At 72.3% G+C, this 229846-nt stretch carries 197 protein-coding genes, 2 tRNA genes and 3 pseudogenes (1 of these 202 cut by a window edge); 70 read left to right on the forward strand and 132 right to left on the reverse strand.

Features of this window, described 5'->3' with window-relative positions; translation table 11 throughout:
- Positions 1-728: 728 nt before the first annotated feature.
- Positions 729-1754, forward strand: a complete 1026-nt coding sequence (gene trpS, locus AQJ11_RS15575) for a tryptophan--tRNA ligase (RefSeq protein ID WP_059263489.1) — start codon at positions 729-731, stop codon at positions 1752-1754.
- Between the two features lie 91 nt (positions 1755-1845).
- Here trpS and proC read toward each other — a convergent pair whose 3' ends face one another.
- The 6 genes from proC to AQJ11_RS15605 all read right to left on the reverse strand — a co-directional run bounded on the left by proC (position 1846) and on the right by AQJ11_RS15605 (position 6487).
- Positions 1846-2658, reverse strand: a complete 813-nt coding sequence (gene proC, locus AQJ11_RS15580; protein ID WP_014674170.1) for a pyrroline-5-carboxylate reductase — start codon at positions 2656-2658, stop codon at positions 1846-1848.
- Positions 2659-2734: 76 nt separating this feature from the next.
- The gene (locus AQJ11_RS15585; protein WP_059263490.1) at positions 2735-3550 is read right to left on the reverse strand and encodes an ABC transporter permease; all 816 of its coding nucleotides are present in this window, start codon (positions 3548-3550) and stop codon (positions 2735-2737) included.
- Complete coding sequence (locus AQJ11_RS15590) at positions 3547-4350, reverse strand: ABC transporter ATP-binding protein (protein WP_059263491.1); 804 nt, start codon at positions 4348-4350, stop codon at positions 3547-3549. Before AQJ11_RS15590 ends, AQJ11_RS15585 begins: the two co-directional genes overlap by 4 nt.
- A 117-nt stretch (positions 4351-4467) precedes the next feature.
- Complete coding sequence (locus AQJ11_RS15595; protein WP_014674167.1) at positions 4468-5265, reverse strand: class I SAM-dependent methyltransferase; 798 nt, start codon at positions 5263-5265, stop codon at positions 4468-4470.
- A 110-nt stretch (positions 5266-5375) separates the two neighbouring features.
- The gene (locus AQJ11_RS15600; protein ID WP_014674166.1) at positions 5376-5921 is read right to left on the reverse strand and encodes a hypothetical protein; all 546 of its coding nucleotides are present in this window, start codon (positions 5919-5921) and stop codon (positions 5376-5378) included.
- A 221-nt stretch (positions 5922-6142) separates the two neighbouring features.
- On the reverse strand, positions 6143-6487 hold the full coding sequence (locus tag AQJ11_RS15605) for an SH3 domain-containing protein (RefSeq protein WP_059263492.1): 345 nt from the start codon (positions 6485-6487) through the stop codon (positions 6143-6145).
- A 154-nt stretch (positions 6488-6641) separates the two neighbouring features.
- Between AQJ11_RS15605 and AQJ11_RS15610 the strand changes: the two genes are divergently transcribed.
- Positions 6642-8864, forward strand: a complete 2223-nt coding sequence (locus AQJ11_RS15610) for a serine/threonine-protein kinase (protein ID WP_059263493.1) — start codon at positions 6642-6644, stop codon at positions 8862-8864.
- A gap of 134 nt (positions 8865-8998) precedes the next feature.
- Here AQJ11_RS15610 and ilvD read toward each other — a convergent pair whose 3' ends face one another.
- From ilvD to AQJ11_RS15630, 4 genes are all read right to left on the reverse strand, one after another.
- A complete protein-coding gene (ilvD, locus tag AQJ11_RS15615; RefSeq protein WP_014674163.1) occupies positions 8999-10852 on the reverse strand; it encodes a dihydroxy-acid dehydratase in 1854 nt (617 codons plus the stop codon).
- Between the two features lie 95 nt (positions 10853-10947).
- The gene (locus AQJ11_RS15620; RefSeq protein ID WP_059263494.1) at positions 10948-11583 is read right to left on the reverse strand and encodes a TetR/AcrR family transcriptional regulator; all 636 of its coding nucleotides are present in this window, start codon (positions 11581-11583) and stop codon (positions 10948-10950) included.
- Positions 11580-12401, reverse strand: coding sequence for a sugar phosphate isomerase/epimerase family protein (locus AQJ11_RS15625; RefSeq protein ID WP_059263760.1), 822 nt, complete (start codon positions 12399-12401; stop codon positions 11580-11582). Before AQJ11_RS15625 ends, AQJ11_RS15620 begins: the two co-directional genes overlap by 4 nt.
- A 128-nt stretch (positions 12402-12529) precedes the next feature.
- Positions 12530-13462 carry a Ppx/GppA family phosphatase gene (locus tag AQJ11_RS15630; RefSeq protein ID WP_014674160.1) on the reverse strand — a complete coding sequence of 311 codons (933 nt, stop codon included), beginning with the start codon at positions 13460-13462 and terminating at the stop codon, positions 12530-12532.
- Between the two features lie 71 nt (positions 13463-13533).
- On the opposite strand from AQJ11_RS15630, the gene AQJ11_RS15635 reads away from it, so the two are divergent.
- On the forward strand, positions 13534-14364 hold the full coding sequence (locus AQJ11_RS15635; protein WP_058081425.1) for a DUF3109 family protein: 831 nt from the start codon (positions 13534-13536) through the stop codon (positions 14362-14364).
- 26 nt (positions 14365-14390) lie between these two features.
- Here AQJ11_RS15635 and AQJ11_RS51045 read toward each other — a convergent pair whose 3' ends face one another.
- A complete protein-coding gene (locus tag AQJ11_RS51045; protein WP_341846282.1) occupies positions 14391-16619 on the reverse strand; it encodes a BACON domain-containing protein in 2229 nt (742 codons plus the stop codon).
- Positions 16620-16840: 221 nt separating this feature from the next.
- Between AQJ11_RS51045 and radA the strand changes: the two genes are divergently transcribed.
- Positions 16841-18250: a DNA repair protein RadA gene (radA, locus tag AQJ11_RS15650; RefSeq protein ID WP_014674157.1), complete on the forward strand. Its 1410-nt coding sequence runs from the start codon at positions 16841-16843 to the stop codon at positions 18248-18250.
- A gap of 80 nt (positions 18251-18330) precedes the next feature.
- Positions 18331-19455, forward strand: coding sequence for a DNA integrity scanning diadenylate cyclase DisA (gene disA, locus AQJ11_RS15655; RefSeq protein ID WP_015493313.1), 1125 nt, complete (start codon positions 18331-18333; stop codon positions 19453-19455).
- A 98-nt stretch (positions 19456-19553) separates the two neighbouring features.
- Here disA and AQJ11_RS15660 read toward each other — a convergent pair whose 3' ends face one another.
- Positions 19554-20396: a hypothetical protein gene (locus tag AQJ11_RS15660; protein WP_208616524.1), complete on the reverse strand. Its 843-nt coding sequence runs from the start codon at positions 20394-20396 to the stop codon at positions 19554-19556.
- A gap of 181 nt (positions 20397-20577) precedes the next feature.
- Between AQJ11_RS15660 and AQJ11_RS15665 the strand changes: the two genes are divergently transcribed.
- From AQJ11_RS15665 to cseC, 5 genes are all read left to right on the forward strand, one after another.
- Positions 20578-21453, forward strand: a complete 876-nt coding sequence (locus tag AQJ11_RS15665) for an HhH-GPD family protein (RefSeq protein WP_014674154.1) — start codon at positions 20578-20580, stop codon at positions 21451-21453.
- Between the two features lie 274 nt (positions 21454-21727).
- The gene (locus tag AQJ11_RS15670) at positions 21728-22267 is read left to right on the forward strand and encodes a SigE family RNA polymerase sigma factor (protein WP_014674153.1); all 540 of its coding nucleotides are present in this window, start codon (positions 21728-21730) and stop codon (positions 22265-22267) included.
- A complete protein-coding gene (locus tag AQJ11_RS15675; protein WP_237280908.1) occupies positions 22255-22908 on the forward strand; it encodes a hypothetical protein in 654 nt (217 codons plus the stop codon). The genes AQJ11_RS15670 and AQJ11_RS15675 overlap by 13 nt, the downstream gene beginning before the upstream one ends.
- 62 nt (positions 22909-22970) lie before the next feature.
- A complete protein-coding gene (cseB, locus tag AQJ11_RS15680) occupies positions 22971-23675 on the forward strand; it encodes a two-component system response regulator CseB (RefSeq protein WP_014674151.1) in 705 nt (234 codons plus the stop codon).
- Between the two features lie 13 nt (positions 23676-23688).
- Complete coding sequence (cseC, locus tag AQJ11_RS15685) at positions 23689-25086, forward strand: two-component system sensor histidine kinase CseC (protein ID WP_014674150.1); 1398 nt, start codon at positions 23689-23691, stop codon at positions 25084-25086.
- Between the two features lie 83 nt (positions 25087-25169).
- Here cseC and AQJ11_RS15690 read toward each other — a convergent pair.
- Positions 25170-25589: pseudogene (locus AQJ11_RS15690) on the reverse strand (helix-turn-helix transcriptional regulator); the annotation flags it as partial.
- A gap of 169 nt (positions 25590-25758) precedes the next feature.
- The gene (locus tag AQJ11_RS15695) at positions 25759-27354 is read right to left on the reverse strand and encodes an MDR family MFS transporter (protein WP_208616525.1); all 1596 of its coding nucleotides are present in this window, start codon (positions 27352-27354) and stop codon (positions 25759-25761) included.
- 125 nt (positions 27355-27479) lie between these two features.
- Here AQJ11_RS15695 and AQJ11_RS15700 point away from each other — a divergent pair, with 125 nt between their 5' ends.
- Positions 27480-28079: a TetR/AcrR family transcriptional regulator gene (locus tag AQJ11_RS15700; protein WP_058081420.1), complete on the forward strand. Its 600-nt coding sequence runs from the start codon at positions 27480-27482 to the stop codon at positions 28077-28079.
- A gap of 1 nt (position 28080) precedes the next feature.
- Here the strand turns inward: AQJ11_RS15700 and AQJ11_RS15705 are convergent, their stop codons facing one another.
- A complete protein-coding gene (locus AQJ11_RS15705; RefSeq protein ID WP_014674147.1) occupies positions 28081-28632 on the reverse strand; it encodes a M23 family metallopeptidase in 552 nt (183 codons plus the stop codon).
- 459 nt (positions 28633-29091) lie between these two features.
- Between AQJ11_RS15705 and AQJ11_RS15710 the strand changes: the two genes are divergently transcribed.
- A complete protein-coding gene (locus tag AQJ11_RS15710; protein ID WP_059263499.1) occupies positions 29092-29691 on the forward strand; it encodes an HAD family acid phosphatase in 600 nt (199 codons plus the stop codon).
- 121 nt (positions 29692-29812) lie between these two features.
- Here AQJ11_RS15710 and AQJ11_RS15715 read toward each other — a convergent pair whose 3' ends face one another.
- Entirely contained in the window at positions 29813-32335 is a 2523-nt protein-coding gene (locus tag AQJ11_RS15715) for an ATP-dependent Clp protease ATP-binding subunit (RefSeq protein ID WP_014674145.1), read from the reverse strand.
- Between the two features lie 448 nt (positions 32336-32783).
- Here AQJ11_RS15715 and AQJ11_RS15720 point away from each other — a divergent pair, with 448 nt between their 5' ends.
- The gene (locus AQJ11_RS15720; protein ID WP_244218260.1) at positions 32784-33470 is read left to right on the forward strand and encodes an SCO3374 family protein; all 687 of its coding nucleotides are present in this window, start codon (positions 32784-32786) and stop codon (positions 33468-33470) included.
- Here AQJ11_RS15720 and AQJ11_RS15725 read toward each other — a convergent pair.
- The 10 genes from AQJ11_RS15725 to AQJ11_RS15770 all read right to left on the reverse strand — a co-directional run bounded on the left by AQJ11_RS15725 (position 33449) and on the right by AQJ11_RS15770 (position 41759).
- Positions 33449-33784, reverse strand: coding sequence for a histone-like nucleoid-structuring protein Lsr2 (locus AQJ11_RS15725; RefSeq protein ID WP_014674143.1), 336 nt, complete (start codon positions 33782-33784; stop codon positions 33449-33451). The two genes, AQJ11_RS15720 and AQJ11_RS15725, sit on opposite strands and share 22 nt — an antisense overlap.
- Positions 33785-33987: 203 nt before the next feature.
- Complete coding sequence (locus AQJ11_RS15730; protein ID WP_041665409.1) at positions 33988-34521, reverse strand: amino-acid N-acetyltransferase; 534 nt, start codon at positions 34519-34521, stop codon at positions 33988-33990.
- Positions 34522-34530: 9 nt separating this feature from the next.
- Entirely contained in the window at positions 34531-34989 is a 459-nt protein-coding gene (locus tag AQJ11_RS15735) for a BlaI/MecI/CopY family transcriptional regulator (RefSeq protein WP_078611790.1), read from the reverse strand.
- A 231-nt stretch (positions 34990-35220) separates the two neighbouring features.
- Positions 35221-35400 (reverse strand): hypothetical protein, encoded by a 180-nt coding sequence (locus AQJ11_RS15740; RefSeq protein WP_014674140.1) that lies wholly within the window; start codon positions 35398-35400, stop codon positions 35221-35223.
- Positions 35401-35448: 48 nt separating this feature from the next.
- Positions 35449-36105, reverse strand: a complete 657-nt coding sequence (locus AQJ11_RS15745; protein ID WP_059263500.1) for a hypothetical protein — start codon at positions 36103-36105, stop codon at positions 35449-35451.
- 178 nt (positions 36106-36283) lie between these two features.
- Complete coding sequence (locus AQJ11_RS15750; RefSeq protein WP_014674138.1) at positions 36284-37081, reverse strand: type III pantothenate kinase; 798 nt, start codon at positions 37079-37081, stop codon at positions 36284-36286.
- Positions 37082-37086: 5 nt separating this feature from the next.
- Positions 37087-38064, reverse strand: coding sequence for a carboxylating nicotinate-nucleotide diphosphorylase (nadC, locus tag AQJ11_RS15755; protein WP_059263501.1), 978 nt, complete (start codon positions 38062-38064; stop codon positions 37087-37089).
- Positions 38065-38092: 28 nt separating this feature from the next.
- Positions 38093-39790: an L-aspartate oxidase gene (locus tag AQJ11_RS15760; protein ID WP_014674136.1), complete on the reverse strand. Its 1698-nt coding sequence runs from the start codon at positions 39788-39790 to the stop codon at positions 38093-38095.
- The gene (gene panC, locus AQJ11_RS15765) at positions 39787-40779 is read right to left on the reverse strand and encodes a pantoate--beta-alanine ligase (RefSeq protein ID WP_014674135.1); all 993 of its coding nucleotides are present in this window, start codon (positions 40777-40779) and stop codon (positions 39787-39789) included. Before panC ends, AQJ11_RS15760 begins: the two co-directional genes overlap by 4 nt.
- Complete coding sequence (locus AQJ11_RS15770; protein ID WP_014674134.1) at positions 40776-41759, reverse strand: Rossmann-like and DUF2520 domain-containing protein; 984 nt, start codon at positions 41757-41759, stop codon at positions 40776-40778. Before AQJ11_RS15770 ends, panC begins: the two co-directional genes overlap by 4 nt.
- 228 nt (positions 41760-41987) lie before the next feature.
- On the opposite strand from AQJ11_RS15770, the gene AQJ11_RS15775 reads away from it, so the two are divergent.
- Positions 41988-43160, forward strand: a complete 1173-nt coding sequence (locus AQJ11_RS15775; RefSeq protein WP_237280906.1) for a threonine aldolase family protein — start codon at positions 41988-41990, stop codon at positions 43158-43160.
- Here the strand turns inward: AQJ11_RS15775 and AQJ11_RS15780 are convergent.
- The gene (locus tag AQJ11_RS15780; RefSeq protein WP_059263502.1) at positions 43157-43384 is read right to left on the reverse strand and encodes a hypothetical protein; all 228 of its coding nucleotides are present in this window, start codon (positions 43382-43384) and stop codon (positions 43157-43159) included. The genes AQJ11_RS15775 and AQJ11_RS15780 overlap by 4 nt on opposite strands.
- A gap of 162 nt (positions 43385-43546) precedes the next feature.
- Between AQJ11_RS15780 and AQJ11_RS15785 the strand changes: the two genes are divergently transcribed.
- A complete protein-coding gene (locus tag AQJ11_RS15785) occupies positions 43547-44650 on the forward strand; it encodes a DUF5937 family protein (RefSeq protein ID WP_059263503.1) in 1104 nt (367 codons plus the stop codon).
- 90 nt (positions 44651-44740) lie between these two features.
- On the opposite strand, the gene AQJ11_RS15790 is transcribed toward AQJ11_RS15785, so the two are convergent.
- Both AQJ11_RS15790 and AQJ11_RS15795 read right to left on the reverse strand, forming a co-directional pair.
- Positions 44741-45412 carry a response regulator gene (locus AQJ11_RS15790; protein WP_014674130.1) on the reverse strand — a complete coding sequence of 224 codons (672 nt, stop codon included), beginning with the start codon at positions 45410-45412 and terminating at the stop codon, positions 44741-44743.
- Between the two features lie 31 nt (positions 45413-45443).
- Complete coding sequence (locus AQJ11_RS15795) at positions 45444-46649, reverse strand: sensor histidine kinase (protein WP_059263504.1); 1206 nt, start codon at positions 46647-46649, stop codon at positions 45444-45446.
- A gap of 118 nt (positions 46650-46767) precedes the next feature.
- On the opposite strand from AQJ11_RS15795, the gene AQJ11_RS15800 reads away from it, so the two are divergent.
- Positions 46768-47880, forward strand: coding sequence for an SAM-dependent methyltransferase (locus tag AQJ11_RS15800; RefSeq protein WP_208616527.1), 1113 nt, complete (start codon positions 46768-46770; stop codon positions 47878-47880).
- A 43-nt stretch (positions 47881-47923) separates the two neighbouring features.
- On the opposite strand, the gene AQJ11_RS15805 is transcribed toward AQJ11_RS15800, so the two are convergent.
- Positions 47924-49075: an NADH-quinone oxidoreductase subunit D gene (locus tag AQJ11_RS15805; protein ID WP_059263505.1), complete on the reverse strand. Its 1152-nt coding sequence runs from the start codon at positions 49073-49075 to the stop codon at positions 47924-47926.
- Positions 49076-49106: 31 nt separating this feature from the next.
- Between AQJ11_RS15805 and AQJ11_RS15810 the strand changes: the two genes are divergently transcribed.
- Positions 49107-49610 carry a PH domain-containing protein gene (locus AQJ11_RS15810; protein WP_041665408.1) on the forward strand — a complete coding sequence of 168 codons (504 nt, stop codon included), beginning with the start codon at positions 49107-49109 and terminating at the stop codon, positions 49608-49610.
- Between the two features lie 53 nt (positions 49611-49663).
- A complete protein-coding gene (locus tag AQJ11_RS15815) occupies positions 49664-51001 on the forward strand; it encodes a PH domain-containing protein (RefSeq protein ID WP_208616552.1) in 1338 nt (445 codons plus the stop codon).
- A 99-nt stretch (positions 51002-51100) separates the two neighbouring features.
- Here AQJ11_RS15815 and AQJ11_RS15820 read toward each other — a convergent pair whose 3' ends face one another.
- Together AQJ11_RS15820 and AQJ11_RS15825 are read right to left on the reverse strand one after the other, a co-directional pair.
- On the reverse strand, positions 51101-52456 hold the full coding sequence (locus AQJ11_RS15820; protein WP_208616528.1) for a hypothetical protein: 1356 nt from the start codon (positions 52454-52456) through the stop codon (positions 51101-51103).
- A 97-nt stretch (positions 52457-52553) separates the two neighbouring features.
- Positions 52554-53681, reverse strand: a complete 1128-nt coding sequence (locus AQJ11_RS15825; RefSeq protein ID WP_014674122.1) for an alpha/beta hydrolase — start codon at positions 53679-53681, stop codon at positions 52554-52556.
- A gap of 227 nt (positions 53682-53908) precedes the next feature.
- Here AQJ11_RS15825 and AQJ11_RS15830 point away from each other — a divergent pair, with 227 nt between their 5' ends.
- The 6 genes from AQJ11_RS15830 (at position 53909) to AQJ11_RS15855 (ending at position 59072) form a co-directional block, all read left to right on the forward strand.
- The gene (locus AQJ11_RS15830) at positions 53909-55723 is read left to right on the forward strand and encodes a phosphatidylglycerol lysyltransferase domain-containing protein (RefSeq protein ID WP_059263507.1); all 1815 of its coding nucleotides are present in this window, start codon (positions 53909-53911) and stop codon (positions 55721-55723) included.
- 145 nt (positions 55724-55868) lie between these two features.
- Positions 55869-56783 carry a dihydropteroate synthase gene (gene folP / locus AQJ11_RS15835; protein ID WP_208616529.1) on the forward strand — a complete coding sequence of 305 codons (915 nt, stop codon included), beginning with the start codon at positions 55869-55871 and terminating at the stop codon, positions 56781-56783.
- Positions 56780-57313 carry a nuclear transport factor 2 family protein gene (locus tag AQJ11_RS15840; protein WP_059263508.1) on the forward strand — a complete coding sequence of 178 codons (534 nt, stop codon included), beginning with the start codon at positions 56780-56782 and terminating at the stop codon, positions 57311-57313. The genes folP and AQJ11_RS15840 overlap by 4 nt, the downstream gene beginning before the upstream one ends.
- A 229-nt stretch (positions 57314-57542) precedes the next feature.
- Positions 57543-57902, forward strand: coding sequence for a dihydroneopterin aldolase (folB, locus tag AQJ11_RS15845; RefSeq protein ID WP_014674117.1), 360 nt, complete (start codon positions 57543-57545; stop codon positions 57900-57902).
- Positions 57899-58510, forward strand: a complete 612-nt coding sequence (gene folK, locus AQJ11_RS15850; RefSeq protein ID WP_059263509.1) for a 2-amino-4-hydroxy-6-hydroxymethyldihydropteridine diphosphokinase — start codon at positions 57899-57901, stop codon at positions 58508-58510. The genes folB and folK overlap by 4 nt, the downstream gene beginning before the upstream one ends.
- A 73-nt stretch (positions 58511-58583) precedes the next feature.
- The gene (locus AQJ11_RS15855) at positions 58584-59072 is read left to right on the forward strand and encodes a DUF3180 domain-containing protein (protein WP_059263510.1); all 489 of its coding nucleotides are present in this window, start codon (positions 58584-58586) and stop codon (positions 59070-59072) included.
- 37 nt (positions 59073-59109) lie between these two features.
- Here AQJ11_RS15855 and folE read toward each other — a convergent pair whose 3' ends face one another.
- The 6 genes from folE to dacB form a co-directional block, all read right to left on the reverse strand.
- Complete coding sequence (gene folE, locus AQJ11_RS15860) at positions 59110-59715, reverse strand: GTP cyclohydrolase I FolE (protein ID WP_014674114.1); 606 nt, start codon at positions 59713-59715, stop codon at positions 59110-59112.
- Positions 59716-59847: 132 nt separating this feature from the next.
- The gene (gene ftsH / locus AQJ11_RS15865) at positions 59848-61887 is read right to left on the reverse strand and encodes an ATP-dependent zinc metalloprotease FtsH (protein ID WP_059263511.1); all 2040 of its coding nucleotides are present in this window, start codon (positions 61885-61887) and stop codon (positions 59848-59850) included.
- A 195-nt stretch (positions 61888-62082) separates the two neighbouring features.
- Complete coding sequence (gene hpt / locus AQJ11_RS50360) at positions 62083-62643, reverse strand: hypoxanthine phosphoribosyltransferase (protein WP_030342680.1); 561 nt, start codon at positions 62641-62643, stop codon at positions 62083-62085.
- Between the two features lie 111 nt (positions 62644-62754).
- A complete protein-coding gene (tilS, locus tag AQJ11_RS50365; protein ID WP_059263512.1) occupies positions 62755-63801 on the reverse strand; it encodes a tRNA lysidine(34) synthetase TilS in 1047 nt (348 codons plus the stop codon).
- Positions 63802-63992: 191 nt separating this feature from the next.
- Complete coding sequence (locus AQJ11_RS15880; protein WP_014674110.1) at positions 63993-65093, reverse strand: zinc-dependent metalloprotease; 1101 nt, start codon at positions 65091-65093, stop codon at positions 63993-63995.
- 212 nt (positions 65094-65305) lie between these two features.
- Entirely contained in the window at positions 65306-66850 is a 1545-nt protein-coding gene (dacB, locus tag AQJ11_RS15885; protein ID WP_059263513.1) for a D-alanyl-D-alanine carboxypeptidase/D-alanyl-D-alanine endopeptidase, read from the reverse strand.
- Between the two features lie 124 nt (positions 66851-66974).
- On the opposite strand from dacB, the gene AQJ11_RS15890 reads away from it, so the two are divergent.
- Positions 66975-67466 (forward strand): inorganic diphosphatase, encoded by a 492-nt coding sequence (locus tag AQJ11_RS15890; RefSeq protein ID WP_014674108.1) that lies wholly within the window; start codon positions 66975-66977, stop codon positions 67464-67466.
- Positions 67467-67599: 133 nt separating this feature from the next.
- A complete protein-coding gene (locus AQJ11_RS15895; protein ID WP_014674107.1) occupies positions 67600-69252 on the forward strand; it encodes a threonine/serine exporter family protein in 1653 nt (550 codons plus the stop codon).
- Between the two features lie 25 nt (positions 69253-69277).
- Here the strand turns inward: AQJ11_RS15895 and AQJ11_RS15900 are convergent, their stop codons facing one another.
- On the reverse strand, positions 69278-70297 hold the full coding sequence (locus tag AQJ11_RS15900; protein ID WP_059263514.1) for a DedA family protein: 1020 nt from the start codon (positions 70295-70297) through the stop codon (positions 69278-69280).
- Positions 70298-70445: 148 nt separating this feature from the next.
- Positions 70446-71210 (reverse strand): MerR family transcriptional regulator, encoded by a 765-nt coding sequence (locus AQJ11_RS15905; RefSeq protein WP_059263515.1) that lies wholly within the window; start codon positions 71208-71210, stop codon positions 70446-70448.
- A gap of 143 nt (positions 71211-71353) precedes the next feature.
- Between AQJ11_RS15905 and AQJ11_RS15910 the strand changes: the two genes are divergently transcribed.
- Positions 71354-72640 carry an ion channel protein gene (locus AQJ11_RS15910; RefSeq protein ID WP_058081402.1) on the forward strand — a complete coding sequence of 429 codons (1287 nt, stop codon included), beginning with the start codon at positions 71354-71356 and terminating at the stop codon, positions 72638-72640.
- Positions 72641-72713: 73 nt separating this feature from the next.
- Entirely contained in the window at positions 72714-74120 is a 1407-nt protein-coding gene (gene gad / locus AQJ11_RS15915) for a glutamate decarboxylase (RefSeq protein ID WP_014674102.1), read from the forward strand.
- A 34-nt stretch (positions 74121-74154) separates the two neighbouring features.
- Here the strand turns inward: gad and AQJ11_RS15920 are convergent, their stop codons facing one another.
- From AQJ11_RS15920 to AQJ11_RS15935, 4 genes are all read right to left on the reverse strand, one after another.
- Positions 74155-74796 (reverse strand): PadR family transcriptional regulator, encoded by a 642-nt coding sequence (locus tag AQJ11_RS15920; protein ID WP_059263516.1) that lies wholly within the window; start codon positions 74794-74796, stop codon positions 74155-74157.
- A 24-nt stretch (positions 74797-74820) separates the two neighbouring features.
- Positions 74821-75369, reverse strand: a complete 549-nt coding sequence (locus AQJ11_RS15925) for a DinB family protein (RefSeq protein WP_058081399.1) — start codon at positions 75367-75369, stop codon at positions 74821-74823.
- Positions 75370-75539: 170 nt separating this feature from the next.
- Entirely contained in the window at positions 75540-77000 is a 1461-nt protein-coding gene (locus tag AQJ11_RS15930) for an aldehyde dehydrogenase family protein (RefSeq protein ID WP_014674099.1), read from the reverse strand.
- An 87-nt stretch (positions 77001-77087) separates the two neighbouring features.
- Positions 77088-77912, reverse strand: a complete 825-nt coding sequence (locus AQJ11_RS15935) for a helix-turn-helix domain-containing protein (RefSeq protein WP_059263765.1) — start codon at positions 77910-77912, stop codon at positions 77088-77090.
- Between the two features lie 345 nt (positions 77913-78257).
- Here AQJ11_RS15935 and AQJ11_RS15940 point away from each other — a divergent pair, with 345 nt between their 5' ends.
- Positions 78258-78752, forward strand: a complete 495-nt coding sequence (locus tag AQJ11_RS15940; protein ID WP_237280905.1) for an ATP-binding protein — start codon at positions 78258-78260, stop codon at positions 78750-78752.
- Positions 78753-78870: 118 nt separating this feature from the next.
- Here the strand turns inward: AQJ11_RS15940 and AQJ11_RS15945 are convergent, their stop codons facing one another.
- From AQJ11_RS15945 to AQJ11_RS15960, 4 genes are all read right to left on the reverse strand, one after another.
- Positions 78871-79140, reverse strand: a complete 270-nt coding sequence (locus AQJ11_RS15945) for a DUF397 domain-containing protein (protein WP_014674096.1) — start codon at positions 79138-79140, stop codon at positions 78871-78873.
- Positions 79141-79287: 147 nt separating this feature from the next.
- Entirely contained in the window at positions 79288-79761 is a 474-nt protein-coding gene (locus tag AQJ11_RS15950) for an SRPBCC family protein (protein WP_058081396.1), read from the reverse strand.
- A complete protein-coding gene (locus AQJ11_RS15955; protein ID WP_058081395.1) occupies positions 79758-80105 on the reverse strand; it encodes an ArsR/SmtB family transcription factor in 348 nt (115 codons plus the stop codon). The genes AQJ11_RS15950 and AQJ11_RS15955 overlap by 4 nt, the downstream gene beginning before the upstream one ends.
- A 7-nt stretch (positions 80106-80112) precedes the next feature.
- A complete protein-coding gene (locus tag AQJ11_RS15960) occupies positions 80113-80487 on the reverse strand; it encodes a VOC family protein (protein ID WP_059263517.1) in 375 nt (124 codons plus the stop codon).
- A 462-nt stretch (positions 80488-80949) separates the two neighbouring features.
- On the opposite strand from AQJ11_RS15960, the gene AQJ11_RS15965 reads away from it, so the two are divergent.
- Complete coding sequence (locus AQJ11_RS15965; RefSeq protein WP_398781054.1) at positions 80950-81462, forward strand: hypothetical protein; 513 nt, start codon at positions 80950-80952, stop codon at positions 81460-81462.
- A 129-nt stretch (positions 81463-81591) separates the two neighbouring features.
- Positions 81592-82107, forward strand: coding sequence for a DUF4232 domain-containing protein (locus AQJ11_RS15970; protein WP_014674091.1), 516 nt, complete (start codon positions 81592-81594; stop codon positions 82105-82107).
- A gap of 252 nt (positions 82108-82359) precedes the next feature.
- Here AQJ11_RS15970 and AQJ11_RS15975 read toward each other — a convergent pair whose 3' ends face one another.
- Complete coding sequence (locus tag AQJ11_RS15975; protein WP_244218261.1) at positions 82360-83469, reverse strand: DUF2786 domain-containing protein; 1110 nt, start codon at positions 83467-83469, stop codon at positions 82360-82362.
- Between the two features lie 160 nt (positions 83470-83629).
- On the opposite strand from AQJ11_RS15975, the gene AQJ11_RS15980 reads away from it, so the two are divergent.
- Positions 83630-84412: a Clp protease N-terminal domain-containing protein gene (locus AQJ11_RS15980; protein WP_059263520.1), complete on the forward strand. Its 783-nt coding sequence runs from the start codon at positions 83630-83632 to the stop codon at positions 84410-84412.
- Between the two features lie 58 nt (positions 84413-84470).
- The gene (locus AQJ11_RS15985) at positions 84471-86159 is read left to right on the forward strand and encodes a bifunctional 3'-5' exonuclease/DNA polymerase (RefSeq protein WP_014674088.1); all 1689 of its coding nucleotides are present in this window, start codon (positions 84471-84473) and stop codon (positions 86157-86159) included.
- Between the two features lie 29 nt (positions 86160-86188).
- On the opposite strand, the gene AQJ11_RS15990 is transcribed toward AQJ11_RS15985, so the two are convergent.
- The 13 genes from AQJ11_RS15990 to bldG form a co-directional block, all read right to left on the reverse strand.
- Positions 86189-89878, reverse strand: a complete 3690-nt coding sequence (locus tag AQJ11_RS15990) for an AfsR/SARP family transcriptional regulator (RefSeq protein WP_059263521.1) — start codon at positions 89876-89878, stop codon at positions 86189-86191.
- Between the two features lie 452 nt (positions 89879-90330).
- Positions 90331-91224 (reverse strand): glycosyltransferase family 2 protein, encoded by an 894-nt coding sequence (locus AQJ11_RS15995; protein ID WP_079082331.1) that lies wholly within the window; start codon positions 91222-91224, stop codon positions 90331-90333.
- A 373-nt stretch (positions 91225-91597) separates the two neighbouring features.
- Positions 91598-91674 (reverse strand) — tRNA-Thr (locus AQJ11_RS16000).
- A 108-nt stretch (positions 91675-91782) separates the two neighbouring features.
- The gene (locus AQJ11_RS16005; protein WP_059263522.1) at positions 91783-93396 is read right to left on the reverse strand and encodes an alpha/beta hydrolase; all 1614 of its coding nucleotides are present in this window, start codon (positions 93394-93396) and stop codon (positions 91783-91785) included.
- 148 nt (positions 93397-93544) lie between these two features.
- Entirely contained in the window at positions 93545-94750 is a 1206-nt protein-coding gene (locus tag AQJ11_RS16010) for a DNA polymerase III subunit delta' (RefSeq protein WP_014674051.1), read from the reverse strand.
- Between the two features lie 541 nt (positions 94751-95291).
- On the reverse strand, positions 95292-98621 hold the full coding sequence (tmk, locus tag AQJ11_RS16015) for a dTMP kinase (RefSeq protein ID WP_059263523.1): 3330 nt from the start codon (positions 98619-98621) through the stop codon (positions 95292-95294).
- 111 nt (positions 98622-98732) lie between these two features.
- Positions 98733-101564, reverse strand: coding sequence for a type I DNA topoisomerase (topA, locus tag AQJ11_RS16020; protein WP_059263524.1), 2832 nt, complete (start codon positions 101562-101564; stop codon positions 98733-98735).
- 257 nt (positions 101565-101821) lie between these two features.
- On the reverse strand, positions 101822-102019 hold the full coding sequence (locus tag AQJ11_RS49795) for a hypothetical protein (protein ID WP_059263525.1): 198 nt from the start codon (positions 102017-102019) through the stop codon (positions 101822-101824).
- A gap of 395 nt (positions 102020-102414) precedes the next feature.
- The gene (locus AQJ11_RS16030; RefSeq protein ID WP_014674047.1) at positions 102415-103935 is read right to left on the reverse strand and encodes a DUF7059 domain-containing protein; all 1521 of its coding nucleotides are present in this window, start codon (positions 103933-103935) and stop codon (positions 102415-102417) included.
- Between the two features lie 224 nt (positions 103936-104159).
- Positions 104160-104771, reverse strand: coding sequence for a hypothetical protein (locus AQJ11_RS16035; protein ID WP_014674045.1), 612 nt, complete (start codon positions 104769-104771; stop codon positions 104160-104162).
- Between the two features lie 211 nt (positions 104772-104982).
- A complete protein-coding gene (locus AQJ11_RS16040; protein ID WP_059263526.1) occupies positions 104983-107385 on the reverse strand; it encodes a sodium-translocating pyrophosphatase in 2403 nt (800 codons plus the stop codon).
- Positions 107386-107756: 371 nt separating this feature from the next.
- Positions 107757-108191 (reverse strand): ATP-binding protein, encoded by a 435-nt coding sequence (locus AQJ11_RS16045; RefSeq protein ID WP_014674043.1) that lies wholly within the window; start codon positions 108189-108191, stop codon positions 107757-107759.
- A 182-nt stretch (positions 108192-108373) separates the two neighbouring features.
- A complete protein-coding gene (gene bldG, locus AQJ11_RS16050) occupies positions 108374-108715 on the reverse strand; it encodes an anti-sigma factor antagonist BldG (protein WP_014674042.1) in 342 nt (113 codons plus the stop codon).
- Positions 108716-108795: 80 nt separating this feature from the next.
- Between bldG and AQJ11_RS16055 the strand changes: the two genes are divergently transcribed.
- Positions 108796-111276, forward strand: a complete 2481-nt coding sequence (locus tag AQJ11_RS16055; RefSeq protein WP_208616530.1) for a DEAD/DEAH box helicase — start codon at positions 108796-108798, stop codon at positions 111274-111276.
- Positions 111277-111637: 361 nt separating this feature from the next.
- Here AQJ11_RS16055 and AQJ11_RS51050 read toward each other — a convergent pair.
- From AQJ11_RS51050 to ssd, 7 genes and pseudogenes are all read right to left on the reverse strand, one after another.
- A pseudogene (locus AQJ11_RS51050) lies at positions 111638-112123 on the reverse strand (Rv3654c family TadE-like protein); the annotation flags it as partial.
- Positions 112120-112458 carry a TadE family type IV pilus minor pilin gene (locus AQJ11_RS16065; protein WP_059263528.1) on the reverse strand — a complete coding sequence of 113 codons (339 nt, stop codon included), beginning with the start codon at positions 112456-112458 and terminating at the stop codon, positions 112120-112122. The pseudogene AQJ11_RS51050 and the gene AQJ11_RS16065, both read right to left, overlap by 4 nt.
- Positions 112459-112480: 22 nt before the next feature.
- Positions 112481-112618, reverse strand: coding sequence for a DUF4244 domain-containing protein (locus AQJ11_RS45920; protein ID WP_014674039.1), 138 nt, complete (start codon positions 112616-112618; stop codon positions 112481-112483).
- A 212-nt stretch (positions 112619-112830) separates the two neighbouring features.
- Positions 112831-113571: a type II secretion system F family protein gene (locus AQJ11_RS16070; protein WP_341846283.1), complete on the reverse strand. Its 741-nt coding sequence runs from the start codon at positions 113569-113571 to the stop codon at positions 112831-112833.
- A 127-nt stretch (positions 113572-113698) separates the two neighbouring features.
- Positions 113699-114580 carry a type II secretion system F family protein gene (locus tag AQJ11_RS16075; protein WP_208616532.1) on the reverse strand — a complete coding sequence of 294 codons (882 nt, stop codon included), beginning with the start codon at positions 114578-114580 and terminating at the stop codon, positions 113699-113701.
- Positions 114581-114790: 210 nt separating this feature from the next.
- Entirely contained in the window at positions 114791-115981 is a 1191-nt protein-coding gene (locus AQJ11_RS16080) for a TadA family conjugal transfer-associated ATPase (protein WP_014674036.1), read from the reverse strand.
- A complete protein-coding gene (gene ssd, locus AQJ11_RS16085; RefSeq protein WP_014674035.1) occupies positions 115978-117084 on the reverse strand; it encodes a septum site-determining protein Ssd in 1107 nt (368 codons plus the stop codon). Before ssd ends, AQJ11_RS16080 begins: the two co-directional genes overlap by 4 nt.
- A gap of 595 nt (positions 117085-117679) precedes the next feature.
- Here ssd and AQJ11_RS16090 point away from each other — a divergent pair.
- On the forward strand, positions 117680-118510 hold the full coding sequence (locus AQJ11_RS16090) for an HAD family hydrolase (RefSeq protein WP_014674034.1): 831 nt from the start codon (positions 117680-117682) through the stop codon (positions 118508-118510).
- A gap of 450 nt (positions 118511-118960) precedes the next feature.
- On the opposite strand, the gene AQJ11_RS16095 is transcribed toward AQJ11_RS16090, so the two are convergent.
- Positions 118961-119785 (reverse strand): Fic family protein, encoded by an 825-nt coding sequence (locus AQJ11_RS16095; RefSeq protein ID WP_059263530.1) that lies wholly within the window; start codon positions 119783-119785, stop codon positions 118961-118963.
- 101 nt (positions 119786-119886) lie between these two features.
- Between AQJ11_RS16095 and AQJ11_RS16100 the strand changes: the two genes are divergently transcribed.
- Positions 119887-120867 carry an ATP-binding protein gene (locus AQJ11_RS16100; RefSeq protein ID WP_175252219.1) on the forward strand — a complete coding sequence of 327 codons (981 nt, stop codon included), beginning with the start codon at positions 119887-119889 and terminating at the stop codon, positions 120865-120867.
- Positions 120868-120870: 3 nt separating this feature from the next.
- On the opposite strand, the gene AQJ11_RS16105 is transcribed toward AQJ11_RS16100, so the two are convergent.
- Positions 120871-122136 carry a polysaccharide deacetylase family protein gene (locus AQJ11_RS16105; RefSeq protein ID WP_059263531.1) on the reverse strand — a complete coding sequence of 422 codons (1266 nt, stop codon included), beginning with the start codon at positions 122134-122136 and terminating at the stop codon, positions 120871-120873.
- Between the two features lie 337 nt (positions 122137-122473).
- On the opposite strand from AQJ11_RS16105, the gene AQJ11_RS16110 reads away from it, so the two are divergent.
- The 6 genes from AQJ11_RS16110 (at position 122474) to AQJ11_RS51055 (ending at position 130360) form a co-directional block, all read left to right on the forward strand.
- A complete protein-coding gene (locus AQJ11_RS16110; protein ID WP_059263532.1) occupies positions 122474-124813 on the forward strand; it encodes a SulP family inorganic anion transporter in 2340 nt (779 codons plus the stop codon).
- 101 nt (positions 124814-124914) lie between these two features.
- Positions 124915-126870 (forward strand): acetate--CoA ligase, encoded by a 1956-nt coding sequence (acs, locus tag AQJ11_RS16115; protein WP_058081374.1) that lies wholly within the window; start codon positions 124915-124917, stop codon positions 126868-126870.
- Between the two features lie 206 nt (positions 126871-127076).
- Positions 127077-128507, forward strand: a complete 1431-nt coding sequence (gene nhaA, locus AQJ11_RS16120) for a Na+/H+ antiporter NhaA (protein WP_059263533.1) — start codon at positions 127077-127079, stop codon at positions 128505-128507.
- Between the two features lie 96 nt (positions 128508-128603).
- Complete coding sequence (locus tag AQJ11_RS16125; RefSeq protein WP_014674027.1) at positions 128604-129092, forward strand: phage holin family protein; 489 nt, start codon at positions 128604-128606, stop codon at positions 129090-129092.
- Positions 129089-130012 (forward strand): alpha/beta fold hydrolase, encoded by a 924-nt coding sequence (locus tag AQJ11_RS16130; protein ID WP_014674026.1) that lies wholly within the window; start codon positions 129089-129091, stop codon positions 130010-130012. Before AQJ11_RS16125 ends, AQJ11_RS16130 begins: the two co-directional genes overlap by 4 nt.
- Before the next feature lie 168 nt (positions 130013-130180).
- On the forward strand, positions 130181-130360 hold the full coding sequence (locus AQJ11_RS51055; protein ID WP_078611785.1) for a hypothetical protein: 180 nt from the start codon (positions 130181-130183) through the stop codon (positions 130358-130360).
- A 15-nt stretch (positions 130361-130375) separates the two neighbouring features.
- Here the strand turns inward: AQJ11_RS51055 and AQJ11_RS16135 are convergent, their stop codons facing one another.
- The 3 genes from AQJ11_RS16135 to nth are packed head-to-tail and all read right to left on the reverse strand — an operon-like array spanning position 130376 to position 133373.
- Entirely contained in the window at positions 130376-131575 is a 1200-nt protein-coding gene (locus AQJ11_RS16135) for a MarP family serine protease (RefSeq protein WP_014674025.1), read from the reverse strand.
- A 12-nt stretch (positions 131576-131587) separates the two neighbouring features.
- Entirely contained in the window at positions 131588-132283 is a 696-nt protein-coding gene (locus AQJ11_RS16140; protein ID WP_078611784.1) for an NUDIX hydrolase, read from the reverse strand.
- Between the two features lie 55 nt (positions 132284-132338).
- The gene (gene nth, locus AQJ11_RS16145) at positions 132339-133373 is read right to left on the reverse strand and encodes an endonuclease III (RefSeq protein WP_059263534.1); all 1035 of its coding nucleotides are present in this window, start codon (positions 133371-133373) and stop codon (positions 132339-132341) included.
- A 341-nt stretch (positions 133374-133714) separates the two neighbouring features.
- Here nth and AQJ11_RS16150 point away from each other — a divergent pair, with 341 nt between their 5' ends.
- Positions 133715-134389: a Crp/Fnr family transcriptional regulator gene (locus AQJ11_RS16150; RefSeq protein ID WP_014674022.1), complete on the forward strand. Its 675-nt coding sequence runs from the start codon at positions 133715-133717 to the stop codon at positions 134387-134389.
- Between the two features lie 68 nt (positions 134390-134457).
- A complete protein-coding gene (locus AQJ11_RS16155) occupies positions 134458-135273 on the forward strand; it encodes a nucleotidyltransferase domain-containing protein (protein WP_244218263.1) in 816 nt (271 codons plus the stop codon).
- A gap of 30 nt (positions 135274-135303) precedes the next feature.
- Here the strand turns inward: AQJ11_RS16155 and AQJ11_RS16160 are convergent, their stop codons facing one another.
- The 4 genes from AQJ11_RS16160 to sp36 all read right to left on the reverse strand — a co-directional run bounded on the left by AQJ11_RS16160 (position 135304) and on the right by sp36 (position 137739).
- The gene (locus tag AQJ11_RS16160; RefSeq protein WP_014674020.1) at positions 135304-136134 is read right to left on the reverse strand and encodes an MBL fold metallo-hydrolase; all 831 of its coding nucleotides are present in this window, start codon (positions 136132-136134) and stop codon (positions 135304-135306) included.
- A complete protein-coding gene (locus AQJ11_RS16165) occupies positions 136131-137036 on the reverse strand; it encodes an NUDIX hydrolase (protein ID WP_059263536.1) in 906 nt (301 codons plus the stop codon). Before AQJ11_RS16165 ends, AQJ11_RS16160 begins: the two co-directional genes overlap by 4 nt.
- A 71-nt stretch (positions 137037-137107) precedes the next feature.
- Positions 137108-137572 (reverse strand): RidA family protein, encoded by a 465-nt coding sequence (locus AQJ11_RS16170; RefSeq protein ID WP_014674018.1) that lies wholly within the window; start codon positions 137570-137572, stop codon positions 137108-137110.
- On the reverse strand, positions 137569-137739 hold the full coding sequence (gene sp36 / locus AQJ11_RS49800; protein WP_014674017.1) for a Sp36 family protein: 171 nt from the start codon (positions 137737-137739) through the stop codon (positions 137569-137571). The genes AQJ11_RS16170 and sp36 overlap by 4 nt, the downstream gene beginning before the upstream one ends.
- Before the next feature lie 107 nt (positions 137740-137846).
- Here sp36 and bagA point away from each other — a divergent pair, with 107 nt between their 5' ends.
- Positions 137847-138824 (forward strand): ATPase BagA, encoded by a 978-nt coding sequence (gene bagA / locus AQJ11_RS16175; protein ID WP_014674016.1) that lies wholly within the window; start codon positions 137847-137849, stop codon positions 138822-138824.
- On the forward strand, positions 138821-140257 hold the full coding sequence (gene bagB, locus AQJ11_RS16180; protein ID WP_059263537.1) for an ATPase BagB: 1437 nt from the start codon (positions 138821-138823) through the stop codon (positions 140255-140257). The genes bagA and bagB overlap by 4 nt, the downstream gene beginning before the upstream one ends.
- A gap of 346 nt (positions 140258-140603) precedes the next feature.
- Here bagB and wblA read toward each other — a convergent pair whose 3' ends face one another.
- On the reverse strand, positions 140604-140942 hold the full coding sequence (gene wblA, locus AQJ11_RS16185) for a transcriptional regulator WblA (protein ID WP_018547931.1): 339 nt from the start codon (positions 140940-140942) through the stop codon (positions 140604-140606).
- 490 nt (positions 140943-141432) lie between these two features.
- Here wblA and AQJ11_RS16190 point away from each other — a divergent pair, with 490 nt between their 5' ends.
- A complete protein-coding gene (locus AQJ11_RS16190; protein WP_208616533.1) occupies positions 141433-143781 on the forward strand; it encodes a transglycosylase domain-containing protein in 2349 nt (782 codons plus the stop codon).
- 172 nt (positions 143782-143953) lie between these two features.
- On the opposite strand, the gene AQJ11_RS16195 is transcribed toward AQJ11_RS16190, so the two are convergent.
- Entirely contained in the window at positions 143954-144421 is a 468-nt protein-coding gene (locus AQJ11_RS16195; protein WP_014674012.1) for a GatB/YqeY domain-containing protein, read from the reverse strand.
- A gap of 93 nt (positions 144422-144514) precedes the next feature.
- Between AQJ11_RS16195 and AQJ11_RS16200 the strand changes: the two genes are divergently transcribed.
- From AQJ11_RS16200 to AQJ11_RS16210, 3 genes are all read left to right on the forward strand, one after another.
- Entirely contained in the window at positions 144515-145441 is a 927-nt protein-coding gene (locus AQJ11_RS16200) for a metallophosphoesterase (RefSeq protein ID WP_041665395.1), read from the forward strand.
- Between the two features lie 166 nt (positions 145442-145607).
- A complete protein-coding gene (locus AQJ11_RS16205; protein ID WP_059263539.1) occupies positions 145608-146366 on the forward strand; it encodes a Pr6Pr family membrane protein in 759 nt (252 codons plus the stop codon).
- 66 nt (positions 146367-146432) lie between these two features.
- Positions 146433-146506 (forward strand) — tRNA-Pro (locus AQJ11_RS16210).
- A gap of 469 nt (positions 146507-146975) precedes the next feature.
- Here AQJ11_RS16210 and AQJ11_RS51060 read toward each other — a convergent pair.
- The 4 genes and pseudogenes from AQJ11_RS51060 to AQJ11_RS16225 all read right to left on the reverse strand — a co-directional run.
- Positions 146976-147282, reverse strand: a pseudogene (locus AQJ11_RS51060) (hypothetical protein); the annotation flags it as partial.
- A 9-nt stretch (positions 147283-147291) separates the two neighbouring features.
- Entirely contained in the window at positions 147292-147753 is a 462-nt protein-coding gene (locus tag AQJ11_RS16215; protein ID WP_059263540.1) for a hypothetical protein, read from the reverse strand.
- Positions 147750-152039 carry a DUF6531 domain-containing protein gene (locus AQJ11_RS16220; protein WP_244218264.1) on the reverse strand — a complete coding sequence of 1430 codons (4290 nt, stop codon included), beginning with the start codon at positions 152037-152039 and terminating at the stop codon, positions 147750-147752. The genes AQJ11_RS16215 and AQJ11_RS16220 overlap by 4 nt, the downstream gene beginning before the upstream one ends.
- On the reverse strand, positions 152029-152397 hold the full coding sequence (locus AQJ11_RS16225) for a hypothetical protein (RefSeq protein WP_244218265.1): 369 nt from the start codon (positions 152395-152397) through the stop codon (positions 152029-152031). The genes AQJ11_RS16220 and AQJ11_RS16225 overlap by 11 nt, the downstream gene beginning before the upstream one ends.
- A gap of 398 nt (positions 152398-152795) precedes the next feature.
- On the opposite strand from AQJ11_RS16225, the gene AQJ11_RS16230 reads away from it, so the two are divergent.
- The 3 genes from AQJ11_RS16230 (at position 152796) to AQJ11_RS16240 (ending at position 157039) form a co-directional block, all read left to right on the forward strand.
- Positions 152796-153116 (forward strand): GYD domain-containing protein, encoded by a 321-nt coding sequence (locus tag AQJ11_RS16230; protein ID WP_014674007.1) that lies wholly within the window; start codon positions 152796-152798, stop codon positions 153114-153116.
- A 324-nt stretch (positions 153117-153440) separates the two neighbouring features.
- Positions 153441-153620 carry a hypothetical protein gene (locus AQJ11_RS51065; protein ID WP_244218266.1) on the forward strand — a complete coding sequence of 60 codons (180 nt, stop codon included), beginning with the start codon at positions 153441-153443 and terminating at the stop codon, positions 153618-153620.
- Between the two features lie 56 nt (positions 153621-153676).
- On the forward strand, positions 153677-157039 hold the full coding sequence (locus tag AQJ11_RS16240; protein WP_059263542.1) for an ATP-binding protein: 3363 nt from the start codon (positions 153677-153679) through the stop codon (positions 157037-157039).
- A 37-nt stretch (positions 157040-157076) separates the two neighbouring features.
- Here the strand turns inward: AQJ11_RS16240 and AQJ11_RS16245 are convergent, their stop codons facing one another.
- Positions 157077-157871 carry an ABC transporter permease gene (locus tag AQJ11_RS16245; protein WP_058081299.1) on the reverse strand — a complete coding sequence of 265 codons (795 nt, stop codon included), beginning with the start codon at positions 157869-157871 and terminating at the stop codon, positions 157077-157079.
- Positions 157868-158842, reverse strand: coding sequence for an ATP-binding cassette domain-containing protein (locus AQJ11_RS16250; protein WP_059263543.1), 975 nt, complete (start codon positions 158840-158842; stop codon positions 157868-157870). Before AQJ11_RS16250 ends, AQJ11_RS16245 begins: the two co-directional genes overlap by 4 nt.
- 134 nt (positions 158843-158976) lie before the next feature.
- On the opposite strand from AQJ11_RS16250, the gene AQJ11_RS16255 reads away from it, so the two are divergent.
- Entirely contained in the window at positions 158977-161043 is a 2067-nt protein-coding gene (locus tag AQJ11_RS16255) for an NAD(+) synthase (RefSeq protein ID WP_208616534.1), read from the forward strand.
- A gap of 48 nt (positions 161044-161091) precedes the next feature.
- Here the strand turns inward: AQJ11_RS16255 and AQJ11_RS16260 are convergent, their stop codons facing one another.
- Positions 161092-161796: a TIGR03943 family putative permease subunit gene (locus tag AQJ11_RS16260; RefSeq protein ID WP_059263545.1), complete on the reverse strand. Its 705-nt coding sequence runs from the start codon at positions 161794-161796 to the stop codon at positions 161092-161094.
- The gene (locus AQJ11_RS16265; RefSeq protein ID WP_059263546.1) at positions 161793-162803 is read right to left on the reverse strand and encodes a permease; all 1011 of its coding nucleotides are present in this window, start codon (positions 162801-162803) and stop codon (positions 161793-161795) included. The genes AQJ11_RS16260 and AQJ11_RS16265 overlap by 4 nt, the downstream gene beginning before the upstream one ends.
- 159 nt (positions 162804-162962) lie before the next feature.
- Between AQJ11_RS16265 and AQJ11_RS16270 the strand changes: the two genes are divergently transcribed.
- The gene (locus AQJ11_RS16270; RefSeq protein WP_059263769.1) at positions 162963-164798 is read left to right on the forward strand and encodes an NAD(P)-binding protein; all 1836 of its coding nucleotides are present in this window, start codon (positions 162963-162965) and stop codon (positions 164796-164798) included.
- Between the two features lie 33 nt (positions 164799-164831).
- Here AQJ11_RS16270 and AQJ11_RS16275 read toward each other — a convergent pair whose 3' ends face one another.
- Positions 164832-166646 (reverse strand): S9 family peptidase, encoded by a 1815-nt coding sequence (locus tag AQJ11_RS16275; protein ID WP_059263547.1) that lies wholly within the window; start codon positions 166644-166646, stop codon positions 164832-164834.
- Positions 166647-166840: 194 nt separating this feature from the next.
- Between AQJ11_RS16275 and AQJ11_RS16280 the strand changes: the two genes are divergently transcribed.
- Both AQJ11_RS16280 and AQJ11_RS16285 read left to right on the forward strand, forming a co-directional pair.
- Complete coding sequence (locus AQJ11_RS16280; protein WP_059263548.1) at positions 166841-167620, forward strand: class I SAM-dependent methyltransferase; 780 nt, start codon at positions 166841-166843, stop codon at positions 167618-167620.
- A 43-nt stretch (positions 167621-167663) separates the two neighbouring features.
- Positions 167664-168455 carry an SURF1 family protein gene (locus AQJ11_RS16285; RefSeq protein ID WP_203348978.1) on the forward strand — a complete coding sequence of 264 codons (792 nt, stop codon included), beginning with the start codon at positions 167664-167666 and terminating at the stop codon, positions 168453-168455.
- Between the two features lie 107 nt (positions 168456-168562).
- Here AQJ11_RS16285 and AQJ11_RS16290 read toward each other — a convergent pair whose 3' ends face one another.
- The 9 genes from AQJ11_RS16290 to AQJ11_RS16330 form a co-directional block, all read right to left on the reverse strand.
- The gene (locus tag AQJ11_RS16290; protein ID WP_058081291.1) at positions 168563-169636 is read right to left on the reverse strand and encodes a hypothetical protein; all 1074 of its coding nucleotides are present in this window, start codon (positions 169634-169636) and stop codon (positions 168563-168565) included.
- A gap of 128 nt (positions 169637-169764) precedes the next feature.
- Positions 169765-170427 carry a SigE family RNA polymerase sigma factor gene (locus tag AQJ11_RS16295; protein WP_244218267.1) on the reverse strand — a complete coding sequence of 221 codons (663 nt, stop codon included), beginning with the start codon at positions 170425-170427 and terminating at the stop codon, positions 169765-169767.
- A gap of 327 nt (positions 170428-170754) precedes the next feature.
- Positions 170755-171816, reverse strand: a complete 1062-nt coding sequence (locus AQJ11_RS16300; RefSeq protein ID WP_014673992.1) for an aspartate-semialdehyde dehydrogenase — start codon at positions 171814-171816, stop codon at positions 170755-170757.
- A gap of 16 nt (positions 171817-171832) precedes the next feature.
- On the reverse strand, positions 171833-173104 hold the full coding sequence (locus tag AQJ11_RS16305) for an aspartate kinase (protein ID WP_014673991.1): 1272 nt from the start codon (positions 173102-173104) through the stop codon (positions 171833-171835).
- A gap of 201 nt (positions 173105-173305) precedes the next feature.
- Entirely contained in the window at positions 173306-173737 is a 432-nt protein-coding gene (locus tag AQJ11_RS16310; RefSeq protein ID WP_059263549.1) for a hypothetical protein, read from the reverse strand.
- A 60-nt stretch (positions 173738-173797) separates the two neighbouring features.
- Entirely contained in the window at positions 173798-176074 is a 2277-nt protein-coding gene (locus AQJ11_RS16315; RefSeq protein WP_059263550.1) for a tetratricopeptide repeat protein, read from the reverse strand.
- 101 nt (positions 176075-176175) lie between these two features.
- Positions 176176-176838 carry a DUF5063 domain-containing protein gene (locus tag AQJ11_RS16320; RefSeq protein WP_059263551.1) on the reverse strand — a complete coding sequence of 221 codons (663 nt, stop codon included), beginning with the start codon at positions 176836-176838 and terminating at the stop codon, positions 176176-176178.
- Positions 176831-177430 (reverse strand): recombination mediator RecR, encoded by a 600-nt coding sequence (gene recR, locus AQJ11_RS16325; RefSeq protein ID WP_014673987.1) that lies wholly within the window; start codon positions 177428-177430, stop codon positions 176831-176833. Before recR ends, AQJ11_RS16320 begins: the two co-directional genes overlap by 8 nt.
- A 73-nt stretch (positions 177431-177503) precedes the next feature.
- Positions 177504-177848, reverse strand: coding sequence for a YbaB/EbfC family nucleoid-associated protein (locus tag AQJ11_RS16330; protein WP_014673986.1), 345 nt, complete (start codon positions 177846-177848; stop codon positions 177504-177506).
- 250 nt (positions 177849-178098) lie between these two features.
- On the opposite strand from AQJ11_RS16330, the gene AQJ11_RS16335 reads away from it, so the two are divergent.
- Positions 178099-178848: an SLATT domain-containing protein gene (locus AQJ11_RS16335; protein WP_014673985.1), complete on the forward strand. Its 750-nt coding sequence runs from the start codon at positions 178099-178101 to the stop codon at positions 178846-178848.
- Between the two features lie 54 nt (positions 178849-178902).
- Here AQJ11_RS16335 and AQJ11_RS16340 read toward each other — a convergent pair whose 3' ends face one another.
- Complete coding sequence (locus AQJ11_RS16340) at positions 178903-180432, reverse strand: substrate-binding domain-containing protein (RefSeq protein ID WP_059263552.1); 1530 nt, start codon at positions 180430-180432, stop codon at positions 178903-178905.
- Between the two features lie 142 nt (positions 180433-180574).
- Positions 180575-182410, reverse strand: coding sequence for a serine/threonine-protein kinase (locus AQJ11_RS16345; RefSeq protein ID WP_059263553.1), 1836 nt, complete (start codon positions 182408-182410; stop codon positions 180575-180577).
- 191 nt (positions 182411-182601) lie between these two features.
- Between AQJ11_RS16345 and AQJ11_RS16350 the strand changes: the two genes are divergently transcribed.
- The 3 genes from AQJ11_RS16350 to AQJ11_RS16360 all read left to right on the forward strand — a co-directional run bounded on the left by AQJ11_RS16350 (position 182602) and on the right by AQJ11_RS16360 (position 185553).
- Entirely contained in the window at positions 182602-183957 is a 1356-nt protein-coding gene (locus AQJ11_RS16350) for an aspartate aminotransferase family protein (protein ID WP_041665392.1), read from the forward strand.
- Positions 183958-184083: 126 nt separating this feature from the next.
- Complete coding sequence (locus AQJ11_RS16355; protein ID WP_014673981.1) at positions 184084-184779, forward strand: GntR family transcriptional regulator; 696 nt, start codon at positions 184084-184086, stop codon at positions 184777-184779.
- 123 nt (positions 184780-184902) lie between these two features.
- Positions 184903-185553 carry a hypothetical protein gene (locus AQJ11_RS16360; protein ID WP_058081285.1) on the forward strand — a complete coding sequence of 217 codons (651 nt, stop codon included), beginning with the start codon at positions 184903-184905 and terminating at the stop codon, positions 185551-185553.
- Between the two features lie 84 nt (positions 185554-185637).
- Here AQJ11_RS16360 and AQJ11_RS16365 read toward each other — a convergent pair whose 3' ends face one another.
- Positions 185638-186921, reverse strand: coding sequence for an adenylosuccinate synthase (locus tag AQJ11_RS16365; protein ID WP_041665390.1), 1284 nt, complete (start codon positions 186919-186921; stop codon positions 185638-185640).
- Between the two features lie 197 nt (positions 186922-187118).
- Between AQJ11_RS16365 and AQJ11_RS16370 the strand changes: the two genes are divergently transcribed.
- A complete protein-coding gene (locus AQJ11_RS16370; RefSeq protein WP_014673978.1) occupies positions 187119-187976 on the forward strand; it encodes a diacylglycerol kinase family protein in 858 nt (285 codons plus the stop codon).
- A gap of 11 nt (positions 187977-187987) precedes the next feature.
- Here AQJ11_RS16370 and AQJ11_RS16375 read toward each other — a convergent pair whose 3' ends face one another.
- From AQJ11_RS16375 to AQJ11_RS16455, 17 genes are all read right to left on the reverse strand, one after another.
- Entirely contained in the window at positions 187988-189208 is a 1221-nt protein-coding gene (locus AQJ11_RS16375; protein ID WP_014673977.1) for a cytochrome P450, read from the reverse strand.
- A gap of 24 nt (positions 189209-189232) precedes the next feature.
- On the reverse strand, positions 189233-189703 hold the full coding sequence (locus AQJ11_RS16380; RefSeq protein ID WP_244218268.1) for a hypothetical protein: 471 nt from the start codon (positions 189701-189703) through the stop codon (positions 189233-189235).
- Between the two features lie 47 nt (positions 189704-189750).
- The gene (locus tag AQJ11_RS16385; protein ID WP_014673975.1) at positions 189751-190416 is read right to left on the reverse strand and encodes a response regulator; all 666 of its coding nucleotides are present in this window, start codon (positions 190414-190416) and stop codon (positions 189751-189753) included.
- Positions 190413-191765, reverse strand: a complete 1353-nt coding sequence (locus AQJ11_RS16390; RefSeq protein WP_208616535.1) for a sensor histidine kinase — start codon at positions 191763-191765, stop codon at positions 190413-190415. Before AQJ11_RS16390 ends, AQJ11_RS16385 begins: the two co-directional genes overlap by 4 nt.
- A 103-nt stretch (positions 191766-191868) precedes the next feature.
- Positions 191869-192765, reverse strand: coding sequence for an alpha/beta hydrolase (locus AQJ11_RS16395; protein WP_059263555.1), 897 nt, complete (start codon positions 192763-192765; stop codon positions 191869-191871).
- Between the two features lie 336 nt (positions 192766-193101).
- Positions 193102-194313 (reverse strand): kynureninase, encoded by a 1212-nt coding sequence (kynU, locus tag AQJ11_RS16400; protein WP_059263556.1) that lies wholly within the window; start codon positions 194311-194313, stop codon positions 193102-193104.
- The gene (locus AQJ11_RS16405) at positions 194306-195154 is read right to left on the reverse strand and encodes a tryptophan 2,3-dioxygenase family protein (protein ID WP_059263557.1); all 849 of its coding nucleotides are present in this window, start codon (positions 195152-195154) and stop codon (positions 194306-194308) included. Before AQJ11_RS16405 ends, kynU begins: the two co-directional genes overlap by 8 nt.
- A gap of 112 nt (positions 195155-195266) precedes the next feature.
- Positions 195267-196481 (reverse strand): MFS transporter, encoded by a 1215-nt coding sequence (locus AQJ11_RS16410; protein WP_059263558.1) that lies wholly within the window; start codon positions 196479-196481, stop codon positions 195267-195269.
- Positions 196482-196554: 73 nt separating this feature from the next.
- Positions 196555-196968, reverse strand: a complete 414-nt coding sequence (locus AQJ11_RS16415; RefSeq protein ID WP_014673969.1) for a DUF3151 domain-containing protein — start codon at positions 196966-196968, stop codon at positions 196555-196557.
- Between the two features lie 200 nt (positions 196969-197168).
- Positions 197169-198623: an MFS transporter gene (locus AQJ11_RS16420; protein WP_014673968.1), complete on the reverse strand. Its 1455-nt coding sequence runs from the start codon at positions 198621-198623 to the stop codon at positions 197169-197171.
- A gap of 65 nt (positions 198624-198688) precedes the next feature.
- Positions 198689-199711: a class II fructose-bisphosphate aldolase gene (fbaA, locus tag AQJ11_RS16425; protein WP_059263559.1), complete on the reverse strand. Its 1023-nt coding sequence runs from the start codon at positions 199709-199711 to the stop codon at positions 198689-198691.
- 144 nt (positions 199712-199855) lie between these two features.
- Complete coding sequence (pyrE, locus tag AQJ11_RS16430; RefSeq protein WP_059263560.1) at positions 199856-200428, reverse strand: orotate phosphoribosyltransferase; 573 nt, start codon at positions 200426-200428, stop codon at positions 199856-199858.
- A 10-nt stretch (positions 200429-200438) separates the two neighbouring features.
- A complete protein-coding gene (locus AQJ11_RS16435; RefSeq protein ID WP_014673965.1) occupies positions 200439-201227 on the reverse strand; it encodes an aldose epimerase family protein in 789 nt (262 codons plus the stop codon).
- A gap of 58 nt (positions 201228-201285) precedes the next feature.
- Positions 201286-202155, reverse strand: a complete 870-nt coding sequence (locus tag AQJ11_RS16440; RefSeq protein ID WP_059263772.1) for an SRPBCC family protein — start codon at positions 202153-202155, stop codon at positions 201286-201288.
- Between the two features lie 52 nt (positions 202156-202207).
- Positions 202208-203830 (reverse strand): polyamine aminopropyltransferase, encoded by a 1623-nt coding sequence (locus tag AQJ11_RS16445; protein WP_059263561.1) that lies wholly within the window; start codon positions 203828-203830, stop codon positions 202208-202210.
- A gap of 79 nt (positions 203831-203909) precedes the next feature.
- On the reverse strand, positions 203910-204446 hold the full coding sequence (locus AQJ11_RS16450; protein WP_014673962.1) for a DUF2617 family protein: 537 nt from the start codon (positions 204444-204446) through the stop codon (positions 203910-203912).
- A gap of 332 nt (positions 204447-204778) precedes the next feature.
- The gene (locus AQJ11_RS16455; protein ID WP_059263562.1) at positions 204779-205147 is read right to left on the reverse strand and encodes a hypothetical protein; all 369 of its coding nucleotides are present in this window, start codon (positions 205145-205147) and stop codon (positions 204779-204781) included.
- Between the two features lie 141 nt (positions 205148-205288).
- Between AQJ11_RS16455 and AQJ11_RS16460 the strand changes: the two genes are divergently transcribed.
- A complete protein-coding gene (locus AQJ11_RS16460) occupies positions 205289-206473 on the forward strand; it encodes a pyridoxal phosphate-dependent aminotransferase (protein WP_014673961.1) in 1185 nt (394 codons plus the stop codon).
- Between the two features lie 55 nt (positions 206474-206528).
- Here AQJ11_RS16460 and AQJ11_RS16465 read toward each other — a convergent pair whose 3' ends face one another.
- The gene (locus AQJ11_RS16465; protein WP_015493304.1) at positions 206529-207059 is read right to left on the reverse strand and encodes a type III secretion system chaperone family protein; all 531 of its coding nucleotides are present in this window, start codon (positions 207057-207059) and stop codon (positions 206529-206531) included.
- Positions 207060-207371: 312 nt separating this feature from the next.
- Positions 207372-209969, reverse strand: a complete 2598-nt coding sequence (gene clpB / locus AQJ11_RS16470; RefSeq protein ID WP_014673959.1) for an ATP-dependent chaperone ClpB — start codon at positions 209967-209969, stop codon at positions 207372-207374.
- 117 nt (positions 209970-210086) lie between these two features.
- Here clpB and AQJ11_RS16475 point away from each other — a divergent pair, with 117 nt between their 5' ends.
- Positions 210087-210500, forward strand: coding sequence for a pyridoxamine 5'-phosphate oxidase family protein (locus AQJ11_RS16475; RefSeq protein ID WP_014673958.1), 414 nt, complete (start codon positions 210087-210089; stop codon positions 210498-210500).
- 157 nt (positions 210501-210657) lie between these two features.
- Here the strand turns inward: AQJ11_RS16475 and AQJ11_RS16480 are convergent, their stop codons facing one another.
- A complete protein-coding gene (locus AQJ11_RS16480) occupies positions 210658-210993 on the reverse strand; it encodes a Rieske (2Fe-2S) protein (RefSeq protein ID WP_041665387.1) in 336 nt (111 codons plus the stop codon).
- A gap of 3 nt (positions 210994-210996) precedes the next feature.
- Positions 210997-211200: a hypothetical protein gene (locus AQJ11_RS16485; RefSeq protein ID WP_041665386.1), complete on the reverse strand. Its 204-nt coding sequence runs from the start codon at positions 211198-211200 to the stop codon at positions 210997-210999.
- Positions 211201-211370: 170 nt separating this feature from the next.
- Here AQJ11_RS16485 and AQJ11_RS16490 point away from each other — a divergent pair, with 170 nt between their 5' ends.
- The gene (locus AQJ11_RS16490) at positions 211371-212315 is read left to right on the forward strand and encodes a helix-turn-helix transcriptional regulator (protein ID WP_382568022.1); all 945 of its coding nucleotides are present in this window, start codon (positions 211371-211373) and stop codon (positions 212313-212315) included.
- A 19-nt stretch (positions 212316-212334) separates the two neighbouring features.
- Here the strand turns inward: AQJ11_RS16490 and AQJ11_RS16495 are convergent, their stop codons facing one another.
- The 7 genes from AQJ11_RS16495 to AQJ11_RS16525 all read right to left on the reverse strand — a co-directional run bounded on the left by AQJ11_RS16495 (position 212335) and on the right by AQJ11_RS16525 (position 220256).
- Complete coding sequence (locus AQJ11_RS16495) at positions 212335-213378, reverse strand: helix-turn-helix transcriptional regulator (protein WP_051009710.1); 1044 nt, start codon at positions 213376-213378, stop codon at positions 212335-212337.
- A gap of 172 nt (positions 213379-213550) precedes the next feature.
- Positions 213551-214657, reverse strand: a complete 1107-nt coding sequence (locus AQJ11_RS16500; protein WP_014673954.1) for a sugar ABC transporter substrate-binding protein — start codon at positions 214655-214657, stop codon at positions 213551-213553.
- 308 nt (positions 214658-214965) lie between these two features.
- Entirely contained in the window at positions 214966-215430 is a 465-nt protein-coding gene (locus AQJ11_RS16505; RefSeq protein WP_041665970.1) for a heat shock protein transcriptional repressor HspR, read from the reverse strand.
- A 5-nt stretch (positions 215431-215435) separates the two neighbouring features.
- Positions 215436-216602, reverse strand: coding sequence for a molecular chaperone DnaJ (dnaJ, locus tag AQJ11_RS16510; protein ID WP_014673952.1), 1167 nt, complete (start codon positions 216600-216602; stop codon positions 215436-215438).
- 33 nt (positions 216603-216635) lie between these two features.
- Positions 216636-217292: a nucleotide exchange factor GrpE gene (grpE, locus tag AQJ11_RS16515; protein ID WP_059263563.1), complete on the reverse strand. Its 657-nt coding sequence runs from the start codon at positions 217290-217292 to the stop codon at positions 216636-216638.
- A complete protein-coding gene (gene dnaK / locus AQJ11_RS16520) occupies positions 217292-219142 on the reverse strand; it encodes a molecular chaperone DnaK (RefSeq protein ID WP_059263564.1) in 1851 nt (616 codons plus the stop codon). The genes grpE and dnaK overlap by 1 nt, the downstream gene beginning before the upstream one ends.
- Positions 219143-219236: 94 nt before the next feature.
- Positions 219237-220256, reverse strand: coding sequence for an MraY family glycosyltransferase (locus tag AQJ11_RS16525; RefSeq protein WP_059263565.1), 1020 nt, complete (start codon positions 220254-220256; stop codon positions 219237-219239).
- Between the two features lie 200 nt (positions 220257-220456).
- Between AQJ11_RS16525 and AQJ11_RS16530 the strand changes: the two genes are divergently transcribed.
- Complete coding sequence (locus AQJ11_RS16530; RefSeq protein WP_059263566.1) at positions 220457-222739, forward strand: (Fe-S)-binding protein; 2283 nt, start codon at positions 220457-220459, stop codon at positions 222737-222739.
- Positions 222740-222812: 73 nt separating this feature from the next.
- Here AQJ11_RS16530 and AQJ11_RS16535 read toward each other — a convergent pair whose 3' ends face one another.
- A complete protein-coding gene (locus tag AQJ11_RS16535) occupies positions 222813-223139 on the reverse strand; it encodes an antibiotic biosynthesis monooxygenase family protein (protein ID WP_014673947.1) in 327 nt (108 codons plus the stop codon).
- Positions 223140-223591: 452 nt separating this feature from the next.
- Here AQJ11_RS16535 and AQJ11_RS16540 point away from each other — a divergent pair, with 452 nt between their 5' ends.
- The 4 genes from AQJ11_RS16540 (at position 223592) to AQJ11_RS16555 (ending at position 229146) form a co-directional block, all read left to right on the forward strand.
- Positions 223592-225073, forward strand: a complete 1482-nt coding sequence (locus AQJ11_RS16540) for an FG-GAP and VCBS repeat-containing protein (RefSeq protein WP_014673945.1) — start codon at positions 223592-223594, stop codon at positions 225071-225073.
- Positions 225074-225151: 78 nt separating this feature from the next.
- The gene (locus AQJ11_RS16545) at positions 225152-226564 is read left to right on the forward strand and encodes an FG-GAP-like repeat-containing protein (protein ID WP_059263567.1); all 1413 of its coding nucleotides are present in this window, start codon (positions 225152-225154) and stop codon (positions 226562-226564) included.
- Positions 226561-228027 carry an FG-GAP-like repeat-containing protein gene (locus AQJ11_RS16550; RefSeq protein WP_059263568.1) on the forward strand — a complete coding sequence of 489 codons (1467 nt, stop codon included), beginning with the start codon at positions 226561-226563 and terminating at the stop codon, positions 228025-228027. The genes AQJ11_RS16545 and AQJ11_RS16550 overlap by 4 nt, the downstream gene beginning before the upstream one ends.
- Positions 228028-228108: 81 nt before the next feature.
- Complete coding sequence (locus AQJ11_RS16555) at positions 228109-229146, forward strand: Yip1 family protein (protein ID WP_086011558.1); 1038 nt, start codon at positions 228109-228111, stop codon at positions 229144-229146.
- Positions 229147-229213: 67 nt separating this feature from the next.
- Here AQJ11_RS16555 and AQJ11_RS16560 read toward each other — a convergent pair whose 3' ends face one another.
- Both AQJ11_RS16560 and dcd read right to left on the reverse strand, forming a co-directional pair.
- The gene (locus AQJ11_RS16560; RefSeq protein WP_041665384.1) at positions 229214-229717 is read right to left on the reverse strand and encodes a phosphoribosyltransferase; all 504 of its coding nucleotides are present in this window, start codon (positions 229715-229717) and stop codon (positions 229214-229216) included.
- 13 nt (positions 229718-229730) lie between these two features.
- A protein-coding gene (gene dcd / locus AQJ11_RS16565; RefSeq protein WP_014673940.1) for a dCTP deaminase crosses the window boundary here: on the reverse strand, positions 229731-229846 show its 3' end. It continues 460 nt past the right edge of the window; 116 of the gene's 576 nt are visible here — the last part of the coding sequence; the start codon falls outside the window, past its right edge; its stop codon occupies positions 229731-229733.

Consider the following 229846-nt stretch of genomic DNA (forward strand, 5'->3'; position numbering starts at 1 on the left):
ACCATCGGTTGTCCGATGGACGGGGTATCAACATATCTGGCGTTGATTTTTGGCACGCTGTTGAGTTCTCAAGGAACGGTCGCTTCCTTTGTACTCACCCTCTCGGGCTTTCCTCCGGGCGCTTCCCTTCGTTCTTGCGTTTCCGACTCTATCAGATCTTTTTCCGATCCGATTTCCTCGGTGCTTTCCAGGTTCCCGCTCTCGCGTTTCCCTTTCCGGCGGTTCCGACTCTATCAGATCCTTTCGGCGTCTGATCCCCGGTCAGCGGGGTTTGCCTTCCCGGCCGTTGGGCCGTTCCGACGAGTGAGACTTTAGCGGATTCCTGGCTCCCGAGCTAATCGGGGGCCCGGCGCCCTTTCGAACGCGGATTCCTCATTTCGCAAATACGCACACCAAAGCAGTCGACACCGACAGTGTCGATTGAGTGGGTGGTGCTTGCGGAATGGCTGTCCGGGGACCGACCGGGGTCGGCGCTCACGTCGGACAACTCGGAGAACAGTACGTATCGGCGTGGGTCGTGTCAACTCGCTGCCGCGAGGCACTCCCGAGGCGTACGGTGGGGGGCGTGATGACGCGTACGTGTACCCAGCTCTGGTGGGCCGCCTGACGGCGGCCGTACTCACGTATGCACTCAACGGCCGCCGCTTCGGCGGCCGTTCTCGTATCTCCCTCCGGGTCTCGGGGGCCGGCCGCAGGGGCGGCGGTCCCGACCAGAAGGTGGAGTGGAGATGACTCGGGTCTTCAGCGGGATTCAGCCGACCGGGCACCTGACCCTGGGCAACTACCTGGGGGCCATGCGGCGCTGGGCGGAGGTGGACCAGCATCGGGCGGAGTCGCTGTTCTGCGTGGTGGATCTGCACGCGCTGACCATGGACCACGACCCGGCGCGCGTACGCAGGCTCAGCCGGCAGACGGCGACCTTGTTGCTGGCGGCCGGGCTCGACCCCGACGTGTGCACGGTGTTCCTGCAAAGCCATGTCGACGAGCACACGCGGCTGTCGTACCTGCTGGAGTGCGTGGCGACCGACGGTGAGATGCGTCGGATGATCCAGTACAAGGAGAAGGCCGCGAAGGAGCGGGACCGCGGTGGGAGTGTGCGGCTGTCGCTGCTGACGTACCCGGTCCTGATGGCGGCGGACATCCTGGCGTACGGCACGGACGAGGTGCCGGTCGGCGAGGACCAGGCGCAGCACGTCGAGCTGACCCGGGATCTGGCGGTGCGGTTCAACCAGCGCTACGGGCAGGCGTTCGTGGTGCCGAGGGCGACGATTCCGCGGGTGGCGGCGCGGGTGATGAACCTCCAGGACCCGGCGAGGAAGATGGGGAAGTCGGACGACTCGGGTACGGGGGTCGTCTATCTGCTGGACGAGCCGGACGTGGTGCGCAAGAAGGTGCTGCGGGCCGTGACGGACAGCGGGCGAGACGTCGTCTACGACCGGGCGGAACGGCCGGGCCTCGCGAATCTGCTGGACATTCTCGCTGCGTGCACGGGCGGGAACCCTGAGTCACTGGCAGACGTTTACGACTCGTACGGCTCTTTGAAGAGGGACACCGCGGAGGCGGTGGTGGAGGTGCTGCGGCCGGTGCAGGCCAGGCACCGGGAGCTGTGCGCTGATCCGGCGTATGTCGAGGGGGTGCTGCGGGATGGTGCGGAGAAGGCGCGGGCGTTGGCTCGGCCGACGGTCGATACGGCCTATAGGGCGATCGGGCTGCTGCCGCCCGTCGCGGAGCCTTCGCTGAGCGCCGCGCGTTAGCCGGGCGGCGGTCCGCGGGCGGCGCTCCGCCCGGGTCGGTCCGTGGGCGGTGGGTGGGCCGCCGCCCACGGGCCGGCGTGGGGCGGTGGGTTCAGTCCTTCTTGCCGGAGGCGAGTTCGCGGCTGCGGTCGCGGGCGGCTTCGAGGGCGGCGATGAGGGCGGCCCGTACGCCGTGGTTCTCCAGTTCGCGGATGGCGTTGATGGTGGTGCCGGCCGGGGAGGTGACGTTCTCCCGGAGCTTGACGGGGTGTTCGCCGCTGTCGCGGAGCATCACGGCGGCGCCGATCGCGGACTGGACGATGAGGTCGTGGGCCTTGTCGCGCGGGAGACCGAGCAGGATGCCGGCGTCGGTCATGGCTTCGACCAGGTAGAAGAAGTACGCCGGGCCGGAGCCGGAGAGCGCGGTGCAGGCGTCCTGCTGGCTCTCGGGGACGCGGAGGGTCTTGCCGACGCCACCGAAGATCTCCTCGGCGTGTGCGAGGTGCTGTTCGGTGGCGTGGCTGCCGGCGGAGATGACCGACATGGCCTCGTCGACGAGGGCGGGGGTGTTGGTCATGACCCGGACGACGGGGGTGCCCGCGGCCAGGCGCTCCTCGAAGAAGGAGGTGGGGACACCGGCGGCTCCGCTGATGACCAGGCGGTCGGCGGGGACGTGCGGGGCGAGTTCGTCCAGGAGGGTGCCCATGTCCTGCGGCTTGACCGTGAGGATCAGGGTGTCGGCGGTCTTGGCGGCCTCGGTGTTGGTGACCGGGGTGACTCCGTAGCGGGTGCGGAGTTCTTCGGCGCGTTCGGAGCGGCGGGCGGTGACCAGGAGGTCGTCGGGGGCCCAGCCGGCCCGGATCATTCCGCTGAGCAGGGCTTCGCCGATCTTGCCGGTGCCGAGGACTGCGACTTTCTGGCTCATGCGGTTCAGTCTGGCACCGGGGTGGGGTGCGCGGGCGGGTTGTCCGGTGGGCGGGACGTCGGCCGGGGGGCCTCGGTCACGCCGTGCGCCGTCGCAGCGTCGCCGCGCCCAGGCCCAGTACGAGCAGCGCGCAGCCGGCCACGATCAGGACGTCGCGGACGAAGGTCGCGGTCATGTCGGCGTGGTGGAGGACCTGGTTCATGCCGTCGACGGCGTACGACATCGGCAGGACGTCGGAGACGGCCTCCAGGACGGGGTGCATGTCGGAGCGGGGGGTGAACAGGCCACAGAGGAGGAGCTGGGGAAAGATCACCGCGGGCATGAACTGGACCGCCTGGAATTCCGAGGCCGCGAAGGCCGAGACGAAGAGACCGAGGGCCGTGCCGAGCAGGGCGTCGAGGAGGGCGACGAGGAGGAGCAGCCAGGGGGAGCCGGTGACGTCGAGGCCGAGGAGCCACACCGCGAGTCCGGTGGCGAGGGCGGACTGGACGATGGCGACGGCGCCGAAGGCGAGGGCGTAGCCGGCGATGAGGTCGGCCTTGCCGAGGGGCAGGGCGAGGAGGCGTTCGAGGGTGCCGGAGGTGCGTTCGCGCAGGGTGGCGATGGAGGTGACCAGGAACATCGTGATCAGCGGGAAGATGCCGAGCAGCGAGGCGCCGATGTTGTCGAAGGTGCGCGGGCTGGCGTCGAAGACGTAGCGCAGCAGGATCAGCATCAGGCAGGGGATCAGGACCATCAGCGCGATGGTGCGCGGGTCGTGGCGGAGCTGGCGCAGGACCCGGGCCGCGGTGGCGGCGGTGCGGGAGGCGTCGAGGGCGCTGGGGCCCGTGGCGGAAGCCGCCGGGGTCGTCGTGTTCGCCGAGTTCGCCGTGGTCAGGGGGCTCGGGCTCATCGGGTGCTCTCTTTCGTGCGGCCCGCGGTGGCCTCGTCGACCAGGCGCAGGAAGGCGGCCTCGACGGTGTCGGTGCCGGTGCGGGTGCGCAGAGCGTCCGGGGTGATTCCCCCGGCGAGGATCTCGCCCTCGCGCATGAGGAGGAGGCGGTGACAGCGCTCGGCCTCGTCCATGACGTGGGAGGAGACGAGGAGGGTGGTGCCGCGGGTGGCGGCGAGGTCGTGGAAGAGCTGCCACAGGTCCCGGCGGAGGACGGGGTCGAGGCCGACGGTGGGTTCGTCGAGGACGAGGAGTTCGGGGGTGCCGAGGAGGGCGGCGGCGAGGGAGACGCGGCCCCGCTGGCCGCCGGAGAGGTTGCCGGCGAGGGCGTCGGCGTGGCGGGTGAGGTCGACGTCGGCGATGGCCCGGGTGACGTGCTGGTGGCGGCGGTCGGCGGCGGCGCGGCCGGGGTCGAGGATCGCGGCGAAGTAGTCGAGGTTCTGACGGACGGTGAGGTCGTCGTAGACGGAGGGAGCTTGGGTGACGTAGCCGATGCGGCTGCGCAGGGCGGGGTGGCCGGCCGGGTGGCCGAGGACGTCGAGGGTGCCGGTGACCTTGGCCTGGGTGCCGACGATCGCGCGCATGAGGGTGGATTTGCCGCAGCCGGAGGGGCCGAGGAGGCCGGTGATCCGGCCGCGGGGGACGGTGAAGCGGAGGTGGTGCAGGACGGTGCGGGGGCCGCGGGTGACGGTGAGGTCGTCGGCGTGGATCGCGGGGGCGGAGGCAGCGGGGGGTGGAGGGTCCGACTTATAATTCATCATGTGATGAATACTTGGGCTGGAGGGGTCGGCACGTCAAGGGGCGAGGGCGAAGAGGGAAAGAGTGGAGAGGGAGAGGGTGGGGGCCGGTGACGGGTGCGGGAGGGGCGGGAGGTGGGGTCAGGGCTTGCGGGCGACCAGGAGGCGGACGTCGTACGTCTCCTCGACCGTGCCGTCCGGGAAGACCTCCAGCAGATGGGCGCGCTCCTCGGCGAGGAAGGCGGTCGTGCGCTCCTCGGGGCTGGTGAGGAAGGCCGAGTGGCTGCCGATGTTGGCGAGGTGGGTGTCGACCGGGACGCGACGGCTCCAGCGGACCGTGCGGCGGACGAAGTCCAGACGCCCGCTGGGGTCGGCCAGCTCGACGCGGTCACCGGCCTTGCGCGCTTCGGCGGCGACGTCGACGCCCAGGAAGCGGCAGACCCGGCGGGCGGCGTCGGCGATCCACCCGATATCCAGCGCCTCGGTGTTCCACCACAGCGCCAGCGCACCGCCCGGGCGCAGCACGCGCAGCGCCTCCGGCACCGAGTGGGCCGGGTCGGTCCAGTGCCAGGCCTGGGCGTAGGTGATGAGGTCGGCGTGGGCGTCGGTGACGGGGAGGGCGTTGCCGTTGCCCCGGACCAGCGGGATGTGCGGGAGCGCGCGGCGGAACTCGGCGGCCATGCCCGCGCCGGGTTCGACGGCGAGGACGTCGGCGCCGCGGGCGTGCAGGAGGGCGGTGGCGATGCCGGTGCCCGCGCCGACGTCCACCGTCCTGGCGCCCGGAAGGGGGCGGCCGGCCAGTTCCTCGACGGCGTCGAGGAGGGCGGGCGGGTAGGAGGGGCGGTTCGCGGCGTACTGGGCGGCGGCGGAGTTGAAGGACGCGGCGCGGGCGGCGAGGGAGGCGTGCGGGTCGGCGGGCGACGGCTCGGTGACGGTCATGGGTTCCTGTCTACGGCATCGCCGCGCGCCTGCCGTACCCCTTTTCCGTCCTGCCGTCGCGGTTCCACCGTCGCCGTTCCGCTGGTGCCGTCCTAGCCGTCCTAGCCGTCCTAGCGGCGGCGCTTCTTCTTCGACGGGTTGCCGGTGCGGCGGGTGGTGCGGCGTGCGTGGGCCTCGCGGGCCTGCTCGTACTCCTCGCGGTGCAGCTTCTCGCCCGGTGCCTCGGTGAGGGAGCGGAAGAAGTAGGCGAGCAGGGTGCCGACGAAGCCGATGGCGAGCAGACCGCGCAGGGACGCCTGGCGCTGCGGGTCGTGGCGCTTGCCGAAGCCCTCCCAGGTGTTGCGGAAGGCGAGCGCACTGCAGATCGCGAACATGGCGACGACCAGCACGGTCACGAAGGAACCGGACTCGGCGATCCGGATGCCCTCGTAGGCGAGGCGCAGCACCAGACAGGAGACGGCGGCGGCAGCGAGGGAGCCGACGGCGACGCCGGCGCGGCGGGCCGCGTAGCCGTTGTCGTGGTTCACCCAGGAGGTGCCGAAGAAGCGCAGGGGCTCGGGGCGGGGGCCGCCACCCTGCGGCGGCGCGCCGTCGCCCTCGGCCGCGCGGCCGGCGGAGCCCGCCGAGGTGTCCGGGGTGCCGGTTTCGTCGCTCACAGCACGATTATGGCGCCGCCGGCGGACGGGCTTCCGGGCGGGGTGCGGTGCCGACGGGGTGCGGTGCCGGCGGGGTGGCGGTTCCGCGTCGGAGGCCCCCGTCCCGCCGAGGCATGGCCCCGGCGGGACGGGAGGGCTCACGGCGCCGGCCGTGGCGGGTGCGGTCCCGGCCGTGTCCAGTAGGTGCGGTCCCGGCCGTGCGCAGTGAGTGCGGGCCGGGGTCAGCCGCAGCGTGGGGCGATGTAGCCGTCGGCGCCTGTGTGGACGTAGGCGTCCGAGACGTACTCGCCGCTGTCGATGAGGTCCCAGATGTTCGTCGTGCCGTAGGTGCCCGTCACCGTCGTGCCGGGCGCCTGGCAGTAGATCGGCACCCGGACGCCCTCCGGCAGGACGCGGACCAGGTTGTACTGGGTGCCCGGGCCGCTGCGGACGTTCAGCCGGACGCCGGGCGCGACGGCGTAGGTGCGGACGGCTGCCGCCGCCTGCGTCACCACGTCCTCGGCACCGCCGGTGCCGTTGACGCCGTTCTCGATGGCCTCGGCCTCATGTGCGCGGTCGACTGACATGAAAATGGTCCTCCCCCGTCGTCTTCCTTGAACTCGGCGCGAAACGCAGGTGCGCGACGCGCACCCAGACGCTAGCAAGCCGCCTCTGTCTCGTACGAGTCATCGACTAGGCTCCGTGCGTCGCGCGCGCGGACGAAGAGCACGGGGGTGGTCCATGGCGCCACAGCGCAACACCGGAGCGGGCGCGGAAGCGGAACTTCCCGAGTACGCCGGGCACTACCGGCTGGAGTCCTGCCTGGGCTCCGGCGGCATGGGGGTCGTACACCTCGCCCGGAGCACCTCCGGGATGCGGCTCGCGGTGAAGGTCGTACACGCCGAGTTCGCGCGGGATCCCGAGTTCAGGGGCCGTTTCCGGCAGGAGGTGGCCGCCGCGCGCAGGGTCAGCGGGGCGTTCACGGCACCGGTCGTGGACGCCGATCCCGAGGCCGAACGCCCCTGGATGGCCACTCTGTTCATTCCCGGGCCGACCCTGTCCGACCATGTGAAACGGAAGGGCCCCATGCCCACGGAGCAGCTGCGCCGGCTGATGGTGGGGCTCGCCGAGGCGCTGCGGGACATCCACCGGGTCGGGGTCGTGCACCGGGATCTCAAACCGAGCAACGTGCTGCTCGCCGAGGACGGGCCGAAAGTCATCGACTTCGGCATCTCCCGGCCGAAGGACAGCGAACTGCGCACCGAGACCGGCAAGTTGATCGGCACTCCGCCGTTCATGGCGCCCGAGCAGTTCCGGCGGCCCCGGGAAGTCGGCCCGGCCGCCGACATCTTCGCGCTGGGCTCGGTCATGGTGCACGCGGCCACCGGGCGCGGGCCGTTCGACTCCGACAGCCCGTACGTCGTCGCCTACCAGGTGGTCCACGACGAGCCCGACCTGACCGGCGTACCGGAAGGGCTCGCACAGCTGGTACGCCGGTGTCTCGCCAAGGAACCCGAGGACCGGCCCACGCCGGACGAACTGATGCGGGAACTGCGCTCGGTGGCGGCCTCGTACGACACCCAGGCGTTCATACCGGCGCAGCGGACGGGTGCGGAGCAACGGGCGGGCGAGGACCGGGCTCCCGCCGAAGCCGAAGCCGAGGCAGGGACAGGGGCAGAGGTAGGGGCTGGGGGCGCTGCTGGAGCCGGTCGCTCCGAGGGAGCCGGTCGCTCCGAGGGAGCCGGTCGTTCCGAGGGCGCCGGTCGGCGTACGGGCCGAGGCCCGGGGCGTCGGCGGGCGGTGGCGCTCACGGCCGGCGGCCTGGGGCTGGCGTTGCTCGGCGCGCTCGTTTCGGTGTGGGCGTCCGGAGGAAACGATCAGGCGCCCCACAGGGAGGGCGAGCCGGCCCTGACGGCGGCCTCCGGCAGCACGTGGACGGCGCGGCCGGCGGCCGGCGGCGCGGGCATGCCGCACTGCGCGTACGGGGCCGGGAAGGTGGTCTGCGCGCGGCCGGGTGTCGTCTTCGCGCTCGCCGCGAGCGACGGCGGGCTGCTGTGGCGGCGCTCGGTCGACACCCGGTCCACGAGCGGGCCCCCGGCCCTCTCCGGCGGGCTGGTCCAGCCGTACACGGACGGCGGCTCACGGCTCGCCGGGCTGGATCCGGCCACGGGCAGGCAGGTGTGGCAGCGGCGGCTTCCGGCCGGGACGACCGTGCGGTACGCCGGTGACACGGCCCTGCTCACCAGCGCCGACGGCACGGTGACCGGTGTGGACGGCTCGACCGGCACCACGCGCTGGCGAAGCACGGTGCCCGGTCAGGGCATGCCGGCCCTCGACGCGTTCCCCGGCGCCTCGACGGCCTTCGCGACGCGTACGTCCGCCGACGGGACGAGCACACGGGTGACCGCCGTGGACCCGGGCACCGGCCGGGTGCGGTGGGACGTACGGCTCGGTGGCTGGCTCAAGCCGTTCGCGGCGCAGGGCGGTGCGGTGTTCTTCCTGGCCGTGGACAGCACGTACGGCGCCAAGGCGATCGTCCGCTACACCCCCGGCACGGGCGCGACCCGGCGCGTCGCACTGCCCGCCGTCCTCGACGGCGCGCACGCGACGGTGCGCGGGAACGTGGTGTACGTACTCGCCACCGGGGGCTCCCTGGACGCCGTGGACATGGCGTCGGGGCGGTCGGGCAAGCACCTGTGGCACCTGGAGACGTCGGTGAGCCGTGGTTCGGCGCCCGTCGTGCGGGGCGGGCGGGTGTACCTCACCGCGAGCGACGGCCGGCTGCTCGCCGTCGACGCCGGCAACGGCAGGCTCGTCGGGCAGACGCCGGCGCGGCTGGGCGCGAACTCGGCCGAGGTCATGAGCACCCCGCCCGCACCGGTACCGGTCGACGCCCGCGTCCTCGCCGCCGCGCCCGACGGCACGGTCTTCACCGTGGACGGCGGGAAACCGTCGGCTTGGTGACCCCGGACGCGGGGGGGGGGGGGGAGGCCGGGCGGCGCGGGGCAGACCCGGCGAAGGGCCCCGTGGACCGGCGAAGGCCCCCGTGGAACGGCGAAGGGCCGCCCCCCGTCGGGAGCGGCCCCTTTTGCCGTGGCTCAGCCCAGGCGGGAGACGTCGCGCACCGCGCCCTTGTCCGCGCTCGTTGCCATCGCCGCGTAGGCGCGCAGGGCGGCGGAGACCTTGCGTTCGCGGTTCTTCGGGGCGTAGACGCCGTTCAGGGCCTGCTCGCGGCGGGCCAGCTCGGCCTCGTCGACCAGCAGCTCGATCGTGCGGCCCGGGATGTCGATGCGGATGCGGTCGCCGTCCTGGACCAGGGCGATCGTGCCGCCGGAGGCCGCCTCGGGCGAGGCGTGGCCGATGGAGAGGCCCGAGGTGCCGCCGGAGAAGCGGCCGTCGGTGATCAGGGCGCAGCTCTTGCCGAGGCCACGGCCCTTCAGGTACGAGGTCGGGTACAGCATCTCCTGCATGCCGGGGCCGCCCTTGGGGCCCTCGTAGCGGATGACGACGACGTCGCCGTCCTTGACCTCCTGGGTCAGGATGCGCTGGACGGCCTCCTCCTGGGACTCGCAGACGACGGCCGGGCCCTCGAAGGTCCAGATCGACTCGTCCACGCCGGCCGTCTTGACCACGCAGCCGTCGACGGCGAGGTTGCCGCGCAGGACCGCGAGGCCGCCGTCCTTGGAGTAGGCGTGCTCGACGGAGCGGATGCAGCCGTTCTCGGCGTCGTCGTCCAGGGCCGCCCAGCGCTCGGACTGGGAGAAGGCCTCGGCGGAGCGGACGCAGCCGGGTGCCGCGTGCCACAGCTCCACGGCCTCCGGGGACGGGGAGCCGCCGCGGACGTCCCAGGTCTTCAGCCAGTCGGAGAGGGAGGGGCTGTGGACGGCGTGCACGTCCTCGTTGAGCAGGCCGGCGCGGTGCAGTTCGCCGAGGAGGGCGGGGATGCCGCCGGCGCGGTGCACGTCCTCCATGTAGTACGTGCGGTTCTTGGCGACGTTCGGGGCCACCTTGGCCAGGCAGGGCACGCGGCGCGAGACGGCGTCGATCTGGTCCAGACCGAACGGGACGCCCGCCTCCTGGGCGGCGGCCAGCAGGTGCAGGATCGTGTTGGTGGAGCCGCCCATCGCGATGTCCAGGGCCATGGCGTTCTCGAAGGCCTGGAAGGTGGCGATGTTGCGGGGCAGGACGGTGTCGTCGTCCTGCTCGTAGTAGCGGCGGGTGAGGTCCATGACCGTGCGGGCCGCGTTCTCGTACAGGGCGCGGCGCGCGGTGTGGGTGGCGAGGACCGAGCCGTTGCCGGGCAGGGAGAGGCCGATGGCCTCGGTCAGGCAGTTCATGGAGTTGGCGGTGAACATGCCGGAACAGCTGCCGCAGGTGGGGCAGGCGTTCTCCTCGATCCGGAGGATGTCCTCGTCGGAGATCTTGTCGTTGACGGCGTCGGAGATCGCGTCGACCAGGTCGAGCGTGCGGACCGTGCCGTCCACCAGGGTGGCGCGGCCGGACTCCATGGGGCCGCCGGAGACGAAGACCGTCGGGATGTTCAGGCGCAGGGCCGCCATCAGCATGCCCGGGGTGATCTTGTCGCAGTTGGAGATGCAGACCAGGGCGTCGGCGCAGTGCGCCTCGACCATGTACTCGACCGAGTCCGCGATCAGGTCGCGGGAGGGCAGGGAGTACAGCATGCCGCCGTGGCCCATGGCGATGCCGTCGTCGACGGCGATCGTGTTGAACTCGCGCGGGATGCCGCCCGCCTCCTTGATCGCCTCGCTGACGATCCGGCCGACCGGCTGGAGGTGGGTGTGGCCCGGCACGAACTCGGTGAAGGAGTTCGCGACGGCGATGATCGGCTTCCGGCCGATGTCCGCACCGGGTACACCGGAGGCGCGCATAAGGGCGCGGGCGCCCGCCATGTTGCGGCCGTGGGTGACTGTGCGGGACCTCAGCTCGGGCATCGTCGCTCGCTCCTTCAGACGGATGTGGCTGGTGTCGAGCGTACGCCGGTCATCCAGTGGGCGGGACAAGGTGTCCGGATCGCGGGACGCGCGTTTCACGGAGAGGTCAGATGCCCCTGGACGACGGGGGCGACGCGGGCGATGATCCGCTCCAGGTCCGCCGACGCCAGCGGCTCCACCTTGATCACGTAACGGAGCATGGCACAGCCCACCAGCTGGGCGGCCGCCAGCTCGGCGCGCAGCTCGGCGTCCGGCAGCTCCAGCCGGGCGGCGATGCGGCGCAGCATCTGGGTGGCGACCAGGCGGCGGAAGACGGCGGCGGCCGTGTCGTTGTTGACGGCGGAGCGCACGATCGCGAGCAGCGGGGTGCGGGTGGTGGGGTTCTCCCAGACGCCGAAGACGAACCGGGTCAGCCGCTCGCCGACGGCGTCCGGGGGGCCTTCGGCGACCGCCTCCGGGGCGTCCAGCGCGGGGGCGAAGGCGACCTCGACGGCCGCTTCGAAGATCTGCTCCTTGGTGCCGAAGTAGTGGTGGACGAGCGCGGAGTCCACGCCGGCGGCCTTGGCGATGCCGCGTACGGACGTCTTCTCGTAGCCGCGCGCGGAGAACTCCTCGCGGGCGGCGGTGAGGATGCGGTCCCGGGTGCCGGCGGACTCGGTGCGCGGGGGCCGGCCCCGGCGCCGGGCGGGCGGCTCGGGGGCGGTGTCGTCCGCCGGCGGGCCGGCGGTCATCGGCGGGCCACCCGCACGGCCGCCGCGGCCAGGTGCTTGCGCGTGTACTCCAGGGCCTCGGCGAGGTCGGCCTCGCGCTCGGCGCCGGACATCGCCCGCCGGGTGTTGACCTCGATGACGACATGGCCGTCGAAGCCGGTGTGCACCAGGCGCTCCAGCAGTTCGGCGCAGGGCTGGGTGCCCCGGCCGGGCACCAGGTGCTCGTCCTTGGCGGAGCCCCGGCCGTCGGCGAGGTGGACGTGCCCGAGCCGGTCCCCCATGCGGTCGACCATGCCGAGGGCGTCGGTGCGGGCCGTCGCCGTGTGGCTGAGGTCGATCGTGAAGTGCCGGTAGTCGTCGTGGGTGACGTCCCAGTCGGGGGCGTAGGCGAGCATCTCGCGGTCGCGGTAGCGCCAGGGGTACATGTTCTCGACGGCGAACCGCACGTCCGTCTCGTTCGCCATCCGCCAGATCCCGTCGACGAACTCCCGGGCGTACTGCCGCTGCCAGCGGAAGGGCGGGTGGACGACGACGGTGGAGGCGTCCAGCTTCTCCGCCGCCGCCCGGGCCCGCTGGAGCTTGACCCAGGGGTCGGTGGACCAGACGCGCTGGGTGATCAGCAGGCAGGGGGCGTGGACGGCCAGGATCGGGATGCCGTGGTAGTCCGACAGGCGGCGCAGGGCCTCGATGTCCTGGCTGACCGGGTCGGTCCACACCATGACCTCGACGCCGTCGTAACCGAGGCGCGCGGCGATTTCGAAGGCCGTCGCCGTCGACTCGGGGTAGACGGAGGCGGTCGAGAGCGCGATACGCACGTCTGCGTCCCTTGGTTCAGCCACGTCCGTCACCATACGGCGTCGGGCGGTGCCGGTGTTCGGTGCCTATTCGCCGTTGTGAGGTATGCCATTCGGGCGGGTGCGGGTCGTTCGCGGCTTGTCGCGCCGTTCCCCGCGCCCCTTCCGGGGCGCTATGCGGAACCCATGTGGTCGAGGCGCCGGAGGATCACGCCCTCCCTCAGGGCCCAGGGGCAGATCTCCAGTTTCTCCACGCCGAAGAGGTCCATCGCGCCCTCTGCCACCAGGGCGCCGGCGAGGAGCTGGCCGGCCCTGCCGTCCGAGACGCCGGGCAGTTCCGCGCGCTGCTCCGCCGTCATGCCGGCCAGACGCGGGACCCAGGCCTCCAGGGACTCGCGTTTGAGCTCGCGCTGGACGTAGAGGCCGTCGGCGCTGCGGGCCGCGCCGGCGATGCGGGCCAGCTGCCTGAAGGTCTTGGACGTGGCGACCACGTGGTCGGGGGCGCCGAAGCGGCTGAATTCGCCGACCGTGCGGGCGATCTCCGTGCGGACGTGGCGGCGCAGGGCGCGGACGTCCTCGGGGGCGGGCGGATCGCCGGGCAGCCAGCCGACGGTGAGGCGGCCGGCGCCGAGCGGGAGGGAGACGGCCGCGTCCGGTTCCTCGTCCATGCCGAAGGCGATCTCCAGGGAGCCGCCGCCGATGTCCAGGACCAGCAGCTTTCCGGCGGACCAGCCGAACCAGCGGCGTACGGCGAGGAAGGTGAGCCGGGCCTCCTCGGCTCCGGCGAGGACCTGGAGCCGTACGCCGGTCTCGTCGGCCACGCGCGCGAGGACGTCGTCGGCGTTGGTGGCCTCGCGGACGGCGGAGGTCGCGAACGGCAGCAGGTCCTCGACGCCCTTGTCCTCGGCGGCCTGGAGCGCGTCCCGTACCACGGCGATCAGCCGGTCGATGCCTTCGTCGCCGATGGCACCGCTGTCGTCGAGGAGCTCGGCGAGCCGGAGTTCGGCCTTGTGCGAATGCGCGGGCAGCGGGCGCGCGCCGGGGTGCGCGTCCACCACCAGCAGATGCACCGTGTTCGAACCCACGTCCAGGACACCGAGTCTCATGTACGGAACGCTACTGCCAGAACGTCCGTCCTCGGTCCCCGATGCGGCACCCGGCCACTTACCCTGGACGGGTGCCAAAGACGAAAAAGGCGAAGGCCGACAAGGCGGGCAAAGTTCGCAAGACCGCCAAAAGCACCACGGAGGCGCTGATGGGCGACGAGAAGGGGCTCGACTTCGCCCGCGCCTGGGTGGAGTTTCCTGATCCGGCGGACGACGAGCAGGTCTTCCGCTGCGATCTGACCTGGCTGACCTCTCGCTGGAACTGCATCTTCGGCAGTGGCTGCCAGGGCATCCAGGCGGGCCGTGCGGACGACGGGTGCTGCACGCTGGGGGCGCACTTCTCCGACGAGGACGACGAGAAGCGGGTCGCCGAGCACGTGGCGCGGCTCACGCCGGAGATCTGGCAGCACCATGACGAGGGCACGCGGGGCGGGTGGGTCTCCGAGGACGAGGAGGGTTCCCGGCAGACGCGGCCGTTCCAGGGGTCGTGCATCTTCCAGAACCGGCCGGGGTTCGCGGGCGGGGCCGGCTGCTCGCTGCACATCCTGGCGCTGAAGGAGGGACGGGAGCCGCTGGAGACCAAGCCGGACGTGTGCTGGCAGCTGCCGATCCGGCGCACCTACGACTGGATCGACCGGCCGGACGACACGCGGGTGCTCCAGGTGTCCATCGGGGAGTACGACCGCCGGGGCTGGGGGCCGGGCGGGCATGACCTGCACTGGTGGTGCACCTCGGCGACGTCGGCGCACGGCGCGGGCGAGCCGGTGTACGTGTCCTACCGGGCCGAGCTGACGGAGCTGATGGGCAAGGCGGGGTACGACCGCCTGGTCGAGCTGTGCGAGGCGCGGCTGGCGTCGCGGTTGCCCCTGCTGGCGCCCCACCCGGCCGACCCGGAAGCGTAGGCCCTTCCCGTCTTCCCGGCTCCTGCCTAGCTGTCCGTCGGGGTCGGAGTCCCGGTGTCGGTCGGCGTGGGAGTAGGGGTCGGGGAGTCGGAGGGCGGCGGGCTCGTCGGGCTCGGCGTCGGGTCCGTGGACGGTGGGGACTGCGTGGCGGGCGGCTCGGTGGGCGGTGTGCTCGGCGGAGGCGACGGGGGTGTCGGTGAGGCGTGGGGCGGGGTCGGACGGCTCGGTGCCGTGCCGTAGCCGTCGATCGAGACCACCGCGCCCGCCGGTGCCACCGCCACCTGCGCGTGCCAGTGGCCGGACGGCTCGCGCAGGGGGTCGACGTACACCTTGACCGTCAACGTCCGACCGGGTTCGAGGGTGCCCGAGGACCGGCTGAAGTAGAGCCAGCCGGCCGACGTGGACACCGACCAGCGGACCTCGGACGTCCCGGACGCCGTGAGGGTGATCAGGGTGGTGTCGCCGTCGTTGGCGGCGCCGACTTCGAGCCGCCCCGCGCCCTTCCCGCCCGTGCCGCCGACGCTGACGACCTCCACCGAGACGTCCGCCTTGCCGTCCTTGCCCATGCGGACGCCCGGCTTCACGCCGGCGTTCCCCGCGTTCTCGTAGCCGCCGGACGTGTCGCCGCCGAGCGCCTCGGGACCCCGCGCCTCCCGCGCGGTCGCCGAGCGCCCGTCGTCCTCCCCGGCCGGCCCGCCCCGGTAGGCGGCCCAGAGGGCGAGGACCGGCGCGGCGACCACGGTGGCCACGACCGTCGTCGTGACCGCCCGCGCGCGGATGCGGTCGCGGCGGGCCGCGCGGTCCTTGGGGTCCATCGGGAAGCCGCGCCGGTCGAAGCGGGGTACGGCCGCGCCCCGCGCGCGCGGGTGGCGTGCCAGGGCCGCGCGGGGGGCTTCCAGGACGGGCAGTTCGGCGGGGGTGACCGCGGCGCCGGGCCAGCGGCCGGGGACCGCGCGCTCGGCGGCACGGCGGCAGCGCGGACAGTCGTCGACGTGCCGGACCAGCTCACGGCGCAGGGCCGCGCTGAGGACCAGCCGGTTGTCGCCGGTGAGGTGGGCGACGCCGGGGCAGCCGCCCGTCTCGACCACGGCGAGGGCCGCGCTCGTGCGCTCGACCTCGCAGGCGGCGGAGGCGAGCAGTTCCCGCGCGGCGGCGGGCTCCATGCCGAGGACGGCGGCGACCTCGTCGGTGGCGAGGTGGTGACGGACGGCGAGTTCGAGGGCCTCGCGCTGCTCGGGCGTGGTGCCGGCGGCCTCCGGCCAGGCCAGCAGCGCGAGTTCACGGCGCCGCTGCTCCTGGACCTCCGGGGTGAGGGCGGCTGACGCGGGGGGCTCTTTACCGGTGGACCTGCCGGTGGACCCGGAAGGCCGGGAACTCCCGGCCGCGCCGGAGGGCCACCGAGCTCCGACGGAGGGCCCGGCGGACCCCGCAGGCCCGGCGGACCCGGCTGACGCCGGCGACCCGAAGGGTCCGGCGGACCCGAGCGACCCCGGCGACCCGAAGGGTCCGGCGGACCCGGCTGACCCTGGCGACCCGAATGACCCGGCGGACCCCACTGCCCCCTCGGGCCCGGCGGTCCCATGCGCCCAGAAAGGCCCGTCCGTCCCCGCACTGCCGCCAGCCGCAGAACCCGGCGCCCATGAAGTCCCGGCAGCGCCCGCGGTTCCGGCAGCGCCCGCGGTTCCGGCAGCGCCCCCCGCCCCGGAGACCCCGGCGCCCCGGACGGTTCCGGCCGCACTCGCGCCCCCGGTGCCGCCCCCGCCCGCGCCCCTGGCGCTCCTCTTCCCGGCAGCGCCGGGCTTCCTCCTGCCGTCCCCGGCGTCCGCCCCCTTCCCGGCGCCCCCCGCCCCGCCACGCCCCGCCGCATGTGTGGCCTGACGTTTCTGCTTGGTCTCGGCGAGCTTGCGGAGGCAGGCCCAGCGGGCCAGGGCGTACAGCCAGGCCCGGCGGTCGCCGGGGGCCCCGGGGGCGCGGTGGCCGCGCCGTTCGGCCAGGGCGAGGGCGTCGCCGAGGGCGGCGGTGGCCGTGTCGTGGTCGCACAGGACGGACAGGCAGTAGGTGAACAGGCCGTCCAGGTACGGCTCGTAACGCGCCGGCGTGCGCTGGGCGACGGCGCGCGCGGCGGCGCGGTCGCGCGCCTCCTTCTCCTCACGGTTCTCGCGCGCTTCGCGTCGTGCGTCACGGGCCTCACGTGCCCCGCGATGCGCCCGGTGCGCGCCTGTCGTGCGGGTGGTCGTCTCCGGACTGCTGCTCATCACCCGTGCGACCGTAGGCGGCGGCGGAGTGCCCCTTCTGGAACCTTGAGCACTTTTAATCCGTACGGGTGAAACGATCCCTCATAAGGGGACAGGAACCCTTTGTTCCGCGGCTGGATCCCGGCGGACGGTGGCCAAGAACGGTTCACCCACACGCGCTCCCCGCGCCGTCGCGCCCGACCGCCGGACCCGTTGTCAGTGCCCCGGGCTACGGTTTCCGCATGGCTGCCCGTACCAAGACGACGAAGGACCGCCCGTCCTACCGCTGCACCGAGTGCGGCTGGCAGACGGCCAAGTGGCTCGGCCGCTGCCCGGAGTGCCAGGCCTGGGGCACGGTCGAGGAGTACGGCGCGCCCGCGGTCCGGACCACCGCACCGGGCCGGGTGACCTCCTCCGCCCTGCCCATCGGCCAGGTCGACGGCCGGCAGGCCACCGCCCGCTCGACCGGCGTGCCGGAGCTGGACCGGGTGCTCGGCGGCGGCCTCGTGCCGGGCGCGGTCGTCCTGCTCGCGGGCGAGCCCGGCGTCGGCAAGTCCACCCTGCTGCTGGACGTCGCCGCCAAGGCGGCCGGCGCCGAGCACCCCACCCTCTATGTGACCGGCGAGGAGTCGGCGAGCCAGGTGCGGCTGCGCGCCGACCGCATCGGCGCCCTCCACGACCACCTCTACCTGGCCGCCGAGACCGACCTGTCCGCCGTCCTCGGCCACCTGGACGAGGTCAAGCCGTCCCTGCTGATCCTCGACTCGGTGCAGACGGTGGCCTCCCCGGAGATCGAGGGCGCGCCCGGCGGCATGGCCCAGGTCCGCGAGGTGGCGGGCGCGCTGATCCGGGCGTCCAAGGAGCGGGGCATGTCCACCCTGCTCGTGGGCCACGTCACGAAGGACGGCGCCATCGCCGGGCCCCGCCTGCTGGAGCACCTGGTGGACGTCGTCCTGCACTTCGAGGGCGACCGGCACGCGCGCCTGCGCCTGGTCCGGGGCGTGAAGAACCGCTACGGGGCGACGGACGAGGTCGGCTGCTTCGAGTTGCACGACGAGGGCATCACGGGCCTCGCCGACCCCAGCGGCCTGTTCCTGACCCGCCGGGCCGAGCCGGTCCCCGGCACCTGCCTGACCGTCACCCTGGAGGGCCGCCGTCCGCTGGTGGCCGAGGTGCAGGCGCTGACCGTCGACTCCCAGATCCCCTCCCCGCGCCGTACGACGTCCGGCCTGGAGACCTCGCGGGTGTCGATGATGCTGGCCGTCCTGGAGCAGCGCGGCCGGATCAGCGCGCTGGGCAAGCGGGACATCTACTCGGCGACGGTCGGCGGCGTGAAGCTGTCGGAGCCGGCCGCCGACCTCGCCATCGCGCTCGCCCTGGCCTCGGCCGCCAGCGACACCCCGCTGCCGAAGAACCTGGTGGCGATCGGCGAGGTGGGGCTCGCGGGCGAGGTCAGACGGGTCACGGGCGTGCAGCGCAGGCTCGCCGAGGCGCACCGGCTGGGCTTCACGCACGCGCTGGTACCGGCCGATCCGGGGAAGGTGCCGCCCGGCATGAAGGTCCTGGAAGTCGCCGACATGGGCGACGCGCTCCGGGTCCTGCCGCGCTCCCGTCGCCGAGAGGCCCCACGGGAGGCGGAGGAGCGCCGGTAGACTTTGCCCAGGTCTCGCCCGTCCGTACGAACCGAGTGCGGGTGCGGGAGCGCGTCAGAACCTGCGACCGGAGGAGTGCAGTGGCAGCCAACGACCGGGCAGCGGCTCCCGGCAAGTCCGGTGGGAGTGCCGGTTCCGATGGTCTGATGCGCGCCTCGCTGAGCGCCGTGGCACCCGGTACGGCGTTGCGGGACGGCCTGGAGCGCGTCCTGCGTGGCAACACCGGCGGGCTCATCGTCCTCGGCTCGGACAAGACGGTCGAGGCGATGTGCACGGGCGGTTTCGTGCTGGACGTCGAGTTCACCGCGACCCGGCTGCGGGAGCTGTGCAAGCTGGACGGCGGCATCGTGCTGTCGTCGGACCTGTCGAAGATCCTGCGCGCGGGCGTGCAGTTCGTGCCGGACGCCACGATCCCGACGGAGGAGACGGGCACGCGGCACCGCACGGCGGACCGCGTGAGCAAGCAGGTCGGCTTCCCGGTGGTCTCGGTCTCCCAGTCGATGCGGCTGATCGCCCTGTACGTGGACGGTCAGCGGCGCGTCCTGGAGGACTCGGCGGCGATCCTGTCCCGCGCGAACCAGGCGCTGGCGACCCTGGAGCGGTACAAGCTCCGGCTGGACGAGGTCGCGGGCACGCTGTCGGCGCTGGAGATCGAGGACCTGGTCACGGTCCGGGACGTGTCGGCGGTCGCGCAGCGGCTGGAGATGGTCCGCCGTATCGCCACCGAGATCGCCGAGTACGTGGTCGAGCTGGGCACGGACGGCCGTCTCCTCGCCCTCCAGTTGGAGGAGCTGATCGCCGGTGTCGAGCCCGACCGCTCGCTGGTCGTCCGTGACTACGTGCCCGAGCCGACGGCCAAGCGGTCCCGCACGGTCGACGAGGCGCTGGCCGAGCTGGACGCGCTGACCCACGCGGAGCTGCTCGAACTCGGCACGGTGGCGCGGGCGCTGGGCTACACGGGGTCTCCCGAGACGCTCGACTCGGCGGTGTCCCCGCGCGGGTTCCGGCTGCTGGCCAAGGTGCCGCGGCTGCCGGGCGCCATCATCGACCGGCTGGTGGAGCATTTCGGGGGCCTCCAGAAGCTGCTCGCCGCGAGCGTCGACGACCTCCAGACCGTGGACGGGGTCGGCGAGGCCCGCGCGCGGAGCGTGCGGGAGGGACTGTCGCGCCTGGCCGAGTCGTCGATCCTGGAGCGCTACGTCTGATCCGGGGGCCGGGCGCCTACGAGCTCGGTACCGGATGCCGTACGGCGGGTGCGCGGGGGTGTTCACCACCCGACGACGCGACCGCGCCGCCCCCGTCCTCAGTCTGCCGACAGCACGAACGACGCCTGCGTCTTCCCGAACCCGGGGGTCTTGGCCTCCAGCAGGTACGTGCCCGGCTTTGCCGACCCCCCGGAGGGCGTCGCGCAGTGGGCCGCGCTCGGCTTGCGGTCCCACTTCACGGTGTAGGTGATGCTCTGGCCGGCGGGCACCCGGAACACCAGGCTGCCCGAGCCCTCGGGGCAGTCGGCGGACGACCAGAACGTGTCGTCGCCGTCCGCCGGCGTCACCGTCAACACCGCGTTCTTCGGACCGAGATCGACCTTGCAGTCGGCCGACGAGCTGTTCTTCGCGGTGAGTTCGAACGTCGGCGTCTGGTCCGGCGAGTAGGAGTTGTGCACGCTGCGCAGGCTCAACGCCACCGCTCCGGCCGTGCAGTTGGGCAGCGTGGAGGACGCCGGGAGCGTGTCGCCCGTACCGACCCCGCCGCCACCGGAGGCCGTACCCGAACCGGAACCGTCGCCGGAGCCCGAGGAGCCGTCGGCCGAACCGCTGCCCCCGCCGTCCCCGCCGGAGGCGGAACCGGACCCGGAGCCGGAGCCGGAACCTGAGCCACTGCCGCTGGAGTCCGCGCCGCCCGACTCGTCGCGTCCGCCCGGGTGTTGGCTGATGGCGGGGCCGGACGAGCTCGGTCCGGGAGTGATGGTGTGCGTGGGATTCTTGCCGTTGGACCCGTCGGCGTTCTTCTTGCCGCCCCCGCCGCCGGCGGTGACGATCCACGTGATCACCAGCGCCAACAGGGCGACCACGGACAGCAGTACGGCCCTCCGTCGCCAGTAGATGGTGGAGGGAAGCGGCCCGACCGGATTGCGCAGAGATCCCACGGCGCAAACTGTACGAGAGATCGCCGCGCTTGCTCGCGCCACCCGCCGCGCCGGCGCCAACTTTTCCGGATCATCATCCCGGTAACTGCCGCGGACGACGCGCTTCTTCGCGTTCCGCCACGCTCGGTGACCGTGCCGTCACCCATCGGGCCCGCCAACCCGTGGCAGGATCGGAAGGGCCATGACTGAGAAGCTGCACGCCCCCGTGATCGCCTGGTTCGACACCCACGCCCGTGACCTCCCCTGGCGCCGCCCGGAGGCGGGCCCCTGGGGCGTGATGGTCAGCGAGTTCATGCTCCAGCAGACCCCGGTGAACCGGGTGCTGCCCGTCTACGAGGAGTGGCTGGCCCGCTGGCCGCGCCCCGCCGACCTGGCGAAGGAGGCGCCCGGCGAGGCGGTGCGCGCCTGGGGCCGGCTCGGCTATCCGCGCCGCGCGCTGCGCCTGCACGGTGCCGCGGTCGCCATAACGGAGCGGCACGGCGGTGACGTACCGACGGATCACGCGCAGTTGCTCGCGCTGCCCGGCATCGGTGAGTACACGGCCGCCGCGGTGGCCTCGTTCGCGTACGGGCAGCGGCACGCGGTGCTGGACACCAATGTGCGCCGGGTGCTCGCGCGGGCGGTGACCGGGGTGCAGTACCCGCCGAACGCGACCACGGCCGCCGAGCGGCGCCTGGCGCGGGAGCTGCTGCCGCAGGACGAGCGGACCGCCGCGCGGTGGGCCGCCGCCTCCATGGAGCTGGGCGCGCTGGTGTGCACGGCGAAGAACGAGGGGTGCCCGCGGTGCCCGATCGCCGCGCAGTGCGCCTGGCGGCTCGCGGGCAAGCCGGAGCACGCGGGTCCGCCGCGCCGAGGGCAGACGTACGCCGGTACGGACCGGCAGGTGCGCGGCAAGCTGCTGGCCGTGCTGCGGGAGGCGCACGCGCCGGTGCCGCAGGCGGTGCTGGACCGGGTGTGGCACGAGCCGGTGCAGCGGGCGCGGGCGCTCGACGGGCTGGTCGCGGACGGTCTGGTGGAGCCGCTTCCGGGCGGCCTCTACCGGCTGCCGCTCGGCTGACGCACAGCCAAGTCACCACCGCTCGGCATCCGTTACGGATGTTCCGGCCGGGCAAATCACCCCATAGCCCCACAAACCCCTCGCCGGCTTTACCCTGTTCCTCCGTCCGTTACACAACCGACGGATAGCTGATTGCCAGCCGCAGGCTGGTCCGCACAGCCCCGTGACAACCACTCCGTAGCTTCTTCTCCGTGCCCGGCGGACCACCGGGCGCGGGGAGAGCGGGACTTCGGGCAAGGGCCGGAAGCACAACGGGGAACGGAGGCGGTTGATCATGGCGCAGGGCGAGGTGCTCGAATTCGAGGAGTACGTCCGCAGTCGGCAGGACGCGCTGCTGCGCAGCGCCCGTCGACTGGTCCCGGACCCGGTCGACGCCCAGGACCTGCTCCAGACGGCGCTGGTGCGGACGTACGGCCGCTGGGAGGGCATCGCCGACAAGCGGCTCGCCGACGCCTATCTGCGCCGGGTCATGATCAACACGCGGACCGAGTGGTGGCGGGCGCGCAAGCTGGAGGAGGTGCCGACGGAGCAGCTGCCGGACGCCTCCGTCGAGGACTCCACCGAGCAGCACGCCGACCGGGCCCTGCTGATGGACGTCATGAAGGTGCTCGCACCGAAGCAGCGCAGTGTCGTGGTGCTGCGACACTGGGAGCAGATGTCCACTGAGGAGACGGCCGCTGCCCTCGGCATGTCGGCCGGTACGGTCAAGAGCACGCTGCACCGGGCGCTCGCCCGGCTCCGTGAGGAGCTGGAGGCCCGCGATCTGGACGCACGCGCTCTGGAGCGTGAGGAGCGGGAGCGTTGCGCGGCCTGACCGGGGCCGGGCCCGACCGGGCCCGAGGCAGTACACAGGCGGTGATCGCGGTGGGGACCGCGCTCGCCGCCCCCGCCCTTTTCCTCGCCGCGTGCGGCAGCGGGGGCACGGGCGCACGGGACGAGGGCCCGGCACACGCCTCGGCGGTGGCCGGGGCCGTCGCCTCACCCTCCCCCAGCCCGTCCGAGAAGTACCGGCGGGTGGACCCCGTCAGGCTGGTCAAGAGCGATCCCGAGGTGTCGCCGGCGGTCAAGCGGGAGCTGAAACCGTGCAACGGCGATGAGTACCCGGTCGACGTCTCCTACGGCAATCTGACCGGGGCCCCGGTGGACGATGTCGTCGTCAACGTCCTGACCTGCGCCGACGCGGTCGGCATCGGCTCGTACGTGTACCGGGACGACGCCGGCTCGTTCAGGAACGTCTTCAAGAGCGAGGAGTCCCCGGTCTACGCGGAGATCGACCAGGGAGTCCTGTCGGTGACCAGGCAGTACTACGAGAAGGGCGACCCGATCTCCAGCCCGTCCGGTGAGATCGTGACCCCGTACACCTGGAAGACGGGACGGTTCGCGCAGGGCAAGCCCACGCGCAACGAGTACAGCAAGTCCGCCGGCGGGGGCCCGACACCCGTACCGGACAACTGACCGCCCCGCGCCCCCACCCACCTGACCGCCACACCTACCCCACGAGGACTGAGAGCACCGGGATGGCAGAGCAGACCCACGTCCTGTTCGTCGAGGACGACGACGTCATCCGCGAGGCCACCCAGCTCGCCCTGGAGCGGGACGGCTTCGCGGTCACCGCGATGCCCGACGGCCTGTCGGGCCTGGAGGCGTTCCGGGCCGACCGCCCCGACATCGCGCTGCTGGACGTCATGGTGCCGGGCCTGGACGGCGTCAGCCTGTGCCGCCGGATCCGGGACGAGTCGACCGTGCCGGTGATCATGCTGTCGGCGCGCGCCGACTCCATCGACGTCGTCCTGGGCTTGGAGGCGGGCGCCGACGACTACGTGACCAAGCCCTTCGACGGTGCCGTGCTGGTCGCCCGGATCCGCGCGGTGCTGCGCCGGTTCGGGCACGCCGGCGGATCCGCGCAGGCGGAGGAGGCCGCGTCGACGGACGGCGGCGGCACGCTCGCCTTCGGGGACCTGGAGATCGACACCGACGGCATGGAGGTGCGCCGGGCCGGGCAGCCGGTGGCGCTGACGCCGACCGAGATGCGGCTGCTGCTGGAGTTCTCCGCCGCGCCGGGTACCGTGCTCTCCCGCGACAAGCTGCTGGAGCGGGTGTGGGACTACGGCTGGGGCGGCGACACCCGGGTCGTGGACGTGCATGTGCAGCGGCTGCGGCAGAAGATCGGCCAGGACCGGATCGAGACGGTCCGCGGCTTCGGCTACAAGCTGAAGGCCTGAGCGGAGCGGCGTCATGCGGGGGATTCTTCGGCATCCGGTCCGGCGCATGGAGCGCGCGGGCCTGCGCACCGGGCTCAGGTGGAAGGTCAGCGCGGCCATCGCGCTGGTGGCCGGGCTGGTGGCGATCGTCCTGAGCCTGGTCGTGCACAACGCGGCCCGCGTCTCGATGCTGGACAACGCGCGCGAGCTGGCCAACGACCGGGTCCTGATGGCCCAGCGCAACTACGAGCTGAACCGGGGGCCGGTCTTCCCCTACGTCAAGGTCGACGATCCGGAGCTGCCGGCCGCGCTGCGCGAGAAGGTGGAGCGGGGCCGCCGGGCGAGCGATGTCTCCGAGCACCACGGGGTGGCGGACATCTGGGCGGCCGTCCCCGTGAAGGGCGGGCATGTGCTGTCCCTGCACAGCCATCTGCCCGACCGCAACACCGACATGCTGCAAGACCTGGACCAGGCTCTGATCATCGGCTCGGTCGCGGTCGTGCTCGGCGGCAGCGCGCTGGGCGTGCTGATAGGCGGGCAGCTGTCCCGCCGGCTGCGCAAGGCGGCGGCTGCCGCGAACCAGGCCGCGGCCGGTGAGACCGACGTCCGGGTGCAGGAGGCCATCGGCGGGGTCGTACGGGACGAGACCGACGAACTCGCGCGCGCGGTGGACGCCATGGCGGACGCGCTGCGGCAGCGCCTGGAGGCCGAGCGGCGGGTCACCGCCGACATCGCGCACGAGCTGCGCACCCCGGTGACGGGTCTGCTGACGGCCGCCGAGCTGCTGCCGCCCGGCCGGCCCACGGAGCTGGTCCTGGACCGGGCCAAGGCCATGCGCACCCTGGTGGAGGACGTCCTGGAGGTGGCCCGGCTGGACGGGGCCTCGGAGCGGGCGGAGTTGCAGGACATCATGCTCGGCGAGTTCGTCGCGCGCCGGGTGGCGGCCAAGGATCCGGACATCGCCGTACGGGTGGTGCACGAGTCGGAGGTCACCACCGACCCGCGGCGGCTGGAGCGGGTGCTGTTCAACCTGCTCGCCAACGCCGCCCGGCACGGCCGGCCGCCGATCGAGGTCACCGTGGAGGGGCGGGTCATCCGGGTCCGCGACCACGGCCCCGGCTTCCCGGACGAGCTGCTCGCCGAGGGGCCGAGCCGGTTCCGCACCGGCAGCAAGGACCGCGCCGGGCAGGGCCACGGCCTCGGGCTGACCATCGCGGCGGGGCAGGCGCGCGTGCTGGGCGCCCGGCTGACGTTCCGCAACGTACGGCCCGCGGGGGCGCCCGCCGGCGTTCCCGCGGAGGGTGCGGTGGCCGTCCTGTGGTTGCCGGAGCACGCCCCGACCAACACGGGCAGCTATCCGATGCTGCCCGCGTCCGGCGGCACCCCCGCCCCGCGATCAGGCACCGCTCACCGCACGGCCCGGGACATGTGAGGGCGTCCGCTCGCCGGGAGAGTTCCGCGCCCGCCGAGCTGGGTCTCCCGCTCGCCAAGGAAAAGTCCCCCGCCCGCACTCCTGTCGCGAGGCTGCTGTTCCTGCTCGTCACCGTAGGCAGGGCCGGGCGCGGTGCGCTTCTTCGATGTCGCGGTGTTGAAACCGCCGGCCCAGAGCATGGCGTAGCAGCCGGGTATGAGGGCGGCGCCGCGGCCGACGTGCCGCGGCCGGTACTCGCTCGGGGTGAGGCCGGTGCGGGCCTTGAAGCGGGCGGAGAAGGTGCCGAGGCTGCTGAAGCCGACCAGGGTGCAGATCTCGGTCACCGTGAGGCCGGCGGTGCGCAGCATCTCCTCGGCGCGCTCGATCCGCCGGTGGGTGAGGTACTGGCCGGGCGTCTCGCCGTACGCCTCCTTGAAGGCGCGCAGGAAGTGGTACCGCGAGTACCCGGCGTGCGCCGCCACCACGTCCAGGTCGAGGCCCGGATCGGCCCAGTCCCGGTCCATGGCGTCCTTGGCCAGACGCAGGCGGCGATCCTGTCCATGAGCCGATGGTGGCACGGGGGTCTGACATCGGGGCCCGTGCGAGAACGGGCGAGGCCCCGGCCCCTGCGAGAACGGCCGAAGGCCCCGGCGCCGCGGACGCGCGCACCGGGGCCTTCGGGCTCAGGCCGGGTCAGACGGCCTCGACCACGGCCACCGGCGCCGCGTCGGCACCCTCGGCGGCCTTGGGGCCGCCCTTGAGCGGCACCTCCTTGACGAACAGCGCCGCGATCAGCACCAGCACCGAGATCCCGGCGCCGAGCAGGAACGCGGAGTGCGTGCCGGAGGACACCGCGTGCTGGTACGCCTCGCGGACCATCACCGGGAGCTTCGCCAGGCTCTTCGCGTCCAGCTGCGCCGACTGCTCGGTCATCTTGGCCCCCGCCGCGCCGGCCCGGTCGGCCATGACGTCCTGGACCCGGTGGTTGAACAGGGCGCCCATGATGGCCACGCCGAAGGAGGAGCCGAGCGTACGGAACAGGGTGGTCGAGGAGGACGCCACACCCATGTCCTTCATCTGGACGCTGTTCTGCGCGACCAGCATGGTGATCTGCATCAGGCAGCCCATGCCCGCGCCGACCACGGCCATGTAGAGACCGGAGGTCAGGCGGGTCGTCCCGGTGTCCATCAGGGACAGCAGGTACAGGCCGACGGTCATCAGGACGCCGCCGACGATCGGGAAGATCTTGTACCGGCCGCTGTTGGTGGTGACCCGCCCGGCGACCATCGAGGTCACGAGCATCGCGCCGAGCATCGGCAGGAGCAGCAGTCCGGAGTTGGTGGCGGAGGCGCCCTGCACGGCCTGCTGGTACAGCGGCAGGAACAGGGTGGCGCCGAACATCACGAAGCCGGTGATGAAGCCGATGACCGACATCAGGGTGAAGTTGCGGCTCTTGAAGATGTGCAGCGGCACGACCGGCTCGGCGGCCTTGGTCTGCCAGAACACGAACCCGACCAGCGCGGCCACGCCGATGCCGGTCAGCTCCATGATCCGCGCGGAGGTCCAGGCGTACTCGGTGCCGCCCCAGGTGGTGACCAGCACGATGGAGGTGATGCCGACGGTCAGCAGCAGCACGCCCAGGTAGTCGATGCCCGCCTTGGACCGCTTCTTCGGCAGGTGCAGTACGGCGGTGACGAGCGCCAGGGCGACCGCGCCGAGCGGCAGGTTGATGTAGAAGGCCCAGCGCCAGCCCCAGTTGTCGGTGATGGTGCCGCCGACGAGCGGGCCGCCGATCATCGCCAGCGCCATCACGCCGGCCATCATGCCCTGGTACTTGCCGCGCTCCCGCGGCGGGATCAGGTCGCCGATGATCGCCATGACGCCGACCATGAGACCGCCGGCGCCCAGGCCCTGCACGGCCCGGAACCCGATCAGCTGGCCCATGTCCTGGGCCATGCCGCTCAGCGCCGAGCCCAGGAGGAAGAGCACGATCGAGCTGAGGAAGGCGCCCTTGCGCCCGTACATGTCGCCGATCTTGCCCCAGATGGGGGTGGAGGCCGCGGTGGCCAGGGTGTAGCCGGTGACGACCCAGGAGAGGTGTTCCAGGCCGCCCAGTTCGCCCACGATCGTGGGCATCGCCGTACCGACGATCATGTTGTCCAGCATCGCGAGCATCATCGCGATCATCAGTGCGAGAAGCACCACCCGCACACTCCGGGGCTGTTTGCCCTCGGCCGCACTCTGGGGCTGTCCGCCCTCTGCTATGACACTTTCGACCGTGTCCGCCATCGTCTTCCCATTCCCCCTGCGGCAGATACTTACTTGCCGCCCGGCTAGTTACTACACTGCGGAAGGTAGACCCGCTACTAGCCGGGCGTCAAGTAAGTTTTCGCGGGAGCGCGAGGAGTACGAGGATGGGCCTCACCATGGACGGCACCAAGCAGCAGCGCCGCGGCAACACCCGCCAGCGCATCCAGGACGTGGCGCTCGAACTCTTCGCGGAGCAGGGCTACGAGAAGACCTCCCTGCGGGAGATCGCCGAGCGCCTCGACGTCACGAAGGCGGCCCTGTACTACCACTTCAAGACGAAGGAAGAGATCATCGTCAGTCTCTTCGCGGACCTGACGAAGCCGATCGAGGACCTGATCGAGTGGGGCGGACGGCAGCCGCACACCCTGGAGACCAAGCAGGAGATCGTCCGCCGCTACAGCGAGGCGCTGGCCGGCGCGGAACCGCTGTTCCGCTTCATGCAGGAGAACCAGGCGACGGTTCGGGAACTGCGCATCGGCGACACCTTCAAGGACCGGATGCGCGGCCTGCGGGACATCCTCATCGACCCGGAGGCGGAGCTGGTCGACCAGGTCCGCTCGGTCAGCGCGATGTTCACGCTGCACGCCGGGATGTTCGTGATGCAGGACCTCGAAGGCGACTCCGAGAAGAAGCGCGAGGCCGTTCTCGAAGTCGCCTTGGACCTCGTCGCGCAGGCGCACGAGCACGCCCGCGAGAAGGAGTAGGTCAGACCTTCACACCCTGGGCGCGCAGGAACGCGACCGGGTCGATGCCGGAGCCGTAGTTCGGGGTCGTACGGATCTCGAAGTGCAGGTGCGGACCGGTGGAGTTGCCGGTGGAGCCGGACAGCGCGATGTGCTGGCCGGTCGCGACGACCTGGCCGATCCGCACGTCGACGCGGGACAGGTGCGCGTACTGCGAGTAGGTGCCGTTGCCGTGCTTGATGACGATGGCGTTGCCGTAGGCCGGGCCGTCACCGGCGCCGTTGGGGCCGGCCTTGACGACGGTGCCGCCGTGCGCGGCGACGACCTCGGTGCCGGTCGGCACGGCGAAGTCCTGGCCGCTGTGCTTGTGCGCCCAGTGGTTGCCGGCCTGGGCGAAGCCCGCCGAGAGCGCGTACTTCTTCACCGGGTCGACCCAGGAGCCGGCGGACGCGGTGGCGGCGCTCGCGACCCCGGTGCCCAGCACGGCCGTGGCGCCGAGTCCGGCAGCCAGGACGGTCACACGGGCACGGAGCGAGGACGTACGGGAGGAGCGGGACGTGAAGCGCTGGAACATCTGGACCTCGTGAACTCGGAGACACTTCCACCACCCGGCGTACGGACGTCCATGGAGACGTTTCACCGAAGCGGCCATCCCTTGGTAACCGAGCACCCCATCCAGCCCAAAACGCCCCAAGTACGGCATCAGGTAGTAGACGCTGCCAATACCACCCTCTTTCTTGACAGCCGCACACCCCGGCCCGCACGGCCCTGACGACGCACTTCTCGTGCGCAACCATGCGAGGCAAAACTCACCTTTTCGCCCCTTTTGCCTATCCGGCGCATCCCACTATCACGGCTAGTACCGGACATTTCGCCTGTGCCGCATATCACCGGCACCCTCCGTCGGTGAATACGGAAATGTGACGCAGACCTCTAGGCGCCTACCCTCCAGTAACCCTACGGTTCCCCTCGCGCCACCCTCGCCTCAGATCATGCCCCTGACATTCAGAGAGCCGCGAGAGGACCCCCACCGATGACCAGACGCCCCTGGACGCGCCGCATCTGCGTGACCACCGTCTCCGTGGCCGCCCTGGCCGCGCTGGCCGCCCCGGCCGAGGCCGCGAGCGCCTCCTCCGCCAAGGTCGACCACGCCACCTGGCAGAAGGACTGCCAGGCGGTCATGGACCAGGCCCTCCCGTACCTGAAGGACCGCATCGCCGCCGCCAGGCCCGGCGAGAAGCAGGCGATCGTCCTCGACATCGACAACACCACGCTGGAGACCGACTTCGGCTTCAGCTACCCCCAGCCGGCCAACCGGCCCGTCCTGGACGTCGCCCGCTACGCCCAGGAGCACGGCGTCTCCCTCTTCTTCGTCACCGCCCGCCCCGGCGTCCTGTACTGGCCCACCGAGTACAACCTCGAACACGACGGCTACGACGTCTCCGGCCTCCGCGTCCGCGGCCTGGTCGACCTCTTCAAGGACGTCGCCGCCTACAAGACCGCCCAGCGCGTCGACATCGAGAACGACGGCTACACGATCATCGCGAACATCGGCAACAGCGCCACGGACCTGTCCGGCGGCCACGCCGAGAAGACCTTCAAGCTGCCGGACTACGACGGACAGCTGTCGTAGGACCGAGCGCACCCGGCACGGACCGCGTCATCAGCGTGCAGCCGCGCCGGGGAACGCCGAAGGGGCCGGTGCCCGAAGGCACCGGCCCCTCACGTCCGGCTGGACCGCCGGAGGCTGACGCTTACTCCTTGCTCAGGTTGGGCCCAGCCCCACCCGCGGCCTGCTCGATCGGCGGGACGTCCGGCAGGGCCGACTTCTCCTCACCCCGGAAGGTGAAGGTGGCGGCGTCGCCCTCGCCCTCGGTGTCCACGACCACGATGTGACCGGGGCGCAGCTCGCCGAAGAGGATCTTCTCCGAGAGCGTGTCCTCGATCTCGCGCTGGATCGTGCGGCGCAGCGGCCGGGCGCCCAGCACCGGGTCGTAACCCTTCTTGGACAGCAGCTCCTTCGCGGACTGGGAGAGCTCGATGCCCATGTCCCGGTCCTTCAGGCGCTCGTCCACCTTGCTGATCATCAGGTCGACGATCCGCAGGATGTCCTCCTGCGTCAGCTGCGGGAAGACGACCACGTCGTCGACGCGGTTGAGGAACTCGGGCCGGAAGTGCTGCTTGAGCTCGTCCGACACCTTGTTCTTCATGCGCTCGTAGTTGGTCTTCGTGTCGCCCGCGGCGGCGAAGCCGAGGTTGAAGCCCTTGGAGATGTCCCGGGTGCCGAGGTTGGTCGTCATGATGATGACCGTGTTCTTGAAGTCCACGACCCGGCCCTGGGAGTCGGTCAGGCGACCGTCCTCCAGGATCTGGAGCAGCGAGTTGAAGATGTCCGGGTGGGCCTTCTCGACCTCGTCGAAGAGGACGACCGAGAACGGCTTGCGGCGCACCTTCTCCGTCAGCTGGCCGCCCTCCTCGTAGCCCACGTATCCGGGGGGCGAACCGAAGAGACGCGACACCGTGTGCTTCTCGCTGAACTCCGACATGTCGAGGGAGATCAGCGCGTCCTCGTCACCGAAGAGGAACTCGGCGAGCGCCTTGGACAGCTCGGTCTTACCGACACCGGACGGGCCGGCGAAGATGAACGAACCACCCGGACGCTTCGGGTCCTTCAGACCCGCACGCGTACGGCGGATCGCCTTCGACAGCGCCTTGACGGCGTCGTTCTGGCCGATGACCCGCTTGTGGAGCTCCTCCTCCATGCGGAGCAGGCGGGAGGACTCCTCCTCCGTGAGCTTGAAGACCGGGATGCCGGTGGCCGTGGCGAGGACCTCGGCGATCAGCTCGCCGTCCACCTCGGCGACGACGTCCATGTCGCCGGCCTTCCACTCCTTCTCCCGCTTCGCCTTGGCGGCCAGGAGCTGCTTCTCCTTGTCGCGCAGGGACGCGGCCTTCTCGAAGTCCTGCGAGTCGATCGCGGACTCCTTGTCCCGGCGGACGGCGGCGATCTTCTCGTCGAACTCGCGCAGGTCCGGCGGAGCGGTCATCCGGCGGATGCGCATCCGGGAACCGGCCTCGTCGATCAGGTCGATCGCCTTGTCCGGCAGGAAGCGGTCCGAGATGTACCGGTCGGCCAGGGTGGCGGCCTGGACCAGCGCCTCGTCCGTGATGGAGACGCGGTGGTGCGCCTCGTAGCGGTCGCGCAGGCCCTTGAGGATCTCGATCGTGTGCGGCAGGGACGGCTCGGCGACCTGGATGGGCTGGAAGCGGCGCTCCAGGGCCGCGTCCTTCTCCAGGTGCTTGCGGTACTCGTCCAGGGTCGTCGCACCGATGGTCTGGAGCTCGCCGCGGGCCAGCATCGGCTTCAGGATCGAGGCCGCGTCGATGGCGCCCTCGGCGGCACCCGCACCGACCAGCGTGTGCAGCTCGTCGATGAACAGGATGATGTCGCCGCGGGTGCGGATCTCCTTGAGCACCTTCTTGAGGCGCTCCTCGAAGTCACCGCGGTAGCGGGAGCCGGCGACCAGGGCGCCGAGGTCCAGCGTGTAGAGGTGCTTGTCCTTGAGCGTCTCGGGCACCTCGCCCTTGACGATGGCCTGGGCGAGGCCCTCGACGACGGCGGTCTTGCCGACGCCGGGCTCACCGATCAGGACCGGGTTGTTCTTGGTACGGCGGGACAGCACCTGCATGACCCGCTCGATCTCCTTCTCGCGCCCGATGACCGGGTCGAGCTTGGACTCACGAGCGGCCTGGGTGAGGTTCCGGCCGAACTGGTCCAGGACGAGAGAGGTCGAGGGGGTGCCCTCGGCCGGGCCGCCCGCGGCGGCGGTCTCCTTGCCCTGGTAGCCGGAGAGCAGCTGGATGACCTGCTGCCGCACCCGGTTGAGGTCTGCGCCCAGCTTGACCAGGACCTGGGCGGCGACGCCCTCGCCCTCGCGGATCAGGCCGAGCAGGATGTGTTCCGTGCCGATGTAGTTGTGGCCCAGCTGAAGGGCCTCGCGGAGCGACAGCTCCAGGACCTTCTTGGCACGGGGGGTGAAGGGGATGTGCCCGGACGGGGCCTGCTGGCCCTGACCGATGATCTCCTCCACCTGCTGGCGGACCGCCTCAAGCGAAATGCCGAGGCTCTCCAGGGCCTTAGCGGCGACACCTTCGCCCTCGTGGATGAGACCCAGGAGGATGTGCTCGGTGCCGATGTAGTTGTGGTTGAGCATCCGGGCTTCTTCCTGAGCCAGGACGACAACCCGCCGCGCGCGGTCGGTGAACCTCTCGAACATCGTTAATCGCTCCTCAGAGCGGTCAGGCAGTGGGGGGAACTTCCCCTCCCTGTCCTTCCGCAGCTTAGTCCCGCAAGCGGGGACCGCTCATTCCAACTGCCGACACCGTCGATGGCCTCCTGACCCGTGACGCCGACATCTGCTCCAACCCGATGGTGCGAGACGATGTTCCCGCAGGCCAGGCAGTTACCCCAGTCGCCAGTACGCCGATGGCGAACGTGAGACGGCCTTTCCTGCGTGTCGCCCCCTCCCACTAGGCATGTCTTACCCGCAGGGACGGACACTCCATGCGGCGCGCACCGGTTCCCTCCGCTATGGGCGAACAACCTTGCGCCTCCCCGGGCCCCCACGCGCCCCTTCGTCCGCCACTCTGCGCAGCCGACAGGGCACCCAGCGTAACCCGAAGGGGGGTCCGGCGGTTGCTCCCGGCATGGTTGGCTCGGTCTCCATGACCTCCACGGTCCCCCTTCCTCGCCGGCCCGTCGATCCGGGCGCCCCGGCCGCCGGACCCTGTGCCGCTCCGCCCGCCGGTCCGGAGGTCCGGGCCCGGCACTGGTACGAGAACGATCTGGGGTGGCCGACCGTGCCCGGACGGCCGCTGCGGCTGCGTACGGGGGTGCGGTTCGACGTGCTGGACGTACCGGCCGAGGCGGGCGCGAAGGCGCTCCGGCATCTCGCGCCGGGCTCCCCGGTGGCCCTGCGGGGCGACCGGATGCGGCTGCTGGTGGCCGCGGGCAGCGCCGAGGAGCTCCCCGGGCTGCTGGCCTGGCTGGAGTGGGGCACGGTGGCCCTGGACCTACGCGTCCTCGGGGCGGGCGACACGATGGAGGCCCCGCCGCCCGCGGAGAGCGCCGTCGTACGGACCGGTTCCGTACGGGCCGGGGTTCCGCGCGAGCCGTCCGCACAGGGGGCCGCCGTGTGGTTGCGGCCCCCCGGTCCGGAACGTGAGGTCGAGGCCTCGCTGCCCGCCATGCCGGCCGTGCCGGCGGCGCCCCCCGCGGGGCGCGAGGGGAGCGCCCCCGATCTCGTGCGACTGGTGGACACGGTGGCAGCGCAGTGTCACCGGGTCCGGCTGCGGCGCGCGTGCGCCGGGCATCCCGCCGACCGGCGGGATCAGCCGTTGGCCTTCTCGTAGGCCTCGCGGATGGACGCGGGAACCCGGCCGCGGTCGTTGACCTCGTAACCGTTCTCCTTGGCCCAGGCGCGGATCGCCGCGGTGTCCTGGTTGCCGCCGGTAGCGGCACGCACCTTTCCACGACCGCCGGAGGAACGGCCACCAGTACGACGCCCGCCCTTCACATAGGGGTCAAGAAGCGTGCGCAGCTTGTCCGCATTGGCAGTCGTGAGATCGATCTCGTACGTCTTGCCGTCCAGCGCGAACGTCACGGTCTCGTCCGCCTCGCCGCCGTCGAGGTCGTCGACAAGAAGGACCTGAACCTTCTGTGCCACCGCATTTCCTTTCATCGATAACGTTGAGGGCCAGGGGTGTGCGGCGTCCGCCGTTTCGCCGCCCCTGTTATATGCAGTACTGCAGTACGTCGGAAAGCAAACCGCTTTTGCCGGAAAAACACAAACCCTCGGGAGTGACTCGACGGACCGCCACCGTCCGGAAACATGCGCGTTTCGGACATAGGCCACCGGGGCAATGACGATCACAGATGCAGAAGCATCCGGCTGTTGCCCAAGGTGTTCGGCTTCACTCGTTCGAGACCGAGGAACTCCGCGACGCCCTCGTCATAGGAACGCAACAGCTCCGCGTACACATCGGTGTCGACCGGCGTCTCCCCGATCTCCACGAAGCCGTGCTTCCCGAAGAAGTCGACTTCGAAGGTCAGGCAGAAAACGCGTCGAACGCCGAGCCAGCGCGCGGTCTGGAGCAACTTCTCCAGCAACTGATGACCGACGCCGGCGCCCTTGAGGCCGGGCTTCACCGCCAGTGTGCGGACTTCCGCGAGGTCCTCCCACATGACGTGCAGCGCTCCGCAGCCGACCACCTCGGCGTTGTCGTCGCGTTCGGCGACCCAGAACTCCTGGATGTCCTCGTAAAGCGTGACCATCGCTTTGTCGAGCAGGATGCGGTCGCGGACGTAGGCGTCGAGGAGGCGGCGCACGGCGGGGACATCGCTGGTCCGGGCCCGGCGGACGGTGATGGCTTTTGCGGAGACTTCGGGACGCTCTGCTGACATGAGCGGACGCTATCGCCCGTCGGTGCCCTCCGGCGCGCCGGGGTTCTCCTCTTGCCGGGCTTCGGCGGGTTCCTGTGGGCGGGCTTCGGGGGCTTCCCGGGTTTCTTCCGGCCCTTGGACGATGCGTACGGCGTCCCTGAGGGCCTGGCGCTGTTCCTCGCTCATCATGCCGAAGAAGGCGACGAGAGCGGCGGCCGGGTTGTCGCTCTGCGACCAGGCGTCGTTCATGAGGGCGGCGGCGTACGCGGCCCGTGTCGACACGGCCTCATATCGATAGGCCCGCCCTTCGGCCTCGCGGCGCACCCAGCCCTTCTGATGGAGATTGTCCAAAACGGTCATCACGGTGGTGTACGCGATGGAGCGTTCCCGCTGGAGGTCTTCCAGGACTTCTCGAACGGTCACCGGGCGGTTCCACTTCCACACCCGCGTCATGACCGCGTCTTCGAGTTCTCCCAATGGGCGAGGCACAACTCAGAACAATAGTGGGAGATCCCGACAATGGCGTGCCGGACGTGCAGTAGGGCTACAAACGCGAACAAAAAGGGCGTACGACTCGTGTGGCGCCGGGGCGCGGGGAGTCGTACGCCGGGGGACGGCCGGGGTCGGCCGAGGTGCTCCGGTGGGTCAGCCGGGTGGGCCCGAGGGCCGAACCGAAGGGCTGTGACCTGCGGTGATCTGGCGTTCTCTGCCGTGGTCCGCTCAGGCGTCGCCGGCGGCGGAGGCATTGCGGGCGCCCTCCGCGCGGGCGAGGGCGGCGTCGACGGCCGCGTCCTCCTTGGCCTTGGCGGCCCCGCCCTGGGTCTTCACGATCACCCTGACCACACCGATGAAGAACACGGCCATGACGACCGGGGGCACGAGCGCGGAGATGTAGTCCATGGCTCCAGAGTAGCCACGCCGGAACGCCCGAAAGGGGCAGGGGCGCCCCTAACCCGCGGCCAGCTGGTGCGGCGCGGACTCCGCCGGGGGCGCCGGCTTGCGGCGCGGGAAGACCTCTCCGGGCGTCGGGATGGGCCGCTTGGGGGCGGCCGGTTCCGGGGCCGGCCGCTCCGAGGGGCCGGGTGACGGCTCCCGCCCGGGCTCCTGCGGGGGCCTGGAGGGCTCGCCGGCCTCCTCTTCGCCCTGTGCGGCCCCGGACTCCCCCGCGCCGCCCGTGAGCGCCAGCAGGCGTGTCCTCGCGGGCGGCACGGCGGGCGCCGGCACCTTCCGCCCGCCCTGCGCGAACCGCGCCCGCACGTCCTGCTCGGCCAGCTCCTGGCAGCGGTCCAGCAGCGCCGCCGCCGCGGGGTTCCCGCGCAGCGCCCGGAGCGCGGCCAGATCGTCCGGCGTCGGCCGGTGCCCGGCGCCGAGGACCTCCTCCAGGAGGGTGAGGTAACCGGCGGCGGTACCCGGCAGGGCGGCCCGGTAGCGGCCCAGGTCGGCCACCAGGAAGGCGCGCAGTCTGGCCCCCTCGCACATCGCCTCGTCGAGCGACTCGGCCAGGCGGAGACAGTCCTGCACCTCCTCGGCGGAGGCGTGGCCGGGGTGAAGGGCGAGGGCGAGGGCGCGGCGGAGCACACGCAGCTCCTCCGCGCCGAACGCCATGCCGCCGCGGGATCCGTATGGCGTGGGCATGCGGCGACGCTACCCACTAATCGGACAAAAGTGACGATTCCGCATCGCATTCCCCCCGCGTGTCGCTCCGGCTTCCCTCATCCGGTGCCACCGGCGGCCGGGGGCGTTCGCGGGACGGCCCGGCGCCCGGTCGGGCGCCGGGCCAGGCTCACAGCCGCGACACGTTTCGTTCGTAGACCAGGCGGAGGCCTATCAGGGTCAGCCACGGCTGGTGCTCGTCGATCACCGACGACTCGCCCAGCACCATCGGCGCCAGACCGCCCGTGGCGATCACGGTCACGTCGTCCGGGTCGTCGGCCAGCTCCCGTGCCATCCGGCCGACGACCCCGTCGACCTGCCCGGCGAACCCGTACACGATGCCCGCCTGCATCGCCTCGACCGTGTTCTTGCCGATCACGCTGCGCGGCCGGGCCACCTCGATCTTGCGCAGCTGCGCGCCCTTGACGCCGAGCGCCTCCACGGAGATCTCGATGCCGGGCGCGATCACCCCGCCGACGTACTCCCCGCGCGCGGAGACCGCGTCGAAGGTGGTCGCCGTGCCGAAGTCCACGACGATCGCCGGACCGCCGTACAGGTCGACGGCCGCGACCGCGTTGATGATCCGGTCGGCGCCGACCTCCTTGGGGTTGTCGGTGAGGATCGGCACGCCCGTCTTGACGCCCGGCTCGACCAGGACGGCGGGTACGTCGCCGTAGTACCGCCGGGTGACCTCGCGCAGTTCGTGCAGCACCGACGGGACGGTCGCGCAGATCGCGATGCCGTCGATGCCGTCGCCCAGTTCCTCGCCGAGCAGCGGGTGCATGCCCATCAGGCCCTGGAGCAGCACCGCCAGCTCGTCCGCCGTGCGGCGCGCGTCCGTGGAGATGCGCCAGTGCTCGACGATGTCCTCACCGTCGAACAGCCCGAGGACGGTGTGCGTGTTGCCGACGTCGATCGTGAGCAGCATGGCCGTTACTCCGCCTCGCGCAGGTCCAGGCCGATGTCCAGGATCGGCGAGGAGTGGGTCAGCGCGCCGACGGCCAGGAAGTCCACGCCGGTCTCGGCGTACGCGCGCGCGTTCGCGAGCGTCAGCCGCCCGGAGGCCTCCAGCAGCGCCCGCCCGCCGACGATGCCGACGGCCTCCGCGCACTCGCCGGGGGTGAAGTTGTCCAGCAGGATCAGGTCGGCGCCCGCGTCCACGACCTCGCGCAGCTGGTGCAGGGTGTCGACCTCGACCTCGATCGGCACGTCCGGGAAGGCTTCCCGTACCGCCTTGAAGGCCTGCGCGACGCCACCGGCGGCGACCACGTGATTGTCCTTCACCAGGGCCGCGTCGGACAGCGACATGCGGTGGTTGACGCCCCCGCCGCAGCGGACGGCGAACTTCTCCAGCGAGCGCAGGCCCGGCGTCGTCTTGCGGGTGTCCCGCACGCGCGCCTTGGTGCCCTCCAGCGCGTCCGCCCACGCGCGCGTGGCGGTCGCGATGCCGGACAGCCGGCACAGGATGTTCAGCGCGCTGCGCTCGGCGGTGAGCAGGTCACGCGTGCGCGTGGTGACCGACAGCAGCTTCTGCCCGGCCTCGACGCGGTCGCCGTCCTCCACGTACCGCTCGACCTCGAACTCGTCCGTGCACACCACGGAGAGCACGGCCTCGGCGACCCGCAGGCCGGCCACGACGCCCGCCTCGCGCGCGGTGAAGTCGGCGGTGGCCACCGCCTCCTCCGGGATGGTCGACACGGTCGTCACGTCCACACCGCCGTCCAGGTCCTCCTGGATGGCGACGTTGGCGATGTCCTCGACCTCGATCGGGTCGAGTCCGGCAGCGGCCAGCAGTTCGGCGAGCGCGGGGTCCAGCCCGCACTCCAGGTACTCCTCGTCGCCCTCGGCGCCGCAGGTGCAGCCGTCGCCGCAGCCGCCGGTCGGGGCGAGGGGAAGGTCGTCGGTGCTCACGTCTGTCACTGCTCCTGGGGCGCTGGTGTTACCGGACAGGGGGGAAGTCTGCGGTGTCGGTGGTGCGTACGGCCAGCGACCGGTCCGGATTGAGCCGTACGACGATGTGGCGCCGCCAGTTCGCGTCGTCGCGCTCGGCGCGGTCCTCGCGCCAGTGGCAGCCGCGGGTCTCCTCGCGCAGCCGGGCGGCGGCGACCAGGACCCGGGCCACGCACAGGAGGTTCGTGGCCTCCCAGGTGTCCACGCCGGGCTCGGCGGTCTTGCCGTTCTCCTCCAGCGCGTCCCGGGCCTCGGTGCGCAGCCTCTGGAGCTGGTCCGCGGCCCTGGCGAGGGACTCCTCGGAGCGCAGCACGCCCGCGCCCTCGGTCATGGTCCGCTGGATGGCGAACCGGGCCTCGGGGGTGAGCAGCGGGTGGGCCGGCTTCTCGGGCGCCGGGACCGGGACGGGCACACGCGCGTGCAGGCCGTCCGCCGCGCGGGCGGCGGCGATGTCGGCGGCGATCCGCTCGGCGTAGACGAGACCTTCGAGGAGGGAGTTGGAGGCGAGCCGGTTGGCGCCGTGCACGCCGGTGCAGGCGACCTCGCCGCACGCGTACAGGCCCGGGACCGTGGTGCGCCCCCGCGCGTCGGTGCGGACGCCGCCGGAGGCGTAGTGGGCGGCCGGGGCGATCGGGATGGGCTCGGTGACCGGGTCGATGCCGTTGGCGCGGCAGGCGGCCAGGATGGTCGGGAAGCGGTGCTCCCACATGGCGGCGCCGAAGTGCCGGGCGTCGAGGTACATGTGCTCGGCGCCCTGCTCCAGCATCCGCCGCGTGATGCCCTTGGCGACGATGTCCCGGGGCGCCAGCTCGGCCAGTTCGTGCTGGCCCACCATGAAGCGCACGCCGTCCCCGTCGACCAGGTACGCGCCCTCGCCGCGCACCGCCTCGGAGACGAGCGGCTGCTGGCCCTCGGCGTCCGCGCCGAGGAACAGCACGGTCGGGTGGAACTGCACGAACTCCAGGTCGCTGACCTCGGCACCCGCGCGCAGCGCCAGCGCCACGCCGTCGCCGGTCGACACGGACGGGTTGGTGGTCGCCGAGAACACCTGGCCCATACCGCCGGTCGCGAGGACCACGGCGGGCGCGTGCACGGCGCCCACGCCGTCGTGCTGGCCCTCGCCCATCACATGCAGGGTGACCCCGGCCGTACGGCCCTCGGAGTCCGTCAGCAGGTCCAGGACCAGCGCGTTCTCGATGGTGCGCAGCCCACGCGCGCGTACGGCCTCCACGAGCGCCCGGGAGACCTCCGCGCCGGTCGCGTCGCCGCCCGCGTGCGCGATCCGGCGCCGGTGGTGGCCGCCCTCGCGGGTGAGGTGGATGTCGCCCTCGTCGTCGGTGTCGAAGTGGGCGCCGGTGGAGATCAGCCGCCGGACGGCGTCGGGGCCTTCGGTGACGAGGGTGCGCACGGCCTCCTCGTCGCACAGGCCCGCGCCGGCCACCAGGGTGTCCTCCAGGTGCTGCTCCGGGGTGTCGCCCTCGCCGAGGGCCGCGGCGATGCCGCCCTGCGCCCAGCGCGTGGAGCCGTCGTCCAGGCGGGCCTTGGTGACGACGACCGTGGTGAGCCCTGCGGCCTCGCAGCGCAGCGCCGCGGTCAGGCCGGCCACTCCGGAGCCGACGACGACCACGTCCGCGGAGATGCTCCACCCGGGGGCGGGTGCGTGCAGTCGTATGCCTGTGCTGGTCACGAGGCGGCTCCGAAGGTGAGAGGAAGATTGTCGATCAGCCGGGTCGTGCCGACCCGGGCCGCGACGGCGAGGACGGCCTCGCCGGTGAAGTCGTCGCCGATCTCGGTGAAGTCGGCGGGGTCGACCAGCGCCAGGTAGTCCAGCCGGAGGGGCGGGTCGAAGCGGGCGGCCTCGTCCAGGACCTGGCGGGCGGCGGCGCGGACGGCCGCCGGGCCGCCGGGCGCGGCGGTGGCCACCGCGTGCGCGTCGGCCGCCGCGCGGGACTCCCCTATCGCGCTCAGCGCCTCGGCACGCGCCTGCGTGGAGGGCACTTCCCGGGCCCGCGCGCGCAGCGCCTCCTGTGCCGCGTGCCGGTCCCGGCCGGCGAACAGCGCGCGGGACAGCGCGAGGGCGGTACGGCGCTCGCCCGGCGAGAGGTAGCGGTTGCGGCTGGACAGGGCGAGCCCGTCCTCCTCGCGGACGGTCGGTACGGCGACGATCTCGACGCCGAAGTTGAGGTCCCGCACCATGCGCCGGATCAGGGCCAGCTGCTGGGCGTCCTTCTGGCCGAACAGGGCGGCGTCGGGGCGGGTGAGGTGCAGCAGCTTGGCGACGACGGTGAGCATCCCGTCGAAGTGGCCGGGCCGCGAGGCACCCTCCAGGCGCTCGCCCATGGGGCCCGCGGAGACGCGCACCTGGGGTTCGCCGCCCGGGTAGACCTCGTCCACGGAGGGCGCGAACACGGCGTCCGCGCCCGCCTGCTCGGCGAGCTTGAGATCGGCGTCCAGGGTGCGCGGGTAGCGGTCCAGGTCCTCGCCCGCGCCGAACTGCAAGGGGTTGACGAAAACGGTGACGACGACCTCGCCGTCGGGGCCGGCGGCCTCCCGCGCGGCACGGATGAGCGTCGCGTGGCCCTCGTGCAGGGCGCCCATGGTCATCACCACGGCGCGGCGGCCGTGGCGCACACGCGCGTGCAGCTCGTCGGCGGTGCTCAGCAGGGCGGTGCTCATCGGTCGTTCCCCTCGGTGCCGGTCGTGCCGTCGGAGCCGTTCGTGCCGTCGGTTCCCTCGCCCGCCTGGCCGGCGTGGCCTCCGTCGGCGAGTACCCCGAGGAGGTCCTCGGCCAGTTCCGGCTTCAGCAGGCCGTGGGCGAGCGCGCGGTCGGCGGTTGCGCGGGCCATCGCGAGGTAGCCCGCCACGGTCTGCGGGGCGTGCTTGCGCAGCTCGGTGACGTGCGCGGCGACCGTACCGGCGTCCCCGCGCGCGACCGGGCCGGTCAGGGCGGCGTCGCCGGAGCGCAGGGCGTTGTCCAGGGCGGCCCCGAGCAGCGGGCCGAGCATCCGGTCGGGCGCCGCCACACCGGCGGTGCGCAGCAGTTCCATGGACTGGGCGACCAGGGTCACCAGGTGGTTGGCGCCGAGCGCGAGGGCCGCGTGGTACAGCGGGCGGTTCTGCTCGCTGATCCACTCCGGTTCGCCGCCCATCTCGATCACCAGGGCCTCGGCGGCCAGGCGCAGCTCCTCGGGCGCGGTGACGCCGAAGGAGCAGCCCGCGAGCCGCTGGACGTCCACCGGCGTGCCGGTGAAGGTCATCGCCGGGTGCAGGGCCAGCGGCAGCGCGCCCGCGCGCAGGGCCGGGTCGAGCACTTTCGCGCCGAACCGGCCGGAGGTGTGCACGAGCAGCTGTCCCGGCCGTACCGCGCCGGTCTCGGCGAGGCCGGCGACCAGGCCGGGCAGGACGTCGTCGGGGACCGTGAGCAGCACCAGGTCGGCGCGCTGGAGCACCTCGGCGGGCGGCACCAGCGGGACGTCCGGGAGCATGGTCTCGGCGCGCCTGCGGGAGGCGTCGGAGACTCCGGAGACGGCCACCGGGCGGTGCCCGGCGAGCTGGAGGGACGCGGCCAGCGCGGGGCCCACGCGACCGGCGCCGACGACGCCGACGGTGAGCCGCGCGGGGCGGTCCTTGAGGTCTGGCTGGTGGACTGTACTCACGCGACGGTGGCCTTCCCGTTCCAGTCCGCTCTGGGTACCGGACGATTTCTCGTCATGTTAACGCTATCGGCCGAGGCGGCGGCCGGTTGTCCACAGGCTGTGGGTTTCACCACGTCTTCGCCCGCCTCCTCGCCTCGTCCTCGCCTGGTAGTCGTCCGGTCCTCGTCCGGTCCTCGTCACAGGAAACCCGGATGCCGCGCGGGGGGCGTGCGGGGCATGATCCGCGGCATGACTGATGTGGCTGAGCAGGACGACGGACGATCGGCCGAGGAACGGTTGCGGGAGCGGCGCAGGGCCGCCCAGCGGAAGGCGCGGCGCGTCCTGGCGCGCGGGACCCCCCGGAACTCGATCCGGGAACGGCTCGCGCTGCTCCAGGAGGCCGGCGCCGAGGTGTACGACCTGGACGAGCCCGGGGACGTCTACGGCGACCAGATCGTGGCCGCCCTGGAGGAGCGGGTCGCCGCGCTGCTCGGCACCGAGGCCGCCGCGTTCTTCCCGACGGGCACCATGGCCCAGCAGGTGGCCCTGCGCTGCTGGGCGGCCCGCACCGGGAACCCGACGGTGGCCCTGCACCCGCTGGCCCACCCGGAGGTGCATGAGCGGCAGGCGTTCAGCCAGGTCAGCGGGTTGCGTCCGGTCAGGGTGGGCGGTGAGCACCGGCTGCCCACGGCGGCCGAGATACGTGACCTCGAAGAGCCCTTCGGGGCGCTGATGCTGGAGCTGCCCCTGAGGGACGCCGGTTTCGTGCTGCCCACCTGGGAGGAGCTGACCGAGGCCGTCGAGGCGGCACGGGAGCGCGACGCGGTGGTGCACTTCGACGGCGCGCGCCTGTGGGAGTGCACCGAGCACTTCGGGCGTCCCCTGGCGGAGATCGCCGGCCTCGCCGACAGCGTCTACGTGTCGTTCTACAAATCCGTCGGCGGCTTCGGCGGCGCCGCGCTCGCCGGTCCCAGGACGCTGGTGGAGGAGGCGAAGACCTGGCGGCACCGGTACGGCGGCACGGTCTTCCAGCAGTTCCCGACCGCCCTGTCCGCGCTCATCGGCCTGGAGCGCGAAGTGCCCCGGCTGCCCGAGTACGTGCGGCACGCGCGCGTGGTGGCCGCCGCGCTGCGCGAGGGCTTCGCGGCGGCCGGGGTGCCCTGGTCCCGCGTCCACCCGGAGGAGCCGCACACCCACCAGTTCCAGGTCTGGCTGCCGTACGAGCCGGACGTGGCCGCCGAGGCGGCCCTCCGCCAGGCCGAGGAGACCTCGGTGATGCTCTTCGCGAGCGTCTGGAACACCGGCGGGCCCGGCCTCGCGTTCACGGAGGTCGGCGTCCAGGCCGCGGGACTGGAGTGGACGGCGGACGACGTCCGCGCGGCCGTACGGGACTTCGTGGACCGGCTGCCGGGCAGGGTCTAGAGGGCGCGGGGGCGCCCCCGGCGGGCCAGGGTGCGCAGCCGGCGGCCCAGGGTGCGCCGGAGCCGCCCGTGCGCCGGGCGTCCGGCGACGACCGCGCGGAAGCGCCAGTGGTCGCGGATCTCGCGGGCGAGGCCGAGGTCGCGGCGGCCCGGCGCGGGCGGCTCGGGCTCGCCGTGCAGGCGGGCGCGGTAGCTGTCGAGGAGGTACTGCTGGGTGATGCTCATGGCGGATCGCCTTCTCGGGACGTGGCTGATCGGTGACTGATCGGGCTCCGCGGCTGCCCCGGTGTCCCCAACACTGCCCCTGACCGGCGCGGATGTCCCGTGGATTGACGGCTGCCGTCAATCCACGGGGGCACTGTCAGTGGCCCGGTGCACCATGGGGGCATGAGCGTGACCGTCGACATCACCGGGCTGCCCCTGGAGAGGGTTTCCGTCGTGCCCTCCCCGCTGGCGGAGCTGGGAATGGCGCTGCACGCGCTCAGCGGGCCGGCGCACCACCCGGAGCTGCGGGCCTGGGCGACCGCCGTCTCCTCCCGGCTGGAGCCCTGCCTGGCCGACCGGCTGTGCGAGGCGGACTTCCTGTGGCGCTCCACGTTCTCGGACGTCTTCGCCCCGTTCGCCGGCCTCCCGGGCGGGCGCGCGCTCCCCGGCGCCACGCTCGCCGAAGAGCTGGACCAGCTGGACGAGCTGACGGACGAGCAGTTCGTCAACGCGGCCCTGGAGTTCACCTGCCAGCTGCGTTACGACGTCCAGGAACCCGGCCCGCTCGACGACCCGGAGCTGCGCCGCCGCTCGCTGGAACTGGCCGCCGCGCGCGGCGCCGTGCAGGAGCGGTTCACGCGCCGCCTGCTGACCGACCCGCCGTCCGTGCGCGCCTGGTTCCGCCGGCTGATGCTCGACTGCGACGAGGCCTTCTTCGCCGACACCTGGGCCCGCGTCCAGCCCCAGCTCGCCGCCGACGCCCGGCACAAGACCGAACTGCTGCGCCGCAAAGGGCTCGGCGAGGCCCTCACGTCCCTGTCCGGGGCCGTCTCGCTGGACGAGGAGGCCGGGCTCGTCACGGTCGACAAGCTGCTGGTGGGCCACACCACCACCGGCGACGGCGGCCTGGTGCTGGTGCCGACCAGCCTCGGCTGGCCGCACGTGATGGTCCTGCACCGGTACGGCTGGCAGGTCTCGATCATGTACCCGGCGAGCGGTCCCCGGCCGCAGGCGCCCTCCGTCGAGCAGCTCACGCGCCGGCTGGACGCGCTGGCCCACCCGGTGCGGATGCGGCTGTGCCGGCACCTGGCGCGCGCCCCGCACACCACGAGCGAACTGGCCGACGCGCACGGCATGTCCGCGCCCGAGATATCCCGGCACCTGACGGTGCTGAAGAAGGCCGGGCTGATCACCGACTGCCGCCGCGGCCGGTACGTCCAGCACCAGCTGGACCTGTCCGCGGTGGCCCGGCTGGGCAGCGACTTCATCGAGGGCGTCCTGCGCTGAGGCAGCGGGGCCCGGGGCCGGCGGACCGCACCGAGGAAGCGGGGCCGGCCCTGCGGCCCGCGCCGATGGAGCGGGGCCGAGTCGTCGCCGTCAGCCGTGGCCGCCGGCGCGCACCAGCCCCGTCTCGTACGCCAGCACGACCACCTGCACCCGGTCGCGCAGCCCGAGCTTGGTCAGGATGCGGCCCACATGGGTCTTCACGGTCGCCTCGCTCAGCACCAGCCGGGCCGCGATCTCGCCGTTGGACAGTCCCTGCGCGACCAGCACCATGACCTCGCGCTCCCGCTCGGTGAGCCGTTCCAGCTCCTTGTGCTGGGGCTCCTTGCCGACGGAGGGCAGCATGGGCGCGAAGCGGTCCAGCAGGCGCCGGGTGGTGGAGGGGGCCACGACCGCGTCGCCGCTGTGCACGGCGCGGATGGCGGCGAGGAGATCACCGGGCGGCACGTCCTTGAGCATGAAGCCGGAGGCGCCCGCCTTCAGCCCGGAGAAGGCGTACTCGTCCAGGTCGAACGTGGTCAGGATGAGGACCTTGGGCGCGTCCGGCTCCGCGCAGATCCGCCGGGTGGCCTCCACACCGTCCAGCTTCGGCATCCGGACGTCCATGAGGACGACGTCGACGGCGGTGGACCGCAGCACCTGGAGGGCCTCGACGCCGTCGCCCGCTTCCGCGACGACCTCCATGTCCGGCTGGGCGGCTAGCACCATCCGGAACCCGGTGCGCAGCAGCACCTGGTCGTCGACGAGCATCACGCGGATCGTCATCGGGCCTCTTCCGTTCGGGATCATGGGTCGGTCAGTGCGCCGGCTTGAGCGGCAGCAGGGCGCTGATGCGGAATCCTCCGCCCGGGCGCGGGCCGGCGTCCAGGGTGCCGCCGACCATGCCGACGCGCTCCCGCATGCCGATCAGGCCGTGGCCCTGTCCGTCGGCGCCGCCCTCCTCGTACAGCTCGTGCGGGGCGCCCTTGCCGTCGTCCTCCACCAGCAGGCCGAGACCGTCGTCGAAGTAGACCAGGCGGACGCTCGCGCCCGCGTGGGGCCCGCCGTGCTTGCGGGTGTTGGTGAGCGCCTCCTGCACGATCCGGTACGCGGTCAGCTCCACGCCGCTGGGCAGTGGCCGCGGGGTGCCCTCCACCTTGAAGTCGACCGGGAGACCGGAGCTGCGGCACTGTTCGATGAGGTCGTCGATCTGCTCGACGTCGGGCTGCGGGACGTACTCCCCGCTCTCCTGGTGCTCGCCGGTGCGCAGCACGCCCAGCAGGCGGCGCATCTCGGCCAGCGCCTGACGGCCGGTGGAGGAGATCGTCTCCAGGGCGTTTCTCGCCTGGTCGGGGGCGGTGTCCATGACGTACGCGGCGCCGTCGGCCTGCACCACCATCACCGACACGTTGTGCGCGACGACGTCGTGCAGCTCGCGCGCGATCCGGGCGCGTTCGGCGGCGACCGCGACCTTCGCCTGCGCCTCGCGCTCCTTCTCCAGGCGGGCCGCGCGCTCCTCCAGCTGGGCGAAGTAGGCCCGCCGGGTGCGCATGGAGTCGCCGAGGACCCAGGCGAGGGCGAAGGGCACCGTCTGGAAGACCGTTATGGCGGCCTGCCCGAGGAAACCGGTGTTCTCGGCCGGCCAGCGGATCTGGGCCACGGCCGCGGCGCACAGGCTGACGGCGAGCGCCAGCCGGGAGGCCCAGCGCGCGCCGACGGTCGCGACCGTGTAGGTGATCACCAGCATGGCGAAGTCGGCGACGGTCGTCTCGATGTCCAGGACCAGCTGCACCAGCCCGGCCACGAGGGCGAGCAGCAGCATCGGCTCCGGGAAACGGCGGCGCAGCGCCACGACGACGCACAGAAAGGTGGACACGGCGATACCGCCGGCGATCGTCCCGTGGTGGCCCGGCACCCCGTCGAGATTGACCACGCTCAGCGCGGACAGCCCGAACAGGACGACGGCCCAGGAGGAGTCGACCCAGGTCGGGTGGCGGCGGAGGAAGTCATAGAGGCGCTGCACGTAACCCAGAGTAGGGAAACCGGATGCGTGCAGGGGTCAACCGAAGGACCGATCCGCGCCCGGCGCGCGTACTCCCCAAGGTGGATGTCGTGATCATCGGTGTGCCTAGTCTGGTGGGGTGACGGATGGGACGACGGCGGAGGGCTCCCGCCGGAACAGCGGGGATCGCTCCCCGCGCGGCTGGCGCGCGGCGGCCGGTGCGGCCCTGTACGGGCCCGGCGGCTTCTACCGGCGCCCGGAGGGCCCGGCGGGCCACTTCCGCACGTCGGTGCACGCCTCCCCGCTGTTCGCGCGGGCCGTGGCCCGGCTGCTGTGCCGGGTCGACGCGGCGCTCGGGCGGCCCCCGGCGCTGGACTTCGTCGACATGGGCGCCGGGCGGGGGGAACTGGTCAGCGGGGTGCTCGCCGCCCTGCCGGCCGACGTGGCCGCACGCGCGCGTGCCTACGCCGTCGAGATCGCCGACCGCCCGGCCGGCCTGGACGGGCGGATCACCTGGCTGAGCGAACTCCCGGAGACGGTCACCGGGCTGCTGTTCGCCAACGAGTGGCTGGACAACGTGCCCGTGGACGTCGTGGAGGTGGACTCCGCGGGTGTGCCCCGGCTGGTGCTCGTCGCGGAGGACGGCTCCGAGCGGCTCGGGGAGCCCGTGACGGGCGCGCCGGCCGACTGGCTCGCGCGCTGGTGGCCGCTGCCGGCCGAGCAGGGGCTGCGGGCGGAGATCGGGCTGCCCCGGGACCGGGCCTGGGCGTCGGCCGTGGACCGGGTGGTACGCGGGCTCGCGGTGGCCGTGGACTACGCGCACACGGTGGACGCGCGCCCCCCGTTCGGCACCCTCACCGGCTTCCGCGAGGGACGGGAGACGGCGCCCGTCCCGGACGGCTCCTGTGACATCACGGCCCATGTGGCACTGGACGCGTGCGCGGCGGCGGCCGGTACGGCACACCCGCCCTCCGGGGCGCTGCCCGTGCCCTCATCCACGGCGCGGGAGCTTCCCGGCGCGCGTCTGCTCACGCAACGCGCTGCTCTGCGCGCCCTCGACCTCACCGGCGCACGCCCCCCGCTCGCGCTCGCCTCCTCGGACCCCTCGGCCTATGTGCGCGCCCTCGCGAGCGCCGGTGAGGCAGCCGAGCTGACGGCACCGGGCGGCCTCGGCGACTTCGGCTGGCTGCTCCAGCCGGTGGGCATCCCGGACCCCCTGGAGCCGGACCCGCGTGACGCGCCCGCGCTGTGAAGCCCCGCTTGCCGATGCCGCGACTGCTTGCCGATGCCGCCGACTACTTGTCGATGTCGCCGACCACGAAGAACATCGATCCCAGGATCGCCACCATGTCCGCCACCAGCGTCCCCGGCAGCAGCTCGGTCAGCGCCTGGATGTTGTTGTACGAGGCCGAGCGCAGCTTCAGCCGGTACGGGGTCTTGTCGCCCTTGCTCACCAGGTAGTAGCCGTTGATGCCGAGCGGGTTCTCGGTCCACGCGTACGTGTGCCCCTCGGGCGCCTTCAGCACCTTCGGCAGCCGCTGGTTGATCGGCCCGGGCGGCAGCTCGGCCAGCCGGTCCAGGCAGGCGTCGGCGAGGTCCAGCGCGTTGTGGGTCTGCGCCAGCAGCACCTCGAACCGGGCGAGGCAGTCGCCCTCGCTCCGGGTGACGACCTTCAGGGTGTCCTGGAGGTCGCCGTAGGCCAGGTACGGCTCGTCGCGGCGCAGGTCGAAGTCGACGCCCGAGGCGCGCGCGATGGGCCCGCTCACGCCGTAGGCGTGCACCGCCTCCGGTGTCAGCACGCCCACCCCGCGGGTGCGCCCCCGGAAGATCTCGTTGCCGAGCACCAGGTCGTCGAAGACGTCCATGCGCGAGCGCACCGCGGCGACGGCCTCACGCGCGCGTGCGGTCCAGCCGGCCGGCAGGTCCTCCTTGAGGCCGCCGACGCGGTTGAACATGTAGTGCATGCGCCCGCCGGAGACCTCCTCCATGACGTTCTGGAGCACCTCGCGCTCCCGGAACGCGTAGAACACCGGCGTGATCCCGCCCAGCTCCAGCGGGTAGGAGCCGAGGAACATCAGGTGGTTCAGCACCCGGTTCAGCTCGGCGAGCAGCGTGCGCGTCCACACCGCCCGCCCGGGGACCTCCATGCCGAGCATCCGCTCCACCGCGAGGACCACGCCCAGCTCGTTAGAGAACGCCGACAGCCAGTCGTGGCGGTTGGCGAGCACGATGATCTGCCGGTAGTCGCGCGCCTCGAAGAGCTTCTCGGCGCCCCGGTGCATGTAACCGATCACCGGCTCGGCGCGCACGATCCGCTCCCCGTCCAGCACCAGCCTGAGCCGCAGCACACCGTGCGTGGACGGGTGCTGGGGCCCGATGTTGAGCACCATGTCGGTGCTCTCCGCCGCGCCGCCGATACCGACCGTGGTCTCCGTCGTAGGAGTCATGCGCCCAGTTTCCCCTACGTACGCTGGGCTCATGGAAACGGGGAGTCCCGAAGGGACCGGAGCGCCGGCGGACCGGCCGGTGTGGCGCGCGCTGGGGCCCGGGCTGCTGCGGGTGCGCCGGCTGCTGCTGGTGGTGTGGACGGCGGTGCTCGCGCTCGTCGCGGGGCTCCTCGCGGGCCTTCTCGCGGGGCCCGCGTGGGCGGTCTGGGCGCTGCTGCCGCCGGCGTGCGCCGCCTGGTGCTGGTGGCTGCTGGAGCGCAACTGGCGCTCGTGGCGGTACGCCGAGCGCGCCGACGACCTGCTGATCAGCCGGGGTGTCCTGTGGCGTGAGGAGACGGTGGTGCCGTACGGGCGGATGCAGCTGGTGGAGGTGACCTCCGGGCCGTTGGAGCGGCGCTTCGGGCTGGCCACCGTGCAGTTGCACACGGCCGCCGCCGCGACCGACGCGACCATCCCCGGCCTGGACCCGGCCGAGGCGGAGCGCCTGCGCGACCGGCTGACCGAGCTGGGCGAGGCACGATCGGCGGGCCTGTGACCTCCCCCGACGGCACCGACGGCATACCCGGCGACGGCATAGCGGCCGGTGACATAGAGACCGGTGGCACACCGCACGACGGCACACCGCAGCGCCCGCCCGTCACCGAGCGCCGGCTGCACCCGGTCACGCCCTTCCGCCGGGCGTGGGCGCCGCTCGCGGTGCTGGCCGGCTGGGCGGCGCACGACCCGAACGGCGCCCAGGAACAGCTCGATCGGCTGACCGGCACCGTGCTCCTGCTGGGGCTCGCGGTACTGGTGCCGGCGGCCGGCCTCTACGGCTTCCTGTCCTGGTGGTTCACGCACTACGCGGTCACCGGCACCGAACTGCGCATACGCACCGGGCTGCTGTTCCGGCGCACCGCGCACATCCGGCTGGAGCGCGTCCAGGCCGTGGACGTCTCGCGCCCGCTGCTCGCGCGCGTGGCGGGCGTGGCGAAACTGCGGATCGACGTCGTCGGCGCCGAGAAGAAGGACGAGCTGGCCTTCCTGGGCGAGCGGGAGGCACGCGCCCTGCGCGCGGAACTGCTCGCGCGCGCGGCGGGTTTCGCGCCCGAGACGGCGCGCGAGGTCGGAGAGGCACCGGCGCGTGTACTGCTGCGCGTGCCCCCGCGCGAGCTGGCGCGCTCCCTGCTGCTGACGGGCGCCACCTGGGGCTCGCTGTGCGCCGCGCTGGTGGTCCCGACCGTGCTGTGGCTCATCACCCACAGCCTGTGGACGGTCGTCGGGACCGCCCTGCCGCTGGTCGGCGCGGCCGGTGCGAGGAGCGTGGGCCGGTTCGTCGCGGAGTTCGACTGGACGGTCGGCGAGTCCCCGGACGGGCTCCGCATCGACCACGGGCTGCTCGACCGTACGCACGAGACGGTGCCGCCCGGCCGGGTGCAGACGGTGCGGATCGTGGAACCGCTGCTGTGGCGGTGGCCGGGCTGGGTGCGGGTGGAACTGGACGTCGCCGGATCCGCCAACTCCGTGCTGGTCCCCGTCGCCCCGCGCGCGGTCGCCGAGGCCGTCGTCGCGCGCGTGCTGCCCGGCGTGACCGTGCCCCGGGAGCTGTCGCGGGCGCCGCGCCGGGCGCGGTGGTGCCTGCCGTTGTGGTGGCGCGGGCACGGGCTGGCGGTCACCGGCGCGGTGTTCGCCGCCCGCAGCGGCCTGTTGTGCCGGCGGCTCTCGCTCGTTCCGCACGCCAAGGTGCAGAGCGTACGGCTCACCCAGGGGCCCTGGGAGCGCCTCCGGGGGCTCGCCGACGTCCATGTGGACACCGGCGCGAACAAGACCGTGACGGCCCGGCTGCGCGACGCCGAGGAGGCCGCTCGGCTCCTGCACGAGCAGGCGGAGAGGTCCCGCACGGGCCGCCGGGACGCCCTCCCGGACCGCTGGATGACCACCGGCTGACCGGCGCGGCCTCGACGCCCCACCGCACCGACGCCTCGGGCCCGGCTCCCCTCGCGGGAAGGCCGGGCCCGGTGCTCGGTCCGTACGGCTGACGCCGGCTCAGGAGGCCGCGCTGCGCAGCCCCTGGATGTCGATCTGCTCGGTCTCGTCGTGCGCGGTCAGGTCGATGACCTGGCCGACCTCCCGGGACCGCGCGTCGGCGGCCTTGAACCCGGCCTCGGACTCGGCCTTGTGCACGGCGAGCGCCTCGGGGCCGACGACGTCGGCGAGGTCCTCGTTCTGCACGGAGTCCAGCGTGGTCTTCGGCGCGCCCTTCTGGGTGCCGAAGAAGTCGAAGCCGCCCTCGACCACCGGGCGCCGCGCGGGCGCCGCCGGTACGACGGCCACCGCGGTCGGCACGGCGAAGTGCCCGGCGGGAGGCCGGCCCACGGAAGGCGCGGCTTCGGTGGCCGACGCCGGGTCGGCGCCCTCCTTCACGCCGTCCGCGGCGGGTTCTCCTTTGGCGACGGCGGCCTCGGGAGCGTCGTCGGCGGCCTCGGGGGCAGCCTCGGGGGCGGTATCAGCGGCGGCCTCCCCGGGAGCCGGGTGAGCCTCCGGCCCGGACGTCTCCGACGCGACGGCGACGGACGCGGCGGAATCGGCGGCCTCAGCGGCGTCAGCGGACTCGGCCGCTACAGCAACGTCAGCGGACTCGGTGGCGTCAGCGGACTCCGCCGACTCGGCGGACGCGAGCCGCGCGGCCCGGACCTCCGCCGCCTCGGGCTCGTCCCCCTCGGCGCCGGCGTCGGCCTCGACCCCGTCATCCCCCTGCTCCAGACCCTGCCGGTCGAACCGCGCCAGGGCCGTCAGCGCCCGCCGGTACAGCTGGGCGCCCCCGGGCGAGAACGCCGCCGGCCGCTCCTCGGTGCCGGACACCTCCGAACTCGCGGCGGCCACGGGTTCGGCGCCGCGCGCCGGCGGCAGCGCACGCGCCGAAGGGGCGGGCTCCGGCTCGGGCACCGCCGCTTCGATCTCCAGCAGCCGCCGTCCCTCCAGGGCGCTGGCGCGCTCGGTCTCCGCCGTGGCGTACCGGCGCAGCAGGGCCGCGTGCTCGTTGCGCAGGCCCGCGAGCTCCGCCCGCTTGGCGCGCAGCCGCTGCTCCAGCTTCGCGCGCAGCTCGCGGGACTCCTCCAGATCGGTCTCCAGCTCGGCGACCCGTTCCTCGTGCCGCCATTCGTCGCCCGCACGCGCGCGTGTGAGTTCGGCGACCTGCTTGCCCGCCTGCGCGTCCCAGCGGCGCATCACGACCGCGCCGAGGACCGCCGTCGCGGCGGCCGCCGCGGCCAGCGCGCGCAACACGGTGGCCTCGGAGAACACCCACGGACCCAGCGCGCAGGCGACGGAGACGCCGGCGATCGCCGACGGGGGCAACAGCCGGTGCAGAGGCGGGGAATGGCGGTGGCGTCCACGTGGCATGGCCAGAAACTTACCGCGCGTAGGGGAGTCGTGGGCCCCCGCCCCGTAAAAACACGGCCACACCGTGTGCTTAACGGGGCGTCGGGGGCAGGAGGGCTCAGCGGTCGGTGAGCCGTCCGCTGAGCCACTGGAGCATCGGCGGGATCTCGCGCCGCCAGGTGTTGAAGTTGTGCCCGCCGCTGTCGAGGATGATCGACGAGACCCGGGTCAGATTCGTGGCCTGGACCCGCTGGATGAACTTCAGCGTGGCGTTGTAGTCGTGCTCGCCGACCTTGCTGCTGGTGACGAGCAGCGAGGTGTCCGGCGCCTTCTCGTGCTCCAGCAGCCAGAACAGGTCGGCACGGTCGCGCAGCTTCTCGTCGCCGTGGAAGAGGTCACCGGTGGTCGGGTCGATCGGCGCCTTGTAGTACGGGGAGAGGCCGGCGCCGGCCGCGTACACGTTCGGGTGGTGCATGGCGAGCTTGAGGGCGCAGTAGCCGCCCGTGGAGTCGCCGACGACGCCCCAGCTGCCCGGCCGCTTGCCGGCCCGGTAGTGCCCGAGGACGGCCTCCGGCAGATCCTTGGCGAAAAACGTTTCGGCTTGGGGCCCGCCCGGCACGTCGACGCACTCGGTGTCCCGCGGCGGTGCCACGGTCGGCCGCAGCATCACCAGGATCATCGGCTGCACCCGCCCGTCCTTGGCCAGCCGCTGCGCCGTGCCCGGGTAGTCCAGCTTCTCCACCAGCGCCCGCGCGGTGCCCGGGTAGCCGGTCAGCACGACCGCCACCGGGAACGTACGCGTGCGGTACTGCGGCTGGAAGTACTCCGGCGGCAGGTACACGTACGCCGGTGTGACGATGTGGGTCGTACGGCCCACGACGTCGACCTTCTGTATCTGCCCGCCGGTCTCCGGCCGCGCGGCTTTCACGCCCGGCACGTCGGAGGTGGAGACCACCTGGAGCGGGCCGCCGGTGCTGCCGTTGGCCGAGTGGTCGACCACGATCCCCTGGTCGGTCTCCTGGCCGAACAGGTCCGCCCAGCTCGCGTAGAAGCCGAAGGCCTGGTTGGCGGCGAGCCCGACGCAGGCGAAGAGGGCCACCTGGGTGAACAGCAGCAGGCCGACCCGCCCGCTGACGGCCCGCCAGCTCGACCGGGCCAGGCGCGGCCACAGCCATACCGTGCCGACGAACAGCACGACGGCGATCAGAACCGCCAGCACCAGCACTTTGTTGCTCGTGAGACCCATGGGCTGTTTCCTGCCTGTGCTTTCCGCCCGTGTCGTGCCCGCGCGCGGTTGCGAGGGCTTGCCCGGGGCTTTCCTTGGCCTTTGACCCGACTTTCCGATGGGGAGTGAACCTCTCTCCCCGCGACACCGTCCTAGAGGGCGCAATGTCGCCGGATGCCCGATCGGGCCCGGGTTCAAGGTCTCTCGCAGAACTACGGGATGCGATGTCTGTCAGGATAGATGGGGAAATGTCGGGCGGGGTTCCGGGCCGATCAAGCCGGGCGCGGCGCATACTGCGCGGCCCGCGCCCCGAGGCCGTCCCCGCCGTGGTCGGCAGGGCCGCCGCGCTCGTGGGCGTCCTGGACATTGCCGCGGGTGTGTTCCCGCGCTTCCGTCACAGCCGTATGCACGCCCTGGCGGAGGTGCTGCCGGGCTCCTTCGGGCCGTTCGCGGCGGCGCTCTCGCTCAGCGCGGGCGTGCTGTTGCTGCTGCTCGCGCACGGGCTCAAACGGCGCAAGCGCCGGGCGTGGCGCGCGGCGGTCGCGCTGCTTCCGGCCGGTGCGGTGGCGCAGTTCGCCTACCGTCACTCGGTCGTGGGCGTGCTGATCGCGGTCGCGCTGCTGGTGCCGCTGCTGCGCCACCGCGACCAGTTCGCGGCCCTGCCCGATCCGCGCAGCAGGTGGCGCGCGCTCGCCAACTTCGTGCTCATGAGCGCCGGTTCCCTCGCCCTCGGCCTCGTCATCGTCAGCGTCCACCCGCACCGGACGATCGGCGACCCGAGCCTGGCCGACCGGCTGACGCACGTCATCTACGGCCTGGCCGGCTTCGAGGGCCCCGTCGACTACCAGGGCAACACCTCCTGGACGGTCGCCTTCTCCCTCGGTGCCCTCGGCTGGATCACCGCCGTCACCACGATCTACCTGGCCTTCCGCCCCGAGCACCCGGCCGCCCGCCTCACCGAGGACGACGAGGTCAAGCTGCGCGCGCTGCTGGAGAAGCACGGCCGGCGCGACTCGCTCGGCCACTTCGCGCTGCGCCGCGACAAGGCCGTGGTGTTCTCGCCGAGCGGCAAGGCCGCGGTCACCTACCGGGTCGTGTCCGGCGTGATGCTCGCCAGCGGCGACCCCATCGGCGACGTCGAGGCCTGGCCGGGCGCCATCGAGCGCTTCATGGACGAGGCCAGGGCCCACTCCTGGACGCCCGCGGTCATGGGCTGCTCGGAGACCGGTGGCGAGGTGTGGACCCGTGAGACCGGCCTGGACGCCCTGGAACTGGGCGACGAGGCGGTGGTGGACGTGGCGGATTTCTCGCTCGCCGGACGCGCGATGCGCAACGTGCGCCAGATGGTCAAGCGCATCGAGCGGGCCGGCTACGAAACCCGGGTACGGCGCATCCGTGACGTCGGCGAGGCCGAGTTGGAGCGGATCCGCCTGGCGGCGGAGGACTGGCGCGGCACGGACACCGAGCGCGGCTTCTCCATGGCGCTCGGCCGCATCGGCGACCCGGCCGACGGCGACTGCCTGATCGCCACCGCCCACAAGCAGGACGACGCACAGGGTGAGTACGGCGACCTGAAGGCGATCCTCCACTTCGTGCCCTGGGGCGAGGACGGCGTGTCGCTGGACCTGATGCGCCGCGACCGCAGCGCCGACCCGGGCATGAACGAACTGCTGATCGTCGCCGCCCTGCAAGCCGCCCCGAGGCTGGGCATCACCCGGGTCTCGCTGAACTTCGCGATGTTCCGCTCCGCCCTCGCACGCGGCGAGAAGATCGGCGCCGGCCCGGTGCTGCGCGCCTGGCGCGGACTGCTGGTGTTCCTCTCGCGCTGGTTCCAGATCGAGTCGCTGTACAAGTTCAACGCCAAGTTCCAGCCGCGCTGGGAACCGCGGTTCGTGGTCTACCGGGCCTCCGCCGACCTGCCCCGCATCGGCTTCGCCGCCATGCAGGCGGAGGGCTTCGTCAACCTCGCCGTGCCGCTGCCGCGCTTCCTGCGCCGGCGCCGGCCGACGGCCCAGCGCGCGTGCGCGCACGCGGTGACCGAACGGGACGTCCGGGCGGCCTGAGCCGCCCACCTGCCTGCCGAGCCCCGACACGCCGAGCGGTACGGCCCCGGGAGCGGCCCGGGAGGACGCCGCACCCCTTCCGGCGCCGGGGCCTCCGCCCGGGGCGCGGCGCGTTCCGCCACGGTCCGGGGCCTACGCTGAACGTATGAACAACCTCAGCGGGCGCGGCCGAGTCGCCGGCCTTCCGGCATGGGACCGGTGCGCGGTCATGGGGGTCGTGAACGTGACCCCCGACTCCTTCTCCGACGGCGGCCGCTGGTTCGACACGACCGTCGCCGTCAAGCACGGCCTGGATCTGGTCGCCCAGGGCGCGGATCTGGTCGACGTCGGCGGCGAGTCCACCCGGCCCGGGGCCACGCGCGTGGACGAGGCGGAGGAGCTGCGGCGGGTCATCCCCGTGGTGCGGGGCCTCGCCTCCGAGGGCGTCGTCGTCTCCGTCGACACCATGCGCGCCTCCGTCGCCGAACGGGCCCTCGCGGCAGGCGCCGCCCTCGTCAACGACGTCAGCGGCGGCCTCGCCGATCCCGCGATGATCCCGGTGGTCGCCGACGCGGGCGCCCCCTTCGTCGTCATGCACTGGCGCGGCTTCCTCCAGGGCGGCAACGTCAAGGGCGTCTACGAGGACGTCGTCGGGGAAGTCGTGGACGAACTGCACGCGCGCGTGGAGGCCGTTCTGGCGGGCGGTATCGCCCCGGACCACATCGTCGTCGACCCGGGCCTCGGCTTCTCCAAGGAGGCCGAGCACGACCTCGCCCTCCTCGCCCGCCTCGACCGGCTGGCCTCCCTCGGGCACCCGCTGCTGGTCGCCGCCTCCCGCAAGCGGTTCCTCGGCCGGGTCCTCGCCGGACCGCAGGGGGCGCCCCCGCCGGCCCGGGAGCGCGACGCGGCCACGGCAGCCGTCTCCGCGCTCGCCGCGCACGCCGGCGCGTGGGCGGTGCGCGTGCACGAGGTGCGCGCCACGGCGGACGCGGTCCGGGTGGCCCGGGCCGTGGAGGAGGCGCGCGGCGCGGCGGGCGCGCCCGGCACCGGCGGCGCGCACGGGGCGGAAGGAGAGCGGTGAGCGCCCCCCACACCGACGTCGAGCAGGTGGAGGCCGCCAACACCGCCTTCTACGAGGCACTCGAACGCGGCGACTTCGAGGAGGTCTCCTCCCTCTGGCTGACCCCCGCCGACCTGGGCGTGGACGAGACGTACCACGACCCCGCGGACAGCGGGGTCATCTCCTGCGTCCACCCCGGCTGGCCGGTGCTCACCGGCCGCGGCGAGGTCCTCAGGTCGTACGCGCTGATCATGGCCAACACCGACTACATCCAGTTCTTCCTCACCGATGTGCATGTCTCCGTGACCGGCGACACCGCGCTCGTGACCTGCACGGAGAACATCCTCAGCGGCGGCCCCGCCCCCGAGGAGGGCGCGGAGCTCGGCCCGCTGGTCGGCCAGCTCGTCGTCGCCACGAACGTGTTCCGGCGCACCCCCTCCGGCTGGAAGCTCTGGTCGCACCACGCCTCCCCCGTGCTGGCCGAGACCGACGAGGACGACGAGGACAACCACGTGAACGGCGTGAACCCGGACGACGAACCCCTGGCCTGACCCGAAGAAGTGGTTGGAATCACCTACCCCGGGGTAGGAGCGGCTACCAGCCCATGACAGGGCCGGGTTCCCCGGGGGAAACGGCCGGTGAACGCTGCGGACACCGGCCCGTGCCCACGCCCCCGCGGCCCGGCTTTGTCAGTGCCCGCAGGTAGATTCGTCTGAGGCCGGTGTGCCGCCCGCACGCGGCACGGGCCGGTCGTTCCCGACGATTGCAGGAGTGATTCGCGTGGATCGTGTCGCGCTGCGCGGCCTCAAGGCCCGCGGGCACCACGGTGTGTTCCCCAGGGAGCGCGAGGAGGGCCAGACCTTCATCGTGGACCTGGTCCTCGGCCTGGACACCCGGCCGGCCGCGGCCGACGACGACCTGACGAAGACCGTGCACTACGGCATCGTGGCCGAGGAGGTCGTGGCCGTGGTCGAGGGCGAGCCGGTGAACCTCATCGAGACCCTCGCCGAGCGGATCGCCCGGACCTGCCTGAAGCACGAAGGGGTCGAGGAGGTCGAGGTCTGCGTCCACAAGCCGGACGCCCCGATCACCGTCCCCTTCGACGACGTGACCGTCACCATCACCCGGAGCCGAGTATGACCCGACCTTTCCACCAGGGTCACAGCGACCCGACCGTCCAGCCGGTGCCCGCCTCGGTCGTCGAGCAGGTCGACGCCGCCGACACGACGCTGAGCAACCCGAAGTGGGCCGTGATCTCCATCGGCTCCAACCTCGGCAACCGCCTGGAGACCCTCCAGGGAGCCGTCGACGCCCTGGAGGACACCCCCGGCGTCCGGGTGAAGGCCGTCTCCCCGGTGTACGAGACCGAGCCGTGGGGCGTGGAGCCGGGCAGCCAGCCGTCGTACTTCAACGCGGTCGTGGTCCTCAAGACGACCCTGCCCCCGTCGTCCCTGCTGGAGCGGGCGCACGCCGTCGAGGAGGCCTTCCACCGCGTCCGGGACGAGCGCTGGGGCGCGCGCACGCTGGACGTCGACATCGTCGCCTACGCCGGCGTCACCTCGGACGACCCGCGGCTCACCCTGCCCCACCCGCGCGCCCACGAGCGCGCCTTCGTGCTCGTGCCCTGGCACGACGTCGACCCGCAGGCGCAGCTCCCCGGCCGCGGCACGGTGGCCGACCTGCTGTCCGCCGTCACCCGTGAGGGTGTCGCGCCCCGCGCGGACCTGGAACTCCGGCTGCCCGAGTAGTCGTTAAGGTCGAGACGGGTCAAGACCAAGACGACCACCGTCCGGAATGGTCCGGGGGAACTGAAGGGACACCGTGAGAGAGCTGCGCATCAGGGTGCTGGCGGGCGTGTTCGTCGTCGCAGGCGTCCTGTCCTGGGCGGGCGCCCGCCTCTGGAACTCGATCGGGACCCTCCCCAGCGTCCCCCTGGCCGCCCCCGTCGTCCTCGCGCTGATCGCGGTGGTCCTGCTCTCGACGGCGCTGTCGCTGCGCGCCCGTCTCAGGGCCCAGCGCGAGCGCCGGCCCGGCGCCAAGGGCGTCGACCCGCTGATGGCGGCCCGGGCGGTCGTCTTCGGCCAGGCCAGCGCGCTGGTGGCCGCGCTCGTCGCCGGCATGTACGGCGGCACGGGCGTCTTCCTGCTGGAGCTGCTGGACATCCCGGCCCGCCGTGACCAGGCGATCTACGCCGGCTTCTCGGTCCTGACCGGCATCGGGGTGATAGCTGCCGCCATCTTCCTGGAGCGGGTCTGCAAGCTCCCCGAGGACGACGACCAGAACCACCAGGGCGCGGAGCCGGTGGCCTGACCCCCGGCCCCGCGCCCCGGCACGTGTCGCGGCTCGCTCAGCGCGCCATGATGAGGCTCATCGCCTCGTTCCGCGTCGCCGCGTCCCGCAGCTGACCGCGGACCGCGGACGTTATGGTCTTCGCGCCCGGCTTGCGGATGCCCCGCATGGACATGCACATGTGCTCGCACTCGACGACCACGATGACGCCCCGCGGCTCCAGGATGTTCATCAGGGAGTCCGCGATCTGCGTGGTGAGGCGCTCCTGCACCTGCGGCCGGCGGGCGTAGACGTCGACCAGGCGGGCCAGCTTGGACAGGCCGGTGATCTTGCCGGTCTCGGACGGGATGTAGCCGACGTGAGCGACACCCCGGAACGGCACCAGATGATGCTCGCAGGTCGAGTACACCTCGATGTCCTTCACCAGGACCATCTCGTCGTGCCCCAGGTCGAACGTCGTCGTCAGGACGTCCTCGGGCTGCTGCCACAGACCGGCGAAGATCTCCCTGTAGGCACGCGCGACCCTGGCCGGCGTCTCCCGCAGGCCCTCGCGGTCCGGGTCCTCGCCGACCGCGATCAGCAGTTCGCGAACGGCGTTCTCGGCGCGCTTCTCGTCGAACTCGCCGATGGGGCCCTCGCCGTCCAGCGTCACCGGGTCGGTCATCTGGTTCCTCGTTCCTGTGCCTTGCACGCGGGTATGCCTCGCGTTCCGTCTGCGGACAAGCGAAATGCCGCGCCCCCAGGCTAAAACCTGGGGGACGCGGCATTCATTCCAGCCCTTGTGGCCGCTGCGCGGTCAGCTCTCGGAGCGGTCCTCCGGGGCCTGCTCCGTCACCGGGGCGGACTCCGCGGCGGTGGACTTCGCCGTGCTGATCGCCGCCGTCGAGCCGTTCGCACCGTTGGTCAGTGCCAGCTCCTTCGGGGAGAGCACCGGCGGGCGGGTGGACGGGGTCCGGCGGGAGGAGCCGGTCCAGGCGGGCCGCGGCGGGCGCTTGACGATCGGGGCGAAGATCTCGGCGATCTCCTCCTTGCCCAGGGTCTCCTTCTCCAGCAGCTGGAGCACGAGGTTGTCGAGCACGTCGCGGTTCTCGACCAGGATCTCCCAGGCCTCGTTGTGCGCGGTCTCGATCAGCTTCTTGACCTCTTCGTCCACCAGCGCGGCGACCTCTTCCGAGTAGTCGCGCTGGTGAGCCATCTCACGGCCCAGGAACGGCTCGGAGTTGTCGCCTCCGAACTTGATCGCGCCGAGGCGCTCGGTCATGCCGTACTGGGTGACCATCGCGCGGGCCAGGTTGGTGGCCTTCTCGATGTCGTTCGCGGCGCCCGTGGTCGGGTCGTGGAAGACCAGTTCCTCGGCCGCCCGGCCGCCCAGCATGTAGGCGAGCTGGTCGAGCATCTCGTTGCGCGTGGTCGAGTACTTGTCCTCGTCCGGCAGGACCATCGTGTAACCGAGGGCACGGCCACGGGACAGGATCGTGATCTTGTGGACCGGGTCGGAGTTCGGCGAGGCCGCCGCGACCAGGGCGTGACCGCCCTCGTGGTACGCGGTGATCTTCTTCTCCTTGTCCGACATGATCCGGGTCCGCTTCTGCGGGCCCGCGACCACGCGGTCGATCGCCTCGTCCAGCGCCTTGTTGTCGATCAGCTTCTGGTCGCCGCGGGCGGTGAGCAGTGCGGCCTCGTTCAGCACGTTGGCGAGGTCGGCACCGGTCATGCCCGGGGTGCGGCGGGCCACGGCGGACAGGTCGACGTCGGGCGCGACCGGCTTGCCCTTCTGGTGGACCTTGAGGATCTCCAGGCGGCCCTGGAGGTCCGGCGGGTCGACCGCGATCTGCCGGTCGAAGCGGCCGGGGCGCAGCAGCGCCGGGTCGAGGATGTCCGGGCGGTTCGTGGCGGCGATCAGGATCACACCGCCCTTGACGTCGAAGCCGTCCATCTCGACGAGCAGCTGGTTCAGCGTCTGCTCGCGCTCGTCGTGACCGCCGCCGAGACCGGCGCCGCGGTGACGGCCGACCGCGTCGATCTCGTCCACGAAGACGATCGCCGGGGCGTTCGCCTTGGCCTGCTCGAACAGGTCACGGACCCGGGAGGCACCGACACCGACGAACATCTCGACGAAGTCGGAACCGGAGATCGAGTAGAAGGGGACGCCCGCCTCGCCGGCGACGGCGCGCGCGAGCAGGGTCTTGCCGGTACCCGGGCGGCCGTAGAGCAGCACGCCCTTGGGGATCTTGGCGCCGACGGCCTGGAACTTGGCCGGCTCCTGGAGGAACTCCTTGATCTCCTGGAGCTCCTCGACGGCCTCGTCGCAGCCCGCGACGTCCGAGAAGGTCGTCTTCGGGGTGTCCTTGGTGATGAGCTTCGCCTTGGACTTGCCGAAGTTCATGACCCGGGAGCCGCCGCCCTGCATCTGATTCATCAGGAACAGGAAGACGACCACGATCAGGACGAAGGGCAGCAGCGAGAGCAGGACGCCGACGAACGGGTTCTGCTTGGACGGCGAGACCGTGTAGCCGTCCGGAATCTGCTTGTCCTGGTACTTGGTCTGCAGCGTGCCGGCGATGGTCACGCCCTGGTCGCCGATGTAGCTCGCCTGGATCTTCGAGCTGCCCTCGACCTTGTAGCCGTCCTTGAGCGTGACCTTGATGCTCTGCTCGTCACCGGTGGTGAGCTTGGCCGACTCGACCTTGTTGTCGTTGATCGCCGCCACGACCTGGCCGGTGTCCACCGTCTTGTAGCCGCCGGACGAGCCGACGACCTGCATCAACACGACCACGGCAAGGACGGCCAGCACGATCCACATGACCGGCCCACGGAAGTATCGCTTCACGTCCATCCATACGGAGCGGTGCCGCCCCGTCCCTCCTGCCATAGTGAGTTTGATAAGACAGTTCTTCTGACGGTACCCCAGCATTGTTGCCCGAAGCCGCACGGAGCCGTTTCGACGGCTGGGAAACCCGTCTCTGCACCCTTCAACGGCGTGGAACCCGCTGGGGTTCCCGATCGTCCTACTGGGCTTGGGCCGACTGGCTCAGCCGCCGTAGACGTGAGGCGCGAGCGTACCGACGAACGGCAGGTTGCGGTACTTCTCGGCGTAGTCGAGGCCGTAGCCCACGACGAACTCGTTCGGGATGTCGAAGCCGACCCACTCCACGTCGATGGCGACCTTGGCGGCGTCCGGCTTGCGCAGCAGCGTGCACACCTTCAGGGAGGCGGGCTCGCGGGAGCCGAGGTTGTTGATCAGCCAGGACAGGGTCAGGCCGGAGTCGATGATGTCCTCGACGATCAGGACGTGCCTGCCCTTGATGTCGGTGTCGAGGTCCTTGAGGATCCGCACGACACCGGAGGACTGGGTGCCCGCGCCGTAGGAGGACACGGCCATCCAGTCCATGGTGACGGGGGTGGACAGCGCCCGGGCGAGGTCCGCCATGACCATCACCGCGCCCTTGAGGACGCCGACGATGAGCAGGTCCTTGCCCGCGTACTCCGCGTCGATCTTCGCGGCCAGCTCGGCCAGCTTCGCGTCGATCTCTTCCTTGGTGATGAGCACCTGCTGGAGGTCGGCACCCATGTCTTTCGCGTCCACCCGCATCACTTTCGGTCGTCCCGCACTTACGGCCGCGTGCGCGGCCACCGGCTCCGGCCGCACGCACGGCCTCCGGCTGCCCGGCCCGCCGGAGGGTCGCTCCGGGAGGGTGGGGATTCAGCCTTGCCGAATCACCAGTCTGCCACCCTGCCGCTGGGCGACGACTTTGCCCGGGAGATTGATGGCTCCCTGGCCGCGCCAGCCGGTGATCAGGCGGTCGACTTCCTCGATGTGGCGGGCGAACAGCGCACCGGCGGGGGCACCGGCCTCGATGGCCGCGCGGCGCAGGATCCGGCGGCGCACGGCGGGCGGGAGGGCGTACAGCTTGGCGCACTCCAGCAGGCCGGCGGCGTCCCGCACGGAGGCCTCGGCCTGCCGCGCCCAGGCGTCCAGGGCGTCGGCGTCGTCGCGGGAGAGCTGGGCGGTGCGGGCCAGCGCCTCCACGACGCCCTTGCCGAGGGCCTTCTCCAGGGCGGGCAGGCCCTCGTGCCGGAGCCGGGAGCGGGTGTAGGCGGGGTCGGCGTTGTGCGGGTCGTCCCAGACGGGCAGCGACTGGACCATACAGGCCTTGCGGGCGGTCTGCCGGTCGAGTTGCAGGAAGGGCCGCCGGTAACGGCCGCCGGCCCCCGAGACCGCGGCCATGCCGGACAGGGAGCGGATGCCGGAGCCGCGGGCGAGGCCCAGCAGGACGGTTTCGGCCTGGTCGTCCCGGGTGTGGCCGAGCAGGACCGCGGCGGCGCCGTGGCGTTCGGCGGCGGCGTCCAGGGCGGCGTAGCGGGCGTCGCGGGCGGCGGCTTCGGGGCCGCCCGCGCGGCCGACGGTCACGGCGACGGACTCGACCGGATCGAGTCCGAGTCCGCGCAGCCGCAGGACGACCTCGTCGGCGCGGAGGTCGGAGCCGGGCTGGAGGCCGTGGTCGACGGTGACCCCGCCGGCCCGGACGCCGAGCTTGGGGGCCTCGAAGGCGAGGGCGGAGGCGAGGGCCATGGAGTCGGCACCGCCGGAGCACGCGACGAGGACGAGCGGGGAGGGGGGCCGCTCGGCCGTCCGGTCCTCCCGCGCGCCGGCCGGCTGCGCGGGAAAGCCCTGGTGGTCGTTGAGGATGTCGTGGAGGACGCGGCGAACCGCCAGGCGTATCGCCGCGACCGCAGGATGGGGACCCATGTCCGGTTCCCTTCATGAAGTTTTCGGGGGATGAACCCGGGACGGTCACTCAGAGTGTGTAGATGGTGACAGAAGCGGGCCGTTCCCCGAGCATCGCACGCCTACGCATGGCTCACGGTCCCTCGGACGGGTGATTGGAGGGGCGTTCGCCTGCCGTCGGCCGGATTCCTTTCACGACGTCCCCATGCCGTTCACGACTCCGCCTTGCGGTGCACCCGCGCGACCCAGTCCGCCGGTTTGGCGATCTCCGCCTTGGTGGGAAGGGTGTTGGGCGAGGTCCAGACGCGGTTGAAACCGTCGACGCCGACCTGTTCGACCACGGCGCGTACGAACCGTTCGCCGTCCCGGTACTGCCTCAGCTTGGCATCCAGGCCGAGCAGCTTGCGCAGGGCCATGTCCAGGCGGGAGGCGCCCTTGGCGCGGCGCTGCTGGAACTTCTCGCGGATCTCCGCGACGGTCGGTACGACGCTCGGGCCGACGCCGTCCATGACGTAGTCGGCGTGCCCCTCCAGCAGGGACATCACGGCGGTGAGCCGGCCGAGGATCTCCCGCTGGGCGGGGGTCTGCACCAGTTCCACGAAGGAGCGTCCGCCGTCCTCCTCCTCGCCCTCGGGCCGGCCGCCGACCAGGGACTGGGCGGCGTCCCGGATGCGCTCCAGGAAGGTCATCGGGTCGACGTCGGTCTCGGCCAAGAACGACTGGATCTCGCCCTCCAGGTGGTCCCGCAGCCAGGGCACGGCGGTGAACTGCGTGCGGTGGGTCTCCTCGTGCAGGCACACCCACAGGCGGAAGTCGTGCGGCTCGACGTCGAGTTCGCGTTCGACGTGGACGATGTTGGGCGCGACGAGCAGCAGCCGGCCGCCGCCGTTCTCGCCGGCCGGGAGGTCGCGGGTGGCGGGGGCGAAGGTCTCGTACTGACCGAGGACGCGGGAGGACAGGAACGACAGGAGCATGCCGAGTTCGACGCCGGTGACCTTGCCGCCGACGGCGCCGAGGACCGCGCTGCCCGGGTTGCTGCCGCGCCGTTCCTGCATCTTCTCCAGGAGCGGGCGGAGGATCTCGCGGAAGCCGGCGACGTTGGCGCGGACCCAGCCGGGGCGGTCGACGACGAGGACGGGGGTGTCGTGGATCTCCTCGGTGCCCATGCGGGTGAAGCCCCGGACGTGTCCCTCCGAGGCCTTCGCGTGCCGGCGCAGCTCCGCGACGACGGCCCTGGCCTCGTCGCGGCTGACGTCGGGGCCGGGACGTACGAGGCGGGTCGCGGTCGCCACCGCGAGGTTCCAGTCGACCATCCCGGGAGATGCGGTGCCACCGAAGCCAGTCATGTTGTCAACCGTACGTGAGCGGCCCCATTTCGGGCAGGCCGTGGGGATGCCGACAGGCCCGACCGCGCTTTCCGGTCACCCGCCGCGGGCGGCCGTGCCGGGGCCGGCCCCCCTTTCCGCCCCGCCTGTGTCGGCTGGGCCGCACGGTCGGGCCCGCGGCGGCGGGCGGCTCCCGGCGGTCAGCGCGTCAGGGCTGTCGCCGCCGTGTCCAGGGCCGACTGGGCCTCCAGGGGATTCGTCGTGTCCGAGGCCAGGAAGGCGAAGGCCAGGAGGTGGCCGGTCTTGTCGACGACCGTGCCCGCGAGGGTGTTCACCCCGGTCAGCGTGCCCGTCTTGGCGCGTACGAGACCGGCCGCGCCGTCGGTGTACCGCTTGCTCAGGGTGCCGGTGAAGCCGGCCACGGGGAGGCCGGTGAGGACCGGGCGCAGGCCGGGGCGGCCGGGGTCGCCCGCCTTGACCAGCAGGGCGGTGAGGAGGTCGGCCGTGAGCCGGTCGTCGCGGTTCAGGCCGCTGCCGTCGTGGAAGGCGGCGCCGGTCATCGGCAGGCCGAGCTTGCGCAGCTGGGTGGCGATGGCCTTCGCGCCGCCGTCGAAGCTGGCGGGCTGCCCGCTCGCCAGGGCGGTGTGCCGCGCGAGGGCCTCCGCGATGTCGTTGTCGCTGTTGGTGAGCATCCGCTCGACCAGCTCCGACAGCGGCGGCGAGGAGACGCGGGCGAGGGTCTCCGCGCGCGTGCTGGCCTTGGAGGGGCCGGGGGCCGTGGTGGTGATGCCGGCGTCCTTCAGGAAGGACGCGAACCGGGTGGCCGCGTCCGCCGCCGGATCGGCCACGCGGGGCGCCGGGCCGTCGGTGGAGGCGTCGGTGCGGCCCTCGTCGACGGTGAGGGCGCTGATCGGGGCGAGGTTGTCGTTGACGCCGATGGGGTGCAGGGCGGGGCCGGTGAAGAGGGTGGTGTCGTACGAGAGGGTGATCTTGTGGATGCCGCGCTTGCGGAGTGCTGTCGCGGTGTCCGCCGCCAGGGCCCGCAGGCCGGCCCGGTCGCGGGCCCCGGTGTGCGCGGTGAGGGTGGGGTCGCCGCCGCCGACCAGGACGAGTTCCCGGGTGTCGGGTTCCAGGGCGGTGCGGGTGATGAGGCGGTGGTCGGGGCCGAGGGCGGACAGCGCGGCGACAGCGGTGGCGATCTTGGTGGTGGAGGCGGGCGTGAGGGCCTTGCCGGCGTCGGCGCCGTAGAGACCTGCGCCGGTCGTGACGTCGACGACGGCCGCCGCGTGACTGCGGCCGAGCGCGGGTGCCTTCAGGAGGGGGTCCAGGACGTCCGAGAGCGCGTTCGGGTCCGGAGGGGCCTTCTTGGTGCCGACGGCGCCCGTGGCGCCGCCGAGGCCCGTCAGCACGGGCGCGGCGCTCGGCGCGGGCCGGGGCGCCCCGGCGGCCCTGCCGGAGCGGCCGTGATCTGCGCCACCTGACCGCTCCAGTGCGGCGGCGCGGTCCCGCTCGGCCGTACGCTGACCGTTGGCGTCCCAGGGGCCGGCCACGGTCACCACGCCGGCGGCCAGCGCCAGGCCGGCGGTGGCGGCGCCCGCGGTGTACTGCCAGGTCCTGACGGTCCGGGGACGGGGGAGGTGGACAGGCCTGACGCGGACGGCTTCCGTCAGCCGCGCGATCCGCGGCCGGGCGGCCGTCACGGCGCGCGCCAGACCCGGTCGTACGGCGGTCACGATCCGCGCCACGCGCGGTCTCGCGGCTCGCCAAGGCCTCAGCTCTGGCACGATCACCAGCCCCTTTCGCGATCACACACCTGCGTGAGGGACACTTAACCACCAGAACTATGTGCTGATCATGGAGGAGCCACCGGTGGAGTTCGACGTCACGATCGAGATCCCGAAGGGTTCGCGGAACAAGTACGAGGTGGACCACGAGACCGGTCGGATCCGCCTGGACCGTCGTCTCTTCACCTCGACCGCCTACCCGACCGACTACGGCTTCGTCGAGAACACCCTCGGCGAGGACGGCGACCCGCTCGACGCGCTGGTCATCCTGGACGAGCCGACCTTCCCGGGCTGCCTCATCCGCTGCCGCGCGATCGGCATGTTCCGCATGACGGACGAGGCCGGCGGCGACGACAAGCTGCTGTGCGTCCCGGCCACCGACCCGCGCGTGGAGCACCTGCGCGACATCCACCACGTGTCGGAGTTCGACCGCCTGGAGATCCAGCACTTCTTCGAGGTCTACAAGGACCTGGAGCCCGGCAAGTCGGTCGAGGGCGCCAACTGGGTCGGCCGGTCGGACGCCGAGGCGGAGATCGAGCGGTCCTACAAGCGCTTCAAGGAGCAGGGCGGCCACTGAGCACCCGCTCGCGCGAACGGGCCGCACGCGTGCGCGTGCGGCCCGTTTCGCATGTCCGCACACTTACGGTCCGTCCGGGTACGTGTGCGCATACTGATGCTTACGGCAAGTGCGGTACAGGGAGCGGTGCGAGGTGACGGAGGCGGAAGACCGCAAGCCCCGGTCGGACGAGGCACGGTACGACCCGGAGATCACGTCCGAGTTCGCCATTCCCGAGGGTCTCGACGTCCCGAGGGGCGGCGAGTCGGAGACGACCTCCGAGTTCGCGGTGCCGGAGGGGCTGGAGACGCCGCAGCCGCCGAGTGCCGAGCCGGAGGGTTCGGCGTTCGGCACGCCGAGCACCTACAGCGCGCAGACCGCGCCGGCCGCGTTCACCCCGGCCACCGGTGTGCCGCTGGTCAGCCTGATCAAGGACGCGCCCTGGCAGGACCGGATGCGCACGATGCTGCGCATGCCGGTGGCGGAGCGGCCGGCGCCGGAGCCGGTGCAGCGCGTGGAGGAGGGCGGCCCGGCCGTCCCGCGCGTGCTGGACCTGACCCTGCGTATCGGGGAGCTGCTGCTGGCCGGCGGTGAGGGCGCGGAGGACGTGGAGGCCGCGATGTTCGCGGTGTGCCGGTCCTACGGCCTGGACCGGTGCGAACCGACCGTCACCTTCACGCTGCTGTCCATCTCGCACCAGCCGTCCCTGGTGGAGGACCCGGTGACGGCGTCCCGGACGGTCCGGCGGCGGGGCACCGACTACACGCGTCTGGCGGCCGTCTTCCGGCTGGTGGACGACCTGACCGACCCGGAGACCCACGTCTCCCTGGAGGAGGCCTACCGGCGGCTGGCGGAGATCCGCCGCAACCGGCACCCCTACCCCGGCTGGGCGCTGACCCTGGCGAGCGGGCTGCTGGCCGGTGCGGCCTCCGTGCTGGTCGGCGGTGACCCGGTCGTGTTCCTGGCGGCGGCCGTCGGCGCGATGCTCGGCGACCGGCTGGCGTGGCTGTGCGCGGGGCGCGGACTGCCGGAGTTCTACCAGTTCACGGTGGCCGCGATGCCGCCCGCGGCGATCGGGGTGGCGCTGACGCTGGCGCACGTGGACGTGAAGGCGTCCGCGGTGATCACCGGTGGGCTGTTCGCGCTGCTGCCCGGGCGGGCGCTCGTGGCGGGGGTGCAGGACGGGCTGACGGGCTTCTACATCACCGCCTCGGCCCGGCTGCTGGAGGTCATGTACTTCTTCGTCGGCATCGTCACCGGGGTGCTGACCGTCCTGTACTTCGGCGTGAAGATCGGCGGCAAGCTCAATCCGGACGCGCAGTTGGGCATCTCCCATCGGCCGCTGATCCAGATCGCGGCCTCGATGCTGCTGTCGCTGACCTTCGCGGTGCTGCTCCAGCAGGAACGGTCCACCGTGCTCTGGGTGACCCTCAACGGCGGGGTGGCCTGGTCGGTGTACGGCGCGATGCGCTACGCGGGCGACATCTCGCCGGTGGCGTCCACGGCCGTGGCGGCGGGGCTCGTGGGGCTGTTCGGGCAGTTGCTGTCCCGGTACCGGTTCGCCTCTGCGCTGCCGTACACGACGGCGGCGATCGGGCCGCTGCTGCCCGGTTCGGCGACGTACTTCGGGCTGCTGTCCATGGCGCAGAACGACGTGGACAAGGGACTGGTGTCGCTGGCCAAGGCCGCGTCGCTGGCGATGGCCATCGCCATCGGGGTCAACCTGGGGTCGGAGATCTCCCGGCTGTTCCTGCGGGTCGGCTCCGCCGGCAAGCGCCGGGCCGCCAAGCGGACGCGCGGGTTCTGAGCCTCCCCGTCCCCCGCGCCCCCGGTCAGTGGCCGCGGTTGTCGTACGGCGGGTACTGGTTGGGGTCGTACTGCTGCTGCGGGTACTGCTGCTGCGGGTACTGCTGCCGGCCGTAGGACTGGCCGGCGTCGTACCCCTGGTCGTCGTACCCCTGGTTGTCGTAGCCCTGGTGGCCCTGGCCCTGGCCGTGGTGGCCCTGGCCGTAGCCCTGGTTGTCGTAGCCCTGGTTCCAGTCCTGCTGCCGGGGCTGCTGGTACGGCTGCTCGTACTGCGGGGGGTATGGCTGCTCGGGCTCGACGCGCCGCAGGCGGGTCGTGGCGTCGTCCATGACCGGGGGGTGCTGGTACTGCGGCTGCTGGTGGACGGGCTGGGGCTGCTGGTAGGCGGGCTGCCGCGGGGGCTCCGGGGCGGTCTGCCCGGCCTTCTTGCTCTTGCCGCGCGCCCGCAGGTACTCGATCGCGATCGGGATCACCGAGACGAGGACGATCAGGATGAGGATCGCCTCGATGTTCTTCTTGACGAAGCCGATGTTGCCGAGCCAGGAGCCGAGCAGGGTGACGCCCGCGCCCCACAGGACGCCGCCGATGACGTTGAAGGTCAGGAACGAGCGGTACTTCATGCCGCTGACGCCCGCGATGATCGGCGTGAACGTGCGCACGATCGGCACGAAGCGGGCCAGGACCAGGGACTTCGGGCCGTACTTCTCGAAGAACTCGTGCGCCTTGGTGACGTTCTCCTGCTTGAACAGGCGGGAGTCCGGCCGGTTGAACAGGGACGGGCCGACCTTCCTGCCGAACATGTAGCCCGCCTGGTCGCCGAGGACCGCGGCGAGGCAGATCAGGGCGATCGCGCCCCACAGCGGGAAGTCGAGCTGGTGGGACGTGATCAGCAGGCCGCAGGTGAACAGCAGCGAGTCACCCGGCAGGAAGAAGCCGATGAGCAGGCCGGACTCGGCGAAGACGATGAGCAGCAGACCCCAGATGCTGTACGTGTCGAGCAGATAGTTGGGATCCAGCCAGCTCGGGCCGAGGGCGAATGTCATCACGGGTCCGGGCTCCCTGGGGGGTGAAGGCGGCTACGGCGACTGAGACGTCGATGGGGCGCCGTACAAAAGTATCAACGTAAGGGGACCACCCCGGGTTCCACCGCGTGCCGGGTGGTGCCCGGGCCGGGTACCGGCCCGGGCCCGGACGTCAGGGGGCGGTGTGCCGGTCCGCGTTGGCGAGGATCGCGTCGCGCAGGTGTTCGGCGAGGCCGGGGCGCATGGAGTCGTAGAACGCCTTGAAGCGCTCGTCGGAGACGTACATCTCCGCGAAGCACCGGTGCATCTCGTACGGGACCTCGAAGTAGTACCGGCCGATGTGCCGCCGGTGTTCCTCGGCCAGGTCCATGGCCGCCTCGCCGGCCGGCTGCTCACCGGCGGCGACCAGGGCGGCGTAGCGCTCGCCCCAGTCGTCGACCTCGGCCTGGATGCGCTTCCAGTCCTCCTTGGTGTAGGTCGCGGCGCGGCGCTGCGACTCGGCGTACGCCGCGGTGCCGCCCCAGCGCCGCTCCGCCTCCTCGGCGTACTGCTCGGGGTCCTTGTCCCCGAAGACCTCGAACCGCTCCTCCGGCGTCAGGTCGATGCCCATCGTGCGTGCCTCCAAGGCGTGCTCCACGGCCGCGGCCATCTTCTGCAGCTTCTCGATCCGGGCGGTCAGCAGGTCGTGCTGGCGGCGCAGGTGTGTGCGCGGGTCCGCGTCCGGGTCGTCGAGCAGGGCCGCGACCTCGTCGAGCGGGAAGCCGAGCTCCCGGTAGAACCGGATCTGCTGGAGCCGGTCGAGGTCGGTGTCGCTGTAGCGCCGGTGGCCGGCGTACGTCCGCTCGCTGGGCACGAGCAGGCCGATCTCGTCGTAGTGGTGCAGGGTGCGCACCGTGACGCCGGCGAACCCCGCGACCTGTCCCACGGAGTAGCTCACTTTCCGCTCCTTGTCGTCGGTACGCCTCCACGCTGCGGCCTCACGTCGCGTGAGGTGCAAGCCGACAGCGCGTTCCGGACGCTGTGGTGCGCGATGCTGTTGTTCCGGATGTTGCGCACGTTTCGCCCGCTTATGGTGAGCCCGTGGCCCAGGAGACGACGCAGCAGGCGCCCCCGAGCGCTCCGACCGCCCCGGCACGGGCTCTGCTGCCGTTCATCCTGCCCGCCGTCCTCGTGGGCGTGGCCGCGAGTCTCCTCTTCGTCGGGGTGAGCACGGCGGGGGAGGAACTCCAGCACCTGCTGTGGGGGACGCTGCCGGACGCCCTCGGTGTGGGCCGCTTCAGCGTGCTGTGGATGTTCGCCGTGCTCGTGGCGACCGGGATCGCCGTCGGGCTGGTGGTGTGGAAGGTTCCCGGGCACGCCGGTCCCGACCCGGCCACCGTCGGGCTGGACGCGCCGGTGCTGCCGCCGGCCGTCCTGCCGGGCCTGGTGCTGGCCACCGTGCTCATGCTGGCCGGCGGTCCGAGCCTCGGCCCGGAGAACCCGCTCATTGCGGTGAACGCGGGCCTCGCGGCCTGGCTCGGCGCGCGCTTCCTGCCCCGGACGCCGGGCGCCCTGTGGCCGGTGCTGGCGGAGGCGGCGACGATCGGCGCGCTGTTCGGCACACCGGTGGCGGCGGCGCTGGTGATCTCCGAGGCGCTGGCGGGACGGCCGATGCCGGGCCGGCTGTGGGACAACGTGTTCGCGCCGCTGACCGCGGGCACGTGCGGGGCGATCACGACGGCCCTGGTGGCCCGTCCGACCTTCGACCTGGGCCTGCCGCCCATGGGCCACCCGCACGCGAGGGACCTGCTGGCGGCCCTGGTGATCGCCTCCGTCGCCGCGCTGCTCGGCATGTGCGCCGTCCACGCCTTCCCGTACGTCCACGCGGCCTTCCGGCGGCTGCGGCACCCGATGCTCATGCTTCCGGCCGGCGGGGTCGTGCTGGGGGCGCTGGCGGCCCTGGGCGGCCAGCTCACCCTGTTCAAGGGCGTGACGGAGATCGGGCGGCTGGCCCACGACCCGGAGGGCTGGTCGGCCGGACAGTTCGCCACGATGGCGGTGGTGAAGCTGGCCGCGCTGCTCGTCGCGGCCACCTGCGGCTTCCGGGGCGGCCGGATCTTCCCCGCCGTCTTCGTCGGCACCGCCCTGGGCCTGTGCGCCCACGCGCTCGTGCCGGCCGTGCATCTCTCGCTGGGCGTGGCCACGGGCGTCCTGGGCATGCTCCTGGCGATCACCCGGCAGGCCTGGATGAGCCTGTTCACCGCCGCCGTCCTGGTCGGCTCGCCCGGCACCCTCACCCTGCTGTGCGTCGCGTCGCTGCCGGCCTGGCTGTTGGTGACGGGCCGCCCGCAGATGCAGTTGCGCGAGGACGGCACCCCGGTCCGATGACCCTCCCACCGACTCTCCCCCACTCACTCCCGACCCCGGTTTCCGACCCCCGTCTCACTGGAGGCACAACCCGATGGCCCTGCACAGAGGTCCCGACAAGCACGAGGAGCGGACGATGTCGGTCAACCCGTTCTTCGGGGAGGCCAACCCCGTCGGCGGCATGACCGAGGCCCCGCCCACGCACCGGCTCCCGGACGCCGCGCTGCCGCCGTCCACGGCGTACCAGCTGGTGCACGACGAGCTGATGCTGGACGGCAACTCCCGGCTCAATCTGGCCACCTTCGTCACCACCTGGATGGAACCGCAGGCCGGGGTGCTGATGGACGAGTGCCGGGACAAGAACATGATCGACAAGGACGAGTACCCGCGCACGGCCGAGCTGGAGCGGCGCTGCGTGGCGATGCTCGCGGACCTGTGGAACGCGCCGGACCCGTCGGCGGCCGTCGGCTGTTCGACGACCGGGTCGAGCGAGGCCTGCATGCTCGCCGGGATGGCGCTGAAGCGGCGCTGGGCGAAGCGGAACGCCGACCGCTATCCGGGCGCGCGGCCCAATCTGGTCATGGGCGTCAACGTCCAGGTGTGCTGGGAGAAGTTCTGCACCTTCTGGGAGGTGGAGGCCCGGACGGTCCCGATGGAGGGCGACCGCTTCCATCTGGACCCGCAGGCCGCCGCCGAGCTGTGCGACGAGAACACCATCGGGGTCGTCGGCATCCTCGGCTCGACCTTCGACGGCTCCTACGAGCCGGTCGCCGACCTGTGCGCGGCCCTGGACGCCCTCCAGGAGCGGACCGGGCTCGACATCCCGGTGCACGTGGACGGCGCGTCCGGCGGGATGGTGGCGCCCTTCCTGGACGAGGACCTGGTGTGGGACTTCCGCCTGCCGCGCGTGGCGTCGATCAACACCTCCGGGCACAAGTACGGGCTGGTGTACCCCGGCGTCGGCTGGGCGCTGTGGCGGGACAAGGAGGCGCTGCCCGAGGAGCTGGTCTTCCGGGTGAACTACCTGGGCGGCGACATGCCGACCTTCGCGCTGAACTTCTCCCGGCCCGGTGCCCAGGTGGTGGCGCAGTACTACACGTTCCTGCGGCTGGGCCGGGAGGGTTACCGGGCGGTGCAGCAGTCGACGCGGGACGTGGCGACCTCGCTCGCCTCCCGGATCGAGGCGCTCGGCGACTTCCGGCTGCTCACGCGCGGGGACCAGCTCCCCGTGTTCGCGCTGACCACCGCCGACCACGTCACCTCGTACGACGTCTTCGACGTCTCCCGGCGGCTGCGCGAGGGCGGCTGGCTCGTGCCCGCCTACACCTTCCCGGCGAACCGTGAGGACCTGTCCGTGCTGCGGATCGTGTGCCGCAACGGCTTCTCGCACGACCTGGCCGACCTGTTCCTGGACGACCTGGCCCGCCTGCTGCCGGAGCTGCGCCGCCAGCCGCACCCCCTGACCCGCGACAAGGAGGCGGCCACCGGCTTCCACCACTAGGGCCTCTCCGCGGGGCAGGGGGCGCCGCCGGGCCTCAGCGGTCGTCCTCCGGATGCCGCTCCCCTGTCGCGTACGGGTTCTCCTGCCCCTCGGTGAGCACGCCCACGAACGGCTCGCCCTCCCCCGCGAAGGTGTACGCGCCCGCCTCCAGGCGGTCGATGAGCCCCTGGGTCCAGGCCGCGTCGGAGTCGGCCGTGTGGACCCAGAGGTTCATGATCTCCCCGATGTGGCCGAGCCGCTCCGGGCCGACCTCGGGGACGTAGTGCTCGGTGACGGCGGTCCGCCACCGCCCGATCCGGCGGATGCGCTCCCGCAGCAGCTCCAGGGCCTCGGCGCGGGGCAGTTCGACCAGGAAGCCGATGGCCGCGGACTGGAGGTCCATCTTCTGGTCGTAGGCGACCAGGGACTCGCGCAGCAGCCGGAAGAACTCGCCCTCGCCGCGGTCCGTGATCTCGTACTCCACCCGCGGCGGCCCGCCGGCCGTGGACGGCGCGATCTCGTGCGCGTGCAGCAGTCCTTGCTTGGCCATCTGCTTCAGGGCGTGGTAGATCGACCCCGGCTTGGCGTTGGACCACTCGTGCGCGCCCCAGTACTCCAGGTCGTTGCGGACCTGGTAGCCGTGGGCCCGCCCGTGCTGGCGGACCGCGCCCAGCACGAGGAGACGGATCGCTGACATGGGGTCCAGGTTAGGACCCCGGGATCACCCCCAGGAGCCGCCCCGCTCCAGCGCCACCAGCTCGAACGCGGTCTTCCCGTCCAGGGACTCGCGGATGATGTCGGCGTGGCCGGCGTGCCGGGCCGTCTCGCGGATCAGGTGCAGGCACAGCCAGCGCAGCGACACACGGCCCTCCGGCGGGAACCAGGGGTCGGGCGGCAGCGGGAAGGTGTCGTCCAGGCTGGGCGCGGAGCGGATGAACTTCTCCGTCCCGGCGGCCACCTGCTCCCAGTACGCCAGCTGCGAGGCGACCGTCTCGTCGCCGACGAGCTGGAAGGTCTCGTGCCAGTTCGACTCGTCGCGCCGTACCGCCGGCGGCTCCTGCTTCGCCCGGGCGATCCAGCTCTGCTCCACCTCGGCGACGTGCTTGAGCAGACCGCCCAGGGAGAGCTCGCTGGCGCTGGGGCGGGTACGGGCCTGCTCCTCGGTGAGCCCGAGCAGTGCCCGGCGGATGCCTCCGCGCTGTTCCTCGATGAACGCGAGCAGTGCCCCGCGCTCGTCGCCGTTCGCCTCCGCCGCAACGTGCGTGACCATGGCGTACCGCCTTTCGTCGGACCGGTGCGCCGGGGGCCGTTCTCCCCGACACCGAAGACGCTAGGGGCCATTGCGGTCAGATCCTGTCCGCTATGGCCCGCACGTCGAAAGGTCGCCGAAAGAATCGGCTGCGGGACGACAGGGGCGCGCGTGACGGCAGAGGGCCCCGACTAGAACGGGAACGCGCTGCGCCCGTGCTGCACCGAGATCCACTTGACGGTGGTGAACGCCTCCAGCGTGGTCTCGCCGTTGAGACGGCCGAGGCCGGAGTGCTTCTCACCGCCGAAGGGCACGATCGGCTCGTCGTGGACCGTGCCGTCGTTCACGTGGAACATGCCGGTTTCGGTCCGCTTGGCGAAGGCCACGCCGCGCTCGATGTCGGCCGTGTGGACGGCGCCGCTGAGGCCGTACGGGGTGTCGTTGACGATCCGGACCGCCTCCTCCTCGCCGTCGAAGGTGAGGAGGAAGACGACCGGGCCGAAGACCTCCTGCTGGAGCAGCGGGGAGCCGGCCGGGACGCCGGTCAGCACGGTCGGCTCGACCAGGTTGTTGGTCGTGGTGCCGCGCACCAGGGCGGTGGCGCCCTCGGCGAGCGCCTGCTCCACGGTGCCGGAGACGGCGGCCGCCTGCGCGGAGTTGATCACCGGGCCGATCACGGTCTGCGGGTCGCGCGGGTCGCCGACCTTGAGACCGCGGACCTTGGCGACGAACTTCTCGGTGAACTCGTCGGCCACCGACGCGTCCACGAGGACCCGGTTGGCGGCCATGCAGACCTGGCCCTGGTGCACGAACCGGCTGAAGACCGCCGCGTCCACCGCGTAGTCGATGTCGGCGTCGTCCAGCACCACCAGGGCGCTGTTGCCGCCCAGTTCGAGGACCGCGCGCTTGAAGTTCCTGGCGCAGACGGTGGCGACGTGCCGGCCGACCTTGTCCGAGCCGGTGAAGGAGATGACCTTCGGGACGGGGTGCTCAAGGAACGCGTCACCGATCTCGGCGATGTCGGTGACGACGACGTTGAGCAGGCCGCCGGGCAGCCCGGCGTCCTCGAAGATCTTCGCGAGCAGGGTGCCGCCGGCGATCGGGGTGTTCTGGTGCGGCTTGAGCACCACGGCGTTGCCGAGCGCGAGGGCCGGCGCGACCGACTTCAGCGACAGCAGGAACGGGAAGTTGAAGGGGCTGATGACGCCCACGACGCCGACGGGCACGCGGTAGACGCGGTTCTCCTTGCCCTCGCCCGGGGAGGGCAGGATCCGGCCCTCGGGGCGCAGCGCGAGGTGGACCGACTCGCGCAGGAACTCCTTGGCGAGGTGCAGCTCGAAGCCGGCCTTGACGCGGGTGCCGCCCAGCTCCGCGATGATCAGGTCGGTTATCTCCTGCTCTCGGTCCTCTATCAGCCTGAGGGCCCGCTCGAAGACCGCGCGCCGGGTGTAGGGGCTGGTCTCGGCCCACTTCTTCTGGGCGCGGGCGGCGGCCTGGTAGGCCTGGTCCACCTCGTCGACCGTGGCCACCGTGATCGAGGCCAGCTTCTCGTCGTCGTAGGGGTTGAAGTCGATGACGTCCCAGGAGCCGGTGCCCGGCCGCCACTCGCCGTCGATGTACTGCCGGGCCAGGTCGGTGAAGTAGGACGACATGTGATCCCTCAATCGCTAGCGGCCACAGATCCACGCCAGGTCTGATCGCACGTCATCCTACTTGCGGGTTACGGAAGTTGGGGCCGGTCAGGACAGTTGCAGCAGACCGCGCAGGAGGTCGCGGCTCTCGTCCGGGCCGGGGCTGTCCTGCTGGAGTTCCTTCAGGGCCTGCTCGTACTGGGCGACGTCCTCGCGCTTGTCCAGGTAGAGGGCGCTAGTCAGCTGCTCCAGGTAGACCACGTCGGACAGGTCGGACTCGGGGAAGCTCAGGATGGTGAAGGCGCCGCTCTCGCCGGAGTGCCCGCCGAGGCTGAAGGGCATGACCTGGAGCCGTACGTTGGGCCGCTCGGAGACGTCGATGAGGTGCTGGAGCTGGCCGCGCATCACCTCGCGGTCCCCGTAGGGGCGGCGCAGGGCGGCCTCGTCCAGGACGATGTGGAACTCGGGGGCGTTCTCGGCGAGCAGGTACTTCTGCCGCTCCAGGCGCAGCGCGACCCGGCGTTCGACGTCGGCGACGCTCGCGCCCTTCATGCCGCGCCGGACCACCGCGCGGGCGTACTCCTCGGTCTGCAACAGCCCGTGCACGAACTGCACCTCGTAGACGCGGATCAGCGAGGCGGCGCCCTCCAGGCCCACATAGGTGGGGAACCAGCTCGGCAGGACGTCGGTGTAACTGTGCCACCAGCCCGCCACGTTGGCCTCCCGGGCGAGGGAGAGCAGCGACTCGCGCTCCGTCTCGTCCGTGATGCCGTACAGCGTCAACAGGTCCTCGACGTCCCTCGTCTTGAAGCTCACCCGGCCCAGCTCCATCCGGCTGATCTTCGACTCCGAGGCACGGATCGAGTACCCCGCCGCCTCACGCGTGATCCCCCGCGCTTCCCGCAGTCGCCTGAGTTGCGAGCCGAGCAGCATCCGCCGCACCACCGATCCGGGCTCTCCCGCGCTCACTTTCGCCAGCCTCCCCAACCGTCTTCAGGGGCCGAAGTCTGCCACTAAATCACTTCGAGCAGTACTCGTCCGGTTACGGAAACGGAAAGAGCGCGCCCGTTTCCACCGGGTGCGGGCCGGGCAGAGGTCCGGACCTCTGGCGGGAACATCGTGAAGATGGCAGAAAAAATGGCCAAGAAGCGGTACGGGGGGTGCCATTTCGGTCGCGTGCACGTGCATCTGCCCTTGCATCTGCTGTGCGCATCCGAAACCATGGGTGCCGCGCCACCGCTGCCTCGCAACGACCGCGAATTCCCGGGAGTGCCCCGCATGGGAACGAATGGATCGACCATGCTCAAGCCGCTACGGCAGGGCCTTCCGCCGCTCGATCCCGCGGCCGTGTCCGATGCCGCCTCCTGCGCCCTGCCCGCCCGGTTCGAGGCGGTGCGCGAGGCCCGGCGCTTCACCCGGTGCACGCTGGAGCAGTGGGACGTCGGCGACCGCTTCGACGACATCTGTCTCGTCGTCTCCGAACTCGTCACCAACGCGCTGCGCCACGCGGTGCCGGCCGCGCCGCGCGGGGGCGAGGCGCACCCGCCCGTGCGGCTGCACCTGATGCGCTGGACCGAGCGGCTGGTGTGCGCGGTGCGCGACCCGAGCCACGAGAGCCCGGCCCCACGGGAGTCGGACGACTTCTCGGCCGAGTCGGGCCGGGGGCTGTTCCTCGTCGACTCCTTCGCCGACAGCTGGGGCTGGCACCCGCTCGCGGGCACGCTCGACGGCAAGGTGGTCTGGGCGCTGTTCCGGCTGCACACGGCCGCGTGATCCGGTACGACTCCGGCGGGCACGCGGGTTCGGCGGGTTCTACGCGCGTCCACCGATCCGCGTCGGTCCGCACGGCCGACATCGTTGCCAGCGGTGCGGCACGAGCCGGGTGCCGGCGTCAGCCGGCTATCAGATGGTCGAACTCTCCGTCCTTGACGCCCAGGAGCATCGCCTCGATCTCCGCGCGCGTGTAGACGAGCGCCGGCCCGTCCGGGAACCGCGAGTTCCGTACGGCGACCTCACCGCCCGGCAGCCGCGCGAACTCCACGCAGGAGCCCTGCGAGTTGCTGTGCCTGCTCTTCTGCCAGGCCACTCCGTCCAGCTGCGTGGCAGCCATGCCGTTGTACACGTCGTACCCCCCGTACACGCCGTCAACGTCGCGGTCCACAGGTCGCTCCCCGAGTGGTGCACTGGCTGGTGAGGCCATAGATGCTGTAGTCAACTGACCCGGATCATAGCTCTGTTCACGTGCAGGTGCATGAGCAAATGCACGTGCACGGGGAGTGGTGCCGCGGTTACAGTCTTGACGTCCGCTTTACCGAAGCCGTTCCAGCGCCTGCCCCAGAGCAGGCAGGACATGCCCCCTCCAGCCCCCGCCCATGATCTTCCGAGCCATCAGCTGGGCGGGGTCGTCCGGATCGAACCCCTCGTGCACTAGGAAGAGACGCGTACCGCGCCCCTCATGTTCCAGGGTCCAGGTGATCGTCCAGTCGGCCGGGTTGGCCGGATCGGCATCGGCCCAGCGGAGGGACAGCATCCGCTCGGTGTCGTAGGCCAGCACCTCCACCTCTACGACGCCCGAGAAACGGGCGTTGGGACGGGGGACGGAGGTCATCCGGTACCGGTGTCCGACCCGGAGCCGGAAGTCCTCGGCACCGGGCATCTGCCAGCGGGCCAGCAGGTCGGGGTCGGTCAGGGCGCGCCAGACCTTGGCGGGCTCGTGCGGGAAGAACTGATCGACGCGGATCGTCGTCAGGTCGTCCGCGTCAGGTCCGGGTGCCGCGTTCATGACTGCTCATCGTCGGGCATGCGGTCGAGGAGATCGCCGAGGCCCTTCAGCCGCTCGCGCCAGAACCGCTCGTACGGATGGAGCCAGTCCTGCACATCGGCGAGCGGAGCCGCCTCCAGGCGGTAGACGCGCTGCCGTCCGGAACGCCGCTCGGAGACGAGGCCGGCCTCCCGCAGCACCCTGAGGTGCTCCGAGAGGCTCGGGCGGCGCATGTCGAAGTGGTCGGCCAGGGCCTGCACGGGCTGCGGTCCGCGCTCGCGCAGCAGCCGCAGCACCTCACGGCGGGTGGCGTTGGCGAGCGCGGCGAAGACGCGGTCCTCGGCGGCGGTACCCGTCCCGTTCATCGAGCGGTCAGAAGCCTTCCTTCTCCGTCAGCAGCATCAGACCGTTGCCGTCGGGGTCGGTGAAGGAGGCCATCCGCCCCCAGGGGACGTCGTCCGGCCCCCGCACCTCGACGCCGGCCGCGGCCAGCCGGGCGCAGTCGGCGTCGACATCGGTCGTGACCAACATGATCCCCCCCGCGGAACCGGGCTCGAAACCGCCCATGCCGGGCCCGGAGAGCGTGAAGACGGTCCGGGCGCCCTCGGGGGCCACCTGGAGCCAGCGGCCCTGGGGCATCTCCCGGTCGACGGCGACCTCGAAACCGAGGACGTCGCGGTAGAAGCGCAGGGCGCGGTCCTGGTCGGCGACGGGGAGGGTGACGAAGGAGGCGTGCGTGATGGTCATGCCGTCGACGATAGGTAGGGATTTACCTACCAGTCAAGCGTAGGGGATTTCCTACGCGTTGGGCGCTCGACGACCATGTGGGCCCGACGGTTGGCCCGACGGCTGGCCGAACGGCGGGGACCGGCCGAGGGGCCGGAACTGGACGGGAGGCGGGAATCGGCCGAGAGGCGGGGACTGGACGGGAGGCGGGAACCGGCCGAGAGGCGGGGACTGGACGGGAGGCGGGGACTGGGCGGGCACCATGGGACGCCCGCGCCACCCGTTCGCGTTTGCGACCGCGACCGGGCCGACGGCCGCCCGTGCGGCCACTTGCCGCCATCGGCCTGTCCCGGTGGGCCCGCGCGGGTCCGCCCACCGAGGGTTCCCGCCCGGCCTGCGGAAGTCCTCCTGGTCACTGCTGGTAGCTTGCGCTGCGGGCCGTCCGGCGAGGGCGGCCGGCCGCTATCGCTGAGGGAGCTTCCGGTGACTGGTGCGACTGCGAGAGTGCGGGCTACTGCGCGGGGGCGGGGCGCGGCCCTGGCCGTGGGGCTGGCGGGCGCGCTGGCGCTCACGGCGTGCAGCGGCGGCGGTTCCGGGGGCGACGACGGCACCTCGGCGTCACCCTCGACGAACGCGACCGCGGCCCCGTCGCCGGGCGCGGGCTCCCCCGCCGGTGCCTCCACCAGGCTCCAGGGCAGCTGGATCACCACCGCCGACGGCAAGATCGTGGCCTTGGTGGTCACCGGGAAGAAGGCCGGGATCTTCGCGACCGGCGGGACCGTGTGCAGCGGGACGGCGGGCGCCGAGGACGGCATGCAGATGATCCATCTGACCTGTGCCGGCGGGGACATGGACCGCACCACCGGCATGGTCGACTCGGTGAACGGTACGACGCTGAAGGTGACCTGGTCGGGCAAGGCCGGGCAGGAGACGTACACCAAGGCGGAGGGCGGGAAGCTGCCGTCGGGGCTGCCGACGGTGCCGGTGCGGCGGTGACGCTTTCGCGGCCTTCACGCCGTTGAGCACCATCTGAAGTGGTGAATCGGGCCGGGGTGCGTGATCGCGTCCCGGCCGCAGGGGCCATGATGCGGGGGAGACCGTCACCACCTCGATGGGAACCTGCTCATGCGCGCCATTCCGCTCACCGTCACCGCTCTCGCCGCCGCTCTGCTGCTGACCGCCTGCAACGACAGCGGCGGGAACAAGACCGGCAAGAGCGGCTCCGCCTGCGAGATCGGCGGGGTCTCGCTGGAGATCGGGGCGGCCAGCGTGGCACCGGCCGCCGGGGACACCGGCGAGATCCCGGTCAGCATCACCAACCAGAGCGCCCCCTGCACGCTGGACGACTTCCCGGACATCGAGCTGAGCGGGGGCGGTGCCAAGGCCCGGGTGCCCGTGCTCAAGGGCGCGAAGGCCCAGAAGCTGAAGCTCGCCAAGGGCGACTCCGCATCCTTCTCGATCAGTTATGTACGGGGTGCGGAGGGCGCCAAGAACGCCCTCGCGGCGCAGACCGTGAAGATCACCTTGCCCGGCTCGGACACCGGCCGGAGCTTCCCGTGGAAGTACGGCCCGGTCGCGGGCAAGGCCGACGGAAGCGGCCCGGACGCGTCCGTGAGCGCCTTCCAGCAGGTGGGCGACTGAGCGGGGCGAGGCGGGAGCGGGTCGGCGGCTGAGGGCGGCGGCGAGCGGGTTGGCACGGGAGCGGGTCGGCGGCTGGGCGGGTCGGCACGGGAGCGGGTCGCCGGCTGAGTCGGCCGGCACGGGAACGATCGGCGACCGGGCGCGGCGAGCGAGCGGGTCGGTGGCTGGGCGGGTCGGCGGCTGGGTCGGCCGGCACGGGAGCAAGGTCGGCGAGCGGGTCGGTCGGCGAGCGGGCCGGTCGGTAGCCGGTCGTCACCCCAGGCGCGGGCGGGCTCTGACCTGTGCCTGGTCCGCCGCGCGTGCGCCCTCCGTCCAGCCCGCCGCGTCGCTGACCCCCCGCAGCCGGGTCGTCGTGGTCTCCGGGAACATGCGCTCCAGCCGGCCGGTGACGGCCGTCTCGCGTGTGGCCAGCACCGGCAGCAGGTCCTGGGTCACCTGGGTCTCGGCGGCTGCCGCGAGCCGGTCGCCGACGCGGTGCGCGTAGGCCGCGAGGAACGACTGCCGGAAGGTCTTGGTCCGCTTGCGCCCGCCGGCTCTCTGGGCGGCCTCCGCCTTCGTCATCGCGTGCGTGGCCTGCACCAGCAGCGAGGTGTAGAGCAGCTCGACCGCCTCCAGGTCCGCCTCGAACCCGACGACCGTGGAGAAGCCCAGCGGTTCGTTCCACACCGCGCGGCAGTGGTTCGCCGTGGCCACCGCGTCCAGCAGGACCGCCTTGGCCTGTTCGTACGGCGGCTCGACCCCGATGCGGCAGGCACCGGGCGCGTCCGGCGCGGGCGCCTCGGCGGCGAGCAGCGCTTCGTCGACGCTGTGCCGGGCCATCAGCTCCTGCGCCTTGGCGCTGAGCGCCTCGGCCTCCTCCGGATAGCCGGTGGCCTCGGCCTTGGCGAGCAGCGCGCGGATGCGGGAGAGCATGCGGGAGGCGGCCGGACCGGGGGCGCGCCGGGGCTCCTCGTCCAGCGGCTCCAGCGAGGGCAGGCGAAGCAGCAGGCGGTACAGCTCCAGGACCGCCGTGGCGTGCGAGAAGCGGTCGGCGGTGCGTTCGGGGCCGGCGGGCAGCGCCGCTAGCTGGTCGGTCCAGCGGCGCCCGCGCGGGCGGTCCCGCCCGGCCTGCGCCCGGATCAGGGCGGCGGCCAGGCGGACGTGCGCGTCGTCCAGCTCGCGCCGCACCAGCCGTACGACGTCGGCGGGCTGCCAGCCGCGCTGCCAGGCCCCGGCCACGAAGTCCTCGCCTCTCCGCGCGAGTTCGGCGTCGGCGCCCGGATCGGCGGCGAGCAGGGAGGCGCCCGTGTCGAGGCCGGTGTCGGTGTCGTCGTAGAGGGCGGCCCGGAAGGCCCGTTCGACGGTGCTGGCAGTGCTGGTCACGTCGTCGATCGTGCCACGCCCCGCCGACAACACCCGATCGTTGTCCACAGCCTGTGGACAACGATCGGGGAAGACCGGAGCGGAGAGGCCCCGGGCGGGCGGCGGAGAGGGTGTCAACCATCGGTTGACAGTCTCAGAGGCGCAACCTACGGTTGACACTATGGCGACCAACCCGAACATCACGGCATCCGTGCGCCTCGACGACCTCATCGAGGCGATCAAGAAGGCTCACAGCGAACCCCTCGACCAGCTCCAGGACGCGGTGATCGCCGCCGATCACCTCGGTGACGTGGCCGACCACCTGATCGGGCACTTCGTCGACCAGGCCCGCCGCTCGGGCGCCTCCTGGACCGACATCGGGCGCAGCATGGGCGTGACCCGGCAGGCCGCGCAGAAGCGGTTCGTGCCCAAGGAGTCCACCGACCTCGACCTCAGCCAGGGCTTCAGCCGCTACACCCCCCGCGCGCGGAACGTGGTCATGGCCGCGCACAACGAGGCGGTGGCCGCCCGCAACGCCGAGGGCCGCCCCGAGCACCTGCTCCTCGGGCTGCTGGCCGAGCCCGAGGGCCTGGCCGCGAAGGCGATCACCGCGCAGGGCGTCCCGCTGGACGCCGTACGCCAGGCCGCCACCGCCGCGCTCGCACCCGCCTCGGACGACGTCCCCGACCTCGTCCCCTACGGACCCGAGGCGAAGAAGGTCCTGGAACTCACCTTCCGCGAGGCCCTCCGGCTCGGCCACAACTACATCGGCACCGAGCACCTCCTGCTCGCCCTGCTGGAGCACGAGAACGGCCAGGGCGTCCTCAGCGGCCTCGGCATCACCAAGGCGGCCACCGAGGAGTACGTCGGCAAGGTGCTGTCGCTGCTGCTGGAACAGAACAACAAGGAGGCCGCCGCGGCAGCCGAGTCGGCGACCGGAGCCGGGGAGCCCGGCCAGGACTGACGAGGGGCGAACCCGCAGGTCGGGGCCGTTGTCAGACCCCCCTGCCACACTCGCATCCATGACCGACCGGTGGGCGCTCGCACCGGCCGAGGACGAAGGCGTGGACGTCGCCCCCCTCGGCCCGGACGGGCTGCCCGCCGGACCGGTGCGGCGGGAGAGCGATCTCGCCGCGGCGGTGCGGAGCCGCCCGGAGGTGACGCGCTGGGTCTGGCGGTCGACCCCCGAGGTCTACCCGCGCCTGCTCGCCACGGGGGTGCGAGTGGAGCGGTGCTACGACATCGAGGACGCCGAGACCCTCCTGCTCGGCCACGAGGGGCGGTACGGCGAGCCGCGCTCGGCCGCCGCCGCCCTGGCCCGCCTCCGCGGCGGTCCCGTCCCGCCCGACCCGCCGCAGCGGGCGGCCGATCCGAGCGCCCAGTCCTCGCTCTTCGAGCCCGTCGGCAGCCGCCTCCCCCTGCCGGACCTGCTCGCGGTCTACGCCGACCAGGTGCGGCGGCACGAGAAGACCGCCCACCCCGACCGCATGCGGCTGCTGACCGCCGCCGAGTCGGCCGGGATGCTGGTCGCCGCCGAGATGAACCACGCGGGTCTGCCCTGGAGCGCCGAGGTCCACCGCGAACTGCTGCACGACCTGCTCGGCGAGCGGTACGCGGGCGGCGGCGAGCCGCGCCGCCTCGCCGAGCTTGCCGACGAGGTGTCCGCCGCCTTCGGCCGCCGGGTGCGGCCCGATCTGCCCGCCGATGTGATCAAGGCCTTCGCGCAGGCCGGGATCAAGGTGAAGTCCACCCGCCGCTGGGAGATCCAGTCCGTCGACCACCCGGCCGTCGAGCCCCTGCTGGAGTACAAGAAGCTGTACCGCATCTGGGTGGCCCACGGCTGGTCCTGGCTCCAGGACTGGGTGCGCGACGGCCGCTTCCGCCCCGAGTTCCTGGCCGGCGGCACGGTCACCGGGCGCTGGGTGACCAACGGCGGGGGCGCGCTGCAGATCCCCAAGGTGATCCGCCGGGCCGTCGTCGCCGACCCCGGCTGGCGGCTGGTGGTGGCCGACGCCGACCAGATGGAGCCGCGCGTACTGGCCGCGATCTCCCGCGACCCCGGCCTGATGGAGGTGGCCGGCCGGGAGAGCGACCTCTACCAGTCCGTCTCCGACCGCGCCTTCTCCGGCGACCGGAACCAGGCCAAACTCGCCGTGCTCGGCGCGATCTACGGCCAGACCTCCGGAGACGGCCTGAAGAACCTCGCCGCGCTCCGCCGCCGCTTCCCCAAGGCCGTCGCCTACGTCGACGAGGCGGCCCGCGCGGGCGAGGAGGGCCGGCTGGTGCGCACCTGGCTGGGCCGCACCTGCCCCCCGGTCGCCCGGGCGGGCGAGGACGCGGCGGAGGAGGCGGGCATCCCGATCGGCGAGGAGGAACCGGAGGGCCAGACCGGCTGGGGCCCCGGATCCGCGTCGACCGGCTCCCGCGCCCGGGGCCGCTTCGCACGGAACTTCGTCGTGCAGGGCAGCGCCGCCGACTGGGCCCTGCTGCTGCTCGCCGCGCTGCGCCGGGCCTGCGCGGAGCTGAAGGCCGAGCTGGTCTTCTTCCAGCACGACGAGGTGATCGTGCACTGCCCCGCCGAGGAGGCCGACGCCGTGGTCCAGGCCATCCGCGAGTCCGCCGCCCTCGCCGGCCGGCTGACCTTCGGCGACACACCGGTGCGGTTCCCGTTCACGACGGCGGTGGTGCGGTGCTATGCCGACGCCAAGTAGCGCCTGTCACCCCCTGGGTGCACAGCGGTTCACCACGCGGCCGAGCCGCCGCTCACCAGTTCCCGCAGCTCCGCCAGGATCGCCTGCTCGTCGGTGCCGTCCAGCGCCTCGCGGGCCGCGCGCCAGGCGTCGTACGCCTCCGCCCGCCGCCCCCGCTCGCGCAGCAGGAACCCGTGCTGGTGCAGGGCCAGCCCGCCCATGTACCGGTCGGCGCGGGCGTCGGCCCGGCGCAGCAGCTCGGCGCACTCGTCCGCCGCCCGCTCGGTCTGCCCCAGCCGCCGCAGCGCGCGGACCAGGCCGAGCCGGGTCTGGGACTCCCCGTGCCAGTCGCCGTGACCGCCGAGGATGCGCAGGCTCTCCTCGAAGTGCCGGGCGGCGGCGGCCGGTTCGCCGAGGGTGAGATGGGCGTAGCCGATGTTGCAGTGCGCCGAGTGCTGCACGATGACGGCGCCGATCTCGTCCCCGATGGCCAGCGAGCGCCGGTGCTGCTCGATAGCGGCGCGCGGGTCGGTGTGCTCGTAGAGGTTGCCCAGGTGGCTGCGGGTGACGGCCTCGCCGTAGGGGTCGTTCAGCAGCCGCGAGTAGGCGAGGCTCTGCCGCAGCGCCTCCCCCGACTCCGCGAAGCGCCCCAGCCCCTCCAGCAGCAGCCCTCGGTTGTTCAGGCAGCGCCGGATCCGGGACGCCGTGCCCAGCCGCCCCCAGATCTCCAGGGCCTGGTCGGTGAGGGCGAGGGCGTCGTTCTGCCGGCCGGTCAGGAAGTGCAGGCCCGCGAGGTCGCCCAGCGCGTACGCCTCGGCCTCCGGGTCCCCGAGCCGCCGCGCGGCACCGAGCGCGGCCCGCCCCAGCACCTCCATCTCGGCGACCCGGCCGCTGCGCTGCACGTAGGGGAACAGCAGCCGTACGAGCGCCGAGAGGGGGGCGGCCGTGCGCGGATCGTCGGTGCCGGCGTTGCGTGCCACCAGCGTGACGATGTTCTCCAGCTCCAGCTCACCCCAGGCGAACGCCTCCTCGGCCGACTCGAACGGCGCCAGGGCCGCCACGTCCGCCGCATGCTCCGCCGGCTGCGCGGAGGTCGGCCGCCGCCGGTCGTCCTGATCGATCCCGGGCTCCACGACCGCCGTCAACACCCGCTCGGCCATGGCGGCGTACCAGCGGAGAGCGGCCAGGTCGGGGACGGCGGGGGCGTCTTCGGGACGGGGGGTGCGGTCGGGGACGGCGGGTCCGGGACCGGGACCGGGTGTGCGGTCGGGGATAGGAGAGGCGGGTCCGGGACCGGGTGCGCGGTCCGGGACGGCAGAGGCGGATTCGGCACTGGGTGCGCCGCCGCAGACGGCAGAGGGACCGGACGTGCGCTCGGGGGCGGTGAGGTCGGTGGTTCCGGCGCTGTCATCGGCGTCGGTGGTGCCGGACGCGCCGTTGCCGGCCGTGCCGGGAGTCTCCGTGGGGGACTCGTTGCCGACCGGCGCGGGAGCCCCGCCGAAGGCATCCGTACCTGCCGCGTCGGCGGCCGGGGACGCGGTGGGCCTCGGGGCGGCGTCGGCCAGTTCGCGGGCGAAGTCGCGGACCAGGTCGTGGGGCGCGTAGCGGCCGTACGCCGTCTCCTCCAGGAGGGCGACGTCGACCAGGCGGTCCAGGGCGGCCTCGGCGCGGCGCTCGTCGGTGCCGGTGAGGCGCGCGATCAACGGGGCGCCGTAGGTGGGCAGGTCGAGCGCGCCGATGTGGCGCAGGGCGAGGGCCGCGTCCCGGTCGGCCTCGCGCTCGGCGGCGGCGAGCGCGTCGTGGGCGACGGCGAGGGAGCGGCGGACGCTCAGGTCGTCGTACTCCAGGTGACGCAGGCGCCCGCCGGTCTCGGCGAGTTGGCCGGCCAGGACGTCCGGGGTCAGGGCGCGGCGGGCCGCGAGCCGGGCGGCGACCACGCGCAGCGCCAGCGGGAGCCGGCCGGTCAGCTCGACCAGCGCGTGGCCGGCGTCCAGTCCCGCGCGCCCGCTCACCGCCCGCAGCAGGGCCGCGCTGTCCTCACCGGTCAGCGGGGACAGCGGGAAGCGGCGGGCACCGTCGAGCGCGGTGAGCGGTGAGCGGCTGGTGACGATCACCGCGCAGCCGGGCCCGGCCGGCAGCAGGGGCCGTACCTGCGCCGCGTTCGCCGCGTCGTCCAGCACCAGCAGGATGCGCGCGGGCGCGAGCAGCGAGCGGAGCAGCGCGGCGGCCGCGTCCGGGTGTTCCGGGATGTTCCGGGGCGCGGCACCGAGGTCGCGCAGCAGCGCGGCGAGCGCCTGCGTGGCGGTGAGCGGGGTCATGCCGGGGGTGGCGCCGTGCAGGTTGACGTAGAGCTGACCGTCGGTGAAACGTTCCCTCAACTCATGGGCCACGTGCAGGGCCAGTGCGCTCTTGCCGACGCCGGCCATTCCGCTGACCACCGCGACGGCGGGGGCCGGGGCGGACGGCTCGGTCAGCGTGCGGCGCAGCTCGCGGCGCACGTCGGCACGGCCCGTGAAGTGGGCCGGCGGGGCGGGCAACTGGGCCGGACGAGGGGTCTGCCGTGCGGCTGGTCCGTCGCCTTCGCGTGAGGACGCGGAGGGTGCGGAGGCCGTGGGGGGCGCGGAGGGCGACGCGGGGGGTGCTTGCGGCGCCGGGGACGCGGCACCGCCCACGGTGTGGCTCGGGGTGCCGGTACCAAAACGGTCGCCGTCGCCGTCGCCGTCACAGGCGGCCGAGTCGTCCTCCCGGCGCGGCTGTCCGCCCTGCCCGGCCGGCCGCGTGGAGCCGCCGTACTCCACGTCCCGCCCCCGCTGCTCACCGATCCCCCGCAGCACCTCGACATGCGCCTCGCGGACGGTCGGGCCGGGTTCGACGCCGAGTTCCTCGACCAGACGGGCACGCAGATCACGGTGGACGGCGAGTGCCTCGGCTTGGCGGCCGGTGCGGTGCAGGGCGAGCATCAGCTGACGGTGGTACGCCTCACGCAGCGGATGTTCGGCGACCAGGGCCGCGAGCTCGGGGACGAGCGCGGCCAAGCGGGCGCCGCCAAGGGCCAGTTCGGCGTCGTAGCGCAGCTCCAGCAGGAGCAGCCGCGCCTCCGTCAGGCGCTGCACGAGGGCGTAGCCGCCGATGTCGGCGGGCAGTCCGCTGAGCGGCGTGCCACGCCACAGCGCGAGCGCGGAGGCGCAGGCGCGTACGACGTCCGGCCAGTCGCGCCGGGCGTGCGCGGCGCGCGCCTCGGCGACCCGCGCGTCGAAGACATGCACGTCCAGTTCGCCGTGGTCGACCCGCAGCACATAGCCGGGCGGTACGGCCCTGAGCCGTTCGGGGTCGTCCAGGAGCCGGCGCAGCCGGGTGACGTGGTTGTGCAGGGAAGCCTGCGCGGAGACGGGAGGGGCGCCGCCCCACAGCGCGTCCTTCAGCGCCTCGACCGACACGACCCGGCCCGGTTCCAGCAGCAGCGCGGCGAGCAGGGCGCGGACCTTGGGGCTGCCGATGGCTCGGACGCCGTTGTCGGGGGCGTCGTGGCCGGCCTTCCCGGCGGGACGGCGGGCGGTGGGGGAACCGGAGGATCGGGGTGCGGCACCGGAGGGTCCGGGAGACGTGCCGACGGTTCCGGGAGCGGTGCCGGAGCTTTCCGGAGAGGTGGCGTAAGAGCTGTCGTACGAGATCCCGTGGGGCGGTCGGTCGTAGAGGACCGGCGGTCCCAGCAGTCCGAAGTGGAGCTCGCACCGCCGCATCACGCCGCTCCACTGCCTTTCCGCGCGGCCGGATCCGACCGTGCTCCGCGGCGGATGTGTACCCGCCGTCACCTGGCGGGATTCCGCCCTGTCCACAGCGGTTTCCCGCCACCTTCCTGCTGTCGGCCGACCGCCGGCCGACCCACCGGCCCTCTGCCGTCCGGCAGTTGAATCAGCCCACCCGAACGGGAAGTTCCCGCTGCCACCGGCGGACTTCCGGCCAACCGCTCCACGGTCCGCTGACGAACCGTTGGCCACATGTTAGCGATCCGTTGGCGCATCCTGATGTGATCATTCCATCGGATTCGGCCCGACGGCGCGCGCGTAGCACGCGTAACTCGGGGGAGTGTCGCCGCAGGCTGGATCCGGGGACGACAAGGGCCCCGGCCGGCGGAGGTGAACGACCGGGGCCCCGTCCCGCTCCTCTTCCCGGGCCTCCTGGGCTCCGTTGCTCAGATCACCGGCGGGCGTCCCAGCCGGGTGAGCCTCCACACCGTCCGCCAGCGCATCGGCCGCCGCTCACCGGCGTGCTCTCGCAGCCCCTCCGCGAACCCGCCGAACCAGGCCTTGAGCCCCGCCGTGGAACGGGTGCGGGCGAGGGTGAGGAGCGTCCACACCCCGAGGTGCACCGGGACGAGCGGCAGTGGCAGCCGGCGCCGGGCGAGCCAGACGCGGTTGCGGGCGTTGACCCGGTAGTAGATGGCATGCCGGGCCGGTGAGGTTTTGGGGTGCTGGAGGAGCAGTTCCGGGGCGTACAGGATCTTCCAGCCGGCGTCGGCGGCCCGCCAGGCCAGGTCGGTCTCCTCGTGCGCGAAGAAGAACTCGGCGGGCCAGTCCCCGGTCTCGGCCAGCATGGCCATGCGCAGGGCGTGTCCGCCGCCGAGGAAACCGGTGACGTAGCCGCCGCGCAGCGGGTCGGACTTGCCGATCCTCGGCACGTGCCGCTGCTGGGTCTCGCCCCGCTCGTCGGCGATGCGGAAGCCGACGATGCCGAGGCGCGGATCGGCGGCGTACAGGTCGCGCACCCGGCGCAGCACGTCGGGGTCGACGAGCAGCCCGTCGTCGTCCAGTTCCACGACGACGTCGACGTCCGCGAACTCCCGCAGCCGGGCGAGGGCGACGTTCCGGCCGCCCGGGCAGCCGAGGTTCTCCTCGACGTCGATGGTGGTGACCTCGCCGGGCAGGGAGAGCCGGTGGGCGAACTCGGGCAGCCGGCAGCCGTTGCCGACGATCACGATGCGGGCGGGGGCAAGGTCCTGCTTGGCCACGGACTCCAGCAGGGCGTCGACCTCGGCGGGCCGGTTGCCCATGGTCACCACGGCGACGGCGATCCTCGGCTCCACCACGTCCCTCACCCCATCCGGCCGACAGCGGCACCGCGTCCCGACCGCGCGCTGCCCGCCCTTCACCAAGATGTTGCCTCAGGTCCGCGGGTTCACCGGCCGCCGGTTCACTTTGCCGCGTCTTTGTTCCGGTTTTGTCGCCACGTTCGCCGTGTGGCCGACTTGGTGCGGCCGAGCCGCGCTGAGCCGGGAACGTCAGCGGCGGACAGAGGGATCACGGGGCACCGAACCTCGCAGCCGTCGAGTCGGGCAGGCCACCGCAGGGGCACATCTCGCCGTCGACGAGACGGAGGCGAGCCGAGCGGGCGCGGCGCCGCCGTCGCGTGCGCTGAACGACGAAAGACCAGCCAGGAATGTTCCTGGCTGGTCTTTCCGGTGGAGCCGCTTTCGGGATTCGAACCCGAGACCTACGCATTACGAGTGCGTTGCTCTGGCCATCTGAGCTAAAGCGGCGCGCTGCCCACACCATGGTGCGATCGGCAACGTCGGTAAGTCTACACAGTTTCCGGGGGTGCTTCGTACCCACCCCGGAGTGGGTGGTTCCGGGGTGGGTGGCAGGGGCTATGAGCAGCGCTTCCCGGCGGGCGGCGGGGTGCCGCGGAGGACGTAGGTGTCGATCGCCGTGTCGATGCAGGCGCTGCCCCGGCCGTACGCCGTGTGGCCGTCGCCGTCGTAGGTCAGCAGGCGGGACGAGGAGAGCTGGCGGGCCAGGGACCGGGCCCAGCGGTACGGGGTGGCCGGGTCGCGGACCGTGCCGACCACCACGATCGGCGCCGCCCCCTTCGCCTCGATGCGGTGCGGCTCACCCGTCGCCCGCACCGGCCAGTACGCGCAGTTCAGCGAGGCCCAGGCCAGGCCCGGGCCGAAGACGGGGGACGCCTTCTCGAACTCGGGCAGCGCCTTCTCGACGTCCTCGGGGCCGGAGAAGGCCGGCGGCAGGTCCAGGCAGTTCACGGCGGCGTTGGCCATCATCAGATTGCTGTAGTGGCCTTTCGCGTCCCGCTCGTAGTAGCTGTCGGCGAGGGCCAGCAGGCCGGCCCCGTCGTTCTCCCTCATCGCCGAGGTCAGCGCCTCGCGCAGTTGCTCCCAGGACGCCTCGTCGTACATCGACGCGATCACCCCGGTCGTGGCCAGCGACTCCCCCAGCTTGCGGCCGTCCGCGTCGCCCGCCGGGATGGGGTGGGTGTCCAGCTTGCGGAAGAACGCCTTCAGGTTGGCGCCGACCCGCGCCGGCGTCGTGCCCCTCCCGCCGAGCGGGCAGTCGGAGTGCCGTACGCAGTCCTTCGCGAACGCCTGGAACGCCGTCTCGAAGCCCGCCGTCTGGTCCAGGTTCAGCCTGCGGGCGTCCAGGGTCGGGTCCATCGCGCCGTCCAGGACCATCCGGCCGACCTGCCGGGGGAACAGTCCGGCGTACGTCGCCCCGAGGAACGTGCCGTACGACGCCCCGACGTAGTTGAGTTTCCGGTCGCCGAGCGCCGCCCGCAGGATGTCCATGTCCCGTGCCGCCTCGACGGTGGAGACGTGCCGCAGCAGCCGTGCCGAGCGGGCCCCGCAGCTCTCCGCGAACTTCCGGTCCGCCGCGACCAGCGCGTCCCGTTCCCGCTGGTCGTCGGGGGTGATGTCCGTCTGTGTGTACGCGTCCATCTGCCGCCCGTCGAGGCATTGGACGGGTTCGCTGCGGGCGACCCCCCGCGGGTCCACCGCGACCATGTCGTAGCGGGCCCGGATCTGGGCCGGGTAGCCGATGCCCGCGTACTGCTGGAGGTACCCGACCGCCGAACCGCCCGGTCCCCCCGGGTTGACCAGCAGGGAGCCGAGCGGCTTGCCCTTGCCGGTGGCCTTCTTGCGGGCCACGGCGAGCCGGACGGCGCCCGCGTCGGGCCTGGCGTAGTCCAGCGGTGCCTTCATCGTCGCGCACTGGAATCCCGGCACACCGCAGTCGCGCCAGCTCAGCCGTTGGCCGTAGTACGGCGTCAGCGCCGACGGCGTCGCACGCGGCAGCGCGGCCAGCGCCGCCTCCACCGTCCCGCCCGCGGAGGATGTGGTCGAGCTCCCGGAGGAGCAGGCGGACACGAGCAGTGCGGCGGCCGTGAGGAGGGTGGCCGTGAGGCGGGCCGTCGTCCGGGCGCGGATGCCCCGGGTCCGGCGGGTGCGGGGAGATGGCCTGGTGTGCATCCGGCGAGCCTAACCGTGTGCGACGACATGTGTGCGGTGCGTGGGCATTGTGGCTCGTACGAGGGACACGGGGGCCTCCTCCCTCCTCAGCCGGCCACCCTGCCGGGCAGAACCCCGCCCGGCCGGCCACCGTCACGGGCTGGGTGTCTCACCCCGCGCGCAGCGCCATCGTCATCGCCTCCACCGCCAGCAGCGGAGCCACATTGCGGTCCAGGGCCTCGCGGCACGCGGCGATCGCCTCGATGCGGCGGAGGGTGGACTCCGGGGTGCCGGCCCGGGCCAGCCGCTCCAGGGCGTCCTCGGCGTCGGCGTTGGCGAGCGCCACGCGCGTGCCGAGTTGCAGGGCGAGGACGTCGCGGTAGAAGGCGGTGAGGTCGCCGAGGGCGACGTCCAGGCTGTCGCGCTGCGTACGGGTTCTGCGGCGCTTCTGCATGTCCTCCAGCTCCTTCATCACCCCCGCCGTGCCGCGCGGCATGCGACCGCCCTGGACCGCCCCGAGCGCCGCCTTCAGCTCCTCGGCCTCCTTGCCGTCCATCTCCTCGGCGAGCTGCTTGGCGTCCTCGGCAGCCGCGTCGACCAGTTCCTGGGCCGCCCTCAGGCAGGCGCCGACCTCGTCCAGCCGCAGCGGGAGCTTCAGCACGGCGGCCCGGCGCTCGCGGGCCGCCGGGTCGGTGGCCAGGCGGCGGGCGCGGTCGACGTGCCCCTGCGTGGCGCGGGCGGCGGACGCGGCGACCTCCGGCTCGATGCCGTCGCGCCGCATGAGCATGTCCGCGACCGCCTCGACGGACGGCGTGCGCAGGTTCAGGTGGCGGCAGCGGGAGCGGATGGTCGGCAGGACGTCCTCGATGGAGGGGGCGCACAGCAGCCAGACCGTGCGCGGGGCGGGCTCCTCCACCGCCTTGAGGACCGCGTTGGCCGACTTCTCGTTCAGCCGCTCGGCGTCCTCGACCAGGATGATCTGCCAGCGGCCGTTCGCCGGGGAGGTGAACGACTTGCGGACCGTGTCCCGCATGTCCTTGACCAGGATCTCGGAGCCGACCGCGGCGACCGACGTGACGTCCGCGTGGGTGCCGAGGAGGGCGGTGTGGCAGCCGTCGCAGAAGCCGCAGCCGGGGGCGCCGCCGAGCGCGCGGTCGGGGCTCACGCACTGCAAGGCGGCGGCGAAGGCCCTGGCCGCCTGGTTGCGGCCCGCGCCGGGCGGGCCGGTGAAGAGCCAGGCGTGGGTCATCTTCGACGTCTCGGGCAGCGGCTGGTCCGCCGCGGCGGCCGTGACGAGGGCGTCGGCGTCCCGCGCGGCGGCGTCCAGCACCGCGCTCACCTTCTCCTGCCCGACGAGGTCGTCCCACACGGTCATGGGTCACGCCGCCCTTCCGTCACACTCCGCGTTCCGGCATCCATTGTGCGGGTGGGCACTGACAACCGGGCGGACGGAGGCCGCGGAGACGGTGGCGCCGATGGGCTACGCGCCTGCCCGGAGGCGGTGGCTGCGTCTGCCGAGTGGGAGCCCGCCTGCCGAGTGGGGGCCATGCCTGTCCGAAGCGCTGCGCCTACCGAGTGGGGGCCATGGCCGCCCCAAGGGCTGCGCCTGCCCAGTAGGGGCCATGCCCGCCCCAAGGGCTGCGCCTGTCCGGTGGCGGAGGCCACGGCCGGCGCCGACGCCCGCACCTGACCGACAACCGCGGCAACCGCGGCAACCGCACACGCCGACGCCCAGGCCCGCACCCGAGCACCGGCGGACACCCACGCCCTTGCCGCCCCAGAGCCGAAGCCGACACCCACGCCCTTGCCGCCCCGGAGCCGCAGCCGACACCCACGCCCGGAAGCACCGCCTGCCGATGTCCCCGGGCGCCGGCCCTCGCCGGCGCCCGGAGACCCGGCTCTCACCGGTGTGCGGCTCAGCCGCGGCGACCCCGGCCGCGCCCCTTGCGGCCCGGTTCCCCGCCGTCGCCCTGGTCGCCGTACTGCCCCTCGTCGTACGAACCCAGCAGTTCGTCGGCCAGCGTGGGCAGGTCGTCCAGCGGGGTTTCCTCGGCCCAGTCGGGGCGCGGGCGGCGGCGGGGCGTGCCGTCGGCGTCGATCCGGGGCATCTCGCGCGTGCGCGGCTCGGAGCCGTCGGGGCCCGCGGCGGGCCGCTCTTCCCGGAAGAAGCCGGGCGGCACCCGGTCGGCCGGGTCGCCGTCCCGTACGGGCGGCAGCACCGCGGTCTCGTCCGCCGCACCCGGAGCCACCCTGGGCAGCTCGGCCGTCTCGTCGGCGGACACCGGCGGCAGCACGGCCGTCTCGTCCGCCGCGCCCGCCGGCACCTGCGGCAGCACCGCGGTCTCGTCGGCCGGCCCGGCGACCGCCGGCGGCTGCGGCAGCTCGGCGGTCACTTCGGAGTCGGGGTAGGCACCCCGGGTGTCGCGGGCGGCGCGCTCCTCGCGCACCGGACGCAGCACGGTCGTCTCGTCGTCCGTGCCCCGCGTGTCCGTCCCGCGCGCGGCCTCTTCCGGCGACACCACGGGCGTCGGGACCGTGGCCGCGTCAGGAACCACCCGCGGTGCCGTCGGCAGAGGCGTGCTGGGCCTGCGGGCCGCGGCGTCGGCCGCCGCCGCGGCCTCGGCGGCCTGCCGGCGGGCTTCCTCCGCCCGCAGCAGCGCCTCCTCGGCCTTGCGCTGGGCCTCCAGGCGCCGGGCCTCCTCCTCGGCGCGCAGCCGGGCCTGCCGGGCCTCTTCCTCGGCGCGCAGCCGGGCCTCCTCCTCGGCCTGCTTGCGGCGCCGCTCCTCCTCGGCCCTGCGGCGGGCCTCCTCCTCCGCGCGCGCCTTCTCCTCGGCGAGCAGCCGCTGCCGCTCCTCCTCCGCGCGCCGACGGGCCTCCTCGGCCCGCTGCCGGGCCTCCTCCGCCTGCCGTTCGGCCTCGCGCCGCTGCGCCTCCTCCAGCTCGCGCCGCTTGCGCTCCTCCTCCTCGGCGCGCAACTTGGCCAGCTGCTCCTGGCGCTCGCGCTCCAGGCGCTCCTCCTCGGCCTTGCGGGCGGCCTCTTCCTCGGCCTTGCGGCGGGCCTCCTCCTCGGCCTTCCTGCGGGCCTCCTCCTGGGCCTTGATCTCGGCCTCGGACAGCGGCAGCACGACATCCAGCCGGTGCCGGATCACGGTGGTGACGGCCTCGGGCTCCTGTCCGGCGTCCACGACCAGGTAGCGCCCGGGGTCGGAGGCTGCCAGCGTGAGGAAACCGGCCCGCACGCGCGCGTGGAACTCCGCGGGCTCCGACTCCAGCCGGTCCGGTGCCTCGGTGAACCGCTCGCGGGCGGTCTCCGGGGAGACGTCCAGCAGGACGGTCAGGTGCGGGACGAGACCGTTGGTGGCCCAGCGGTTGATGCGGGCGATCTCGGTCGGGGACAGGTCGCGGCCGGCGCCCTGGTAGGCGACGGAGGAGTCGATGTAGCGGTCGGTGATCACCACCGCGCCGCGTTCCAGGGCGGGTCGTACGATGGTGTCGACGTGCTCAGCGCGGTCGGCGGCGTACAGCAGCGCCTCAGCGCGGTGGGACAGGCCCGCCGACGAGACGTCCAGCAGGATCGAGCGCAGCCGCTTGCCCACCGGGGTGGCGCCGGGCTCGCGGGTGAGCACGACCTCGTGGCCCTTGGCGCGGATCCACTCGGCGAGCGCCTCGGCCTGGGTGGACTTGCCGGCGCCGTCGCCGCCCTCCAGGGCGATGAAGAAGCCGTTGGCCGCCGGGGCGGTGACCGGGTCGTCGCCGCCCAGGAGGGCGTCCTTGAGGTCCTGCCGCAGCGGCACGCCGGAGCGGTCGTCGACCTTGGCGAGCACCAGCGCGGCCACCGGCAGCAGCAGCGCGCCGACCAGCATGAAGGTGAAGGCGGCGCCGCCGTGCGCGAAGACGAACTTGCCGTTCTCCAGCCGGTGCGGGCCGATCAGGGCCGCGACCAGGGGCGCGATCAGTGCGCCGAGCGCTATGAAGACGCGGCTCATGGCGTGCAGGTGTTCGGTGGTGCGCGCCCGGCGGGAGTCCTCGGTCTCCTGGTCGAGCAGGGTGTGCCCGGTGTTGGCAGCCACGCCCGCGCCGACGCCGGCCAGCGTCACGATCAGCAGGACCGTGGTGACGTCCGGGACCAGCCCGGCGGCCAGCAGGGCGATGCCGGTGACGGCGATGGCCAGGGCCAGCAGACGGCGGCGGGAGAGCGAGGGCAGCAGCGCGGGGGCGGTGCGGATGCCGACGGCGACACCGCCGGTCAGGCCCAGCACCAGCAGGCCGTACAGCACGGGGCCGCCGCCCAGGTCCTTGGCGTGCAGCACGCTCACCGAGACGGCCGCCGCGATGGCGCCGGCGACTCCGGCGCAGGCCGGGACGAGCAGCGGGATGGCGCCCGTACGGCCCTTGTCGACGCCGGTGACGGTGCGCGGGCGGCGCAGGCCCTCCAGCGGGGACCGCGCGCGCGGGGTGCGCGTGGCGGGCAGCTCCAGATAGGTCAGCACGGACAGCGAGGCGGCGAACAGGCCCGCCGCCACATACGACCCGAGGGCCGCCTGGTGCTGGTCGAACCAGGCCACGCCGGTGCCCAGCAGGTTGTTCAGCAGGGCGGCGACGACCAGGGCGGCGGCGGCCAGCGGCACCGCCAGGAAGGTCGTCCGCAGCGACAGGCGGCGCAGGGCGTCCAGGTGGTCCGGCAGCGGTCGTACCGTCGCACCCTCCGGCGGCGGGGCCGGCAGCAGGGCCGGAGCGGCGCTCTCCCGGCAGACGGTCCACAGCCGTTCGGCGACACCGGTGACGAAGGCGGTGACGAGCAGGACGGCCAGCGCGTTGTCCGGCGTCCAGTCGATCCACAGCGGCGCGATGATCATCAGCGCCGCGCGCAGGCCGTCGGCGCCGACCATGGTCCAGCGGCGGTCGAGCGGGCCCTCCTGGGCGGTGAGCGAGGTCAGCGGGCCCAGGAGGACGGCACCGAAGAGCAGCGCGGCGAGGACTCGCGCGGCGAAGACCGTCGCCACTGCGAACGCCACGCCCCGGTAGCCGCCGCCGAAGGCCCCCTCGGCGATCGCCGACTGGAGGACCAGGAGGACGAGGACGAGGAGGGACAGGGTGTCGCCGACACCGCTCACCAACTGCGCGCTCCACAGGCGCTTCAGTTGCGGTCGGCGCAGCAGGGAACGGACGGCGCGCTCGCGGGAGTCCGCGACCAGGGCGTCGTCCGGTGCTGTGGTGTGGGCCGTCGGCTGCTCGGCTCGCGTCATGCGTTCAGCCTATCCGCAGCCGCCGACACCACACCTCGCGTGTCCGGGCATGCGCGCGCCCCGGCACCGAGGGGGGTGCCGGGGCGTTCACGTCAGTGACCCGACGGCGTGTCAGTCCTCCGCGCCGGAAGCCGTCGCCCTGGAAGCCGTCGCCTTCTTGGCGGTGGTCTTCTTGGCGGTCGTCTTCTTCGCCGCGGCCGTCGTCTTCTTCGCGGCCGTCTTCTTGGCGGCGGTCTTCTTCGCCGGGGCGGTCTTCTTCGCCACCGCCTTCTTCGCGGTCTTCTTGGCGGGCCCCTTCGCGCGCTTCTCGGCGAGCAGCTCGAAACCACGCTCAGGAGTGATCGTTTCGACGCTGTCGCCGGAGCGCAGGGTCGCGTTGGTCTCGCCGTCGGTGACGTACGGACCGAAGCGGCCGTCCTTGACCACGACCGGCTTGCCGGAGACCGGGTCCTCGCCCAGCTCCTTCAGCGGCGGCTTGGCGGCTGCCCGGCCACGCTGCTTCGGCTGGGCGTAGATCGCCTGCGCCTCCTCCAGCGTGATCGTGAAGAGCTGGTCCTCGGACTGGAGCGAGCGCGAGTCCGTGCCCTTCTTCAGGTACGGGCCGTAGCGGCCGTTCTGCGCGGTGATCTCCTGGCCGTCCGCGTCGGTGCCGACGACACGCGGCAGCGACATCAGCTTCAGCGCGTCGTCCAGCGTCACCGTGTCGAGCGACATGGACTTGAAGAGCGAGGCCGTGCGCGGCTTGACCGCGTTCTTGCCGGTCTTCGGGGTGCCCTCGGGGAGGACCTCCGTGACGTACGGGCCGTAGCGGCCGTCCTTGGCGACGATCGCGTGGCCGGTGGCCGGGTCGGTGCCCAGCTCGAAGTCGCCGCTGGGCTTGGCCAGCAGTTCCTCGGCCAGCTCGACGGTCAGCTCGTCCGGTGCCAGGTCGTCCGGGATGTCGGCGCGCTGGTGCTGCTCGGTGTCCTTCTCGCCGCGCTCGATGTACGGCCCGTAGCGGCCGACGCGGAGGACGATGTCGTTGCCGACCGGGAACGACGACACCTCGCGCGCGTCGATCGCGCCCAGGTCGGTCACCAGCTCCTTGAGGCCGCCGAGGTGGTCGCCGTCGCCGTTGCCGGCGTCGGCCGCGCCGCCCGTGGCCGTCCCCTCGCCGAAGTAGAAGCGCTTCAGCCACGGCACGGCCTTGGCCTCACCCGCCGCGATGCGGTCGAGGTCGTCCTCCATCCTGGCCGTGAAGTCGTAGTCGACGAGCCGCCCGAAGTGCTTCTCCAGGAGGTTCACCACGGCGAACGACAGGAACGACGGCACCAGGGCCGTGCCCTTCTTGAAGACGTAGCCGCGGTCCAGGATCGTGCCGATGATCGACGCGTACGTCGACGGGCGGCCGATCTCGCGCTCTTCCAGCTCCTTGACCAGGGAGGCCTCGGTGTAGCGGGCCGGGGGCTTGGTGGCGTGGCCGTCGACCGTGATCTCCTCGGCGGACAGCGCGTCGCCCTCGGCGACCTGCGGCAGCCGGCGCTCGCGGTCGTCCAGCTCGGCGTTCGGGTCGTCGGCACCCTCGACGTAGGCCTTCAGGAAGCCGTGGAAGGTGATCGTCTTGCCGGAGGCGCTGAACTCGACGTCCCGGCCGTCGGCGGCGGTGCCGCCGATCTTCACCGTGACGCTGTTGCCGGTCGCGTCCTTCATCTGGGAGGCGACGGTCCGCTTCCAGATGAGCTCGTACAGCCTGAACTGGTCACCGGTCAGGCCGGTCTCCGCGGGCGTGCGGAAACGATCACCCGACGGACGGATCGCCTCGTGCGCCTCCTGGGCGTTCTTGACCTTGGCGGCGTAGGTGCGCGGCTGCGGCGGCAGGTAGTCGGCCCCGTACAGCTGCGTGACCTGGGCGCGGGCAGCGGAGATCGCCGTGTCGCTCAGCGTCGTGGAGTCCGTACGCATGTACGTGATGTAGCCGTTCTCGTACAGCTTCTGGGCGATCTGCATGGTCGCCTTCGCGCCGAAGCCGAGCTTGCGGCTGGCCTCCTGCTGGAGCGTCGTCGTACGGAACGGGGCGTACGGCGAGCGGCGGTACGGCTTGGACTCGACGGACCGCACGGAGAAGCGGGTGTTCTCCAGGGCGGCGGCGAGGGCGCGGGCGGTCGCCTCGTCGAGGTGGAGGGTGTTCTCGCTCTTGAGCTGTCCCAGGGAGTCGAAGTCGCGGCCCTGCGCGACCCGCCGGCCGTCGACGGTCTGGAGCCGGGCGACCAGCGACGACGGGTCCGACGGGTCCCCCGCGCGGCCGGTCGAGAAGGTGCCCGTCAGGTCCCAGTACTCAGCGGAACGGAAGGCGATGCGCTCGCGTTCCCGCTCCACGACGAGCCGTGTGGCGACGGACTGCACGCGGCCGGCCGACAGCCGGGGCATGACCTTCTTCCACAGCACCGGGGAGACCTCGTAGCCGTAGAGGCGGTCGAGGATGCGGCGGGTCTCCTGGGCGTCGACCAGTTTCTGGTTGAGCTGGCGCGGGTTGGCGACGGCCTCGCGGATCGCGTCCTTGGTGATCTCGTGGAACACCATGCGCTTGACCGGGATCTTCGGCTTCAGGACCTCCTGGAGGTGCCAGGCGATCGCCTCACCCTCCCGGTCCTCGTCAGTGGCGAGGAACAGCTCGTCGGAGTCCTTCAGGAGGTCCTTGAGCTTCTTGACCTGGGCCTTCTTGTCCGCGTTGATCACATAGATCGGCTGGAAGTCATGGTCGACGTCCACACCGAGGCGACGGACCTCGCCGGTGTACTTCTCGGGCACCTCCGCGGCGCCGTTGGGAAGGTCGCGGATGTGCCCGACGCTCGCTTCGACGACGTATCCGGGGCCGAGGTAGCCCTTGATCGTCTTCGCCTTGGCAGGCGACTCGACGATGACGAGTCGGCGGCCGCCCTGTGCGGTCTCGCTGGTCGGGGACAACTTCGCTCTTCTCTCCGGTCGACGCTGGGGCCTCCCCAGGCCTTGGTCCCGGGGTCGCGGCGTACTGCTGGCACGTGTGACGCTGCGGAGTGTGACGCTACATCCCGCCCCCGTGTCAAACGGGAAAAGCCCACAACGGCCACTCGAACGGTAACCCGACTACCGCCATTCCTGCCGCCCGGACTGCCCGGCCACCCCCGCGATCCTGTCCGGAGCGTGACGTTCCCCTTACCCGCCGGACAGGGCGGGCACCCGTCTCAGAACCGGGTCAGGCAGTACACGGCGAGGCTCAGTGCGATCGTCCCGGCCAGGCTCGCGACGGCGGCGGATGCGACCCGACTCACACCGGCGGCCACCGGTTCCCGGCGCCGCAGACGGGTGCCGGTCCACGCCAGCAGACCGGCCCCGAACAGGGCGAACACCACTCCCGCGAAGATCGCCGGCCCACTCTCCATCGCCCGAGCACCCCTTCCCCGCCGTCGGCTCTGCCCAGCGCCGGGAGGGTGGCACGCGCGGGAGGCGGGAGTGCGACATCGGGGTGAACGGAAGACCCCCGGGCATTCGAACGCACACTCGAACCGAACGGGCCCGTACCCGCTGCCGATATTTTTTCCGGCCGTTTTCGGGAAACGGCCGGCGCCGCCCCCGCTCGGCAACCCCGCAGGGCCCGTGCCCCCGGCATACGACGATGCGCGCGGCGCGATCGGAAGATGATCCGACCGTGCCTACGACGGCACGGGCACCCGGCGTACGGCACCTGCCCGGCACCGCTCCTCGCGGGGCCTCCCACCCGGCGCCGCGGCACCGCTCGGAGCGGCGCCCCCGCCCCGCTCCCGCCCCGCGCGCCCGCTCAGCCCGCCGGCTCCAGGAAGCCCTGCTCCACCAGCAGCCGGATCTGCGCGGGCGTGCGGTCGCGGAGCACCACCGGGTCCTCGCCGACGAGCTGCGCGATGGCGTCCAGGATGCGGCCCGCGCTCAGCGTGCCGTCGCACACCCCCGCGAACCCGGCACCCACCGTGTCCACCTTCGTCGCCCGGCGCATCCCGCGGTGCTGGCGCAGCACCACGTGCTCCGGGTCCTCGGCGCCGGGCAGCCCGACCTGCTCCTGGACCACCTCGGGGACGAGCTTGAAGCGGCTGTCCAGCAGCGCCGCGTCATCGTGCTCCCGGAGGTAGTCGAGCCGCTCGAAGTGCGCCCGGATCGTCTCCCCGAGCGGCTGTTCGACCGGGTGCGGCCACTCCTCCACGGTGACGACGGGCTCGGCGGACCCGGTCCTGCGCAGGGTGATCCAGCCGAAGCCGACCGCCCTGACCTTGCGCGCCTCGAACTCGTCGAGCCAGGCGTCGTACCGCGCCTGGTACTCCGCCGGGTCCCCACGGTGGTCACCGGCGTCCCTCAGCCACAGCTCGGCGTACTGCGTGACGTCCTGCACCTCGCGCTGCACGATCCAGGCATCGCACCCGCGCGGCACCCACGACCTGAGTCTGTCCTGCCAGTCCTCCCCCGCCACGTGCTGCCAGTTCGCGAGGAACTGCGCGAACCCGCCCTCGTTCAGCCGTTCCCCCGCCTGCTGAACGAGCGAGCGGCACAGATCGTCCCCGCCCATGCCACCGTCCCGGTACGTCAGCCGGGCGCGCGGGGAGATCACGAACGGCGGGTTGGAGACGATCAGGTCGAACGTCTCGTCGTCCCGGACCGGTTCGAACAGCGAGCCCTCGCGCAGGTCGGCGGCGGGCGCCCCGGAGAGCGCCAGCGTGAGCGCCGTGATGTGCAGCGCGCGCGGGTTGAGGTCGGTCGCCGTGACGCGGGTGGCGTGCTGCGCGGCGTGCAGCGCCTGGATGCCGGACCCGGTGCCCAGGTCCAGGGCGGCGGCGACGGGGGTGCGGACGGTGATGCCGGCGAGGGTCGTCGAGGCGCCGCCGACGCCCAGGACGACACCCTCGTCACGCTGTCCGATGCCGCCGGCTCCGCCGACCGCGCAGCCGAGGTCGGAGACGATGAACCAGTCCTCGCCACCGGGGCCGCCGTACGGCCGTACGTCCACGGTCGCGGCCACCTCGTCACCGCCCACGCGCCTGAGCCAGCCGGCCTCCACCGCCTCCTCGACCGGCAGAACGGCCGCTACGCGCGCGTGGGGCACCGGTTGCTGGAGCAGGAACAGCCGTACGAGCGTCTCCAGCGGCGTGTCGCCACGGGTCGCCCGGAGAGCGGGCACGGTCTCGCTGCGGGCCAGCGCCGCGTACGCGGGCGCGCCGAGCAGGTCGAGCAGCCCGTCGGCGGTGAAGGAGGCGGCCAGCAGCGCGTCCCTCAGGCGCGCGGCGATGTCGAGCCGGTCGGCAGTGGGCAAGGGAGCGGGTCCGGAGTCAGTCACGCCCCCATTGTGGCCCGCGACAACCGACCGGGGCGGACTCGCGGCGACTGCGCGGAGCCGATCGGGGCGACTGCGCGGGCCGGCTTGCGGCCACTGTCCGGGACCGACTCGGGGGCGACTGCGCGGGCCGGCTTGCGGCCACTGTCCGGGACCGACTCGGGGGCGACTGCGCGGAGTCGACTCGGGGTGACTGCCAGGTGACTCGTAACGATTGCCCGCAGACGTCAGCCGGCCGTCGTCGACGCCGTCGGCTGTGCGGAGCCGGACGGGGTGACCTTGCAACTGGGCTGCTCGGCCATCGCCTCCTTGACGTCGCCCTTCTCCAGCCGCTTCAGCGCCTCCGTGCCGCTGTCGCTCTGCTTGCCGACCTCCTTGGTCTGCAGGGCGACCTCCTTCAGGCCCTTGGCGAACTTGCCCTGGTCCTTGGTGTTGAGCCCGTCGACCTTCTTCTTCAGGTCGGCGTACGACGTGGAGAGGCCGGCGAGGTTCTTGGCCGCGTCCTGCTGGAGCCTGGCGCCGCCGTCTATCCCGGGAGGCGCACCGGCGCTGTCGAGGGCATCGGCGAGCGCCTTGTAGCCCTCGGCCATGTCCTGGAAGGCCTCCGCGTACGTCTTCTGGGCGTCCTTGGGCGGGAGGTTGGTGTCCGTGGCGATGGCCGCGATCGAAGCGTTGGCCGACCTGATCTTGGCGTCCTGCGCGGGCACCGCGTCGCACACCGTCTTGGCCCAGGACACCAGCTTGGGGTCGGGCCCCTTGTCACCGCCGTCACTGCACCCGGACACCGTCACCATCAGTACCGCACCGCCGGACAGTGCGGCCGCGAGCTTCTTGTTCACCGGATTGGTCCCTTCCATGGCTCTCGGCCCCCGGAATCTACACGGCGGACGCACTCCCTCCCCTTGCCGGGGGAGGCATAAGTCAGGTTTTGTGATCTTTCATGCCATGGGAGAGAAGGCTCACGACGTGGGCGAGCCCACAGACGACAAGCGGGCGGGCGGCGTCAGCACGCCGCCCGCCCACCCGTGAGCAGGGATTTCTTGCCGCGATCTACGAAACCACCGCGGCGTCCGGCGGGTTGGCGACCCGCCCGGCGCTGTCGTCGTCGCCGACGGCGATCCCGCGCCGCTTGGAGATGTACACGGCCACGACGATCACCAGCAGCGCGAGGATGGCGACACCGATCCTCACCCCCAGGTTCTTGTCGTCGCCGTAGGAAAACTTGATCACTGCCGGTGCGATGAGCAGCGAGACCAGGTTCATGACCTTCAGCAGCGGGTTGATCGCGGGTCCGGCGGTGTCCTTGAACGGGTCGCCGACCGTGTCCCCGATCACCGTGGCCGCATGGGCCTCGCTGCCCTTGCCGCCGTGGTTGCCGTCCTCCACCAGCTTCTTGGCGTTGTCCCAGGCGCCACCGGAGTTGGCGAGGAACACCGCCATCAGCGTGCCCGCGCCGATCGCGCCGGCGAGGTAGGAGCCGAGCGCGCCGACACCGAGTGTGAACCCGATGAAGATCGGCGCCATGACGGCGAGCAGACCGGGCGTGGCCAGCTCCCGCAGGGCGTCCTTGGTGCAGATGTCGACGACCTTGCCGTACTCGGGCTTCTCGCTGAAGTCCATGATCCCGGGCTTCTCACGGAACTGCCGCCGCACCTCGAACACCACCGAACCCGCCGACCGCGACACCGCGTTGATGGCCAGTCCGGAGAAGAGGAAGACGACCGCGGCGCCCGCGATGAGGCCGACGAGGTTGTTGGGCTGCGAGATGTCCAGGGACAGGCTGAGCGGCGACCCCGGCCCGGTGAGCTTCGCGCCGACGTCCTGCACGTTGGTGGTGATCGCGTCGCGGTACGACCCGAACAGCGCCGACGCGGCGAGGACGGCGGTGGCGATGGCGATGCCCTTGGTGATGGCCTTGGTGGTGTTGCCGACTGCGTCCAGGTTGGTGAGCACCTGCGCGCCCGCGCCCTCCACGTCGCCGGACATCTCGGCGATGCCCTGCGCGTTGTCGGAGACCGGTCCGAAGGTGTCCATGGCGACGATCACGCCGACCGTGGTGAGCAGCCCGGTGCCGGCCAGCGCGACCGCGAACAACGCCAGCATGATCGACGTACCGCCGAGCAGGAACGCGCCGTACACCCCGAGCCCGATGAGCAGCGCGGTGTAGACGGCGGACTCCAGGCCCACCGAGATGCCGGAGAGGACGACGGTGGCCGGGCCGGTGAGGGAGGTCTTGCCGATGTCCCGCACCGGACGGCGGTTGGTCTCGGTGAAGTAGCCGGTCAGCTGCTGGATGACGGCGGCGAGCAGGATGCCGATGGCCACCGCGACCAGCGCGAGGATGCGCGGATCGCCGTCCTTGCCCTTGATCGCCGCGTCGGTGACGCCGTCGAGGGCGGAGTACTTCGAGGGCAGGTAGACGAAGACCGCGATCGCGACCAGCGCCAGTGAGATCACCGCGGAGATGAAGAAGCCGCGGTTGATCGCCGACATGCCACTGCGGTCGGCCCGGCGCGGGGCGACCGCGAAGATACCGATCATCGCCGTGATCACACCGATGGCGGGCACCAGCAGCGGGAACGCCAGCCCGGAGTCGCCGAAGGCGGCCTTGCCGAGGATCAGCGCGGCGACCAGGGTCACGGCGTACGACTCGAACAGGTCGGCCGCCATGCCCGCGCAGTCGCCGACGTTGTCGCCCACGTTGTCGGCGATGGTCGCGGCATTGCGCGGGTCGTCCTCCGGAATGCCCTGTTCGACCTTGCCGACCAGGTCGGCGCCGACGTCGGCGGCCTTGGTGAAGATGCCGCCGCCCACCCGCATGAACATCGCGATCAGGGCGGCGCCGAGGCCGAAGCCCTCCAGCACCTTCGGCGCGTCGGCCGCGTACACCAGCACCACGCAGGAGGCGCCCAGCAGGCCGAGCCCCACCGTGAACATGCCGACGACGCCGCCCGTGCGAAATGCGATCTTCATCGCCGTGTGCGAGACGGTGGTGAGATCCTTTTCCGGCTCGCCTTCCGCCGGAGTCGCTTCCCGGGCCGCCGCGGCGACCCGCACATTGCTGCGCACGGCGAGCCACATGCCGATATAGCCAGTGGCCGCCGAGAACGCCGCTCCGATCAAGAAGAACACCGAGCGACCGGCCCGCTGATTCCAGTCGTCCGCGGGCAGCAGCATGAGCAGGAAGAAGACGACGACGGCGAATACGCCGAGCGTGCGCAACTGCCGGGCGAGATACGCCTTGGCACCTTCCTGGACCGCCTCGGCGATCTTCTTCATGCTGTCGGTGCCCTCGCCGGCCGCCAGCACCTGGCGGACCAGGATCCCCGCGACCACCAGCGCGGCCAGGGCGACCGCCGCGATGACGGCCACGATGATCCTGTTGTCGTCGGTCAGGACCGCGGCTGCGAGGGGTGTGAGGTGATCCGACTGAGGAGTGGAAAGCCCCGCCATTCGTCCTCCTTGACGCTTGGGCTGAGCTCAAGATGTGGACGGATTGTAGGTACCCGCCGAGTGAGTCTAAACAGGGGACGGTAAACGGAATTGGTCTGCATGTACATACAGCAAACCCAAACAACGTAATGCCCTAAAGCCATTGTCGGCCACCTGGGCGCTTGATCAAATTATCACGGTTTTGATCGTGAATTCGTTCACGAATTCCCGTGGTGGCCGCACAAACACGACAAGGGCCCTGCTCGGCAGGGCCCTTGTGCGCTTGTCGGGTGGTTTTCGGCGGCTACGGCCAGTCGAGTGAGACCGGTCGGCCGGACCAGGTGGGCGAGATCAAACAGGCGAGGCAGACGGGCGGGATCAGACGGGCGAGATCAGGCGAGCGCCGCGGCCGACGGCGCGGTCGGCCAGGTCATGCGGATCAGGCCGCCGTTTCGCCCGGTGGTGACCTCCACGTCGTCGACGAGACCACTGATGACCGCGAGGCCCATCTCGTCCTCCTCGGCCTCCGCCTCGGCTTCCTGCCCGGCGCCCGACGTGTCGCCGCCCGGGGCGGCATGCGGGGCCTCGTCGCCGACCTCGATGGAGAACTGTTTCTCCTCTTCGATCAGCGCAACCTTCACCGGTGCCGTGACGCCACTGTTCTGGTGGAGTCCGACTGCGCGGGAGCATGCCTCTCCCACGGCCAGCCGCACCTCGTCCAGAACGGCCTCGTCCACTCCGGCCCGGCGCGCCACCGCTGCCGCCACCAGCCGGGCGGTCCTGACGTGCTCGGGCAGCGCGCTGAAGCGGAGTTCGACGGTGGCCATGCATCCCCCTCGCGACTACGGGCGTGCGGTCGGGGGCGGGGCCGCCGAGCGCCCACACCCCCTGGTGTACATCGGTGTTCCGGGCCGCCACATCGGCATCGGCCCAGGACGGGACCGGCCGGCGACCGGGCCTCGGCAGGAGCCCGACGCCGGCGACCGGTCCGGGATCGGTCGGTGACCGATCAGTCGGTGGCCGCCACCGCTTCCTCGACCGTGGTGTGGATCGGGAACACCTTGGTGAGGCCGGTGATGCGGAAGATCTTCAGAATGCGCTCCTGGTTGCAGACCAGACGCAGCGAGCCCTCGTGGGCGCGAACCCTCTTCAGGCCGCCGACCAGCACGCCGAGCCCGGTGGAGTCGAGGAAGTCCACGCCTTCCATGTCGACGACGAGGTGGAAATTCCCGTCGTTCACCAGCTCGACCAGCTGCTCACGCAGCTTGGGCGCGGTATATACGTCGATTTCGCCACCGACCTCGACGACCGTACGATCGCCGACGGTACGGGTCGACAGGGACAGGTCCACGGATCCTCCAGCACCTTGCTATCGAGCGGTCGCCCCTCGGGCACCTCGCTTGCGGCCCCCGGGACGTTTCGCCAGCCGCGATGGCATTCAATCACTTACCGGCAGGCGTGCACGACGCCTTGGCTCCATTGTCCGTCACGCCAGTGACACACTCGGTGCCGATGGCCAAGAATCACCGATCCGATCGACCCCAGGCCCGCCCGGCCTCCCACCCGTCTCCGGGCACGGTCCTGGACCGGCTCACCGCCGGGCCGAGCCGGGCTGCGCGCATCACTCATACGGAGCACTTGCCCCCGCGCGCGGGCCGCCATGCCGTCTGGCCTGACCGGATTCGGCCCGAAGTGATCGCGGCCGTCCAGGCGTGCGGCATCGAGCATCCCTGGGCGCACCAGGCGCTGGCCGCCGAGCACGCCCTGGACGGCGACTCGATGGTGGTCGCCACCGGCACCGCCTCCGGCAAGTCCCTCGCCTACCTCGTGCCCGTCCTGTCCACCCTCCTGGACGGCGCGGAAGCCCCGAACGGCCGTGGCGCCACCGCCCTCTACCTGTCCCCCACCAAGGCGCTCGCGGCGGACCAGTGCCGATCGGTGAAGGAACTTTCACAACCCCTCGGCACATCCGTACGACCGGCCGTGTACGACGGCGACACCCCGTTCGAGGAACGGGAGTGGATCCGCCAGTACGGCAACTACGTCCTGACCAACCCGGACATGCTGCACCGCGGGATACTCCCCTCCCATCCGCGCTGGTCCTCCTTCCTGAGATCGCTCAAGTACGTCGTCATCGACGAGTGCCACACCTACCGGGGCGTCTTCGGCTCGCACGTCGCCCAGGTGCTGCGCCGACTGCGCCGCCTGTGCGCCCGCTACGGCTCCTTCCCCGTGTTCCTGCTGGCCTCGGCGACCGCCGCGGAGCCCGCGGTCGCCGCCCGCCGGCTCACCGGCCTGCCGGTCGTCGAGGTCGCCGACGACGCCTCCCCGCGCGGAGAGCTGGTGTTCGCCCTCTGGGAGCCCCCGCTCACCGAACTGCACGGCGAGAGGGGAGCACCCGTACGGCGTACCGCCACCGCCGAGACCGCCGACCTGCTGACCGACCTCACCGTGCAGGGTGTGCGCTCGGTCGCCTTCGTACGCTCCCGGCGCGGCGCCGAGCTGATCGCGGTCATCGCCCAGGAGAGACTCGCCGAGGTCGACCGCTCCCTGGCCCGGCGTGTCGCGGCGTACCGCGGCGGCTACCTCCCCGAGGAGCGCCGCGCCCTGGAACGCGCACTGCACTCCGGCGAGCTCCTCGGCCTCGCCGCCACGACCGCCCTGGAGCTGGGCGTGGACGTCTCCGGCCTGGACGCGGTGGTGATCTCCGGTTACCCGGGCACCCGCGCCTCCCTGTGGCAGCAGGCCGGCCGCGCGGGCCGCTCCGGCCAGGGCGCCCTCGCGGTCCTCGTCGCCCGCGACGACCCGCTGGACACCTTCCTCGTCCACCACCCCGAGGCCCTGTTCGACCAGCCGGTGGAATCCACGGTCCTCGACCCCGACAACCCCTACGTCCTCGCCCCGCACCTGTGCGCCGCCGCCGCAGAACTGCCGCTGACCGAGGAGGACCTGGACCTCTTCGGCCCCGCCTGCGCGGACGTCCTGCCGCAGCTGGAGGCCGCGAAGCTGCTGCGCCGGCGCACCAAGGCCTGGCACTGGACCCGTCGGGAGCGGGCCGCCGACCTCACCGACATCCGCGGCACCGGCGGCCGTCCGGTGCAGGTCGTCGAGGCCGGCACGGGCCGCCTGCTCGGCACGGTCGACGCGGGCGCCGCGCACTCCGCCGTCCACGAAGGCGCCGTCCACCTGCACCAGGGCCGCACCTATCTGGTGCGCTCCCTGGACCTGGAGGACTCCGTCGCCCTGGTCGAGCAGGCGGACCCGCCGTACTCGACGGTCGCCCGCGACACCACGTCCATCGCCATCCTGGAGACGGACACCGAGATCCCGTGGGGCGCCGGCCGCCTGTGCTACGGCTCGGTGGAGGTCACCAACCAGGTGGTCTCCTACCTCCGCCGCCGCCTCATCACCGGCGAAGTGCTGGGCGAGACGAAACTCGACCTCCCTCCTCGTACGCTGCGCACGCGCGCGGTGTGGTGGACGGTCACCGAGGACCAGTTGGACGCGGCCCGGATCACCCCGGAGATCCTCGGGGGCTCCCTGCACGCCGCCGAACACGCCTCCATCGGCATGCTGCCCCTCTTCGCGACCTGCGACCGCTGGGACATCGGCGGCGTGTCCGTGCCCCTGCACCCCGACACCCTCCTCCCCACGGTCTTCGTCTACGACGGCCACCCCGGCGGCGCCGGATTCGCCGAGCGCGCCTTCCACACCGCCCGCGCCTGGCTCACCGCCACCCGTGAGGCCATCGCCTCCTGCGAGTGCGAGGCCGGCTGCCCGTCCTGCATCCAGTCCCCCAAGTGCGGCAACGGCAACGACCCACTGCACAAGAGAGGCGCGGTACGACTGCTCACGGTGCTGCTGCGAGGGGCGCCGGAGGAGACGGACGCGGGGGAATCGGCGGGAGGGTAGGCGCGGGGCCGGCGACACGGCTCGGGAGCGCGGGGCACCGGGCCTCCGGGACGCTGGCACACCAGGCGGTGGGGCCACCGAAACGCCGGACGGTAGGGCCGCCTGGGTGCCGCTTCCGCGCAGATGGCGTGGCCTGGAAGCCGTCCGGGACATCGGGCGGTGTGGCCGGCAGGGCCCGGGAGCCGCAGTCAGGCGGCAGGGTTCAGGACCTGTCCGGCACGGCACCGGAGTCGCCCCGGACACCTGGCGGCACGGCCGGCGAGCCGTCCGTGGCGCCGGGCGGCCCACTCAGGGAGCCACCCACGGCACCGGCCGGCCCACCCGTGGCGCCGGGTGACCCAACCAGGGAGCCGTCCGTGGCGCCAGGAACCGCGGACCCGTCCGACACGCCGGGCGGTACGGGAGCTGCCGGTCCCGCTCTCGCTCTGACCTCCGCCGTGAACGGCCCCCTTCCTGAGGCTGCCGTCACCTCGGACGTGTCACCCACGATCGCGCACCGCACCAGCCGTACTCCCTGGGCCGCCGCCAGCCGTTCGGCCCGGGCGCAGGCCGCCGTGCCACCCTCGGCCCAGTGGTCCGCCGCCGCGAGCGCGGCCAGGTCGGCGCCGCCGGCCGCCCGGTGCCGTACGACGACGGCCTGCCCGAGAGCGAGCACGGCGCCGAACACCGCACACAGCACGGCGATCGCCCCCAGGCTCCAGACGGTGGCGGATCCCCGGTCGGAACCCGGCAGCCGGTCCGGCTGCGCGTGCCCACCGCACCGCGCCCCCTCGCACTCCTCGCCGCCGGTGCCCCCTCGATCGCCGGCCCGCACCCGTTCGCCGGTCAGCCCGCCCCGGCGTCTCATGGCCCCTCCTCCCTCGGTCCCACCGTGTCCTCGGCGAGGGCCACGGCCTCCTCCCGGACCTCGAACGGCAACCCGGTCAGCACCGGCGGCTTGGCCGCCACCGTCACCCGGACCCGGTCGCCCTCGCGCGCGACGGTTACCCGCGCTCCCCTCGGCGCCGCTTCCCGGGTCACCGTCACCACCGCCTCCGCCGGGTCCTGCCGGGCGGCGGCCCGGGCGCCCGCACGGGCCGCGTCCACGCACTCGATCCGCGCCGCCACCACAAGCAGCCCCCAGACCAGCGCCATCGTGAACGCCACCAGCACGGGCAGCACCACGGCCGCCTCCGCGGTCACGAACCCACGGTCCCCACCTCGCTCACATCCGCGCACTGAGGGCCTTCTTCACGATGGCCTGCAACTCCGCCTGGACCTGGCCGCTGGTGACCACCTTGTAGAGCAGCAACGCGAACCCGACGGCCGCGATGATCCCCATGGCGTACTCGGACGTCACCATTCCGCCGTCCTGACGGCAGGCTCCACGCACCCGGACCGCCGCTTTCCTGATCTTCTCGAACATTTCAACCCCCGTGAGGCTCTGGTCTTTATCGCTGGTTGTCGCTGGTTGTCGTTCGTTCTCGTTCGTTGTCGTCCGTTGTCGCCGGTTGTCACTCGTCGTCGTTCGTCGCGGTTACCTGACGTCCGCCTGTCGACCAGCTCTCATCGCCCTCACCTCCCTCCCATCACCCCACCCGCCAGCCCGATCACGACCGGCAGCACGCCGACCGCGATGAACGCGGGCAAGAAGCACAGGCCGACCGGCGCCGAGATCAGCACGCCCGCCCTGCGCGCCCGGGCCATCGCCGCGCGGGCCCACTCCGCACGCGCGTCCGACGCGAGCCGGGCGACCGGGCCGGCCATGGGCAACCCGGACTCGTCGGCCCGCTCCAGCAGCCGCGCCAGCGCACCGGCACCGGGCAGCGACGCCAAGCTCCGCCAGGCGTCGGCCGGTTCGCCACCGAGCCGGACCTCCGCCGCGCCCCGCGCCAGTGCCTGCCCGACGGGTCCGCCAAGGGCCTCCCCCACCGCCTGGGCAGCGATCACCGGACCGGCACCGGCCGCGATGCAGGCGGCCAGCAGATCGGCGGCTAGCGGAAGTTGACGCGCGGCCCCGGCCGTATCGACCACCTCTTGCTGTCGGGCTGCCGCCTGACGGCCCCGCCACCGCCACAGCACCGCGCCCACGCCCAGCCCCAGCACCACCCCGACGACCCCGCCGACCAGCACCCAGACACCGCACGCCGCACCGGCCGTCGACACCCAGCGCCGCCGAACGATGTCCGGAACCGTCGACCGGGCTGTGCGATCAGGCACTTCGAAGCCCAGCAGCTCGGCCACCCGGCGCCGCGCCCGACGCCGCCGTCGCGCCAGTTCCACCCGCCGGACACCCCAGCCGAGGACCAGCGCCACGACCACCGCCGTCCCCAGCCTGTGGATGACTTCCCCACTATGCCGCACACCTCTTCCCCGCCATTCGGTCGCTCGGTCACCCGGTCACCCGGTCACCCGGGCGATTCGCCGCATACGCACGGCGCACTCACCCCGCCTCCGCCCCCCGCACGATCCGCATCGCCCACCACATCCCGGCCGTCTCGAACACCGCACCGGCCGTCAGGCAGCCGAGACCCGCGCCGCTGTGCAGCAGCACACGCAGCGGGTCCGCACCCATGCCCGTGCCGAGGAGCAGCCCGAGGACGGGCAGTGCGGCGAGCAGCACCGCGGTGGCCCGGGCACCCGACAACTGGGCGCGTACGTCGGATCGCTGATCCCGTTCGGCGCGCAGGGCCCCGTCCAGCCGGTCCAGGCCGGTGGCGAGTCCGGCGCCCTGGTCCACGGCCACCCGCCAGCACGCGGCGAGTCCGAGCAGGCCCTCCGCCCCCGGCTGCCGGGCGGCCACGGCGAGCGCGCCGGGCACGTCTCCGCCGAACCGGGCCGCGGCCACCACGGCGGCCTGTGCGTCGCCGAGTCCACCGGAGTCCCGCGCGACCCGCGACAGCGCCTCCCCCGGCTGCCGTCCCGCCCGCACCTCCCCGGCGAGCCCACCGCACAGGGCGATCACCGCGTCGGCCCGCCGCTCCCGGGTGAGCCGGGCCTGCCGGGCCAGCCGCATCCGGCGCAGGACGGGCACCCCGGCGGCCCCCGCGACCACCGGAATCACCGAGGCACCCAGCAGGGCGATCCCCAGACCGGCGACGAGCGCCCACCACTCGGCCCCCCACCGGCCGTGCTGCCGACGCAGTTCCGCGCGCAACCGCTCCCAGACAGGCGGCCCCGTCGTCACCACCCCGCCCCCGGCCAGCAGCAGCCGCGCCCGCCGCATCCCGCAGTGCCGCCCGCCCAGCAGCCACACCACCGCACCGAGACAGACCAGCGCGGCCCCCATGGACATCTCACCGATCACTTCCGTCACTCCTCTCATCACTGCCGACCTCGACCGATCCGCCGAAGCTCACTGACCCGCCACCCATCCGACGAACGAACTGATCTGCCGAACGCCCCCGACCGCACCGCCCCCGTCCGCCCGCACCGCCCCCAACCGCACCGCCCCCGCCCGAACGCACTCGACCCACCGGTCCCCCCAGCCGGACCAAACGGGCCACCACACGCCGCCCGTCCGCCGTGCCGCCCCTCAGTCGTCCCCGAGCTCCCCCGCGTCCCCCAGCAGGTGCCGCAACCGCCCCCACCCCCGCTCCCGCACGAACGCCCGCTCGCCCCAGCGCAGGGCCGGTACCGTCCGCACCAACCCGGTGGTGTCCCGTTCCAGCACGTGCACCTCGGCGATCCGGCGCCGCCCGGACCGGTCCCGTACGAGATGCACCACCACGGACAGGGCCGCCGCCAACTGGCTGTGGAGCGCGGCGCGGTCCAGTCCGGCGGCCGTGGCCAGCGCCTCCAGCCGGGCCGGCACGTCCGCCGCCGCGTTGGCGTGGACCGTGCAACAGCCGCCCTCGTGACCGGTGTTGAGGGCCGCGAGCAGATGCACGACCTCGGGGCCGCGCACCTCGCCGACCACCAGCCGGTCCGGCCGCATCCGCAGCGCCTGCCGCACCAGGTCCTCCAGGGTGACCAGACCGGCGCCCTCCTGGTTGGCGGGCCGGGTCTCCAGCCGGACGACGTGCGGGTGGTTTGGCCTCAGCTCGGCCGAGTCCTCGGCGAGCACGATCCGCTCGCCGGGTCCGACGAGCCCGAGCAGTGCGCTGAGCAGGGTCGTCTTGCCGCAGCCGGTGCCGCCGCTGACGAGGAAGGACAGCCGGGCGTCGAGCAGCGCCCTCAGGACCCGGTCGCCGCCGGGTGGCACCGTGCCGGCCGTGACGAGCTCTTCCAGGGTGAAGGCCCGGGGCCGTACCACCCGCAGGGCGAGACAGGTGCAGCCGACGGCGACCGGGGGCAGCACGGCGTGCAGCCGGGTGCCGTCGGGCAGCCGGGCGTCCGCCCAGGGCCGGGCGTCGTCCAGCCTGCGTCCGGCCACGGCGGCCAGCCGCTGCGCGAGGCGTCGTACGGCAGCCGCGTCGGGGAAGGTGACCGGGGTGAGCTCCAGGCCGCCGCCGCGGTCCACCCAGACCCGGTCCGGGGCGGAGACCAGGACGTCGGTGACGTCCGGGTCGGCGAGCAGGGGTTCCAGGGGACCGGTGCCGACGAGTTCGGACCGCAGGTGCGCGGCGGCGCCGAGGACCTCCGCGTCACCGAGCACCCGGCCCTGTTCGCGCAGGGCCTGGGCCACGCGCGCGGGCGTGGGTTCGGCGCCGCTCTCGGCGAGCCGGCGGCGGACGCCGTCGAGCAGGGCCGCGCCGTCGGCCCGGTCGAGTCCGGGCAGCGTCATCGGATGCCTCCCGTCTCGACCAGCGCCCGCTCCCAGAAGTGCGTGCAGAAACGGGCGAGCGGTCCGCGTCCGGTCGCGCCCGGCGGTTTCGCGCCACCCCGCGGACGCAGCAGCGCCGGTTCGACGGGCACCTCGCCGGCCAGCGGCAGGCCGAGCAGCCGGGCCACCTCGTGGTCGTCCAGGCCGGGTGCGTACGGCCCGCGGACCGCGACCCGCAGGTCCCGCACGACCATTCCGACGGCGGAGGCGACGCGGCCGGCGGCTGCGACGGCCCGCAGCTCGGCCGGGACGACGAGCAGGGCCATGTCGAGCTGGGCGAGGGCCTCGGCCACCCCGTCGTCGAGGCGTCGGGGCAGGTCGACGACGACCGTGCCGCCGCGCCGCCGGGCGGCTGCCAGCACCGCACGGACCGCGGGAGGCGGAACGGCGACGCAGTCGCCGCGGTCCCAGCTGAGCACGCGCAGGGAGTGCAACTCGGGCAGTGACTCCTCCAGGGCGCCGCCGCCGACCCGGCCCCGGGAGGCGGCGAAAGCGGGCCAGCGCAGCCCTTCGGCGCTCTCGCCGCCGAGGAGTACGTCGAGTCCGCCGCCCAGCGGATCGGCGTCCACCAGGAGGGTGCGCAGTCCCTCGCGCGCGGAGGTGACGGCAAGCGCGCAGGCGAGCGTGGACGCGCCGGCCCCGCCCCGGCCGCCGATCACCCCGACGGTGAGGGCCGGGCGGCCGATGCCCTCGGCGACGTCGGCGATGCGGTCGACCAGCCAGGGTTCGCCGTCGGGGAGCATCAGGACGTGGTCGGCGCCGATCCGGACAGCTCGTTTCCACACCCCCGGGTCGTCCTGGTCGCGGCCCACCAGCACCACTCCGGGCCGGCGCGCGGCGCCGCACATCCGGTGGGCGGCGTCGTCGCCGACGAGTACGAGCGGGGCGGCCGTCCAGCCGTCGCCGGACTCCGGTAGGCCGTGGTGGACCTCGGGTGTGGCGCCCGCCGCCGCGCACAGGCGCAGCAGATCGTCCAGGAGGACGGCGTCCTCGGTGACGATGAGCGGCCGTCCGGGCCGGTCTGCGGGGCCGGGCGGCGGGTCGTGGGTGACGGTTCCGGTCACGGGTGTTCCCCCTTCGCTGCGTGGGCCGCGCAGCCCCTGCGACCACGCGATTCCCAAAGGTGTGAAGAACCGGCAAGCGGCCTCCATATGAACGGCCGATAGGAACCGGCCATACGCGCTCCGGCAATCGGACCCGGCGATGAACTCGCCCTCGGCCGGAGTGCGCTGGAATCACGGTGCAGTGATCCGCGAAATAATGTGGATCTTGGTCGATAACTGTGGACAACCCGGGCCCTGTGAATATCTCCGTCACCCATACCGGTGACCTACGTGTCGGCGCGTGAGCGATATCCACAGAGCAGCGTGACGATTACCCTCCGTCACCAATCATGGGCATGCCGAAAGCGCGGCCCACGGCGGAGCGATGCCTGCCGTACGGCCGCGTCAAGGAAGGGGAGGAGGGAGAAAACCCATCCGGACATGCGACGACCCCCGCCGGGGGGGAGAGCGGGGGTCGTCCCCACGGCCGACTCGGGGGGGGGAGGAGTCGGACCGGGTTAGCACGGTCGCGAACGATCCGTGACTTCCATGGTGTACCCGAGAGCCCTCTCAGGCAAACCCACACGCCACACCTTACGCCGAATGGTGGGCGCCTATGCTCAGGGACGTGGAAAACCACTCCTTGCCCCGCGCAGCGGCCTTCTTTGACCTGGACAAGACGGTCATTGCGAAGTCCAGCACCCTCACCTTCAGCAAGTCCTTCTACCAAGGCGGGCTGATCAACCGCAGGGCCGCGTTGCGTACCGCATATGCCCAGTTCGTCTTCCTGGCCGGCGGTCTGGACCACGACCAGATGGAGCGCATGCGCGAGTATCTCTCCACCCTGTGCCGCGGCTGGAACGTCCAGCAGGTGCGGGAGATCGTCGCCGAGACCCTGCACGAGCTGATCGACCCGATCATCTACGACGAGGCCGCCTCCCTCATCGAGGAGCACCACGCGGCCGGCCGGGACGTGGTGATCGTGTCCACCTCGGGCGCCGAGGTGGTCGAGCCGATCGGGGAACTGCTGGGCGCGGACCGAGTGGTCGCCACCCGCATGATCGTCGGTGACGACGGCTGTTTCACCGGAGAGGTGGAGTACTACGCCTACGGCCCGACGAAGGCCGAGGCCGTCAGGGAGCTGGCCGCGTCGGAGGGCTACGACCTCGACCGCTGCTACGCCTACAGCGACTCGGCGACCGACCTGCCGATGCTCCAGGCCGTCGGGCACCCGCACGCCGTGAACCCGGACCGCGCGCTGCGCCGCGAGGCCTTCGCGCGCGGGTGGCCGATTCTGGAGTTCCGCCACCCGGTCCGCCTCAAGAAGCGGCTGCCCGCGTTCTCCGTCCCGTCCCGCCCGGCGCTGGTCGCCGCGGCGGCCATAGGCGCGGCAGCGGCCACCGCCGGCCTCGTCTGGTACACGAGCCGACGCCGTGGCACCGCCTGAACCGGCGCCCGTTTCACCCTGTTTGAACCTGAAAGTAAAGAAGTACAGGCAGGGGTTCCGCTTCCTCCCGGCTCGCGGTACAAAGAACCTAGGCCCGCGAGACCAAAGGACATCCGAGAGGATCCCCTACCACTACGCATTGGCCCCACGGACCCAGCATGAAACCGGGCACCCACGCGACGTCGACCCGTCGATTACGGGCCAGCCGCACCAGGTGACGGGCAAAGATCCCGACCTGATGGGCGACACATCGAGGACGCTTGGTAACCCGGTGACCATGCCGGCGGCGGTACGAGCACCTCGTACCGCCGCAACCCTTGTCGGGACCCCACGCCACGCCGTCCCGGGCCTGCGCCGTCCGCAGCCCCCCGCCCTCCGCGGCTTCCTCGCCCTCCGGGGCGCCCCCGCCCTCCATGGTTTCCGCGGCCCGGAGCCCGCCCGCCAGGGCCTTCAGGCCGCGCCGCGCTGGAGCGCCTCGCACACCGCCGTCGACTCGCGCACGCCCAGTTCGACCGCCCGGCCGCAGTGGGCGATCCAGCCGGCCATGCCCTCGGGGGTGCCGGAGACGTACCCGTCCAGGGCGGCCAGATAGGAGGCCCGGCCCAGTTCGGCGTGGCCCACCTCGGCCGGGCAGACCGCCTTCGGGTCCAGTCCGCTGCCGATCAGCACGATCCGCTCGGCCGCGCGCGCGACCAGGCCGTTGTGAGAAGCGAAGGGGCGCAGTGCGAGCAGCTCGCCGTGCACCACGGCGGCCGTGACGAGCGCGGGCGCGGAGGTGCCGGCGATGATCAGGTCGGCCAGCCCCTCCAGCCGGCCCGAGACCTCCTCGGCGTCCGGCAGCGGCAGCTCGACCAGCGGCTCGTCCACCGGCTCGCCGGCCAGACGCGGCCTGCCGACCTGGCCCTCGGCGCTCGCCGCGGCCACCAGGTGCAGCCGGGCCAGCACCCGCAGGGGCGACTGGCGCCAGATGGACAGCAGCTGCCCCGCCTCCGCGGTGAGCCGCAGGGCCGCGCCCATGACGCGGGCCTCGGCGTCGACGCCGAAGTCGGTGCGGCGGCGCACCTCCTCCAGGGCCCAGTCCGCGCCGGACAGCGCCGCCGAGCCGCGGGCGCCGCGCAGGGCCGCCTCGGAGGTGATCTCGTTGCTGCGACGTCGCATGATCCGGTGCCCGTAGACCCGGTCCACGGCCTTGCGCACGGACTCAACGGACTCGGCCACACCGGGCAGCGAGCCCAGGGCCGCGAGCGGATCGGCGGTCGCGCCTGTCGTACTCATGAGTACGACACTACGCACCCCATCGACCCACCCCACGAAGGAGTGGTCTTCTTCACTGGCGCGTGACACATACAGCTATCACACGACTACCCTTGGTGAACATGAAAATTGCTTTCGTCGGGAAGGGCGGCAGCGGCAAGACCACGCTCTCTTCTCTCTTCATCCGCCATCTCGTCGCCTCCGGCGCCCCGGTGGTCGCCATCGACGCGGACATCAACCAGCACCTCGGCCCCGCCCTCGGCCTCGGCGAGGAGGAGGCGGCGGCACTGCCCGCCATGGGCGAACAGCTCCCGCTGATCAAGGACTACCTGCGCGGCACCAACCCGCGCATCGCCTCGGCCGCGACGATGATCAAGACGACCCCGCCCGGCGAGGGCTCGCGGCTGGTCGGGGTGCGCGAGCCCAACCCGGTCTACGACGCCTGCGCGCGCCCGGTGGAACTCGACGGCGGCGCCGCCCGTTTGATGGTCACGGGCCCCTTCACGGACGCCGACCTGGGGGTCGCCTGCTACCACTCCAAGACGGGAGCGGTGGAGCTGTTCCTGAACCACCTCGTCGACGGCCCCGACGAGTACGTCGTGGTCGACATGACGGCCGGTTCGGACTCCTTCGCCTCCGGCATGTTCACCCGCTTCGACATGACGTTCCTCGTCGCGGAGCCGACCCGGAAGGGGGTCTCCGTCTACCGCCAGTACAAGGAGTACGCCCGTGACTTCGGCGTCGCCCTCAAGGTCGTCGGCAACAAGATCCAGGACCCGGACGACGTCGACTTCCTGCGCGAGGAGGTCGGGGACGACCTGCTCGTGACGGTCGGGCGCTCGGACTGGGTGCGCGCCATGGAGAAGGGCCGCCCGCCCCGGTTCGCCCTCCTGGAGGAGGCCAACGCCCGCGCCCTGGACCTGCTCAAGGCCACCGTCGATGCCACCTACGAGCAGCGCGACTGGGAGCGCTACACCCGCCAGATGGTGCACTTCCACCTGAAGAACGCCGAGTCCTGGGGCAACGAGCGCACCGGGGCCGACCTGGCGGCGCAGGTCGACCCCCACTTCGTGCTCGGCGAGAGCGTGGCGACTCCGGCCTGACGTCTACGACTCGTCCGCCGGCGCCCCGGGCACGCCCTTGGGCGCCGGAGCCGGGTGGCCGGACAGGAAGGACGCCCAGCCCTGCCGGGGGGCCTCGCCCACCTTCAGGGTGCGCAGCTTCGCCAGGGTCCCCGGGTCCTGGGCGTCGAGCCAGTCGGCCAGCTGGTGGAAGGAGACACAGCGCACCTCGGGCTTGGTGCACACCGCCTTGACCACGTCTTCGACGGCGCGCATGTAGGTGCCGCCGTTCCAGGACTCGAAGTGGTTGCCGATGATCAGGGGCGCGCGGTTGCCGTCGTAGGCGCGGTAGAAGCCCTGGATGAGTCCGTCGCGCATCTGCGCACCCCAGTAGTCGAACTTGCCGGGGTCGCCCTGGGTCTTGGTGCCGGACTGGTTGACCATGAAGTTGTAGTCCATGGTCAGCTGCTCATAGGTGTGGCCCGGGAAGGGCACCAGCTGCATCGACAGGTCCCACAGGCCGTCCTTCTTCTTGGGCCAGAGCTGGTTGTCGACTCCGCTGGAGTCGTAGCGGAAGCCCAGCTGGCGGGCGGCCTTGACGAAGTTCTTCCGGCCTTCCAGGCAGGGGGTGCGGGCGCCGATCAGCTCCTTGTCGTAGTCGAAGGGCAGCGGGGCCGCCCGCTTCATGCCGGTGTTGGTCCGCCAGGACTTCACGAAGTTCTTGGCCTGGGCGATCTCGCTCTTCCACTCCTCCACCGACCAGGTGCCGACCCCGCCGTCGGGCCCGCAGAAGTGACCGTTGAAGTGGGTGCCGATCTCGTTGCCCTCCAGCCAGGCCAGCCGTACCTGCTTGAGGGTGTCGGTGATGCCCTGCTCGTCGTTGAAGCCGATGTCGGAGCGGCCCGGCGAGTGCTGCGGGGGCTTGTACAGGTCACGCTTCTCCTCCGGCAGCAGGTACACGCCGCTGAGGAAGTACGTCATGGTCGCGTTGTTCTCCTTGGCGACCTTGCGGAAGTGCGAGAACAGCTTCTGGCTGTCCTCGCCCGCGCCGTCCCAGGAGAACACCACGAACTGCGGGGGCTTCTGTCCAGGGCTCAGCCGCTCGGGCCGGGGCAGATACGGCTGGGATCCGGTGTAGGCGGTGGAACCGTCGCCGATCGGCCTGAGCACACTGCCCGGCGCCGGTGCCCCCTGCCCCGGGCCGGGCGCCCCTTCCTTGGTGCCGCTGGAGTGGCTCGCGCAACCGGCGAACGACGCCGCACAGGCCGCGGCGACCATGGCGCCGACGGCGATCCTCTGGGTGGCGGCCATGTTCCGCCCACCTTCTTCCTTCTCTCAGGCACCCCCTGACGAGGGCCGTTTCCGAGTGATGCGCCGGGTCGCACCGGCAGCGCCGCCAAGGTCGCACGGGACCGAGAAGGAATTAGTACGACAAGCCGATCAAATGATTAGTTCACTCAAGTGGGCGATCTTCCACCCCGTTTGCCCCAGAAAACTATGCTTTGGCTTTACTCGGCATTACGGTTCTTTTACCGAGCGTTGATCCATCCCGCCGCTGCACGCCGTGACCCACGGCCGCGACCGAGCCCGCCCATCGCCGCGGCTCCCACCCAGTCCGCGACCGCGCCGCCCCGGAGGAGACGGGAACATGTCCGCCTGCGCACCCCCTCACACCCAGCACCCCCACCCGCCGCACGGCCCCGCACCGACCCGCCGCCGCTTCCCCGTCGCGGGCGCCGACCTGTCCGCGGCCGTCGCGGTCTTCCTGATCGCCCTGCCGCTCTCCCTCGGCATCGCCCTGGCCACCGGCGCCCCGCTCCAGGCCGGACTCGTCGCCGCCGCGGTCGGCGGAATCGTCGTCGGGCGGCTGGGCGGCTGCCCCCTCCAGGTCAGCGGCCCCGCCGCCGGACTCACCGTGGTCACCGCCGATCTGATCCACCGTTACGGCTGGCGGGCCACCTGCGGTATCACCGTCCTCGCCGGTCTCGCCCAACTCGGTCTCGGCTGCCTGCGGGTGGCGCGCGGGGCACTCGCGGTCAGCCCGGCCGTGGTGCACGGCATGCTGGCCGGCATCGGCATCACCATCGCCGTCGCCCAGCTGCACATCGTCCTCGGCGGCAACCCGGACAGCTCCGTCCTCGCCAACCTGCGCGCCCTGCCCGCCCAGTTGGCCGACCTGCACCCGGCCGCCGTGTCGATGAGCGCGCTGACCCTGGCCCTGCTGCTGGCCTGGCCCCGCCTGCCCGGCCGCGCCGGCCGGCTGCTGCGCAGGGTGCCGGCCGCCCTCGTCGCCGTCACCGGAGCAGCCGCGACCGCCGCCCTCACCGGCCTGAGCCTCCCCCGGGTCGAACTGCCGTCCTGGCACAGCCACGCCCTGGCCGGACTGCCCGAGGGGCCGGCGCTCGGCCTGGTGGCCGCCGTGCTCACCACCACCCTGGTGTGCAGCGTGCAGTCGCTGCTCGGCGCGGTGGCCGTGGACAAGCTGGTCGCCGCCCGCACCGGCCCGCAGTCCCGCATCGGGCGCTCCGACCTGGACCGGGAGCTGCTCGGCCAGGGCGCCGCCAACATCGTCTCCGGAGCCCTCGGCGGGCTGCCGATCGCGGGCGTGGCGGTGCGCAGTACCGCGAATGTGAATGCAGGTGCCGTCAGCCGGAACTCCACGATGGCGCACGGCGTTCTCGTAGTAGTCGCCGCGCTGCTGATGGTCCCGGTCCTGGAGGAGATCCCGCTCGCCTCCCTCGCCGCCCTGGTGATGGCCGTCGGCATCCAGATGGTGTCCCTGCACCACATCCGCACGGTGACGCGCCACCGCGAAGTGCCGGTCTACGCCGCGACCACACTCGGGGTGGTGGCCCTCGGCGTCCTCCAGGGCGTGTTCCTCGGGGTCGCCGTGGCGGTCGCCGTCGCCCTGCACCGCCTCGCCCGCACCCGCATCACCCACCACGAGAAGGAAGGAGTCCATCACGTACGCGTCCGAGGCCAGCTGACCTTCCTCGCGGTGCCCCGGCTCAGCCGGACCCTGCATCTCGTACCCCAAGGCGCCCACGCCGTCGTGGAGTTGGACGGTTCGTTCATGGACCACGCGGCGTACGAGTCGTTGCAGGACTGGCGCAGCTCCCACACCGCGCGGGGAGGCACGGCCGAGCTGGCCGGCCGGCGCGACGGAATCCGGACCGCCGAGCAGGCCCCGGCCACCGAGTGCCGGTGCCGCCCCTGGACCCCCTGGCGCAACCACCAGGCCTGCTTCGCCGCAGCCCCGGCCGTCCGGGAAGGACAGGGGGCCGGCCGGGAACTGGCCCGTGGCATCAGCTCGTTCCAGCGGAACACCGCCCCGCTGGTGCGGGAGGAGCTGGCGCGGCTCGCCCGGGAGGGCCAGCGGCCCTCCCAGCTCTTCCTGACTTGCGCCGACTCCCGGCTCGTCACGTCGATGATCACCGCCAGTGGTCCCGGCGACCTGTTCGTCGTCCGCAACGTCGGCAACCTGGTGCCGCCGCCGGGCGAGGAGCACGGCGACGATTCGGTGGCCGCCGCCATCGAGTACGCGGTGGACGTGCTCGGGGTGCGCTCGATCACGGTGTGCGGGCACTCCGGGTGCGGGGCGATGCAGGCGCTGCTGACCACGGGGGCCGGCCAGGGGGACGGCACCCCGCTCCAGCGGTGGCTGCGGCACGGGCTGCCCAGTCTGGCGCGGACGGCCGGCGATCATCCCGGGCGGCCCCGGCTGGCCGGGCGGGAGCCCGCCGACACGGTGGAGCTGCTGTGCCTGACCAACGTGGTCCAGCAACTGGCGCACCTGAGGGAGCACGGACCGGTGGCCCGGGCGCTGGCCGAGGGGGCGCTGGAACTGCACGGCATGTATTTCCACGTGGGCGACGCCCAGGCCTACCTGCTCGCGGGGACGGAGGACGGAGTGGTGTTCGAGGACGTCGCGGGAGGCATCGGGGGAGGTGAGGAGGCACGCGAAGGGGTGCGGGTCACAAGCCCCTGACAGGTCTAAACCAATTTTCCCGTCGACCCTTGTCAGCGGACCCCCGTGTCTGATGAGCTGTGGCCTGGGACACAACGGACACCCTTCGAAAGGGAGATGTCGTGAGCAACGAGAGCCTGGCCAACCTGCTCAAGGAAGAACGCAGGTTCGCGCCCCCCGCCGACCTGGCAGCACACGCCAACGTCACCGCGGAGGCGTACGAACAGGCCAAGGCTGACAGGCTCGGCTTCTGGGCCGAGCAGGCCCGCCGGCTGACCTGGGCCAAGGAACCGACCGAGACGCTGGACTGGTCGAACCCGCCGTTCGCGAAGTGGTTCAAGGACGGCGAGCTGAACGTCGCCTACAACTGCGTGGACCGGCATGTGGAGGCCGGCCACGGGGACCGCGTCGCCATCCACTTCGAGGGTGAGCCCGGTGACAGCCGGGCGATCACCTACGCGGAGCTGAAGGACGAGGTCTCCCGGGCCGCCAACGCCCTGCTGGAGCTGGGCGTGCGCAAGGGCGACCGCGTCGCCATCTACATGCCGATGATCCCGGAGACCGCGATCGCGATGCTGGCCTCGGCCCGGATCGGCGCCGCGCACTCGGTCGTCTTCGGCGGCTTCTCGGCGGACGCGCTCGCGACCCGGATCCAGGACGCGGACGCCAAGGTGATCATCACCGCCGACGGCGGCTACCGGCGCGGCAAGCCGTCCGCGCTCAAGCCCGCGGTGGACGAGGCGATCGGCAAGGTGGACAACGTCGAGCACGTGCTCGTGGTCCGCCGCACCGGCCAGGAGGTGGCCTGGACCGAGGGCCGGGACGTGTGGTGGGACGACATCGTCGCCCGCCAGTCGGCCGAGCACACCCCCGAGGCGTTCGAGGCCGAGCACCCGCTGTTCATCCTCTACACCTCCGGCACCACGGGGAAGCCGAAGGGCATCCTGCACACCTCCGGCGGCTACCTCACCCAGGCGGCCTACACCCACTGGGCGGTCTTCGACCTCAAGCCGGAGACGGACGTGTACTGGTGCACGGCCGACGTCGGCTGGGTGACCGGGCACTCGTACATCGTGTACGGCCCGCTGGCCAACGGTGCGACGCAGGTGATGTACGAGGGCACGCCGGACACCCCGCACCAGGGCCGGTTCTGGGAGATCGTGCAGAAGTACAAGGTCACGATCCTCTACACGGCGCCGACCGCGATCCGGACGTTCATGAAGTGGGGCGACGACATCCCCGCCAAGTTCGACCTGTCCTCCCTGCGCGTCCTCGGCTCGGTGGGCGAGCCCATCAACCCCGAGGCGTGGATCTGGTACCGCAAGCACATCGGCGCCGACAGGACGCCGGTCGTGGACACCTGGTGGCAGACCGAGACCGGCGCCATGATGATCTCGCCGCTGCCCGGCGTCACCGAGGCCAAGCCCGGCTCCGCGCAGCGTCCGCTGCCCGGCATCAGCGCGACCGTCGTCGACGACGAGGCGAACGAGGTGCCCGACGGCGGCGGTGGCTACCTGGTGCTGACCGAGCCGTGGCCGTCGATGCTGCGCACCATCTGGGGCGACGACCAGCGGTTCATCGACACCTACTGGTCCCGCTTCGAGGACAGGTACTTCGCCGGTGACGGCGCGAAGAAGGACGAGGACGGGGACATCTGGCTGCTGGGCCGGGTGGACGACGTGATGCTCGTCTCCGGGCACAACATCTCCACCACCGAGGTGGAGTCGGCGCTCGTCTCGCACCCGTCGGTCGCCGAGGCCGCCGTCGTGGGCGCCACCGACGAGACCACCGGCCAGGCCATCGTCGCGTTCGTCATCCTGCGCGGCACGGCCTCGGAGAACGAGGCGCTCGTCGGAGAGCTGCGCGACCACGTCGGCGCCACGCTCGGCCCGATCGCCAAGCCCAAGCGGATCCTGCCGGTGGCGGAGCTGCCGAAGACCCGCTCCGGCAAGATCATGCGCCGTCTGCTGCGGGACGTCGCCGAGAACCGCCAGCTCGGTGATGTGACCACGCTGACGGACTCCACCGTCATGGACCTCATCCAGGCCAAGCTGCCCGCGTCGCCCAGCGAGGACTGAGCGGAACGGCAGGACTGAGCAGCACCCCGAGGGGCACCCGGCCGGCGAACGTGCCGGGTGCCCCTCGGGCGTCCACGGTGGAGATCGCCGTACCCGGGCGTACGACACATTAGGTAAGGTAAACAAAGTGCCGTACGGAGCGGCACGCAAAGGTGCGCCGGGAAGTCTGGTCGGCATGTGAGTTCCGCCTGCCCCGGAGGTCTCCCGTGACCGCGCCCCACCCCCGCACCGCCCCCCGCAAGGTCCTCGGCCGCCTGTCGCTGCCCGAGCGCTCCTTCGTCGCGGACGCGCTGCGCACCGAGACCGTCGGCGGTGTGCTGCTGCTCCTCGCCGCCGTGGCCGCGCTGGTCTGGGCGAACGTCCCCGGCATCCGCCACGGCTACGCGACGGTCAGCGACTTCCACGCCGGCCCCGGAGCCCTCGGCCTGCACCTCTCCGTCGCCCACTGGGCCGCCGACGGCCTGCTCGCCGTGTTCTTCTTCGTCGCCGGCATCGAGCTCAAACGCGAGCTGGTCGCCGGTGACCTGCGCGACCCCAGGGCGGCCGTGCTGCCCGTGGTGGCGGCGCTGTGCGGGATGGCCGCACCGGCGCTCGTGTACACCCTCACCAACGTCGCCGGGCACGGCTCCACGCAGGGCTGGGCGGTGCCCACCGCCACCGACATCGCCTTCGCGCTCGCCGTCCTCGCGGTCATCGGCACCTCACTGCCCAGCGCCCTGCGCGCCTTCCTGCTCACGCTCGCGGTCGTCGACGACCTCTTCGCCATCCTGATCATCGCGGTCTTCTTCACCGACCGGCTGAACTTCGCCGCCCTCGGCGGGGCCGCCGCCGGCCTCGCGGTCTTCTGGCTGCTGCTGCGCAAGGGGGTACGCGGCTGGTACGTGTACGTGCCGCTCGGCGTCGTCGTCTGGGCGCTGATGTACAACAGCGGCGTGCACGCCACCATCGCCGGTGTGGCGATGGGCCTGATGCTGCGCTGCACCACCCGGGAGGGTGAGGAGCGCTCGCCGGGCGAGCGCATCGAGCATCTGGTGCGGCCTCTGTCCGCCGGGCTCGCCGTACCGCTGTTCGCGCTGTTCAGCGCCGGTGTGTCGATATCCGGCGGGGCGCTCGGGGACCTGTTCACGAGGCCCGAGACGCTCGGCGTGGTGCTCGGCCTGGTCGTGGGCAAGGCGGCCGGCATCTTCGGCGGCACCTGGCTGACGGTCCGCTTCACCCGCGCGCAGCTCAGCGAGGACCTGGCGTGGGCCGACGTCTTCGCGGTGGCGACGCTCGCCGGGATCGGGTTCACGGTCTCGCTGCTCATCGGCGAGCTGGCCTTCGAGGGCGACGCGGTCCTGACCGACGAGGTGAAGGCGGCCGTCCTCACCGGGTCGCTGATCGCGACGGCGTGCGCGACGGTGCTGCTGAAGCTGCGCAACGCCAAGTACCGCAGGCTGTGCGAGGAGGAGGAGCGCGACGAGGACCTCGACGGCATCCCGGACGTCTACGAGCAGGACGACCCGGCGTACCACCTCCGGATGGCCGAGATCCACGAGCGCAAGGCCGCCGAACACCGCCGGCTGGCCGCCGAAGCGCGCCACGGGCTTCGGGAAGTGCCAGGCGGGGCAGGCGAGGAGGACGGCCGTCCGGCATGATCTGACGAGACGGTACAAATCAAGACGGTACGCAAGACGGCATTGCAAGACCCAACGGTACGTAAGACCCACGAGAGACCTCTGAGGGAGAACGCGATGAGCGCACCCGACGGCAGCCCGGTCGGCGCCGAACGCAGCATCGGCCAGCTGTTCGCCTCGGCGACGACCGAATTGTCGGCGCTGGTGCACGACGAGATCGCGCTGGCCAAGGCCCAGCTCAAGCAAGACGTGAAGCGCGGCGCGGTCAGCGGCGGCGCCTTCTCGATGGCGGGCGCGGTACTGGTGTTCTCCCTGCCGATGCTCAACTTCGCCCTGGCCTACGGCATTCGCACCTGGAGCCACTGGAACCTGGCGATCTGCTTCGTGCTGTCCTTCGCGGCCAACGTGCTGGTCGCCGGCCTCCTCGCGCTCATCGGCACGGTGTTCGCGAAGAAGGCCAAGAAGAGCCAGGGCCCGCAGAAGGTGGCGGCCTCGATGAAGCAGTCGGCGGGCGTCCTGCAGAACGCCAAGCCGCACCCGCGTCCGGAGCTGCCCGAGGACCGGGCTCCCGCGGCCATCGAGGCTGTGGCACGCTCGTCGTCATGACGGACCCCGCCGCTCCCTCGGCCGTACGGATCGAAGGTCCCTGGAGTCACAGGGACGTCGCCGCGAACGGCGCGCGCTTCCACATCGCCGAGCTCGGCGACGGCCCGCTGGTCCTGCTGCTGCACGGCTTCCCGCAGTTCTGGTGGACGTGGCGGCACCAGCTGACCGCGCTCGCGGACGCGGGCTACCGGGCGGTGGCGATGGACCTGCGGGGCGTCGGCGGCAGCGACCGCACGCCTCGCGGGTACGACCCCGCCAACCTCGCGCTGGACGTCACGGGGGTGATCCGGTCCCTCGGCGAGCCGGACGCCGCGCTGGTCGGCCACGACCTCGGCGGCTACCTGGCGTGGACGGCTGCGGCCATGCGGCCCAAGCTCGTGCGGCGCCTGGCGGTGGCGTCCATGCCGCATCCGCGGCGCTGGCGCGCGGCGATGCTGCGGGACGCCCGGCAGACGGCCGCCAACTCCTACATCTGGGGGTTCCAGCGGCCCTGGATCCCCGAGCGCCAACTGACCGCCGACGGCGGGGCGCTGGCGGGCCGGCTGATCCGGGACTGGTCCGGGCCGCGGCTGCCGCAGGACGCGGCCGTGGAGACGTACCAGCGGGCCCTGTGCATCCCGTCCACCGCGCACTGCGCGATCGAGCCGTACCGCTGGCTGGTGCGTTCGCTGGCCCGGCCGGACGGCGTGCAGTTCTACCGCCGGATGAAGCGGCCCGTACGGGTGCCGACGCTGCATCTGCACGGCTCGCTGGACCCGGTGACCCGGACGCGCAGCGCGGCCGGTTCGGGCGAGTACGTCGAAGCGCCGTACCGCTGGCGGCTGTTCGACGGGCTCGGCCACTTCCCGCACGAGGAGGACCCGGCGGCGTTCTCCACCGAACTGATCAACTGGCTCAAGGACCCCGAGCCCGACCGATGAGGCGTCAGGCGAAGGCGCCCGTTCGGTGACCGTGCGGTGAAGGTTCGATGCGTGGAGTATCCGATTTCCTGAACAGTTGTCCCCCGAACGGCCACATGCCTGCCGCATAGGCCAATTGGGGGGCGCACAAGCGGTTATCGACCTTGGGGCGGGGGCACACGTCGGGGTATGGGCTGGACGCACGACTACAGTGACGCACCCCGCAACCGCCGCTCGGCCACGGGCCTGAGCACGCCTCAGCGAGGCACCCCGCAACTCGCGGAAGCGGAGCTCCGGGTGGGGATCCCGCGCATCCTGCGCCGCCGGGCCCGCTGGGTCTCGGTGCGCCTGCGTCACCCGCGGGGCTGAACGCGCCGCGGGTCCCTACAGGGCGCAGCTGTCCGTACCCACCTGCTCGTTCGCCGTACGCCCCCGCTCGATGTCGGCCTGGATCTCGTCCGCCGTCAGGGCGTAGCCGGTGTCCGCGTCGTCGAGGGACTTGGCGAACACCACGCCGTACACCTTGCCGTCCGGGGTGAGCAGCGGGCCGCCGGAGTTGCCCTGGCGGACGGTGGCGTAGAGGGAGTAGACGTCGCGGCGGACCGTGCTGCGGTGGTAGATGTCGGGGCCGTTGGCCGTGATGCGCCCGCGCACGCGCGCGGCGCGCACGTCGTACGAGCCGTTCTCCGGGAAGCCCGCGACGATCGCGCCGTCGCCCCAGGACGCGTCCTGCGAGGTGAACCGCAGGGCGGTCGCCTTCAGGTCCGGTACGTCGAGTACGGCGATGTCGCGCTTCCAGTCGTACAGGACGACCTTCGCGTCGTACCTGCGGCCCTCTCCGCCTATCTGCACGCGCGGCGCGTCGACCCCGCCGACGACGTGCGCGTTGGTCATCACGCGGCGGTCGGCGAAGACGAACCCGCTGCCCTCCAGGACCTTGCCGCAGCTCTGGGCGGTGCCGGTGACCTTGACGATGGAGCGCTGGGCGTGGAAGGCGACCGGGCTGCTCTCCAGAGCCGGGTCGGGCGGCTGGACGTCCTTGATCGGCTCGTTGGCGAACGGGCTGAAGACCTGCGGGAAGCCGTTCTGCGCGAGCACGGAGGAGAAGTCCGCGAACCAGGTGTCGGCCTGCGCGGGCAGCGCCCGGGAGACCCCGAGGAGCACCTTGGAGCCGCGCACCTCCCTGCCGAGCGTCGGCAGGGTCGTACCGGCCAGGGCCGAACCGATCAGCCAGGCGACCAGGAGCATCGCGACGACGTTGACGAGGGCGCCGCCGGTGGCGTCCAGGGCGCGTGCCGGGGACCAGGTGATGTGCCGGCGCAGCTTGTTGCCGAGGTGGGTGGTCAGGGCCTGGCCCACGGAGGCGCAGACGATCACGACGACCACGGCGACGACGGCGGCGGTGGTGCCGACCTCCGCCTTGCCGGTCACGGCGTCCCAGATGACGGGCAGCGTGTACACGGCGACCAGGCCGCCGCCCAGGAACCCGATCACCGACAGGATGCCGACGACGAAGCCCTGGCGGTAGCCCACCACCGCGAACCACACGGCCGCGACCAGCAGCAGGATGTCCAGCACGTTCACGGGATCACCCTGTCATGCGTGCCAGTCGAGCGGGACCTGCTTGCCGCGGTCCCAGGGGCGCTCCCAGCCCGCGAAGTGCAGCAGGCGGTCGATCACTCCGGCCGTGAAACCCCACACCAGGGCCGATTCGACCAGGAATGCCGGGCCGCTGTGGCCACGGGGGTGGACGGCGGTGGCGCGGTGGGCGGGGTCCGTGAGATCCGCCACGGGGACGGTGAAGACCCGCGCGGTCTCGTTCGGGTCGACGACGCCGACCGGGCTGGGCTTGCGCCACCAGCCCAGCACGGGGGTGACGACGAAGCCGCTGACCGGGATGTACAGCCTCGGCAGCACGCCGAAGAGCTGCACGCCGGACGGGTCCAGCCCGGTCTCCTCCTCGGCCTCGCGCAGCGCCGCCCGCAGAGGGCCCTCTTCCTGCGGATCGCCGTCCTCCGGATCCAGCGCGCCGCCCGGGAACGACGGCTGTCCGGCGTGGGAGCGCAGCGAGCCCGCGCGCTCCATGAGCAGCAGCTCCGGGCCGCGCTCCCCCTCGCCGAACAGGATCAGCACGGCCGACTGCCGCCCCGAGCCGTTCTCCGGCGGCAGGAACCGGCTCAGCTGGAGCGGCTGGATCGTCTCGGCGGCGCGCACGACGGGCTCCAGCCAGTCCGGCAGCCCTTCCGTGCTGAGCGTCACCGGGCCGCCCTGTGCCTCACTTGCCCTCGTCATCGCCACCCCCGTCGCTCTGCACTCTCCAACGCCCGAGGGCCCCGAGATCGTTCCGTCACGCGGCCCCCAGCGGCGGCGCCGGCCTGCCGCCCGCGTCGAGGTAGGCCTGCGGGGGCTTGAGCCGCTGTCCCGGGAAGCCGCCCTTCTCGTACTTCAGCAGCTTCTTCGCCTTCTCCGGGTCGGTCTCACCCTCGCCGTAGGCCGGGCAGAGCGGGGCGATGGGACAGGCTCCGCAGGCGGGCTTGCGGGCGTGGCAGATACGGCGGCCGTGCCAGATCACATGGTGGGACAGGTCGGTCCAGTCGCTCTTCGGGAAGAGCGCGCCGACGGCGGCCTCGATCTTGTCGGGGTCGGTCTCGTCGGTCCACTGCCAACGCCGGACCAGCCGCTGGAAGTGGGTGTCCACGGTGATCCCGGGCCGGCCGAAGGCGTTGCCGAGGACGACGAAGGCGGTCTTGCGGCCCACGCCGGGCAGCGTGACCAGCTCCTCCAGCGTGCCGGGCACCTCACCGCCGAAGTTCTCGACGAGCGCCTTGGAGAGCCCTATGACCGACTTGGTCTTGGCGCGGAAGAAGCCGCAGGGGCGCAGGATCTCCTCGACCTCCTCCGGGTTGGCGGCGGCGAGGTCCTCGGGGGTGGGGTGCTTGGCGAAGAGCGCCGGGGTGGTCTGGTTGACGCGCAGGTCGGTGGTCTGGGCCGACAGCACGGTGGCGACCAGCAGCTGGAAGGGGTTCTCGAAGTCCAGTTCCGGGTGGGCGTACGGGTACACCTCGGCCAGCTCGCGGTTGATCCGGCGGGCGCGGCGGACCAGGGCGGTGGGGGACTCGCCGGACGGGGGCGTGACGGCGATCTTCTTGACGGGGGCGGCCTTCCTGGCGGGCTTCTCGACGGACGCGGCCTTCTTCACGACGGCGGTCTTCTTCATGGCCGGGGTCTTCTTGCCGGCCGCGCTCTTCTTCGCGACCGGAGGCTTCTCACCGGCCGCGGTCTTCCCGGCGGCCGGCGCCTTCTTCGCGGCGGTCGGCGCCTTCTGCGCGGCGGGGGTCTTCCGCGCGGCCGGAGGCTTCTTCGCGGCCGATGTCTTCTTCACGGCAGCGGCAGCCTTTTTGTCCGATTTGCCTGTTTTGTTACTTCCACCGGGATCCTGTTCGCCCACAGCGGAATCATGACGCGCAACCACCCGCCCAGCCCCCTTGCCCTGTGCTCTCACCGGCGATTTGGACACCCGGCCAGCCTAAAGCCCGGCACCGACATCCGCGCCGGAGCCCGCTGAGCGGCCCCCGATCGGACCCCTGACGCTTACCCCGGGCCACCTGTGCGGCATCCTTGTGACAGATCACACTGTTTGGACCGTCCGGCAAAATGGGGAACACGGACCCCTGGCACACAGGGGAGCAAGATCCCCTGAGCAGGTCGACAAGGAGAGAACTCGTGGACGACGTTCTGCGGCGCAACCCGCTCTTCGCGGCTCTCGACGACGAGCAGGCCGCGGAGCTTCGCGCCTCCATGAGTGAGGTGACCCTCGCACGCGGCGACTCCCTGTTCCACGAGGGCGACCCCGGGGACCGGCTGTACGTCGTCACCGAGGGCAAGGTCAAGCTGCACCGCACCTCCCCGGACGGCCGCGAGAACATGCTCGCCGTCGTCGGCCCCGGCGAGCTGATCGGCGAGCTGTCGCTGTTCGACCCGGGCCCCCGCACGGCCACCGCGACCGCGCTGACCGAGGTCAAGCTGCTCGGTCTCGGCCACGGCGACCTCCAGCCCTGGCTGAACGCCCGGCCCGAGGTCGCCGGCGCCCTGCTGCGCGCCGTCGCCCGCCGCCTGCGCAAGACCAACGACGCCATGTCCGACCTGGTCTTCTCGGACGTCCCCGGCCGCGTGGCGCGCGCCCTGCTGGACCTCTCCCGCCGCTTCGGCGTGCAGTCCGAGGAGGGCATCCACGTCGTCCACGACCTCACCCAGGAGGAGCTGGCCCAGCTGGTCGGCGCCTCCCGCGAGACCGTGAACAAGGCGCTGGCGGACTTCGCCCAGCGCGGCTGGCTCCGCCTGGAGGCGCGGGCCGTGATCCTGCTGGACGTGGAGAGGCTGGCGAAGCGGTCGCGCTGACGCAGGACCGGCCGCCGGAAAACCCGGCTGCCCGGAGCGTGGGCGGACGGCACAGTAGGTCCAGGACCGTGCTCCCCGCCCCCGGTGGCCTCGACGCCCAGGGCCGCTTCGTCCGCGAAGGCTCCCTCGCGCGCGTGCGGCCCGCCTTCCGCCCGGTCGTGGCCGCCGTCCAGGCCCGGCTGCCGGCCGTCTTCGGCACCCGCCTGCACAGCGCCTACCTCTACGGGTCGGTCCCGCGCGGCACCGCGCGCGTGGGGCGCAGCGACCTGGACCTCCTGATCGCCCTGCGCGAGGAGCCGACCGACGCCGACCGGGCCGCCGTACGCGTCCTCGGGGAGACGGTCGACCTAGAGTTCCCGCAGATCGACGGCGTCGGCACGCTGCTCTACGGCCGGGAGCGGCTGCTGAGCGACCTGGAGCGCCATGACATGGGCTGGTTCGTCGCCTGCCTGTGCACCCCGCTGCTCGGCGACGACCTCGCCGCGCACCTGCCCCGCTACCGCCCCGACTCCCTGCTGGCCCGCGAGACCAACGGCGACCTCGCCCGGTGGCTGCCGCGCTGGCGGGAACGGATCGCCGGGACGGAGGACACCGAGGAGGCCCGCCGGCCGCTCGTGCGCTTCATGTCCCGGCATCTCGTCCGCACCGCCTTCACGCTCGTCATGCCCCGCTGGCAGGGCTGGACCAGCGATCTGCGCGAGATGGCCGAGGTGTTCGGCGCCTACTACCCGCGGCGGGCCGCACAGCTGCGCACGGCGGCCGGGTACGGCTGTGAACCGGTCGGCGACCCGGACGTCCTGCGGGCGTACGTCGACGACCTGGGCCCCTGGCTCGCGACGGAGTACACGCGCGTGCACGGCGTGAAGGCCCCGCGACCGGACTAGTAGGTCCTGCCGCCGTCGGCGTCGCGTGGACTAGATCAGCCCGTGTTCGCTGAGGTAGTCCAGCTGGGCCCGGACCGAGAGTTCCGCCGCCGGCCACAGCGAGCGGTCGACGTCGGCGTACACATGGGCGACGACCTGGGCCGGGGTCTGGTAGCCGTTCTCGACCGCGGTCTCCACCTGGGCGAGCCGGTGGGCGCGGTGGGCGAGGTAGAACTCGACGGCGCCCTGGGCGTCGTCGAGGACCGGTCCGTGACCCGGCAGGACGGTGTGCACGCCGTCGTCCACCGTCAGGGACCGCAGGCGGCGCAGGGAGTCCAGATAGTCGCCGAGCCGGCCGTCGGGGTGTGCCACGACCGTCGTGCCGCGTCCGAGGACGGTGTCGCCGGTCAGCACCGCCCGGTCGGCCGGGAGGTGGAAGGACAGCGAGTCCGCGGTGTGCCCGGGGGTCGGTACGACCCTCAGCTCCAGGCCGCCGACGGTGATGACGTCTCCGGCGGCCAGCCCCTCGTCGCCCAGCCGCAGGCCCGGATCGAGGGCACGCACGCGCGTGGCGGTCAGTTCGGCGAAGCGGACGGCGCCCTCGGCGTGGTCGGGATGGCCGTGGGTGAGCAGGGTCAGGGCTATGCGCTTGCCCGCCTTCTCGGCCGTGTCCACGACGTTGCGCAGGTGACCGTCGTCCAGCGGCCCGGGGTCGATCACCACGGCCAGGTCGGAGTCGGGCTCGGCGACGATCCAGGTGTTGGTGCCGTCCAGGGTCATCGCGGAGGCGTTGGGCGCCAGCACGTTGACGGCCCGTTCGGTGGCCGGGCCCGAGAGCACTCCGCCCCGGGGCTGGCCCGGCAGGGCTGCTGCGTCGGTCATGCGGGGCCTCCACCGGTCGTGTCAGCGGTCGTCTCAGCGGGCGTCGGAGCGGTCGGGACGTGCTTGGTGAACTCGTCGTGCCCGGGCCAGGAGAGGACGATCTCGCCGTCCTGGAGGCGGGCCCGGGCCAGCACCGGGGTCATGTCGCGCGCGGGAGCGGCGGCCAGCGCCTCGGCGGCGCTGCCGTACGGGAGCAGCTGGCGCAGGGTGGCGACGGTGGGCGGCATCATCAGCAGCTCGCCCTTGTCGTACCCGGCGGCGGCCTCCTCGGGGCGGATCCACACCGTGCGGTCGGCCTCCGTGGAGGCGTTCCGGGTGCGCTGCCCCTCGGGGAGGGCGGCCACGAAGAACCAGGTGTCGTAGCGGCGGGCCTCGAACTCCGGAGTGATCCACCGGGTCCAGGCGCCCAGCAGGTCCGAGCGCAGCACCAGGCCGCGCCGGTCGAGGAACTCGGCGAAGGACAGCTCGCGCGCGACCAGGGCGGCGCGGTCGGCCTCCCAGTCGTCGCCGGTGGTGTCGCCGACGACCGAGTCCGGGTCGGGCCCGGCCAGCAGGACGCCGGCCTCCTCGTAGGTCTCCCGCACGGCCGCGCAGACGATCGCCTGGGCGCCCGCCGCGTCGACGCCGAGCCGTTCCGCCCACCACGCGCGCGCGGGGCCCGCCCAGCGGATCTGACGGTCGTCGTCCCGCGGGTCGACACCGCCCCCGGGATACGCGTACGCGCCTCCGGCGAAGGCCATGGAGGCGCGTCTGCGCAGCATGTGGACGACCGGCCCGTCCGGGGTGTCCTTCAGGAGCAGCACCGTGGCCGCGCGCCTCGGGGTCACCGGGGTGAGGGTGCCGTCCGCGAGGGCGCGGATGCGGTCGGGCCACTCCGGGGGGTACCACTGACCGTTCGCCATGGCCGGAGGCTATCCCGTGTAGGGCGAATGTTCGAGAGGTACCCGAGGTCAGCGGGCCTGCCCGGGGCGGCCTAGCGGTCCAGCTCGACCTGGATCTCCACCTCGACGGGCGCGTCCAGCGGCAGCACCGCGACGCCGACCGCGCTGCGGGCGTGCACGCCCTTCTCGCCGAGCACCTCACCGAGCAGTTCGCTGGCGCCGTTGACGACACCGGGCTGCCCGGTGAAGTCGGCCGCCGAGGCGACGAAGCCGACGACCTTCACCACGCGCGCGATGCGGTCCAGGTCGCCGACGACGGACTTCACGGCGGCGAGCGCGTTCAGCGCGCAGGTGCGGGCCAGCTCCTTGGCCTCCTCCGCGGTGACCTCGGCGCCCACCTTGCCGGTGACCGGCAGCTTGCCCTCGACCATCGGCAGCTGGCCGGCGGTGTAGACGTACACCCCCGACCGCACGGCCGGCTGGTACGCGGCCAGCGGCGGTACGACGTCCGGCAGGGTCAGACCCAGTTCGGCCAGCTTGGCCTCGACCGCGCTCACGCGTCCGCCTCCGGCTTCTCCCGCTTCAGGTACGCGACGAGCGACTCCGGGTTGGGACCGGGCACGACCTGGACGAGCTCGTAGCCCTGGTCGCCCCAGCTGTCCAGGATCTGCTTCGTGGCGTGGATCAGCAGCGGCACGGTCTGGTATTCCCACTTCTTGGTCATGGGGGCGACTGTAGCCGCTGTGACCGGAGGGTCCGGCGGCCCACCACGGCCTCCGTTATCCACAGCCTCCCGCGTGAGTTTCGCCCGGACTGGTTAGTCTCGAAGATGTGAGCAGGCTCCAGGTCGTCAGCGGCAAGGGCGGGACCGGAAAGACGACGGTCGCCGCCGCACTCGCGCTGGCCCTCGCCACCGAGGGGAAGCGGACGCTTCTCGTGGAGGTCGAGGGCCGGCAGGGCATCGCGCAGCTCTTCGAGACGGAGGCACTTCCGTACGAGGAGCGGAAGATCGCGGTCGCTCCGGGCGGCGGCGAGGTGTACGCCCTCGCCATCGATCCGGAACTGGCCCTTCTGGACTATCTCCAGATGTTCTACAAGCTCGGCGGCGCGGGCCGGGCGCTGAAGAAGCTGGGCGCGATCGACTTCGCCACCACCATCGCGCCCGGCCTCAGGGACGTCCTGCTGACCGGCAAGGCGTGCGAGGCGGTGCGCCGCAAGGACAGGTCGGGCAGGTTCGCCTACGACTACGTCGTCATGGACGCCCCGCCGACCGGCCGCATCACCCGCTTCCTGAACGTCAACGACGAGGTGGCGGGCCTCGCGAAGATCGGCCCGATACACAATCAGGCGCAGGCCGTCATGCGGGTGCTGAAGTCGCCGGAGACGGCCGTGCACCTGGTGACCCTGCTGGAGGAGATGCCGGTCCAGGAGACCGCCGACGGCATCGCGGAGCTGCGCGCGGCACGGCTGCCGGTGGGCCGGGTCATCGTGAACATGGTCCGGCCGGAGGTGTTGGACGCCGCCGATCTGGAACTCGTACGGACCGTGGAGCGTTCATCGGTCGCACAGGCGCTCTCGGCGGCCGGTCTGGGCGGGGCCCGGCGCGGCGGGAACGCCGAGAAGCTGGTGGACCCGCTGCTGGACCAGGCCGCGGAGTACGCCGAGCGGTACGCGCTGGAGCAGGAGCAGCGCGCGGTCCTCGGCGAGCTGGACCTGCCGCTGCACGAACTGCCGCTGCTCGCCGAGGGCATGGACCTCGCGGGCCTGTACGAACTCGCCACCGAGCTGCGGAAGCAGGGGTTGTCATGAGTGCGGACCCGGCCGAGGCGCAGGACGCCGCCCCCCACCAGGACGCGGCACGCCCGCGGCTCTCCCCCGCGCGCGTGCTGGACGTCGATCCGCTGCTCGACGACCCGAAGACGCGGATCGTGGTGTGCTGCGGCGCGGGCGGGGTCGGCAAGACGACGACCGCGGCCGCCCTCGGGCTCCGGGCGGCGGAACGGGGCCGCAAGGTGGTCGTGCTGACCATCGACCCGGCCAAGCGGCTGGCCCAGTCGATGGGCATCGACTCCCTCGACAACGTGCCGCGCAGGGTGAAGGGCACGGAGGGCGGCGGCGAGCTGCACGCCATGATGCTCGACATGAAGCGCACCTTCGACGAGGTCGTGGAGGCGCACGCGGACCGGGAGCGGGCCGCCGCGATCCTGGCGAACCCCTTCTACCAGTCGCTCTCGGCGGGCTTCGCGGGCACGCAGGAGTACATGGCGATGGAGAAGCTGGGCCAGCTGCGGGCGAAGGACGAGTGGGACCTGATCGTGGTCGACACCCCGCCCTCCCGCTCGGCGCTGGACTTCCTGGACGCGCCCAAGCGGCTCGGCTCCTTCCTGGACGGCCGGCTCATCCGGCTGCTGACCGCCCCCGCCAAGCTGGGCGGTCGCGCGGGGATGGCCTTCCTCAACGTCGGCATGTCGATGATGACCGGCACGCTGGGCAAGCTGCTGGGCGGTCAGCTGCTGAAGGACGTGCAGACGTTCGTGGCCGCGATGGACACCACCTTCGGTGGCTTCCGCACGCGCGCGGACGCCACCTACAAGCTGCTCCAGGCGCCCGGCACCGCGTTCCTGGTGGTGGCGGCGCCGGAGCGGGACGCCCTGCGCGAAGCCGCGTACTTCGTGGAGCGGCTGGCCGCGGAGGACATGCCGCTGATGGGCCTGGTGCTCAACCGGGTCCATGGCAGCGGCGCCGGACGGCTGTCGGCCGAGCGGGCGCTCGCCGCCGCGGAAAATCTTGAGGACCCCCGCATTGTGGATCAGGGGGACGGGAAAGCTGGACTTCGTAACTCTCCCGACGCGTACGGCAGTTCAGGAACACACGCGGCCGAGGCAACGGCACGTCCCGCGACCGAGACCGCGGCACGACCCGCAGCCGAGACCGCGGCCGAGGCCGCAGCACAACCCGCATCTGAGACCGCAGCCACCGCTTCCGCAGAAGGCTCCCCCGCCGACACGGAGCGCTCCGTCGACCGGCTCACCGCGGGACTGCTGAGGCTACACGCCGACCGCATGCAGTTGCTCTCGCGCGAGCAGCGCACGCGTGACCGTTTCACCGCCCGCCACCCCGAGGTGGCGGTGGTCGAGGTACCCGCGCTGCCCGGCGACGTCCATGACCTCGCGGGCCTGCGCGACATCGGTGACCGCCTGGCGGCCGGGCGGCCGAAACACACGCCGGCCGAGCGCACGTAGGCCGAACGCACGTAGACCTGGGGGCACCTGGGCGGGACGACAGGTGCGCGGCAGACCACAGGTGCGCGGCGGACCGCAGGACGCGGCAGACCACGGCAACGGCGGTCGTGCGCCGTCACACGCGCCAGGCTCCGCACACGCGCGCGCGGAAGAGGCACGCGGGTGCACGCGGGCGGCTGCTGAAGCGGTCCTCCCCGACCATGTGCCCGTCGGGCATATGCCCATGGGGCAGGTACCCGTCGCCGGACCATGTGCCCGCGATGTGCTCCAGGAGCGTGTCCCAGGGAGTTGCCCGAGCGGGATACCCGGACGGGATGCCCGAGGGGTATGCCCCCAGGGGATGCCCTCAGCTCACCGCCGCGTAGTTCTCGTACACCTCGTCGTTGTCGAGGGGGACGATTCCCGCGCCCCGCTCGTACTCCGAGCGTGCGGTTTCCAGCAGCCTCCGCCAGGAGGTCACGGTGGGCCGCCGGCGCAGCAGTGCGCGGCGCTCACGCTCCGTCATGCCTCCCCACACGCCGAACTCGACGCGGTTGTCCAGCGCGTCCGCCAGGCATTCTGTGCGTACCGGGCATCCGGTGCACACCGCCTTGGCCCTGTTCTGCGCTGCTCCCTGAACGAACAGTTCATCCGGATCGGTAGTGCGGCAGGCAGCCTGCGCACTCCAGTCGGTTACCCAGCCCATACCGGCGCCGTCCTCTCCCGAATCGAGGCTCCCCCACGGCGGCAGCGGCATATTCACCGCCGCCAGTTGAGGACGTTACGGAAGGTGGGGACAGCGCAACACCCCCTGCGGGCCCAATCTTGAATGGCCCGAACGGACTATGGGTAAGCGGCAGATCACCCGCGGGAGTGAGCTGGCGACATACGTGACCATCCCGGCAAACCGGGACAGTCGCGGTACGTCACACCGGGCGTCAGATGACACACGAGGCGGAATCGGGCTCGGCCTCCTCAGGAAACGGACCCGTCCCTGGGAAGTTCGGGCTACGGCCGGAACGATTCGGGTGCGCCGGACGTATAGCTGGGTGACCGCTCAGCTGTGACAGTCGAGAGCAGCTTAGGCCAAGGCCTGCGCGCGTGTCCGGCGAATGGGAACGCAGACCCCCCGCTTTGCCGTGCCGTGATGCGGTCGCTCCTTAGGAACGCTCAACAGTACGGATTAGGCTGCCCCCATGCCAAAGAAGCGCCCGGGCGGCGGTCTGTCGCCCATGCAGCAGGCCGCCAAGTTCCTCGGTGTCAGTGTGCTCGCCGGAGCCGTGATGGCGGGCATCGCGCTGCCCGCTGCCGGCGCGCTCGGCCTCGCGGCCAAGGGCTCGGTCCAGGGCTTCGACGAGATCCCGGCCAATCTGAAGAGCCCCCAGCTGAGCCAGCGCACGACGATCCTGGACAACCAGGGCAAACAGATCGCGACCGTCTACTCCCGCGACCGTACGGTGGTCGACCTCAAGGACATCTCGCCGTACATGCAGAAGGCGATCGTCGCGATCGAGGACTCGCGCTTCTACAAGCACGGCGCCGTCGACCTCAAGGGCGTACTGCGCGCCCTGAACAAGAACGCGCAGGAGGGCGGGGTCGCCCAGGGCGCCTCCACGCTCACCCAGCAGCTGGTGAAGAACTACTTCATCGAGGAGGCCGGCGACGACCCGACGAAGGTCGCCGAGGCCACCCAGCAGACCCTGGGCCGCAAGATCCGCGAGCTGAAGTACGCGATCCAGATCGAGGACAAGCTCGGCAAGAAGAAGATCCTTGAGAACTACCTGAACATCACCTTCTTCGGCGAGCAGGCCTACGGCGTCGAGGCCGCCTCCCAGCGCTACTTCTCCAAGCACGCCAAGGACCTGAACCTCCAGGAGTCGGCCCTGCTGGCCGGCATCGTGCAGTCCCCGAGCCGCTACGACCCGGTGAACGACGAGGCGGAGGCCACCAAGCGGCGCAACACCGTCCTGCAGCGCATGGCGGAGGTCGGCGACATCTCCCAGAAGGAGGCCGACCAGGCCAAGGGAAAGCCGCTCGGCCTGCACACCAGCCGCCCCAAGAACGGCTGCATCACCGCGGTGAAGGGCGCCGGCTTCTTCTGTGACTACGTCCGCCAGGTCGTCCTCACCGACCCGGTCTTCGGCAAGACCAAGGAGGCCCGGGCCAAGCTCTGGAACCGGGGCGGCCTGACGATCCGTACGACGCTCGACCCGCAGGCCCAGCAGTCCGCGCAGGCGTCCATCAAGGACCACGTCTACAAGAGCGACGCGGTGGCGACCGCCGCGACCATCGTCGAGCCCGGCACCGGCAAGATCCTCGCCATGGGCCAGTCCCGCCCGTACGGCGTCAACGTCAAGAACGACGAGACGACGATCAACCTGTCGGTCAACGGCGACATGGGCGGCGGCGCCGGCTACCAGCCCGGTTCCACGTTCAAGCCGATCGTCGCCGCGGCGGCCATCGAGGGGGGCAAGCCCCCGACGCAGGAGTACTCGTCGCCGTACGAGATGACGTATCCGAGCCCGGTCTCGGCGTGCGACGGCAAGACCTGGCGCGACGACCCGAACAAGCCCACCAAGCTGACCAACGAGAACGAGTCCGAGCACGGTCCGTACGCCATGAAGGAAGCGACCGCCAAGTCGGTCAACACCTACTACGTGCAGCTGATCAGCGACATCGGCATCTGCCCGGTCATCGACATGGCCAAGCAGATGGGCGTGCAGCGCGCGGACGGCCGCAAGATCACGCAGGCCCCGTCCATCGCGCTCGGCACCCAGGAGATGTCCCCGCTGACGATGGCGAACGCGTACGCCACCTTCGCCTCGCGCGGGATGTACTGCACGCCGATCGCCATCGAGTCGGTCACCAAGAAGGTCGGCAGCGAGCGGAAGTCCCTGCCGGTGCCGAAGTCGACCTGCTCGCGGGCGATGTCGGAGAAGACCGCCGACACGGTCAGCACGCTCCTGAAGGGCGTGGTCGAGGACGGCACGGGTCAGGAGGCCGGTCTCGGCAGCCGCCCGAGCGCGGGCAAGACGGGTACCACGGACGAGCGCTTCGCCGCCTGGTTCGTCGGCTACACCCCGAACATGGCGGGCGCGGTCTGGGTCGGCGACCCGCAGCACAAGCGGAAGATGACCAACATCACCATCGGCGGCGTCCCGCACGACAAGGTCTACGGCGGTGAGGTCCCGGGCCCGATCTGGCGCGACATGATGAGCGGCGCGCTGGAGGACAAACCCGTCGAGGACTTCCATCTGGTCGACATCCCCGACGACACCCACGACGGTGGTGATGATCCGGGAAAAGGCGACGGGGGGACGGAGGACGGCAACAACGGGGACACGACGGGACGGCTGATCGGCGGACTGATCGGCGGCCCGACGGACGGGGGAGCGACGGACGGCAGCACCGGTGACGCGACCGGCGGCACCCTCGGCGGCACGTTCCCGACGCCGACCATCTCCGTCCCCGGTAACTTCATCCAGGGCCAGGTGAACGGCGGGAACCACGGGGGCGGGAACGGGCACGGGGGCGGGCGAAGGTAGCCACCGTCACCGGTCTGCCGTACGACGTACGACGTACGACAGCGGGGCCGCACCTGTGTGACGGGTGCGGCCCCGCTGACGTGAAACGGCCTCTCACCGCCGAAGCGGCCTCTCAGCCCGGAACCAGTCGCTCAGCCCGGAACCAGTCGCTCAGCCCCGGACCAGTCGTCGCTCAGCCCTGTAGGAGCTTCTTCACCGCGGCGGCGACCCGGCCGCCCTCGGCCTGGCCGGCCACCTTCGGGTTCACGATCTTCATGACGGCGCCCATGGCCCGCGGCCCCTCGGCACCGGCCGCCTTCGCCTCCTCCACGGCCTGGGCGACGATCGCGTTCAGCTCCTCGTCGGACAGCTGCTTGGGCAGGTACTCGGCGAGCACCTCGCCCTCCGCCTTCTCCCGCTCGGCCTGCTCGGCACGGCCGCCCTGCGCGAAGGCGTCGGCGGCCTCACGGCGCTTCTTGGCCTCGCGGGTGATCACCTTCAGCACCTCGTCGTCGGAGAGCTCACGCTTCTCCTTGCCCGCGACCTCCTCCTTGGTGATCGCGGCGAGCGTCAGCCGGAGGGTCGAGGAGCGGAGCTCGTCGCGCGCCTTGATCGCGGCGTTGAGGTCGTCGTGCAGCTTCGACTTGAGCGTGGTGGTCATGGCCCGATTGTCGCAGGTGTACCGCCCGGCACGCCCGCCGATTTACCGGGCGGCCGGTCTCACCACGGTCAACGCGTCTGACACGATGGGCACATGCGCGCGCGATACGGAATCCCCCTGGGAATCGTGGCGGCCGGCGCCGCCGGCCTGGTCTATGCGGCGGGCTTCGAGGCCCGTTCCTTCCGCCTCCGACGGGTCACCGTCCCTGTCCTCCCCCCGGGCATGCGCCCGCTGCGTGTGCTCCAGGTCTCCGACATCCACATGGTGAGCGGGCAGCGCAAGAAGCAGCGCTGGCTGCGGTCGCTGGCCGGACTGCGCCCCGACTTCGTGATCAACACGGGCGACAACCTGTCGGACCCCGAGGGCGTCCCCGAGGTCATGGACGCACTGGGCCCGCTGATGGAGTTCCCGGGCGCGTACGTCTTCGGCTCCAACGACTACTACGGCCCCAGGCCCCGCAACCCCGCCCGCTACCTGCTGGAGAAGACGAGCGGCCGGCACGGCCTGAACGGCAACCCGCCGGTGGTCGGCGCGATCCACAACCCGTGGCAGGACCTGCGGGACGGCTTCGACGAGGCGGGCTGGCTGAACCTGACGAACACGCGGGGCGTGCTGAAGGTCGAGGGCGTCTCGATCGAGCTGACGGGCCTGGACGACCCGCACATCAAGCGCGACCGTTACGCCCAGGTGGCCGGCGGCCCCTCCGGGTCGTACGACTTCTCGCTCGGCGTGGTCCACGCGCCGTACCTGCGGGTCCTGGACGCGTTCACGGCGGACGCCTATCCCCTGATCCTGGCCGGCCACACCCACGGCGGCCAGCTGTGCATCCCCTTCTACGGCGCCCTGGTCACCAACTGCGACCTGGACACGGACCGCGTGAAGGGCCTCTCCACGCACACGGCGGAGGGGAACACCTCCTACCTCCACGTCTCGGCGGGCTGCGGCACCAGCCGCTACACCCCGGTCCGCTTCGCCTGCCCACCGGAGGCGACGCTGCTGACGCTGGTGGGGAGGGAGTAAAGGAGTAACGGGGGCGAGGGGGCCAGGGGCGAGGAGTAAGGGGAGGGGGGAGAGGCAAGGAGCGAGGGGCACCGCACGACACCCGTCCCCTGCGCCCCCTCCCCGCCCTCCCCCATACGGACGCGTCCACATGGCCGCCCCCCTCCCCCACTCCTAGCGTGAGGGCATGACCGCCCCGATACCCAGGGAGATCCCGGACCTGCCCGCGGTCCCGGCCCCACCCCTGCTGCTGCCCGCCCCGGTCCCGGCCACGGCGGTGGTGGCCCCGGTCCGCCGCCCCCGGGCCGCGGTGTTCCGCCTGGTGACCGCCGTGGCGGCGGCTGCCGGCGTCGGGCTGGAACTCCTACTGGGTCCCCCGGCCCACATCCTGAGCTACTTCAGCGTCCAGACCGGCATCCTGCTGACCGTGGTGATGCTCCTGTCCGCGTCGAGGGCCTGGAGGGCCCGCCGCCCGCTCCCGTCGGCCGTGACAGGCGCCACACTCCTCTACATCCTGACCTCGGCCCTGGTCTACCACCTGCTCCTGGCCCACACGACGCCCCCGTTCTCCATGACCGGAGCGACGGCACCCCCGGAGCGCTGGCACGCCCAGTGGGCGGCTCTCCAGGTCCTCCACCTCCTGGTCCCGGTGGCGGCCCTGCTGGACTGGCTCCTCCTGACCCCCGCGGCCCGCCTGCACCTGCGCCAGACCGCGGCCTGGCTCCTCTACCCCCTGGCCTACCTGGTCTTCTCCCTCACGAGGCCCGCGTTCCTGCCGCCGACCAGCCCGTCCCGGTACCTCTATCCCTTCCTGGACGTGGCGACCCACGGCTACCGCAGCACCCTGGCCAACGCCCTCCTCATCGGCCTCGCGATCTACGCCCTGGCCGTCCTCCTGGTGGCCCTCGACCACACCCGCCCGACCCCGGTCCGCCACCCCGCCTGAACCGGATTTCGTCTACAGCCACCGGTGGGCTAAAGTAAACGTCGTCGCCGCGAGAAGCAGCGACACCGGGGTGTAGCGCAGCTTGGCAGCGCGCTTCGTTCGGGACGAAGAGGTCGTGGGTTCAAATCCCGCCACCCCGACAGCCGCAACAGCAGATCAGCCACCTCCCAACGTTGGGAGGTGGCTGATCTGTTTTTGCGTGCCGGGGCCAGGGCCGGTAGCTGGCGGTTCCGGTGGACAAGCTCACGTCGGACCGGCGCTTGCGAGTCCGGCAGGAAGAGCACTGCAGAGACCACGCGACGCGGTCCAGAACCTCGTCCACCGCCTGAACCCGCAGCCAAAAGCCTGATTCGCGGAGGCCGACAGCGTCATGCAGGCTACCGTTGCAGCGGGGCGGCGACGTCATCGCCCCGACGGACAGGAGGCACGTCATGGCTGTGCGGTTCACCGCACGGTCCGGCCACGAGAAGGCCGACAGGGCTGCATGCGGGTGCCTGCCTCGGCGATCTGCCCTGGCTGCGTTGATCCACCCCCGAGGGCGTACCGCTTCGCGTTGAACTGGCGCGCAGGACCCAAACCTGATGTCCTTCAGCGTTCCCTTGGATGCCTGGCCCAGTTAAGGTCGGCGTGGGCCGGCACCCAACGCTGGACGGTCGTCTCGAAGCCGTCGAAGGGGCAGCGCGGATGGACTCGGTGACCGAGGCCTGGCTGATGGTCTGGGTGTCGCCATGGCGAACCGCCCCCTCAGGTTCGCTATCAGCGCGTCCAATGAGGCGTTCAACCCACCCACCACTCGTCCGGCGCCGTTCCATCCCTGATTGGTGCTCTTGCCGAACAGGCGTCGCTCGATGCGGACCCAGGTATCGCGGTCTGTCCGGACTCCAACGCACTGGTGTCCTGTTGATCGACGCTCCCGGTCACCCCCTCAGCTCGCGTCCCCCCACGTGGCTCGCAGGTCCTCGCAGCGCACGGTGATCGACGCGTCGGTGAGCGCGATCTCGTGCACGCAACCCCCGCCCTCATCCGGGAGGATCTCGTCGAGAAGCACGGTGTCGACCAGCATCCAGTCGATGGCATGCGCATAATCGATGGAGAAGTGCGTCACCCCTGAATAGCTGATGCGCAGCCCGGCATCATGCTTCCACTGGTTCGGGGCGAACTCCAGTGTCATCTTTCCGCTTTTGTCGGTGGCAACATGAATTCCGGACAATTCCAGATCCTTGACACAGCGACTATTTCCATACCCCAACGCGTAATGCGCCGGATCGGACGCGAATTCCCTGGCTCCGACGGGTAGCCGATCTCGAAACTTGGGGAGCTCGGCCAGGTAGGGCCTCGGATCGACGTAGAACCCGCCATCATCCCAGACGGCCGTGACGTACTTCATTTGCAACCTTCCGCGGCAAGAGGCGGTCGCCTCCACTTGTCCCCACTGATATCTTCTGTCCCCTTGGGGCCGATTCGACCTATTTTTCGCAGCTCGTAGATCATCCGACCCTTGATGGCGTTCTCCACGGCGGGCGGAACTTCGACTTCCGCTGCTTTGATGCCGTGTTTATTGAACCAACCTTGACTGTTGAAGACTCCGACTTCCCGCATGGACTTGTCATAGACGTGGATCTCCACGTCCATTCCCTTGTTTCCCACGGGGAAGGGGTCACGTCGGCCTGTGTACCCCTGCCCGAAGTTCAGCGGGTTCTGCGGCCCCGTCGGCCCCTTTCCTGCCAGACCGAGGTCGTCGCTCCAGCTCAGCGGGTTCGCTACATAGGCGTGGTGATCGGGTGCGGGGAGGAGGCCCAGCGGATCCGCGCTGATGTATCGCGCCGTCTCGGGGTCGTAGTACCGGTACAGGTTGTAGTGCAGACCCGTCTCGGGGTCGGCGTACTGTCCCGGGAAACGCAGCGGGCAGTCGACCGGTGGCGTTGCTTCGTCCAAGGCCGGAAGAGGGGTACCCCACAGGCTGGTACGACGCTGCCAGACCAGATCTCCTGTCGTGGAGACCAGCTCCGTGGGTGTGCCGATGGAATCGGTGACGACGGCGTGGAACCGAGTGCCTGACTCGGGATCCGATTCCTCCGCCAACTGCGCCAGGAACGACGTGTCAGCGGCTGCAGCGGTCGGCTTGTGGCGCGTTTGAGCAACCGGGCGAGGGCTGTCCGGCGCGTAGTCCCAGGTTGTCACCCAGCCGTCTGCCGTGGCCTGCTCTGCCAGGCACAGGTCATCCCAGACGAAGACCGTACGGTCGGCCGCCGAGCCGTCATCGGCGACCCGGTGCTTGCAGATGCGTCGGCCGAGTGGGTCGTAGGCGTACCGCCACTGAATCCCGTCGGGGGTGATCACTTCCGTGAGGCGGTCCTCGGTGTTCCACCTATAGGTCCAGGTACGGCTCTGGCCGTTCAGGAGCTTGCGGGTCCTGCGTACGAGGCGGCCCTCGCCATCGTACTCATAGGAGGTGCGGCCGGCCGCACGGACGAGCGTGCCCTCGAATTGCCGCTCACCTGATGCCTCATGGGCGGGCGACTCGGCGTGCGTCAGGTGGCCCGCCGGCGCGTACGCGTAGGTCTCGCTCCAGCCGTGAGCGCGCATACGGGTCACGCGACCCATGTCGTCCAGGACGAAACGGCGCGTGCCGGACGTCAGCTCCCGGGTCTCGACGAGGTAGCCGTCCGCTCGATGCGCGTACGTACGGTGCTGCAGGAGGCGGTGGTCAGGAGAACTGGCGGTCAGGGTCTGCGCGCTCAGCAGACCCGCTGCGGTCCACGTCTGAGTGAGCGACACCTCCGTACCGAGGTTGCGCTGTGTCTCTCGGCCGACAGCGTCATGGGAAAAGTCCAGCGCGCCCACGGACGACCGCAGGGTGAGCGGGTGCCCCGCCAGGTCGTAGGTCCATTCGGAGACCAGCCCGGAAGGTGTCGTACGCCGGGTCCGGCGACCGACGGCATCAAGGACATAGGTGGCCGTCCGGCCGTTCACGGTCTCCGACAGCACTCGGCCGAGTGGGTCACGCTCCAGTGCGAGCTCGGCATCCGCGTTCACCGCACGGCACAGGTTGCCGTCGGGGCCGTAAGCGAACGTGGTCACGTCATCCGTGTCGGTGCGCTGTTCCACTACCCGGCCGAGCGGGTCTCGCACGAAGCGCAGGCTCTGTCCGGCACCATTGGTGCGCGCGGTCAGGTTACCGGCGGCATCGCGCGTGTAGGTGAGCGTACGACCGTTGAAGTCCGTCTCCGCTGTCAACCGGCCCGCGCCGTCATAGGTGTACGACCAGGTCAAGCCCTGCGGATTCGTGACGGCGGTCAGACGGAGTTCTGTGTCGTAGTCGAACCTGTACCGTGCCCCGCCCGGCTCGGTACTGGTGGCCGGCACGCCGAAGTGGCTCACCGAATGGTGGGTCGCCTTACCGGCGAGGTCTGTGTGACAGAGCAGGTTGCCCTCAGCGTCCCAAGTCCAGGACTCACGCGTCCCGTCGGTCAGTTCGCGCCATGCCGGCTTCCCTTCCGTCGTCCAGCCCACTCGGGTGGTATTGCCGAGGGGGTCGGTTACCTCGACGACCCGGCCGAAGGAGTCGCGACGGACCGTCGTCGTGTGGCCCAGTTCATCCGTCAGGGCGAGGGGCAGGCCTGCCGCGTCGCACGTCACGGTACGGGTATGACCGAGGGCATTGGTGATGGCTGTCGGACGGCCCGCATCGTCGTACGCGTACCGTGTCTCGGCGCCCAGCGGGTCGACCGTCGTCAGCCGGTTGCCCCGCTCGTCGTACGTGTGCTGCCAGAAAGCGCCGCCCGGCTCGATCACCTCGGTCGGCAGGCCGAGCGCGTTGTACCGCGCCTGGGCCTGTGTGCCGTCTGGGAGGAGTACGCCGGTGAGGTTGCCGGTGTCGTCGTAGGTGTAGCGCGTGGTGTGACCCAGTGGGTCGGTGACGGCGAGGGGCTCGGCGCCGTACTCGTCCCACTCCGTGCGGGTGACGTGTCCGAGCGGGTCCGTCTCCTCCACCACGAGGCCCTCGGCGTTGTACCGGTGGACCGAGGTGTGGCCCTGGGAGTCGGTGTACGTCGTCGTGCGGGTGGTGTCGTCGTAGGTCAGGGTGCCGGAGAGGATGCCGTCGATGCCCTCGGTGCGGGCGACCCGGCCGCGGTCGTCGTAGACGTACGAGAACCAGGTGCCGTTGCGGTCGGTCCAGCGGGTGACGCGGCCCTCGGAGTCGTAGGTGAAGCGCAGGGGCTCGCCGCTGGAGTTGATGATCTCCGTGAGGTTGCCGGCGGTGTCGTAGCCGTAGCGCATCACGACCGTGCCCTCGCCGGGCGCGGCGGACGGGCGGTAACGGGACGGCGGCTCGTCCAGCAGGCGCAGGGCCGTGATGCGTGGACCCTGGGTGTCTACGGCGACGTAGTAGCCACCGGAGTGACGGATGCCGAACGGGATGCCCTCGTCGTCGCGTTCGACGTCGATGCGGTTGCCGTTGCGGTCGGTCCAGGAATCGAGGGCCAGGTGGAAGACGCCGAAGGACGGGGAGGGGACGGGGGCGGCGAAGGTGCGGGTCACGCCGGCCACCGGGTCGGTGACCGTCATCGCGCCGTCCGGTTTGCCGTCCCACTCCAGGGGCCAGCGCGGGCCCTTCACCGGCATGGTCGGCACGCCTGGTTCCGGTACCGGATAGACCAGGCGCATGCCGTCGGCCGCGGCGAAGACGACGCCCTCGCCGTCGATCTGGAGGCACTCGTCCAGGGTGGAGATCCAGGTCGGGCCGAAGCAGACGCCGCCTCGGTAGGAGGAGAGGTGGGTGCGGGTGAACTCCAGAGGGAGGCTGCCGGGCAGGGTCAGGTCCGTCTGGGTCATCAGCATGGCGCCGGTCGCCACGTCGATCGGCTCGCCCACGCACGGGGTGCGCTCGGCGTTGCGGGCGGCCGGGCCCAGCTCCACCAGGTCGGGGCGGAGCGACGGCGGACGCAGCAGCAGCGGCGTGGTGTCGGCGAGCCCGCCCTCCATGCTCGCCTTCAGCAGGCCGCCGCCCGCGCCCAGCGCACCGCCGAAGATCATGCCGTCCTTGGCGGCCTGATTGACCTCGTCCAGGCTGAAGCCGTGCTGCACACCGGTCGCCATCTTCAGCGGCTGGGCCACGGCGAGGTCGACCGCCACCGATTCGACCCCGCCGAACGCGGCGGCGACCAGGGTGCCGGCGGCGATCTCGGCCACCGTCGTGGTGACGGCGATGCCCATCGTGGCACCGAACTCGATGACCGCGTCCGCCGCCGCGACCGCGGCCCCGGAGGCCAGGCCCGCGGTGAAGAAGGCCAGCGTCACTCCGCCCGCGATCACGGCGGCGTCGATGCCGATCTGCGTCCAGAGCTTGTTGATCGCGTCGTCGATGGCGTCGGCGAACTTCTCCAGCGCCTTGGCCATCTCCCGCGACGACTTCGCGAGGTCGCTCAGCCAGCCGCCGTCCTGGTCCTTGGCGTAGCGGCCCCAGAACTTCTCGAACGCCTCGATCGACTCACCGGTGTTGTTGTGGATGATCGAGGACGCGCTGCGGTGCACGGGAGCGCGCACGTCGTCCACCGAATCGGCGAAGGCACGCCAGGCCTTCGCGGCGTCCCTCAGCTTGCCGGAGTCGGCCTCGGGCCACCACAGACCCAGCTTCAAAAGGATGTGGCGGGCCTTGTCCTCAACGCTCACCGGCACCGTCGCTCTGCTTGCCGGTCTTCACTTGGGTGAACATGCCGGCGATCAACTGGTCGTTGTCCACGTGCCCGTCCGACAGGTCCACCATGGCCTCGTGAATGCTCGTCAGACCGAGCACCAGGATGCCCGCCGCGCTCTCGATCTTCTTCTGCTGCGGTTTGTAGGCGTTGCCGAACTCGTTGCCCTGCTCGTCGTGTCCCCAGGGCTCGCCCAGGCCGTCCAGCGTCTGGATCAGCGTGGTCAGCGCCTTGCTCAGATCGATGGCCCCCTGCTGGAAGGCCGGTGCCGCCGCCTTGATGTCGGCGGTCTTGATGTCCAGCACCTTGCCGGGCACCTTGCCGTCCCCCGTCACTGTCGCCTCCCCCGGTTCGCAGATGCGGCTTCCGACCATAGGGCAGACGGGTAAAGGGAGTGTCAGGTCGACAGCCCGCGCGCGTAATGGTGCCCGTCGGGTATGCGTCTCCGGGTCCTCCTGCCCACTGGCCGTGGTGGCGCGCGAGCGCGATCGAGGCCCATGACTGCGACGAGGAACCGATGTGGTGCCGCCGCTGCTACGGGGCCCGCGTCGGGGGAAGCAGCCGCCGGCCGATGCCTGGATGCCGCGGCCGTGGCCAACCGCCGGTGGCCACTCAGCCGAGGAGGAAAGACGTTCGGCTTCCGGGTGAATCAGGTCGTTCGGTGAGTGGCGACCCACGTGGCAGCGGGTAGGCCATGGTGCTGTCGGGCAAGCAGCGGACAGGGAGCAGCCCTATGCCGAAGTTCCTCATCCAGGCCACCTACACGCCAGAGGGCACCAAGGGGCTGCTCAAGGAAGGCGCCAGCGGCCGGCGCGACGCCGTCGACCGAGTCGTCGCCGACCTCGGCGGGACGGTCGAGGCCATGTACTTCGCCTTCGGCGAGGACGACCTCGTGTGCATCATCGACCTCCCCGACCCGGTGTCGATGGCCGCCGTCAGCCTCACCGTCAAGGCCAGCGGCGCCCTCTGCACCCGGGCCACTCCCCTCCTCACACTCGAAGAGATCGACCAGGCCGCCCGCCGAGAGGTCGCCTTCCGCGCTCCGGGCGCGTAAGCCGGGAACGGCCTGGCGGGGGGCGTGCCAGACCGTGCGAGTAATCATGGGGATCAGCACGCGGGTGTTGACGGTAGGGATCCGGCCCACCGGATGGGACGCGGATGCAGATCGAGTCCCAATCGAGCGGGCGAAGCTCGGCAGGCTCACCTCGTACACCGAGCTCAACGTGACCCTCGCCCGGCGGACAGGCTGCCGGCCCTTCGACTTCGACCGGGCTGACGAGCGGGAGGCGATGGGGTACCTGCTCGGACTGATCGTGGAGCGGGACCGGGAGATCGCCCCCTCGGACCCGCCTCTATCGCCCCCTCGGACCCGCCCCTCATGCTGTCGGCCCTGGTGAACTACTTGGGTGCCAACGATGCCGGTGCCGGCTTCTATCAGCTGGCCAAGGAACTCCGGTTGCTCCCCGTGAGCGCGTCGGCGGACGAGAAGCTCGGCTTCTGGGCCGAGCAGGTGAAGCGGATCCACGCACGGCATGGGGCTGGTTCGGCCAGGGCGTGAAACCGCCGTCTCGGGCTCCTCCTCCCGCGAGAGCCGTGGGTGGCTAGTCTTCAGGCGTGACCACCGAGTTGGCTCTGCTGTCCGAAGTCGCCTGTCGCGGGCGGGAGATCACCGCCCCCCGGCTGCGTGGGCTGGTGGCGTTGCTCGCCGGGGATCTGCGGGCCGGGTGCAGCACGGGGCGGCTGGTGGAGGGGCTGTGGCCGGACGGGCTGCCGGAGCGGCCCGGCAAGGCGGTGCAGGTGCTGGTGTCGCGGCTCAGGGCGCAGGTGGGTGGTGAGCTGGTCGTCAGTACGCCGACCGGGTACCGGCTGGCGCTGGAGGAGGCGCAGGTCGACAGCTCCGCGCTGCTGCTGTTCGAGGCGGGGAGCGCCGAGCGGGCGCGGGCGGGGGATCACGCGGGTGCCCTGGCGCAGGCCGAGGCGGGCCTGGCCCTGTGGGACGGGAGCGTGGAGGCCGGGGCGGGCGAGGACCTGCACGATCCGGTGGTGGCGCTCCGTACCGACCGGCTCCGGGCGCATCGCTCGCTCGTTCGGTCCCGTGCGCTCGCGCTCGCCCGGCTGGGGCGGCGGGAGGAGGCCGCGGTGCCGCTGGCCGAGCTGGCCCGGGAGCTGCCGCGGGACGAGGAGGTGCTGGCGGAGCTGCTGCGGTGCGAGGCGGACACCGTGGGCCGGGCCGCCGCGCTGACCCGGTACGACGCCTATCGGCGGCGGCTGCGCGAGGAGCTGGGGACCGATCCGGGTCCCGGGCTCAGGTCCCTCTACCAGGAGTTGCTGAGCGCGGACGCGCCCCGGGTCCGGCAGGGAGTGCCGCACGAGCCGAACCCGCTGCTGGGGCGGGACGCCGACGTCTCCGCCGTGGCGGGGCTGCTGCGCGCGGCCCGGGTCGTCACCGTCGTGGGCCCCGGCGGGCTGGGCAAGACCCGGCTGTCCCATGCGGTGAGCCGGGCGGCCGAGCAGCCGGTGGTGCACTTCGTCCCCCTGGCCGGTGTCACCGCCGACGACGACGTCGCCGCAGAGGTGGCCTCGGCGGTGGGCGCGGGCGAGGGCCGGCAGTTCGCCGGGGGCGGCGACGCGGTGAGCGGCATCGCCGGCGCGCTGGGTACGGGGCCCACGCTGCTGGTGCTGGACAACTGCGAGCAGGTGATCGCCGGCGTGGCCGACCTCGTCCGGGCGCTGGTGTCGCGGTCGAAGGAGCTGCGGGTCCTGGCGACCAGCCGGGCCCCGCTGGGGCTGACCTCGGAGTCCGTGTACGCCCTGCCGGAGTTGTCCCTCGCCACCTCGGTCGAGCTCTTCGAGCAGCGGGCGCGCGCGGCCCGGCCCGGCGTGGACCTGCCCGCCGACCGGGTCGCCGAGATCTGCCGCCACCTGGACGGGCTGCCGCTCGCCGTGGAACTGGCCGCGGCCCGGGTACGGGTGCTCTCCGTGGCCGACATCGCACGCCGCCTCCGGGACCGTTTCGCGCTGCTGCGCGGCGGCGCCCGTGACGCGCCCGAGCGGCACCGCACGCTGCACGCCGTGGTCGAGTGGAGCTGGAATCTGCTGGAGCCCGACGGCCAGGCGGCGCTGCGCGCGCTGTCGGTGTTCCCGGGCGGCTTCGCCGAGGACGCGGCGGAGTACCTGCTCGGTGGGACGGGGGACGCGCTGTTCCTGCTGGAGCAGCTCGCCGGCCAGTCCCTGGTCAAGGTGGACGACAGCCCGTCCGGGACGCGCTTTCGCATGCTGGAGACCCTGCGGGAGTTCGGCGCCGCCCGGCGGGCCGAGGCGGGCGAGGAGGAGGTGGTGACCGACCGGTTCCTGGACTGGGCCCGGGACTTCGGCCGCGAGCACCACGATGTGCTGTTCAGCAGCGACCCGGCGCCCTCCTGGAACCGCATACGGGCCGAGCAGGACAACCTCGTCCTCGCGCTGCGGCACGCGCTGGCCCGGTCCGACGGGCCCACCACCGCCGCCCTCACCGCCGTACTGGCCTCGCTGTGGGCCACCGACTCCCACTTCACCCGGCTCGCCGCGCTCATCGCCGACACCGGCGGGCCGCTGTCCCACTTCCGCCCCGGCCCCGAGGACGTCGAGCCGGCCCGCACCGCGGCGGCCGTGTGCACGGCCAGCCTCTTCATGGCCCACGGCCCTCACGCCGTACGGCCGTTGGCGACGCTGCGCCGGCTGCCGCCCGCTCCGCCGGACACGCTGCTGCGGGCGCTGGCCGTCGTGCTGTGCGCCGTCCCGGACATCCACCCGCCGGCGTACGCGCTGCTGCGGGAGCTGTGCGACGCGGAGGAACCCCTGCTGGCGGGTGTGGCGGCGTGCTTCGCCAGTTACGTGTGGGACGCGGCGCACGAGACGGAGCGCGCGCTGGAGTACGCCCGCCGGATGCTCGACGCGCTGGAGCCGCTCGCCAACCCCGCCATGCAGCTGCTCTGTCACGGACGGATCAGCGAGCTGTGCCTCCAGTCCGAGCGGGGCGCGGAGGCGTACGACCATCTGCGCGCCGCGCTCGCCGCGCTCGACCGGTTCGGCGACTGGTCGGACTCGATCGGGGTGCGCTGGGGACTGGTGCTGGCCTGTCTTCAGCGCGGGGAGGTCGACGAGGCGGAGTACTGGCTGGGGCTCGCGGCCCTGGAGCAGCCGCCGGACTCACCGCAGATCTACACCCCCGATCTCCTGGCCCGGGCGGAGATCGCGCTGGCCCGGGGGCTGACGGAGGTCGGGCTCGGGCTGTGGCGCCGGGCGGTGGAGCGGGTGCGGGAGGACAGCCTGCTGTATGCCGGTGATCCGTTCGTGCATCCCTGGTCGCTCCAGGTGCAGTCGGCCGCGCTGGCGGCGCACGCGCAGCACGGCCGGCTGGAGCCGGTGGCCGGGCTGGCCGGGCAACTGCGGGAGCGGCTCCTCGGGATGCTGTCCGGCGCGTCCGGCACCACCGGCTCGTCCGGCACCGCCGGCTCGTCCGGCACCACGGCCTCGTCCACGTCCGGCTCGTCCGGCACCACGGCCTCGTCCACGTCCGACTCGTCCGGCACCACGGCCTCGTCCACGTCCGACTCGTCCGGCACCACGGCCTCGTCCACGTCCGACTCGTCCGGCTCCCCCAGCACCTGGAACTCCCCTGACCCCCCGGGCTCCCCCGGCACCTCCGGCTCCCCTGACTCCCCCGGCTCCCCCGTGGAACTGCACGTCTACGGCACGGTGTTGCTGGCGCTCGGGCTCGCCGGGCTGGCCAGGGGCGATACGGCGGCCGTACGGCTGGTGGCGCTGGCGGAGCGGATGCCGGTGGTGCGGGACTTCCCGACCCTGTCCTCGGCCCGGTCCCGGCAGGCGGCCGAGAACGCCGACAGGGCGGCGTACGCCGACGCGAGGTCGAGGTACGCCGCCCTGGGGCGGGAGGAACTGCGGGCGGCGGCACTGCGGGAGCTGAGCGCCGGGTGATCCGGGAGAGGCCGGACGCCGGCCGGTCCCGCCGGGGTCAACGCCGCGGCTCCCGGTTGAACTGCGCCTTGGACCACAGGTAACCCAGCACGGTCAGCACCAGGCACCAGGCGACGGCGAGCACCGCGTTCTTCGTGCCGATCCCGCTGCCGAGCAGCAGCCCGCGCAGGGTCTCGATGGCGGGCGAGAACGGCTGGTACTCGGCGAACCAGCGGAACCAGCCCGGCATGGCGTCCACCGGCACGAAGGCGCTGGACAGGAACGGCAGCATCACCAGGGGCGTCCCGGTGTTGCTGGCCCCCTCGGGGTTGGGGCTCACCAGGCCGATGCCGACCGCGAGCCAGGTCAGCGCCAGGCTGACCAGCGCCATGAGCCCGGCCGCCGCGATCCACTCCAGCGGCGTCGCGTCGGGCCGGAAGCCGATGGCCAGGCCGATGCCCAGCAGCAGCACCAGGGCCATCAGCGTCTGGATGACGCTGCCGAGCACATGGCCGATCAGCACGGAGGCGCGGGAGATGGCCATGGTCCGGAACCGGGCCATGATGCCCTCGGTCATGTCGGTGGCCACCGACACGGCGGTGCCGAGCGAGGTCATGCTCACGGTCAGCAGCAGGATGCCGGGGACCAGGTAGGCGACGTAGTCGGCGCGGTCCGCGTGCCCGCCGTTGATGCCGGCGCTCATCACGTCGCCGAAGACGTAGACGAAGAGCAGCAGCAGGATGACCGGGGTGAGCAGGAGGTTCAGGGTGAGGGAGGGGTAGCGGCGGGCGTGCAGCAGGTTGCGCCGCAGCATGGTCAGGTTGTCGCGGAAGGGGTGGCCGGCGGCGCTCATCGGGCGGTCTCCTTGTCGGTGGACTGGGCAGGTACGGGGCTCGCGGTGAGGGCGAAGAACACGTCGTCCAGGTCCGGGGTGTGGACGGACAGCTCGTCGGCCTCGATATCGGCGGCGTCGAGCCAGTCGAGGACGGCGCGCAGCTCGCGCTGGCTTCCGTCGCTGGGGATCTGGAGGGTGAGCGCCTCGTCGTTCCGGGTGGCCTCGCGCAGCGCGGTGGCCGCCCGCTCGTACGCCACCGGGTCGGCGAAGCGCAGCCGCACGTGCCCGCCGGGGACGAGCCGCTTGAGCTGCTCGGCGCTGCCGTCGGCGACGATCTTTCCTCCGTTGAGCACCGCGATGCGGTCGGCCAGCTGGTCGGCCTCCTCCAGGTACTGGGTGGTGAGGAAGACGGTCGTACCGCCGGAGACCAGTTCGCGGATGATCTGCCACATGGTGTGGCGGGAGCGCGGGTCGAGGCCGGTGGTCGGCTCGTCCAGGAAGATGATCCGCGGGCTGCCGACCAGGGTCATGGCGATGTCCAGGCGGCGCTTCATGCCGCCGGAGTAGGTGGAGGCGGGCTTCTTCGCGGCCTCGGTGAGGTCGAACCGGGCCAGCAGCTCGGCGGTGACGCGCCGTCCCTCGTGCTTGGAGAGGTGGTGCAGGTCCGCCATCAGGAGCATGTTCTCCTCGCCGGTGATCAGCCCGTCCACGGCGGAGAACTGACCGGTGACCCCGATGGCGGCCCGCACCGCCTGCGCCTCGGCGGCGAGATCGTGCCCGGCGATCCGCGCCTGTCCGCCGTCGGGGGAGATCAGCGTGGACAGGATGCTGACCGCGGTGGTCTTGCCGGCACCGTTGGGTCCGAGGAGGGAGAAGACGGTGCCGGCGGGCACGTGGATGTCGATGCCGTCGAGGACGGTCTTGTCCCCGTAGGACTTGCGCAGCCCGGTGGCCGCGATGGCGAGTTCGTCCGTGTCCGTTGTCGTCATGCCGCAGAGCGTGCGGCCCGGGCGGTTCAGCGTGGCTTCACCGCGGTTTCAGCCGCGCGGGGAGGGGACCGGGGTGATGAAACCGTCCGGCGCTCCCGAGTGGCCCGGCGCGGCCGGGATCTAGGCTTCCAGACATGAAGGAAGCCCCGTTGAACTTCTGGTCGCTCTACAGCCACGGCTTCGCGCGGATCGCCGCGTGCACCGGCCACACCGTCATCGCCGACCCGCAGGCCAACGCCGAGTCGGTCCTGCGCCTGGCGGGCCGGTGCGCGGACGAGGGCGTCGCCGTCGCCGTCTTCCCCGAGCTGGGCCTGACCGGCTACTCGATCGAGGACCTGCTGCTCCAGGACGCGCTGCTCGACCAGGTCGAGGCGGCGCTGCGGACCATCGTGACCGGGTCGGCGGAGCTGCTGCCGGTGCTGGTCGTCGGCGCCCCGCTGCGCCACCGCCACCGGATCTACAACTGCGCGGTGCTCGTGCACCGCGGCCGGATCCTCGGTGTCGTACCGAAGTCGTACCCGCCGACCTACCGCGAGTTCTACGAGCGCCGGCAGATCGCCGACGGGCACGACGAGCGGGGCGGGACCATCCGGGTCGCGGGTGCCGAGGTGCCGTTCGGGGTGGACCTGCTGTTCGCGGCCGAGGACGTGCCGGGGCTCGTGCTGCACACCGAGATCTGCGAGGACATGTGGGTGCCGGTGCCGCCGAGCGCGGAGGCCGCCCTCGCCGGGGCGACCGTGCTGGTGAACCTCTCGGGCAGCCCGATCACGGTCGGCCGGGCCGAGGACCGCAAGCTGCTGTGCCGCTCGGCGTCCTCCCGCTGCCTGGCCGCGTACGTCTACGCGGCGGCCGGCCTCGGAGAGTCGACCACCGACCTGTCCTGGGACGGGCAGACCATGATCTACGAGAACGGGGTGCTGCTCGCCGAGACCGACCGCTTCCCGCTCGGCGACCAGTACGCGGTCGCCGACGTGGACCTCGACCTGCTGCGGCAGGAGCGGCACCGGATGGGCACCTTCGACGACAACCGCCGGGCCCACGCCGCCCGGACCGGTGACTTCCGGACCGTCTCCTTCGAGCTGGACCCGCCGCTCACCGACCTCGGGCTGCGCCGGCGCGTGGAGCGGTTCCCGTTCGTGCCCGCCGACCCCGAGCGGCTCGCCCTGGACTGCTACGAGGCCTACAACATCCAGGTCGCCGGGCTCCAGCAGCGGCTCGCGGCCATCGGCGGGCCGAAGGTCGTCATCGGCGTGTCCGGCGGCCTGGACTCCACGCACGCGCTGATCGTCGCCGCCCGGGCGATGGACCGCGCGGGCCGCCCGCGCGGCGACATCCTGGCCTTCACCCTGCCGGGCTTCGCCACCAGCGACCACACCAAGGACAACGCGCACAAGCTGATGCGGGCGCTCGGCGTCACCGCGGCCGAGCTGGACATCACGCCGACCGCGCGGCTGATGCTGAAGGAGATCGGCCACCCGTTCGCCTCCGGGGAGCCGGTGTACGACGTCACCTTCGAGAACGTGCAGGCCGGCCTGCGCACCGACTACCTGTTCCGGCTGGCCAACCAGCGCGGCGGCATCGTCCTCGGCACCGGCGACCTCTCCGAGCTGGCGCTCGGCTGGTCCACGTACGGCGTCGGCGACCAGATGAGCCACTACAACGTCAACTCGGGGGTGCCGAAGACCTTCATCCAGCACCTGATCCGCTGGGTGATCAACAGCGGCCAGTTCGACGAGGAGACCGGCGGGATCCTGGCCGCGATCCTGGACACCGAGATCAGCCCGGAGCTGGTGCCGGGCGAGGAGATGCAGTCCACCGAGTCGAAGATCGGCCCGTACGCGCTGCACGACTTCACCCTCTTCCAGGTGCTGCGCTACGGCTTCCGGCCCTCCAAGATCGCCTTCCTGGCCTGGCACGCCTGGCACGACGCGAAGTCCGGCGCCTGGCCGCCCAACTTCCCCGAGGCCAAGCGGGTGGCGTACGACCTGCGGGAGATCCGGCACTGGCTGGAGGTGTTCTGCCGCCGCTTCTTCGCGTTCTCGCAGTTCAAGCGCTCGGCCATGCCGAACGGCCCGAAGGTGTCGGCGGGCGGCTCCCTCTCCCCGCGCGGCGACTGGCGGGCCCCCTCGGACGGCAACGCGGAGGTGTGGCTCAGGGACCTCGCCCGCTTCGACTTCGACAGCGCGGCGGCCGACCGGTAGCCGGTGCCGGTGCTGGTGGCCGGGGCCGGTGCCGGTGGCCGGTGCCGGTCAGGTGTTCCAGGTCTCGTCGTACGGGTCGCGCGGTACCGGGACCGGACGGCTGGAGCTGACCTTCAGGTAGGGAACGGGGCCGTCGTTGACCGGATCGCGGGCCAGTCCGGGGGCGTACGCGCCCGTCACCTCCAGCCAGGCGTCCGGGCGCAGGACCGGCGGCAGCGCGCCGGTCAGCGCGATCTTCACCGGCTGGGCGTCCGCGGCACAGCAGTTGAGGGCCATGCGGACCAGGTAGGGCCGGCCCGCGTGGTCCAGGGCCAGGAAGCCGGTGACCCGGACGGCACGGCCGTGCAGGGAGCGGCCGTGTCCGTAGGCCGCGCGGGAGGCGTAGTCGACGACGGAGAGCGGCACCGGATCGCCCGCCGGCAGCGGGCCGTAGCCGTACGGCTTCTGCAGGGCCGTGCCGGAGCGCAGGGCGCTGTAGGAGCCGAGGGCCGGCGGTGCGATCAGGATCAGGGCGAGCAGCGGCAGCAGGAGCAGCCAGGCGACACGCGGCTCGGGGTGCGGGTGCCGCTCCCGGTCGCGCCGGCGCTCGTACCAGGCCGTCGCCAGGGCCGCCGCGATCAGGACCGCGCCCGAGGCCAGCAGCAGCGGGCGCAGGCCCGCCTTGACGTACCGCAGATACAGGTCGGTGGTGCCCGCGTGCAGCAGCGCGCCGCCGAGCAGGAACAGGACGGCCGCCTGGGCCTGGCGGTTCACAGCAGCACCGCCCCGGTCAGTACGGCGCCCGCGACGGCCAGCGCGAAGGTGGCGGGCGCGAACCGGAGCGCGAAGCCGCGGCCGAAGGTGCCGGCCTGCATCGCGAACAGCTTGAGGTCGATCATCGGGCCCACCACCAGGAACACCAGCTTGGCCGTCGGGGAGAACTGGGTGAGGGAGGCGGCGACGAACGCGTCGGCCTCCGAGCAGATCGACAGCAGGACGGCGAGCACGGCGAGGGCGAGCACCGAGACCAGCGGGGTGCCGGCGGCCGTGCGCAGCCAGTCCGCCGGGACCGCCGCCTTCAGGGTGGCCGCGGCCGTCGCGCCGAGCACCAGGAATCCGCCCGCGTGCATGACGTCGTGCCGGACCGCGCCCCAGAACGCCTCCCCCTTGGTCGCGCCCTCGTGCGCGCCGTGGGCCGGGGGGCGCAGCCAGTCCGTCCGGCCCAGCCGCTGCCACAGCCAGCCCATCGCGCAGGCCACCAGCAGGCTCGCCGCGAACCGGGCCAGGACCATCTCCGGGTGCCCGGGGAAGGCGACGGTGGTGGCGGTCAGCACCACCGGGTTGATCGCGGGCGCGGAGAGCAGGAAGGCCAGGGCGGCGGCCGGGGTCACGCCCCGGCGGACCAGGGCGCCCGCCACCGGCACCGACGCGCACTCGCAGCCCGGCAGCACCGCGCCCGCGATCCCCGCCACCGGCACGGCGAGGGCGGCCCGGCCCGGCAGGGCGCGTGCGAAGAAGGACGCCGGGACGAACACCGCGATCGCCGCCGACAGCAGCACGCCCAGCACCAGGAAGGGCAGTGCCTGGACGGTCACCGCCACGAACACCGTCGTCCAGCTCTGCATCAGCGGAGTGCCGAGGGCCCCGCGGATCGGCGACTGCGCGAGCACGGCCGGCAGGAGCACCAGGGTCAGGGCCAGCGGGGAGCTGAGCCGCCGGTTCCGCGGGGAGCCGTCAGGGCTCGTGTCCGTACCCGGCGGGGCGTCTTCGGTGATGGCCACGGGCGGTTCCCTCCGGCTGCTGCTCTCCCTCCCCTTCCCTACGCGGGTACCGGCGCGGGTGTTCAGACCGTTGCTGGAACCACTCGACTCCTTGGTGCACTCTTTTCCCTCGTGGGGAGCGTTCCGTATCAAGGGGGGCCGGCGTCTTTGCCGGCGCACATGGTGGTGTGCGGTGACGACGGTCTCGCGCACCGGCTGGCCGCCGAGTTGCGCGGGGTCTACGGCGAGCAGGTCACCCTCGTCGTGCCGCCCAACGAGCGCACCGTCCGGCCCCCGGTGGTCGGCCGTGCCCGGTCCGCGTCGGCGGCGCTGTTCGACCGTGTGGTCAGCGCCGCCGTGGGCACCGTCGGCCGCTCCGGCACGGGCGGCCAGCCCGCCGGCGCCGCGGCCGGCCAGCACCCCGACGTCGAAGGGGTGCTGGAGGCCGCCGAGCTGACCGAGGCGGTGCTCGCCGAGGCCGGGGTGGCCCGGGCTGCCGCGCTGGCCCTCGTGTACGACGACGACGAGACCAACATCCGGGCCGCCCTGACCGCCCGCCGGCTCAACCCCCGGCTGCGGCTCGTCCTGCGGCTGTACAACCGGCGGCTGGGCCAGCACATCGAGGAACTCCTCGACCAGGCCGCCGCGTTGGCCGCGGGGGACGACGGCGGCCCGGGCACCGCCGCCGAGGCCTCCACCACCGTGCTGTCCGACGCCGACACCGCCGCACCCGCGCTGGCCGCCACCGCCGTCGCCGGCACCGGCAGGGTCGTCCAGACCGAGGGCCTGCTGCTGCGGGCCGTGGAACGACCGCTGTCCGGGGACGGCCCCGGCACCGGGCTGTACACGCTCGCCCTGCTCTCGGGCGGCGACCCGGCCGGCACCGACGCCCCCGACGGCGCCGGGGAACAGCAGCCCCGGCTGCTCCCCGACGACGAGGAGGTCCGGCAGGCGGCCGGACGGCAGGCCGTGGTGCTGGAACACGTCTCCGCCCCGGCCGGCGGCGAGTCCGCCGCGCCCGCCCGTCGCGCGATGACCGGCGTGCCCCCGCTCGGCTCCCTGTTCTCCCGGCGGCTGCGCTGGTCCCTGGCCGTGCTCGCCGGCTGCGTGGTGGGCCTCGCCGTCGCCCTGTGGCTGGTCACCGGCATCCATCCGCTGCGCGCCTTCTACATCACCCTCCTCGACCTGTTCGCGATCGACGACCCGGCCCTCAGGCAGCCCCTGGGCCGCCAGCTCCTCCAACTCCTGTCCGCGCTCGTCGGGTTGCTGCTGCTGCCGTTGCTGCTGGCCGCCGCGCTGGAGGCGTTCGGCACCTTCCGCACCGCCTCCGCCCTGCGCAAGCCGCCGCGCGGCCTGAGCGGCCATGTCGTCCTGCTCGGGCTCGGCAAGATCGGCACACGGGTGCTGACCCGGCTGCGGGAACTGAACATCCCGGTGGTGTGCGTCGAGTCCGACCCGGAGGCGCGCGGGCTCGCCACCGCCCGCCGGCTGCGGGTGCCGGTGGTACTCGGGGACGTCACCCAGGAGGGCGTCCTGGAGGCCGCCCAGATCCAACGGGCCCAGGCCCTGCTCGCGGTGACCAGCTCCGACACCACCAACCTGGAGGCCGTGCTCTACGCGCGGACCGTACGGCCCGATCTGCGGGTGGTGCTGCGGCTGTACGACGACGACTTCGCCACCGCCGTGTACCGCACCCTGCGCACCGCCTACCCGCAGGCGCTGACCCGGAGCCGGAGCGTCACCCACCTGGCCGCCCCGGCGTTCGCCGGGGCCATGCTGGGGCGGCAGGTGCTCGGGGCCGTCGCCGTGGAGCGCAGGGTGCTGCTGTTCGCCGCGGTGGACGTGGACGGGCATCCCCAGCTGGAGGGCCGCACCGTGCGGGAGGCCTTCCGGGCCGGGTCCTGGCGGGTGCTGGCGCTGCTGGGCCGCGCCGACACCTCTTCCTCCCATGTGCTGGGCAAGGGGGACCGGGTGGTCGTCGCCGCCACGCGAAGGGGTCTCGCGGAGCTGCGCTGACCCTGGGCCCTGTCCTAGGGTCTTTCGTCCGACCTAGGCCGGCAGGTGCCGTGCCGCGAATTGCAGTTCCAGTCTCACCTGCTTGATCCGCTCGTCCACCACCAGCGAGCCGTGGCCCGCGTCGTACCGGTACACCTCGTGGACCGCGCCCCGGGTCTCCAGTCGCTTGACGTAGTTGTCGATCTGGCGGATCGGGCAGCGCGGGTCGTTGACGCCCGCCGAGATGTAGACGGGGGCCTTGACCTGGTCGACGTACGTCAGCGGGGAGGACGCCTCGAAGCGCTCCGGGACCTCCTCCGGGGTGCCGCCCAGCAGGGTGCGGTCCATGGCCTTCAGGGACTCCATCTCGTCGTGGTACGCGGTGACGTAGTCCGCGACGGGCACCACCGCGATGCCCAGCGCCCAGGCCTCCGGCTGGGTGCCGACGCCGAGCAGGGTCAGATAGCCGCCCCAGGAGGCGCCGGTCAGGACCAGGCGGGCGGGGTCGGCGAGACCGGAGGAGACCGCCCAGTCGCGCACCGCCGCCACGTCCTCCAGCTCGATCAGGCCGACCCGGTGCTTGAGGGCGTCCGTCCAGGCGCGGCCGTAGCCGGTGGAGCCGCGGTAGTTGATGCGCACGACCGCGTAGCCGTGGTCCACCCAGGCGGCCGGGCCGGCGGCGAAGGAGTCGCTGTCGTGCCAGGTCGGGCCGCCGTGCAGGTCGAAGACGGTGGGGAGGGGACCGGTGGCGCCCGCCGGCTTCTGGACCAGGGCGTGGATCCGGCCGCCGGGGCCCTCCACCCACACGTCCTCCACCGGCACCGACGCCGGGCACGCCATGCCCGGAGGGTCGAGCACCACACCGCCGGCCGTGGAGCGGACCGCCGGGGGCTCGGCGGCCGACGACCACAGGTACTCCACGCTGCCGTCGGGGCGGGCGGTCGCGCCGGAGACCGTGCCGGGCGGGGTGGGGATGCGGGTCAGCTCGCGGGCCGCCACGTCGTACCGGAACAGCTCGCTGCGGGCCTCGAAGCCGTGGACGATGAGCAGGGCCGAACCGTCCGGGTACCACTCGGCGCTGACGTCACCGGGCAGGTCCAGGGCCAGGTCGGTCTCCTCCCCCGTGGCCACGTCCCACACCAGCGGCTCCCAGCGGCCCCGGCGCTGGTGGCCGATGAGCAGCCGGGTGTCGCCGTCGACCGGGGCGAAGCCCAGCACCTCCAGGCCCAGCTCCTCGGTGCCGCCCTTGGTGTCGTCCAGCTCGGCGACCGTCGTGCCGTCCGGGCGGAGCACCCGCAGGGCCGCGTGCATGGCGTCGCCGTGCTCGGTGTGCTCCACGGCGATCAGGGAGCCGTCGTGCGAGAGGTCGCCGACGCCTGCCGACTCGCGGTGGCGGTAGATCTCCACCGGGTCCGCGCCCGCGCGGGCCAGGTGGATCGTCGTGCCCTCCTCGTCCGTGGAGCGGCCGACGACCGCCGTGCGGCCGTCGCGGGACAGGGCGAGGCCCGCCGGGTAGGACGGGTCGAGACCGGGCACGGCCGGCTCGTCCGGGCCGCCCGTGAAGGGCTGGCGGCGCCAGATGCCGAACTCGTCGCCGTCCTTGTCGTCGAACCACCAGATCCACGCGCCGTCCGGGGAGAGCACGCCGTCCGTCGTGCCGTTCGGCCGGTCCGTCGCCTGGCGCTGCTCGCCCGTCGCCCTGTCCCAGGCGTACAGCTCGTACGTCCCCGTCGCGTTCGACACGAACAGGGAGTGGTCCGGCGCGTCCTCCGCCCAGTCGGGCAGCGACACCCGCGGCGCCCGGAAGCGCTTCTCCCAGTCCGGCATGTCCGCTGTGTGCTGCGTGTTCGGCGTACCGCCGTCGTTCATGGCCCCAGTCATGCGCCCATAGTGCCTGGCCGCGCCGACAATTGGGTGGCGGGAGCACACAGCCTGTGGATAACTTCCGCGGCATGAGCGTTTCCGCCACTTCTCCGTCCACACCCGAGGGGTCGGCGTTCCCGTCCGCGCCTGAGCACTCGTCCCCGTCCGTCCCCGAAGGCTGGCGCGAGGACAACAGGGCCATGTGGGACGAGAGGGTGCCCCTGCACGTCGCCGGACCCTTCTACGACCTCGAAGGCTTCCGCACCCGCCGGGACGACCTGCGGGACTTCGAGCGGGCGGAGGTCGGGGACGTCAGCGGGAAGTCGCTGCTGCACCTGCAATGCCACATCGGCACCGACACCCTCTCCTGGCTCCACCACGGCGCCGCCCGCGTCGTCGGCCTGGACTTCTCCGCGCCCGCGGTGGAGGCGGCCCGCACGCTCGCCGCCGACCTCGGGTACGGCCCCGACCGGGCCGCCTTCGTCACCAGTGACGTGTACGACGCGGCCGGGGCCGTGCCCGAGCCGTCGTACGACATCGTCTACACCGGGCTGGGCGCCCTGTGCTGGCTGCCGGACCTCGGGCGCTGGGCACGGACGGCCGCCTCCCTCGTCGCGCCCGGCGGCTTCCTCTACCTCGCCGAGTTCCATCCGATCACCGAGACCCTGGACGACGAGACCGGCACCCGGATCGTGCGCGACTACTTCACCCGGGACGCGCAGGTGTGGAACGAACCGGGCACCTACGCCGACCTGGACGCCGCCACCGTCCACAACCGCAGCGTGGAGTGGCAGCACCCGCTCGGGGATGTGGTCTCCGCGCTCGCCGCGGCCGGGCTGCGCATCGAGTTCCTGCACGAGCACGACGTGTCGATCTTCCCGCGCTTCAGGAACTTCGAGGTGCGCGACGGCTACCACAGGTTCCCGGCGGACCATCCGCGCATCCCGCTGATCTACTCCCTGAGGGCGAGCAAGGGCTGACCCACGGCATGGACGCCGGGGTGGGCGCCGTACCGTGGAGGGCGTGTACCGGTTTCTGCTGACACCCCGCTGGTGGGGCATCAACGTCTTCTTGCTGCTCGCCGTCCCGTTCTGCGTCTTCATGGGGTCGTGGCAGCTGAGCCGGTTCGAGGGGCGGGTGCAGGACCACCGTGCCGCGACCGAGCAGGCCGCCTCGGACCGGGGCGAGGCCGCGCGCCCGCTGGACTCGATGCTGCCCGTCGACAAGAGCACGGCGGGGCGGCGGGTCACGGCGAGCGGGCGGTACGGGGAGCAGTTGCTGGTGCCCGGGCGGGAGCTGGACGGCAAGCGCGGCTTCTACGTCCTGACGCTGCTGCGCACCGGTTCCGGCAGGGCGCTGCCGGTGGTGCGGGGGTGGCTGCCGGGTACGGCGGACGCGGCGAAGGCGCCCGCGCCGCCCCGGGGCGAGGTCACCGTCACCGGTGCGTTGCAGGCGCCCGAGACCCCCGGGGACAACGGGGTCAGCGCGCAGGGCGGGCTTCCCGCCGGGCAGACCTCGGCGATCAGCCCGGCGTCGCTGGTGAACCTGGTGCCGTACCGGCTGTACGACGCCTGGGTGACCCTGGACGAGGGGGACGCCGGGATGAAGGCCGTGCCCGCGAGCGCGCCGAGTGGCACGGGGCTGGACCTCAAGGCGTTCCAGAACCTCGGTTACACCGGCGAGTGGTTCGTGTTCGCGGGCTTCGTGGTCTTCATGTGGTTCCGCTTGCTGCGTCGCGAGCTGGAGTTCCAGCGGGACGCCGCGCTCGGGCTCGTGCCGGAGGAGTCGGAGCAGTCCCCGGTACCGACCGGCTGACCCGCGCCCCGCAGGGGTGCGGGGAACGGCGCGACCAGCCACGACGGCCCGGTCGCGCGCGCTCCCCCGGACGGACGGCGTCGGCGCACCCCGCTCCCGGCGGAGCGTCAGGCGCCCGCGAGCACCCCGGTGTAGTAGACCGTCCCGGCGCACGCCCCGGGCACCATGGCCGTCGCCGTCGGCGAACCCCCCTGTGCCGTGTGGGTCACCGTGATGCTGCCGTCGGCGGTGCCGTCCTCGGTGGCGAGCTGCGGGGTCGTGCCCTCCGAGCCGGTGGTGTCGGTCGTGGCGCCGGCGGTGCTCTGGGTGGGCGACGGATCGGGTGACGGGCCGGTCGGGCCGGGGTCGCCGGGACTGCTGTCGCCGCCGGTGGTGGGGCAGGTCTCCGAGGGGACGAAGGCGAACTTCTCCTCGTAGGCCGCGCCCGGCTGGAGGACCAGCCCGGTGACCTCCTGGGACGGGTCGGGCAGGGCGGTCGCCGCGTCGCCGGCCGCGTGCCGGGCGGTGAGGATCTTGGCCGGGTCGGCGGCGCCCTGGGCCGTGGGCGTGATGCTGCCGGCGCCGGCGACCGTGCAGGCGGTGCCGGAGATGTTGGTGACGCGGAAGGTGCCGTAGACGACCCCCGCGGTGTCGGGCGCGTTCGCGCTGCCGGTGGCGGAGCCGAGCTGGGTCGCCGTACAGAGCGGGACGCCCGAGGCCGCCGTGGCGGTGGGGTCGGCGGCGGCGGTGGAGCCGCCGCTGCCGCCGGGCTTCGTGCCCTTGTCGTCGGGCGGGCCGGACTCCTTGCCGGGCTTGGCCGTCGTACCGCCGGCGTCCTTCGGGTCGCCCTTGCCGGTGCCCTTGTCCTTGCCCTCCCCGGTGCCGCCCTGGGCCTGGGAGTACTGGCCGGCCATCGCGGTGTTGGGGTCGGAGCCGCCGGCCTGGGAGACGTGCACGAGGGCGGGGATCGCGGTGCCGATGAAGAGGGCCGCCGCGGCCATGCCGACCACTGCCTGGCGCTTGCGGGCGCGGCGGGCGGGGACGGCCCGGCGCAGGTGGTCCAGGGTGCCGGTGCGGGGTTCGATGTCGTCGACCGCCGAGTGCAGCAGTCGGCGCAGGGCCAGTTCGTCGGAGTCGGGCCCCTCCGGGCTGTGGACTCCGTCGAGCCTCTCCGGGCCCTTGTCGTCGGGGCCGTGGTTCACAGTTCCGTTCCCAGCGTGCGATGGCGTGTGCTGTTGCCCGTTGCGCTCCGTCGGCTCGTGCCAGGCGTAGGGCTCGTGGCGTTCATGGGAGTGGCGCTCATGGGAGGCGCCCTCTTCGGCGCGGTCGCTCATGCCGGTGTCCCCATGGCGACCCGCAGCGCGGCGATGCCTCGCGAACCGTACGCCTTGACGGAGCCCAGGGATATGCCGAGCGTCTCGGCGACCTGGGCCTCGGTCATGTCCGCGAAGTAGCGCAGCACGAGCACCTCGCGCTGGCGGCGCTGGAGCCCCTTCATCGCCTTGATGAGGTCGCGGCGCTCCAGCTGGTCGTAGGCGCCCTCCTCCGCGCTCGCCATGTCGGGCATCGGCTTGGAGAGCAGCTTCAGGCCGAGGATGCGCCGGCGCAGCGTGGAGCGGGAGAGGTTGACGACCGTCTGCCGCAGGTAGGCGAGGGTCTTCTCGGGGTCGCGGACGCGCTTGCGGGCCGAGTGGACGCGGATGAAGGCCTCCTGGACGACGTCCTCGCAGGAGGCGGTGTCGTCGAGGAGGAGTGCGGCCAGGCCGAGCAGCGAGCGGTAGTGCGCCCGGTAGGTCTCGGTGAGGTGGTCGACGGTCGTGCCGGCGGCCTCGGTCGCCACGGCACCCGCGGGTTCCTCGGCACCGTCACGCTGACTGGGTATGCGGGCGGGCCGCGCTGCGGGCATGGGCGCGATCACCGGCATGCCGCCGGGCGGGCGGGGCCGCAGGGCCGTACCACCGCGGGCCACACTGAGTTCGAGTACCTCTGCCACGCCTGTTGGACACGCTTCCCCCCTCGGGGGTTGTACGTGCCGGGCGTCACATGTGCGACAACCGGCGGTGCCTCAAGTGCCGTCATGCGTCCCGCTCTTCCCTTATGTCCCATATGCACAGGCGCCCCCACGCCCCGACCACGGCGTCCCCACGCCAGGATCATCACGTCCCCAGGTCCCGCAAGGGTGACCGCAAAGACGCTCCCCGCCTCCATGCGGTTGCGGAAGGCGGGGAGGGAAATCCTCTGTCGTCGGCGGGAGTGGTTCAAGGGATTTGGACCATGCTCCCGGCCACAGTCTTTACGTAGATCCTACAAAGTTCAACAGCTACGTGGGGGCGGACAGCTCCGCCGCGATCAGCTCGGCGATCTGCGCGCAGTTCAGCGCGGCGCCCTTGCGGAGGTTGTCGCCGCACACGAAGAGCTCCAGCGCGGTGGGGTCGTCCAGGGCCCGGCGCACCCGGCCCACCCAGGTCGGGTCGGTGCCCACGACGTCGGCGGGGGTGGGGAACTCGCCGGCGGCCGGGTCGTCGCACAGCACCACGCCCGGCGCGGTCGCGAGGATCTCGCGGGCCCCGTCGACGCCGACCTCCCGCTGGAAGCGGGCGTGGACGGTCAGCGAGTGCGTGGTGATCACCGGCACCCGGACGCAGGTCACGGCGACCGGCAGCGCCGGCAGGCCGAGGATCTTGCGGGACTCGTCGCGGACCTTCATCTCCTCCGACGACCAGCCGTCCTCCCGCAGCGACCCGGCCCACGGTACGACGTTCAGCGCGACCGGCTCGGGGAACGGCCCGGTGTCGTCCCCGACGGCCCGCCGCACGTCCCCGGGCTTGGTGCCCAGCTCGGTCCCGGCCACCAGGGACAGCTGGGCCCGCAGCGTCTCCACGCCGGCCCGCCCGGCCCCGCTCACCGCCTGGTACGACGACACCACGAGCCCCCGCAGCCCGAACTCGGCGTGCAGCGCGCCCAGGGCGACGATCATCGTCAGGGTCGTGCAGTTCGGGTTGGCGACGATCCCGCGCGGCCGGGACCGTACGGCGTGCGCGTTGATCTCGGGCACGACGAGCGGCACGTCCGGGTCCATGCGGAAGGCGCCGGAGTTGTCGACGACGACCGCGCCGCGCGCGGCGGCGACCGGCGCCCACTCGGCGGCGACCTCGTCCGGGACGTCGAACAGCGCGATGTCGACCCCGGCGAAGGCGTCCTCCGTCAGGGCCATCACCTCGACCTCCTCGCCGCGCACGGCCAGCTTGCGGCCGGCCGAGCGCGGGGAGGCGATCAGGCGGATCTCGCCCCAGACGTCCGCGCGCTGGGACAGGATCTGGAGCATGACCGTGCCGACGGCTCCGGTCGCTCCCACGACCGCGAGCGTCGGCCTGCCGGTCATCGGACGGTGTCCCGGCTCATCGGCCGGTGCCGCCGTAGACGACGGCCTCGTCGCTGTCGGAGTCCAGGCCGAAGGCGGTGTGGACGGCGCGGACGGCCTCCGGCACGTCGTCGGCGCGGGTGACCACCGAGATGCGGATCTCGGAGGTCGAGATCAGCTCGATGTTCACACCGGCGTCGCTGAGCGCCTCGAAGAACCCGGCGGTGACGCCCGGGTTGGTCTTCATACCGGCGCCGACCAGGGAGATCTTGCCGATCTGGTCGTCGTAGCGCAGCGAGTCGAAGCCGATGCCGGAGCGGTTCTTCTCCAGCGCGTCGATGGCCTTGCGGCCCTCGGTCTTCGGCAGCGTGAAGGAGATGTCCGTCAGGCCCGTGGAGGCGGCGGACACGTTCTGCACGACCATGTCGATGTTGATCTCGGCATCGGCGATGGTCCGGAAGATCGCGGCGGCCTCACCCGGCTTGTCCGGCACGCCGACGACCGTGATCTTGGCCTCGGAGGTGTCGTGCGCGACACCGGAGATGATGGCCTGCTCCACCTTCTTGTCCCCAATCGGCTCACTGCTGACCCACGTGCCCTGGAGTCCGCTGAAGGACGACCGGACGTGGATCGGGATGTTGTAGCGGCGGGCGTACTCCACACAGCGGTGGAGGAGCACCTTGGAACCGGAGGCCGCGAGCTCCAGCATGTCCTCGAAGGAGATCCAGTCGATCTTCTTCGCCTTCTTCACCACGCGCGGGTCGGCGGTGAACACGCCGTCGACGTCGGTGTAGATCTCGCAGACCTCGGCGTCGAGCGCGGCGGCGAGCGCCACGGCGGTCGTGTCGGACCCGCCGCGGCCCAGCGTGGTGATGTCCTTCTTGTCGGCGCTCACGCCCTGGAACCCGGCGACGATGGCGATGTTGCCCTCGTCGAGAGCCGTCCTGATCCGCCCCGGCGTGACGTCGATGATCCGGGCTTTGTTGTGGACCGAGTCGGTGATGACGCCTGCCTGGCTGCCGGTGAAGGACTGGGCCTCGTGGCCCAGGTTTTTGATCGCCATCGCCAGCAGGGCCATGGAGATCCGCTCTCCGGCGGTCAGCAGCATGTCGAATTCCCGCCCGGCAGGCATGGGAGAGACCTGCTCGGCGAGATCGATCAGCTCGTCCGTCGTGTCGCCCATCGCGGAAACGACGACGACAACCTGGTTGCCGTTCTTCTTCGCTTCCACGATCCGCTTGGCGACGCGCTTGATGCCTTCGGCATCGGCTACGGAGGAGCCTCCGTACTTCTGCACGACAAGGCCCACGTGCGCTCCTCGCTCGGTTCGTTTGTGTCGGCTCAGTCTATCGAGCGTCCGAATTCCACCACCCTGCTCCCGCATGGTGAGACATCCGCCGCTCGGTCCCGACCCCTGCCCAGCGAATGCCGCACCACTCGGAAAGTGCCCTGGCTCACAGTGTGCGCCGGCGGGCCGGCCCCGGCAGCCGGGCGCGGAGCGGTGCCCGGCTCAAGCCCCCGGCTGACCCGCGTTTCCGGTGGACGCCGAGCCGATGTCCCCGCCGGCCGCGATGGAACGGGCGCCCGAGGCGCGCACATCGCCGGCCCCCGGCGCGCCCGGCGCCGGCGGTGCGGGCGGGATCGGCGAAGGCGGCGTGGCCGCGCCGCCCGTGGAAGCGAAACCGATGCTGCCGCCCGCCGCGACGGCGCCCTCGCCGGACGCCTGCACCCCGCGCGCCGGAGCCGGGGGCGGGGGCGCCGGGGTCGAGCCGCCGAACTGCGTGATCGCCGCCAGCACCAGACCGACCACGCCGACCGCTCCACCGGCCACGCTCGCGACCTGGTCCGCCGCTCCCAGATCGACGAAGGCGAGAGCGACCAGCGTGCTGACGCCCACGGCGCAGATGCCCAGTCCGGCCCATGCCCACGGCTTCAACGTCATGGGGGCATCATGCCTGCGCCACCGCCGCGGCAAACCCGGTCGGCGGCCGGTCCGGCGGCTTCAGGAGCCCTCGGGCCGGGCGGTCTCGCCCAGGACGGAGCCGAACGCCTCCAGCACGCGCAGCAGCGGTGTCATGACGGAAGGGTTCTCGCTCAGCTGGGCGAACAGCTCCTGCAAGAGGGCGGTCGCTGCTTCTTCGTACCGCTCGTCCCGGCTCGTCCCGTACACCAGGAGCAACGCCAGCTGGGCCTCCAGGACGCCGGTGCTCGCGTCACCCAGCACACGCCGGGACGTCTCCAGGTCCCGCTCCGCCTTCCGCACGTCCTCCTCCGTGGTGCGGGGCAGGAAGTCGTCGAGGGGACCGAGGGCCATCACCTGGTCCATCAGGACGCGCACCAGACCGAGCAGGTCCTCCCGGTCCCCTTCCTCGGCGACGGAGAAGAGTCCCGCGACGGTCTGGTTCACATCCGGGTGGAAGACCGGGCGGCGCGCCAGCACGGTGTCCAGGTTCCTGACGGAGAGGGTCACGGGGTGTTCCTCGCCCAGGGCACGCCGGCAGTCCCTGAGCAGTTCCGCGCGCATGTCCCGGGTGCCGGCCTCCCCCGCGGTGTCGTCAAGTGTCATGACGAGGTCGTGGCGGGCCCTGAGGGTGTCCGGGTGGTCCGGCCCCCGCAGCCGGACCAGGCCCGCGAGGCACTCCTCGGCCAGCCGCACGGCTCGGTCGGCGTCCCCCTTCAGCCAGACGATCCGGCGCAGGTTCGAGAGGGCGTCCAGGGTCACGAGGTGGTCCGCGCCCAGGATCCGCGTGCAGTCCGCCACCACCGTCTCGGCCAGCGGAGCCGACTCCGCGAGAGGGCGCAGCATCCGCGTCACCCGCGCGAGCGCGACCCGCACCTCCAGGGTCTCCTCGGCCTCCGCGCCGTGCAGGCGCAGGCACCCCGCCTCGGCCCGGCGCAGCAGCTCCATCCCCCGTGCGGCGGCCTTCCCCCCGGAGTCGAGAAGGTAGTCCCCGGTGCGTGCCAGCAGCCGGACCATCGCCGGGGTGTCGTCCTCGCACCGGACGTGTTCGGCCAGCGCCTCGGCGTGCGGAAGCAGGGAACGCATCACCGGCCAGGCGGACGGCTCGTCCATGTCCTCGGGCAGAGCCACCGCCAGCGCGTCCACCGCCGCGCCGCGCGCCGCCTCGACCGCCTCCTGGCCGCGATGCCGGTCGCCGGGGCTGTGGGCACGGGACACCGCCTGCACCAGCCGGTGCACGGACACCGTGTCACCGGAGAGCGTGATCATGCTGTGGGCGGCCAGCCGGCCGAACGCCCGGCGCACGGCGAGGGATCTGTCCAGCGAGGCGAACAGGTCGCGCGGGATGCCCTCGGACGCGTACCAGGCCAGCATCAGCAGGATCCGCACGGCCAGGGGGTCGTCCGCGAGGCGGTCCAGTGTGACGTGCCAGACACGAGCCACGGTGCGTTCGTGGTCGCCGCCCTCCACGGTCTCCGCGTACATGTCGGCGGGCGACTTCGCCAGTTCCTCAAGGTAGGTGGAGGCCGTGCAGTGCGTCATCCGGCAGTAGGCCGCCGCCTGGGTGACCGCCAGCGGGAGATGGCCCAGTTCCGCGCAGAGCCGGGCGGCGTCCGGGTCCGCGCCGTGTATCTCCGTGAACAGGCGCACCGCGTCCTGCGGGGAGAGCACGCCCAACGGCACCTCCTCCGCGATGCCCTGCCATCCCGCCGTCAGCCGGCTGGTGATCAGGAAGCGGCCCGAGGTCACCCTGGCCAGCAGGGGCACGGCATCCGCCGGGTGCGCCACGTCGTCCAGGACCACGAGCCAGCCGGTGTGAGCAGTGAGCCAGCGCAGGGCCCACTCGCTCATCTGCTCCCGGGGAAGCACGGTGCCGAGGGACGGCTGGAGGACGGACGCGAGGTGGGCGAGTCCCGCATCGATCGCGGCGCGGCTGCCGGCCTTGATCCACCACACCGGCCCCGCCCCGGTGTGTTCGGCGGCCATGCGTGCGACGAGCGTGGACTTACCGATGCCGCCGAGCCCGTGGACCACATGGACCAGGGGCCGGCCGGACGTGCCCCGCGCGTCGTGCAGCAGCGCGAGCTGAGCATCCCGCCCCAGGCAGAGGTCGGCCCGGAAGGGCAGGTTGGTGAGCCGGGCCGGGGCCCGCACCGACTCGGCCGGCGGACACGCGTCCGGCAGCAGCGCGGCGACGTTCTCGATGTGCAGACCGACCGCACCCGGGCCGGTGACCGCCTGGCCGATGCTCCCACCGGCGGCGACGGCGCTCGAACCGGAGGCATCGGCGGTCGGCCGACGGTCGAACAGGGCACTCATGCGCCCATGATGACCGCCGGGCGCGGGAACCGTCAGGCAGTCGGCGGGAGTTGGAGCGGGGACACCCGCCCGGGGAGCCGGGCGCCGGCCACCGGGAGCGGCTACTGCCCGGGGCGGATCCCCAGGGGCCCGCCGATCTCCTCGGCCATGACGCGGCCCGCCTCGAACTCCAGGGTCTCGTCGCCCATGGCGGCCTGGTCGGTGTCGAGGCCGTCCAGTTCCTCCAGGGGCTGGTTGAGGCGGACGTGGATGAGGACGGACTGGAGGGCGCGCAGCACCGCGGAGGCCGTCGGTCCCCAGTTGGAGAAGTAGGAGAACTGCCACCACCACAGGGCCTCGGTGGTGCGGCCCGCACGGTAGTGGACCATGCCGTGGCGCAGGTCGGCGATGATGTCGGCGAGGTCGTCGGAGAGCCGGGCCGGCACCGGCGCCTTGCGGGGCTCGTACGGGTCGAAGACCTCGGAGTAGACGTCGATCGGGTCCAGGAGCCGGGCGTACCTCTCGCGCAGCTCGTCCACGTCCGGCTCGGGGCCCGGGTCGGGCTCGTAGCGCTCCTCGGGGACGATGTCCTCGTGCGCGCCCAGCCGGCCGCCGGCCAGCAGGAGCTGGGAGACCTCCAGGAGGAGGAAGGGGACCGCCGATTCGGGCTCGTCGCCCTTCGCCACCTCCGTGACGGCCACCAGGAAGCTCTCGACCTGGTCCGCGATCTGGACCACGAAGTCGTCCGGGTTCTGCGTCGAGGCGTGCAGCGTGGCGTCAGACATCTAGGAGTCGTCTCCCCTCGAAGGCGCGGCCCAGGGTCACCTCGTCCGCGTATTCCAGGTCACCACCCACCGGGAGGCCGCTGGCCAGGCGGGTGACCTTCAGGCCCATGGGCTTGATCATGCGGGCGAGGTACGTCGCCGTCGCCTCGCCTTCCAGATTCGGGTCCGTGGCCAGGATCAGTTCCGTGACCGTCCCGTCGGCCAACCGCGCGAGAAGTTCTCGTATACGCAGGTCGTCGGGTCCCACGCCCTCGATCGGGCTGATCGCGCCACCGAGCACGTGGTACCGGCCCCGGAACTCACGGGTGCGCTCGATCGCGACGACGTCCTTCGGTTCCTCCACCACACAGATGACGGAGGGGTCGCGGCGCGGGTCGCGGCAGATGCCGCACAGCTCCTCCTGCGCCACGTTGCCGCAGGTCGCGCAGAAGCGGACCCTCGCCTTCACCTCCAGGAGCGCCTGCGCGAGCCGCTTCACGTCCGTCGGCTCGGCTTGCAGGACGTGGAAGGCGATCCGCTGCGCGCTCTTGGGACCGACGCCGGGCAGCCGCCCCAGCTCGTCGATGAGGTCCTGGACCACGCCTTCGTACAACGGACTGCCCTTCCTGGAGACCTTTCGGTACGTACGGTAGTTGCCTTGCGCCTCCGCTCGGAAGGCGGAGGCGTCAGAACGGCAGGCCCGGGATGCCGCTGCCGCCGCCCAGCCCCTGGGCCAGCGGGCCGAGCTTCTGCTGCTGGAGCGCCTGCGCGTTCTCGTTGGCCGCCTGGACGGCCGCCACGATCAGGTCGGCGAGGGTCTCGGTGTCCTCCGGGTCCACCGCCTTCGGGTCGATCTTCAGCGCCCGCAGCTCACCGGCGCCGGTGACGGTGGCCTTCACCAGACCGCCGCCCGCCTGCCCGTCGACCTCCGTGTTCGCCAGTTCCTCCTGCGCCCGTTGCAGGTCCTGCTGCATCTTCTGGGCCTGCTGGAGCAACTGCTGCATGTTGGGCTGGCCACCACCGGGGATCACGATCAGCTCCTCGCCGTCTTCTCCGACGTTTTTCTCCGTCGTGAATGAGCCTACGTGGTCCACGCGGCCACTGCTCCGCCACTCTTTCGAGTGAGAACAACGTGAGTCCTATACCTGATCAAGGCCCTCTTACGGGCGGAAAAGTCGGGAAAGCTCCCTCTCCGCCACCCGTTGGGCGGTAGGAAGGTGGCCGCGCGTCGGCAGGGAATGTCACGCTATGCGACCGGTCGTGATCAGTAGGGAGTGCCGGGTGGGTCAGCCGGAGATGCAGCCCGAGGGTCCGCCTCAGGACGGGCGGGGCGAGGGTGCGGCCGGGCTGCGGCCGGGCGATCTGACCGGGCGGGCCTTCCCGCTCGGGGACTGGGGCGAACCCGCCGAGCGGCTGGACGAGCTGTACCGATGGGTGGAGCGGCGGGCGCTGGAGACGGCCGCCTGGTACCTGCGGGACCGGATGTGGAAGCGGCGCGGGGCGCGCGTGCTGCGGGTCGGGGCGGCGGCCGGGGCCGTGGCCGGGGCCGCGCTGCCGCTGCTGGATCTGACCGGGGCGGCCGGCGGGGTGGCACCCTGGGGCTGTCTGGCGCTGCTGCTCGCCGTGTCCTGCGCCGGCATCGACCGGTTCTTCGGGGTCACGTCGGGCTGGATAAGGGACGTGGCCACGGCCCAGGCGGTGCACCGGCGGCTCCAGGTGTTGCAGTTCGACTGGGCGTCGGAGTGCGTGCGGGAGGTGCTGGGGCCGGCTGAGGGTACGGCGAGCGAGGCGGCCGAGCGGTGCCTGTCGGTGCTGCGGCGGTTCTCGGAGGACGTCACGGAGCTGGTGCGCACCGAGACGACGGACTGGATGGTGGAGTTCCGCACCGGGGCGGCGCCGCTGGGCATCCAGACGGCGGTGGCGACGGTGCCGCGCCAGGAGGCCGGGGGCCCGGGTGCCCGCTTCCCCCTGCCACCGGCGAACGGCAGCCGCCCGAACATGCCACGGCAGCGGCCCCCGGAGCCGCGGTAGACACCGCCGACGGGTCCCGCCCGCCCGCGGTTACGGCGCCCCCGCTGCCACGGCCTACGCGCACAGCTTCATCCCCTCCGGTGTCCAGCACGGCACGTGTCCATGGGTGCGGATGACGGACTGGCCGTTGCCCCGGGACAGGTAGGTCAGGAAGCTGGAGGCGAGGGAGTCGGCGGGCGGGCTGCCGTAGGTGTAGGCGTACTCGATCTCCCGGTACGGGTACGCACTGCGCCCGTGCTCGATCGCGTCGACGGAGGGCGCGTCGCCGTCGAGGCCCAGCACCCGCACCCCCTTCGCCCGCAGCGCCAGGTTCAGCTCGCTGTAGCCGACGGCACCGGGCAGTTCGGCCACCTTCGCCAGCACCTGGTCGGTGGAGTCCAGCTCGCAGCGGGTCACCGGCGCCGACGGATAGTCCTTGTGGACGCAGTCGACGGACGGGTTCGCCATCTCGCCCCGCCCCAGCACCCGCCGCTGGAAGACCTGCCGGGTGCCGGAGTTGGCGTCCCGGCTGACCAGGTGCACCGGCAGCTTCCGCCCGCCGAGCCGCGCCCAGTCGCCGATCTCCCCCTGGTACAGCCGCCGCACGTCCGCGGTGGACAGGTTCCGTACGCCCACGTCGTCGTCGGCCACGAGCGCGAACACGGACAACGCGACCCGGGTCTCGCGCAGTTCGGGCATGTCGCCGGGCTTGGGCCCGTCCGAGAAGGCGACGACCGCCGGCGCCCCCTTCCCCTTCGCGGCCGACCCGGCCGCCGCCAGCTCCCGGATGCCCGCGGTGGATCCGTGCACGTCGACGGCGATGTCCGCGCCCTCGCAGTCCCCCTCGTACTCCTTCGCCACCTCCCGCAGCGCCGGCGCGAAGGCCGTCGAGCCGGTCACGGTGAGCGTGCCCTGCTCGCAGCCGACCGGCGGCGGGCTGTCGTCGCGGGCCACGACGATGCCGGCGAGGGTCATCACGCACACCGTGAGCATGAGGGTGATGAGCCGGGAGGCGCGGCTGAACAGGGGCGGCTTGTCGTCCGGGGTGGCGCTGCGGTTGGGGTGGACCTCGCCCTCCCGGATGCCGCCGATCAGCCGGATCCCCCGGCCGACGTCCCCGCCGGACAGCAGCACCAGCAGCTTGAAGTGGTCGCCCCTGTTGAGCGGGACGCGCGGGATGCGCAGGGTGTTGCCCTCGTAGCCGAAGCCGCGCTCGGCGGTGAAGTGGTCCATCAGGTGGTCGGTGTCGGTGGGCTGGGTCACCGACACGCCCCGGATGGTCCGGTCGGTGAAGACCGCGGTGAGCCCGTGCCGTTCGGGGCTGGTGTAGTCGTCGCGGTCGATGCCCTGCGAGCCGTCGTTCTCGATGCGCAGCAGGACGAGCGTGGCGTCCTCCATGCCGGGCGCTTCGAGGAAGAGCCCGAGCCGCCGGTTGACCCGCCCGGACCGGACGTCGTCGCCTATCGGGTTGTCCATCTGCACGCGGTGACCGACCCGCTTGCGGCGGGGCACCCGGCGCTCGTACCAGACCATGCCCGCGGACGCGGCGATGCCCAGCACCGCGGTCCCGACGGCGACGACGTTCTCCGCGCTCAGCCACTCCATGTGGGTGCCCCCGCCACTCCCCGGAGCCGGACGATGGTGGAGTCACGGTACGCGCGCGAACGGGCCCCGGCGGGACCCGTCCCCGAACGTTCGCCCGACGTTCAACCGCCGCCGGGGCAGGGCCCGTTGCCGGTCGCCCCGGTCACTGCTTGGTGTACGTCAGGCTCTCCCCGCCGCTCGCCTTCGCCCGCTTCAGCCGTCCGTCCGGCAGCAGGGTGACCTCGGTGGCCTCGCCCGCGGTGCAGGAGGAGGCGGGCTCGCCGGTGGTCACGGCGGACGGGCCGATCTCCAACGGGCCCTTGCCACCAGGCTGTTCGGCGAGATCCGCCTCGAAGACGCAGTGGTACGACCCACCGCCCTCGGTCGGCCCGTCCGCGACCAGCGTCAGCACCGGGTCGCCCACCTCGCCCTGCCGGATGGTCAGTTCGCGGGTGTGGGAGCCGTCCGCGTTGTCGATGGCCGTCCGCCAGGTGCCCAGATAGGCGTCCGGTACCGCGCCGGCCGTGGAGGCGGAGGGGGACGGCTCCTCCGTCGCGGACGGGGAGGGCGTGCCGGAGCCGTCCGGTGAGCCGGAGGTGACGGTGGGCGCCGGGACGACCGTGCCGCCGCCCTTGTCGTCGACCGTGCCGCCCTTGCTCATCAGCGCGTACACCGAACCGCCCGCGCCCAGCGCGACGACCAGCGCTATCACGACGAGCAGCGCGGTGGACCGCCCGTTGCGCCGCTCGGGGTCCACCGGGACGCCGACGGTGGGCGGTCCGTACGGCGGGGTGGACCCGGACGGCGGATACCCGTAGCCGACGGGCTGGGGGTGCGGCGGATGCGGCTGTGCGTACGGCTGCTGCGGATACGGCTGCTGGGGCGGGTACGGCTGCTGGGGCACCCCGTACGCCGGTCCGAACCCGGCGGACGCGGGCGGCGCACCGGGTGTCGGCGGAGCCTGGGCGGTGACCGCGGCGGGCTGGTGGTCGACGCTTCCGGCGTCCCCGCCGTCGGAGACGGCGGCGTGCTCGGGCCCCCCGCCCGGACCGGACGCCGGACCCGCGTCCCGCTCGGGGTCCTCGGCCTCCAGCAACCGCACCGCGTGCCTGCCGAGCTGCGCGACCAGCGAACTCGGCAGCCAGGGGTCCCGCGACCGCCCCTCGGCCACGGTGTCCTCCACCCCCGTCCGCTCCAGGATCGCGTCCAGCGAGGGCCGTGCCCCCGGCTCCTTGCGCAGGCAGTCCCGGACGAGGTCGGCGATCCCCTCCGGCACCCCGGTGAGATCCGGCTCCTCCTGAGCGATCCGGAACATCAGCGCGTGCGCGCCGCTGTCGGCGTTGCCGAAGGGCAGGGTCCCGGTCGCCGCGTACGCCAGCACGGACCCGAGGCAGAACACGTCGCACGCCGGCGTGATCCGGTCCCCGCGGACCTGCTCGGGCGCCATGAACCCCGGCGACCCGACGAGCGCCCCGGTCCGGGTGAGCCCCTCCCCGCCGGCGGTCGCCGTCTCCCGCGCCCGGGCGATCCCGAAGTCGATCACGCGGGGCCCGTCGATGGTCACCAGCACGTTGGACGGCTTGAGGTCCCGGTGCACGATCCCGGCCGCGTGGATGTCCTTCAGCGCGTGTGCGAGCCCCGCCGCCAGGATGCGTACCGACCGCTCGGGCAGTGCCCCGTGGTCGTGTCCGACGACCTGCTGGAGGCTAGGCCCGGCCACGTACCCGGTCGCCACCCACGGCACGGCCGCCTCGGTGTCCGCGTCCAGCACGGGCGCGGTCCAGTACCCGCCGACCCGCCGCGCGGCCCGCACCTCCTGCCGGAACCGCGCCCGGAACTCCTCCTGCGCGGCCAGTTCCTCCCGGACGAGCTTCACCGCCACGGTCCGCCCCCGGTCCGACCGCGCCAGGTACACGTGCCCCATGCCGCCCGCGCCGAGCCGCGCCAGCAGCCGATACGCACCGATCTCCTGCGGATCCCCCGGCCCCAGCTTCTCCATCCGCGTCCGCCTTCCCCCCATAGGTCTGCGACGACCGAGAATAGTGGCGGCGGTAGGGCCGGGCCCCCTCCGCCGGCGATCCCCGGCCGGTCCAGGCCGGTCTTGCGTCGACAACCTGTCGTGCTTTCCCCCCGCGCAGGGAACAGGACGCCGATAGGACTTCCGCATCGCGGACATCTACGCTCGGCGGCATGACCCCTCAGCCCAGCCCCGAAGCCGGCGCCGCGGTGAAGGCCGCGGACCGTGCGCACGTCTTCCACTCCTGGTCGGCCCAGGACCTCATCGACCCGCTCGCCGTCGCCGGCGCCGAAGGGTCGTACTTCTGGGACTACGACGGCACGCGGTACCTGGACTTCACCAGCGGACTCGTCTTCACCAACATCGGCTACCAGCACCCGAAGGTCGTCGCGGCGATCCAGGAGCAGGCCGCGAAGCTGACGACCTTCGCGCCCGCGTTCGCCGTCGAGGCCCGCTCGGAGGCGGCCCGGCTGATCGCCGAGCGGACCCCCGGCGACCTGGACAAGATCTTCTTCACCAACGGCGGCGCGGACGCCGTCGAGCACGCGGTCCGCATGGCCCGGCTGCACACGGGCCGTCCGAAGGTGCTCTCGGCCTACCGCTCCTACCACGGCGGCACCCAGCAGGCCATCAACATCACCGGTGACCCGCGCCGCTGGGCCTCCGACGGCGCGGCCGCCGGTGTCGTCCACTTCTGGGCGCCGTTCCCCTACCGCTCCCGCTTCTACGCCGAGACCGAGGAGCAGGAGTGCGCCCGGGCGCTGGAGCACCTGGAGACGACGATCGCCTTCGAGGGCCCGGCGACCATCGCGGCGATCATCCTGGAGACCATCCCGGGCACCGCCGGGATCATGGTGCCGCCGCCCGGCTACCTGGCCGGGGTGCGCGAGCTGTGCGACAAGTACGGCATCGTCTTCATCCTGGACGAGGTCATGGCCGGCTTCGGCCGGACCGGCGAGTGGTTCGCGGCCGACCTGTTCGGTGTCACCCCGGACCTGATGACCTTCGCCAAGGGCGTGAACTCCGGTTACGTCCCGCTCGGCGGTGTCGCCATCTCGCAGAGGATCGCGGAGACGTTCGGCAAGCGCCCCTACCCCGGTGGCCTCACCTACTCCGGACACCCGCTGGCCTGCGCCGCCGCCGTCGCCACGATCAACGTGATGGCGGAGGAGGGCGTGGTGGAGAACGCCAGGCGGCTCGGCGAGAGCGTCCTCGGCCCGGGCCTCGCCGAGCTGGCCGCGCGGCACCCGAGCGTCGGCGAGGTGCGCGGTGTCGGCATGTTCTGGGCGCTGGAGCTGGTGAGGAACCGGGAGACCCGCGAGCCGCTGGTGCCGTACAACGCGGCCGGCGAGGCGGGCGCCCCGATGGCCGCGTTCACGGCCGCCGCCAAGCGGCACGGCCTGTGGCCGTTCGTGAACATGAACCGCACCCACGTCGTCCCGCCGTGCAACGCGAGCGAGGCCGAGCTGAAGGAGGGTCTGGCCGCGCTCGACGCCGCGTTGAGCGTCGCCGACGAACACACGGTGTGACCGTACCGCGCCTGCCGCCGGGCGGGTTCGAACGCGTAAGGTGACGTGCTCGTAAGGAACAGCGACCCGCGTAGATCGCGAGTCCGTACGAGTACGTCACCCGGACGTGTGAGGAGAGGCACGGACATGCCCGGCAACGGCACCGTGACGCGCAGCACCCTGCGCCAGCAGATCGCGGACGCACTCCGTGACGAGGTGCTGGCGGGACGGCTGCGCCCGGGCCGGGCGTTCACCGTGAAGGAGATAGCCGACCAGTACGGCGTCTCCGCCACCCCCGTCCGCGAGGCGCTGGTCGACCTGTCCGCGCAGGGCATCCTGGAGGCCGACCAGCACCGCGGCTTCCGGGTGCCCGAGTACTCGGTCACCGACTACCGGGACATGATCGAGGCGCGCAGCCTGGTCACCGACGGCATGTTCCAGGTCCTCAGCGCCGGCCACCCCGCCTTCCGCACCCCGCCCGAGGACCCGCGCACGGCCGCCGCCCTGGCCACCGTGCGCCGCCGGGGCGAGGAGGCCCAGCGGGCCGCGACCGCCGGCGACCTCACGGTCCTCATCGGCTACGACCTCCGCTTCTGGCGCGAACTGAGCGCCCTCTTCGGCAATCCCTACCTCGGCGACTTCCTGCACCGTCTGCGCGTGCGGTCCTGGGTCTGCGTGGTGCAGCACCTGCTGCGGCTGCCCGACCTGCGCGGCCGGCTCTGGTCCGGGCACACCGAGCTGGTCGACGCGCTCGCCCGGCGCGAGACCGAGACCGCCCGTGCGATCGTCGCCGCCTCCAACGCCGACTCGCTGGCGCTGCTGGAACACCTGACCAAGGGGTAAGTGACCGGTACGTGCCCCTCCGGTCCGTACGGGAGGAGCCGCCCCGGGGCCGTACCGACTACCCTTCCCTGACCACCTGCTTGCCGTGCGTGACCGCGCGCCTGCCGACGTAGGAGCCCTCTTTTGGCCTGTGACCTGTGGCTGGTACCGCTCGTGGACGTGTTGTGCCACACCCCGGACAACCCCTTCGCCGAGGAACTCGCGCAGTACGACAAGGCTCTCGCCGAGGCGGGTCTGCCGCCGGTGCCGGTGTACCAGTACATGCCGGGCCTGTCCGGCGACGTCGCCCCGGTCGCCGGTTTCGACTACGACGCCCTGCACTTCCTGCGCCGGGCCTACCTGCTCCAGGTCTGCGGCCTGCCGGTGACCCCGGTGGACGAACTGGGCGGCGACTACGAGCAGTTGCTGGAGATGTTCGAGTCGACCGCCCAGCAGTCCCACCTGGTCTGGCACTACGACCACGCGGGCGCCTACGTCCCGGTGGACTTCCCGCACCCGCTGTCGAACGACGAACTCCTCGCGGGCGGAGGCCCGTTGGGCTCGTCGCAGGCACTGCTGCGCGAGCTCCAGCACGTCGCCCCGGCCATCGGCATCGACCCGGCGAACCCCCCGGCGCCCCCCGCCCCGCCCACGGCCCCCACCGAGCTGGAGGAACCGGCCGTCCCCGCCCCGTACGACCCCAGCCCCTTCGCCCGCGAACGGCACGTCTGGCTGGGCCTGCACGCGGCGGCGACCCGCTCACTGGCCCAGGGCTCGATGATCGTGTTCAGCTGACGCCCGGCACCGAGGGCGGGAAGGCCGGTCGGGGTTACCGCACCGGCCGTCCCATCAGATCCCCGGGCTCCGGGAGAGGGACGCTCAGAGGAACGAGTTGATCTCGATCGTCTCGTCGCGGCCCGGGCCCACGCCGATCGCGGAGATCGGTGCGCCGGACATCTCCTCCAGCGCCTTGACGTAGTTCTGGGCGTTCTTCGGGAGGTCGGAGAAGGACTTCGCCTTGCTGATGTCCTCGCTCCAGCCCGGCAGCATCTCGTAGACCGGCTTCGCGTGGTGGAAGTCGGTCTGGGAGTAGGGCAGCTCCTCGACGCGCTTGCCGTCGATCTCGTAGGCCACGCAGACCGGGATCTGCTCCCAGCCGGTGAGGACGTCCAGCTTGGTGAGGAAGAAGTCGGTCAGGCCGTTGACGCGGGTGGCGTAGCGGGCGATGACCGCGTCGAACCAGCCGCAGCGGCGGTCGCGGCCGGTGGTGACACCGCGCTCGCCACCGATGCGGCGCAGGGCCTCGCCGTCCTCGTCGAACAGCTCGGTCGGGAACGGGCCCGCGCCGACGCGGGTCGTGTAGGCCTTGAGGATGCCGATGACCCGGCTGATCTTCGTGGGGCCCACGCCGGCACCGGTGCAGGCGCCGCCGGCCGTCGGGTTCGACGACGTCACGAAGGGGTAGGTGCCGTGGTCGATGTCCAGCAGCGTGCCCTGGCCGCCCTCGAAGAGGACGACCTTGTCGTCCTCCAGGGCCTGGTTGAGGACCAGGACCGTGTCGGCGACGTACGGCTTGATCTGCTCGGCGTAGCCCAGCAGCTCCTCCACCACCTGGCTCACGGCGATCGCGCGCCGGTTGTACAGCTTGGTGAGGATCTGGTTCTTGACGTCGAGGGCCGCTTCGACCTTCTGGGTCAGGATCGACTCGTCGTAGAGGTCCTGGACCCGGATGCCCACGCGGTTGATCTTGTCGGCGTAGGTCGGGCCGATGCCGCGCCCGGTCGTGCCGATCTTGCGCTTGCCGAGGAAGCGTTCCGTCACCTTGTCGACGGTCACGTTGTACGGCGTGATGATGTGCGCGTTACCGCTGATCAGGAGCTTTGACGTGTCGACGCCACGCTCGTTCAGACCGCTCAGCTCGGAGAGCAGGACCGACGGGTCGACGACGACACCGTTACCGATGACCGGCGTACAGCCGGGCGACAGGATTCCGGAAGGGAGGAGGTGGAGCGCGTACTTCTGGTCGCCCACGACGACCGTGTGGCCGGCGTTGTTGCCGCCCTGGTAACGCACCACATAGTCGACGGAGCCACCGAGCAGGTCCGTCGCCTTTCCCTTGCCTTCGTCACCCCACTGAGCACCGAGCAGCACAAGTGCGGGCACGCGCGTACACCCCTTCCGGGCGGGGCATGTCCAAGGTCGGGGGCTTGGGCGTAAGGTTCACCGCCGCGTACCACTGCGACCGCCGTTGGTCGCACAACCGTCGGACCGGATGCCCCGGAATAGACGAAGCCCCTGGCGCAATAGCGCAAGGGGCTCTTGCACAAAGATGCTACCCGAGGAAGCGAGGCAGGACCGAGGTGGCGACTTTCGCGACGTCCGATCAGCTGCTGGTGATCATCGATCCATCGGCACGACAGGCGGACGGAGAGTCCGTACGGATCGCGAAAGACGTGCTCAGCGCGGGTGCGGCGGCGAAGGTGTGCCTGCCGGACGGGCCGGAGGAATTCGCCCGCGCGCTCGGCCGAAGGGGGTCCCGGCGGCCGGTGGTGATCGGCGACGACCGGGCGCTGGTGCGGGCCGTCACCCTGCTGCACCGGCAGCGGGAGCTGGCCGGATGCGCGCTGTCGGTGGTGCCGGTGGGGGACGCGGCGCTCGCCGAGTCGCTCGGGGTGCCCGGCGGCACGGTGGCGGCGGCGCGGGCGGTCCTGGACGGCGCCGAGCGGCGGCTGGACCTGCTGGTGGACGACAGCGACGGGGTCGTGCTCGGCACGCTGGGCATCCCGCCGACGCGGCCGGTCCCCGCCGAGCCGGTCCCGCTCGGCCCGGAGCGGCCCTGGTACCGCTCCCTGGCCCGCACCCTCGCCCCCCGGCCCGCCCGGCTGTCCGCCGTACCGTCCCCGCGCGTGACCCGGCTACGGGTGGAGGTGGACGGGGAGACGGTGGTCGACCTGGACCAGCCGGTGGAGGCGGTGGCGGTGACACCGGGCCGGACCGGGACGGCCTCGGTGGAGGTACGGCCCCTGTCGGTGGGCGCGGAGGCGACCCCGCTCCTGGCCTCCGGCCACACGGTGACGGTCACGGGAGCGGACTTCCGCTACCGGGCGGACGCGGCGGTCTCGGGCCCGGTACGACGCCGCACGTGGCGCGTACTGGAGGGGGCGTGGGCGCTCACACTCCCCCGCACGTCGCCTCCCGCCGCACCCACCGGATCGTGACCGCCTGAGCGTCAGCCCAGCTCGACGCCCAGTCCCTCCAGGCCCCGGATCACGAAGTTCGGCTTCCGGGTCGGTTCCTCGGTCGGGGTCAGGGTGGGGGCCTGCCGGAGGAGGGCCGTCATGGAGGCCGTCAGTTCCAGGCGGGCCAGGGGGGCGCCGATGCAGTAGTGGATGCCCGCGCTGAAGGAGATGTGCGGGTTGTCCTTCCGGGTGAGGTCCAGGCGGGCGGGGTCGGTGAAGACCGCCGGGTCGTGGTTGGCGGAGCCGAAGAGCATGGCGATCTCCGAGCCCCTCGGGACGGTCGTGCCGTCGATCTCGATGTCGTCCAGGACCCAGCGTTCGAAGAGCTGGAGCGGGGTGTCGTAGCGCATCAGCTCCTCGATCGCGGAGGGGATCAGGGAGTGGTCCGCGCGGAGGGCCGCGAGCTGGTCCGGGTTGCGGAACAGCGCCCACCAGCCGTTCACCGTGGCGTTGACCGTCGCCTCGTGGCCCGCGTTGAGGAGCAGCACCGCCGTGGAGATCATCTCCTGCTCCGTGAGGCGGTCGCCCTCGTCGTGGGCCGCGATCAGGCCCGAGATCAGGTCGTCCCCGGGGTCCTCGCGACGGGCCGCGATCAGCTCCCGCAGACAGTCCGAGAACTCCACCGACGCCCGCACCGCCCGCGCCGCCGTCTCCTCGGACGGGTTCAGCTCGTACATGCCGCAGATGTCCGCCGACCAGGGGCGCAGCTGCCCACGGTCCGCCTCCGGGATGCCCAGCATCTCGGCGATCACGGCCACCGGCAGCGGCTCGGCCACGTCCTTGAGCAGATCACCGCCGCCGTTGCCGACCAGGGCGGCGACCAGGTCGTTCGCGAGCCCCTCGACGTACGGCCGCAGCCGCTCCACCGTGCGCGGCGTGAACGCCTTCGACACCAGGCGCCGGATCCGGGTGTGGTCCGGCGGCTCCAGGTCGAGCATGCCGTGGTCGTTGAGGGTGTGGAACGGCTCGTGCTCCGGCGGGGGCGGGGTACGGCCGAACTCCTCGTGGCCGAACCGGTGCTGGTACGTCCGGCCCAGCCGGCGGTCGCGCAGCAGCGCCGAGACGTCCGCGTGGTGCGGGACCAGCCACTGGTCGGTCGGCTCGTACCGGATCACCCGGCCGCGAGCGCGCAGCTCCGCGTAGGCCGGGTACGGGTCGGCGACGAACGCCGGGTCCCAGGGGTCGAACGCGAGGTCATCGAGGCCTGCCATGCGGGGACGCTAGCGCGCCGGACGTCATCTGACCAGGGCGTAGTCGTAGTACAGGGGGTCGCCCTCCTCGTCCACCGGGTACTCGTAGCTGCTCTGGTTCGCGAGGATCACCTCCAGCTCGGGCAGGGCGTCGAAGCCGAGGTCGTTCTCCTCGATGGTGTGGCCCCGTGCCGCGAGCTGTTCGAGCAGGTCCTCACTCGGGGTGCGGAAGACGTCGAGCCCTTCGAGCAGCACCCGGACGCCGGCGTCCTCCTTCCGGAAACGGATCAGCTCCACCCCGCTCAGCGTGCCCCTGCTGAAACCGAGCACGACGTCCGTCTGGGAGTCGTCGTGCGTGAGGACGATCTGCCCCGGCTCCTCGTCGGCGGCGGCGGTCCGGAGAAGACCCCACGCCTCCACTGCGGCGCGTGCCTCATCGATCGACATGCCGAGCCGGAAACGTCCGACGCCGACATGCGGCACCAGTTCCAGTTCCATGTTCACTCCCTCGGTCACGGGCCCCCGGATCCTCACGCCGGACACCGCCAGGTACGCGTCCCCGGTCAGCCGGGCGTCACCAGGCGGGCCTCGTACGCGAACACCGCCGCCTGGGTGCGGTCGCGCAGGCCCAGCTTCACCAGGATCCGGCTCACATGGGTCTTGATCGTCGACTCCGCCACCACCAGGCGCCCGGCGATCTCCGCGTTCGACAGGCCCTGGGCGATCAGGACCAGTACCTCCGTCTCGCGTTCCGTCAGTTCCCCGTACGCCGCCTGGGCCGCCGGCATCAGCCGGGGGGTGTCCGCCAGGCGGGAGAACTCCGTGATCAGGCGCCGGGTGACCGAGGGGGCCAGCAGGGCCTCGCCCGCCGCGACCACCCGCACCCCGTCGGCCAGCTGGCGCGCCGAGGCATCCTTGAGGAGGAAGCCGGAGGCCCCCGCGCGCAGCGCCTGGTACACGTACTCGTCCAGGTCGAACGTGGTCAGCACCAGCACCTTCGCCGTCTCGTCGGCCGCGACGATCTCCCGGGTCGCCTCGATGCCGTTCAGCTCCGGCATGCGGATGTCCATCAGGACGACGTCCGGGGACAGTTCACGGACCCGGTCCACCGCCTCCCGGCCGTTGACCGCCTCACCGACGACCTCGATGCCCGGCATCGCGTTCAGCAGCACCGAGAATCCCTCGCGGACCATCATCTGGTCGTCCGCGATCAGCACCCGGATCGTCATGCCCCACCCTCGATCGCGGGGGCCGCCGCCGGCACCGGCAGGAACACCGCCACCTCGTAGCCGCCCTCGTCCGTGGCAGCCGCCGTCATCTCGCCGTTCAGCATCGACACCCGCTCCCGCATGCCCGTGATGCCGTGCCCGGCCCCGGGCGAGGGCTTCACCAGGTTCGGCGCCGGGGCCGGACCGTTCACCACCCGCAGGCCCAGGCCGCCCAGGACGTAGCCGATCTCGACGCGGGCACCCGCGCCGGGCGCGTGCCGCAGGGTGTTGCTCAGCGCCTCCTGCACGATGCGGTACGCCGACAGCTCCACCCCCTGCGGCAGCTCCCGCACCGCGCCGGTCACCACCTTCTCCACCTCCAGACCGGCCTCCTGCACGTTCGCGAGCAGCCCGTCCAGGTCGGCCAGGGTGGGCTGCGGGGCGTCCGGGACCTCGTAGTCCTCGGCGCGGACCACCCCGAGGACCCGGCGCAGCTCGGTCAGCGCCGCCACCGCGTTCTCCCGGATGGTGGCGAACGCCTTCTCCAGCTCCGGCGGCGGGTTCTCCACCCGGTACGGCGCGGCCTCCGCCTGGATGGCGACCACCGACATGTGGTGGGCGACCACGTCGTGCAGCTCCCGGGCGATCGTCGTGCGCTCCTCCAGCAGGGTGCGCCGCGAGCGCTCGTGCTCGGTCACCGACTGCTGGGCGGTCACCTCCTGCTGGGCCTCCCGGCGCACGTGCCGGACCGTGACGGCCAGCAGGGCCAGCGCGGACAGCACCAGCATGGGGGCGGTGTCGGTGGCGTAGTGGTCGTAACCGAGGACGGCCTCGGCCCAGAAGCCGTACACCGCGGTCAGCAGCCACATCCAGGCCGCCGCGCGCGGGCGGGTGCGCATCGCCACGACCGTGAGCACCAGCAGGTGCGAGACGAAGCCGCCCGGCGGCCAGGGCCGGCTGCCCCAGCCGCCGCTGAGGACCGAGGCGACCGTCGTCGCCGCGAACGACAGCCAGAACGCGCCGACCGGACGCACCAGGGTCAGCAGCACCGGGGCGAGGGCGAGCAGCCCGCACAGCAGCGCCGGCGCGCCGACGTCCGCGCCCGCCACGCCGGCGAGCGACGCCACGAGGCCGCCGGCCACCACCAGCGCGTGCGGGGTCCAGGCCGCGCGGGCCCGCACCCGGTCGGGCAGGTGGCGGGTGAGGCGGCCGTCCACCGCCATGCGGGGCAGCGGCCGGTAGGCGAAGGCCTCGTGGAACAGGTCCTGCCGCAGCCCGCGCAGGGCGTCCACGGCCAGCCGGAACTCGGGGCTGCGCGGCCGGCCGGCCGCGCCCGGCGGTGTCGTCTGCGTGTGCGTCGTCTCGGTCACGTGCCACACGGTAGGCGCGCACCGGACCCCCGGTCGTCCCCTTGGAGGGGGGTCCTCGGGGGTCCGTCTCAAGGACTACGGAGCCCGGGGCGTACCACGGCTGTCACCAGGCGAGCTGGGCGATCTCCTCCGCCACCACCGCGCAGGCGTCCGCCGCCGGGTCGATCAGCGGGAAGTGGCCCACGTCCGCCAGCAGGGTCAGGCCCACCATCTCGCCCGCCTTGGCCGCGGCGTCCGCGTAGGACTCGGCCACCGGCTCCGGGACGACCAGGTCGGCGCGGCCCTGGACGAGGGTCGTGGCGATGCCCGTCGGCAGGAGCAGTACGGGGTCGGCGTACGGGCGGCGGGTGGCGAAGGCGTCGGGGCCGCCGAGGAGTTGCAGGGACGCGTGCGCGCAGACGTCCAGTTTCTCCGCCACCTCGAAGTCCGCGATGGGGGCGAGCGCGACGACGCCACGGAGATCGGCGGGGCCGTCGGTGCGCCACGGGGCGTCCGGGGGGAGGACATGGCGGGCCGCCGCCCACAGCGCCAGGTGCCCGCCCGCCGAGTGGCCGGTCAGGACCGTGCGGCGCGGGTCCGCCTGCGGCAGCGCCTCGCGGACCAGGGCGGGCAGGGCGTCCAGGGCCGCCGCGACGTCGTCGAAGGTGTCGGGCCAGCGGCCGGCCGGCCGCGTGCCGTCGTCCGGGGCACCGGCTGGGTCCTCGCCGCGTCTGTACTCGACGTTGGCCACCGCGAAGCCCCTGCGGGCCAGGTAGTCCGCGAAGGGGGTGATGTGGCGGCGGTCGTAGCGGGCGCGCCAGGCGCCGCCGTGCAGGACGACGACCAGCGGGGCGGGGGCGCCTGGAGCGGCGGAGTCCGCTCCCGGGCGGGGAGCGTAGAAGTCGATCACCTGGTCGGGGTGGTCACCGTAGGCGGCGGTGACGTCGGGGTCGACCGGGGAGTGCGAGAAGGCCGACTCCTCTTCGGCGGCGGCGCGGGCTGCGGCGGCGTCGTCCGGCATGCTCCAACCTCTCAGCGACGATGGGGTGCCTCCCAGGATTCTCGGCACCGGGGGAGGGTTTGGCGGACCAGGTGGGAAATCGGCCGTTGGCGGGGACGGTATCAGGCAGGTGACGTGCGGGGACACGGGGATGTCACGCACGGTGAAGGCCACCCGGCCCTCCGGGCCGCGGCAGGCCCGGCGCGGAGCCCGTCGGGGCCCAACGCGGGGACGGGTCGGACGAGTTGGGGGAGCCACCGGAGGCCCGGCGCGCGGCCACGGGAGGCGTGGCGCGGGGGCGGGGTGACCGGAACTGATGCCCCGGTGCCCTGCCCCGGGCGCCTCGCACCCGCCGTCCTACGCCAGTTCCTCCCCCAGCGTCCGTGCCGCCCGTTCCGCGTCCCGGAAGCTCACGTACAGCGGGGTGAAGCCGAAGCGGAGGATGTCGGGGTGGCGGAAGTCTCCCACCACGCCCCGGGCGATCAGGCGCTTCATCACCTCGCCCGCGTCCGGGCAGCGCAGCGCGATCTGGCTGCCGCGCTCCGCGTGCGGCCCGGGGGTCACGCACTCCACCCGGCCCGGCTCGGTGTACTCGTCCACGCACCGCAGGAAGAAGTCCGTCAGCGCCAGGGACTTGGCGCGGACGGCGTCGACGGACACCCCGTCCCAGACGTCCAGGGCGGCCTCCAGCGCCAGCAGGGAGAGGATGTCCGGGGTGCCGACCCGGCCGCGCACCGCGCCCGCCGCCGGGGCGTACGACGGACTCATGCCGAACGGCTCGGCGTGGGAGTTCCAGCCGGGCAGCGGGGAGTCGAAGCGGTCCTGGAGTTCCCGCCGCACGTACAGGTACGCCGGTGAACCCGGGCCGCCGTTCAGGTACTTGTAGGTGCAGCCGACCGCGAGGTCCACGCCGTGCTCGTCCAGGCCCACCGGCAGCGCGCCCGCGCTGTGGCACAGGTCCCAGACCGCGAGGGCCCCGCAGGCGTGCACCGCGGCGGTGAGCGCCGGGAGGTCGTGCAGCCGGCCGGTGCGGTAGTCGACGTGGTTGAGCAGCACGGCGGCCGTGCGGTCGCCCAGCGCCGCCGGCACCTCGGCCGGGGTCACCGCGCGCAGGGTGCGGCCGGTGAGCCGGGCCGCCGACTCGGCGATGTAGCCGTCGGTGGGGAAGGTCGTGGCGTCCACCAGGATCTCGTCGCGGCCGGCGTCCGCCATGCGGATCGCGGCGACCAGTGCCTTGAAGACGTTGACGCTGGTCGAGTCGCCGACGACGATCTGGCCGGGCGCCGCGCCGACCAGCGGGGCGATCCGGTCGCCGATCCGCTCGGGCGCCGTCCACCAGCCGCTCTCCTCCCAGGAGCGGATGCGCAGTTCGCCCCACTGGCGGCGGACGACGTCCGCGACCCGGTCGGGGACGTGCGCGGGCAGGGCGCCGAGGGAGTTGCCGTCCAGGTAGACGCCCGCGGGGCCGGCCGCGTCACCGGACGCGGAGTCGAGGACGAAACGGTCGCGCAGGGGCGCCAGTTCGTCGGCCTGGTCCAGTTCCTTCGCGAGCTGGGGCAGTTCAGACATGGGACCTCGCCGTCCACAGCTCGGGGAACACGTTCTTGCGGGCGCGCTTCTCCAGCCAGGCCACACCGGCGGAGCCGCCCGTGCCGGCCTTGGCGCCCATCGCGCGCCGGGTGGCGACCAGGTGGTCGTTGCGCCAGCGCCAGACCAGTTCGGCCACGTCGCTCAACGCCTCGCCGAGGCGGGCGAGTTCGGCGTCCTGGTCGCCGGAGTAGATCTCCGCCCAGGCCGCCTCGACGGCGTCGGAAGGCTCGTGACGCGCGGAGACGTCGCGGTGCAGCACGGAGTCGGGGATCGCGTGGCCGCGGCGCGCGAGGAGCCGTACCACCTCGTCGTACAGGCTCGGCTCGTGCAGCGCCTTCTCCAGTTCCGCGTGGACGCGCGGGGCGCCGCGGTGCGGGACGAGCATGGACGCGGACTTCTCGCCGAGCAGGAACTCCAGGCGCCGGTACATCGCCGACTGGAAGCCGGAGCCCTCGCCGAGCGCGCCGCGGTAGGAGTTGAACTGCGCCGGGGTCAGCTGTCCGAGCGGCTTCCAGGAGGCGTTCAGGGCCTCCAGCTCGCGCACGGAACGCTTCAGCGCGGCGAGCGCGGTCGGCACGTCGTCCGCGCGCAGCGCCCGCGCGGCCGTCTCCCACTCGTGCACGATGACCGTGAACCACAGCTCCATGACCTGGGTGGTCACCAGGAAGACCATCTCTCCGGGGTCGTCGGAGAGGGTGTGCTGGAGATGGGTGAGGACGTCCGCCTTGACGTAGTCCTCGTACGGCGTCGTCCCCGCGAAATCGAGATTCGGGGTCTCGGGCTCAGCGGCCTCGTAAGGGGGGTGAGCCTGTTGGGACATCGCTGTCTCCTGTTGTCACTCCGGGTAGCGGTCCGCCCCTGCCGATGCCGGCACGGGGGCCCCGGTCCCCATACGGAATCCTCCGCAATCACCCCCGATACGGCAAGGGCGATCATGCCTCCTGCCGGGCGCCGCCGCCGAGGGGAGCGCGTCCGCCGGCGACCAGCAGGGCGGCCAGGGCGAGCAGGAGGGCCCCCGCCGCCAGGGCCGCGCGCAGACCGAGGGCGGAGGCCAGCGCGCCGCCGAGGAGTCCGCCGACCGGCATGCTGCCCCACGCGAGGACCCGGTACGCGGCGGTCACCCGTCCGGTGAGCGCGTCCGGGATGCGGGCCTGCCGTTCGGAGACCGTGACCACGTTCCACACCACCACCATCAGCCCGTTCACGGCCAGCAGGGCCGCGGCGAGCGCGGCCGGGCGGGCGACGGTGAGCAGGCCGAAGGCCGTCGCCGAACCGGCGGCGGAACCGGCCAGCAGGAGCCGGTGGGGAAGCCGCCGGGCCAGCGGGGCGGCGACCAGGGAGCCGGCGACGCTGCCCACGGCGCTCGCCGTCAGGAGCAGTCCGTAGCCCGTGCCGCCGAGGTGCCACTGGTGCCGGGCGAACAGGACCATGACACCCCAGGCGGCGGCGCTGCCCATGCCCAGCAGGACCGTCGCCAGGGCGAGCACCCGGACCACCCGGTCGTCGCGCAGCCAGCGCAGCCCCTCGGCGACGCTGTGCCGCAAGGACGCGGTCCCCTCCGGTGCGGAGGTCCGCGCCGGGCGGAAGCGGCCCCGGACGCCCGCCAGCAGGGCCACCCCCAGCAGGTAACTGACCGCGTCGATACCGGCCGGCAGCCAGCGTGCCACCGCGAACAGGGCGGCACCCGCGGCCGGTCCCGCGAACTGGACGAGCACGGTCGCACTGCCGTGGAGGAGGCTGTTGGCCCGGACCAGCGAGCCGGTCCCGGCCACGGCGGGGATCACCGCCTGCATGGAGGTGTCGAAGAAGATCTGCGCCGACCCCAGGGCGAACAGCACGACCAGCAGCAGCCAGATGTTCCCCACGTCGCACGCCACGGCAGCCGCCAGGGCCGCCACGAGCAGCGCGCGGCAGCTGTCGGCGATCAGCAGCACCTTCCTGCGGTCCCAGCGGTCGACCAGCCCGCCCACCAGCAGCCCGAGGAACAGCCAGGGCGCCTCCGTCGCGGCGGCGGCCGCGGAGACGAGCACCGGGTCACGGGTCCAGTGCGTGGCCAGCAGGGGGAACGCGCTCAGCTCCAGCCCGTCACCGAGCCCGGAGACCGCCGCCGCGGTCCACACCAGCCAGAAGTCCCGCGACAGCCCCATGGGCCCCGGCCTCCGCGCCCCGGCAGAGCCGTCACGGCGCGGGGCCAGGGCGGACTCCTGCGTCATCCGCGGGTCAGCCCAGGGTCTGGGCCGCCGTCGGCGAGGAGTCCTTCAGGAACTGCGTGCAGCGCTCGTACTCCTCCTGCTCGCCGATCGCCTGCGCGGCGCGGGCGAGGGCGTGCAGGGCGCGCAGGAAGCCGCGGTTCGGCTCGTGCTCCCACGGCACCGGGCCGTGGCCCTTCCAGCCGCTGCGGCGCAGGGCGTCGAGGCCCCGGTGGTAGCCCGTGCGGGCGTAGGCGTACGACTCCACGACCGAGCCCCGCTCGAACGCCTCGTCGGCGAGTTGCGCCCAGGCGAGGGAGGAGGCGGGGTACTTGGCGGCGACGTCCGCCGGCGCGGCGCCGCTCGCCAGGGCCTCGCGGGGCTCCGGGTCGTCGGGGAGGTGGGTGGGGGGCGGACCGCCGAGCAGGTTCTCGTGAATCGTCATGGCTTCAGTTTGACGCACGGGTACGACGGCCTGCTTGAGCGCCCCGAAGGGCCACGGGCAACCGCGCCGCATGAGCGCCCCGAAGGGGCGCGGGGAACTGCGCGACCAGCCCCCACCGGCCCTCGGCCGAACGACCAGGGACGCCCGGAACCCACGCGCCCGCAACCCCCCACCGGACCACCGCCGAAGGGAACCGCCGCTCACCCCGGCCTGTCGGCTTCCAGCGGCGGAGCCGTCACGTTGCCGTGGGTCCGGCACTCCGGTCGCCGGCACCCCGGTGCCGGCCGGCGGACCAGGGCGAACGCGAGCGCCGAACCCAGTACCAGCACCCCCGCGCAAATCGGCATCGCCCGGTCGAACGCCGCGTCGAACGCCGTGGGCGACCGGTACGCCTCCGGCCCCATCCCCGCCAGCAGCGGCAGCGCCGCCACCGCCACCAGCCCCGCCGCCCGCGCCGCCGCGTTGTTGATGCCGCTGGCCAGGCCCGCCCGGGCGGTGTCGACGGAGGCGAGGACCGTGGCCGTCAGGGGCGCGACCAGGATGACCATGCCGGCGCCCATCACCAGGAGGGCCGGGAGCACGTCGGTCAGGTAGTCCGCCCCCTTCCCCACCCGCAGCATCAGCAGCATCGCCGCCGCGCACAGCAGCGGGCCCACCGTCAGCGGCAGCCGCGGCCCGGTGCGGTCGGCGAGCGCGCCCGAGCGGGAGGAGAACAGCAGCATCAGGGCGGTGGTGGGCAGCAGGGCCGTACCGGCGGCGAGCGGCGAGTAGCCGGCCACGACCTGGAGCTGGAGCGCGGTGAGGAAGAAGAAGCCGCCGAAGGCCGCGTACACGCACAGGGTGACGAGATTGACCGCCGTGAACTGCCGCGAGGCGAAGATGTCCGGCGGGAGCATCGGGTCGGGCCGGTGCCGCTCGACGTACACGAAGGCCACCGCCGCCGCGAGGCCCGCCGCCCCGGTCAGGGCGACCGCCAGGGAGCCGCCCCGGGCCTCGATCAGCGCGTACGTCAGGAGGGCGAGGGACAGCGCCCCGAGGGCCGCGCCCAGGACGTCGAAGCGGCCGTGGGCGCGCTGGTCGGCGGATTCCGGCACGTGCCGCAGCGCGATCGGCGCGCACAGCAGCGCCACGGGCACGTTGAGGAGGAACACCCAGCGCCAGCCGGGTCCGGTCACCAGCCAGCCGCCGAGGAAGGGGCCGACGGCGGCGCCGATCCCGCCGAAGCCGGACCACAGGCCGACCGCCCGGCTGCGGTCGTCGGGGTGGAAGGACGCCTGGATGAGGGCGAGCGAGCCGGGCGTGAGCAGGGCGCCGCCGATGCCCTGGAGGGCGCGGGCGGCGATGAGGATCCCGGAGGTGGGGGCCAGGCCGCACAGCAGGGAGGCCGCCGCGAACCAGACGACCCCGAGGACGAAGATCTTCCGGCGGCCGTAGCGGTCGCCCAGCGAGCCGCCCAGCAGGATCAGGCCGGCCAGCGTGACCATGTACGCGTTGACCGTCCACTGGAGGGCGGCGAGGCTGGCGTCCAGGTCCTGGCCGATGCGCGGCAGGGCGACGTTGACGACGGTGGAGTCCAGCATGGCCATGCTGGAGCCGAGGACAGTGGTGAGCAGGATCCACTTGCCCTGGGGCGAGGCGAGCCGGACGTCGGGCATGCCCCCAGGTATACACGGGCCCGGCGGCATGGACAGCCGCCGGGCCCGCTGGAACGCCGCAGCGCTTACTTGATCTTGTTGCCCGCCGAGCGCAGGTTCTGCGTGGCCTGGACGACGCGCGCGGCCATGCCCGCCTCGGCCAGCTTGCCCCACGTGCGCGGGTCGTAGGCCTTCTTGTTGCCGACCTCGCCGTCGACCTTCAGGACGCCGTCGTAGTTCTGGAACATGTGGCCGGCGACCGGACGGGTGAAGGCGTACTGGGTGTCCGTGTCGAGGTTCATCTTCACCACGCCGTTCTCCAGCGCGGTCTGGATCTCCTGCTCGGTGGAGCCGGAGCCGCCGTGGAAGACGAAGTCGAACGGGGAGGCCTTGCCGAACCTGGCGGCGACGCCCTCGCTCAGCTCCTTCAGCAGCTCCGGGCGCAGCACGACGTTGCCCGGCTTGTACACGCCGTGCACGTTGCCGAAGGAGGCGGCCAGCAGGTAGCGGCCCTTCTCGCCCAGGCCCAGGGCCTCGGCGGTGCGGATCGCGTCGTCGACGGTGGTGTACAGCTCGTCGTTGATCTCGTGGGAGACGCCGTCCTCCTCGCCGCCGGTCGGGGTGATCTCCACCTCCAGGATGATCTTGGCGGCGTGGGCGCGCTCCAGCAGCTCCTGGGCGATGGAGAGGTTGTCGGCGAGGGTCTCGGCGGAGCCGTCCCACATGTGCGACTGGAACAGCGGGTTGCGGCCGGCCTTGACGCGCTCCTCGGAGATCGCGAGCAGCGGACGCACGTACCCGTCGAGCTTGTCCTTCGGGCAGTGGTCGGTGTGCAGGGCGATGTTGACCGGGTACTTCTCGGCGAGGACGTGCGCGAACTCGGCGAGGGCGACGGCGCCGGTCACCATGTCCTTGCTGTACTGCCCGCCGAGGAACTCGGCCCCGCCGGTCGAGATCTGGACGATGCCGTCGCTCTCCGCCTCCGCGAAGCCGCGCAGGGCCGCGTTCAGGGTCTGCGAGGAGGTCACGTTGATGGCCGGGTAGGCGAACTTGCCTGCCTTCGCCCGGTCGAGCATCTCGTTGTAGACCTCGGGGGTTGCGATGGGCATCCTGTCCGCTCCTTGTGTTGCGGGTTGGCGTTCTGCGTTACGGCCCTGACCTAGACCTGGGGTGCGACGTCATCGTCGGCCCCATCTTTCCAGACATGGAGTGCTGGGTCGGCGCCCCGGTCAAGTGCAGGTCAAACCGCCCGGTCAGTCCAGACCCAGTTCATCCTTCGAGAAGGCGAACCGGTACGGAACGCCCGCTCCGGCCTCGATCTTCTCGGCGGCGCCGGTCGCCCGGTCCACGATGGTCGCGACGGCGACGACCTCGGCACCGGCCTCGCGGACGGCCTCGACGGCGGTCAGCGGGGAACCGCCGGTGGTGGAGGTGTCCTCCACCACCAGGACCCGGCGGCCCGCGATGTCCGGGCCCTCGACGCGCCGCTGGAGCCCGTGCGCCTTGGCGGCCTTGCGGACGACGAACGCGTCGAGCTTGCGCCCGCGCGCGGCGGCGGCGTGCAGCATGGCGGCGGCGACCGGGTCGGCGCCCATGGTGAGCCCGCCGACCGCGTCGAACTCAAGGTCCGCGGTCAGGTCCAGCAGGACCTGACCGACCAGCGGCGCGGCCTCGCCGTCGAGGGTGACGCGGCGCAGGTCGACGTAGTAGTCGGCCTCCAGACCGGAGGAGAGGGTCACCCTGCCGTGCACCACGGCCTTGTCCTTGATCTGTTGCAGCAGCGCGCCGCGTGTGCCTGGCGGCATTACTTCGTTGACGTCCGTCATGCCGACCAGCTTAGAGCCGGCGCCAGCTCCAGGTCGTCCCGGCTTCCAGCGGGTCCAGCGGGGTGACCAGGCGCGGGAGGGTGTTCAGTCCGTTGGGCGGTCCGGTCTGCGGCTCCACGCAGACGGCCTCGGCCTGCTCGTCGTAGACCACCACCCACTCCTCCCGGCTCGCCACCTTCAGCTCCAGCTGCCCGGGCCAGGTGAGGGTGACGTCGACGCCGCCGGGCATGCCGAAGCAGTCGTCCCAGGGGCCCGGCCGCGCCTCGACGCGGTTGCCGGTGGGCAGGTGGTCGGCGCCGCGCTCCTCCTGCCAGGCGGGCTCGAAGTCCAGCCGGACGTCCTCGCCGCCGAGGTTGCGGTGGAACCACGGGTGCCAGCCGAGCTGCGCCGGGAAGGAGTCGTCGTACGTCTCCACGGACATCGTCAGCGTCAGGCCGTCCTCGGCGAGGGTGGCGATCTGGGTGACGCGGCCGGGGTGCGGCCAGGGGTCGGTCAGCTCGTACGTGATCACCGCCTCGTTCTCCGAGACGCGCGCGGTGCGCCAGGCGCCGTCGCGGGCGGTGCCGTGGATGGCGTGCGGCGGGGAGTTGAGCGGCATCTGGCGGACGGTGCCGCCGTCCAGGAAGCGGCCGTCCCGGATCCGGCCGCACCAGGGCACCATCGGGAAGCAGCCGTAGCGGTCCCCCTGCCTCAGCAGTTCCAGGGAGCCGATCTTGAGGCTGCTGATACGGCCGCCGTTGGCCGGGCTGACGCGTGCTTCCGCTTCGCCTGCGGTCAGCGTGATGTCTTCGTTACTCACGGGACGACAGTACTGGGGGGAGAACGGTGCCGACCGCGCCCTCGGGGGGTGCGTCCGCTCAGCGGCGTTTCCGCAGTGCCTTGCTCACGACGATCGCCGACGCCACGGCCAGTGCCGCCGCCGGTGCCGCCCAGCGCAGAGCCGAGGTCGCCGTGACCGTCTGCGGCGCCGGGACGGGGGCGTAGCGACCGCGCGGCGGAGCGTGGTCGACCTCCTCGGCGCTGCGGCCGATCATCGTGCGGCGGGCGTGCGCGGCCTCGGCGGGGGGTTCGCCGGTCTCGGCGAAGTCGCCGGAGGGGCGGTCGGTGGAGGCGGTGACGATCCCGGTGTCGGTGTCGGTGTCGGTGTCGGTGTCGGTGTCGGCGTCCGCGTCCGTGCCGGTGTCCGTGTCGAGGTCTTCGTCCGCGTCCGGGGCCAGGGCGGACGGGGGGACCTCGGTGTCGAAGACGGAGGTGTGGGGGGCGCCGGCGGGGGGCTTAGGCCGAGCGCCCGCGTCGGCGTCCGCACCGGCACCGGCGGCCAGCGACTCCAGGAACCGGCCCAGCAGCCGGGTCGCCGCCGCGGCCACCGTCTCCGCCGGCAGTTCCGAGATCCGGCCGGTCGCGTCCGCCGTGCCCTCGGCCGTGACCGTGCAGCCGCCCTCGGCCTCCGCGAGGCGCAGGGTCAGGGCGAGCTTGACCGCGCCGGTGCCGCGCGCCTCGGCGGCGTCGCCCACGACGGCGTACGTGCCGTCCTCGCGGGCGGTCACCCGGGCCGTGCCGCGGTAGGTGACGGAGTGTCCGCCGACCCGCAGCTTGAGCCGGCCGGTGATCGGTTCGGCACCGGCGTCCTGTTGCAGGCCGGGAACGGCCCGGGCCACGCGTGTCTGGTCGGCCAGTGCCGCGCCGATCCGCGCGGCGGGGGCCGGGACGAAGACCTGGTGCTCCATGTCCGTGGAGCCTACCCAGTTGTCGCCGGAACTCACCCGGCCGTGCGGCCGCTCAGTACCTCGGATGCACCAGTGTCGACACCGGCACCCCGGACACCCGCGTCCGTTCCGCCGCCCGCGCGTCCGCCGTCAGCCCGGCCTGCGTCAAGGTCCCCGCGCGCCCGCGGCCCACGCGCAGAGCGGGCGCGGCGTCCCCGCGCGCCGCCAGCAGGAACCCCCAGTCGTGTGGCGCCCGGGACGCCTCGGGTCCGGCCGCGCAGGCGGAGCCGTGGCCGGGCACCCGGTAGGGCGAGACGGCGAAACCGGCGGCGCGCAGGGTGGCGGCGACGGTCCAGAAGGCGCGGGGCCGGGCGGCGACCGGCCCCGCGTGCACCACCAGGCGGCCGCCCGGGGCCAGGACGCGGCGGGCCAGGCCGTAGAACTCCTGGGAGTACAGCTTGGCGCCCGCGGTGATCCCGGGGTCGGGCAGGTCGCTGATCACGACGTCGTACGCCGGTCCGCGCGCCTCCCGCAGCCAGGTGAGCGCGTCGGCCGTGGTCACCCGCACGCGCGGGTCGGCGAGCGCGTGCCCGTTGAGGGCGGACAGGCCGGGGTCGCGGCGGGCCAGCCGTACCAGGCCGGGGTCGAGTTCGACGATGTCCAGGCGGCGCACCCCGGGGTGGCGCAGCACCTCGCGGGCGGCCAGGCCGTCGCCGCCGCCGAGGATCAGCACGCGCGTGTGCGGGCCGGTCAGGGCCGGCCGGACCAGGGCCTCGTGGTAGCGGTGCTCGTCCCGGCCGCCGACCCGGAGGCGGCCGTCGAGGAAGAGGTCGAGGGGTTCGCCGTGGGTGCCGCCGGCGAGGACGACCTCCTGCACGCCGGTCTGCACGGCCACCCGGACGTCCGGGCCGTAGACGGCGCGCCGGGCGGCCCGTTCGAAGTCGCCGGCGAGGGCGGCGGCGCAGGCGAGGACGCCGAGGACGATGAGCCCGGCGAGGAGCAGGGTCCAGCGGGCGCGGCGGGTGAGGTCGCGGCGGAAGAGGCCGAGGACCAGGGCGCCGCCCGCGACGACGTTGACCGTCCCCGTCAGCAGGGCGCCCGTCAACTGGCCGAGGAACGGCAGCAGGAGGAACGGGAAGGCGAGTCCGCCGACCAGCGCGCCCACGTAGTCCGCGGCGAACAGGTCGGCCACCGCGCCGCCCGCGTCCTGCCGGCGGATGCGCTGGATCAGCTCCATCAGCAGCGGGACCTCGGCGCCGATGAGCAGGCCGATGGCGAGCGAGAAGGCGACCAGGAGGCAGCGCGGCCCGTCGGCCCACATCCCGCCCCAGCCGGCGGTCCAGGCGAAGACGGCGTACAGGGCCATGGCGCTGCACCCGCCGATCAGCGCGAGGGCCGACTCGACCGCGCCGAATCCGGCCGCCGCGTGGCAGCGCAGCCGCTTGGCGCCGAGCGAGCCGATGCCCATCGCGAACACCATCACGGAGAGCACCACGGAGGCCTGGGTGACCGGGTCGCCCATCAAGTACGAGGCGAAGGCGACGAGTTCGAGTTCGTACACGAGTCCGCAGGCCGCGCAGACGAAGACGCACACGAGGACCAGGAACCGCCCGGTGCCGGGCCGGACGGGCAGCCGGGCGGGGCCTGTCCAGGAGGGCGGGGCGCCCGGGGGCGCGGGGGCGTGCGGTTCGATCACGCTGCGACGTTACGTCACTCGCCGGGCACGCTTCGTCACCCACACGTGTGGATCTGGGGGCGGTTGACGCAGTGCGGGTTTATGTCGCCGCGGGGTGCCGGGCCGCCGTCCGCTTCCGTGCCCCGACCCGAGTCCGGGTGGCCACCAGCTGGCCGTCCTGCGGGTAGGCGTGCCAGGTGCGCCAGTGCACCTGGCCCTCCTGGTGCTGGGCCAGCATCGCGGTGAAGGCGTGCGGGCTGCCCGGGAAGACTCCGGCGAGGCCGTGCGGGTGGTCGGAGACGAGGGCCAGCAGCTCCTGGGCGCGGCCCGCGAACGAGCCGGGCGTGAGCACCTCCACGCGGGCGGCGAACTCGTACTCCCAGTCGCCGACGCGCTTGGCGACGCCCAGCGGCAGCGGGGTGCTGGAGCCGGGGATACAGGCGACCGTCTCCGAGCAGCGGCCTCGCTCTTCCTCCAGGAGTACCTGGTGGGACGCGCCGAGCAGCCTCAACTGTAGTTTCGCGCCGGTGAGTTCGAGATCGAGGGTGGCCAGGGCGGGCAGCGGCTCGCGTCCCAGGGCCCAGGCGAGATCCGCAGCGCGCGTATCGGTGTAGGTGGTGTTCAGGGTCGTGAGCATGGATCGGCTCCGCTAACACGCAAGGAGGGGGAGATCGGCCATGTCAGCCCAGCCGGCCCGGCCGGGGTGGGGAGCCTGGGGGACGTCCGAGGGGCTGCGTTGGCGATTTAGAGGGAATCATGAACAGTGGCGCCGCCACAGCGTTTTTACCCAACTTCGTGGGCTTTCCATCCCTCAGAGGGCTCCACAGCTCAACTGTTCAACCCCGGCGTACGCCGGGCGCGGGGAACGGACGCGGCCGGGCGCCCGCCGGGAGGTCTCCCCCGACGGCCGCCCGGCCGTGTGCGACCCGGATGCGGATCCCCCCGTTCCGGAAGCTCGGCTGCCCCGTGTCAGCCGCCTCCGCCGCATCCGCCCCCGCCGCCGCACGACGAACCCCCGCCGCAGGACGAGCCCCCACCGCACGACGAACCCCCGCCGCACGAGGAGTTGCCCCCGCAGGAGTGACCCCCGTGTCCCCCGTGCCCGCCGTGACCCCCGTGCCCGCCGGACGAGCCGGAGTCGCCGCCGCCGGCCCACCAGCTGTTGTCGCCCCCGCTGCCCGCGTAGGCCGCCGACGACGACGCCGAACCGCGGTACGCGCGGTTCCGCCGGCCGCCCTTGCCGAGCCGCACTCCGACGCGCCGGTTGCGGCGGTTGCGGCCCGCCGCCGCCGCGATGACCAGAACCACGGCCACCGCCAGGATGATGCCGACGGTCATGGCGCCACCCTCCTTCCGTTCCCCCGAAGCGGCCCCCCGTGGGCGCCTCGCCGTTACCGCGTCCTACCGCGGTGACCGGGGGATGCCCGGCCGCGCCGGAGCGCAAAGCAGAGTTGAGGAACTCCAGAGCTTGAGCGCAGGATGACCGGCATGACCTCCAGCGCACGCCCCCACCTGAACCGCCGGCTCGCCGCTTTCGGGACGACGATCTTCGCCGAGATGTCGGCGCTCGCCGTGGCGACCGGGTCGATCAACCTGGGCCAGGGCTTCCCCGACACCGACGGCCCCGAGGAGATCCGGGAGGCCGCCGTGCGCGCGCTGCGCGACGGCCGCGGCAACCAGTACCCGCCCGGCCCCGGCGTCCCCGAGCTGCGTACCGCGATCGCCGCGCACCAGCAGCGCCGCTACGGCCTGTCCTACGACCCCGACACCGAGGTGCTGGTCACGGCGGGCGCGACCGAGGCCATCGCCGCCGCGCTGCTGGCGCTGGTCGAGCCGGGGGACGAGGTGGTGGCACTGGAGCCGTACTACGACTCGTACGCGGCGAGCATCGCGATGGCGGGCGGCACCCGGGTGCCGGTCACCCTGCGCCCGCACGAGGGCAGCTTCCGGCTGGACCTGGACGAGCTGCGCGCGGCGGTCACCGACCGCACCCGGCTGCTGCTGATCAACACCCCGCACAACCCCACCGGCACCGTCCTCACGCGCGCGGAGCTGGCCGCCGTCGCCGAGCTGGCGGTGGAGCGCGATCTGCTGGTGGTGACCGACGAGGTCTACGAGCACCTGGTCTTCGACGGCGCCGAACACCTGCCGCTGGCCGGGTTCCCCGGGATGCGGGAGCGGACGGTCGCCATCGGTTCGGCCGGCAAGACCTTCTCGTTCACCGGCTGGAAGGTCGGCTGGGTGACGGCCGCGCCGGAGCTGGTCAGCGCGGTCCGCGCGGTGAAGCAGTTCCTGACGTACGTCTCCTCGGGCCCCTTCCAGTACGCGGTGGCCGAGGCCCTCGCCCTGCCCGACTCCTACTTCGAGGAGTTCCGCCGGGGCATGCTGGCGCGCCGGGAGATCCTGGCGGAGGGGCTGACGGCGGCGGGCTTCGAGGTGTTCCGGCCGGCCGGGACGTACTTCATCACCACCGACATCCGGCCCCTGGGCGAGAAGGACGGCTTCGCCTTCTGCCGCGCGCTGCCGGAGCGGGCGGGCGTCGTGGCCATCCCGAACGCGGTCTTCTACGACGACCGGGAGGCCGGGGCGCCGTTCGTGCGGTTCGCCTTCTGCAAGCGGGAGGACGTCCTGCGCGAGGCGGCGGAGCGGCTGCGGCGCATGTGAGCGCGCGGATTTCCGGTCCGGGGGCGCGAAGGCCCCCGGACCGGCCGGGTCCGGGTTACTCCCCGTCGTCCTCGGGCTGCTCGGAGTCGTTGACCTCCTGCTCCAGGCCGAGCTGCTCGACCAGCCACTTGTCGAACTCGATCGCGGCCCGCACCCAGCTGACCGTGGAGGAGACGAAGTGGTTGATGTCGACGCCCGTGCCGATCAGCATCTGGGCCTCGCCGATCAGACGGACGGTGCCGTCGTCGTGGGTGTGGGTGTACACCTTGGGCCACAGGGTGCGGCGGTTCCAGTCGTCGATCGACTCCAGCAGCTGCGGCTTCTCGTCGATCTTGTGGGGGCGGTCGTAGAAGGTCCGCACCGAGAAGATCGCCTGTTCGGCCTCTCCCCGGAACATGAAGTAAGTGCGGAACTGCTCCCACGGCGCGGCGAGGTCACCCTCCTCGTCGACGACGTACTTCAGCTCCATCTGGTCGAGAAGCTGCTTCACCAGGTCCTGATCCGGGAGGACGGGGCCCGCCGGTCCTTGGGGCTGCGGTTCGGGCTGGCCCCCGAAGTTCGGAATCGAGGACGGGTCGATGCTCACCGTGATTTTCCCTTCATGCGGATGCCGCCATCCTCCCCCAGGAGGGGCGGGGGATGGCAACCCCGTGCCGCCTGTCAGCCGAGGGCGGAAAGGGAGCCGGCGGGGCCGGGGCGGGTGATGATGCGGTCATGCGCATACCCGGAGCGGTGCGAGCGGCCCTGTGGGTCCTGTGGTGGGGCTGCCTGGCCTTCCCGGTGTGGTTCCTCTGGTCCCTGTACGACGCCATGAGCGGCGTCTGAGCGGCCCGCACGACGGCGGCCCCTCGTCCCGGCGCAGGGCCGGGACGAGGGGCCGTGGTGGGGCCGCGTGCGGCTACAGGGTCTTCTCCGTCGCGGGGCCGACCAGCAGGCCCTCGCCGAAGCGGTCCACGCGGACCGTGTCGCCGTCCTTGACCTCGCCGGACAGGATCTCCTTGGCGAGCCGGTCGCCGATGGCGCTCTGCACCAGCCGGCGCAGCGGCCGGGCGCCGTAGGCCGGGTCCAGGCCCTCCTCCGCCAGCCAGGCCAGCGCCTGCGGGGTGACGTCCAGGGTGAGCTGCCGCTCGGCCAGCCGCTGGGCCAGCCGGTCGATCTGGAGCGCCGCGATCCGCTCCAGCTCGGGCTTGGTGAGCGCCGAGAAGACCACGAGGTCGTCCAGCCGGTTGAGGAACTCCGGCTTGAAGGAGGCCCGGACGGTCTCCAGCACCTGCTCCTTCTTCTGCTCCTCGGTGGTCAGCGGGTCCATCAGGAAGTGGCTGCCCAGGTTGGAGGTGAGGACCAGGATGGTGTTGCGGAAGTCGACCGTACGGCCCTGACCGTCCGTCAGCCGTCCGTCGTCCAGCACCTGGAGCAGGATGTCGAAGACCTCCGGGTGGGCCTTCTCCACCTCGTCCAGCAGGATCACGCTGTACGGGCGCCGGCGCACGGCCTCGGTGAGCTGGCCGCCCTCCTCGTAGCCGACGTACCCGGGGGGCGCGCCGACCAGCCGGGCCACGCTGTGCTTCTCGCCGTACTCCGACATGTCGATGCGGATCATGGCCCGCTCGTCGTCGAAGAGGAAGTCCGCCAGCGCCTTGGCCAGTTCGGTCTTGCCGACACCGGTCGGGCCGAGGAAGAGGAAGGACCCGGTGGGCCGGTCGGGGTCGGCGATACCGGCCCGCGAGCGGCGTACGGCGTCCGACACGGCCCGTACGGCCTCGCCCTGGCCGATGAGCCGCTTGCCGATCTCCTCCTCCATGCGCAGCAGCTTCTGGGTCTCGCCCTCCAGCAGGCGCCCGGCGGGGATGCCGGTCCAGGCGGCGACGACGTCGGCGATGTCGTCGGAGCCGACCTCCTCCTTGACCATGGTGTCCGTGGCGACCTCCTCCTCGGCGGCGGAGGCGGCCTCCAGCTCCTTCTCCAGCTGCGGGATCTCGCCGTACAGCAGCTTGGCCGCGGTGTCGAAGTCGCCGTCGCGCTGGGCCCGTTCGGCCTGTCCGCGCAGGTCGTCCAGGCGCTCCTTGAGCTCGCCGACCCGGTTGAGGGACTGCTTCTCCTTCTCCCAGCGGGCGGTCAGGCCGCGCAGCTCCTCCTCCTTGTCGGCGAGGTCGCGGCGCAGCTTCTCCAGACGGGCGACGGAGGCCGGGTCGGTCTCCTTGCTGAGGGCCAGCTCCTCCATCCGCAGCCGGTCGACGGAGCGCTGGAGCTCGTCGATCTCCACGGGCGAGGAGTCGATCTCCATGCGCAGCCGGGAGGCCGCCTCGTCGACGAGGTCGATGGCCTTGTCCGGCAGGAAGCGGGAGGTGATGTACCGGTCGGACAGGGTCGCGGCGGCCACCAGCGCGGAGTCGTTGATCTGCACCTTGTGGTGGGCCTCGTAGCGCCCCTTGAGCCCGCGCAGGATCGCGATGGTGTCCTCGACGCTCGGCTCGCCGACGAAGACCTGCTGGAAGCGGCGCTCCAGCGCCGGGTCCTTCTCGATCCGCTCCCGGTACTCGTCCAGCGTGGTCGCGCCGATCATGCGCAGCTCACCGCGCGCGAGCATCGGCTTCAGCATGTTGCCCGCGTCCATGGCGGAGTCGCCGCCGGCACCGGCGCCCACGACGGTGTGCAGCTCGTCGATGAAGGTGATGATCTGCCCGTCGGACTCCTTGATCTCCGACAGGACGGCCTTGAGGCGCTCCTCGAACTCGCCGCGGTACTTGGCGCCGGCCACCATCGCGCCGAGGTCTAGCGCGACCAGCCGCTTGTCCTTCAGCGACTCGGGCACGTCGCCCTTGACGATCCGCTGGGCGAGCCCCTCGACGACGGCGGTCTTGCCGACGCCCGGCTCACCGATGAGGACGGGGTTGTTCTTCGTACGGCGGCTCAGCACCTGCACGACCCGCCGGATCTCCTGGTCCCGCCCGATGACCGGGTCGAGCCGGCCCTCGCGGGCGGCGGCGGTGAAGTCGGTGCCGAACTTCTCCAGGGCCTTGTACTGGCCCTCCGGGTCGGCGGTGGTCACGCGGCGTCCTCCCCTGGCCTTCTGGAAGGCCTCCTGAAGTTTCTTCGCATCGGCGCCCTGCTCCTTGAGCACGTCCCCGGCGGCGCCGCCCTTCGCGGCGATGCCGATGAGCATGTGCTCGGTGGACAGGTACTCGTCGCCGAGCGCCTTGGCGCGCTCGGTGGCCTCCGCGATCACGGCGAGCAGCTCGCGGTTCGGCTGCGGAGGCGCGACGGTGGACCCGGTCACGCTGGGCAGACCGGCGAGGATGCGCTCCGCGCCGGAGCGTACGGCGACCTGGTCGGCCTCGACGGCCGCGAGCAGGTCGGTGATGTTCTCGTTGTCCTGCCCCTGGAGCAGAGCCAGCAGCAGGTGAGCGGGGGTGAGATCCGGGTGCCCCTCGGTGAGGGCACGATTGCTCGCCGCGTTGATCGCGTCCCGGCTCCTGTTGGTCAGCTCGGCGTCCACGTGTGCGTTCTCCTCCTACCCGACGGTCCTGCCTCAACCAACGTACACAAACTTGAGTCTATTCCACTCAAGGCGGGCCGCGCACGGGTCCCGGCGGTGTCGGTTAGGTTGCACGGCATGGCCTCGTACTCCCAGGATCCGGCTGCCCCGGACGAGCCGTACCTCGCCTTCTGGCGCGAACGGCATCTGTGCACCCTGACGACCCTGCGCCCCGACGGCAGCCCGCACGTGGTGCCGGTGGGGGTGACCTACGACGCCCCGGCGCGGCTGGCCCGGGTGATCACCAACAGGACCAGCACGAAGGTGGCCCATGTGCGCGCGGCCGGGGCCGAGGGGGCGCGGGTGGCGGTGTGCCAGGTGGACGGCCGGCGCTGGGCGACGCTGGAGGGGCGGGCGCGGGTGCGCGCCGAGCCGGAGCGGGTCGCGGAGGCGGAGCGGCGGTACGCGGAGCGGTACGAGCGGACGCCCTCGCCGAACCCGTCCCGGGTGGTGATCGAGATCGAGGTGGAGCGGGTACTGGGGCGCGGCTGACGAGCACGGCCGGCGCCCGGCGGTTTCCGGCCACCGTGGAGTACCCCCATACCCCGAAATGTCGCCGCAAACTGCAGCGGCGTCACCGTGTTCAGGTCACGGTGACGCCGCTGCGGGGGGAAGCACCTGAGCGATCTGTTACGACGGGGGAATCGCGTCAGGCACTGCGGGGGGTGGCCGAGATGGTTCGTACGTCGGACGGCGCCGGCTCGGACAGCCGGTGGTCCCGCCGGTCCAGGTTCACAAAGATCATTCCGTACCGGATGGCACAGCGCACCGGCTGGGGCGCGCCACGCGGCTTGCGCAGGCACCGGTACGCCCGCACATCCCCGTCCTCGTCCCGCGTGACGACGACCGGCTCACCGAACACGGTGACCATCAGCGAGTCACCACTGTGCGGGATGGCCGTGACCAGGTCGATGAAGTGCCAGCCGGAGCGGTAGGCGGTGGCCATTTCGCGACGGAAGGACCGGTCGTCGGGTGGAGTAGTCATCAGTCAGCCCCAGGTGGTGTCGTCCACACCATCGGAATGAGCCGTCCCGGTGCTGCCGTCACTCATGGCGACTGTCCGGGGAGCCACTCCCCAGGTCGTATCGCCCGCGGCGTCACGCTTCGCACCGGAGAGGCCACTCAGCGCGCCAATGGCCACAACGGTGGAGAAGGCGACGGCAAGCATCGACCGAAGCAATTTGTTGCGCATATTCGGCTTCGTCCTCACTTGAAGGTCCCCTCTTCCCCCGTCGAACAAGACGATGTCTCATTTGGGCACGTCATGGCCACACGATCGGTGCATCATGTTCCTGCATGTTCAGGACCCTGGGGGGTGGAGATTTGCCAACAAATCGGACCAAAGCGTCACATCCCCATGCCATGACCGAACTCTGCGAGGAGGCTAGCGGCCTTTACGCCAAGGCGCTGCGCGTGGGGCGGATAGCCCGCGCGGAGGCGGAAGCCGCCCCCTGCCTCATGGAGTTCGCCCTCCTGCAACCGGATCCGGACGACGCGAACTGGCTGCGCCCCACCCCACCGTCGGTCGCCCTGGCCCAGCGGCTCAATCCGATCGAGCGCGAGATCTCCGACCGCAGGCGGCTGTCCATCGAACTGGCCGAGGTCTTCGAACCGTTCATGGCGCTCAGCGCCCAGGACACCACCTCCACCCACGCCATCTCGGTGCTGGAGGGCCTGGACCGCATCAACGCCGCCCTCGACCTGGCGACGGCCGAGTGCCGCTCCGAGGTGCTCACCGTGCAGCCGACCAGCCGCCGGCTGGAACACACCCTCCTCCAGGGCCTGGAACGCGACCGCCCCCTCCTCGAACGCGGCGTGCGCATCCGGACCCTGTACCAGCACACCGCCCGCTACAGCCCCGAGACCCTCGGGTACGTGGCCCAGTTCTCCGTCGGGAAGGTGGAGTACCGCACCATCGACGAACTGGTGGAGCGGCTCATCATCTGCGACGAGACCGTCGCCTTCATCCCCGTGCGCGACGACCGCCAGGTCGCCCTGGAGCTGCGCCACCCCGGCCTGGTGCGCTACCTGATCAAGGTGTTCGAGTTCATGTGGGCCCGCGCCGTGCCGCTGAGCACCGGCGCCCCCTACGAGACGGCCCCGGACGGCATCACGGACATCCAGCACTCCATCGCCAAGCTCCTGGTCGAGGGCCATGTCGACGAGGCCATCGCCCGCCGTCTCGGCATGAACGTGCGCACCTGCCGGGCCCACATCGCCAAGCTGGCCCAGGCCCTCGGCAGCGGCAGCCGCGCGCAGCTCGGCTACCTCATCGCCCAGTCCGGCATCCTCGACCGGGAGCACTGAGGCGCGGTCCCGCCAGGGCTCAGCACACGGCCGGGGGTTCCTGCTCCGGACCGGCGAGGGCGGTGGTCGGCAGGGGCGGGCGGTGCCCGTCCAGACCGACCTGGGCGATGCGGACACCGAGTTGGGTACGGCTGGCCGCGCCCAGGGTCTCCGACAGACGGGCGATGTGGGCCCGGCAGGTGCGCACGCTGATGCCCAGGCGTTCGGCGATGACCGCGTCCTGGTGGCCCTCGGCGAGCAGCGCGGCGATGGACTGCTCGCGGTGCGAGATGCCCTCGATGCCGGTGTCGGGGAGCGGGGCCGTGAGCGGGATCGCCAGGCGCCACAGCCGTTCGAAGATCGTCACCAGGTAGGCGATGAGGGCCGGGTGGCGCAGCTCCAGGGCCATCGTGCGGTCGGTGTTGGCGGGGATGAACGCCACCGTGCGGTCGAAGAGGATGAGCCGGTCGATGACCTCGTCCAGGGTGCGCGCCTCCACCGCGTCGCCCATCAGCTCAAGGTAGTTCAGCAGGCCCTGGCCGTGCCGGGCCACATGCGTGTACAGGTCCCGCATCCGCACGCCCCGGCCGCGCAGCGCCAGCGCCCGGTGCAGGCCCTCGGAGAGCTCCGCCTCCCGCCGGATGCCGCCGGGCTGCACCGTGAGCACCTCGGTGGTGCACGCCTCGGTCGCCTCGTCCATCGCGGCCTGGATGCGGGAGAGCCCGTCCAGGACCCGGATGGCGCTGCCCTCGGCCGGCGCCGCCAGCGCGTTCAGCTGCCTTCCCAGGCCCGCGTACCACTCGAACGCGGCCACCGCCGAGCCCATCCGCCGCTGGCTCGCGCTGACCTCGTCGTAGACCCCGCGCAGCAGCCGGGTCATGACCTCCTGCGGGGAGGTCGGCACCAGCCAGTCCATGTCGTCCGGGTCGGGGTGCAGCAGGGCGAGCTCCAGCAGGCAGGGCACCGGTTCGGCGTCCGTGCGCGGCACCCGCCCCCGGCGCACGGCACGCGAGTACACCCGATCCCCGGCTGCGCACAGCCGGTCGGCACCGTGAGGATGCTCCTCCGCCCCGTGCCCGGCCATCGCCCATTCCACCCCCGGTGTGCTGCCACTTCCGTGGCGCAACTATGCGCGGCGCCGAACCGGGTCCGCAACACGGCTCCCTCCACGGCGGCCACCGGAAAATGCCGCTGTGTCCGGGTTTCGGCACCGTCCGCTCCGCGCACCGCGGCCGGCCGGGGGTGGAACGCGGCGTCTACTTCAGACCGACCGCCGCGCAGGCCGCCTTGTACTTGGCGGTGCAGATCTGGTCGACGGTGTAGATGCCGTCCGCGACGACCGTGTCCTTGATGGTGCGCTTGGTCAGCGCGGTGACCTGGACCAGCTTGGCCGGGATGTCCTTGGTGGTGGGGCTGTCCACCCGGTCCTGGGTGAGGGCGTCGAACTGGATGTCCTTGCCCTGGAGCTTGGTGACGGCCATCTGCGCGGCGGCCTCGGCCTCGTCCGGGTAGGACTTGAAGACGCTCATGTACTGCTCGTCCGCCAGCACCCGCTGCACGGCGTCCAGTTCGGCGTCCTGACCGGTGATCGGGGGCAGTTCGGTGACACCGGCCGCCTTCAGGGCCTTGATGATGCCGCCCGCCATGCCGTCGTTGGCGGAGTAGACGCCGGCGATGTTGTCCTTGCCGATCTTCGCGATGGCCTTGGCCATGTTGGCCTCGGCGTTCTCCGGCTTCCACTTGACGGTGTCGTAGCTGTCCGCGATGTCCACCTTGCCGTTCAGCTCGGAGAGCGCGCCCTCCTTGAACTGCTTGGCGTTCGGGTCGGTGGGCGACCCGTTCATCATGACGATCTTGTCGGAGGTGTCGGCGCCCGGGCCCAGGGCCTCCAGCAGGGTGCGGCCCTGCACCTCGCCGACGAGTTCGTTGTCGAAGGAGATGTAGGCGTCGATCGGGCCCTCGGCGAGACGGTCGTAGGCGATGACCGGGATCCCCGCGTCCTTGGCCTTCTTCACCTCGCCGGCGATGGCGTGCGCGTCCACGGCGTCGACGAGGATGACGTCGGCCTTGCCGTCGATCATGTTCTGCATCTGCTCGGACTGCCGGGCGGCGCTCGCGTCGGCGTTGGCGTACTCCACCTTGCCCTGCTTCTTGGTGAGTTCGGCCACCTTGTCCCGGATGATGGGGTAGTCGAACTTGTCGTAGCGGGTGTTCGCCTTCTCCGGCAGCAGCAGGCCCACCGTGATGTCGTTGCCCTTGGTCGGGCTCGCACTCGCGCCGTCCCCCGTCACGTTCAGCACACCGCAGCCGGCGAGCGAGAGGGTCATCGTGGACACGGCCACGGATATGGCGATACGGCGCATGCGAGGGCTCACTTCAGGTGCGTTCCGGACGTGGGCGTTGCTATACGGCCCAGGTGTCTGAAAAGACAACGCGCAGGCCACACCTGGCGTCAAGAAGAATCACTTAACGAGTGCGCAACAGCACGCTCCGCTGCACTTGTGGAGGCCGCGCGAAACCCCCTTCAAAGACCCTTTACGGACCGTCCACGTCAAGGGAGTTCATGGCGACGGCAAAGACCCGTACAACCGGGGCGGTTCCGTACGAGCCGTGGGGAGACACGAAGAGGGGCCCGGAATCCCGGGCCCCTCTTCGTGTGCGCCTGTGCGCGTCAGTCCTGCTGCTGCCGTTTCGGCCGCCACACCACCAACGCGCTGGTCTGCTGGACCTCCTGGTACGGGACCAGGTCGCGCCGGTAGGAGGCGTGCACGGCCGCCTCGCGCTGCCGCATCGCCGCCGCCGCGCCGTCCAGCGCCGCCTCCAGCTCCGCCACACGGGACTGGAGCGCGGCGACCTGGTTCTCCAGTTCGATGATGCGCTTGATTCCGGCCAGGTTGATGCCCTCGTCCTGCGACAACTGCTGCACCTGGCGGAGCAGTTCGATGTCACGGGCCGAGTAGCGGCGGCCCCGGCCGGCGGTGCGGTCGGGCGAGACCAGGCCCAGGCGGTCGTACTGGCGCAGCGTCTGCGGGTGGAGTCCGGAGAGCTGGGCCGCCACCGAGATGACGTAGACCGGGGTCTCCTCGGTCAGTTCATACGGCCCACGAAAATTGTCAACGCGCCGACGGCCGTCCATCACTCTCAAGCTCCCTTCGCGGCCTCGAACAGCTCCGCCCGCGGGTCCTCGCCCGCGGTCGCCTCGCGATACGCCTCCAGTGCGTCACGAGCCTTCCCCGACAGGTCCGTGGGAACACGCACCTCGACGGTGACCAGGAGGTCGCCGCGGGTGCCGTCCTTGCGGACCGCGCCCTTGCCCCGGGCGCGCATGGTGCGGCCGTTGGGCGTGCCGGGCGGCAGCTTCAGGGTGACGGGCGGGCCGCCGAGCGTCGGCACCCGCACCTCGCCGCCGAGAGCCGCCTCGGGATACGTCACCGGCACGGTGACGGTGAGGTTGTCGCCCTTGCGTCCGAACACCGGGTGCTCGCCGACGTGGACGACCACGTACAGGTCGCCGGCCGGGCCGCCCCGCTCGCCGGGCGCGCCCTTGCCGCGCAGCCGGATCCGCTGCCCGTCGGTGACGCCGGCCGGGATGCGGACCTGCATCGTGCGGGACGACTTGGCGCGCCCGCTGCCCTTGCACTCCGGGCAGGGGTGCTCGGCCATCAGGCCGCGGCCCTTGCAGTCGGGGCAGGGGTCGGTGAGCGAGAAACCGCCACCGGAACCCCGGGCGACCTGACCGGTGCCGACACAGGTCGGGCACACGCGCGGTGTGCCGTTCTTGTCGCCGGTGCCCGAACAGGCCTTGCAGGGCGCCTGGGAGGACATCCTCAGGGGCACCGTGGCCCCCTCGATGGCCTCCGTGAAGCTCAGCGTGACCTCGGACTCGATGTCCTGGCCGCGCCGGGGCTGGGTGCGCGTGCCCGCGGCGCCGCCGCGGTTGAACAGGCCCCCGAAGACGTCACCGAGTCCGCCACCGAAGCCTCCGCCCTGGGCGGCGCCTCCGAAGAGGTCGCCCAGGTCGAAGTTGAAGGAGCCGCCGGCCGCGCCCGGCCCGGGGCGGAAGCCGCCGTTGCCGAACAGCGCGCGCGCCTCGTCGTACTCCTTGCGCTTCTTGGGGTCGCCGAGGACGTCGTTCGCCTCGGAGATCTCCTTGAAGCGCTCCTCCGCCTTGGCGTTGCCCTTGTTGGCGTCCGGGTGGAACTCGCGGGCGAGCTTCCGGTACGCCTTCTTGATCTCGGCCTCGGTGGCGTCCTTCGGGACGCCGAGGACCTTGTAGTAGTCCTTCTCGATGAAGTCCTTGGTGCTCATCCTCGACGCCCCTCCTTCCCGTCAGTGTTCACGTCAGCCCTCGTCCGGGCCACCGTTCTCCTTGTCGTCGGCCGCCGGCGTCTCCTCGGCGCCCTCGGCCTTGACGGCCTGCGCGCCGGGCTGCGGTTCGGCGACGGCCACCCGCGCGGGGCGGATGGTGCGCTCGCCGATGCGGTACCCGGGTTGCAGGATGGCCACGCAGGTCGTCTCGGTGACGTCCGGCGCGTAGCTGTGCATCAGGGCCTCGTGGATCGTCGGGTCGAAGGGCTCGCCCTCCTTGCCGAACTGCTGGAGGCCCATCTTGGCCGCGACGGTCTCCAGCGACTCGGCCACCGACTTGAAGCCGCCGACCAGCTCGCCGTGTTCCCGCGCGCGGCCGATGTCGTCGAGCACGGGCAGGAGCTCGGTCAGGAGGTTCGCGATGGCGATCTCCTTGACCGCGATCCGGTCGCGCTCGACCCGGCGGCGGTAGTTCTGGTACTCGGCCTGGAGCCGCTGGAGGTCCGCCGTGCGCTCGTTCAGCGCGGTGCGCACCTGGTCCAGCTGGGCGACCAGACCGGCGTTCTCTGCGTGTCCGTCCCCGGCCGGGGCCGCCCCCTCCTCGGGGGCGGCCTTCGGCTCGGCGTCGTCGGAGGTGGCGCCGGAGGGGACGTCGGGCTTCTCCTCGAAGCCCGGGGTCTCCTCCGTCATTACGCGGCACCGTCCTTGCGCTCGTCGTCCACGATCTCGGCGTCCACCACGTCGTCGTCGGCGGCCTTGGCGCCACCGGCGGTCGCGCCCTCGGGGCCGCCCGCGGCCTGCGCGCCCTGGGCGTCGGCGTACAGCGCCTGGCCCAGCTTCTGCGAGACGGCGGCGACCTTCTCGGTGGCGGAGCGGATCTCGGCGGTGTCCTCGCCCTTGAGGGCTTCCTTCAGCTCGCCGACCGCGGCCTCGACCTCGGTCTTGATCTCGCCGGGGACCTTGTCCTCGTTGTCCTTGAGGAACTTCTCGGTCTGGTAGACCAGCTGCTCGCCCTGGTTGCGGGCCTCGGCGGCCTCGCGGCGCTTGTGGTCCTCCTCCGCGTAGCGCTCGGCCTCCTCGCGCATGCGGTCGACCTCTTCCTTCGGGAGCGAGGAGCCGCCGGTGACGGTCATCTTCTGCTCCTTGCCGGTGCCGAGGTCCTTCGCCGTGACGTGCATGATGCCGTTGGCGTCGATGTCGAAGGAGACCTCGATCTGCGGGACGCCACGCGGCGCCGGCGGCAGACCGGTCAGCTCGAACATGCCGAGCTTCTTGTTGTAGGCCGCGATCTCGCGCTCGCCCTGGTAGACCTGGATCTGCACGGACGGCTGGTTGTCCTCGGCCGTGGTGAAGATCTCGGACCGCTTGGTCGGGATCGTGGTGTTGCGCTCGATCAGCTTGGTCATGATGCCGCCCTTGGTCTCGATACCGAGGGACAGCGGGGTGACGTCGAGGAGCAGGACGTCCTTGACCTCGCCCTTGAGGACACCGGCCTGGAGCGAGGCGCCGATGGCGACGACCTCGTCCGGGTTCACACCCTTGTTGGCCTCCTTGCCGCCGGTCAGCTCCTTGACGAGCTCGGCGACGGCGGGCATACGGGTGGAGCCACCGACGAGCACGACGTGGTCGATGTCGTTGATGGAGATGCCGGCGTCCTTGATGACGTTGTGGAACGGCGTCTTGCAGCGCTCCAGCAGGTCGGCCGTCAGCTGCTGGAACTGGGCTCGGGTGAGCTTCTCGTCCAGGTGCAGCGGGCCCTCGGCGGACGCGGTGATGTACGGCAGGTTGATCGAGGTCTCGGTCGAGGAGGACAGCTCGATCTTGGCCTTCTCGGCGGCCTCGCGCAGACGCTGCAGGGCCATCTTGTCCTTGGACAGGTCCACGCCGTGACCGGACTGGAACTGCTTGACCAGGTAGTCGACGACGCGCTGGTCCCAGTCGTCACCACCGAGGTGGTTGTCACCGTTGGTGGCCTTCACCTCGACGACGCCGTCGCCGATCTCCAGGAGGGACACGTCGAAGGTGCCGCCACCGAGGTCGAAGACGAGGATCGTCTGGTCGTCCTTGTCGAGGCCGTAGGCGAGCGCCGCCGCGGTGGGCTCGTTGACGATGCGCAGGACGTTCAGACCGGCGATCTCACCGGCCTCCTTCGTGGCCTGCCGCTCGGAGTCGTTGAAGTAGGCCGGGACGGTGATGACCGCGTCCGTGACCTTCTCGCCCAGGTAGGCCTCGGCGTCCCGCTTCAGCTTCTGAAGGATGAACGCGGAGATCTGCTGCGGGTTGAAGTCCTTGCCGTCGAGCTGGATCTTCCAGTCGGTGCCCATGTGGCGCTTCACCGAGCGGATGGTCCGGTCCACGTTCGTGACCGCCTGGCGCTTGGCGACCTCGCCGACGAGCACCTCGCCGTTCTTGGCGAAGGCGACGACGGACGGCGTGGTCCGGGCACCCTCGGCGTTGGTGATGACGGTGGGCTCGCCGCCCTCCAGAACGCTGACGACGGAGTTAGTCGTGCCCAGGTCGATGCCGACCGCACGTGCCATGGTTGATTCCTCCAGCTGACTTGAGTGGAACAGGCTCAAGTGTGCACGAGGAGAGGCGCTGGGTCAACAGACCTGAGCCAGCAAGACTCAACTCTTATCCGTTCCTTACACGCAAGTGCCCGCTGACCTGCGTCGATGGCGGGCGGCGACCTTGCGGAGCGGGAATCAAAAGGAGGACGAGAACGGCGAACGCCACCCCGCCGGCCACCCAGAGCACGGCCGAGTCCCCCGTCCACCCCGTGTGCACGAGCACGCCCACGAGCACCGAGGAGAAGGAGCCGGCCCCCAGCAGCACGACCGACCCCTGCGGGGCGAGCCCGAGCCGCCGCAGCCGGTGCCCGAGGTGGTCGGGGCCGCGCCGCAGCAGCGGACGCCGGGCCACCCCCCGGGCGAGGACCACCAGCAGGGCGTCGGCGATGGCCACGGCGCCGAGGCAGAACACCACCGCCGCGCTCGGCCCGATGTCGTACCCCGCGCGCGTGAAGACCACCGCCGACGACAGCACGAACCCGGTGAACAGCGAGCCGCAGGCGCCGAGCCCGACCCGCGCGGGATACCAGTTGTGCATCAGGAAGCCGGTGAGCGCGGCGGCGACCACGCTCAGCAGCACGGCCAGCCCGTCCATCACCTCGGCGGCGGCACAGGCCCCGGCACCGAAGGCGGTGACCACCCCGACCGTCCCGGCCAGCCCGTCGGCGTGGTCCAGCCCCTTGAAGGCGAGGGTGGCGAGGACGATCCAGCCGATGGCCAGCAGCCCGCCCGCCGCGCCCGTCTCGTCGTACGGCACCACGCAGACCGCCGCCACGGCCGTCCCGGTGACGAGCACGCGCGCGCGCAGCCGCCACACGTCGGCCACCAGGCCCAGCCCGGCGACGGCGGCGGCGGCCGTGAGCAGCCGTCCGACCCCGTCCCCGAGCGGGGCGACCCGGGTCCACTCCCCCGTTCCGGCGACCAGGCAGGTGACGATCACGACCGCGAGACCGCCGAGGAGGGGCAGGGGCCGCTGCCGGCGCCGGTCCAGGATCCCGGCCCTCCGGGCGGGCAACCGGAGCGCCGCCGCGAGCACGGCGGTGAGGAGAAGGGCTGCGGTGGCGGCGGCGATCCCGTAGAGCACGGCTCTAAGGTAGGGGCGAAAGTATCAATTCGGTACGAATAACACGATCCGATTGACTGGCGGCGACCGAGATCACCCCGCGCTCTGCTGCATCCCGGCGGAAGATGGGGGTAGTCTCAGACGGACTGCATAAGTTACCGCTTAGTAATGTCGATCAGCTCAGACAGCTCGTGTCGACCGAGGCCGCCTCAGGAGCCCCAATGCAACTCGCCGCGATCATCGTGTCGCTGGTCCTGATCGTGGTCGGCGTGGCACTGTTCGGCCGCGCCCTCCTACAGATCTACAACTTCATGCGGCTGGGCCAGCCGGTGCCGGCCGGCACGCGGACCAACGATCCCACACAGCGCACCCTCACCGTGGTCAAGGAGTTCCTCGGCCACACGCGGATGAACCGCTGGGGCATCGTCGGCGTGGCGCACTGGTTCGTGGCGGTGGGCTTCTTCACCCTGCTGCTGACGATCGTCAACGCGTTCGGGCAGCTGTTCAAGGCGGACTGGCTGCTGCCGGTCCTCGGCGACTGGGCGCCGTACAACGTCTACGTCGAGTTCATCGGCACCATGACGGTGATCGGCATCCTCGCCCTGATCGTCATCCGCCAGCTGAGCCACCCGCGCAAGCCGGGCCGCAAGTCCCGCTTCGCCGGCTCCAACTTCGGCCAGGCGTACTTCGTCGAGGCCGTCATCCTCATCGTCGGCGTCTGCATCTTCATGCTGCACGCCCTCGAAGGCGCCCAGCACCACGTGGACGGCTACGAGGCCTCGTTCTTCATCTCGTACCCGGTCGTCTCCTGGCTGGAGCACCTGGACGTCTCCACGCTCCAGAACCTCACCTACTTCTTCGCCGGCCTGAAGATCGCGACCTCCTTCATCTGGATGATCACGGTCGCCCTGAAGACCGACATGGGCGTGGCCTGGCACCGCTTCCTGGCGTTCCCGAACATCTTCTTCAAGCGCAACGCCACCGGCGAGACCTCGCTCGGCGCCCTGCTGCCGATGACGTCCGGCGGCAAGCCGATCGACTTCACCGACCCCGGCGACGACGACGTCTTCGGCGTCTCCCAGGTCGAGCAGTTCTCCTGGAAGGGCCTGCTGGACTTCTCCACCTGCACCGAGTGCGGACGCTGCCAGTCGCAGTGCCCGGCCTGGAACACCGGCAAGCCGCTCTCCCCCAAGCTGCTGATCATGTCCCTGCGGGACCACGCGCACGCCAAGGCGCCGTACCTGCTGGCCGGCGGCGGCAAGACGATGGAGGGCGAGGAGAAGGCCTCCGAGGAGCAGCTCAAGGACGTCCCCGCCGCCGCCCTGGCGGAGGCCGAGCGCCCGCTGATCGGCACCGCCGAGGAGAACGGCGTCATCGACCCGGACGTCCTGTGGTCCTGCACCACCTGCGGCGCCTGCGTCGAGCAGTGCCCGGTGGACATCGAGCACGTCGACCACATCGTCGACATGCGCCGCTACCAGGTCATGATCGAGAGCGCCTTCCCCTCCGAGGCGGGCACGATGCTCAAGAACCTGGAGAAGAAGGGCAACCCCTGGGGCCTGGCCAAGAAGCAGCGCCTGGAGTGGACCAAGGAGGTCGACTTCGAGGTCCCGGTCGTCGGCAAGGACATCGAGGACCTCACCGAGGTCGAGTACCTGTACTGGGTCGGCTGCGCCGGTGCCCTGGAGGACCGCGCCAAGAAGACCACCAAGGCCTTCGCCGAGCTGCTGCACATCGCGGGCGTGAAGTTCGCGATCATGGGCGGCGACGAGAAGTGCACCGGTGACTCCGCCCGCCGCCTGGGCAACGAGCCCCTGTTCCAGGAGCTCGGCATGGAGAACGTGATGGCCCTGAACACGGCGTTCGGCGAGGAGCTGGACGACGAGGGCAAGGTCGTCCCCGAGTCCGCGAAGCCCCGGTCGGCGAAGAAGATCGTCGCCACCTGCCCGCACTGCCTCAACACGATCGGCAACGAGTACCCGCAGCTCGGCGGCGACTACGAGGTCATCCACCACACCCAGCTGCTCCAGCACCTGGTGGACGAGGGCAAGCTGGTCCCGGTCACCCCGGTCGAGGGCATCATCACGTACCACGACCCGTGCTACCTGGGCCGCCACAACAAGATCTACACGCCGCCGCGCGAGATCATCGGCAAGGTCCCGGGCCTGCGCAACGAGGAGATGCACCGCCACAAGGAGCGCGGCTTCTGCTGCGGCGCCGGCGGCGCGCGGATGTGGATGGAGGAGCGGATCGGCAAGCGCATCAACAACGAGCGCGTCGACGAAGCCCTCTCCCTCAACCCCGACATCGTCTCCACCGCCTGCCCGTTCTGCCTCGTCATGCTGACCGACTCGGTCAACGGCAAGAAGAACGACGGCAAGGCGAAGGAGTCCATCCAGGTCGTGGACGTCGCCCAGCTGCTGCTCGACTCGGTCAAGACGCCGGTCGACCCGGCGGGCGAGGCCGAGACGGAGAGCGAGCCGGAGCCGGAGCCGGTGAAGTAGCTCCCCGCGAACAGCTCCCCGCGCACGCACGGCGCCCCCTGACCCGCACGGGCAGGGGGCGCCGTCGTATCCGCTAGGCGCTCTTGGGCGCGGCCTGCTGCACCACCTCGAAGGACCACAGGGTCGAACCGGAGGCCGCCGGCTTCGGGCGCTCGCCGCCCTCGCCGCCGCCCTGGTGCGCGGACTTCATCGGCCCCTCCATCCACGCCTGGAAGGACTCCTCGTCACGCCAGCGCGTGTACACGAGGTACTGGTCGGTGCCCTCGACGGGCCGCAGCAGCTCGAACCACTCGAAGCCGTCGGAGTTCTCCACGGCGTGGGCCCGCGAGGCGAACCGCTTCTCCAGCACCTCCCGCTGCTCGGCGGGAACGGTCAGCACGTTGATCTTCACTACGCTCATGGCACCATCCTGACCCACAATCCGCCCGGGGCACGGCTGCCGCCGCCAGGCGAACGCGTCGTCATCGCCGCGGTCGCCGACGGGCCCGGTGCGGCCTCGGGTGCCGCGACCTCGACGGCGGTGGCGCAGCGGCCCGCCGCCATACGCGTCCGGCGGCGGACTGCCGTACCCGCGCGGCCCGTTCCCGCACGGCGGCGGAGAAACCGGACGGCGTCGCACCGGCGGCGGCCTCCTCCGCTCGGCCTTCCCGGAGCCGCCGTCACGCACCGGCCGTCACAGGAGCCTCGGAAAAAATCACCGAACTCATGTACAACCTTTACGCCCCGGCGCGGGTCTCCTGATCGCCGGCCTCCTGTGAACCGCGGGACAACTCGCGTCGAACACGGGGAGGCCGCACCCCATCGACTGCGGATGCCCGCCAGGCATCCCCCGCATGCCGTAGGAGAAACCGCATGCACAAGCACCGCCGACTCGCCCTCGCGACGGCCACCGCGGCCGCGCTGACGGGCGGTCTGCTCACCTTCGCCGCCTCGCCCGCGACCGCCGCGGACTCCGTCAAGGTCGCGAAGGCCGACTTCAACGGCGACGGCATCGGCGACGTCGCCACCTCGGCGGCCGGCGCCTACGTCAGCGGCCACAAGGACGCCGGCCAGATCGTCGTGCTGTACGGCACGGCCACCGGCGTCTCGGCCGCCAAGCGCACCGTCATCAGCCAGAACACCACCGGCGTCCCCGGCACCGCCGAGGCCGGCGACGGCTTCGGCCGGGAGACGGCCTACGGCGATTTCAACAACGACGGCTACGACGACCTCGCCGTCAGCTCCCCCTACGAGAAGGTCGGCACCGACACCAACGGCGGCGACCTCGTCATCCTCTACGGCTCCAAGAGCGGCCTGACCGGCAAGTCCGCCCACCTGGTCGACCCGGCCGCCTCCGCCCACGACTACTGGGGCAAGGACCTCGCCGCCGGCGACTTCGACGGCGACGGCAAGACCGACCTGGTCGTCGGCAGCTCCGCCGCCACCCTGTACCTCTACAAGGGCGGCATCAGCAGCTCGGGCACCGCGGGCAGCGTCACCACCGTCAAGCCGCCCATCCTGTCCGGCAGCAACGACTACCCGTTCGGCCCAATGAGCCTGACCGCCGGTGACGTCAACGGCGACGGCCGCACCGACCTCGTGGTCGACGGCTACGAGACCTCCACGCAGTACGGCTGGAACACCAACTACTGGCTGCCCGGCACCGCCAGCGGTCTGAGCGGCTCCTCCGCCAAGGCCCTCAAGCCCGGCATCATCACGGCCATCGGCGACATCAACGGCGACGGCTTCGGCGACATCGTCAGCGGCGCCGGCTGGGACGCCACCACCGAGGACGGCACCCCCGTCCCGGACGCCTCCAACGGCGGCCGGGTGAACGTCACCTACGGCTCCGCCTCCGGCCCGGCCGGCACCACCGGCATCAACCAGGACACCGGCAGCGTCCCCGGCACCTCGGAGAAGGGCGACTCCTTCGGCTGGGACCTCGACCTCGGCGACGTCAACGGCGACGGCTACCAGGACCTCGTGGTCAGCGCCCCGCTGGAGGACATCGAGGGCGTCACCGACACCGGCGCGGTCACCGTCCTGTACGGCTCGGCGTCCGGCGTGAACACCGCCTCCGGCACCCAGTCCTTCAACCAGAACACCACCGGCGTCCCCGGCGGCAACGAGAAGAACGACCTCTTCGGCGTCGACGTCAAGCTCGACGACGTCACCGGCGACGGCAAGGCCGACCTGGTGATCGGCGCCAACGAGGACGGCGGCGACGGCGCCCTCACCTACCTGCCGTCCAACGGCACGAAGATCACCACCTCCGGCAGCCGCTTCATCGGTGCCGGCACCGCCGGCATCTCCACCTCGGGCACCCCGCAGTTCGGCTCCCTCTTCGCCGACTGACCAGCCCTCGCCCACGTTCACCCCCTGGCCGGGCCCGCGCGTCGCGGGCCCGGCTCCCTCCCCTTCCGGAGCCCCGCCTTGCGCAAGCGCGTCCTCCTGCTGGCCGCCACCCTGACCACCGGCCTGCTCACCGCCCTGCCCATCAGCCCCGCCGCCGCCGCGCCCTCCCGTCTGACCGGCGACTTCAACGGCGACGGCTACCTGGACATCGCCCTGAGCGCCGCCGGACACCAGGTCGGCTCCGCGCAGCAGGCCGGCGCGGTCGTCGTGCTCTACGGCTCGTCCTCGGGCGTCTCGGCCGCCAAGCGCACCCTGATCACGCAGAACTCCACCGGTGTCCCGGGCACCGCCGAGGCGGGGGACCTCTTCGGCCTGAGCCTGGCTGCCGGCGACCTCGACGGCGACGGCTACTCCGACCTCGTCGTGGGCGCACCGAACGAGACCATCGGCGACCGGGACTCCGTGGGCAGCGCGACCATCCTGTGGGGCGGCGCGTCCGGCCTGTCCGGCGGCGCCCTGGTGCCCCAGCCGTCCACCCAGGAGGAGTGGAACAACTTCGCCACCGGCATCGCGGTCGCCGACTTCGACGGGGACGGGAAGAACGACCTCACCCTGACCGGGCGGACCGAGACCCGTGTCTACAAGGGACCCTTCACCCGCACGGGCACCCCGGTGAGCAACCTCCGCGTCGGCGAACTGGGCACCACGGCCGATGTGTTCGCGGGCGACGTGAACGGCGACCGCACCGCCGAGCGCTTCTACCCGTTCCTCGTCGACGGCGACGAGGGCGGCGACGTCAGGTACTTCACCTGGAACGGCTCCAAGCACGTCATGAAGGACCTGCCGAAGGCCGACGGTCTGCCCGGCGCCATCGGCGACGTCAACGGCGACGGCTACGGCGATGTCGTCCTCGGCGACCCCACGGACCCCGGCACGTCCAAGAAGTCCGGCCACAAGGGCGGCCAGATCTCCGTCTGGTACGGCGGCCCGAACGGCCCCGACCCCGCCCAGACCCCGACCGTCATCAACCAGGACACCGCGGGGGCGCCCGGAACCGGCGAGACGGACGACCTGTTCGGCTCGTCGGTCAGCACCGGTGACATCAACGGCGACGGCTACGCCGACGTCGCGGTCGGCGCCCCCGGCGAGGACCTGGGCAAGTTCAACGAGGCCGGCGCGGTGACGGTCCTGTTCGGCTCCGCCTCCGGCCTGACCACCAAGGGTGCGAAGACCTGGACGCAGGACACGGAGGGCGTGCCCGGCGGCTCCGAGACCGGGGACCAGTTCGGGCAGTCGGTGCGGCTGACCGACATCAACAAGAACGGCAAGGCCGACCTGGTAGTCGGCGCGGGCGGCGAGAACGGCTACGGCGCCGTCACGGTCCTGCGCGGCACCGCCTCCGGTCTGACCACCGACTACGCCAAGTTCATCGGCGCCCGCGACGTCTCCGTGCAGGGCCTCGGGAACTTCGCGTGGGCCATCGCCCAGTGACGCACCCCCGCCCCAGGCCTCCCCGGGGGAACTCCCCGCGGGCACGCGTCCTCGCCGTCGCGCTCGCCGGCGTGCTGGCCCCGCTCACCCTGACCGTGCCCGCCGCCCACGCGGCCACGGCCGCCGCCCCGTACGACTTCAACGGCGACGGCCGCGCCGACCTCGCGATCGGCGCCCCCGACGCGACGGTCGGCGGCCGGTCCAAGGCGGGAGCCGTCTCGGTCGTCTACGGCAGCTCCACCGGGCCGAAGACGGCCACCCGCGCCCTGATCACCCAGAACACGGCCGGTCTGCCCGGCACCGCCGAGGCGGGCGACGCGTTCGGCAGCGCCGTCGCCTCCGCCGACCTGGACAAGGACGGCTACGCCGACCTCCTGGTCGGCGCGCCCGGCGAGGACGTCGACGGCGACACCAACGGCGGCACGGTGGTCGTCGTCTGGGGCTCCCGGTCCGGTCTCTCCGGCTCCCGCACGGTCGTCGACTACTGGAAGGAGGAGACGGACCGGTACGGGCAGGCCCTGGCCGTCGGCGACCTCGACGGCGACGGTGACCTCGATGTCGTCATCGGATCCACCGGCTCCAGCGCCCTGAACTTCGTCAACGGCCCCGTCACCCGGTCCGGCCCCTTCCAGGGCGGCTCGGGCGCGGGCTTCCCCGCTCCCTACTCGCCGTCGTACGGCGTCACCTCCGTGTCCGCAGGGCGGATCTCCCCCGCCTGGTCCACCAGCCTGGTGGTGCACGGCCGGCAGTCCCGCACCGGTGCCGCCGTCACCCACCTGGTCACCGACCCGTCCCTCGGCAACTACACCGACTGGTGGCAGCGGCTGCCCGCCGGCACGGTCTCGGCGATCGGCGACATCGACAAGGACGGGTACGCCGACATCGCCGTCGGCGATCCTGCCGAGCCCGCCGCCGACCCGGCGGGGGCCAAGGGCGGCAAGGTCACCGTCGTCTACGGCGGACCGGGCGGCGAGGACACCTCCCGCGCCCCGCTGGTCCTCGGCCAGGACACGCCGGGCGTGCCGGGCGCGGCCGAGACCGGCGACGCGTTCGGCAGCAGCGTCTTCCTGGGCGACGTGGACGGGGACGGGTTCGCGGACCTGGCGATCGGTGCGCCCGGCGAGGACTTGGGCGCCGGGTCGGTCACCCTCCTGCGGGGCGCCGCCTCCGGGCTGACGACCAGGGGCGCGGTGTCGTACACCCAGAACACCGCGGGCGTCCCCGGCACGGCCGAGAAGGGCGACCGCTTCGGCGCCCGGGTCCTGCTCGCCGACCACTCCGGCGACCGGCGCGCCGAGCTGACCGTGGCGGGGCCGGGCGAGAACGCGGGCGACGGCGCGGTCTGGTCGCTGCGCGGCGCCTCCGCCGGACCGACGACGGCCGGGGCGCTCTCCTTCGGCCCGTCGGCCACCGGGGTCTCCACGGCGGGCACCCCGCGGTACGGCTCGGTCCTCAACGACTGACACTTCCCGGCACCACCCCGGGGGATGCCCGGGGGGAACCCGGGCCGGACCCTGAACCGCCCCCTGACGCTCCCTTAGGGGATGTCACAGGTCGGCCGCAAAGCCGGGCCCGGACCACCGGGCCCGGCACATCGGCCCCCAGGACCAGGTACGTTCGTTGACGTGGCTGGATTCAGGATCGGACGCGGGGGCCGGGACAACCGCACCCCCCAAGGACAGCAGGCGCCGCAGGGACCGTCGTACGGGCACGGGCAGGGTCCCGCCCGGCCCGGGGGGCCGTCGTACGGACGGCCGGGCCCCTCCGCTCCCACGGGCCCCTCGTACGGCTACCCGTCGGCGCCGCAGCCGCCGTACCAGCGGCAGGGGCAGTCGTACGGGTACCCGGGGCCGGCCGACGACGGGCCGGAGTACTTCGGCGACGGCGGCCACCACCCGGGCCCCGGCCCCGGCGCGCACGACCCCTACGCCGCCAACAACCCGGGCCACACCCAGGCCTTCTCGGTCGACGAGGCCGCCGGCTACACCCAGGGCGCGACCTACCAGGCGGGCTCCGCCGCCGCGCCGGCCGCGCCGCTCGGCCCGCCCCTGCACTGGAAGGAACTGCTGAAGGGGATCGTCCTGTCCCCGAACGACACCTTCCTGCGCATGCGGGACTACACGATGTGGGTGCCCGCCCTCGTCGTGACCTTCCTCTACGGCCTGCTCGCGGTCTTCGGCTTCGACGGCGCCCGCCAGGACGCGATCAACGCGACCCTCTCCAACGCGGTGCCGATCGTGCTGATCACGGCGGTCGTGATGGTGCTCGGCCTGTTCGTCCTGGGCGTGGTCACCCACACCCTGGCCCGCCAGCTCGGCGGCGACGGCGCCTGGCAGCCCACGGTGGGCCTGTCCATGCTGATCACGGCCCTCACGGACGCGCCCCGCCTGATCGTCGCCATGTTCTTCGGCGGCGACGCCGGCTTCGTCCAGCTCCTCGGCTGGGCCACCTGGATCGGCGCGGGCGCCCTGCTGACCCTGATGGTGTCCCGCTCCCACGACCTGCCGTGGCCGAGGGCGCTGGGGGCGTCGGCGATCCAGCTGATCGCGCTGCTGTCGATCGTCAAGCTGGGCACGTTCTGACCCCTGACGCGCGGGAAGGGCCCCCGGCGCACATGCCGGGGGCCCTTCTTGATCTCCGTACTGCGGATCAGGCGTCCAGAACCTGCCCCGCCCGCTTCACCACGGGCGGCTCCACACTCCACGGGAAGTTGATCCAGTCGTCGGTCCGCTTCCACACGTACTCGCACTTCACGAGGGAGTGGGACTTCTCGTAGATCACGGCCGAGCGCACCTCGGCGACGGTGTCGAGGCAGAAGTCGCGGACGAGCTTCAGGGTCTTGCCGGTGTCGGCCACGTCATCGGTGATCAGCACCTTCTTGTCGGAGAAGTCGATCACGTTGGGAACGGGCGCGAGCATGACCGGCATTTCGAGGGTCGTCCCCACACCGGTGTAGAACTCCACGTTCACGAGGTGGATGTTCTTGCAGTCGAGGGCGTAGGCGAGCCCGCCCGCCACGAAGACACCGCCGCGCGCGATGCTGAGCACGATGTCGGGCTCGTACCCGTCGTCGGCGATGGTCTGCGCCAGCTCGCGGATGGCGGCCCCGAACCGCTCGTAGGTCAGGTTCTCCCGCACGTCTGCGCTGCTCATGCTGTCGTCGCCCTCACACCTGGGTCCGATGGAAATTGAGGTAGGAGCGCGAGGCGGTCGGCCCGCGCTGCCCCTGGTACCGGGAGCCGTAGCGCTCACTGCCGTACGGCGACTCGGCGGGCGAGGTCA

It is taken from the genome of Streptomyces corchorusii (genome assembly GCF_001514055.1).
Taxonomy (GTDB): Bacteria; Actinomycetota; Actinomycetes; order Streptomycetales; family Streptomycetaceae; genus Streptomyces; species Streptomyces olivaceoviridis.

Excerpts from the sequence above, each read along its gene's own strand:
- AQJ11_RS15705 (WP_014674147.1), bottom strand. The coding sequence starts at position 28,632 with ATGTTCCAGCGCTTCACGTCCCGCTCCTCCCGTACGTCCTCGCTCCGT.
- tilS (WP_059263512.1), bottom strand. The coding sequence starts at position 63,801 with ATGGGTCCCCATCCTGCGGTCGCGGCGATACGCCTGGCGGTTCGCCGC.
- AQJ11_RS16560 (WP_041665384.1), bottom strand. The coding sequence starts at position 229,717 with ATGAGCAGCGCAGACGTGCGGGAGAACCTGACCTACGAGCGGTTCGGG.
- AQJ11_RS15730 (WP_041665409.1), bottom strand. The coding sequence starts at position 34,521 with ATGTCAGCAGAGCGTCCCGAAGTCTCCGCAAAAGCCATCACCGTCCGC.
- AQJ11_RS15775 (WP_237280906.1), top strand. The coding sequence starts at position 41,988 with ATGACTGATGTGGCTGAGCAGGACGACGGACGATCGGCCGAGGAACGG.
- AQJ11_RS16160 (WP_014674020.1), bottom strand. The coding sequence starts at position 136,134 with ATGACCGACGCAGCAGCCCTGCCGGGCCAGCCCCGGGGCGGAGTGCTC.
- AQJ11_RS16110 (WP_059263532.1), top strand. The coding sequence starts at position 122,474 with ATGTCCGCCTGCGCACCCCCTCACACCCAGCACCCCCACCCGCCGCAC.
- AQJ11_RS16310 (WP_059263549.1), bottom strand. The coding sequence starts at position 173,737 with ATGACGTTGAAGCCGTGGGCATGGGCCGGACTGGGCATCTGCGCCGTG.
- AQJ11_RS15990 (WP_059263521.1), bottom strand. The coding sequence starts at position 89,878 with ATGCGGCGGTGCGAGCTCCACTTCGGACTGCTGGGACCGCCGGTCCTC.
- dnaK (WP_059263564.1), bottom strand. The coding sequence starts at position 219,142 with ATGGCACGTGCGGTCGGCATCGACCTGGGCACGACTAACTCCGTCGTC.
- AQJ11_RS16530 (WP_059263566.1), top strand. The coding sequence starts at position 220,457 with ATGCAACTCGCCGCGATCATCGTGTCGCTGGTCCTGATCGTGGTCGGC.
- AQJ11_RS51045 (WP_341846282.1), bottom strand. The coding sequence starts at position 16,619 with ATGAGCAGCAGTCCGGAGACGACCACCCGCACGACAGGCGCGCACCGG.
- AQJ11_RS16535 (WP_014673947.1), bottom strand. The coding sequence starts at position 223,139 with ATGAGCGTAGTGAAGATCAACGTGCTGACCGTTCCCGCCGAGCAGCGG.
- AQJ11_RS15930 (WP_014674099.1), bottom strand. The coding sequence starts at position 77,000 with ATGTCGTCCTACTTCACCGACCTGGCCCGGCAGTACATCGACGGCGAG.
- panC (WP_014674135.1), bottom strand. The coding sequence starts at position 40,779 with ATGAGCACCGCCCTGCTGAGCACCGCCGACGAGCTGCACGCGCGTGTG.
- AQJ11_RS16275 (WP_059263547.1), bottom strand. The coding sequence starts at position 166,646 with ATGAACGACGGCGGTACGCCGAACACGCAGCACACAGCGGACATGCCG.
- AQJ11_RS16055 (WP_208616530.1), top strand. The coding sequence starts at position 108,796 with ATGGCATTCAATCACTTACCGGCAGGCGTGCACGACGCCTTGGCTCCA.
- AQJ11_RS16165 (WP_059263536.1), bottom strand. The coding sequence starts at position 137,036 with ATGGCGAACGGTCAGTGGTACCCCCCGGAGTGGCCCGACCGCATCCGC.
- AQJ11_RS15880 (WP_014674110.1), bottom strand. The coding sequence starts at position 65,093 with ATGGTCGACTGGAACCTCGCGGTGGCGACCGCGACCCGCCTCGTACGT.
- AQJ11_RS16005 (WP_059263522.1), bottom strand. The coding sequence starts at position 93,396 with ATGCACACCAGGCCATCTCCCCGCACCCGCCGGACCCGGGGCATCCGC.
- tmk (WP_059263523.1), bottom strand. The coding sequence starts at position 98,621 with ATGACGCGAGCCGAGCAGCCGACGGCCCACACCACAGCACCGGACGAC.
- AQJ11_RS16280 (WP_059263548.1), top strand. The coding sequence starts at position 166,841 with ATGTGGGACGAGAGGGTGCCCCTGCACGTCGCCGGACCCTTCTACGAC.
- AQJ11_RS15950 (WP_058081396.1), bottom strand. The coding sequence starts at position 79,761 with ATGAACGCGGCACCCGGACCTGACGCGGACGACCTGACGACGATCCGC.
- AQJ11_RS16410 (WP_059263558.1), bottom strand. The coding sequence starts at position 196,481 with ATGGGGCTGTCGCGGGACTTCTGGCTGGTGTGGACCGCGGCGGCGGTC.
- AQJ11_RS16205 (WP_059263539.1), top strand. The coding sequence starts at position 145,608 with ATGACCGCCCCGATACCCAGGGAGATCCCGGACCTGCCCGCGGTCCCG.
- AQJ11_RS16355 (WP_014673981.1), top strand. The coding sequence starts at position 184,084 with ATGCCCGGCAACGGCACCGTGACGCGCAGCACCCTGCGCCAGCAGATC.
- AQJ11_RS16420 (WP_014673968.1), bottom strand. The coding sequence starts at position 198,623 with ATGCCCGACGTCCGGCTCGCCTCGCCCCAGGGCAAGTGGATCCTGCTC.
- gad (WP_014674102.1), top strand. The coding sequence starts at position 72,714 with ATGGCCCTGCACAGAGGTCCCGACAAGCACGAGGAGCGGACGATGTCG.
- AQJ11_RS16045 (WP_014674043.1), bottom strand. The coding sequence starts at position 108,191 with ATGGCCACCGTCGAACTCCGCTTCAGCGCGCTGCCCGAGCACGTCAGG.
- AQJ11_RS15985 (WP_014674088.1), top strand. The coding sequence starts at position 84,471 with ATGACCGACCGGTGGGCGCTCGCACCGGCCGAGGACGAAGGCGTGGAC.
- AQJ11_RS15955 (WP_058081395.1), bottom strand. The coding sequence starts at position 80,105 with ATGAACGGGACGGGTACCGCCGCCGAGGACCGCGTCTTCGCCGCGCTC.
- AQJ11_RS16350 (WP_041665392.1), top strand. The coding sequence starts at position 182,602 with ATGACCCCTCAGCCCAGCCCCGAAGCCGGCGCCGCGGTGAAGGCCGCG.
- AQJ11_RS15585 (WP_059263490.1), bottom strand. The coding sequence starts at position 3,550 with ATGAGCCCGAGCCCCCTGACCACGGCGAACTCGGCGAACACGACGACC.
- AQJ11_RS16245 (WP_058081299.1), bottom strand. The coding sequence starts at position 157,871 with ATGAGCGCCGCCGGCCACCCCTTCCGCGACAACCTGACCATGCTGCGG.
- AQJ11_RS15590 (WP_059263491.1), bottom strand. The coding sequence starts at position 4,350 with ATGATGAATTATAAGTCGGACCCTCCACCCCCCGCTGCCTCCGCCCCC.
- AQJ11_RS16095 (WP_059263530.1), bottom strand. The coding sequence starts at position 119,785 with ATGAGTACGACAGGCGCGACCGCCGATCCGCTCGCGGCCCTGGGCTCG.
- AQJ11_RS45920 (WP_014674039.1), bottom strand. The coding sequence starts at position 112,618 with ATGGTGACGTCCGAGTACGCCATGGGGATCATCGCGGCCGTCGGGTTC.
- AQJ11_RS16080 (WP_014674036.1), bottom strand. The coding sequence starts at position 115,981 with ATGACGCTGCCCGGACTCGACCGGGCCGACGGCGCGGCCCTGCTCGAC.
- AQJ11_RS16490 (WP_382568022.1), top strand. The coding sequence starts at position 211,371 with ATGACCGAACTCTGCGAGGAGGCTAGCGGCCTTTACGCCAAGGCGCTG.
- AQJ11_RS15665 (WP_014674154.1), top strand. The coding sequence starts at position 20,578 with ATGACTGAGAAGCTGCACGCCCCCGTGATCGCCTGGTTCGACACCCAC.
- AQJ11_RS16140 (WP_078611784.1), bottom strand. The coding sequence starts at position 132,283 with ATGACGAGGGCAAGTGAGGCACAGGGCGGCCCGGTGACGCTCAGCACG.
- AQJ11_RS16385 (WP_014673975.1), bottom strand. The coding sequence starts at position 190,416 with ATGACGATCCGGGTGCTGATCGCGGACGACCAGATGATGGTCCGCGAG.
- AQJ11_RS16100 (WP_175252219.1), top strand. The coding sequence starts at position 119,887 with ATGAAAATTGCTTTCGTCGGGAAGGGCGGCAGCGGCAAGACCACGCTC.
- AQJ11_RS15745 (WP_059263500.1), bottom strand. The coding sequence starts at position 36,105 with ATGGCGTTCGGCGCGGAGGAGCTGCGTGTGCTCCGCCGCGCCCTCGCC.
- fbaA (WP_059263559.1), bottom strand. The coding sequence starts at position 199,711 with ATGCCCATCGCAACCCCCGAGGTCTACAACGAGATGCTCGACCGGGCG.
- AQJ11_RS16415 (WP_014673969.1), bottom strand. The coding sequence starts at position 196,968 with ATGACGATTCACGAGAACCTGCTCGGCGGTCCGCCCCCCACCCACCTC.
- AQJ11_RS16230 (WP_014674007.1), top strand. The coding sequence starts at position 152,796 with ATGCCGAAGTTCCTCATCCAGGCCACCTACACGCCAGAGGGCACCAAG.
- AQJ11_RS15785 (WP_059263503.1), top strand. The coding sequence starts at position 43,547 with ATGAGCGTGACCGTCGACATCACCGGGCTGCCCCTGGAGAGGGTTTCC.
- AQJ11_RS16255 (WP_208616534.1), top strand. The coding sequence starts at position 158,977 with ATGAAGGAAGCCCCGTTGAACTTCTGGTCGCTCTACAGCCACGGCTTC.
- AQJ11_RS15670 (WP_014674153.1), top strand. The coding sequence starts at position 21,728 with ATGGCGCAGGGCGAGGTGCTCGAATTCGAGGAGTACGTCCGCAGTCGG.
- bagB (WP_059263537.1), top strand. The coding sequence starts at position 138,821 with ATGAGTGCGGACCCGGCCGAGGCGCAGGACGCCGCCCCCCACCAGGAC.
- AQJ11_RS16505 (WP_041665970.1), bottom strand. The coding sequence starts at position 215,430 with ATGGACGGCCGTCGGCGCGTTGACAATTTTCGTGGGCCGTATGAACTG.
- AQJ11_RS16075 (WP_208616532.1), bottom strand. The coding sequence starts at position 114,580 with ATGAGAGGAGTGACGGAAGTGATCGGTGAGATGTCCATGGGGGCCGCG.
- AQJ11_RS16105 (WP_059263531.1), bottom strand. The coding sequence starts at position 122,136 with ATGGCCGCCACCCAGAGGATCGCCGTCGGCGCCATGGTCGCCGCGGCC.
- AQJ11_RS16200 (WP_041665395.1), top strand. The coding sequence starts at position 144,515 with ATGCGCGCGCGATACGGAATCCCCCTGGGAATCGTGGCGGCCGGCGCC.
- radA (WP_014674157.1), top strand. The coding sequence starts at position 16,841 with ATGGCTGCCCGTACCAAGACGACGAAGGACCGCCCGTCCTACCGCTGC.
- ilvD (WP_014674163.1), bottom strand. The coding sequence starts at position 10,852 with ATGCCCGAGCTGAGGTCCCGCACAGTCACCCACGGCCGCAACATGGCG.
- proC (WP_014674170.1), bottom strand. The coding sequence starts at position 2,658 with ATGAGCCAGAAAGTCGCAGTCCTCGGCACCGGCAAGATCGGCGAAGCC.
- AQJ11_RS15960 (WP_059263517.1), bottom strand. The coding sequence starts at position 80,487 with ATGACCATCACGCACGCCTCCTTCGTCACCCTCCCCGTCGCCGACCAG.
- AQJ11_RS16540 (WP_014673945.1), top strand. The coding sequence starts at position 223,592 with ATGCACAAGCACCGCCGACTCGCCCTCGCGACGGCCACCGCGGCCGCG.
- grpE (WP_059263563.1), bottom strand. The coding sequence starts at position 217,292 with ATGACGGAGGAGACCCCGGGCTTCGAGGAGAAGCCCGACGTCCCCTCC.
- AQJ11_RS16250 (WP_059263543.1), bottom strand. The coding sequence starts at position 158,842 with ATGACGACAACGGACACGGACGAACTCGCCATCGCGGCCACCGGGCTG.
- AQJ11_RS15605 (WP_059263492.1), bottom strand. The coding sequence starts at position 6,487 with ATGTCAGTCGACCGCGCACATGAGGCCGAGGCCATCGAGAACGGCGTC.
- ftsH (WP_059263511.1), bottom strand. The coding sequence starts at position 61,887 with ATGGACGTGAAGCGATACTTCCGTGGGCCGGTCATGTGGATCGTGCTG.
- AQJ11_RS15715 (WP_014674145.1), bottom strand. The coding sequence starts at position 32,335 with ATGTTCGAGAGGTTCACCGACCGCGCGCGGCGGGTTGTCGTCCTGGCT.
- AQJ11_RS16375 (WP_014673977.1), bottom strand. The coding sequence starts at position 189,208 with ATGGCAGGCCTCGATGACCTCGCGTTCGACCCCTGGGACCCGGCGTTC.
- AQJ11_RS15980 (WP_059263520.1), top strand. The coding sequence starts at position 83,630 with ATGGCGACCAACCCGAACATCACGGCATCCGTGCGCCTCGACGACCTC.
- AQJ11_RS15610 (WP_059263493.1), top strand. The coding sequence starts at position 6,642 with ATGGCGCCACAGCGCAACACCGGAGCGGGCGCGGAAGCGGAACTTCCC.
- AQJ11_RS16485 (WP_041665386.1), bottom strand. The coding sequence starts at position 211,200 with ATGCGCAACAAATTGCTTCGGTCGATGCTTGCCGTCGCCTTCTCCACC.
- AQJ11_RS16455 (WP_059263562.1), bottom strand. The coding sequence starts at position 205,147 with ATGACCGTCGGCATCATCCTGGCGGTGGCCGTGGTTCTGGTCATCGCG.
- AQJ11_RS15820 (WP_208616528.1), bottom strand. The coding sequence starts at position 52,456 with ATGCCACGTGGACGCCACCGCCATTCCCCGCCTCTGCACCGGCTGTTG.
- wblA (WP_018547931.1), bottom strand. The coding sequence starts at position 140,942 with ATGGGCTGGGTAACCGACTGGAGTGCGCAGGCTGCCTGCCGCACTACC.
- AQJ11_RS51055 (WP_078611785.1), top strand. The coding sequence starts at position 130,181 with ATGGGCTGGACGCACGACTACAGTGACGCACCCCGCAACCGCCGCTCG.
- AQJ11_RS15630 (WP_014674160.1), bottom strand. The coding sequence starts at position 13,462 with ATGAGACTCGGTGTCCTGGACGTGGGTTCGAACACGGTGCATCTGCTG.
- AQJ11_RS16480 (WP_041665387.1), bottom strand. The coding sequence starts at position 210,993 with ATGACTACTCCACCCGACGACCGGTCCTTCCGTCGCGAAATGGCCACC.
- AQJ11_RS16315 (WP_059263550.1), bottom strand. The coding sequence starts at position 176,074 with ATGAGTGCCCTGTTCGACCGTCGGCCGACCGCCGATGCCTCCGGTTCG.
- sp36 (WP_014674017.1), bottom strand. The coding sequence starts at position 137,739 with ATGACCAAGAAGTGGGAATACCAGACCGTGCCGCTGCTGATCCACGCC.
- cseC (WP_014674150.1), top strand. The coding sequence starts at position 23,689 with ATGCGGGGGATTCTTCGGCATCCGGTCCGGCGCATGGAGCGCGCGGGC.
- AQJ11_RS15700 (WP_058081420.1), top strand. The coding sequence starts at position 27,480 with ATGGGCCTCACCATGGACGGCACCAAGCAGCAGCGCCGCGGCAACACC.
- AQJ11_RS15925 (WP_058081399.1), bottom strand. The coding sequence starts at position 75,369 with ATGGTCACGCACGTTGCGGCGGAGGCGAACGGCGACGAGCGCGGGGCA.
- folK (WP_059263509.1), top strand. The coding sequence starts at position 57,899 with ATGACCCGACCTTTCCACCAGGGTCACAGCGACCCGACCGTCCAGCCG.
- AQJ11_RS15920 (WP_059263516.1), bottom strand. The coding sequence starts at position 74,796 with ATGTCAGCGATCCGTCTCCTCGTGCTGGGCGCGGTCCGCCAGCACGGG.
- AQJ11_RS15935 (WP_059263765.1), bottom strand. The coding sequence starts at position 77,912 with ATGCTGCTCGGCTCGCAACTCAGGCGACTGCGGGAAGCGCGGGGGATC.
- AQJ11_RS16340 (WP_059263552.1), bottom strand. The coding sequence starts at position 180,432 with ATGGAGTGGCTGAGCGCGGAGAACGTCGTCGCCGTCGGGACCGCGGTG.
- AQJ11_RS15750 (WP_014674138.1), bottom strand. The coding sequence starts at position 37,081 with ATGCTGCTCACGATCGACGTCGGCAACACGCACACCGTCCTCGGGCTG.
- AQJ11_RS16215 (WP_059263540.1), bottom strand. The coding sequence starts at position 147,753 with ATGAAGTACGTCACGGCCGTCTGGGATGATGGCGGGTTCTACGTCGAT.
- trpS (WP_059263489.1), top strand. The coding sequence starts at position 729 with ATGACTCGGGTCTTCAGCGGGATTCAGCCGACCGGGCACCTGACCCTG.
- AQJ11_RS15710 (WP_059263499.1), top strand. The coding sequence starts at position 29,092 with ATGACCAGACGCCCCTGGACGCGCCGCATCTGCGTGACCACCGTCTCC.
- AQJ11_RS16460 (WP_014673961.1), top strand. The coding sequence starts at position 205,289 with ATGACCGGCATGACCTCCAGCGCACGCCCCCACCTGAACCGCCGGCTC.
- AQJ11_RS15830 (WP_059263507.1), top strand. The coding sequence starts at position 53,909 with ATGTCGGGCGGGGTTCCGGGCCGATCAAGCCGGGCGCGGCGCATACTG.
- AQJ11_RS16495 (WP_051009710.1), bottom strand. The coding sequence starts at position 213,378 with ATGGCCGGGCACGGGGCGGAGGAGCATCCTCACGGTGCCGACCGGCTG.
- AQJ11_RS15825 (WP_014674122.1), bottom strand. The coding sequence starts at position 53,681 with ATGGGTCTCACGAGCAACAAAGTGCTGGTGCTGGCGGTTCTGATCGCC.
- AQJ11_RS16395 (WP_059263555.1), bottom strand. The coding sequence starts at position 192,765 with ATGCCGGACGACGCCGCCGCAGCCCGCGCCGCCGCCGAAGAGGAGTCG.
- AQJ11_RS49795 (WP_059263525.1), bottom strand. The coding sequence starts at position 102,019 with ATGGAGAGTGGGCCGGCGATCTTCGCGGGAGTGGTGTTCGCCCTGTTC.
- pyrE (WP_059263560.1), bottom strand. The coding sequence starts at position 200,428 with ATGACGGACGTCAACGAAGTAATGCCGCCAGGCACACGCGGCGCGCTG.
- AQJ11_RS16040 (WP_059263526.1), bottom strand. The coding sequence starts at position 107,385 with ATGGCGGGGCTTTCCACTCCTCAGTCGGATCACCTCACACCCCTCGCA.
- cseB (WP_014674151.1), top strand. The coding sequence starts at position 22,971 with ATGGCAGAGCAGACCCACGTCCTGTTCGTCGAGGACGACGACGTCATC.
- AQJ11_RS16125 (WP_014674027.1), top strand. The coding sequence starts at position 128,604 with ATGAGCGCACCCGACGGCAGCCCGGTCGGCGCCGAACGCAGCATCGGC.
- AQJ11_RS15780 (WP_059263502.1), bottom strand. The coding sequence starts at position 43,384 with ATGAGCATCACCCAGCAGTACCTCCTCGACAGCTACCGCGCCCGCCTG.
- AQJ11_RS16440 (WP_059263772.1), bottom strand. The coding sequence starts at position 202,155 with ATGGAGCACCAGGTCTTCGTCCCGGCCCCCGCCGCGCGGATCGGCGCG.
- AQJ11_RS15720 (WP_244218260.1), top strand. The coding sequence starts at position 32,784 with ATGACCTCCACGGTCCCCCTTCCTCGCCGGCCCGTCGATCCGGGCGCC.
- AQJ11_RS15620 (WP_059263494.1), bottom strand. The coding sequence starts at position 11,583 with ATGACCGCCGGCCCGCCGGCGGACGACACCGCCCCCGAGCCGCCCGCC.
- AQJ11_RS16500 (WP_014673954.1), bottom strand. The coding sequence starts at position 214,657 with ATGCGCCGTATCGCCATATCCGTGGCCGTGTCCACGATGACCCTCTCG.
- AQJ11_RS15970 (WP_014674091.1), top strand. The coding sequence starts at position 81,592 with ATGCGCGCCATTCCGCTCACCGTCACCGCTCTCGCCGCCGCTCTGCTG.
- AQJ11_RS15790 (WP_014674130.1), bottom strand. The coding sequence starts at position 45,412 with ATGACGATCCGCGTGATGCTCGTCGACGACCAGGTGCTGCTGCGCACC.
- AQJ11_RS15940 (WP_237280905.1), top strand. The coding sequence starts at position 78,258 with ATGGGAACGAATGGATCGACCATGCTCAAGCCGCTACGGCAGGGCCTT.
- AQJ11_RS15595 (WP_014674167.1), bottom strand. The coding sequence starts at position 5,265 with ATGACCGTCACCGAGCCGTCGCCCGCCGACCCGCACGCCTCCCTCGCC.
- folP (WP_208616529.1), top strand. The coding sequence starts at position 55,869 with ATGAACAACCTCAGCGGGCGCGGCCGAGTCGCCGGCCTTCCGGCATGG.
- AQJ11_RS16090 (WP_014674034.1), top strand. The coding sequence starts at position 117,680 with ATGCTCAGGGACGTGGAAAACCACTCCTTGCCCCGCGCAGCGGCCTTC.
- AQJ11_RS16405 (WP_059263557.1), bottom strand. The coding sequence starts at position 195,154 with ATGTCCCAACAGGCTCACCCCCCTTACGAGGCCGCTGAGCCCGAGACC.
- AQJ11_RS16555 (WP_086011558.1), top strand. The coding sequence starts at position 228,109 with ATGTCACAGGTCGGCCGCAAAGCCGGGCCCGGACCACCGGGCCCGGCA.
- AQJ11_RS16475 (WP_014673958.1), top strand. The coding sequence starts at position 210,087 with ATGGCCTCGTACTCCCAGGATCCGGCTGCCCCGGACGAGCCGTACCTC.
- AQJ11_RS16010 (WP_014674051.1), bottom strand. The coding sequence starts at position 94,750 with ATGACCGTGTGGGACGACCTCGTCGGGCAGGAGAAGGTGAGCGCGGTG.
- hpt (WP_030342680.1), bottom strand. The coding sequence starts at position 62,643 with ATGCGGGTGGACGCGAAAGACATGGGTGCCGACCTCCAGCAGGTGCTC.
- kynU (WP_059263556.1), bottom strand. The coding sequence starts at position 194,313 with ATGTCTGAACTGCCCCAGCTCGCGAAGGAACTGGACCAGGCCGACGAA.
- AQJ11_RS16345 (WP_059263553.1), bottom strand. The coding sequence starts at position 182,410 with ATGGAGAAGCTGGGGCCGGGGGATCCGCAGGAGATCGGTGCGTATCGG.
- AQJ11_RS16130 (WP_014674026.1), top strand. The coding sequence starts at position 129,089 with ATGACGGACCCCGCCGCTCCCTCGGCCGTACGGATCGAAGGTCCCTGG.
- AQJ11_RS16190 (WP_208616533.1), top strand. The coding sequence starts at position 141,433 with ATGCCAAAGAAGCGCCCGGGCGGCGGTCTGTCGCCCATGCAGCAGGCC.
- AQJ11_RS16450 (WP_014673962.1), bottom strand. The coding sequence starts at position 204,446 with ATGCTCACGACCCTGAACACCACCTACACCGATACGCGCGCTGCGGAT.
- AQJ11_RS16270 (WP_059263769.1), top strand. The coding sequence starts at position 162,963 with ATGGTGGTGTGCGGTGACGACGGTCTCGCGCACCGGCTGGCCGCCGAG.
- AQJ11_RS16195 (WP_014674012.1), bottom strand. The coding sequence starts at position 144,421 with ATGACCACCACGCTCAAGTCGAAGCTGCACGACGACCTCAACGCCGCG.
- AQJ11_RS15805 (WP_059263505.1), bottom strand. The coding sequence starts at position 49,075 with ATGACTCCTACGACGGAGACCACGGTCGGTATCGGCGGCGCGGCGGAG.
- AQJ11_RS15810 (WP_041665408.1), top strand. The coding sequence starts at position 49,107 with ATGGAAACGGGGAGTCCCGAAGGGACCGGAGCGCCGGCGGACCGGCCG.
- AQJ11_RS51065 (WP_244218266.1), top strand. The coding sequence starts at position 153,441 with ATGCTGTCGGCCCTGGTGAACTACTTGGGTGCCAACGATGCCGGTGCC.
- AQJ11_RS16300 (WP_014673992.1), bottom strand. The coding sequence starts at position 171,816 with ATGACCGGCAGGCCGACGCTCGCGGTCGTGGGAGCGACCGGAGCCGTC.
- folE (WP_014674114.1), bottom strand. The coding sequence starts at position 59,715 with ATGACCGACCCGGTGACGCTGGACGGCGAGGGCCCCATCGGCGAGTTC.
- AQJ11_RS16320 (WP_059263551.1), bottom strand. The coding sequence starts at position 176,838 with ATGTCTGACGCCACGCTGCACGCCTCGACGCAGAACCCGGACGACTTC.
- AQJ11_RS15695 (WP_208616525.1), bottom strand. The coding sequence starts at position 27,354 with ATGGCGGACACGGTCGAAAGTGTCATAGCAGAGGGCGGACAGCCCCAG.
- AQJ11_RS15740 (WP_014674140.1), bottom strand. The coding sequence starts at position 35,400 with ATGGACTACATCTCCGCGCTCGTGCCCCCGGTCGTCATGGCCGTGTTC.
- dnaJ (WP_014673952.1), bottom strand. The coding sequence starts at position 216,602 with ATGAGCACCAAGGACTTCATCGAGAAGGACTACTACAAGGTCCTCGGC.